The following is a 230686-nucleotide window of genomic DNA, read 5'->3' as shown; positions in this document are numbered from 1 at the left end:
GTTGGTTCTGACAAGTGGTAAACCAACTCACCCTGGTCTTTCTCAGCCTTATAGCTTGTTAAGACTTTGCCATCTACAAGATTTGTGTAAAGGTTGCCTCTACTTTCTCCACCGTTTCCTTGAACAGTTGGGTCGTTGATAGGTTTCACAAATTCGCCGTCATTGATAACTAACTCAGTAAATCCAACAAAACGAGCATCGTAATTAGCAGTGAAGAGAACACGGAGATAGTTAGCTTTAACTGGACTTGCAAGTTCACCTTCGATGTAGCGATTTCCAGGCATCTTAGAATCATGTGTCCATCCATCTGTCAATGAATCATCGCGCATTTCATTAGCGACACCATCACCTACTGTCACAACATCTGTCCATGTCTTACCATCTTGACTAACCTGAATCTTACCATCACGAAGATAGTTCTTCGTACCATCTTGGATATAGGCTCTAATCTTCTTGATTTCACGTTCGCTACCAAGTTTCAAGGTAATGTGACCATCTTTATGAGCATAGTCAGAGAACTCTACAAAGTTATTGTAAACACCATCAAACAACTGATCCAAATTCTTGATCTTGCGAACATCATTTGCACCATAGTAGGCATCAATTCCCATAGATGTAGAATCAAGTTTAGTTGGCTCCACTTCTTTTGTCTTAACGAGTAGAGATGTCGCTGTTACTGCTTGTTCTTGGTCGGTCTTATTAACCAAACGAGCATAACGTACCAAGGACTTATCAGTCGCTTGGCTAGCAGGATACCATTCTTGTGCATTTGGAGAGAATTCCAAGTCAAGGGCTGGATTTCCAATACCAATAGCCTGAATACTTTCAGCTTGGTGTAGACGGTCTAGCTTCATACCCAAGTAGCTATGAGCTGGAAGCTTAGTTCCACTTGGGATTTGCATGTCATAACGACCGAGACTGTCATATACTGGAGTTGATTTCAAACTTTCAACATTAGTATCTGTCATCTCGCTATTGCCAGCACGTGTTTCAACTGAGAAGTCAGCGATACGCCACCATAGATTGATATTCTTGGTGTTACGAACACGGATGTAGCGAGCTGAAATTGGAGTTTCAATTTCTTTGGTTTGTTCACCAGTCAATCGATCCAATTCTTGCCATGAAGTACCATCTGTAGAATACTCAAGAACACCTTCTGCCAATTTATCTCCTGATCCTTGAACGAGGCGGACCTTAGTTACAGGTTTGACTCCACCCAAGTCTAGTTGAACCCAACCATCGACTGGAGTTGTATCTGTTCGATCAGCATTTGCAAGCATGGCTTCTGTATTGTCACGACCATCTGTAATCTGAGCAACTGTCGTATTGTACTTGTACATAAGATTTGGACTGATGGTCACTGTAGCTGCCTGTTTAGGACGACTTACTTCTACAGGACGGTTCACAGCGATTTCTCGTACAGCAAACCAAGTGTTCTCACGATCAGAAGTTGCAATCATTCGAACAGCTTTAGCATTGATATTGAGATTTTCAAATTTAAGAAGAGGCTCATTACCAGTGTAGCTTGGTTCTGAAAGTGTTACCCACTCATCATTTTCATTGAGGTACTCAACCTTAGCATTGTTAAAGGTATCGCGTGGATTTGCTTGAGTTCCCATTGCAAATGTCAAGTTTTGAATTGGAACAGCTTTATTAAATTTCAAACCAATATAGTCACCAGTTTGGATGCTGTTTGGTGATTTGATAAGGGCATGTGTTCCTAAATCTCCATCAGTGACTTCAGCAAGTCCACCTTCTACACCTGTACGGTTTGTGATAAAGGTGCTGATTACTTGGTCTGGGTGTAGGGCTTTTTGAACTTCAGTTGCCAATACTTCACGGAGTCCAAGCAAGAATGGTCGGATATGTTGTACACCCAACTCAGCTCTTTCATCATGGTCTACATAATGGAAAGTATAAGTTTGTGATTGTTCATAAAGTTTCAAGCCCTTGTAATAGCTATCCCAAAGTCTAGCAGAATCATTGTTTTCAATAGCTTCTGATCCATCTAGGAAAGCACTCAAAGCATCCATTTGGTCAATTGTGTTATCCAACCAATAGTGAATTTGAGCACGCATCTTTTCGTCACCAGATGCTTTATAAAGTTGTGCTGCAGCCTTTAGTTTAGCAAATTCTGCACGCAATTCTTGACGCTCTGCATTGACATCTTGACCAGCTTTCAACTTAGACATGAAGGCCGCCAATTTTGGTGCGAGTTCAACAGACTCTTCCAATTTCACAACACGACCATCCATGTTTTGGTTGATCATATGTTTACCAAGTTCACGGAAGGCAACAGATGTTTCACTGTCAGTAAACTTACCTGTTTCAACAAAGTTGAAGGCGATGTCATTTACTTTCTTAGCTTCTTCTTCAGACTTCCATTGTTTCCAAGCGTACTGAGCTGCCGAGAAGAGGGCAATCTTCGATGGCTCAGATTGTTGCATTGGATTCAGCATGATACCTGAAAGGAGACTTGGGTCCACATTTGGATGAAGGAATTTCTCACCGCCACCCAAAATCAAGTGTTGTTTAGAGTTATCTGTAACAGGCCAGTTAATCCATAGAGAAACTGGGCGGTATGTCTTACCTCCTGCAGTCAGATTATTCTTAAGGTTTGAAAGGAAGCTTTCAGATACTTCACCCCAAATCTTACCACCAGTTAGGGTCATAGAAGTTGAAGTTGGAAGATTTTCATTTAGAGATTTCAACTCATCTTCACGACCATTCCCCCAATACTGACCTGGGACAAAAATCATTTCCTTACGAAGGCCAACATAAGTTGCTTGTTTTTCAGTCAACCAATCTGTCATGTCCTTCATCAAGCGGTTGTAGCTATTGTAGCCACCAACTGGACTTGGAGCATCGTCGGCCAAAATACCGAACTCACGAACACCGACATCCATTAATTGAGTGAATTTAGCCTTAATGGTTTCAAGGTCTTTTTGGTAATCAGCATCGTTACCAAAACGGATACGGTTGTTCATGAATGGGTGGATGGTCCAAACATAGCGAGTCTTATTTTGATTTCCGACACGCGCTAATTCACGAATTTCGGCTAGTTTTTCTTCTGGATAAAGTTCACGCCATTTCTTGTTGTGGTATGGATCGTCTTTTGGTGCAAAGAAGTATTGAGTCAACTTCAAGTCACCACCATAGCGCATCAATTCAGCACGATCAGCATTGCTCCATGGATTTCCATAGTAACCTTCGATAAAACCACGATTCTTAATTTCAGCGTAGTCTTCAACAGTTACATTACGTAAAACTGGAGCTTCACTTTCATTAAGCATGTGTTTAAGAGTCGTCAATCCATAGAAGACAGCATCTGTATCTTTACCGACGATCGATATTGTATTGTTCTTGATTGACAAAGCATAAGCATCAATCTTATCAAAGAGTCCTTGAGAAATACCAGATATTTCTTTTTCAGCCTGTGAATGTTGACCATGAACACCAAGATAGATATTTGTAGCACCTGCTACTGCTGCTTGACTACTTGTATAAGAGATTTGATGATCTTGTAGTACACTCTTCAAGCGGTTGCGAGTATAAATATCTAGCTGATTACCCATGACAAGATTCACTTGTTTTTGAAGTTTAGTGACACCTTCACCATAAGTGACTTTTTGTGGTGTTGGGAATACCTTGTATTCTTTCTTGAGATAGTCTTGACTTTGTGCTGCAGCAGCAATCGCATCATCACTGGCTGGTTTTGTAGCTACAAAGCTATCAGCAAGTTCAGTTGTACCATCACCCACCTCTTCAACTCTTGGTTGTTCTGGAGTCACCGGTTTCTCAGGAGTTACAGGTTTTTCTGGAACAACTGGTTCTTCTGTTTCACTATCAGAAAGTGGCTTGAGTAGTTGAATTTCTGCGGCACTACCAAATCCTGCGACACCTGACAGAACTTTAAATTCTACCTTATTAGTTTCAACTGCTGCAAAATTAACAGTTTTTTCTTTAGTATTATTTTCCCAAGTTCCTGAAGCAACCTTAACCATTTGACCATCTTTTTGAGCATAGATTTCATAAGATGTCACGACTCCGTTACCACCACCTGGACGTGGAAGATAAGTCAAACCATTGACTTTTTCAGGAGCGTTCAAATTCATGGCAACGGTATATGGAGCTTGATGTCCAGTCCATTTAGAATGCCAGAAGGTATTTGGGTCATTGTCGAAAGCTTTTTCAACTGGGCCTTCTGTATCCGTTCCTGGAGTTTCTTGACTGCTTGCAGAAACTGTGAAGTGATCTGTTGGGATTAAACGTGGGTTTACAAATGCTTCATTCGACAACTCTGCACTATGCAAGATTCCTTGGAAGCCACCGATTGTTTCAAGTGGAAGTACCAAGCTATTGTGAGCCAAGCGAGGATGAGCTGGATTTGCAATACGCTCAACCTTTTCACCGTCTACATAAACTTCTGTCTTTTGTGGTTTCGTAACAACAGAGATTTGATAACGTTTATTTTTCTCAAGTTTCTTGTTGAATTGAATATGGAATTGTTCAAATTTATAAGCTAAGTAGCCATCCTTGTCCGCAAGATAAAGTTGGTTGTCCCCACTTGTAGAGAAGACTTGCTCTCCATCACCTGTAACAGTTACATCCAATTTCAAAACATGACTAGGACCAACATCACCTACTAAGCCTTCGATGCTAGAATCTTTTTCGAAGTTCAAACCTGCTTCAGACTTCTGTACTTTCTTAGCAAGATAATCTTTGACAGTTTCTGGATTAATCTTGAACAAATCTTCTTCAGCAACGGTCTTATCTGGATTAGATTGTGGTGCATAAACACTTGCTGGTTGAATACGGTCTGCATAGGTCTTAGCTGCACGATCTGAACCCCAAGTGCGTTCTGCGGTTGACTGCATACTCTTGAAGAAGCGTTTAAAGATATCGTAAGAGGTAAGTCCAGTTTCATGCAGGTCGATGTTGTCATTCCAGACTGCATGACCACCACCAATGATATTTGGATTAGATGCTTCTAGGCGAGGTCCTCCACCTGTCGAAAAATCATTAGGTGTCCAGCGGTTGTATTGAGTTTCATAGTTTGCATAATCCCCATAACCACCTTGACTATTGCTTCCGCTTGGGACACTGTAGGTTGGAATATCTGTGATATTGATAATCTTGGCACCCTGAGCAATTGCTGCCTGTGGACGTTGCCAACCAATACTCCAGATATCCACTTCTACATCTTTCCAATCAACAGGTGTAGTTCCTTGTTTGGCAGAGAGCGAACCCCAAATACGTGGTGTTAAGCCCTTACCTTTGATGTACTGGATCATATCATTGACATAGCGTCGATAACTTTCAGGACTTCCATAGTACTCATCTGTACCGATATGAACTGTTGAAACGCCACGAAGAGGTGCGTCTTCACCATCGAGTAATTTATCATAGACTGATTTAACAAAAGCCAGCGTCTCTTCGTACTTGTTATCTAAGTCCAACATAGCTACACGTTCTACATTGTGTTTTCTCGCACTAAGTTGACCCTTGTACATCAAGTCTGGACGGACCTTAACAAATGAAAGGGCGTGACCTGGAGTGTCAATTTCAGGAACAAGGTTGATATGCAAAGCTTTTGCTAACTTAATGATTTCTTGCATCTCTTCCTTGGTGTAGTGCTCTTTTGATGTTAATTTTTCACCATTGTCACCAACAACATCTGTTTCTACACGGAAGCCAGTCTTAGCATTTTTTAGGACATAATCCAGTTCCTCTTGAGGAGTAAGATTTTTCCCTGCTAAATGATCTTTTAAGAAGATATAGTTGTCGTTCAAGTGCAATTGAAGATCGTTCATCTTGTAGTAGGCCATGTTGAGCATGATATCTACAAGCGTATCATAAGGAATAAACTTACGACCTGTATCTAGCATAAAGCCACGGTGACTAAAGCTTGGGAAGTCACGGATTTCTCCGTTTTGCAAGTTATTTTCTCCCATTTGAAGAAGGGTACGTGTAGCATAAAATGCTCCTGCATTGGTCGCTGCTTCTACAGTAATAACTCCATCTTTAATGGTGATACCATAGCCTTCTTTACCATAACCCTTGTCTTCAACCTTTTTAAACTCAATACGGTTTTGCGCTTCTTGACCACCGGTTGCGACTTCCAAACCACGATTTTCAAGGTCAGTTTGGTAGAACTTAGCTTCCTTGTCAAATCCAGAATTCCCAACGGAAATGACAGTTTCTGAAGTAATAGTAGTTTTACCTTCAGTGCCGTACCATTGTTGAACTGCTGGGGCAACTGCAGGTTTGGTTCCAACGCCTTCATCAGCATGCAAGCCTTTAATGACAACTTCAAATTCTTTTGTGAAGGTATGGTTATCATTGGTTTGTTGGACCATCACTTTGACATGTTGTTCTGTCAGCGGTGTGTAGATTTTATTATTTAGGTCGATAACACCTTGCTTATTGCTTCCAATCAAGCTAACTTGACCAGGTAATTTAGGCAATACAAGTGATTTTCCGTCTTCAGCAACCGCTATTTCTGTAACTTGACGAATATCTGTTGGTTTGCTGGTATCTGGAATATTTGAGTAGGCACGAATTTCTTGAATTCCCACATTTTTCCATTGCATCGTACCGGCTTGATAATCTGTAATTTCAAGTTTAAGATACTTAGCTTGAACGGCTTCTTTTAAGTCAACTTTTTCATCTAGAACCGGAGTTCCTGTTCGTTGATGAGCCAACTTCCATTCTCCAGGACCTGATCCATTGACTTCGTCTTGACCTGCATAATAGAGATTCCAAGATTTGATGTTTGGATCATTTTGCTCGCCACGAACACGACGATCCCAATCAATTTCCACATGCTTGATTAAGGTTGTCTTTTCAAGCTTAAATTCGATTGTTGGTTTCACAACATCACGGTCAGTTGCCCAACGAGTATCTGGATTTCCATCAATCGCCTTCTCAGCAGTAAATGGTGTGTTCGCTTCATGGTTTGATGCTGTCGCAGTAGCCTTTTCCAAATGATTGACATCTGGAGTTTCATCCAAATCTTTAGTAACTGGCTTTTCTGCTGGTTTAGCTACTGGTGCTGCTTCTTCTTTTGGAGTCTCAGCTGGTTTTGGTGCTGCTTCTTCCTTAGGAACTGGAGTTTCAGCTGGTTTTGGAGATACTTCTCCAGTATTTTCAGGCTGAGCTTCCGCATCAGTCGGATTCGTTTCAGTAGGATCAGTTGGTTTTGCTGATTCAGCTTTTTCAATAGCTGCTGCTATATCCGCTGGTAACTTATCCAGGGGCTGAACCTGTGTCACCGTGCCTTCTGTCTCTGCAGGCCCTTCTGTTTCTGCTGCTTGAACCATACCAGTACCAAAAATGCTTGCACCAATCATGACAGAAGCAGCGCCTATTGCAAACTTACGTATACTGTAATGACACCGTCTTTCAAAAAAATGTTTTCCCATTTTCTTTATTTCCTTTCCCACGCTTAAATTGGGTAAGCGTTATCATTCCCTTTTAAAAAGGGAGGACCAAGAGGTCCTCTCTAGGTGTTTGGTTTTCTCCATTACAATAAGTTAGGAGTTTGAGTTTTCATAGTATAAAACTCTATTATTTTTTAATCTTCTTTTCTTTTTTGAAGAAATAGAGCAGACATTGCTAATGTAAGACCAGCTAGGAAGAGGTGTTCAGTTGTGCCTTCACCAGTTTCAGGAAGTTTAGGCTGTTCTGTTTCTTTTTGTGCTGCTTGCATAGCAGGTGTTGGTGTAAGAGCTGGTTTCTGATCAAGTTTTTCTGCAACTGGACTTGTCTGATTGTCTCCTGCACCTAATGTTTCTTTATACTCAGGAACATCATTCTTAGCAGCTTCAACCCAATTAACGCCACCCTTGAACTCTGGAAGCTCATTCTTATCCGCTTCAACCCAATTAACGCCGCCCTTGAATTCTGGAAGCTCATTCTTGTCCGCTTCAACCCAGTTAACGCCACCCTTGAACTCTGGAAGCTCATTCTTGTCCGCTTCAACCCAATTAACGCCACCCTTGAACTCTGGAATGTCATAAACAGCTGCTTCTGTTGCATTAACTCCACCTGTAAATTCAGGAATTTCAACTACTGGTGGTTGCTGTTCTCCCTTACTTGAAAGGACTTCAGGTTCTGGAGTTGGCTCTGGTTCTGGAGTTGGCTCTGGTTCTGGAGTTGGCTCTGGTTCTGGAGTTGGCTCTGGATCTGGAGTTGGTTCTGGTTCTGGATCTGGAGTTGGTTTCGGATCTGGAGTTGGTTCTGGATCTGGAGTTGGCTCTGGATTTGGAGTTGGCTCTGGATTTGGAGTTGGCTCTGGATCTGGAGTTGGCTCTGGATCTGGAGTTGGCTCTGGATCTGGAGTCGGCTCTGGATTTGGAGTTGGCTCTGGATCTGGAGTTGGTTTCGGATCTGGGGTTGGCTCTGGATCTGGAGTTGGCTCTGGATTTGGAGTTGGCTCTGGATCTGGGGTTGGTTCTGGATCTGGAGTTGGTTTCGGATCTGGAGTTGGCTCTGGATTTGGAGTTGGCTCTGGATTTGGAGTTGGCTCTGGGTCCGGAGTTGGTTTCGGATCTGGGGTTGGTTCTGGATCTGGGGTTGGTTCTGGATCTGGAGTTGGTTTCGGATCTGGAGTTGGCTCTGGATTTGGAGTTGGCTCTGGATCTGGAGTTGAATCTTTCAATTGATCCAGATACTCTGCAAAGAATGTCACCATTCGATCTGTTAAGAGGTGGTTATCTGTTGCATATTTCATGCTAGCAATAACGCTTGCCACTTCTTCTTGATTGCTCTTATCAGTCAATTTTTGAGCTTTAGCCAAGGCTGCTTCATATGCACTTGTATCAAGACCTGCTTCAGCAACTTGAGGACGAGCAAAGATCAATTCTGCAGCTGATTGATATTGATTACCACCATCTCCATAAGTTCTTGTTCCAGTTAGGACAATCTTCTTAGCTTTGATAGTCTTACCAAAGTCGATATCTTTTGGCTTGTTATTATCAGCCCAATTAGTTGCATTGAAGGTATGCTCCTTACCTGTTTCATCAGTAACAACAAGAGTCACATCTCTCAAATTACCATTTGAACCTGAACCGCGTGGAACATAACGGAAGCCTGTAATTTCAGTTGGTTCTTTCAAGACCATGGTTGCTGGCTTGCCAACATCTCCTCCGCTCCATGATGTATGCCATAGGCTAGACAAGTTACCGTCAAAGGCATTTTCAATACCTTCACCAGCCTGAGCAGGAGCTGAAAGACTTGCAAAGTCATCTACCACAAGAGCTGTTTTCTTCATTACTAAAGCATCTTTAAGAGCATTGACCTTATCGATTTCTGCTTTAGCTTCTTCCAGACTAATGTCATCGTCTGCTTGGCTGAGGTTGAAGACAGCTTCTTTCAAAGCATCCATTGTTTCTTTGGTGTAGTTAGTCATGGCTACAGTTGGAAGATAATTCTTGACAGCATTTTCTGTCATCATCTTACCTGTCAAGACAATCTCTTCAATTTGAAGTTTATCCATGATGAAGTCATTGTAACCACGGAAGTTAGCATTACCACCAGAGTCTCCACGAGTGTTGCTAGCATTACCTGTAGAGTAGATACCTACCCAAGTATCGCCAGTTTCAGCACCTGTCACAAGGAAGGTTGCACGTTTCGCTTTTTGAGAATCTGTCCATGAGTTTGGTAATTCATGCATTTCGAGATCGCTTGCTTGGCTACCACGACGACCAGATTGGAATTCTCCCTTACCTACAACAAATGCGTAAGTATTATCTGATCCAGCTTCGTAGTCAAATGTGATACGGTAGGTCTTACCTGCTTCAAAGCGGAAGTTTTGTGGAATTGTTTGGTAAACCAAGTTACGACGGCTAACGAGACCGTTTGTCTTGAGTGACCAATTTCCTTCGATAACGTCGTCAACTTTCTTGCCATTCCAATCACGTTGTGTGTATGGACCATGTTTTTCAGACAAGTGAGTACGGTTATCTTCAACACCTTCGATTCCACCGATGACAAATGGGAAGATACCTTGTCCGACATTTTCAAAGTCTTGTTTGAAGACGCCTGTTGCAGTATCATGACCATCACCATACATAGCAGAGTCATTTTCGAAGGTACGGATTTCATCGAAGTAAGTTGCTTCATCTCCTGCTTCACGACTCAAGGTCACAGTTACATTTGATACATCTGAACCTGTTGTGAAGAAGGCATACATGTTTTGGAAGTAACTTCTATCATTAACTGTTGCATTATCAGTACGAGTGTTATGAGCATAAGCTTTAACGTAGTTAAGGGCCAGTGACTTGTTCGTGTAGTTTGTCACTTCTTTCTCACCAGTATTAACTGTAATACTTGCTTTAGCATCACTACGGTTATCCACACCGACATAGACTGCATATTTAGTATTTGGTTTTAAGCCAGTCAATTTTTGAGTGAGACTAACTTTTTCTTTATTGCCTTGGATACGAAGCATTTGGTTGGCACCTTGAGACTTCACGATTTCAGCCTTAGATGCATCACCTGTAATCTTCCAATGATCCAAAGATTCACTGTTAAATCCTTGGTCATAAATGTGCATTCCTTCACTCCATGACATTTCAGGATTTGTTTGTTTAGAACGATAAAGAACATAAGGTTGGTTTGCTAGAAGGTCGAGTGTAATCTTACCATCTTTGACAGACACTTCTTGTTCTTCAGTCTTACCTTGGTCTGTTAGTTTGTAAAGGTAAACTTTGCCGTTTGCCCAGTCGCTAGGAAGTGTCCAAGTTGTTGCACCTTTTTCAGTATTGAAGTAGTACATTTTTTCCTTGTCCCCAGTAAGCTTGTTACCATTGGCATCCCAGTTCCAAGGAGTCAGGTAGGCTGAACCATCTTGAATGACACGATCATTGAGTGTAACAATTCGTTCACGGTATTGTGGGCTATTAACATCATTAGATTTACGAGTAACAACTACCTTGTTGTTTTCCTCATCAACCAATTCAACCTTCATCTCTGGTGTCCACTTGTAAGTACCACCATTGTCAGTCATGGTTACTGGTTTACCATTTTCCCATTTGCTAACAGTGAAGTGTTGGAAGTATTTAGTCATCACATCATGTGCAAACAAGTTGGTTACATAACCATTATAGTCGCTACGACCTTGCCAACCTTCGAAGTCTTTCATGCTGTATCCGCCTAGAAGTGGGTAGTTTGCCGCACCTCCGTAGCTTCTGTAATCACCAACCCAAGCATCTTTCTGGTGGTTACGGATAAAGCGAGTAATGGCACTGTTGATACCTTTATTGGTATAGCCACCATAAGTCAAGTCAGCTGCCCAGTGATGGAAGGTAGAGTCATACTCACCACCATGGCCCCACTCAATTGCAAAACGCCAACCTTGTTGGTTGATTTCTTTTGCAAGAACGTGAGTTGCCCAAGCACCATTGTCTCCTGATTGACCGTTACCCCAAACGTCGACATAGATGAAGTCTAGGCCTTCACCCAATTCTTTCTTCAATTCTTCCCAACGCGCTAAACGTCCATGAGCCAAGTCATAGGCTGCATCGATATTGATACCTTGGTCAAGCCAGTTCCAACCATAGCTATAGCTACCGTCAGCATTTTTACGAAGGATATTTTCATTGAAGTATTTTGATTCAGGATAGGTTTCTGAAGCGTTAACGTGGATACCGAGGTGGGCACCATATTTCTTAGCTTTTTCAATAAGAGCTTTAAAGTCTTCCGTACCACCGATACGTTTACCGATATCCGCGTAGTTTAAGTGACCTGAGTCATGTCCTTCACTACCGTAACCTTTAAGGAGGACACCCTGTCCAAGACCATCTGTGTGGAGGTTAATCTTCTTGATACCATCCAAGGTCATCAGGAATGGGTTTTGTGCCTGTGAACCAAAGTTCATGGCGATACGGTAGGCAGTGATATTTTTTACTTTTTCCCAACCTTGAGGGTTGTTCATGATGCTACGGTATGCAATCGCACCATCTTGCCAGTCTACTTTATTATCAGCATTGGCATCTTCTGTGATGACAACTTTAGCACTTGGAAGTTCCTTAGTATAGGCCGGGAAGACAATACCATTGTGTGCTTTTTCCCATTGCCATTCAGAACTATGGATTTCAACGTAGTTAGCATTACCAATAGTGTTCTTGTAGGCTGTCAAACGTGTCCAGTCATAAGAACCACCACCGTAACTGTTTTGTGAGTTGCTCCATACACCAGCAGCAAGTTTATCTGTTGAAACAAATCCATACATGTAACCTTTGGCCAATTCTTTCATTGGATTGGTTACTTCGATATGGTCGTCACCACTTACGTGAGTATTGTTTGACATGGTTGCCCCATCAAACTTAGCTCCAGGTTGGTCACTTGAAACAGATACCAAGGCATTGCCTAGGAAGCTGATAGAAGAAAGTAATTTACGTTCATCATCAATTTTCTGTCCAGGTGTTACTTGGTTATGGTTGACAATCTTAGTCACATCAAAGTGAAGTTGATTGTCCACCACTTGCAAACGAACTGTCATATCCGCATTGATGAGATTTTCCTCATCACGGAGTTTCATTTCATACTCGGCAGTCGTTGCATTTACTTTTTTATAGGTAACTTCCGGAGTTACGGCATGCTTATTGATAACAACTTGATTAATTGGTTGAAGTTGACCTGGAAGCTTGTTGCCATTAAGGACATATTCTTTAATACGAGGGAAGGCTTGGTCAATGACTGCTTTCAAAACAGTAGACTCAATTGTATCGTATTTCACGTTACGATCATCGACTTCATCGCCTTTTTCTTTTTCAGCGACTTCTTGGTCTGCTTTAACGCCTTCTTGGTCATCTGTTTTAATGTTTACAATTGTTCTTTCGCTACTATTGTATGTTCCAGCTTTAAGAACAATCTTCTTCTCATCTTTTAATTTGTCATTAACTGCAGAAGGCAAGGTAAGAGTGTCGAAAAGTTTGACATCATTGTTAGTAGCATTGAGCTGTCCATCTGATTTAAGGCTGATCGTCAAGTGGTTCTCTGATCCATTTACCGGTGCTGCAACACGTCCACCTTGGTACCAAAGTCCACTACCATTTGTCTTGTATTCCCAGAACCATCCACCTTGATCATAACCTACAAAAACATTGTTATCAGTATCTTTAAATTTCATGAAGACACCAAAACGAGATTTGCCAGTTTCAGATTCTTCTTTGAAGGTTAAATCAACTGTAGCATTTCCATTAGCATCAACTGTCAAACCTTCTTTTTCGAACAAGGCTGGATTTTTGCCGTTATCATTTTGAGCTGTTGAAGCGAGTTGGTTGTATCGAACACCTTTTTCTTCACGAATTGCTACTGTTCCTTGTTGTTCCTTCTTATCAACAGTTTTCCATTCTGGTTTGACTTCTTTTCTTTCAGCCGGTTTGTTTTCCGCTGGTTTATCTTCAGCTGGCTTGTTTTCCGATGGTTTGTTTTCAACTGGTTTTTCTTCCTGAGGTTTGTCCTCTTTTGGTTTTTCTTCTTTATCTTCAACTTGTTTATCAAGTGCATCTAGACCCGCTGGTTTAGTTGTTTCAATACCTTTGATATAATTTTGAATCCACTCTAATTGAGCAGGTGAGAAAAGAATACCTCCACTACGTTTACCAGATACACCGTTTTGATGAATCCCAATTAATTTTCCATTTTCATCAAAGATTCCGCCACCACTGGCACCAGGTTCACTTCCTTGGTAACTAATTCCACGAACGCCCTCTCCATGGTCATTAATATCTTCGACAGTAGTATTGAGGATTGGATCGAGCACTCCTTTTGGATAGCCAAATACATGTACCTTATCTCCTGTCTTGATAGTTGATGGTTTATCCGCAACTTCAACAGGAGCATTTGCAAGTGGACTGCGAAGTTTGACAATGGCTAAGTCATTTTTATAACCTTTCAGGAAGCCTTCACGATCCCAGTGTTTTACATCATTTTTACTAAATTTAACGTCTGGTGCACCTTCATAAGAAACTGTATACACATCTTTATCACTATCAATGTTATCAGCTACTTTACGATTATTCCCGTCTGGAACATCCTTGATAAAGTTATGAGATACTGATAAGACAAGATTTTCTCCAATAACAATACCACTACCGGTCCCAGCTTCGCTCTTAATTTCAACAGTCGCACCGTAGTTCAATTCACCGTTTTTTGTTTTAGCGACATCTTCTGGAACTAAACTTTTATCTTCTTTTGCTAAATCATCTTTTGAAGCAGAATGTCCACTATCTTCAGCCTTATCGAGTTTTTCACGCAAATCTTTTGGAAGTTCATTTTCAGTTGCTGAACTTGCTGCAACTTCTTTTTCTTTCTCTAGTAATTCTTCCTCAGTTTTTGGACCTTCGGTAACTTCAGGAGAACCTTGATCTTCCCCAGGTTTTGGCGCTTCAAAATCATGTCCATTATCATCTTTTGCATTTGCCAGAGCAGCTGCTAAATCGGCTGGCATATTTGCAGTAGAACCAGTTTGTGCTGTATCTGCTAAAACAGTACTTGTTCCAAAGAATGTTGCACCAATGACAACAGAAGCAACACCTAATGAAAATTTCCGAATACTATATTTACAACGTTTTTCAAATAACCTTTTATCCATTATTTTTTATTCCTTCCTGCTTAAAAAGTAAGCGTTTGCATTTTGTCTTAAAAAAATAACCCCCTTCATTAATTTCGCTTATTTTTTAAACATATAAATATTTCTTATACCATTTTAATATATCAAAAACCGGTTTAAAAATCAATACATTATTAGTTAAAATTAGTAAAAGTAAAATCTAAATTCCGAACCAGACTGAAAGTCTTTTTACTACAAGAACACCTATAATCATAGGCATAAAAAAAGAAATCACCTTCGAAAAATTAGAGTAGATTATCCCCATTTTCGAAAGGTAATTTCTTGAATTTTTATTCTATTTTCAAACAATTTATTGTTGTAAGACTTTTCGAGGTTTTGTCCCTTCAGCAGGACCAATAACTCCAGCCATCTCTAATTCTTCCATCAATCGAGTCGCTCGGTTAAAACCAACAGATAGACGACGTTGGATCATGGATGCACTTGCTTTTTGAGTTTCAATAACCAAAGCCTTGGCTTCTTCAAAGAGTGGATCCCCACCTTCATCGCCAGAGCCAGAATCACCATCTGACTCAGAAACTTCTCCAGGATCAAAACTGTCATCATAATCAGCATCTGCTTGAGCCTTAATGAAGCTAACAATACGTTCCACATCATCATCAGAGATAAAGGAACCTTGGAGACGAACAGGATGGTTTTCATCAATTGGCTTAAAGAGCATATCCCCTCGACCAAGCAATTTCTCAGCACCATTTTCATCCAAAATCGTACGTGAATCCGTTCCTGAAGAAACAGCGAATGCTACACGTGACGGCACATTTGCCTTAATCAAACCAGAAATAACATCAACCGACGGACGCTGGGTTGCAAGAATCATGTGAATACCGGCCGCACGCGCCTTCTGTCCAAGTCGGATAATGGCATCTTCTACTTCCTTGCTAGCAACCATCATGAGGTCAGCCAACTCATCGACAATCACGACGATTAAAGGTAGAGGTACTTGCTTGTATTCAGACTGGGCATTGAATTCCTCAACCTTAGCATTAAAACCGGCAATATTTCGAACGCCGACCTTAGCAAATAGTTCGTAGCGGTTTTCCATTTCATCTACGACTTTTTGAAGAGCTTTACTTGCCTTGCGAGGGTTGGTCACAACTGGAATCAAGAGATGAGGGATATCGTTGTATACTGAAAGCTCAACCATCTTAGGATCCACCATCATAAACTTAACTTGATCAGGACGAGCCTTCATGAGAATACTTGCGATGATTCCATTAACTGCAACGGATTTACCTGAACCAGTCGAACCAGCTACAAGCAAGTGAGGCATTTTTGCCAAATCAAAACTACGAGCCGTACCATTGACTGCTTTCCCAAGAGGAATTTCTAAAAGATTTTCAGGTTTTGTCTGAGATTGTTCCCAAAGCTCACGGAAGGATACAGTTGCAATTTCCGAGTTAGGAACTTCGATACCTACCAAGGATTTCCCAGGAATCGGTGCTTCGATACGGACATCTTTAGCAGCCAAAGCCAAAGCTAAATCGTCTGCTAGGTTTGAAATACGGTTGACACGGACACCAACTGCAGGTTTAACCTCATACTTGGTCACCGACGGACCGATTTCAGCACGCTCAACTGTTACCTTGATACCAAAACTTGCGAAGGTCTCTTCCAAAATTTTGATATTTTCTCGTACGATTTTCTTTTCTTTTGACTGATCTTTTGGTTTGTCTGGCGCAAAGAGTTGCAAGCTTGGAAGCTTATACTCCAAGGTCTTTTTAGCAGAAAAATCTACTTCAACCTCTTCGTCATCATCATCTTCTTCAGAGAAAACTTCTTCTTCTGGATAGTCTCCTTCTTCAGGGTAATCAAAATCAGCTTGCGGGAGAATAATCTCAGGTTCTATCCATTCCTCCTCTGGAAGTGGAGGAAATTCTTGCGGTGGTTGGTCTGACAAGATTTCTCCAGTTTCCATATCTACAGGCTGCATGTCAAGCAAAGCCTGCTCTTCTCTTTCTTTTTCAAGTCTTGCTTGCTCTTCTGCTTCTCTTCGTGCCTTTTCCTCTTCACGCTTGATAAAGCGCTCTTGTTTTTTCTGTTCACGGCGTTCCATCCAGATAGCAAATCGAGCTGAAAGAAAATCAGCAATATCATAGATAGACCATGGACTCATTAAAAGAGCTCCGATTAGGATTAAGATTGCCCCTATGAAATAGGTACCGATGTTTGAGAACAAAAAGGCTACCGGAATGTAGAGCCCTACCCCTAACAAGCCTCCCCCTGCAAAACCGGTTACTTGAAAACTGGTTAAATCTTTAAAGATTTGTCCAATCGTTCCTTGAAAAACAGCATTTGCCATGCTAAGCTTCCAGACAAGATAAGCTTGAAAGATGAGGAGTAAGCCTGCAAAAATAAAGAAGAAACCTGCTAGCAAGCCTTCTTGTTTATGAATCCATTTAAAGAAGAATAGATAAATCAAGAGAGAGAAAATAGCTAAGTATGCTAAACTCCCTACGAGTAAGCGAATCAGGTTATAAACAGTGATTCCGACAGCTCCCCATTTAAGAGCAGCAAAAATTAAACAGATAGCCAAAACTAAGGAAATCAACATTCGTTGAATCGCTTGTTTTCTTTCCAATTCTGCTTTAGACGGTCTTCGTCTTGTTTTAGTTGTATTCTTGTTTGCCATGCTTCTATTATACCATATTTCAGAAACTTTTCGAGAGGTTAAAAAATGACGGCATCTACTAGACACAATCATCTTTCGTTGATATTTTTGAATTTTCTATTCTATATGATTTTTCAACAACCTTGTCTCACTACTTCTTCAAAAATCTAATTGCTGATTTTCTTGCCTTTTCAATCTTTTCGATTTCCAACTTCTCTACAGCAGATGTAGGGATCCATTTTTTCCCAAACAATACCTGGGCTGCTTCTATCATCAGAGCGCAAGCCTGCAAGTCCTTTTCTTCTGTAATTGCTTCACCAAACAAATCCTTCATTTTCTCCATCAAGACTTCTTTTTCAACTTTATGAAAAGATAATTGCATCAAACTACTGGCAGAACAGGCACGACAAAGTGCATCTTGGTCAGTCAAGAGATGTTGTCCTAAGATTTCTATCTCACTTATTGAACCAATCCAACCTAGGGCAATGATTAGCTTTCTACGATTAGAAGCTTCTGAACTAGGTAAAAGAGAGATTAGAACAGGAAGTACTTGCTTGCAAGAAGATGCATAAAAATCTCTATGTCTTACTTTGGAAAGGATTTTCGCTAGAAGATATACAATCAAAACGCGCTGACTCTCCGCTTCCTCTTGATCGAGAATTTCCAAAAGATAATCGATCCCCACCTGCCCATGCTGGTCAAAACTCGCTTCAAAATTCAGGTCAGTTCCTTCCTCCCAATCTTTGCAAATGAGCTCAAAATGAAAGGCAAGTTCTGGGCCCCTACCTAAATCAGCTATAAAATGAATTCGTTTAGAATCAGGAAAATTCTCCTCCACCAAGCTGGCATAGACCTCCTGTAACTCTTCTTTTGTAAGACTTTGGCGACCGAATTGTCCCTTTTCTAGCTTGTCGACTCCTTCTTATCTTGAATCATTCATGATACTTATCTCCTCTAAGTTATTGGTAGAACTATAGCGTTCTATCAATTAAATTCTCTAAGATTTACCTCTATTATATCACTTTAAAGACCTGTCTCCCTAACTCCATTATCAAAAAAATGACTGCCCACTTTCGTGTTCAGTCATTTGAATGTATTTGTAATTATTTTTCTAATGGTTTACGAAGGTAACCGTAAACGACACCACTGACGATAGCTCCTACCAAGACAAAGACAAGATAAAGAAGAGCATTTGAAGTAAGGGCGATAACGAAGATTCCTCCGTGAGGAGCCATGAGTTTGATATTTGCAAGACCAACAAGTCCACCTGCTACCGCTGAACCAAGGATGAAGCTTGGGATAGCACGAGCTGGGTCTGCTGCACCGAACGGAATCGCACCTTCAGTAATGAATGACAAGCCCATAACGATGTTCGTCAAACCAGAGTTACGTTCTTCTTTAGTAAATTTATCTTTGAATAGAAGTGTTGCCACAAAGATTGCAAGTGGTGGAACCATTCCTCCAGCCATAACTGCTGCCATGGCTACTGAACCACCTGTTGCCACTGTTGCTGCAAGAGTACCTGTACCAAAGACATAAGCTGCTTTATTGACAGGTCCACCCATATCGACAGCCATCATACCTCCAAGAATGATACCAAGCAAGACAGCTGAACCACCTTCAAGGCCACCAAGGAAGTTGTTCATAGCAGTATTAATTTCTGCCATTGGAATGTTAACAGCTAGCATGACAAATCCTGTCAAGATTGTTCCAAGAAGTGGCAAGAGAAGGATTGATTTAGCACCTTCAAGCGAGCGAGGAACCTTCACGTATTTCTTAACCAAGAGTACCAAAGCACCTGCGATAAATCCACCTACGAGGGCTCCAAGGAAACCTGATGATACTCCTGCAAGAGCTGAAGTTGCTTCGCCACCTTGTGCGTAAGGGATTTTACCAAAGGCATAACCTTCTTTAGCGATAGCACCAGCTACGAAACCTGCTACCAAACCTGGTTTTTCAGCGATTGAGTAAGCAACATATCCTGCAAATACTGGAAGCATCAAACCAAAGGCAGAACCACCAATTTTCATGAACATAGAAGCGAGTTCATGGTAAGAACCAAGATTTCCAAGGCTCTCATTAGGCACACCCAAAGCACCATCAATCAAGAAGGCAAGGGCAATCATGATACCTCCACCGATAACGAATGGCAACATTTGGGATACACCACTCATCAAGTGTTTGTAGAAGGCACCACCTAGACTTTGTTTTTCATTAGATGCTGTTGAAGCTTGCGCTCCATTCGCAGCACGATATACTTCAGCATTACCAGAAAGAGCCAAGTTGATCAACTCTTCTGTCTTACGAATACCATCTGCAACTGGACGATTCACCAATGGTTTACCATCGAAACGATCCATCTCAACTGCTTTATCTGCAGCGATGATAACAGCTTTGGCATTGCGGATATCATCTGCTGTCAATTTGTTGCCAACACCACTTGCACCGTTGGTTTCAACCTTGATACCAACACCCATTTCCGCAGCCACTTTTTGAAGAGCTTCTTGGGCCATGTATGTGTGGGCGATTCCTGTTGTACAAGCTGTAACTGCTACGATAAAGTCACCAGATTCATTTGCAGGAGCTTGAACTGGTTCTTGAGCTTTTTCTGAAGCTTGGTCAAAGAGTTCAATGACTTGATCAGCTGATGTTACTTGACGAAGTTTATCAGCAAATCCGTCTTTCATCAAATATTGTGACAATTCTGCCAAGGCAGCCAAGTGAGTATCATTGGCACCTTCTGGAGCAGCAATCATAAAGAAGAGGTCAGTTGCTTGTCCGTCTAAACTTTGCTAAGTCAACACCCTTGTTTGACTTAGCAAAGAGAACAGTTGCTTCTTTAACTGCAGCATTTTTGCTGTGTGGCATAGCGATACCGTCGCCCAAGCCTGTAGAAGTCAAAGCTTCACGCGCTAAAATTCCTTCTTTAAAGGTTTCAAAATCTGTCACATATCCGTGTTCAACCAAGCTATGAATCATTTCTTCGATAGCTGCTGTTTTTTCAGTTGCTTGCAAATCAAGCAACATGACATCTTTTCTCAATAAATCTTGAATTTTCATCTTTTTTCTACCTCAACTTTTTCATAAGTTTCTTTAATAAATGCTGCAGTTGCTAAATCATCTGAAAATGTAGTTGCTGTTCCACAAGCCACTCCCCATTTGAAGGCTTCTACTGCGTCTTTTGATTTGACAAACTCACCCGTAAATCCAGCAACCATCGAGTCACCAGCACCAACTGAGTTTTTCACGGTTCCTTTAATCGGTTTAGCAAAGTATGCTCCATCTGATGTTACCAGAAGGGCACCATCACCAGCCATAGAGATAATCACGTTTTGAGCACCTTTAGCCAGCAATTCTCGAGCATATTTCTCTATTTCATCAAGGCTTTCAAGCTTGACTCCAAAGATAGCTCCCAGTTCATGATTATTTGGTTTCACCAAAAGTGGTTGATAATCCAAACTATCGATCAAGGTCTGACCTTCAAAGTCACAGACTACTTGTGCGCCTGTCTGACGGGTCAAGGCAATCAAATCCTTATATATGACATTGCCTAAGTTTTTAGCACTTGATCCAGCAAATACTACTGTATCTTCTGCTGTCAGACTTGAAAGAATGGCTTTTAACTCTTCAAGTTGTTCGGGCTCAACATTAGGACCTGTCCCATTGATTTCTGTTTCTTGGTCTGCTTTGATTTTGACATTGATACGCGTATCTTCTGCCACTTGGACAAATTGCGTTTCAATTTGTTCTTCAGCTAAAGTATCTGTGATAAATTTTCCAGTAAAGCCTCCGATGAAACCTGTCGCTGTATTTGGAATATCCAAACGCTTCAAGACACGGCTAACATTGATACCTTTACCACCAGCAAACTTATCATCACTATCCATACGATTGACACTACCAACTTCCACTTTGTCCAAACGGACAATGTAGTCTATAGATGGATTGAGTGTGACTGTATAAATCATACTTCTATTACCTCCGTTTTCTCTTTGATAGCTGACAAGAGCTTGTGACCCTTGCTTGTAATGACAATAGCTCGTTTTATAGGAGCTACCTTAGCAAAACAAGACTGACCAATCTTGGATGAATCTGCTAGAACATATGTCTGTTTAGCATTTTCTAAGATAGCACGCTTGACGGCGCCCTCCTCCATATCTGGAGTTGTAAAGTAACCTTCATCTACACCATTCATTCCAATAAAGGCACGATCAAAGTGCAGTTGGTTAATCTGGTTAAGCGCTACTCCTCCGATACTGGCATCTGTTGTCATCTTGACTCCACCACCGATAATCACCGTAGGGATTTGCTTGTCCACTAATTGAACTGCATGGTGGATGGAATTGGTTACTACTGTAATGTCTTTTCGCTCCAATTCCTTAATGAGAAAGGCTGTCGTACTTCCTGCATCCACAAAGATAACATCTTTTTCTTTGATGAGGGAAGATGCTTTTTGAGCAATCAACTTTTTCTCTTGAAGGTTTTTGACAGATTTCTCTTGAATGGTTTCTTCTTCTTGCAAGGAGTGAGGCAACTCTGCTCCTCCATGCACTCGACGAAGTTTATTTTCAGACTCCAATTCATCTAAATCACGTCTGACCGTTGATTCTGAAGTATCTAACAAACCTACTAATTTCTCAAGTGAGACGATTTTATGCTGTTTCAATTCTTCTAAAATCACCTGTTTTCGTTCACTTTTTAGCACTAGTTTACCTCCTGTTAACGATTACATTTTATATTCTATCATAAAAAAATCCAAAGTCAAGCACTTTTTATCAATTTCTTTCATTTTCTATCACTGACTCCTCAGCTTCAAATAAATTTGCAAGAAAGAAGGCTTTATGGTAGACTAGGTTAGTAAACAATGGAAGATTACTCAAGAGGCTTAAGAGGCCGTGTTGGAAACGCGGTAGGCGTGTTAAAGCGTGCGTGGGTTCGAATCCCATGTCTTCCGTTTATCTTCAAAAAAAGATACCCAGGAAATCTTGGGTATCTTTTTTTATATGTTAGCAATAGAACGAGGATGACCTTTTTAAAAAATATCAAATAACAATTTCACATTGAGAATTGTTAAGATAATGGAAACAATATAACCAAGGATGGTATTCCATTTGGCATTGGTAAATTCGCCCATCAGTGATTTCTTAGAAGTTAGATAAATCAGAGGGAAGATTGAAAATGGAAGAGCGATTGAAAGAAAGACCTGCGAATAGACCAATAACTGATCCAAGGTTTTTTCCTGATGACCAAACACAACCGCTACAATCATGACAGGCAACAAGGCAAAGAGACGAGTTGCCAAACGAATGAACCATTGAGGTAATCTCATATGCAAGAAACCTTCCATAACGATTTGTCCAGTCAAAGTACCCGTAATTGTCGAATTTTGACCACTGGCTAATAAAGCCAAGGCAAACAAGGTTGATAAGGTCGAGCTAGCTATAGCTCCTGCAATGGTAGAATCCTGCAGGGCGTTATACATTTGAGAAAAGGCAGAAATCTCGGATGCATGGCCGAAAAAGAGAGCCGCCCCGAGAATTAATAGAAGGGAGTTAACGATAAAGGCCAAGGACAGTTGAAGATTTGAATCCCAGGTCATAAAGCGCACCGCTTTTCGAACATCATGCTTGTCCTTGTGATTGATTCTCCGAGTTTGAGACAAGGAAGAATGCAAATAGAGGTTATGAGGCATAACCGTCGCACCTACAATCCCCAGAGCTAATGTTAATTGACTTTCATGTCCTGGCAAAGGACTCTCAAATAAGGTCGCATTCGGTAGATAACCCTCAACGATTCCTTGGAAGCTTGGATGTGACAAAGCTACCAGATAGGTAAAAATTGCTAGAATGGTTAAAATCAGTGTTGTCACAATAGCTTCAATCTTCTTAAAGCCAAATTTCATCAAAAGCAATAAGAGAAAGACATCTAGAACCGTCAAAAGGATGGCTATCATAATCGGAATCTTAAAGAGAAGATTGAGAGCAATGGCTGAACCTAGAACTTCTGCCAGGTCTGTCGCCATCAAGGCTAATTCTAAAATCACCCATAGACTATAACGAAGCCATTTAGGTGAATGATGAGCCGTTGCTTGAGCCAGGTCCATCTGGGTTACAATACCAAGCTTTCCTGCCATCTGCTGAAGTTGCATGGCAATGAGAGATGAAATCAAGATAACAAACAAGAGACTATACTTATAGGAAGCACCACCGACTACACTGGTAATCCAGTTTCCTGGATCCATATAACCAACTGCGACAAGAGCACCCGGACCTAAAAAGGCCTTTAAATTTTGCCAGAAATGATTGTTATTTGGAGTATCGATGGACTGATTAATCTCAGAAAGTGACACTTTTTTATGAGAAGACATAGATACTTACCTCTTTCTAAACCTACTTTTTCATTATTTTCTATTAGAGAAAAATAAGATTGACTTTAAACTATTAAAACAATGAAAACTATATGAAAAACATTTAGTTTTTTCATTATTTTTCTTAAGGCACCTTAATATTTTTCTTAAGGCACCTTAATTATAACACAAAAAATGAAAACTATATGAAAAACATTTAGTTTTTTCATTATTTTTCTTAAGGCACCTTAATTATAACAGAAAATATGATAAAAACTTAAGAAAATTCAGGACTTGATTTGATATTTAGGATACGACGGAATGTTGTATCCTTTTTGTAAAAAAGAATACCAAGGAATACCAAAGAATAAAATAAAAAACGTTGTAAAAACAACGTTTTAGAAAGGAATGCAAAAGAATGCAAAAGAATAATGGAGCCGGTGGGAGTCGAACCCACGTCCAAACACCTGCTAACATATTTGTCTACAACCATAGGTTATGTATTATTTTAACAGCATCTCGACACATAACTCAAGCCTAGAAACTGCGAGTCTATCAATCTCTTATCAAACTGCTAGACAAAGTTTGATCGTATCTCGCTAAAATTAAGACCTGTCATCAGACACGAGCAATCCGAATCGGGTCACGCCTGCTGGTTTTTAGGCAGCTAGAGCGTAAGAAGTGTTATTTTTTGCAGTTATATTTAACTGAGCGTTTACGTCGCCACACGAGTCGCAAAATATGCCTCATAATGCCTGTCGAATCCGTAACGACCCCAAAGACTATAAAGATATTATACCTTATCTAGGTTAAAAAAGCAAAAATGCAAGTAGATGTCTAGAAAAGTCTAGTTTTCAAGGTTTCTGATAGAGCCTGATAGCCAGAAACGCTAAGGTGAAGCCCATCTGTTGTATAGTCTGATTTGAGTTGCCCTTCCTGATCGAGTAGCTCTTCAAAAACAGACACATATTCTACCTGCATGTATGCAAAAGCTAACTCTTGATAAGCTTGGTTCCAGGCCTTGATTTTCTCATTTGTACGAATATAAACTGTTTGTTTGTATTCTTCCCCTTGATGAACTGGCAGAATAGAAACTAGCTTAATCTTTGACAGCGGATAGTCACGAGAAATACTTTGAATCACACTTTCAAGATTGGTTAGTGCTTGACTCATTGGAACATCTTTCCCGATGTCATTGGTCCCAATCAAAAGCACGATTTGATCTACTGCATCACCATAGAGGTGGGCATCAAGGTTATCTAGTAAAAGTCCGGTCTGATAGCCTCGTATACCTCGGTTCACAATGGTCTTTGTTGTCCCTAGCAATTCCTGCAAGGGATAATACTCTATAATAGAATCACCGATAAAAATGATATTAGGTTCAATTACTGAAATCTGATTGAGTTCACGATACTTGGTTTGGATTTTCTCTTGCTCTTTTAAGAGCCAGTTTTCTAATAGTTGTACTGCCAAGTTATTCTCCTCTTTCTAGCCAGTTTTCTAAAACTTGGTAAACACCCGCCTGACTGTTGGCTGGTGCTACTTTTGTCGCAACCCTCTTAACAGTCTCTTCTGCATTTTCCATGGCGTATGAAATTCCTGCCAACTCTAACATTTCAATGTCATTTTCACTATCACCAAAAGCCATGATTTGTTCAGGTTTTAAGTTCCAACGTTTGAGCAATTCCTCTAGGCCCCATGCCTTATGAATGCCATCCTGTAAGATATCAATACAGCCGTAGCCACTAGAAACAGCTCGCACATGACCATCAAACAAATCATTAATTTCCTGTAAAACTGCATCTAATCGTTCTTCACCAACAACCATACTCATCTTGAGAACTCCTCCAAAAAGGCTAGAGTCAAATTCATCAACAAAGTGCATACGTTGATAGAGCTTTTCGATCATCTCCGGAGTCATAAATTTATCTAGTTCTGTAAAAACAGTGCCTTCCTTAACAAAGCCACCATTCATTCCAGTTACAACAAACTGATCCTGGCATTCTCTACCTTTAAAATGAGCTAAAGCCCTATCAACTATGGCATCATCCCAAGTTTGTGCTTGAATCAATTCATTGTTCTCGAATATCCGAGCACCGTTAGCAACTACGAGAACCACTCTTTCTGCTAGATGTCCCAGTAATTGTCGCATACGATGAACTTCATTTCCCGTTGCAATGACAAAACGAATATCACATTGGTCCAGCTTGTCCAAAATTTTTTCTAGACGAGGTAGATCCAGTTGTCCCTTGGGGTCCAACAAGGTTCCATCCATATCCGTCGCAATTACTCTAATGTCCATCTTTTTCTTCTCGCTCTCCTTTGCTACCATTTCAAACCTACATGCTCATTCATTTCTTTGTAGGCTGTATCAATCCGTTCCTTAGTTGCTTCATCTAACTGGCTACGATATTTCCCACCCTCAATGAAATCATCTAAGATATAGGTCTGGTATAGATAGAGTGGATAACCTTCTGGAGAATAAGTTCCTTTTGGTGTCCTATTAACCCAGCTAGGATGAGCTTGAGCAGTCTCAATCGTAGTCTTTCCTGCTTTTTTCTTAATGGTTACATCCATGAGAACGCCACGTTCTGTCCATTTGGCATTTTCCTCATCCTGCATGGTTTCAATACGCTGATTCGATAGGAAATTCCCCATAGAGTAGATAATAAGTTTCTTATCCCCGTCTTTTTCAACTGTCTCAGCTGGTTCAACAACGTGAGGGTGTCCACCGAAGATAATATCAGCCCCCCAATCGATCATTTTATGGTAGAGTTCCTTTTGCTCTTCAGTTGGTTCCAATTGATACTCAATTCCCATCTGAGGCATAACAACCGTTATATCTGCTTCTTTTTCAGCTCGTTCAATTTCTGCCTTCATTTTTTCTTCGTTGAGGTCAGAAAGATGATTGTCATAGTCTTCTTTAGAAATGTTTTCTTCAATACCGTTAAAACCATAAGAATAAGCTAGAAGAGCAACTTTTATGCCCTTGACTTCCTTGATGACGATAGGCGCTTTATCTCTTGGTTCGTGGGTGTAAACTCCGATTGGAGTCATTCCAGCTTTTTCGATAGCATCTGCAGTTGAAAAAACTCCCTCAATCTGAGAATCTAAGATATGATTGTGAGCCAAGTCTAACACTTGGTAACCAGCATCCTTTATAGCATCCATGACTTCTCCTGGTGCATTAAATAAAGGATATCCTCCTAAGTAGTGATCCTTGTTTACAGTTCCTTCAAAGTCACCAATGACTAGGTCTGCTTGTTTGAGCCAAGGTTTTACATACTCAAAGTTTTCATGAAAATCATAAGCCCCATCTTCTTTTAGGGCAGTTCGATAAATCGGAATATGATAGAGGAGATCACCATTTGCCATGATGCGCACACTCGTTTCTTCTTCCGTTACGGAATTCTTACCTTTAGATTCTGAATTCTGATTCACTGCAGGTGCATTCCTATTCCACAATGGAACTCCCTTAATTCCTTGAGCTAATAAAGTCAAAGCCATCGAGAAAGCAACAACAATCAATAACACAACAACAAAGGTTTTATTACTCCACTGTCGATAGTTTTTGAAAAATTGGATAGACTCTCTGACAACTGGTAATCCTGATTGCTTTTTTCTTCTACTACGTTTTTCCATATCTTTTCTCCTTGCTTTTTGATGCAAGTCTCCTTACCTTATTATACCACAGACAAATAGCTATTTCCCTTTATTAGCAACTTCTGTGACTTTCTTTCTCAACTATTTTGTGTTATCATGGAATTGTAATGGAAGGAAGGAGAGAACATGTCTGCTATAGAACGTATTACAAAAGCTTCACATTTAATCGATATGAAAGATATTATCCGCGAGGGCAATCCAACCCTACGTGCAGTTGCCGAGGAAGTCACTTTCCCATTGAGTGATCAAGATATCATTCTTGGTGAGAAAATGATGCAATTTTTGAAACATTCACAAGACCCAGTTATGGCTGAAAAGTTAGGTCTACGTGGAGGAGTCGGACTTGCTGCACCACAATTAGATATCTCAAAACGCATCATTGCTGTTTTAGTTCCTAATATCACCGAGGAAGGTGAAACACATCAAGAAGCCTATGACTTACAAGCTGTTATGTACAATCCTAAGATTGTCTCACACTCAGTCCAAGACGCTGCTCTAGGAGAGGGAGAAGGTTGCCTATCAGTCGATCGTGCTGTCCCAGGTTATGTTATCCGCCATGCTCGAGTAACTGTCGACTACTTTGACAAAGATGGCGAAAAGCATCGCATCAAGCTAAAAGGCTACAACTCCATCGTTGTACAACATGAAATCGACCACTTAAATGGTATTATGTTTTATGATCGTATCAATGAAAAGGATCCTTTCGCAGTCAAAGAAGGTTTACTCATTCTGGAATAAAGAAAATCCCGTTGAAAGACGGGGTTTTATGTTATAATAGAGCCATGAAAACAAATGATATTGTCTATGGCGTTCATGCCGTTACCGAAGCACTGTTAGCAAATACTGGAAACAAACTCTATCTCCAGGATGATTTACGAGGTAAGAATGTAGAAAAAGTCAAGGAACTGGCAACTGAAAAGAAAGTATCCATCTCTTGGACTTCAAAAAAATCACTTTCCGAGATGACTGAAGGAGCTGTCCACCAAGGCTTCGTTTTACGTGTTTCTGAATTTGCCTATACTGAACTTGAGCAGATTCTTGCTCAGACTCGTCAAGAAGAAAACCCACTAGTATTGATCCTCGATGGACTAACCGACCCTCATAACTTAGGTTCTATCCTAAGAACAGCCGATGCAACCAATGTTTCAGGTGTTATTATTCCCAAGCATCGAGCTGTTGGTGTGACACCCGTAGTTGCAAAAACAGCAACGGGTGCCATCGAGCACGTACCCATTGCTCGCGTTACCAATCTCAGCCAAACTTTGGATAAACTTAAAGAAGAAGGCTTTTGGACCTTTGGAACTGATATGAATGGAACTCCTTGCCATAAATGGAACACCAGTGGAAAGGTCGCCCTCATTATCGGAAATGAAGGAAAAGGTATCTCAAGTAACATCAAAAAACAAGTGGATGAGATGATCACTATTCCAATGAATGGACATGTACAGAGTCTCAATGCAAGCGTTGCTGCTGCTATTCTTATGTACGAAGCCTTCCGCAATCGATTCTAATAAAAAGTGAGGTTGGGACAAAAGATCCCGACCTCACTTTTTATTAGCAATCAAACTTTGACGCGGTAGCTGATTGAACTTTTGGTTCGTCTTTTAGACTCCAAAAAGTTCCTAATCATCCTCGCGGGGCTTGGACTACGAAATCGAGACTTTGTCTACCGATTTCTGTCCCACCGCCTTTTTAACTATGTTCAGTAATATATTTATAGGCTTCTTGACCTGCAATAGCACCATCTCCAACTGCTGTTGTAACTTGGCGAAGGTCTTTCTGACGAACATCTCCAACTGCAAAGACACCTGCAACACTTGTCTTCATGTGGTCATCTGTCACAATCCAACCTGACTCATCTTGGATTTGTAAATCTTTTGTAAAATCGCTAACTGGATCTAAACCAACATAGATGAAGACACCACCAAAGGCATGTTCAGTCACTTGATTTGTTTTAACATTTTCAATGACAACTGACTCCACACGGTTTTCACCCTTGATTTCTTTGACAACAGAATCCCAAATGAAGTTGATTTTTTCATTGGCAAAGGCGCGGTCTTGCAAGACTTTTTGAGCACGAAGCTCATTACGACGGTGAACGATGGTTACAGATTTGGCGAACTGTGTTAAGAAGATTGCTTCTTCAACAGCCGAATCTCCACCACCTACAACCAACAAATCTTGGTCACGGAAAAAGGCACCATCACAAACCGCACAGTAAGAAACACCTCGACTGTTGAGTTCTTCTTCACCTGGAACGCCTAAGAGTCGGTGCTTAGAACCAGTCGCCACAATAACTGTGCGAGTTCCAAATTCTTCATCGTCTGTGATTACTTTCTTAACATCACCATGGTCCTCAATATTTTTTACAAAGCCATAGAGATGTTCAACACCTAGATTTTCAAGAGGTTCAAACATCTTTTCTGCTAACTCAGGTCCACTAATGTTAGCATAACCTGGATAGTTTTCAATGTCAGAAGTGTTGTTCATCTGACCACCAGGAAGGCCACCTTCAATCAAAGCTACTTTGAGATTGCTGCGAGCTGCATACAAGGCTGCAGTCATCCCAGCAGGACCTGCACCAATAATAATCGTATCGTACATTCTATTTCCTTCTTTCTTGTTGTAACTATTCTTATTCTAACGGATAAAATCCTATTTGACAACTATTACGCCTTGAGAACCAACAAGATGCTCATGGTTGCAAAAGACAATACTGGAATTGTTAGAACTCCAATCATAATCATATCATAGAGGTGAGCCTGACGCTCCTTGGCAGTTTTATCCACACCTGATAGAGCTCTTAAACCAATCCAAATCCCTAAGACAACCAAGACTAGTAAAATCGTCAAAACCAAACTCTCTAAATACAAAGCAAATAGCTGAACTAGCATGCTCTCTCTCATTTCTATTATTTTTAAAGAGCAAACCCAGTTAGCTTAGCCAACTGAGTTTTTCTTATCTTCTATTATATCAAATATAGGTCCGTTTGTAACTAGCAAAGAACTCTTTTGTTCGTTCTTCTTTAGGATGGTTAATAATCTCATCCGGTGTTCCAGATTCAATAATCTTTCCTTTATCCAAGAATAAAACCTTATCCGCAACTTGAGCAACAAATGACATATCGTGACTAACCAAAACCATGGTTTGACCTGACCTGGCAGCGTCTGCGATTGATTTCTCAACCTCACCCACCAATTCAGGATCAAGAGCTGAGGTTGGTTCATCCAAAAGCAAAACGTCCGGTTTCATGGCTAGGGCACGCGCTATAGCGACCCGTTGTTTTTGTCCCCCTGATAGGTGACGAGGATAATGCTGTTCACGATCAGAAAGCCCAACCTTAGCCAGCTCTTCCTTAGCAATTTCAGTCGCTTCCTCGTCCGATAGTTTTTTAACTACCACCAAGCCTTCTTTAACATTTTCTAGCGCTGTTCTACGCTCAAATAAATTAAACTGTTGGAAAACCATGGATAGTTTGCGACGAAGAGTTAGAATTTCTTCTTGCGTAATTTGAGAAAAATCAACTTTGAAATCATCAATCTGAATACTTCCACTATCAGGAGTTTCTAGATAGTTTAGGCTACGGAGAAAAGTTGATTTCCCAGCCCCTGACGAACCAATCAAGGCAACAACTTCTCCTTTTTGAATATCTAAGTTCAGATGATCCAAAACGGTTTGACCTGAAAAGGATTTGCTTAAATTTGAAATCTTAATCATTAGCGAAGCTCTCCTTTCACATCTGTCTCAATATTATCTGGTGCTGTAATAGCCATTTTTCTTTCAATGAAACGGCCAATATTTTCAATAACGATATTTACCACCCAATAGACGAGAGCTACTGAGATGAAACGTTCAAAGTAACGATAGTCTGCACCACCCAAAATCTGAGCTTGGGCAAAGACTTCTACAACACCTGCACTGAAGGCTAGGGAAGTCCCCTTGGTCAAGCCAATCAAGGAGTTAATCAAGGTTGGTGTTGCAACTACTGCTGCATTGGGAATAATCACACGACGATAAACTTGCGCACGTGTCATACCAAGACTACGAGCAGCTTCAATTTCACCTGGATTTACAGAAAGAATTGCCGCACGAAGAGTTTCGCTGGCATAGGCCGCCTCGTTAAAAGCAAAAGCCACAATCGCAAATGTTGCTGCTGGAATCGCATTAATGTTCAGAGAAGTTCCCCATTGTTGATTCAAGGCTTTCAAAGCTAATGGAATTCCATAATAAGTCAACATCAGTTGAACTAAAATTGGAGTTCCTTTTAGGAAACTAACAAAAAAGGCTTGTAATGGGTAAATAAATCTAACTCGGTTGATTTTAACGATAGCAAAGACTAGGGCTAGCATGATACCAAAAAAGGCACCAAATACCGTTAACATCAATGTTGTAGGTAATTGCTGTACAATTCTTGGAATCCCATCAAAGACAGAACGCAAACTAAAAAGTTTGCCATCTGGAATATATTGCATCAAATTTTGATACCAATCAGATGCTAAAATCGTTGTAACATTCATAGAAACATCCTCTCAAGATAATGATTCATTCTATCATACTTATGCTCTAATTAAAAATATTTGCTACGAGCATATCAGACTTCATCTACCTTCTAGTGTATCATACTTTAAAAGTGGGAGGTTATATATTTTATCTATCAATGAGATAGAAAAAAACTAATTCAAATCCAAGTTATTGTATGTTTTACGATAGCCAATTTGTTTTACAAGACCATTTTCAACAAGTATTGGACGTTTTAACAGCATACCATCACTAGCCAAGAGTTTGGCTGCTTCTTTGTTTGACAATGTTCCAACCTTATCTTTCAATCCGAGTTCACGATATTTGATTCCACTAGTATTGAAAAATTGCTTCAATTCAAATCCCGAAGTTTCGAGCCAGTTTAAAATGACCTTTTCACTCGGAGTCTCTTCAACGATATGAACATCTTTATATTCTAGTCCAAGTTGATCTAATTCTTTCTTAGCTTTTTTACAAGTTGTACATTTTGGATATTCGATAAATTCTAACATTTTCTTCTCTTTCTATTTTTTATTTTCTTGATAACTTGCACCTTCATGCCTCAAGAGCCAAGCCTTCTTTTCAAGCCCCCAAGCATATCCTGTCAGACGTCCTCCAGCACCTAACACACGGTGACAGGGTACAAGGATAGACCAGGGATTGCGACCTACTGCTCCTCCGATTGCTTGAGCAGAAGGCACCTGCAAGTCCTTAGCTATTTGCCCATAAGTAACTGTCTGACCAAGAGGAATTCCTCGCAAGTAGTTCCAGACTCTTTTTTCAAAGTCACTACCGACAGGAGCTAAAGGTAATCCAGATAAGTCTTGATCTTGCCCCTTAAAATAAGTCTCTAAATAGGAAGTAATTTGATTTAAAATGGGATGACTCTCAACAACAGTTGCATCATTTTCAGATAATCCCTTCTCAAAATCGCTCTCTTCTTCAATCCATATCCCAAACAAATAGTGGTCATCTGCTACCAGAGATAGGGGGCCAATCGGTGACTTGTATAGCATTTTTACATACTTCTTAGACATTTGATTTTAATTTTTGATAGGCCAAGCGTTCCCCGTCTACTGGAACTTTACCAACCTGTTTGAAGCCAAGTTTTTCAAAGATATGCTGCATGGCTATGTTTTTAGCGTGCGTATCTGAACGAAAATCTAGGTAATCGAAGCCTTCAATCAAACCTTCTAAAAAGGTCTGAGCAACACCTTGACCTTGCACATCTCTAGCAACAGCAATACGGTGAAATACTAAGTATTCTGCTTCATTTCCCTCCCAGTTACCATCATAAATTGCTTCATAAGCTTTTTCGGGGCTCTTAGTCACTGCTGCATAGGCTAAGAGATCACCTTCGTCTAGGGCTACATAAGCTTGACCAGAGATGATATCTTCAATAATGGTATCTGCATCTGGGTAGCCGTTTTGCCACTGAGTGCTACCAGCTTCTGCCAAACATTTCTTGGCTCCCTCAATCACTTGCATAATTGCATCAACTTCGTTTGGAAAGGCTAAGCGAATCTCCATCATTTATCCTCTTTTCATACTATTTCTCTCATCATAGCATAAATTATTTCTTTCTACAAGCACTTGAAACTTGACTTATTATTTCTAATATTTTATAATCTAGTTATTAAAACTAGATAAAAAGGAGTTGAAAATGAATCCCACTTTTTCCTATCCAAAATGGGAAGAAATTCCAAGTATCAATCTCTATCTGGACCAGGTTCTGCTTTATGTCAATCAAATCTGTCCTCCTGCCTCTCCTGACAAGGAGAAAGGTTTGACAGCATCCATGGTGAACAACTATGTCAAACACGGTTATATCAGTAAACCTGAAAAGAAAAAATACCAACGCAAACAAATCGCACGATTGATTGCTATTACCACTCTCAAGTCTGTTTTTTCTATCCAAGAAATTGCTCAAACCCTTAATACCCTACACACAGACACTAATTCAGAAGAACTTTACAATGCTTTTGTGGACTATATGAATGAAGATATTGATCCAGCTAATCCCATTATCCAGGCAAGCTGCCAAACGGTCAAACTCTATCATCAAACACTTGCATTAGTCTATACAGAAACCGAAGAGGAGGAAACAAATGAATACTAGTTTCAAACTTAGTAAACGACTTAGTTTGGGAGAAGAAATTGCCAACAGTGTCACCCATGCTGTAGGAGCATTTATCATGCTGATTTTGCTCCCTATCTCATCGACTTATAGTTATGAAGCTCATGGATTTTTATCGTCTGTCGGTGTGTCCATCTTCGTCATCAGCCTCTTTCTCATGTTCCTTTCATCGACTATTTATCATTCTATGGCTTATGGTTCCACTCATAAGTACGTGCTTCGTATCATCGACCATTCTATGATTTATGTTGCCATTGCAGGTTCTTATACACCAGTGGTTTTAACCCTGATGAATAACTGGTTTGGTTATCTGATTATCGCCATTCAGTGGGGAACAACTATTTTCGGTATTCTTTATAAAATCTTTGCCAAGAAGGTCAATGAAAAATTCAGTCTCATCCTTTACCTCATCATGGGATGGCTTGTATTGGCTATCTTACCAGCAATCATCAGTCAGACAAGTCCAATGTTTTGGAGTCTTATGGTATCAGGTGGCCTTTGCTATACAGTTGGCGCTGGATTCTACGCTAAAAAGAAACCATACTTCCATATGATTTGGCATCTCTTTATCCTAGCAGCCTCTGCTCTCCAATATATTGCTATTGTTTATTACATGTAAAAAAGAAGGTGGGAAAAATCCCAACCTCTTTTTTTATTTACACATATTCATAAAGTACTGATGCAAACGAAGATCTTTTGTCAATTCAGGATGAAAGGAGGTTACCAGCATATTTTTTTCTTGAGCCGCAACGATTTGATTGTTCACAATTGCTAAAATATCAACCTCCTCACCGACACTACTGATGATCGGGCCACGAATAAAGGTCATAGGAATCTTACCAACGCCCTTACAGTCAGATTCTGTATAAAAGCTTCCTAGCTGACGTCCATAGGCATTGCGCTCTACTACTATGTCCATAGTCGCTAGATGGCTTTCCTCTTTAGAAGTGATTTGTTTTGCTAGCAAAATTAAACCCGCACAAGTACCAAAGACTGGTAAACCATTGAGAATAGCCTCTCTTAGAGGAATTAGCATCTGCTGATCTCGCAACAGTTTCCCCATGGCCGTTGACTCACCACCTGGCAAAATCAAACCTGATAGCTCACTTCGATGTTGTTGAAAATCTTCTAGGTTTCGCAGTTCAATACTTTCAACTCCTAGTTGAGCAAGCATTTTCTCGTGTTCTACAAAGGCACCTTGCAAGGCCAAGATTCCGATTTTCATCTATTTTCCTCGCTCAGCCATGAGAATTTGGATTTCATTCTCATTGATACCAACCATGGCTTCTCCCAAGTCTTCCGAGATTTGAGCCAGAATTTGAGGATTCTGATAATTGGTAACAGCCTTGACAATTGCTGCCGCACGTTTAACAGGATCACCTGACTTAAAAATCCCTGAACCAACAAACACACCTTCTGCACCTAGCTGCATCATAAGAGCAGCGTCCGCTGGTGTTGCAACCCCTCCAGCTGCAAAGTTAACAACTGGTAATTTCCCATGTTCGTGGACGTATTGAACTAATTCTACAGGTACTTGCAAGTCCTTGGCAGCAACATATAACTCGTCCTCACGGAGGTTTTGAATGCGGCGAATTTCTTGATTCATCATACGCATATGACGAACCGCCTGAACGATGTCTCCTGTTCCTGGTTCCCCTTTTGTACGAATCATAGAAGCTCCTTCAGCGATACGGCGCAAGGCTTCTCCTAGGTCTTTAGCACCACAAACAAAAGGAACTTGAAATTCTTTCTTGTCCACATGGAAACGATCGTCAGCTGGAGATAGAACTTCGCTCTCATCAATATAGTCAATCTCGATAGCTTCTAAAATCTGAGCTTCAACAAAATGCCCAATTCGAACCTTAGCCATAACTGGAATGCTGACCGCTTCTTGGATTTCCTTAATCATCTTTGGATCACTCATGCGAGAGACACCACCCGCTGCACGAATATCAGCTGGGATTCGTTCCAAAGCCATAACTGCTGCCGCACCTGCAGCCTCAGCAATTCTTGCCTGTTCAGGATTTTGAACATCCATGATGACGCCACCCTTAAGCATCTGTGCTAAATTCTTATTTAATTCATAACGATTTTCAGTCATTTTTTTCATCCTCAATAGTTGTATTGGTAGCTACAGTTTTATTGTAAGGTATAAAAGACTGCATAACAAGATAAAATAAATTGATTTGTCCGGGTACAATTATCTCTATCACAAAAAAAGCACCCACATTGGGTACTTTTATTTCTTAGATTTTTTTATACTTTTCACAAGATAAAAGAGATATCCTGAAACCATGTAGGCAACAAAGATAGTTGCTGCCCATTTAAAGACAAAGCCCCAACCATGTTTTGTAGCATTCAAAAAGAAATAAGGGAAGGGACTATCCTTAGCATTAGGGACATCCATCTTTAGAACAAAACCGTTTAAGAGGGCAAAAATCATATAAAGCAAAGGAAGGCTAGTCCAAAGCATGGGATCAACTAACTTATATTGACGACTCTTATCAAAAATAATTGTATCTGCTAAAAACCAGAGAGGGACAATATAATGACAAAGGAAATTTTCCAAACGGTAAAAATCTGTCGTCAAGGGAGCTAGCATGAAATGATAGATGACACAAGTAATCATAATACTCATAGTGACGCCACCTTTGAGACGTAGAATACCAGGACTCTGCCAACTATCACCGCCACTACGCATCTTTATCAAAAGATAGCCTGTAAAGATTACAACCAGAAGGTTAGAAAGGACTGTATAGTAGAGTAACATCCCTAAACCACCACGCTTGGTAATCTCCAAGTATACACCGGTAAAGGCTGCTATAAATAAAAAGATACGACTATAAAATATTACTTTTTCATTTTTAATCATGATTAAATCTTCTTCACAAATTCTGACTTAAGCTTCATAGCTCCAAAACCATCAATCTTACAATCGATGTTGTGGTCACCCTCTACAATACGAATGTTTTTAACGCGTGTACCTTGCTTAAGATCTTTTGGCGCTCCTTTAACCTTCAAATCTTTAATCAAGGTTACTGTATCTCCATCAGCTAATTTGTTACCATTTGCATCAATAGCAACAATGCCTTCTTCAACTTCTGCTTGTTCAGCAGGATTCCACTCGTAAGCACATTCTGGACAAACTAGAAGTGCGCCATCTTCATATACATATTCTGAATTACATTTTGGGCAATTTGGTAATTGACTCATGTTATCTCCTTAAAAAATTTATGATTATTTGAATGTCAAATTTTCTTCAACAGCAACTATTATACCTTAAAACAGACTATTTGACAAATTATGATAAAAAAACGACAAACCGAAATTCAGTTCATCGTTTTTATAGTTCTTATAAATGTTTTTGAGCTTCTGATTTAATTTTTTCAACAACTTCTAAAATAGAGAGGCCAGTCGTATCCAAATAGATTGCATCCTCAGCTTGCTTGAGAGGTGAAGTTTCACGATGACTATCTTTATAATCACGCGCAGCAATCTCTTCTTTCAAAGTTTCCAAATCTGTTTCGATTCCCTTTGAAAGATTTTCCTTGTAACGACGTTCCGCACGCTCATCTACAGATGCTACTAGAAAAATCTTCAATTCAGCCTGAGGCAAGACAACTGTTCCAATATCGCGGCCATCCATAACGATACCACCTTGTCGTGCAATTTCTTGCTGAAGGGCTACTAATTTTTCACGAACAGCTGGAATCGCTGCAAAAGCAGAAACAGCATTGGTTACTTCATTTTCTCGGATTGGATTTGTTACATCAACATCTCCAACAAAAACAAGCTGTTCTCCTGTTTCAGCGCGGCCAAAACTAATCGGGTATTGTTCCAATAATTCAAGAAGTTGGGATGGCTCATCTGGGCTAATTTGGTTTCTCAATGCGATGTAAGTCGCCGCACGATACATAGCGCCCGTATCCAGATAAGTATAGCCAAAGTCCTTAGCAATAATCTTAGCTACTGTACTTTTACCACTGGAAGCTGGCCCATCAATAGCAATCTGAATTGTTTTCATTGTAACTCCTATCTTGTCTTAAGGACATCACCAGGATTTGCAAACCAAGTTCCTGAAGACATATGACCAGGATTCAAGGCTTCAAGTTGAGCAATAGAGATTCCAGCACGAGCTGCAATGGCTGCTTCCCCTTCTCCTGCCATGACTGTAATAGTTCCTTCAGAGTCAGTATGCGCCTCTGTGTGCTCTTGTTGGTTTGTTTCTGCTTCAGTTGTCTCTGTTGACTGAGTAGTTGTAGCTACTGTTGTAACTTCTTCTACTTTTGGAGCTGAAGAATCATAAAAATCTTTCAGAGCTGAAGTACGGTCGCTTCCACCCGATGACAAGTAGACTAATACAACTATCATCCCAACAACAATGACAAAGAAAAGAACAGCCAAAACAGTTAAAACACGATTGGCAATGACACCTGAGCCTTTTTTGTTTCGTTGACGACGCTCTGTTCTTGATTCCTCTTCTTGGTTTTCATAAATATCTTCTTGCCACGGTTCCTTTTCCATACCTTACTCCTTGAGTTTTTTTTACTTTCTTATTACAATATAAATATGAAGATTAGACTTATACCTGAACGTTGCATCGCTTGTGGGCTCTGCCAAACTTATTCAGAATTATTTGATTACCATGATAATGGCATCGTCCGTTTTTACGATGAATCTGAGCAATTAGAGCGAGAAATTGCTTGCAACGACGACATTTTAGAAGCCGTTAAAAATTGCCCTACTCGTGCTCTGATTATAGATGAATCTTAAAATTTGGTGGAACATCGATCTCTAATTTCCACTCTCTCTAGTTTAGCATATTTTTCTAGAAAATTATAGTCTTTTGCTAGCTATTTTTATACAATTTTACTTTTATTTGTTCCAGCATTTCAATAATCAATAAACTGTTCTTTTAAGACATTTTTCTATCACTTAAGCACTTATCAAATTTTTTATTTCAACCACATATAAAGTTATAAAAAAAGAGGAATTACTTCCTCTTTTTTGTTTAATCAAACGATTAGTCTTCAAATCCATTTGGATGCTTACTTTGCCAACGCCATGCATCTTCACACATTTCTGTAATACCAAGTCCAGCTTCCCATCCGAGCTCTTCCTTAGCTTTTGCTGGGTCTGAGTAGCAAGCTGCGATATCACCTGGGCGACGTTCAACGATACGGTATGGAATTGGGCGCCCAACAGCTTTTTCCATATTTTGGATAATTTCAAGAACTGAGTAGCCTTTTCCAGTACCAAGGTTATACACATTAAGTCCAGAGCTTTTTTGAAGCTTCTTAAGGGCGGCAACGTGTCCTTTTGCTAGGTCAACGACGTGGATATAGTCACGAACACCTGTTCCATCTTCAGTATCGTAGTCATCTCCGAAGACTTGAACTTGTTCTAACTTACCAACTGCGACTTGTGTTACATACGGTAGAAGGTTATTTGGAATGCCGTTTGGATTTTCTCCTAGGTCACCACTCTCATGCGCTCCAATTGGGTTGAAGTAACGAAGTAAGACAACGTTCCACTCTGAATCTGCTTTATGGATATCTGTCAAGATTTCTTCCAGCATAAGCTTGGTACGGCCATAAGGGTTGGTAGCTGAGAGTGGGAAATCTTCTAGGATTGGAACAGTATGTGGATCTCCATAAACTGTTGCTGAAGAACTGAAGATAATGTTCTTACAGTTGTTTTCTTCCATTGCCTTCAAAAGGCTAACTGTACCGGCAATATTGTTATCATAGTAGGCAAGAGGGATACGAGTTGACTCACCAACTGCCTTCAAACCAGCAAAATGAATCACACCTGTTGGCTCTTCATGTTTGAAAATATCGCGAAGTGTATCTGTGTCACGAATATCTGCTTCGTAGAAAGGAATCTCTACCCCAGTGATTCTTTCGACTACTTCAAGACTTTTACGGCTACTGTTGACCAAGTTATCCACCACGACAACTTGATGTCCAGCTTGGACCAGTTCGATCACAGTGTGAGTTCCGATAAAACCTGCTCCACCTGTTACCAAAATCTTTTCTTGCATCATTTTTCCTCTATTCTTGAATTATTTTTTTCATTTTACCATTTTTGATAGGGAAAGTCATTTGCTATCCTAATCCTATCGTAAAAACTAGGTAAAAAGTTTACGATTATTTCTCTTTAATATATCTTTCAGTCGGATAATCCGCTGGATCCAAGACTCCACTTTCCCCTTGAAGCATTTGGGCTAGGTGATAGCCTATAATAGGTCCAGTTGTCAATCCTGACGAGCCTAATCCACTCGCAACAAATACTCCTGACAAGTTTGGCACTTGTCCGAAAAACGGCGAAAAATCACTCGTATAAGCACGAATCCCCACACGTTCACCACTTATCATTGCATCTTTTAAGCTAGGATAAAACGAACTTGCTGCTTCAGCCATTTGTTGGAGCAAATTCTCATCAACTACTAGGTCAAATCCCATGTCATTTTCATGGGTAGCTCCTAGAGATAATTTACCGCCCGGAAATGGTATCAAATCCCACTCACCTTCCGGCATAACTACAGGGTAAGCTCCCATGTCTTGTGGCACTTGGTAATCTCGGAGTTGCCCCTTTTGAGGACGAACGTCTACCTCATATCCTAAGGGCTCTAAGATGTGGCCAAGCCAAGCTCCTGTGGATAAGATGACTTGGTCAAACATTTGATTGTCTATCTGATAGCCCGATGATAGGGGGGTTAGACTGACCTCTTTATTTATGACCTTCACTTGACTGGCTCCCAGTAAGCGAGTCACTAGGAGTTGCCCATCTACTCGAGCTCCACCAGAAGCATAGAGTAAACGTTCAAATCCCTCTAGACCGGGAAATAGGTTACTAGCAGTCGCTTGGTCCAAAATGGCTAATTCTCCAATCAAGGGAGATTCATCTCTACGTTGCAAGGCTAGTTGATAGAGTTCCTCTAGCCTAGAGTCATCATTTTTAAGAAGAAAGACACCAGAACCTTGGTAAAAATCAACTTTTTGACCCGATTTTTCTAGGTCAGCTAATAAATCTACATAGAAATCAGCTCCTAGGCGCGCCATCTTATACCAAGCCTTATTGCGTCGTTTAGAAAACCAGGGACTAATAATTCCTGCCGCGGCCTTGGTTGCTTGGCCGTGTCCAAAATCAAAAACAGTTACTTCGATATCAGCTTCCTTAGAAAGATAGTAGGCAGCCGTTGCTCCTACAATTCCTGCCCCTACAATGGCAACTTTTTTCATAGTCTTTACCTTCTAACTAGATATGATGGAATGGATTGGTGGACGCTTGACTTGCGATAACCTCTAGAGACCAAGCATTCTCTTCCTTCCATTCGTTCAGGAACGCTGCAATTTTTTCAACAAAGAAAACTTCAATATAGTGGCCTGGATCCAGAGCCAACAAGCCGTCTGACAACATATCTTGGGCAGTGTGGTAATAGATGTCACCAGTAATGTAGACATGAGCTCCTTTTGCTAAAGCATCAGAGTAGAAAGACTGCCCACTGCCACCACAAATAGCTACTCTTGAGATTGTTTTTTGCAAATCAGTCTCTTTATAATACACCATACGAAGACTATCTAGACCAAATACTTCCTTAACATGACTAGCAAATTCTTCAAACGTTTGAGGTTTAATATTGCCAATACGCCCGATGCCACGTTCAGTACCTGTTTCCTGTAGAAAAGTTGTATCCTTAATATCCAATAGTTTGCAGAACCAGTCATTAAGGCCGTTTTCAACAATATCAATATTGGTATGGCTGACGTAGACTGCAATGTCGTGCTTGATGAGGTCGATATAAATCTGATTTTGAGGGCGACTAGCTACCAAGTCCTTTATCGGACGGAAGATAGGCGCGTGCTTAACGATAATCAAATCTACACCCTTTTCAATAGCTTCTGCCACTGTTTCTTCACGAATATCGAGGGCGACCATGACCTTTTTGATTTCTTTGTCTAGGGTACCAATCTGCAGTCCACGATTATCGCCTTCCATAGAAAATTCTTGAGGACAATAGGTTTCATAACGCTTAATCACTTCACTTGCTTTCATGGAGCACCTCCTTGATGGCTTGAATTTTATCTACTAAAACTTGACGTTCTTCATGATTTTTTTCTGGAATTTGACTAAGGGCAAATTCGAGCTTACTTGCTTCTCTTTGCCACTTTTGGACAAATACGGAGCTAAGTTCTTTAGATAGAAAAGGACCAAAACGGGTGTCACTTGCTGATAAATTCATTTCTCCAGCTTCCACTACTAGAATCTCGTAAAATTTGCCAGCTTCCTCTAAAATGCTTTCGGCTACAATCTGGAATCCATGCTCCTGTAACCAGCTACGCAACTCGTCTTCTCGGTTATTTGGTTGGAGAATCAAACGCTCAACATTGGCTAGTTTACCTAATCCCTCTTCCAAAATCGTAGCAATCAAACGACCACCCATTCCAGCAATAGTGATGACAGAGACCTGGTCACTTTCTTCAAAAGCAGCCAAACCATTGGCTAAACGAACCTGAATTTTCTCAGTCAAACCATGACTTTCAACATTTGTAACTGCAGATTGATAGGGACCTTCTACAACTTCTCCTGCAATAGCACGTTCGATATGACCCTTTTCAACTAATTCAATCGGTAAATAAGCATGGTCGCTCCCGACATCTAGTAGAACAGCTCCTTGAGGTACAAAAGAAGCCACCATTTCTAATCTCTTTGAAATCATCTTCTCTCACTTTCCAAAAGTCTATTTCCCTTTATTATACCATATTTTAGCTAGCAATCCTCCACCTAAAAAAGACCGCAATCACGGATTGCAGTCTTTCTTTATCTTTTAACTTGATAACGATTTGTCAGGATGAAAATGACAGCAAATATGACCATCATAATGCCATAGACAGGTAATGTTTGTCCTGTCAGTGTTGAAATTTCAAGCAATTTTTGAATTCTTGGAAATAGAGCTGTTCCAAGGAAGCCACCAACTGACCAAATAATCAAGAGCACACGCCACAGACTAAATGGCAAACAAGCTCTAACTACAGACATGAAACCAATCGATGCCAGTAGATAATACAGAAGTGTTGAAATTTCAATGGCTGACCAACCTTGACTGGTTCCAAAAATTTTAATAAATAGAACGCTAAAGACTACCATCAAGGCACTTGGTAAAGCTCGAAGCATGGATTTTCTGAGGAAGTTTTGTTCGACTGGCTTAATATTTCGTTCAAAAGTTAATACAAACGGTGGGAATCCTTCCACAAACTGGTCAATCATGGTAATCTGAATGGGAATGAATGGGAAAATTAATATCCATTCAGTACGTCCCAACAAAGCACTTGCAATACAGATGACTGCAAGCAAGAAGGAATAGATTGTCTTAATCAAGAAAATCGGAGCAATGTGGGCAATATTATTGACCACACGACGACCTTCAAAGAGAATCTCAGGAACATCATTGAAATCTGAATTCAAGAGGACCAGATTTGCAATCTGACGAGTTGCTGGGTCTCCTTCAGCCATAACGATGGAACAGTCTGCCTCACGAAGAGCAAGGATATCATTGACACCATCTCCTGTCATGGCAGTGGTATGACCTGCTTTTTTCAGAGTTTGTATGATTAGTTTCTTTTGATGAGGCGAGACACGTCCAAAAATCGCTGTCTCCTCAGCCATGGCAATCAATTCCTCGTCCGTGATTTTTGAACAATCTACATAGCTATGATAATCTGCAAAACCTGCTTTTTGGGCAATACTTGAAACAGTGACTGGATTATCACCAGAGATAATTTTCAATCCCACTTCCTGAGAACGAAGATAGTCTAAAGTTTCAGCTGCCCCTTCTCGGATCGGATCAAGAATCTCAAGCAAAGCCAAAGCCTGAATATCAGATGGCTTTTGTGGCTTGTGATGGTCAAGTTTTTCTTGACTGAGCGCTAATACCAAGACACGAGATCCTCGTTCAAGAGCTTCTCTAGCCTCAGGAACTTCAGCATCCAACAACATCTCCGGTGCGCCTAGAAAAACAGTTCCTAGACCTTCCAACTCCATTGCTCCCCATTTTCGATCACTAGAAAATGGAAGACTAGAAATCATCGGATAGGCTACCTCTCCCGCAAAACGCTTTCGAATAGCTTGGGCAGTTGGATTTTTATCCTCACTGTGTGCCATATAGCTGGTTAGTATTTTTGCAATAGCATCCTTGTCATAAGCCTGGGTCAGCGGAAGGACAGTCTCAACCTGCATCTTCCCTTGAGTGATGGTCCCTGTTTTATCCAAACAAAGCATATCCACGCGTGCAAGGGTTTCAACAGAATACATCTCCTGCACCAAGACCTTCTTCAAACCTAGCTTGATAACAGCGGTTAAAAGAGAGGTAATGGTCAAAAGGGCAATTCCCTTAGGCAACATTCCTAAAAGAGCTGTAGAAGAATTCACTACAGAAGACTTCAGTGGCAGACCTTTTAAGACCAAGGCTTCAAGCAAGAGAGCAATACCAAAAGGAATGATAATTTTCCCAGTAAAGCCGGCTAACTGGTCTAGCGATTTCATGATACGTGAGTTAATTGGCTTCACTGTCTTGGCTTCAAGCATGAGTTTAGCAGCATAGTTATCCGCTCCAACATGATGTACCTGAGCGAGGACAGACCCACTTGCAAGAAAGCTACCCGACAACATTAAGTCTTCTACTTCTTTTTGCACCAAGTCGCTCTCACCCGTTAACATAGCTTCATTGACTTCTGCAAAACCTTCTAACACAATCGCATCACTTGGAATCTGATCTCCTGCTGATAAGCGAATCACGTCATCCAAAACAAGTTCTTCAGGATCCAAAGCAATCTCTTGTCCATCACGAATAGTCGTAATCTTTTCTTTATTCAAGAGGTTGAGTTTATCAACCATATGTTTGGCTCGTAGCTCGGTAACAATCCCTGAAAAAGCATTAAAACAGATAACGGCAAAGAAGACCAAGTTGCTCCATGCTTGAACAAAAGCGAGTGCTAAGGCGATGGCAAAGTTTAGAGCATTGAATAAAGTAAAGACATTTCGCTTTACAATCTGCCATGTACTAGTACTAGCTGAAGCTTGGAAATCATTGACCTGTCCCTGTTTCTGACGTTCTTTTACTTCTGATTGGCTTAATCCCAACATTTTATTTTTATCCATAAACTCTATCATATCATTTTTTTTTGAATATTTCTAATTTCATATAAAAAGCTATTCCGCCTAAACAAAAAACATTTGCCTGTCCTAGTATGATAAGGTATAATAAAAGAAAGAAAACTGAAGGAGACATCATGTTTTACACTTATCTGCGTGGGCTGGTTATGTTGATTCTATGGTCAATCAATGGAAATGCTCACTTTCACAATACTGAAAAAATTCCAAATTTAGATGAAAACTATATCCTTGTGGCCCCACATCGTACCTGGTGGGATCCAGTCTATATGGCTTTTGCAACAAAACCAAAGCAATTTGTCTTTATGGCAAAAAAAGAACTCTTTTCAAATCGCATCTTTGGTTGGTGGATTCGCATGTGTGGTGCTTTCCCTATCGACCGTGATAACCCAGGTTCTTCTGCTATCAAATATCCAATTAATGTTCTTAAAAAGAGCAATCGCTCACTGATTATGTTTCCTAGTGGTAGCCGTCATTCTAACGATGTTAAGGGTGGTGTTGCTCTAATTGCGAAGATGGCTAAGGTTCGGATCATGCCTGTTACCTATACTGGTCCTATGACTCTAAAAGGGCTTGTCAGCCGTGAACGTATTGATATGAACTTCGGAAATCCGATTGATATCTCAGATATTAAAAAGATGAATGATGAGGGAATTGAGATGGTTGCAGACCGCATCCAATCTGAATTTCAACGCCTGGATGAGGAAACAAAACAGTGGCACAACAATAAAAAACCAAATCCACTGTGGTGGCTCATCCGTATCCCCGCCTTGATTCTAGCAATTATAATCGGAATTTTGACAATCCTCTTTACCTTTGTTGCAAGTTTTGTTTGGAACCCAGATAAAAAGAGAGAGCAATTACAATAGGCATATTTTCACAAGCCCAAGTTTATTACTTGGGCTTTTCCAATGAGTTACCATACTAATTAGCATATTGACAAAAGCTTAAATCTATAGTATACTTTCAAAGTAAGCTGATTTAGCTCAGTAGGCAGAGCGCATCCATGGTAAGGATGAGGTCGCCGGTTCGATCCCGGCAATTAGCATCAATTCATCAGTTCCTATTTAAGGAGCTGTTTTTTTCTTGACAAAGTATTATCTCTATAGTAGAATAAAGTCTGCGATGAGTCGATATGTAGCGAAAGCTACAATTGCGCAAAGGAGGTCATAACGCAGGAGCGGACCTTGAGAAATTGTGTGAACCAGTTTCTCACATGGAGATGCCTCTCACACTCTCTGGTTTTCCAGAGAGTTTTTTCTTTTCTTAAACAAATAGGGCCCTAGACCTTATGAAACAAAAAAGACCTATCATACAAGCTGTAAAGCCTGATATGATAGGTTTTTAATGTTAGATTAACGTACTGTACGGATACGCATTGTGTTTGTACGAACAGCTTCGCCAAGTGGCACACCTGCAACGATAACGATATCGTCACCAGATTCTACAAGACCTGCTTCAACTGCTTTACGTTCAGCGATTTCGAACATATCATCAGTTGATGATGGAGCTTCAGTCAACATTGGGATAACACCCCAGTTCAACATCAATCCACGCTCTGTCAATTCGTCGAATGTCAATGCCAAGATATCAGCATTTGGACGGTATTTAGAAATCAAACGAGCTGTGTGACCAGTCTTAGTCAATGTTACAACCAATTTGATATTCATTGAGTTAGTAGCATCTTTAACAGCTGAAGCCATAACTTCTGTCTTAGAGTTACGTTCGAAAGTATCTGAGTTCAAACGTCCATATTCGTTAAGAAGAGTTTGAGCGTTCTTGTCAATTGTAGCCATTGTTGTTACTGACTCAAGTGGGTATTTACCGTTTGCAGACTCACCTGAAAGCATTGTAGCGTCAGTTCCGTCGATAACAGCGTTAAATACGTCTGATACTTCTGAACGAGTTGCACGTGGTTTTTCAGTCATTGTTTCAAGCATGTTTGTTGCTGTGATAACAACTTTACCTGCTGCATTCACTTTAGTGATGATCATTTTTTGGTAAACTGGAACCATTTCGAATGGTACTTCGATACCCATGTCACCACGAGCAATCATGATACCGTCAGCAGCTTCAATGATTTCATCCAAGTTATCGATACCTTGTTGGTTTTCGATTTTTGCAAACAATTGAACGTGACCGTTACCAGTTTCTTCACAGATTGCACGAACTTCGTTTACGTCTTTTGCAGTACGTACGAATGAGATAGCAATAAAGTTAATACCTTGTTCCAAACCGAAACGAATATCGTCGTTATCACGTTCAGCAAGAGCTGGGAAAGGAATTTTAGTGTTAGGGATGTTCACACCTTTTTGTTTAGCGATCACACCGTCGTTTTCAACTTCAACGACAAATTCACGAGTTGCATCATCTTTTTCTACAACGCGAAGACCAAGTTTACCATCGTCAACCAATACTTGACGACCAACTTCAACGTCATCATAGATGTCAAGAGCACCAGCAACGTTCAAAGCAATCACTTCACGAGTTGATTTGATTCCTTGTTTAGTTGCAACACGGATTTTTTCACCAGTTTTGTATGAATACTCTTTAGCTTCACCTTCGAACAATTCAGTACGAATTTCTGGTCCTTTAGTATCAAGAAGGAAACCAACTTTTTTACCTGCAAGTTTTTCTGCAAGTTTAACAGTTGCCATACGTTCACCTTGTTCTTGGTGGTCACCGTGTGAGAAGTTGAAACGGAAAGTGTTAGCTCCTGCTTCAATCAATTTAGCAATGTTTTTAGCTGAAGCTTCAACGTCAAGTTTTTCACCCCAGTATCCATCTTCACCGAATTTTTTTTCACCACGGATTTCTACCGCAGGACCCAAAGTTGCAACGATTTTTACACGTTTGTTCATGATTTTGTGACTCCTTTATATAATTCGACCTTTTATGGTCATTTTACCAGATTAGTTAAAGTTGATTATGACAAGCTCTTGTTCAAGTCAGAGAGTTCAATATCAGCTTTATGAGGGTTATTAACAACGATCTTACCATCAGCTGTCAAACTAAACAAAGCTCCCTCTTCTGCAGTTCCAAGAATTGGATTTTCAACCATTTTCTCGTTACGAATACCGACAGCGACACCACCGATTCCTTGTTTAAGGAGTTTAACAGCGTGTGCACCCATACGTGACGCCAATACACGGTCACGGGCTGTTGGTGAACCACCACGTTGGATGTGACCAAGTTCAGTTACACGAAGGTCGCTTGTATCTCCAGCTTCTTTTAGTTTTTGACCAAATTCAGCCGCTGACATAACGCCTTCTGCCAAAACAATAATGTTGTGTTTTTTACCGTGTTCATAACCAGTTTTGATGCTTGCTACGATATCTTCAAATTTGAAATCTTCTTCAGGGATGATGATTTCGTCAGCACCAGTTGCGATACCTGCCCAAAGAGCGATATCTCCAGCGTTACGTCCCATTACTTCAACTACGAAAGTACGACGGTGACTTGATGATGTATCGCGAATCTTATCGATCGCATCCATTGCAGTCGTAACAGCAGTATCAAATCCGATTGTGAAATCAGTACCTACGATATCGTTATCGATTGTTCCTGGAAGTCCAATAGCAGGGAATCCATGCTCAGTCAAGCGCATAGCTCCATGATAAGAACCGTCTCCACCGATAACCACGACACCTTCGATACCGTGTTTTTTCAATTGCTCAATCCCTTTAAGTTGACCTTCGAGTTTTGCAAACTCAGGGTAACGAGCTGAGTGAAGGAAAGTACCACCACGTGAAATGATGTCTCCTACTGAAGCAGCATCAAGTGGATAAATTTCACCAGCAACCATACCAGCGTATCCATCATAGATACCAAAAACTTCCATTCCTTCTGAAATTGCTTGACGAACAACTGCACGAATGGCAGCATTCATACCAGGGGCGTCCCCACCACTAGTCAAAACAGCAATACGTTTCATTTGGTTTTGCTCCTTTTTCTTTTAACATTCTAACTGATTATACCATATTTAAAGTTAAAATTCTTTTATTTTCATTGATTTTTAACGATAAATCGTTTTCATGACAATCTGTTTTAAAGATTCTTGTAAGCCAGCGTCTTTTGCAACTAAATAACCAGGCAAAAGAATATTTTTTTGTTCATTTTCATAACGAATGATCACAGGAATTTGTCCCTTGTACTGATCTAAAATATGATAAATTTCAGAATCGTGGTCATGATTGGGAACTTGAATCCAAAAACGCTCACTCACTGCCTCTTTTAAATTGTTTAAAACTAATTGAAGACGTCCGTCCCTAGCCTGAACTTTCCCATTCAGGTAATAGAAACTTCCTTCGTGCAAAAGATTTTTAAATTGGCGGTACTGTTCAGAAAAAACAGTGACCTCCAGACTTGTTTTACTATCAGTAACTTTCAAAAAGGCCATGTTTTCACCTTTTTTAGTTCGAATCACTCGGATAGACTGAATTTCAACGAGCACTGTAGCTGTCTGCCCCTCGGAAAGCTCAGATAAACTCACAATTGGATACAAAGGATTCTTCGCTAAAACCAGCAATGGGTGTTGGCTAATTCCAACACCTAACCAATCCTGCTCTTTTTGGAATTTTTCAATATTTGAAAAGTCCTCTGTATCTGTCCAACTATAGCTAGAATCCGCAAAGAGGCTACCTAATTCTTCTACAAAGATAAATAGTGTTGGTAGATTGGTTAAGATTTTTTGACGATTTTTATCAAATCCATCAAAAAGACCTACTTCCACTAAAGGGGTTAAGAGGCTAATCTTTTGATAATTTTTGGGTAATCGTGTGATAAAATCTTCAACACTGCTAAATGGACGATGCTCGATAATCCAGTAGGCAAAATCACGAGGCATTCCCTTGATACTCTTAAGTCCTAGATGAATTGTCTTATCTGCTAGTTTATCTTGATATGGAACCGTATTGATAGAAAGCGGAGCTAATTCAAAGCCCATTTCAAGCGCATCTAGGATATAATCCCCACTGGCATAATTGAGCATGACCTGATAGAAGATTGCTGGAAAATGTGTTTTAAAGTAGGCAAGCTGAAAGGCTAAGGCAGCATAAGCATAAGCGTGCGAACGGTTAAAACCATAACCGGCAAATTTTTCCATCACGGCAAAAACTTCTTGAGCCTGTTTTTGTCCATGCCCTTTTTCGAGGGCCCCTTGGATAAAACTCTCCTCCATTCGGTGCATCTCAGCCGCATTCTTTTTCCCCATCGCACGACGTAACATATCGGCTTTCCCGAGGCTAAAACCAGCGTAACGCTGAGCTACTTGCATGACCTGCTCTTGGTAGAGCATAATACCATAAGTCGGAGCTAAGATATCTTCTAGCACAGGATCCAGAACCGTAACCTTTTCTTTACCATGTTTTCTGGCAACAAAGTTATCTATATAGTCGCTCGCTCCTGGTCGGTTCAAGGAAGTCGTCGCCACTACTTCTTCAAAATTTTGTGGTTTCACGCGTTTCAATAAGCGTATGGCTCCAGGTTGTTCAAACTGAAAGATTCCCTTGGTCTTCCCAGCTGCAAAGAGGGCTAAGGTTGCCTTATCTTCAAGATCAATATCCTCAATTCTTAGTGAAATACCTTGAGTTTCATATAAGAGCTCCTGCATTTTTTGAGCGAAGGTTAAGTTTCGTAGACCCAAGAAATCCATCTTGAGCAGGCCATTTCCTTCAACTCCATGCGCATCATATTGGGTAATCAGCATATCCTCTCCATACTTGAGAGGGATATAATCTGTTAGATTTTTATCACTGATAACGACACCAGCTGCATGGATAGAAGTCTGTCGTGGATAACCTTCAATCTTTTTGGCAATAGAGAAAGCCTTTTGGTACTCAATCTTACTCTGAATGAGTTGTCTAAAACCAAGATTTCCTTCATAGGCTGTCGTTAGAGTATCTTTAGAGCCTATTTTTTTTGTAATAGTTGTCAACTCATACTCAGGAACACCATAACGCTTGAAGATATCTCGGATGGCTTGCTTGGCTCCAAAGGTCGAGTAAGTGACAATCTGCGCAGCATGGATACTACCATAACGGTCACGAACATAACGAATAAACTCAGGGCGATAGATATCTGGAATATCAATATCGATATCTGGCATGGTGTAACGTTCACGATTCAAAAAGCGTTCAAAGATAAGATTTTTAGCTACAGGATCAATTCCAGTGATATCTAAAGCGTAGGCCACTAAACTTCCAACTGCGGATCCGCGTCCCATTCCCATATAATAACCTTGAGAACGACCAAAACGTAAAAGGTCCCAGACAACCAAGAAATAGTCATCGAATCCCATATCATGAATCACAGACAGTTCTTCTTCTAAACGTTCCTGATAGATTGAATCTAGTAAGCCTTTTTGCTTCAAGCCCTTGATAACTCTTTCCCGAAGTTCTTCAACAGCAGGTCTCTCTGGATTGAAACGTGGAAGCTTGAGACTACTATCAATCTCGTAGGAAGTATCCTTGACCAATCTTGCAAGATTATCCAGTGCGATTGGGAACTTCTCTAGAAAAACCTGTTCAAGACGTTCAGCAGGCAAAAACAAGCCCTGTTGAGATTGGACATCAACCTCTCTCAAGGTCACGTTCTCTTTAATCGCTTTAAGCATCTGTAGAGCTTCTAAATCTTCAGACTCGAAAGAGTTAACACGATAAAGAGGGAGAATGGGGTGAGAAAAATTCGATTGAGCTGTATCTGGATACACTCCTATATAGTAGTCATGCCCTAAGTCCAAGGAATCAATTTCAGGATAGTAAGGAACAATGACACAAATATCTTCAAGGTAGGAAGAGAAATCAGTCCATTCTTTTTTACCTGTCATCTTTAGAGACGACAGCTTCATCAGGTTTTGATAACCTCGGTTTGACAGGGCTAAAAAGCGTAGATTGATCCATTCATCTTTATGATGAACTGTCATCTCAAGGCCTAATAAAGGCTGAATTCCTTGTTTTTGGCATTCTTTGATAAAATAATAGGCTCCATAGAGATTATCTTCATCCATGATTCCAAGTGATGAATAGCCATATTCTTTTCCAAGGCTGACATATCTCTTGATTGAAACCATACTCTCCATGAAACTATAGACAGTTTTCGTATCCAGTTGGGCAATCATTCTTTCTCACCTCCCTTTTTCTTTTTCTATTATACCATTTTAGAAAATAGAAACACAATTTCTTTCTAATCATTAAACTAAAAAACCACTGCCTTAAAGACTATGGTTTTATGATATGAAATAAGTTCGAAGAAGAGTTGCGCCTAGCTTTTTTAACTTAGTTACTTGTATCTTTCGTTAAAAATATCCCGATTAGAACTAGGACTAGTGAGAGATAAGGGAAAACCCTAAACATCTGCCAATCCGGGTCGAATGCTAAAAGTCCTGAGAGCAAATAAGATCCCGCACTCGTGTATAAGACAGTTTTATTTACTTTCTTGATTCCTATCCAAGTTAAAAAAGTTGCTATAACGTATGCAATTAAATTAGGACCTAGAAAAATCAAGAATAAAATTCCCCATGGAGCAGTAACTAAAGCAATAGATATAAATAGAAGAATATAGGTAAGTGCCAAATAAAATGAGAAAGATAGAAGAGCCGAAGGTTTCTTGACTGCTTTTGGACCATTCTTCATATCTTCCACTGAATTATTTTCTACAATTAGTTTATCTTCTTCTTTGTTTAGTTCTACTTTTGGATTTTGGTCTGACATCTTTTTCTCCCACTAATTTGTTTAATTATTTTTATTATATCCCAATTTGTCAGATTAAGCTAGACAGAAAAAGCCATCTATGTTAGTCTCAGATAAACGCACACATTTGTCTGAAAGAAACTAACATAAATGACCTACACTACTCCCTATCAAGTTTTTCTGAGACAGGTGAGATTGTCTCGCTCAATTTGAAAAATGAGGAGTTTTTATTATTTTTCACGAATCACTTCTACCTTGTATCCATCTGGATCTTTAACAAAGTAATAGTTTGGCTGTGTTCCTGGAAGTCCATTTGGATTTGTCACTTCGTAGCCCTTGTCGCTATGTTCTTTATGAAGAGCCTCAAGGTCAGGTGTGCTTAGAGCGATGTGAGCAAAACCGTCACCTACAACATAAGGCCCATGATCGTAGTTGTAAGTCAACTCCAATTCATAATCATCACCATCAAGACCTAGATAAACAATGGTAAAAGCGTGTTCTGGGAAGTCCAGACGACGCAATTCCTTAAATCCAAAAGCATCTTGATAAAAAGCAATTGATTTTTCAAGATTTTCTACTCGCAAGCAAGTATGTAACATTTTTGAAGTCATCTTTTCTCCTTTGTTTAAAAAAGACTGGAACAAACTTGCACCAGTCTTATGAATAATTATTTACCAAGTTTTGCTTTTGCTGCATCTGCAAGAGCTGTGAAAGCTGCTGCATCGTTAACAGCCAAGTCAGCAAGCATTTTACGGTTAACTTCGATCTCAGCCAATTTCAAACCATGCATCAATTGTGAGTATGAAAGTCCGTTCATACGAGCTGCCGCATTGATACGTGTGATCCACAATTTGCGGAAGTCACGTTTCTTTTGACGACGGTCACGGTATGCATAGTAGTAAGAGTTCATTACTTGTTCTTTTGCAGTACGGAACAAGATGTGTTTAGCTCCATAGTAACCTTTTGCTAATTTTAAAATACGTTTACGACGTTTGCGTGATACAACGCCACCTTTAACACGTGCCATTTATATTTCCTCCAATATTTCCTAGAATTGTTAACTTACAAATACGCGATTATTTCAAGCGAGTAAGCATTGCTTTGATACGTTTGAAATCTCCTGAATGCACCATAGATGCTTTACGAAGATGACGACGTTGTTTCTTAGTTTTTCCGTGGAAACGGTGAGAAGTGTAAGCACGGAAACGTTTAAGTCCACCAGAACCTGTACGTTTGAAACGTTTAGCTGATGCGCGGTGTGTTTTTTGTTTTGGCATGATATTTTCTCCTTTTTTTAACTTTCTGACAGATTATTTCTTGTCAGTTGCTGGGGCCAACTGCATGAACATTTGACGACCATCCATTTTAGCACGTTGTTCGATGATAGCAATATCTTGAGTTGCTTCAGCGAAGTCGGCTAAAACTTTTGCACCAATCTCTTTATGGGTAATCATACGTCCCTTAAAGCGAATAGATACCTTTACTTTGTTTCCTTTTTCAAGGAACTTGCGAGCATTGCGAAGTTTAGTTTCGAAGTCACCCTTGTCGATAACTGGGCTCAAACGAACTTCTTTCACGGTCACAACGCTTTGTTTTTTGCGTTGCTCTTTTTGCTTCTTCTGGTACTCAAATTTGAACTTACCGTAGTCCATAATTTTCGCAACAGGAGGTTTAGCTTGAGGTTGAATGAGAACCAAGTCCACATTAGCTTCATCCGCAAGTGCTTGCGCTTCGCTTAGTGGTTTGATACCCAATTGCTCACCTTCAAGACCGATTAAGCGAACTTCGCGTACACGAATTTCATCATTGATGAATAAGTCTTGCTTTGCTATGGTTTTCACCTCTTTTTTTAGTTTAGAGAAAAACAAGAGCGGACTTGCTAACGCAAATCCGCACTACATGATTATATTTCATTTCTGAAACTTGATCTGTAGGGGCCAGACAACGTTAGTCGCAAGGCGAGAAGTTCTCACTTCTGCTTTTCTCATCTTGTATATGATATCAAGTTTTTCCCTACTTGTCAAGATAAAAATAATCTTTTTTTATTTTTTCTTTTAGTTGAATTAACTCCAACTATTGGTTACGAGAATAGTAAATTTCATGTGGTTTTACATGGTTACCTAGCAATTCAGAGACTGTAACAAAGCTATAGCCTTGTCCTTGCAGATATTCAATGACTTTTGGCAATGAGTTAACAGATGTTTGATGGATATCGTGAATGAGGATGATAGATCCATCAGTCGTTTGACGTTGGACTTCTGTCAGAATCGCTGCTTCATTTTTACTCTTCCAGTCCAAACTATCGACATCCCACATAATAAAGCTCAAATCAAGGCTATTACGAATATCGTCTGAAATAGCACCATATGGCGGACGCATTAATTTTGAGCTTTTCCCAAGGACACTTTTAATAGCATCTTCTGTATCTGTAATTTGTTTCTTAGCATCCTCTAATGAGAGTTGTGTTAAAACTGGATGGTTCCAACTATGATTTCCGACTTCGTGTCCTTCAGCCTGCATACGTTTGAGGATAGCTTCATTGCCGGCAATATTTTTTCCTTGGACAAAGAAGGTTGCTTTGATTTTGTACTTAGCTAAGATATCCAGGGCTTGTGGTGTTGTATTACCATCAGGACCATCATCAAATGTCAGAGCTACCACTTTTTTATGTTTTTCTGCTTGAACTTTTTTATAAAGTTCAACATCTTTTTCTGTTAGATAGGATGTCTGAATAAAATCAAAGAAATCTGAAATAGGCATTGCTATTTCTTCTACATTATTAGTTGCTTTGACTGGATAAAGAACTAATTGGCTATCTTTATAGGCAAACTTCAAAGTTGATAATTCTGCTTCTGATAAATCAGCTGAAACTTGATCAACCACTGATTGCTCGACTTTTTTATCCTGAAGGGTCGACTTAAGGTCTTCGAGTAATTTTTCCTTGGCTTTGCTTGCATCTGTGAATAGTTGGTCTAGCGTAAAGACGGAACCATCTTCTTTTAGATATAACTGATCCAAAGTAGTATTTTCTAATTCGACGACATTCGAATTCGCCAAATCATAAGCTTGTTTTTTAATCAATCGATTTTCAATCCCAGTTAAAGAGGATTCCCCTTTTTCTGAGTAATAAAAAATCAACTGTTCTTTACCTTCTACTTTGTCAGTGATATCTTTTACGATAAGATCCTTGACAGAGGAGATAGGGCTGTCCCCGACTAGTGGATAATAGGTGATGATTTCTGATTTCTCTTTGCGGAAATGCTCTTTTTGACTTCCCTGTGAGTAAGCATCATCTTTTTCTTTCTTGAGACTCTCAATTTTCTGTTCAAAGGCTTGCTTGTTCAGCACTTTATAGCCAATCACACTACCGAGTGCTATCATTGTGAAAAACAAAAGCAAGACAAAAATGCCAAGTTTTTTATTGTTTTTCTTCTTTACTTTATTCTGGGGTAATCTCTTTTTTGTCATAGTCTTATCATATCAAATCAGAGCTATAATTTCAATGAAAATATAGAAGAAAGTCATTTTTAATAGGAAAAGAAAAGTAAAAGAACCCTAGAAAAATCTAGGATTCTTTTATAAATTTATAAATTAGAAGCGAATACTTTCTCTTGTTTTCTCATAAGAAGTAACAAAACGGTTGGTTACTCCAGGCTCAGCAACTTCTAATGCTTGAGAGATTTTTTCGAAAGATGCTTGGTAATCAAAAGTTGTTTCAAAGATATTCAAAGCTTCTTGGAAAGCTTGTTGGATACGATCATCAAATGATCTATAACGGTTAGAATATTGAAGCAATTGTTCTGTCAATGTTGCATTTTGAACGATACTGTATGCTTCTTCTTCCAACATGTTCATATCATTTGTCGCAATCTCAAGGATACGATTGACAGATTCAATATTTACTTGTGCTTGTTCCAACTCAGCCATCAAGTCTTCTGTACTATGACTTGCATCAAAGAATAGTTTCAAGAATTTTTGTGGAATTCCTGGAAGATTTCTCTTTTCCATGTAACGTTTAATCGTATGGAGACGGTTAACGTATACATTTGCTTTTTGACGAGCATTGATATCATCTTTTTCAATCTGAACAAGACGTTCGCTGACACCGATTTGGTCATCTTCAATATCTTTCAAAGTAGATTGGAGATTTTCCAAACGTTCTTGCAAGACTGAGTATGCTTCTGAAACTTCTGATTGGTCGTTTGTCAATTCTTCGATTGTAGTGTTCAAGGCTGCAATATCTGCTTGCAGGCGACGAACACGATTTACATCACTTTCTGAAATCAAGTAAGTTTTTCCAAGACGTTCGATATCTTTAACTAGTACCTGATTGTTTTCTTTCAAGTGTTTAAGATAGGTAGGAAGGGTAGTTACCAATTTCTCAAAAGCTTTATGGGCTGCAATTTCACGAGTGAAAATATCATAAAGTGCATTGATTTCTTCTTGGATTTGAGTATTTTCATACTCTGCATTATCCAACTCCAATGTACGGATATTTTCATGATTATTCTTCAAGGCTTCATAGAGAAGTTGAAGACGAGATTCGATATCAGTTTCTACAAAATGGTAGTTTTCATCTAAAAGCTTGCGGTAACCAGCTTCTAAATCTTCAAGTTGTTCTGGCAATTCAGTAGTAAGCTTAGTGACAATCGCTGGAATTCTTTCAACGATATGTGTCAAAGCTAAAATATGATTTTCAGCGTTATCTAAAATCCCTGCTGCTTCAACCGGATCTCCCGAAGAATTCAAGGTTACAAATTGAGAAAACTCAGATTGGATGTTCTCCAATTGTTTTTCAATTTCTGGAAGAGCTTGACCATATTTTTCAGGATCTTCAGCTACAGTGTTTTGTAGTTTCTCAAATAAATCTAGGGCATGCAGAACACGTCCACTATTTTTTGACTCTTGTTTTTCCAACTCAGACAAGGCATTACGAATTGCTGCAATATCTTCTTCAACAAGTTGGATTTGACTTTCAATTTGATCAATCTGGTGCTTAGCTTTCAAGAAACGGAATGAGTTATTGTATCCTTCAGCTTCAAAGAGGTTATTCTCTATATCTGCAAAAGAGTTCAGAGACAAATCTACCCATTTTTGGTTCCATTCTCTAAAAGCAACCTGACTTTGACCAATCAGATGCATGTTTTTTACAACCTCTACCTCATCATTAACAGGAAGGTTATATAGTTCTTCTTTTTTTTCTTCTAAAGCTGCAAGTCTACTCTCATTTCGTTTACGTAGCAAAATTGCTACTGCAAAAGCAATAAGAAGCAGGACTGCAATTCCAATCAAAGTAATAATCAACTGATTATTTGACATATCAAACTCCTTTTATACATGACACAATTGTAATGATTATATCATATTTTTCAAACCTTGGAAACTATTTCCCAATATTTTTATACGTCAAGAGTACTGTAAACAGCGTTTTCTTCGATAAATTCTCGACGTGGTTCTACTCTATCACCCATGAGCATATCAAAAATCTTATCTGCTTCTGCAGCGTCATCTACTGATACACGAGCCATGAGACGATGGTCAGGATTCATCGTAGTTTCCCAAAGTTGGTGGTCATCCATCTCTCCAAGACCTTTATAACGTTGAATGGTTGGTTTAGAACGACCTTCGCTGTAGCGAGCTAGGGCTTCTTGTAGGCGGATTTCTTGGTCTGCGCCTGGTTGAATATATTCTTTAATCTCACTACCGACTTTAACACCGTAAATTGGTGGTTGAGCGATATAAACATATCCAGCCTCTAGAACGGGTTTCATATAACGATAAATCAGAGTTAATAAGAGAGTACGAATATGGGCTCCATCGACATCGGCATCTGTCATGATAACCAGTTTTTGATAGCGAGCTTTGCTAACATCGAACTCAGCGCCAAATCCTGTTCCCATAGCTGTGAAAAGACTGCGAATCTCCTCATTAGCCAAAATCTTATCCATGCTCGCTTTTTCAACGTTAAGGATTTTACCACGAATTGGTAAGATGGCTTGGAACTCACGATTACGTCCTGATTTTGCAGAACCTCCTGCAGAGTCTCCTTCGACGATGAAAAGTTCAGTTTCAGCTGGATTGTTTGATGAACAGTCCGCTAATTTTCCTGGAAGATTTGAAATTTCTAAACCAGATTTCTTACGTGTAACTTCACGCGCACGCTTGGCAGCAACACGCGCTTTGGCAGCCAAAATCCCTTTTTCGACGATGCGCTTAGCAATCTGTGGATTTTCCAAAAGGAAGTCAGAAAATGCATCGCTGAAGAGGCGATTGGTAATCTTCACAACTTCACTATTTCCAAGTTTGGTCTTAGTTTGTCCTTCAAACTGAGGATTTGGATGCTTCACAGAGATAACGGCTGTCAATCCTTCACGGACATCCTCACCTGTTAGGTTATCTTCGTTATCTTTTAGAAGTTTGTTTTTACGAGCATAGTCATTGATAACACGAGTCAAGGCAGTTCTGAAACCTTGCTCATGTGTTCCACCTTCATGGGTATGAATATTGTTAGCGAAACTCATAACATTCTCGTGGTAACCCGTTGTGTACTGCATCGCGACTTCGACTGTAATATCATCCATTTCACCATCTGTGTAGATTGGTGTGTCAAAGATAACATCCTTGTTTTCGTTGATGTACTCAACGTAGCTCGCAATCCCGCCTTCGTAGTGATAATGCTTGGTTTGTTCAAGCCCTTCACGTTTATCAGTAATAGAAATTTGAAGCCCGCGGTTCAAAAAGGCTAACTCTTGAATCCGTTTATTTAATTTATCAAAGTCAAATGTCGTTGTCTCAGTAAAAATTTCTGGATCTGGAGTAAAGTGGACAATTGTTCCTGTTTTATCCGTATCCCCGATCACCTCGAGATCAGCAACAACTTGACCACGACGGTATTCTTGGTAGTGAATCTTTCCATTTTTATGAACGCGAACATCCAACTGAGTAGAAAGAGCATTTACAACTGATGACCCTACACCATGGAGTCCACCAGATACCTTGTAGCCGCCACCGCCGAATTTACCTCCGGCGTGAAGAACAGTAAAGACTGTTTCAACGGCAGGACGTCCTGTTTTCTCTTGGATATCAACAGGAATTCCACGACCGTCGTCGACAACAGTAATGGAATCATCCGGTTCAATAAAGACCTCGATATGACTAGCGAATCCCGCCAAAGCTTCGTCGATAGAGTTATCTACGATTTCCCAGACTAGGTGGTGAAGACCTTCTTTGGCAGTTGAACCAATATACATCCCTGGACGCATACGAACAGCTTCCAGACCTTCCAAAACTTGAATTTGACTGGCATCATAATCTTGTGCCTGTTGGTTTTTAATATCTTCTGTCATTTTTCCCCTTTTTCTTACATGTCTATTGCTTGTTTTAAGGACACAACATCCTCAAAGAGATAGGCATCTAAGCCTGCAGCATGTCCTGCTTCTACATCAATGGCACGGTCACCAATGACTAGACCTGACCTTATATGATACTTATCACGTAAATAAATCATCGATTCAGGATCAGGCTTGCGTTTAAAACCTGAACTAGCCGTCACTACTTCTGTAAAGTAGGGAGCTATCTCAGTTTTCGCTAGAATCTCCAATACCTGATCGTTTCGATGAGAAACCAAGAAGTTACGGCCACCTTGGTCCGAAATATTCTCTAAAAGAGTAGGAATCCCATCAAACAAAACTGGGTGTTCAAGCTCACGGGCTTCATTTTCCTTATATTTTTCAAGAAAGTTTTCAATACCTGGAGCATACTTTTCGATAGCAAAGGCAGTCGAAACCTTCAAAGCTTCGTAAACACTATCGTGTTCCTGCTCAATCCCGAACTCTGCTAATGTTTCTACAAAAGCTGCTGTAGAAGTTTCATAATTATCAAGCAGGGTTCCACCTAAATCCCAGATGTAATCGTGATATTTCATACCCTTCATTATACCATTTTTTTATAAAAAAAGCGATGTTTACCTTGGTTTTTGCCATTAAAAAAGAGAAGAATCTTCTCCATCAAGAAAGATTCTCCTCCGTTTGTTCATTATTTTTCAAATAGGTCTTTGTAGAGCATGCCATTTCTTAGAGACTCAGCATCTCCGCCCAGTGTTTCAACCAAGTAGTAAGCAAAGGCTAAAGCTGTTGCTGGTCCACGGCTCGTAATGATATTTCCATCTACTACGACAGTTTCTTTGTGGTAGTGACCGTCAGCAATTTGTTCTTGGACTCCATCATAGCAGGTGAAGTTTCTTCCTTCTAGCAGACCAGCTCGATTCAAAGCGATTGGAGCAGCACAGATAGCTGCTACTTTTTTACCGGTTTCCTCAAATCTTTGAAGCTCAGAGATTAATTGTTCATTGTCCCGCAAGTGGGCAGCGCCAGGCATACCTCCTGGAAGGACAATCATGTCATACTCTGATAAATCACCATCAAACACTCGATCAGCTTGAACTTGAATAGCATGTGAACCTGTCACTTTATCTTCAAATCCTACCATATGGCAGGTGATATTTGCGCGGCGCATGACGTCTACGACCGTCAAGGCTTCAATTTCTTCAAAACCATTTGCTAGGATAACTGCAACTTTCGGCATAGCGACCTCCTTATTTCACTTTTTTCAATACAACTTTTTTACGTTTGAATCTTGTTCGACCACTCTTTTCATCAGCCAAATGGGTTTGGTAGCTCATCGATAACAGCAAACCGACACCAATTAGATTACTGATAATAGCGGATCCTCCTTGGGAAATAAAGGGCAAAGGAATCCCTGTCAGAGGAAGTAAACCAGTAACCGCACCAATATTTTCAAAGATATGGAACAAGAGCATCATGATAAATCCAGTTGAGATGTAGGTATAAAATTGATTATTGGATTTTAGGGTAATCTTTAACATGCGATAGATGAGCAGTAGATAGAGTGCAACCACTACAACTGAACCAATAAATCCAAAATCTTCCGCAATTACTGTGAAAATCATGTCACTCTCGCGGACTGGAATAAGGAGATTAGACACATTAAAGCCTTGACCAAAAATTCCACCGCTACCAATCGCAATTTGACCCTGAGCCTGTTGATAAGTAGTCGTTTGGGCATAATCAAAGGGATTGAGCCAAGCTAGGATACGGTTAATCTGATAAGTTGGCATCCCAATCTGATGCATAAAGGCACGTCCATCTTTTGTGATAAAGATTGCTAGGAAGCCTGCAATCGCCGATACAACTGCTACAAAAATTGGAATAATAATCTTCCAAGAAACACCAGACAATAAGACAAGTCCTGCAAAGATTGCAACAAAAACCATAGCTGTCCCAAGGTCACTTTGCAAGGCTAGTAAAACCATAACTGGCATCGTGAAAGCGATCATCCACAAAATCAATAGAAAATCTAAGCCAACGGTCCGTTCTTTGTCTTTATGTTTCTTGGTAAAGGTTACGATAACGTATGCCAGCATCAAAATATAGGATATCTTCATAAATTCGGAGGGTTGAAAGAGTGTATAACCACCGATTGACACCCAGTTTTTTGCACCAGTTGCAGCTACTAAACTCGGGTTGTAGAAGACTAAAGGCAAGACCATCAAGGCTAGACCGAGTCCATATAAATAAGGTGTGGACTGCCAGAGAAATTTTGTGTTAAAAAACATGACTATGAAGCTAAAAACAATCCCTAGCGATATCCAAGCCAGTTGTTGTCCAAGTATGGGCCAAACATTGTTTGGGTAGTCATGACTAACTGCTATATAAATAGCTACGACTCCAATCACCAACAAACAAAATACTGGTAATATTAAACTATAATCGACCCTAGAGTCGAGAGAACGTTTCATAAAAGGCCTCCTTCATTCTTTCAGGTATTCATTTCATTATTTATTTAAAAATTCTTGAACATTGATATAAATTTGCTCTCGGCTAATGACTCTAACACGATTGCTTCGAGCCAAAGACTTGCTGATTTGCTTACCATAGCGTTTACTTGCCATGCGGCTATCTAGAATCAGAACTGCAGAGCGTTGCCCCACTCGACGCATGGTTCTTCCAATCGCTTGCTTGAGGCGAATAATGGCCATAGGAAGCTGATAATCGTAAAAAGGATTTTTCCCTTCAAGACGGAGCTCTTGGTTCATCTTTTTAGTAAAAGGATCTTCTGGATTTTGGAAAGGTAGACGAGTCACCACTTCAATAACCCGCAGATGTCTTGAAAAATCGACACCTTCCCAAAAACTTCCTGCGCCAAGCAAAAGCTCACGCTCGCCTCTTTCAAAACGTTTTTTCAATTGAGCTGGTTCCCCATGCTTGTACTGGGCCAGATGGGGAACCCTCAAAGCATCTGATACTTGTAATAACAAATCTTTTGCAGTAAACAAGACTAGAATGGGTTCTTCAAACTGGAATAATTCTTCTAGAACTTCTACAATTGTTTGTGCATATTTCTCAGATGAAATTTCTGTCACCAACGGAAAATCATTCACCACCAAGATTTCCTGATTTTCCTGAAACTGTTCGTCTAGAGAATAAAAGGTTGCTTGAGGGAAACCCAAAAGTTCCGGCAAAGAAACCCGACCACTAATTTCTAAGGTTGCAGAGATTCCGAGAAGCTGGCAGGATTCTGGGAAAATCTGAGAAAAGAGCAAACGATGATTGCGACTAGAAGTGATTTCAACCTTCTTACTAGATACATCTGAAGTCGATAACCAAAATTCTCCCTCAGATGTAAAAAATCTCTGATAGTCCTTAAATTCTGGTAAATTCAACTCAGAAAAATCTTGGTGGAGCTTGTCAATGCTACTAGCTGGGCACATCTTCCGTTTACCAGATAGAAACTGATCGAGTAGGTAAGAAACTTCAAAACGAATACTCTCTAGTAAGCGTCTTTGAAGCATACCTTCTTCTCTCGATAAAGCTTGGTCTAGTTGGTCTAGCAAATCCGTTAGCAAATATGATTTTCGAGAAAGATTTTCCAATGTCAACAAGATTTTCTGAGCTTCATCTAAAATCAAGAGACGCCCTTCTAAGAGACTAGGATCATCTTCAAGTCTAGTAACGAGGTAAGCATGATTGGTCACAAGCAACTTGCAAGAACGAGCCTTATCCTGACCACGTCTCCAAAAATCCTCTAACCAAAAGAGAGAGTCTTTATGAAGATTTCCATCATGTACCAAGTTAGGTAAGAATTGCTGGTAGCGATAAAGCTGACCAATTTCGTCTAAGTCTCCTGTATCTGTTTCAGTCAACCAAACTAGAAGTTGCATCTTGAAACGGGTGTACAAACGATTGGACTCTTCTTCCTCTAGTGCTGCATGAAAAGCATCTAACTTCAAGTAATTCTGAGGTCCTTTGAGACTATGAATAGAGATATGGAAAATCTCTTCGAGTTTTTTAGCCTCCTCATGCATTACCTGATTTTGAAGGATTTTAGTTGGAACACTAAGTAGGATCCCCCCTTCATTCTCAAGAGACAAGGCAGGCAGGAGATAGCCATAGGTTTTTCCAATCCCAGTTTGAGCCTGAATAAAAGAAATGTCTTCCCCTTGCAAGCACTCTTGAACCTTTTGAGCAAATTCTTCTTGTCGGCTTCTTTCCTCCAACCCCAGTAAGGCAATATTGGTTTGGAAATCTTTAGATAGTTTTCGTGGAGAAAGGGCTGATTTTTCTTTTCTTAAAAATAGACCTTGCACTTCTACTAAATCATGCTCAATTAGGAGAGACTGTTTCTGATAAACTTCCTCGATAACCAGATAAGATTCGTACAATAGGCTATCAGACAGACTTAATAAGCGCTCCAACAAACCTTTTGGAAGCTGAAACATCTTTTGCCTCATACAAAGAAAGAGTTCTGCCGTTGCTTGAGCGTCAGAAAGAGCTGTGTGAGCTTGCTCAAGGGGAATCCCCAACTCTTGGCAGAGAATTCCAAGATTATACTTCTCAAGCTGAGGATAAAAGACTTGAGCCAACTCAACCGTATCAATACGAGGGGTGCGTAATTCATAACCTTCAAAAAATAGGAATTCTGCCAACAAATTGGCATCGAACTGAACATTGTGCGCAACAAAAATACCGTCTTTGACCAGTTCAAAAATCTTTCCAGCTACCTGAGAAAACTCTGGAGCCTTTGCTAAACGCTTATCAGTCAAACCCGTTAATTCTTTGATATGAGAATCCAAGTGTTCATGCGGATTGACATCAGTGGCATATTGCTCAACAATCTCACCATCTTCAATGACTACAATTCCCACTTGGATGATTTTTGCCTTGCTTCCGGTACTTGTAGCTTCTAAATCTACAACCACGTACCGATTATTTCTAAAATTCATCACTAAAAATTATATCAAAATTTACATCATTTGACACCCCTGAACTTTATTTGAAGAGTCAAGTTTCTTGCAAGATTTGAACAAAAATGATTGAATAGAATTGTAGAAAAGGAGGGACATCATGAACCCATTAGATTTGTTTAATCAAGTAAAGGAACTCATTGAGAACAAAGATTTTTCTGCAGCAAAAACATTTGTTGAAGAAAACAAGGATCAACTAGGGGACTACCTTAGCCAAGCTCAAGCTTTGGTCTCAGGATCAGAAGGACTTGACGGTCTTGTAGATAAGGTCAAAGGCCTCTTCTAATAGTCAAAAGACACCTGAAAAAATCAGGTGTCTTTTTGTATTTTTTTCATGAATGCAGGAATATGTTGACTAATCGTGGTTGGCAGAACTACAAAGTTGTCCTCAGATAATTTTTGAGCAATTGCTGAATGTAGATAGGTCGCTACTGTCACTCTTTCATAGAGATTTGCTTGGGGAAATTGCCCTGCAAAGCCAGCAATCATCCCAGCCAGAGTATCACCCATTCCCCCAGTCGCCTGATAAGGGCCGCCAACACTCAATTGATAACAATCAGTTTGACCAGCTTGCCAAATTCGGGTAGCAGGACCTTTTTGAACTAGAATCGTTCCTGAAGGAAATCTCTTCAAGGCCTCCCCTGTTTCCTCGGTTCCTTGGGAATCCAAATCTAAGCCTGACAAGACTTGCCATTCCCTTTGATGTGGAGTTAAAACAAGATGAGCTTTGGGAAATTTCATTTCAACCTTCGCTAAAATAGATAGGCCGCCACCATCCAGTATGAGGGTCTGATCTTGATTTGAATGATGAAAGACTGTTTGGAGAAGCTCTTCTCCACGCTCATCATCCACTAGTCCAGGTCCGACCAAGACAACACTTGCTTTCTGTAACTGTTGCTCAAGTAATTGCTTATCATCAAGGTCAAAAGCCATAGCCTCTAACAGATGGCTATGTAGAGCTGAAATATTCTCTTTATCCGTTGCTACTGTCACCAAGCCTGCACCGCTTCTAACCGCCCCTAAAGCAGCCATAATAATCGCTCCCCTATAGGGATAAGTCCCTCCAATCAAGAGAAGACGGCCGTAGTCTCCTTTATGACTAGAACGAGGACGCTCGATGATTACTTTTTTCAGTAGAGCTTGATCAATCTCTCTCATAAGCTACTCCTTCATGCTTTCTCTTACTTCAATTATACACCTCACTCCCCAATTAATAAAGGAGAAGACTATATAGTCTTCTCCTTTTTTTTAATAATCAGCCTTTTGAGAATAGTGAGTTATGAATCATTATTCTTCCTTGCGTTTCCCATTTAGGAATGCTGCTGATAAGGCCAGACTTAGACCTGCTAGGAAAATAGCTGTATCTGATTGACTTTCCCCAGTTTCTGGAAGTCTTGCTGAGACTGCTTTTTCCGAAGCATTTCCAAGAACTTGTGAACCCTGAGTCTGCTCAGCAGAAGCCTGAGTTTCTGAAGGTTTATCAGATAAACCTCGAATATCTGCAACTGGTTTATCGATTGTTGGAGCGGCTTGATCTCCTGCGTTTCCTAGAGTTCCTGTATATTCTGGGAGTTCGTTCTTGTCTGCTTGCACAGCATTGACTCCACCCTTGAATTCAGGCACTTCATTTTTAGCAGCTTCAACCCAATTAGCTCCGCCCTTGAACTCTGGAACTTCATTTTTAGCGGCTTCGACCCAATTAGCTCCGCCCTTGAACTCTGGAACTTCATTTTTAGCAGCTTCAACCCAATTAGCTCCGCCTTTAAACTCTGGAACTTCATTTTTAGCGGCTTCGACCCAATTAGCTCCACCTTTAAACTCTGGAACTTCATTTTTAGCGACTTCGACCCAATTAGCTCCGCCTTTAAACTCTGGAACTTCAACAATTGGTGCTTCTTGGTCTCCTGCAGTACCGATAGAGTTGCTATATCCTGGGACTTCTACTATTGGGGCTGGCTCCTCACCTACTGTACCAATGGCACCCGTATATTCTGGTACATCAACAACTGGAGCTGGCTCCTCACCCACTGTACCAATGGCACCCGTATATTCCGGAAGGTCAACAACTGGGGCTGGTTCTTCTCCTACTGTGCCAACTGCACCAGTATATTCTGGTACGTCAACAACTGGAGCTGGCTCCTCGCCCACAGTTCCAATAGGATCAGTATATTCTGGTACGTCAACAACTGGAGCTGGCTCCTCGCCCACAGTTCCAATAGGATCAGTATATTCTGGTACGTCAACAACTGGAGCTGGCTCCTCACCTACAGTTCCAATAGGGTCCGTGTACTCTGGAACTTCAAGAACTGGAGCTGGCTCCTCACCCTTGCTACTTTTAGCAATTGTTTTCACTCCTACTTCAACAATTTGATCTTTTGCATCTCTTGTTTCAGTATGAACAACCTTACGACTTGTTCCTAATACTTCGACGTAGTCTACCTTTTCTCCATTTTGACCTTCTGAGACGATACGACGTTCATCTTTGCCTAAGTCACTATTCTCACGAATAATTTCCTTGAGTGGAATGACAGCTTTCTCAACTTCTAGACTTGGACGGTCTAGAACAAGAGCTTGATCATCCACTGCATGACTAGCTTCTGAACCAGCTTCAAAGTGAAGGCGATATTCTTTCACAAGACTACCATCTTTAGCAAGAAGTCGAACAAGTGTTGGAAGATTGCCTTGATTTGACTCAACGACAGTCGCCACACCGTGACCACTTGTTTGAACAGTCACCTCTGGTTTCGCTCCATTAGCGGTTAATCGATATTCTGAAACCGCAGGATCAAAGTTTTCCAATGCTTTTCCATTAATTGAAATTGTCACTGCAGGTGTTTCTGAATCACTGGCTTTGGCTGGAGAATAGGCACTAAACTCGACCATTGCGAGACCATTAGTGGTTGATTTGCGAGTCATACGTGCGCGAATAGCGGTTGTCTGAATCGGATCAAAGGTAAATTCGATTGGCTTACCAGCCTCGATTGCTCCAGATGCCTTATAAGGAATTTCTTGCCAATTTTCTGCCTTGTTAAACGGATGATCCGCATTTTCTTCATAACGTGAAATGGTGCTTGGTTCAGAATAAGTTGGTCCAACATATCTTTCGAGTACCATTGTCGATGGTGCATCTGTTCCACTGTCTTTGAAGAACTGAATTGCTACTTTTCCTACAGAGCGAGGTATAATCTGACCATTCTTCTTAAAGAGAACTCCTACCGACACTTCCTGATTTTTTGGAGTACGAGACCAGTTAGTCCAACGTCCATCCTCATTAAATCGCCCATCGTTGATATAGAAGATTCTATCATTAGAAGCAGCATCGGTATCGTTTGTAGTAGAGGCAAAGGCTTTAGAGTCAGTCGCATTATTGCTTGCATTCTCAGAGATAACCTGATTTCCTCTTGCCAAAACGGTCACTTGTATCTTAGTTGTCAAGTCTGTTCCTAGGATATGACCAAGTACTTCAAAGGTGCCTTCTTGGTCTGTCGCATGTTCAGCCACTGCATCCCATTCTACGGCTAGTTTATCTGTAGTCCAATCTGTTTCTGATGGATAGTAGACTGTCACTTCTGTAGGTAATTGAAGCTTATCGCCAACACTCAATGTTATGGCAGCATTTTCGGCAGCTACTGGTTGCGTAGATTCTTTTTGACCATCACGGAAAATGCGATACTCTTTCAAGATGGTTCCGTCTTCTGCCTTCAAAATGAGGCGTGTTGCTCCTTCTGGGCTTGTAGCAGGAATAATCGTTACCACACCATTGTCGCTTGCTGTTGCAGTAATCACTTTGCTAGCTTGAGGAATATGATAGTCTGTCTTAGTTGGATTGAAATGTTCAAGGCTCTTGCCATCTACTTGGATAGAAATCTCTGAACTTGAAGCACTTGGAACTTTATTTCCTAAGATAGTGATTTCGGTCAAACCGACACCAGCCGTACCATTTGCTTTCCTCATGCGAATACGAACAGCATAGGTCTCAACCTTGTCAAACGTAAAGTGGTTAGTTTGACTTGCGGATAATTGTCCTGGAGCTTTGAGATGTTCAACCTCTTTCCAGTTGGTAGCATTGTTAAATGGATGCTTGGCATCTCCTTGAGCATGATTGACATCAGTTGGCAAATCTGGAATTTCTTGACCAACGTAGTATTCAATAACATACTCTTTTGGGAGTCCAATCGCACCATCTGTATAGAAATCAACTGAAAGATTGTCTACAAAGCGCTTGGTCAAATCGCCTGAGTTACCAAACAAGATAGATGCCCAGTCATTATCTGTATTTGTTTGCCATGTTGTCCATCGATTTTTGACATCTGTATTGGCTCTTGAAACTGTCAAGTCATTCAGAGTATTGGCCGAATCATCTCCACCAGTATTGGATACGATAGCTGCTGGCAATTGTGAACCTGTCCATTGTTTAGAGATATTATTTCCCGCAACAACCTGACTGGAAACACGAACATGAGCCTTGGTAGTTAGAGAGCTACCAACCAATTGACCTTTGATTTCAAAGATTCCTTCAGTTTGACTAAAGTTAGCTGGCACCTTATCCCAAACGACATCATTATAGACAGTTGTTCCATTAGAATGGTAGGCACGAACGTTAGCTGGTAATTGAACCGTTTCACCCTTAGGAAGAGTTAGGCTGATTTCTTCTGCAACCTGCAAGCCTTCAACAGTCACATTTGCAATAGCTTCAATGTCTGTTCCTTCTACATGACCTTTTAGGGTAAAGCTATGATAGCTAGCGAGTTCATGTGCATCTACCTTGTCCCAAGTTACCGTTACCTTACGAGGCAAACCTTTGTCAAATTCTGCTCCGATTTGATCAGGCAAGATTGGTTGCTGATTGATATCTGTAGAGATAGTCACTGGATGAAGTTTGACAATATTCTTGACTATTTTATTTTCTTTAATCACAAGTTCTGTTGCTACAGATTGAGTCTTCTCTGTTTGATGTTCAATACGAGGAGTGAGCGTCACACTACCTTTAGTGTAAAGTAGCAAGTTCTGTCCGTTTACTTCAAGATGCCCACCATCAGTAGAGCTAGCATCCAAGTGAATATCTGATGCTGAAAATTCAGTCTGTGAACCATCTTCGTAATGCCCAATGACATGATAAGGGAGAACTTGGTCTTCTGTTGCATTTTCTCTACCTTCTACACTTACTTCCAAGCGTGTCAAGGCGGGAGCTTCCTTCACAAATTGAATCAAGTAAGTTTGAACTAAATCGCCCTTCTGGTCACTCAAGAATACAGAAGCCTGATAATCATTAGCAGCTGAAGCTTGTTGAACTGTTACCTGATAGCCAGTAGTTTGTGCACCAACACTTGGAATCTCAGCACTATAAGGGAGGGTTTTTCGGTAATAGGTCTTTCCAGGCTCAAAGTTTTCAAGAGCCTTATCTCCAACTGTGATACCTGTAACAGTACTTTCGGTTTCCTGATTACTTGCGATAAAGGTTGCTGTCACCTCGTAGTCATTACCTACCAATTTACCAGTTGCTTCAGTACGTCCACCTTCTTTTGTCAAGGCAGAAGGATCTTTCAAGGTCCAAGAAACGACATCCGCATCAACCAAGTTACCATCTGATAAAACTGCCGTTACAGTTTTATCCAAATCTTCTACAGCTGTACCAACTGGAACAGTTGCAACTTTAGGCAACCACTTATCAAGTGCAATGACCTTAACAAGGGCTTCAGCCTTAGCTTCGAGACCTTCCACACTACCAAGAACTTTTTTCTCACCAGCACTTGTAAGGAGATCATCTGGGATTGCCCAAACCACAGCTTTTTCTTCGACACTACCATCGCTATAAATAGCTGTCACAGTTTTTGGCAATTTAGGATTTTCGCTGACATCAGTAGTCGCCTTAACAGGGGCAAAAGCGACAAAATGACGATTTTCTTTTTTGCCTGAAACGGTTGTAACCGTCGCCTGATCAGAAGCTAAACCTGCAGAATCCGCATAAAGAGTAAATTTCCCTTCTTTTTCAGTGGATTTAACAATGACAACACCTTTACCATTGAAGGCTTTTCTTTGCCATGTGCCATCTTTCTGAGCTTTATAACGTTCACGGCTAGCTTGTTCCCCATTGTCCACACCGACGATTTGACCTTGGCCATGAAGATTGAAGTGAACAAGATTGTTAGCTGTTGGTACAACATTGCCATCTTCATCGACGATTTCATAATGGATGTAAGACAAATCTTTGCCGTCTGCAGTGATGACATGTTCTTCCTTGGTGAGACGAACTCTAGCAGGTTCCCCTGCTGTTGTCACACTATCACGCGCAATCTCTTTACCATTTTCATCACGAGCAATAGCTGTTAAGGTGCCTCGTTTATATTCCACCAACCACTCAAGATACAATTCACCAGGGTTTGCACCTTCATGATAAGGTCGACCATCCGCAGTAGTTTTCTTGGTAAATTCTTTCTTTCCAAGGGACTCGTTGTTCAAGAACAATTCTACGCTAGCAGCGTTTGAGAAGGTCCGAACTGGAACCTTGCCATTGATAAGCATATTACGTTCCTTGAGCGTTTCCTCAGTCCAATTCCAGTGAGGCATGATACGAACTGTTGGTTTTTCTTTGGCACTATACCATTCACTGCGGTATAAATAGAAATCATTCTTAGGCAAGCCTGCTGTATCAATAATACCAAAGTAAGAGCTTTTCACTGGTGTATGATCTTGGTTATGCCAAGGTGTAGGCTCACCGATATAGTCAAAACCAGTCCAGATGAACTGACCCGCATAGCCAGCACGATCACGGTCAAAGGTCCAAGATTCAGTAGCTGTTCTACCCCAGGCTACACGGTCATTACCATAGTCAGATTGTTCATAATGACGATTTGGACGATTATCGTGATAGAGATTTTTAGCAGGATAAAAGTAGGAATCACGTGTTCGAGTTGCTGAAGAAGTTTCAGAACCGTAGATCAACCAATCTGGATGGGCTTTACGAACAGCATCGTAAAAACGCTCCCCATAGTTCATACCGACAGCATCCATGATTGCTGCTAATTTTAAGAACAAGCCTGTAGAAGCACGACTGAATTTATTTTCACCCATAGTCACATAGCGCTCTGTATCAATTGCTTTGATAACAGCTTTCAAACGCTTGGCTGTTTCTAGTGAACGTTCTCCACCATCTGCTTCATCCACTTCATTACCGAGCGACCACATGATGATTGAAGGATTATTTTTATCTCGTTCAACCATGGTTCTGAGGTCAAAATCAGACCACTTTTCACCCTTTTTGGCTTCTGGGTGAGTCGCATCTTGGTCAAAGAAGCGTCCATAGTCATAAGTTTTCTTGCCACGATACCAAGTGTCAAAGGCTTCTTCTTGAACCAAAAGTCCTAGATTTGCAGCAGCGTCGAGCAACTGTGGACTTGCTGGGTTATGGGTTGTACGGATAGAGTTAACTCCCATATCCTTCAATAGTTTCAATTTACGATAGGTTGCCTTATAGTTTTCTTCTGCTCCCAAGGCTCCGTTGTCATGGTGGATACTAACCCCATGGAATTTCATTCTCTCACCGTTAAGAGAGAAGCCATCCTTGGCTGTCCAGTTGAAATAACGATAACCAAAAGTATCTTCTGTTACATCAACTAGCCGACCTTCATTATAAACCTTTGTTTTCAAAACATAGAGTTGAGGATGGTAACTTTTTGTTGTCCAGAGGGTTGGCTTGTTAACCAAAATTGTTTGCTTAAAGTCTGCTGTCTCATTTCCTGATAGAGTCTTAGTTACCGAACGAACCAAATCTGAAACAGCCTTACCTTCCTTAGTAAAAATCTGTTGCTCCACAAATACCTTGGCTAGAGTCTTGGCAGTATTTTTAATCTTGCTTTGGATTTGTGTTTCAACATTGCCATCTTTTTGTTGAGCTAATTTCGGAGTTGTAATATGATTTCCATTTTCAGCTACCTGCACCTTGTCACGATAGCTAAGCGTCACATCACGATAGATACCACTTCCTGAGTACCAACGACTACTTGGTTGCTTATTGGTAACTTGAACAGCAATAGTATTCTCACTGCCATCTTTATTTAAAAATTCAGTAATGTCATACGAAAAATGGTTGTAACCACTTGGATAATGACCTACAAATTTACCATTGACATAGACCTTGGAGTCCATGTAGACACCGTCAAAGTTGATACGGACGTCTTTGTCCTTGGCAGCTTCATCTACAGTGAAGGTCTTACGATACCAGGCAGTCCCACCATTTAATTGACCACCTTCATTTCGAGCAGGAGACTTGTGATCAAAATCAAAATAGATACTCCAGTCATGAGGAAGGTTCAACTTAGACCAGTCATGAACGTCTACATCTTTCTTAGAAAAATCACCCTGAGCATTTAATTTAAAATACCAGTCTTTATTGAAATTTTGTTTTCTTTCCTGTAAAAGTCGGTCTTCTTTTTCTTTCTCTTTGGTAACTTGAGGTAAGTCTGTTGAAGATGTTTTTTCTTCCTTAGCCTTATCGTCAGATACCGGTTTATTCTGATTAGCTTCAGCAGTATGTTCTTCCAAAACTGCTGGCTTTTCAGTATTCACTTCTGCCACTGTAGGTTCTTTCTCATTCACTTCAGCAGCTGGTTTTTCAGTTTTTTCTTCCTTAGGGCTAACTACTTCTGCTTCCTTTTTTTCCTTAGGACTTGTTTCCTCAGTTACTTTATCTTCAGTTACTGGTTTTGCTGCTTCATCCGTATTTTTTTCTTCTTTTTCGGTAGCGGAATCTTGTGGGACATTTTGCTCAGCTTTTGCAATGGCTGCAGCAAGATCATCTGGAAGCTTATCTAAAGGTTGAACTTGATGAATTGTTTCTTCAGTGGTACTTGACGTTTCAGTTTCAGCTGCTTGAGCTACCTGAAGACCAAAGATACTAGCTCCAATCATAACCGAAGCCGCACCAATAGCAAATTTACGAATACTAAAATGACACCGTTTTTCAAAAAATCTCTTATCCATTATGGTTCCTTTCTAAGTTTTAGTAAGCGATTACATTTCTCCTCAAAAAATAAACCTCCCTCTAGACGCTTACTTATTTTTGCATATACATATTGATGCTTTTAATATATCAAAATAGTAGATATTTTTCAATAATTTGTAGAAGTTTTACTGGAATTTTAGTAGAAATAGAGCAAGAAAAAAACAGGTCCATTAGAACTTGCTTTTTGAAAATTCATTAATGATTGTAGTAGAGATCAGTCTCTATCCAGCGTTCTTAAAGCAGCCTGATAAGTCTGTTCCATCAGCATGGTAATGGTCATTGGACCAACTCCACCAGGTACAGGGGTGATATGACTAGCAATTGGTGCAACAGCATCGTAGTCAACATCTCCACAGAGCTTGCCATTTTCATCTCGGTTCATCCCTACATCAATGACAACTGCACCTGGTTTGACAAAGTCAGCAGTCACGAACTTAGCGCGACCGATGGCTACGACCAAAATATCGGCTTTAGAAGCTACTTGGCCGAGATTGTGGGTACGAGAGTGGGTCAAGGTTACAGTTGCATTTTTAGCCAACAGTAACTGGGCCATAGGCTTCCCGACAATATTGGAACGACCAATTACGACCGCATTTTTACCTTCTAAGTCAATCCCATATTCATGAAACATTTCCATAATTCCTGCTGGAGTTGAAGGAATCATCACTGGATGACCAGACCAAAGACGCCCCATGTTGAGCGGATGAAAACCATCTACATCCTTTTCAGGGTCAATGGCTAGTAGAACAGCTTCTTCATCGATGTGTTTTGGCAATGGCAACTGGACTAAGATTCCATGCCATGCTGGATCTTGGTTGTATTTGGCAATCAACTCCAACAATTCATCTTGAGTAATGGTCTCTGGAACACGTACAACTTCACTTTGGAAGCCCGCTGCGATAGCTGAACGTTCCTTGTTACGAACGTAAACCTGGCTAGCAGGATTGTCCCCAACCAAAATAACCACCAAACCAGGAATCAAGCCTGTCTCTTCCTTTAGTTTGGCTGTTTTTTCAGCCAGTTGTCCTTGTAGCTTGGCTGCTAAAGCCTTGCCATCAATAATCTGTGTCATGTATTTTCTCTTTTCTAACAAATATCCTCTATTATAACAAAAAAACGCTCGACCTTCTAACACTTCTTACCTAAGATACCCTATAGTCTGAGACTATAAGAAAAAGCCCACTTTGAGCTTTTCATGATATTCTTACAAAACCTTACTCAAGAAATCCTTGGTTCTTTGTTCTTGTGTTTGTTCAAAGACTTGCTCTGGCGTTCCGTCTTCGACAACAACTCCATCAGCCATAAAGATGACACGGTCTGCTACTTCACGCGCAAAGCCCATCTCATGTGTTACGATAACCATGGTCATTCCTGACTGAGCAAGTTCTTGCATAACTGTTAGTACTTCCCCTACCATTTCTGGGTCTAGGGCAGAAGTTGGTTCATCAAATAGCAAAACATCTGGTTCCATGGCTAGACCACGCGCGATAGCGATACGCTGTTGTTGCCCGCCCGACAAGCTTTGTGGATAGGCATCGGCCTTATCTGGCAAACCAACCTTTTCCAAGAGCTCATGCGCCCTCTTCTCAGCCACTTCCTTACTCTCTCCCTTAGTCTTAATCGGAGAAAGTATAATGTTTTCCATGACCGTCATATTTGGGAAGAGATTGAACTGTTGAAAAACCATTCCCATCTTTTCACGCATGGCAAAAAGGTCGTTTTTCTTATCTGTAATGTCTACTCCTTCAAAGATAACCTTTCCTTTTGTAGCTTCTTCAAGGAGATTCATCGAGCGAAGGAGGGTTGACTTACCGCTACCAGATGGTCCGATAATGACCACTACTTCCCCTTTTTTGATTTCAAGATCAATCCCTTTTAAAACTTCATTCTTTCCAAAGCTTTTATGAAGGTTTTCAATTTTTATAAGTGTTTCAGTCATTATTTCTTATCTCCTTGTCCCATACGATTTTCAAAAGCTTTCAAGGCCAGTGTCAAGATCGAGGTCATAATCAAGTAGTAAAAGGCTGCAAATAAGAGCGGTGTTAAAGGTAGGTAAGTAGTTGTTGATACTGTAGTAGCTCCATTCCACAACTCCATAACCCCGATAGCTGACAAGAGCGAGCTATCCTTGATAATGGTAATAAACTCATTCCCCAAGGCTGGTAAAATATTCTTGATAGCCTGTGGCAAAATAACATAGCGCATAGCATTTTTAGGGCGAATACCTAGTGAATAAGCTGCTTCTAATTGTCCCTTTGGCACTGCATTAATCCCAGCACGAACTGTTTCTGATACATAGGCACCACTATTCATAGAGATAATCAAAATCCCTGGAATCAAGCGAGTCAGATCAACATCTAAGATCCCAATTTGAATAGTCGGAGCACTAATATGCATCAAGGCAAATGCAATCATAATCTGCACCATCATCGGAGTCCCACGGAAGACCCATATATATAGATTAGCAAACCAGGCGAGTGGTTTAATTTTTGAACGTTGCGCAAAGGCCAACAGCACTCCTAGAATGGTCCCCAAGAAGACCACCAAGATAGATATGATAATTGTTACAACGGCTCCATAGTTAAAATATGGTAGATATTTTGGTAAAAAAGAAAAATTCATGGATACTCTACTTTCTGTTTTTAATATTTAAACTTAAAACTTGTATAAGGATAACATATTTTGCATAAAAATTCAACATTTTCTCCTAATATTTTCAATAAATTTTCAAAGACGATAGAAATAGTGAGAAATCTTAGTTTTTTTCTAGTCAAGTAGAGTCTGTTTATGGTAAAATAGTAAAGATAAGAAATGGAGGAGAATCAAAATGGAATCACATTTGGTTAGAATCATCAATCGCTTAGAAGCAATGACTAAAGATGGTGGTAACTTGAAACGTAACTTTGAGCGCGAAGGAGTTGTTGTCGCAGAGGTTGCTTTTAACCACGACGAAGAAAACGGACCACTCTTTACACTTCGTGACGTTGAAGCTCGTGAAACATATACATTTGATAGCATCGACCTCATTGCGATGGAAATTTACGAACTTTTATACTAATAGTTGAATATGGGCTGGAGAATACTCCTGCTTCGACCAATGAAAATCCTTTTTGCATGACAAATGGGATTTTTCTTTTTATCACTAAAGTCTAGTAAGAATTGCCTGGTAAGTTGAATTTTAACAAGCAATCTTTTTACTTGCTTTCCCCTTCAATCATGATATAATGAGACTAAAGAACTTTGACTATTTTTGACCTTTCTGTTTTAGTCAAAGCCAAGAAAGAAACGAGGTAGTGGTATGCTCTGTCAAAATTGTAAAATCAATGACTCAACGATCCATCTTTACACCAATCTTAATGGACAACAAAAGCAAATTGACCTTTGCCAAAATTGCTACAAAATTATCAAAACAGATCCTAACAATAGCTTATTCAAAGGCATTACAGATTTAAACAATCGTGATTTTGATCCATTTGGAGACTTTTTTAACGATCTGAATAACTTTAGACCTTCTTCCAATAATAATGTTCCTCCAACCCAGTCAGGTGGTGGATATGGTGGCAATGGTGGTTTTGGTTCCCAAAATCGCGAGCCAGCTCAAACACCTCCTCCTAGTCAAGAAAAAGGACTCTTGGATGAGTACGGTATCAACATAACTGAGATTGCCCGCCGTGGAAATGTCGATCCTGTTATCGGTCGCGACGAAGAAATCATCCGTGTCATTGAAATTCTCAACCGTAGAACCAAAAACAATCCCGTCCTTATCGGAGAGCCTGGTGTTGGTAAGACCGCCGTTGTCGAAGGCCTCGCTCAAAAAATTGTAGATGGTGATGTTCCCCACAAACTTCAAGGGAAAGAAGTCATTCGTTTAGACGTAGTTAGCCTTGTCCAAGGTACAGGAATTCGTGGACAGTTTGAAGAGCGCATGCAGAAACTCATGGAAGAAATTCGTAAGCGTAAAGATGTCATCCTCTTTATCGATGAAATTCACGAGATTGTCGGTGCTGGTTCTGCCGGAGACGGCAATATGGATGCAGGCAATATTCTGAAACCTGCCCTTTCTCGTGGCGAACTTCAACTAGTGGGTGCTACTACCCTCAATGAATACCGCATCATCGAAAAAGACGCCGCCCTTGAGCGCCGTATGCAACCTGTTAAAGTTGATGAACCAACTGTGGAAGAGACTATTATTATCCTCAAAGGTATCCAAAAGAAATACGAAGATTACCACCACGTTCATTATACAGATGCTGCTATCGAAGCTGCTGCTACTCTTTCTAACCGCTACATCCAAGATCGTTTCCTGCCCGATAAGGCTATTGACCTCCTAGATGAGGCTGGTTCTAAAATGAACTTAACCTTGAATTTTGTGGATCCTAAGGTTATCGACCAACGCTTAATCGAGGCAGAAAATCTCAAGGCCCAAGCAACTCGAGATGAAGATTTTGAGAAAGCAGCCTACTTCCGTGACCAGATTGCTAAATATAAAGAAATGCAAAAGACAAAAGTAACGGATCAGGATACTCCAATCATCAGCGAAAAGACAATTGAACACATTATTGAACAAAAGACCAATATTCCAGTTGGTGATTTGAAAGAAAAAGAGCAGTCTCAACTCATCAACCTAGCAGACGACCTCAAGTCACATGTTATTGGCCAAGATGATGCAGTTGATAAGATTGCTAAGGCTATCCGCCGTAACCGTGTTGGACTAGGCACTCCAAACCGTCCAATCGGTAGCTTCCTCTTTGTTGGTCCTACTGGTGTCGGTAAGACAGAACTTTCTAAACAACTAGCTATTGAACTTTTTGGTTCTGCTGATAGCATGATTCGCTTTGATATGAGCGAATACATGGAAAAACATAGCGTTGCCAAACTCGTCGGTGCCCCTCCAGGATACGTAGGTTATGATGAAGCAGGTCAGTTGACTGAGAAAGTGCGTCGCAACCCCTACTCACTGATCCTCCTTGATGAAGTTGAAAAGGCCCATCCAGATGTCATGCATATGTTCCTTCAAGTATTGGATGATGGCCGCTTAACGGACGGTCAAGGACGCACTGTTAGCTTTAAGGACGCCATCATTATCATGACCTCAAATGCAGGTACAGGCAAGGCTGAAGCAAGCGTTGGATTTGGTGCAGCTAGAGAGGGCCGTACAAATTCTGTCCTTGGAGAATTAGGCAACTTCTTTAGTCCAGAATTCATGAACCGCTTTGATGGTATTATTGAATTTAAGGCTCTCAGCAAGGAAAATCTCCTTCAAATAGTTGACCTCATGCTAGATGATGTAAATAAACGTCTCTCAAGTAATAACATCCATTTAGATGTAACAGATAAGGTTAAAGAAAAGCTTGTAGACCTTGGTTACGATCCAAAAATGGGAGCTCGTCCACTCCGTCGTACCATCCAAGACTATATCGAAGATGCCATTACAGACTACTACCTTGAAAACCCAAGTGAAAAAGACCTCAAGGCAGTCATGACAAGTAAAGGTAAAATCATGATTAAGTCCAAAAATAAAACGGAAACAGTCGAGTCAAACGACTAATTCCTCACATACAAAAGAATGTTCTTGCTTGACAGTGAGAGCATTCTTTACTATTATAGAAAGAAAGCGCACTCACGAAGGAGAAATTTATGGCAAATCCAACATTTGGAGAAAAAAAAGAGGGAGTAACCTACAAAAATAGATATGGCGTTTATGCAGTCATACCTGATGCAAATCATGAAAAGATTATCCTCGTACAAGCTCCAAATGGTGCATGGTTCTTACCAGGGGGCGAAATTGAAGAAGGTGAAAATCACCTTGAGGCTCTCAAACGAGAATTGATTGAAGAATTAGGATTTACAGCTGAAATCGGCACCTACTATGGGCAGGCTGATGAATATTTTTATTCTAGTCATCGTGATACCTACTACTACAATCCAGCCTATCTCTACGAAGCCACTTCTTACCAAGAAATTCAAAAACCTCTCGAAGACTTCAATCACTTAGCTTGGTTCCCAATCGATGAAGCTATTGCTAACTTAAAACGCGGAAGTCACAAATGGGCGATCGAAGCATGGAAAAAACAACATCAAATTTAAACTATCTTTACCAAATTTCCCAAAAAGTGCTATAATAGACATAGAAATACAGGAGGAAACCCTATGAAGCTTATCAATACTACAAATTCACACTCGCAACTTGTTAAAAGTCAGCTAGAAAACACAGACGCAACGCTTGTAGAGGTTTATTCTGCGGGAAATACAAATGTTATTTTTACTCAGGCTCCACTTCATTACGAAATCCTCATTTCCAATAAACATCGGGCAATCCGTGAAAAAGAAATGGAAATAATCAAAGAATTTTTCCTCAGTCGTAAAATTAATCAACAGGCTATTGATAAGGCAAATATTAAAACCCTCTATTCTGATAAATTGATTGAAATTTCAATTCCTACAAAATAGAAGCTACTAACAAGATTATTTAATCTACCCTGACAGTTAAAACTGCGGGGTATTTTAATGCTTTTTTGTATATATTTCTAAAATGACTACCATGTCTAGACTTTTTGTGAGAATTTCACATTTCAATCGAAAAATGAAAGAGATTTCGTTATAATAGGTAGAGAGACCTAATAAAGGAGTTTGATATGAAAGAAATAGTATACAGAGAAGCCAGACTAGATGAATATCAAAAAATCGGGAAAGTGTTGACTGGTGCCTTTATGGACTACCCTTTCATGACTCTTATCAAAGATGATTTAAAGAAACCAGAATATTACCCAGCATTCTTAGAATTATTGGATAGCATTCTGACCAGACTCTATATCAAAGGAGAGACCTGTCTGATAGCTGAACAAGACGGGGAAATCCTGGCCGTTGCCCTCCTGCAACAAAAGGATTTTTCCATTCTATCTTATTTGCTGAATGGTATTGTCAAGCTTTTCCGTTTTATTACTCCGCGCAATCTCTTGAAATATCTTGATTTGGTGGAACGTTCCGAACAGCATTTGAAAAGATCAGGAAATTTTGACTGGTATTTGATGATGTTGGGAGTCAACGCTTCTAGTCAAAACCAAGGAATCGGGAGTGTTTTTCTACAAGAAGGTGTTGAACCTTATCTTAAATCCAAAGGTTGCAAACGCTTGGGCTTGATTACTAGTACTGAAAAAAATGTTTGCTTCTATGAAAAAAACAAGTATGAATTACTAGATTCGATGATGTTAGAATACGGAACAAAATCTATTGGAAACTGGGCTTTTGTAAAAATCCTGGATAACTAATTTTAAACATAAAAAAGATTGGTCTAAGAACCAATCTTTTTTTAGTTTACTTAACGGCTTCTTTCAAGGCTTCTACTTTGTCCAAGCGTTCCCATGGAAGATCAATATCTGTACGTCCCATATGTCCATAAGCCGCTGTTTGACGGTAGATTGGACGTTTGAGGTCAAGCATTTGGATAATTCCTGCTGGACGAAGGTCAAAGATTTGACGCGCTGCTTTTTCAAGTTTACTTTCTGCAACTGTTCCAGTACCAAAAGTATCGATACGAACAGATACAGGTTGAGCTACACCGATTGCGTAGGCCAATTGCACTTCTGCTTTCTTAGCAAGGCCTGCAGCAACAATGTTTTTGGCAATATAGCGAGCTGCATAAGAAGCTGAACGGTCAACCTTAGTGGCATCCTTACCAGAGAAGGCACCACCACCATGACGTGAATAACCACCATAGGTGTCTACGATGATCTTACGACCCGTCAAACCTGAGTCCCCTTGAGGTCCTCCGATAACGAAACGACCAGTTGGATTGATGAAGAATTTAGTCTTATCGTCAAGATACGAAGCTGGAATCACTTCTTTGATGACCTTGTTGATTACATCCTCATGGATTTGTTCATTAGTAACTTCTGGATCGTGTTGAGTTGAAATAACGACAGTGTCCACACGCACTGGCTGGTCATTTTCATCATATTCAACAGTAACTTGAGATTTAGCGTCTGGACGAAGGTAGCTAATTTCACCAGACTTACGTAGCTCTGCCAAACGACGAACCAACTTGTGACTGAGTGAGATTGGCAATGGCATGAGTTCTTCAGTTTCATCAACTGCAAAACCAAACATGAGACCTTGGTCACCAGCACCAATCAAGTCAAGTGGATCTTGATCCGCATTCCCACGAACTTCTAAGGCTTCATTAACCCCTTGAGCGATATCTGGTGATTGTTCTACCAAAGATGGGTGAACTCCTACCGTCTCCGCTGAGAAACCATACTCAGTATTGGTATAACCAATCTCAGCAATGGTATCACGAACCACTCGGTTAATATCGACATAAGCATTAGTTGAAATTTCACCGAAAACATGTACTGAACCAGTATAAACAGCTGTTTCAGCAGCAACGTGCGCTTCTGGATCTTGCTCTAAAATAGCATCCAAGATAGCATCTGAAATTTGGTCTGCAATCTTATCTGGATGCCCCTCAGATACAGATTCAGACGTGAATAATTTACGTTCTGACATAAAAATGTCCCCCCTTAAAAAATATTCGTTATAGAGTTACAAAGAACTGGTAGGAAGAGTATTTACAATCAATCCCACCACCTTATCGGGACCATATAACCTATCTATTATAACACGAATCTTTAAAAAAAACTCGTATGATTGCTATTTTTCTTCATAGGAAAATGTTTTCTAATCACAACCAAATAAAAACTCTTAAAGTAGATGGGTTTCTACTTTAAGAGTGATGTTATAAACTAATTATTTTCTAGATAAAATTCAAAACGTTCCCCGACATATTGACTCTTTACATACTCAAAAGCCGTTCCGTCATCAAAGTAGGAAACTTGAGTCAGACCTAAAATGGCATGCCCATTTTCTACTTCCAGATAATGAGCAATCTTTTCCTTAGCTAAGCGGGCATAAATGGTCTGATGAGATTTGCCAATCCGATAACCATGTTTCTGTAAGGTTTGGAAAAAGTGCTTGGTTACTTCTTCTTTTTTGAAATTTTTGATAAATTTCTCAGGAATAGAAGCGACTTCATAAACCACAGGTACCTTATCAGCATAGCGGACACGTTCCATACGAATAATATTGTCTGTTACCAGTATACCTAGTTTAGCCACTTCTTGCTCATTAGGGATTGTCCGACGGTAGGAAATCAGATGACTCGATGGCGTTTTCCCTTGAGCTTTTACAATCTCGGTGAAACTGGTTGTTCCACGCATTCTTTCCTGAACACGTGTACTTGAAACGAAGGTCCCACTACCAACACGCCGTTCCAAAACCCCCTCTTCAACTAAAAGAGAGATGGCTTGACGTAAGGTCATGCGGCTAACGGCAAATTCTTCTGCTAAATCTCGTTCACTAGGAAGTCTTTCTCCAATTTTCCAACTCCCCTCATCAATGTCTTTCTTGATTTGGTCGTGGATTTTCATATAAGCTGGTAACATGCTTGATCACTTCTTTTCTTTATTTTTTCCATTGTACCCTATCTCATAGGGAAAAGTCAAACCGCACTTGTATGGTTGGTAATTCTAACCCTTTTATGATAGAATATTCAAGAAGATATTTCTTTGAAGAAAGGGAAAAGATGAGCAACATTTCAACTGATTTGCAAGATGTCGAAAAGATCATCGTACTGGACTATGGTAGCCAGTACAACCAACTCATCTCACGTCGTATCCGTGAGATTGGTGTCTTTTCAGAACTAAAAAGTCACAAGATTTCGGCTGACGAAGTACGTGCTATCAATCCTATCGGGATTGTACTTTCAGGTGGTCCAAACTCTGTTTACGAAGAAGGATCATTTGATATTGACCCAGAAATTTTTGAACTAGGTATTCCGATTTTGGGAATCTGCTACGGTATGCAGCTATTGACTCACAAGCTTGGTGGTAAGGTTGTTCCTGCAGGCGATGCTGGTAACCGTGAATACGGTCAATCAACATTGACTCACACAGAATCAGCTCTTTTTGCGGGTACTCCAGATGAGCAACTTGTCTTGATGAGCCACGGGGATGCTGTTACTGAAATTCCTGCTGACTTTGTTCGTACTGGAACTTCTGCAGACTGTCCTTATGCATCTATTGAAAACCCTGATAAGAAAATTTACGGTATCCAATTCCACCCAGAAGTTCGCCACTCAGTTCACGGTTATGATATTTTGCGTAACTTTGCTTTAAATATCTGTGGTGCCAAAGGTGACTGGACTATGGATAACTTCATCGAGATGCAAATCAAACAAATCCGTGAAAAAGTTGGAGACAAACGTGTCCTCCTTGGTCTCTCTGGTGGTGTTGACTCTTCTGTTGTTGGGGTTCTTCTCCAAAAAGCTATCGGAGATCAATTGATCTGTATCTTTGTAGACCACGGTCTTCTCCGTAAAGGTGAAGCTGATCAAGTTATGGATATGCTTGGTGGTAAGTTTGGGTTAAACATCGTTAAAGCAGACGCTGCCAAACGTTTCCTTGATAAATTGGCTGGTGTATCTGATCCTGAACAAAAACGGAAGATTATCGGTAACGAGTTTGTTTATGTCTTTGATGACGAAGCAAGCAAACTAACAGACGTGAAATTCCTTGCTCAAGGAACTCTTTATACTGACGTGATTGAGTCTGGTACGGATACTGCTCAAACTATCAAGTCTCACCACAATGTGGGTGGACTTCCTGAAGATATGCAGTTTGAACTCATCGAGCCTTTAAATACTCTTTACAAGGACGAAGTTCGTGCACTTGGTACTGAACTTGGTATGCCAGACCACATCGTATGGCGCCAACCATTCCCAGGTCCAGGGCTTGCTATCCGTGTCATGGGTGAAATCACTGAAGAAAAACTTGAAACAGTTCGTGAATCAGACGCTATCCTGCGTGAAGAAATCGCTAAGGCTGGCCTTGACCGGGACATCTGGCAATATTTCACTGTTAACACTGGCGTTCGTTCAGTAGGTGTTATGGGAGATGGCCGTACTTACGACTACACCATCGCTATCCGTGCTATCACTTCTATCGATGGTATGACAGCTGACTTCGCTAAGATTCCTTGGGAAGTTCTCCAAAAAATCTCTGTTCGTATCGTAAACGAAGTTGACCACGTTAACCGCATCGTCTATGATATTACAAGTAAACCACCTGCAACTGTAGAGTGGGAATGATTAATAAACATGATTTGAAGTGAAATGGTTGATTTAACAGCATTTTCAGTTATTATAAAAGGTTAAAAATAAATCAAAATTGATTGGTTCCCCACCAAAAATCCCACCAGAAATATTCTGATGGGATTTTTTTATATTAAATTTTATTCTTCTATTATTTGATGCTTTACGAGCTTTCTTAAAATCTTATAACTCTTTGATTTCTATGGACTTGCAGACTATATTATATCCATCATAACCATCAAGATATAAAGAATAATGCTTTAATTCTTGGAGCTTGTTAATTTCTTCAAAAAGATGCCTGTTCGCTTCCATTAACTGTAATATAATTGATGAATTAAATATTTCTAAAACTTTATCATAAGCTTCAATTGTATCTACAGAAAATAATGCGTTTGCCTTTGAAAAATAGTGGACTTCTTGAAATATCAATTCAACTTCTGAATATATGTCATCATAATCATATCCCTTTAAGTTGATACAAATATTTGTACCTGAAAAAGTTATTTTAGGTGACTCAGACAAAAGTGAAGAAAACATTGGAAGAGTGTATATCATTTTATTTTCCATTATTCGTACCCCCGCTACGTCTTACAGTAGAAATTCCTTCCGAAGTTAGTTTATTACGTAATAACTGCTCATCCAGTAGTTTCTCATGTAATGGACTACCAGTATTATCAGTTACATGCCATTGATTTCTAGGAACTCCTGCAACTGTTAACGCTTGAGAGGTTCTTGTATTTTTAATTAAAACATTACCATCTCTATTAATATACTCCACAGGAAGATCCGAAACAGACACATCTTTATTTTTTATTGCTTGTGCTAAATCATCCACAGTTTTTATCTCATAACCAGCAATATCAGAATATTTTTGCGATCCATATGCACTAAAATTATTACTATAGGTCTTCTGGAAATAATTTGCTTTATCCATAGGATGAGGTAACGTTACTTGTGAATATGATACAGGTTTACTAGTCGGCCCAGGCAATACTAGTTGCTGAACAGGGGTTACATCCTTACGTGGTCTCGTGACTGGTACATCCCCTGATTTTGGCTTCGTCGTCACCACCTCTAAATTTATTCCAACAACTACACCTGATCTACCTATAATGTTATTAGAATATCATTAAAATATATTTAACTTTATAACTTTTAGAAACTTTCTATATCAAATTTTTTCAGCTGAAGAAGAGCTACACTATTTATAGTTTTGAAAAGTAATCTTCTATTAACGCATTCGTGTCGTACATTTTTAATATATTTTCAAAATCTATAGATGAAATTTCAGACACATCAAACTCATCTGTTGCATTTATTTCATCAAAATCACTTGGATATGGGTCTTCACTCAACTCCATAGGTGTCCGAGTATCAAAGTAAGCTACATGTCCATCACGAAATATATCTAATCGTTTCATTTCATAACGTTCTTCGTCTATTGCAGAATACATTACGATCGGATCATAGTCATTCGTATGATTCCAAATTGTTTTATAATATAACATAAAAATCTCTCCTAATTCTTTCCGTGACTACAATTCTATCAGTCAAGTCTAGAGGATTTTCATTAGGGAGTACATATACCCCATCTCTACCTTTTACTACTGTCAAATTGCTAGTATCAACACCTACATAATTAGAATACTTACTTCCTTGCCAAGGATTGTTTATAAATTGTTTAGAAAGAGAAGCATTACTTCGCGTTCCTGGAGCTATGTCTGAGAAATACTGACCATTTCCATAACGAGCATCTTTAGGATTATTCGCCTTTAATGATGGATTTAAAGTTCCTGTATCTAATATACCAGCCAACCCTTTTTCGGATGTATAATGGTACAAGGTAGATGGTTTCTCAACAATATCTGACGCTTTATATACTGTTCCATCAGGATTTACATAAAAATCTGGCTTACCCTTAGGTTTCTTCGCAAACATTTGGAGATTATCTACTGTCATTGGTAGACGTCCACCTGCAGGCTTCGTCGTCACAACATCAGCCTTAGGAGCTTGAACTGTTTCATTACTACTCCACCGCCTACCATTTCCAGTCGGAACACTAGAATTGTACTTAGCGACCTGTCTACCGGCAATCGCAGCCGTTACATCTTGAATCGGTGCAATCCACGGCACATATGGAGCGATAGCTTTCTCTATATCACTCGCTGGTGTCCCATCTATCTGACGATTTCATCCACAACATTATCTACAGTCGCAATTTCTATAAAATTTTTAGGCTATAGTGAAATTATCGTAGGAATCTATCCAAAACTCTAGAAAATTTTATTTTTAACCAAAGTAAAAAAATAAATCTTTACAAAAATCAATCTCCTCTTGAGTTAAATCTCCGTTTTTTTCTTTATCTAAACTATAGAGTACACCTCTCACAGTATTAACAGACTCTGCTTGCTCTAACATTTGTAAACGTATTTCAGGATTATCAATGTATTTAATAATAATATTATATAATTTTTCTTTAACATCATTATAATTCATATTAGTCATCTATAATATCTACTTTTTTTAATGTACTCATAAATTAGCCCTTCGTCACTTATCAATCTCTCCCCAGCTCTCTCAACCGTTCCTGTCCCAACTTCAACATCTCTTCCTCTACCTTACTCCATTTTCCAAATAGGCATCCGTGTAGAGCTTCTGCTGCTGAGGTTCCGTCTACTTGCGAATCATAAACACACGATTGATCTCTTTGATAAATTTGAATTTGTCTAAAAATTTTGTCATTTTCTAACTCTCGTAAGTTATCAACTAAATGTTCTACAATTCCATCATGGTGCTCTTTGGGAGTCGCTCTCGCTTGACTAGGGTCTAAAGCATGGAGCTCCTCATAACGTATCAAAGTACTGAGATAGGACAATTCTGGCTTGGTCGCAATCAGTGCAAGTGAGACTTGATATCCTCTAGTTGCCAATAATTGTGCCGTTTTTCTAGGAACTTCTGTTGTTCTCAAGGTACCCTCGATTAACAAATGATAACCTTTCTTACTCAACTCATCTACAAGATATTCAACCATTTGGCCCGCAAATACTTTGGTATAATCCACACTATCTTTTCCATACTTTTCCTGTAAGCCAAGGTAGTTCGGATGAAAAGAGCGATAACTATCTCCATCAATGATAATGATATTGCCTTGAAATTCCCTTTGTTTCACACGATGAATCGTTGTCTTACCAGCACCACTCTGTCCCCCGAGCAAAATAGCCTTAGGCTGAGATGAGGTTGTTTTTCCACGAGTTAAAGAACGAACGAGTCGTTTGGAAGCTTGTTCAAAATTATCTTGACTAAATTCTTCTAGTTTCATTAAGCCACCACCAGATGAGTAGCTTGTTCTATCATACGTTCAATGCCATCCAAATAGCCATTAAATCGCTCTATATCCTCAAAAGTTGCAACAAGATAAATCCTCGTATTAATCAAATCAGAAAGATCATCGCTCATTAGAACCCAAGGATTAGAAGTATCGTCATATGCAATTCCTTGTTCATCTTGAAAACGATAAAGTTGCGCTAAGATATTCGCTCCTCGTTCCTTTATCAATTCTATTTTTAATGTTAACTGATAATCTTCAACTGGTGTGAGCATTTTTTCCTCCCCTACGATATCGATATAGGAAACATTAAATTTTTTGCAGATACGATCGATTAATTCTGTCGAAACTGAACTTGTCCCATTTTCATAACGACTCAGACTATTTCTAGAGATACCAACAATCTTTGCAAACTCAGGCTGGGTTAATTTATGTGTTTTACGTAACGTTTTTATATTTTTTCCAATCATGTAACTCCTCCTTTTATTTATTTCTATTATAGCACAAAAAATAAAAACGCACCAAAAATGGTGCATTAATTCTATCGCTCTAGCTGAATGAAATATTCCATCTGTTACATCGATGGCAAACCAATCATCTAATACAATGGCTTTATCAAATAATCTATCTTATCTATTTTAAAGACAAATTTACCACAAAAACACACTGAAATACTTGTCTCAGTGTGTTTATTTCATTTTAAGATATCTTCATCAAAAAACACCTGATAAAATCCTATATAACTCTAATTCAGGTCTTTTATTTTTATTGATTTATCTTTTGTTCTTTTCTTTTATTTATAGTATACTCATATTAAAAGTATATTTAAGGAGAATTTAAATGAGGGATTTTTTTGCGGGATTTGGTGAATTAAACCTTGTTACTTATCTGATATCCGTGTGCATTGGCCTCGCTCCTCTCTTTCATATTTTTATTATCGGATCAGAAGTGAGTCCTGGAAAATTTGTTTTAACCATCTTGGGTATCGTTTACGTTATCGTTTTAACGATTGCTAAAATTTATAGGAAATTTTTCTGGAAATCATCGTAAAGAAACATAAAAATCCCATCAGAATATTTGAACCATACCTACTTTAGTCTAATTCTAACAGCTCTCATATTATAAGAAAAAAACACTTGAGCGGAAAGCATATAGCCCACATCAAGTGTTTTTTTATTACTTTATACTACTGTTCTTTTGATTTTCTAGCGCTTGTAGCCAATCCAAAACCTGCGAGCATAATACCTAGACCCAAAAGAGTTTGGTTACTAGAATCATTGCTTCCTGTTTCAGGAAGTTTAGCCGGTTCTGGTTTGTAAGCAGTAGGTGCTGGTTTAGGAGTTTCTTTCTGCTCCAAAACTGGCACAGTTGTACGGCGTTCCAAGTAGAATTGGTAGCTGTCTTTTGTTACCTTGTACTGACGTCCCTCACTGACTGTTTCCACAATCCATGACGCTGCATCCTTAGTTAAAGAGTCAGCCAAGTTACGATCAATATCCATTAAACGTCCCTCAGACACAAAATCTTTATAGTTTCGTTGATTAAACCAGGTTGTCGCTACGATTCTATCAATACCAGCTTTTTTCAGAGTTGTTAATGTTTCAGCGATAGATGGAATTGACGGATCTTCTTTCATCATAGCATCTGTTAACAACACCACAAACTTTTTATTTTTTGGTGACTTAGACCAGTCGTAAGTAGAAACAATCTTTGTAAGAGCAGGAGTTGATGTTTCAGGAGAATCTCCCCCATTTGCAATCTTAATTTTTTCTAAAGCTTTTTCAAGTTCAACTGGATTTGTTGTAAAATAAGTCTCACCAAATTTCGTTAGAATTGTACCTTCGTTAGTTTTTCCTTCTTCACGTCCGTAAACTTCATCGCTAAAGGTAGCTAATCCAAAACGTGCCGCTACTCCATCTTTGGCAAGGTTTCTTGCAAACTCATTGATATTTTTACGAACAGTATTAATCGTTGAAGTCATAGATCCTGAACGGTCAACAACAAAAACAATATCTGCTTCTCCTGCTTTTTTAACAGTTGGTGGTGTTTTAGTTATTTCCACAGTTGTTGTCTTGTCTACTCGTTCATACTGAGTATAAGAATTTCCATCTTTATCCTTAGCTGCTACAGTATTCTCTTTTGTCGTAGTTACAGGATCTGGAAGTTTTTCCACTTTTTCTGGAGCAATTTCAGTTTTGGTTACCTCAGCTACAGAGGTTTCAATATGGACTTTCTGATTGCCTTCTTGACTTTCTTTTACTTCGACAGCAGATTCTTTCTTTGAGACATCAATCAAATCCCCAGCTTTTGCTTCAGTTTCTTTGACAATAGGTCTTGATTTTTCAGTTGCAATTTCTGCTTTAGCCTCCTCAATAGGCGATTTGACTTCTTCAACTACTTTTGGTGCCTCAGTTACCTTAGTAATTTCACTTGAAGAAACTTTACTAGTTTCATCAGCAGAAACTTGTCCAAGTTGTGCAAAAGCAAAGAGGATAGCCACAGATGCCAATCCAACTTTCATTTTACGAAACGAAAAACGTTCTTGCTTAAACATTCCTTTTGCCATAATGACCTCTTTTCTTTAACAGATTTAATATTTTTTTAAAATCTGTTTTTTTTTTTTTAGAATAACATAAATCACTACAATTTTCAAGCGTTTACTTGAGAGACTTTGTAACTAAAAAAACGATAGTATCAACATTTAAAGATAATTTTTGTTTCAAGTCTCAAATCATCATTTCCTATAATTCTTATCTTATTGAAATTTAAAAAAACAGCAAAACCACTTGGTCCTACTGTTTCATTTTTAAAATGTTTGACGTTTAGCTTTACGTTCTGCACGTCCACGGGCACGACTTTCTGCTCGCTTAGCTTTGCGGCGTTTTTCATCGACCGCCCATTGGATTTTCTTCTTATAGCCTGGTTTAACTTTTTTCTTTTTCTTTTTGACCAAGCCAATCATTTCAATGTCCAGTTTTTCCTGTTTCTTCTCACGATTAGCACGGCGATCTCGATCATAGGTATCTTGGAATTCTCCGTCTTTGACGACTTTCGGAGTAAACTTGATCCCTAATTTCTCCAACTCACGAATATCTGAGTCGTCACTTGGTTGATAGAGGGTGATGGCTGTACCTGGTAGACCATTACGTCCAGTTCGTCCAACACGGTGGACAAAGAAGGACAAGTCCTGTGGAATAGCATCGTTGATAACGTGGCTGACACCTTCAATATCAATCCCACGCGCAGCTAGGTCAGTCGCAACAATGTACTCAAAATCAAGATTTTTCACCTGATTCATGATCCGTTTGCGTTCACGAGGAGCAATGTCTCCATGGATCTTAGCCACCTTCAAGCCTTGAGCTGTTAGGTAAGCATGCAATTCATCCGCACGAGTTTTTGTATTGACAAAAATCATGGCGAGATACGGCTGCATGACTTGAGTCAACTCATAAATCTGAGCGTTCTTGTCTCTACCCTTTGTCGAAATCAACCAGTTGTCAATGGTATCAGAGATAACTGTCTTGGTCTTGATTTTCTCCATGACAGGATTGGACAAGTATTTCTTCAAAAATGGTTGTAGTTTTTGTGGGATAGTCGCTGAAAAGACCATAAACTGCAAGTCTTTTGGAAGACTTCCTGCAATCTTATCAACCGTCTCCAAGAATCCCATATCCAAGGTCATGTCCGCTTCATCGACTACAAAGGTCTTAGCTTTGTGAATGGCTAGGTCACCAGACTTGACCAAGTCATAAATACGACCTGGAGTTCCGATTACGATATGTGGTTGATTACTTGCTAATTTGTCAATCTGACGGGCCTTGTCTGTACCACCAACATAGTTGGCAACACGAATCTCAACATCTGAATGTGATGCGATCTGACGAGCAGCTTGGTAAATCTGAGTCGCTAATTCACGACTTGGAGCTGTGATAACTGCCTGCACACTGTCACTCTCTTCATCCAACTGTTGGAAAATGGGAAGCAAGAAAGTATGAGTCTTACCTGAACCTGTTTTAGATTCACCAACCAAGTCACGACCTGCCAGGACAATAGGAATCAACTTTTCCTGCACCTCGGTAGGAGTCGTAAACTTCAACTCCTCCAAGGCTTTTTCTATATATTTTTTAAATTTAAATTGTGTAAATGACATAATTTCCTCGATTCTATCTATCTACTCATTATACCATAATTTAGTCTATTACAGGGGCTGGATTTCCGTCAAGAATAATACTATGAACATTTTAACAACCAAGCATACATAAGAAACACTCCTAGTTACGATGGACAAGGAGTGTTATAGGATTAATTGAGCTTCCATTCGTCTCTCAGCCAATCACAAAAATAGTGATAACGTTCCTTAAGAGCTTCATGATGCCCATAAGCATCAAATGTGCAATAAGTCGAAGGGACTTTCTCTGAAATCAAATCATGAATGTCTCTTGCATAAATAGGGGCCTTAGACAGACGATTGGAATGATTGGCACCTTCTGTCTGACCATTTAGCAGATAAATCAGGCTTTGGCTCTGTATCAAGTCATGTTCCCCACAATATTCTGTAAAATCAGGATACCAGAAGGAGCCACAGATAGAGAAGATACAGGTCACAGGTAAATGACTACTATAAAGACTATAGATAGCAGCAAGACCACCCAGTGAATAGCCACCATAAGCAATTCTACTTTCATCAATCAAGTAGTCCTTTTGAAGAGTTGTTAGAATCCCTTGAAAGAGTTTCTGATGGTATGCATCTACCTTCCCACCAAAATCTGGTGCCCCTTCTTTCAAAGCACTAGCTTGCCAAGGTGTAAAGTCGTCCAAACGATTTTCTGGAATCAAACCCACCAAAATCACAGATTGGGATAGGTCTGACAAATAGTCCAATTGTCCATCATTTAAAAGAATCATTGGGTAGGCTTGTTGAGGATCATAGTTTGAAGGAAGACTGATCCTAACTTGAATCCCTTCCCAGTTAAACTCCTTATTTCTTGATAAAGTCATTGATTTTTTCAAGGGAATCAATCACCGCAGGACCGTAATCCATCAACTCATCGTAAGAGATAGTCATGATTTTTTGATTCTTGATTGCTGGTACATTTTCCAAAACAGCATTTGCCTTCATCAAATCCACTGCTTTTTCATCTAATTTTTGATTGCGGTCACTAGTTACATAGATAATCAACTCAGGATCCATTGATACTAGATTTTCCAGGGTCAAGCCAGAAGTTCCTGTTGCGACATTGGTATAACCAAGTTGATTGAGCAAGCTTTCCTGAAGGGCTGACTTGTAAGCACCAAAGGTTTCGTCATTGTAGGCCACCATAATCAGAGCTTTTTTCTTTTCACCCTGTGTTTCTGGGTTGGCTTTTTTAACCGCATCGATTTTAGCTTGTAATTGTTCTGCGTATTGATTCGCCTTGTCTTGGACATTGAAAATGGTACCAAGATTCTTCACATCTTCTACGATATTTCCTAAATCTTGTTGGATAGTTGAAAGTGAAGCTTTTTGCGTATAAACAGGGATTTTGTTTTCATTCCAAGCACTAATGGTTCCCATTGATTTTTCAGAAAACATCATGTTGCGTCCCATCAAGGCATCTGGTTCATAAGAAAGAACTGTTTCTTGTGAGACAGATTTTTTATCACCAATGTGAGGGATGGCTTCAATAGCATCCTTGTATTTACCAGTTACAGCATTATCAGGATTGAGCATGCCAGCAATTTTATCTTGCAAACCGAGTTCAAGTAGGATTTCAGTTGTTGAGAGGTTGTTGGTGATGACCTTTTCAGGTGCCTTTTCAAATACTTGTTCGACTTCGTTTCCTTTAGCATCATAAGTTTTGATAGTTACAGGGTAGCTGGTTTCTGTATTAGCTTTTTGACTAGCTTCTGTTGTAACTGGTGCCGTTGCTGTTTCTTTAGATGCGTTACCACAAGCTACCAAAGATAAGGTAGCTACTGTTACAAGCAAAATACTAAGTGTTTTTTTCATGTTTTTATTTTCCTTTTTAATTTTTATAAATAGTGAATCATGGCTTGCTGATCTTCTGTCCAAGTTACCTTACTTTGAACGCCATAGACAGCCTGCAATGACTCGGGTGTGATGGTTTCTTTTGGAGTACCTTGGTAAACAATCTCCCCTTCTTTCATGAGGTAGAGATAGTCTGAATAGCGACAAGCCAGCTGAATATCATGCAAGACAGCTAGCACATTGATCTGAAGATTTTTGACAATGGTTAACAAGTCCAGCTGATACTTGATATCCAAGTGATTAGTTGGCTCGTCCAAGAGCAAGAGTGAAGGTTCTTGGGCCAAGGCGCGTGCTAACAAAACCCGCTGCTTCTCTCCTCCTGACAAAGAAGAGTAGAGTCGATTTCTCTTTTCGAGCAGATCTACCTTGATCAGAGCATCCTCAACCAAAGCAAAGTCTCTGTTTTTTTCCTTTTGCAAGAAAGAGAGATGGGGCGTTCTACCCAGCATGACAATCTCCTCAACCGTACAATCAAACTGAAGTTGATTAAACTGCGTGATGACTGCCATCTGCTTTGCCGTTTCTTTGACGCTCATTTGGTCTAGAGGCTTCCCATCTAAAGAAATCAAGCCCTGATTCGGCTTTTCCTGTCGATAGAAGAGTTTCAGCAAACTGGTCTTTCCACTTCCATTTGGTCCCAAAATAGTATGAAATTGGTCTCCCTCAAGTTTAAGTGAGACTCCTTTGAGAATCTTTTTTTCTCCGATTCCAAAGTGAATATCCTGGCACATTAAGTCCATATCAGACTCTCACCTCCCTTCGTCTACTTGCAACCATGTAGATAAAGAATGGTGCACCTACTAGGGCTGTGAAAATTCCAATCGGTAGCTCAGCATTTTGAATCAAAACGCGAGCAAAGACATCTGCCCAGACGACAAAGAGGGCGCCTAGTAAGGTTGCAATCGGAAAAAGCCTTCTATAATTTGTACCAACCAAACTTCGGGCCAAATGCGGTGTAATCAAACCGACAAAACCGATAATCCCACAGGTCGATACCAAGATAGCTGTCATCACAGCTACAATCGTCACATAGAGATACCAGTATAAACGCAAGGGAATACCCAAAGTCAAAGCCGCCTCATCTCCCATCATCATGGCATTGAAAACACGGTATTGGGAAGAGAAAAATAAAAAGGCGATTCCCACGATTATAGTTGGCAAGGTTAAGTGAGCCCATGAGGTCCCCGCTAAAGAACCCATGGTCCAAAACTTGATGGTCATAACGCTATCAGCATTGGCCCCAATAGAGATAATAAAGTTTGAAAAAGCCAAAAATAGGGCATTCACTACCGTACCCGATAAGATTAGGCTAGAAGTTGTCATCCTACCCTGCATGGACGCAATGAGAAGGACTGCAACTGTCGCCAAAATCGCTCCCAGGAAAGAGCCTAGACCAATCATAACTTTAAATCCAAGAATAATACTCAAAGTTGCTCCAAAGGTTGCCCCAGCTGAAATTCCTAATACATAGGGCTCTGCTATTGGATTGTTGACAGTTGACTGCATGACACTGCCACACATGGAAAGGCCAGCACCAACAATCAAAGCAAGAAAAACCCGTGGCAATCTCATATTCCAAACAATAGCAAGCGTAGACTTTGAAATGTTTCCTATCTCAAAAGGAGCCCCTAACTGACTCAAAATTATCCGATAGGTATCACTCAAGCTAATTTGAACAGACCCCATAGAAACTGCCAGAAACAGAGAAACCCCCAATGCTCCTAGCAAAAAAGCGAGGAGAAAAAAATATCGCAGGTTTTGATGGCTTCCAGAAAATTTGGAAAGCATGAAACCCTCCTTTAACAAAAATTAAAAATTTAGACAATTTTCATAATTAGTATACCACATTTCTAAATCAGGAACAAGACTAGAAAAAAGCACACAAAAAAGCCCTCTGAAGTCAGAGGAGCCATCTATGTATAAAATTAGATAGAATTCTTTATATCACCAATTCTCCCACTGAGTTTCAACCTTGACCTCGCCATAGTTGCTCGGTGAGTAGTTACTGTCATAAATCGAGCACCAGTCCTTCAAGACTCTCTGGTTGACTATTTCGTCGTAGTAAGAATCTAAGTCTTTATCTGTAATACCGTACTGCTCTAGGTAGGATTTTACCTGAGCTTCGTCTTCGATATATGTTTCCGTATCTGCTTTCTTTAAACCTATTTTTACAAATTTTTTTAAATTGCGTTCTTTATGAGAATATACAGTCCACATTTTTATACTAACGTTGGACTCTATCCGTTTTTCAAATGAAATCAAGCTTAATTGAGCTTTGGATTTAAAATTAAAATCTATAGCAATTTTCTCATAGCTATCTGGTAAAGCATTTCCCTTATAGACGACACTTGGATAGAATCTAGAATCATCACTATACTCTTGATATTTATGTGCTTCAACATCTTTCAACTGGTTAAAGACATTATTTCCTAGATAAGTCTTCTCCGTTTCTTGGTAAATTTCATCAAAAATGTTTTTAGGTTGACGCACAAAAAAGTAAAAACAGGATGATATGATTATCACGAATAAGGCTACTAAACCGAGGATTTTCTTCATGTTATCACCAATTCTCCCACTGCGTTTCAACCTTGACATCGCCATAATTACTTGGCGAGTACTTACTGTCATAAATGGTACACCAATCTTTCAAGACTTTCTGGTTTACGATTTCGTCGTAGTAAGAATCCAAATCCTTAGCTGTAATACCGTACTGCTCTAAGTAGGATTTCACTTGGGCCTCGTCTTCGATATATGTTTCCGTATCTGCCTTCTTCAAACCTATTTTGACAAATTTTTTTAAATTGCGTTCTTTATGAGAATATACAGTCCACATTTTTATACTAACGTTGGACTCTATCCGTTTTTCAAATGAAATCGAACCAATTTCATCTTCAGAATAAAAACTAAATCCAATTCTCAGTTCAAGATAACCTTCCGGAATATTTTTATAACTTCCTGAAGGTGTATACCTTAAAAATTCTCCATCGCTTGGCCAAACTGGTTTAATATCAAACCCATCTATGTTTCTTAAAATATTATTTGTACGATATGTCTTCTCTGTCTCCTGGTAGATTTCATCAAAAATGTTTTTAGGTTGTCTAGTAAAAAAGTAGAAACAGGATAATATAATTAGTACGAATAACGCTATTAGACCGAGGATTTTCTTCATGTTATCACCAATTCTCCCACTGGGTTTCAATCTTGACATCTCCATAGTTGCTTGGCGAGTACTTACTGTCATAGATGGAACACCAGTCTTTCAAGACTTTCTGGTTGACGATTTCGTCGTAATCCTTCTCTAAATCTTCTTTAGAAATATTATTTTTTCTTAAATATTCTCTTACTTTTTCTTCATCATCAATAAATTGGCCTGGTTTCCTTGGCTCTTCAAAAATCGCAAGTTTCTTTTTGAGCACTTTCTTTTGCAGATTATAGTGTGCTGAATACCATAGGGTAATATTCGAATTAGTCTTTTTTTCAAAACGAATCGACATCCCTTTAATACCTGAACCAAAATTAAAGTTAATGGTTATATTACTGTAGCCTTTGGGAAGAGTTTCATACTTTCCAAAAGGAGTATAAGATATATTTGGGTCATCACTTGGCCAACCTGGACTGATTTTAAACCCATCTATATGCCTTAAAATATTATTTGTACGATATGTCTTCTCTGTCTCTTGGTAGATTTCATCAAAAATGTTTTTAGGTTGTTTAGGAAAAAAGTAAAAACAAAATAATACAACTATTAAGACTAAAGCTAATAAACTGAATATTTTCCTCATCATCATCCTCCTACTCCGCCACGGCTTCCAAGCGATTTAAAAACCTAGTGAAAATAATTCTTTTCTCAATCTTACTCTATCTATATAAATTTATTATACCATGTTTTGAGTAGAAACCATTTTTTATTCTATTTTAGATAATAGAGTAATCTTATTATAAAAAAGCTCCCTGAAATCAGAGAGTCAGTTTGAGCTCGGGCTAAAATCCATACAAAAAAGCTACCCAATTAGAGTAGTTTCATTATCAAGATATGCTCAATTGAACACGGCCTAAGCACTTGGCAAAAAAGATAAAATTTCCTAGAAACTGAAGTTTCTGCGCAAATTTTCCTATTTTTGCTTTGTGCTTTTGACTGCCTTTGTATCTTGTTAATTGAACACGGCCTAAGCACTTGGCAAAAAATAAAAAGCTCTCTGAATCTAGAGAGCTTATTTGAGCTCGAGCTAAAATCCTAGTGAAAAAGATGAAATTCCTTGTGTTCATCGAACACTGTGTCCTTTCCCTATTTTCATACGGATTTTTATCGCCCTTAGCATCATGATTCTTGCTGGATAAAACGTTTGTAGACTAGGCGGCAAGCCGAAGATTGTACAAAAATGTTAGTGAAACAAAAAATCTCCTCGAAGGGAGATCATTCTGGTTTATTTTACCTTACAGTGTTAGGAACCGTAACCAAAGATTATACTTGAGTATATCGAGGTAAGGTGACAAAAATAAAAAGCTACCCAATTAGAGTAGCCTTATTTTCAAGATGTGCTCAATTGAACACGGCCTAAGCACTTGGCAAAAAACAAAAAGCTCCCTGAAGTCAGAGAGCTTGATTCTTGCTGGATAAATCGTTTATAGACTAGGCGGCAAGCCGAAGATTGTACTGATGGTACATCGAGGCGAAGCCAACGAAGTATAGAAACGTTTTAGACGCAAGATTAGCGACGAAGTCCAAGAGAGTTGATCAACTCACGGTAACGGTTAACGTCGTTTTTACGCAAGTATGCAAGCAAGTTACGACGGCGACCGATTTTCTTCATCAATCCACGGTAAGTAGCGTGGTCTTTTTTGTGTTGTTTGATGTGTTCGTTAAGGTGGTTGATTTCCCAAGTAAGGACAGCAACTTGAACCTCTACTGAACCTGTATCACCTTCGTGACGTGCATATTGTGCAATGATTTCATTTTTTTTCTCTTTTGAGATTGCCATGATGTTTCTCCTTTTATTTGGCTTCATCCGAGTGACAGGTTGGCATGCCTGTAACCAAGAAGAAGTTATTTGTCTTTACGACATTTCTTATTCTACCAAGAACTAAGTTCTTTGTCAACTGATTTACTATTCTTACCTCAAAAGTGCTATAATAGTTATAGGAAGGATATCTAAGTTGACATCTTGAAAAGAGAGGTGATTACCATGCGTAAATTCTCGCAATATCTCCCCTACTATCTGGTCATATTTTTCTTTTATTGGCCACTTTATGAGCTGTTATTATGGACTATTACTAAAAACTATATCTTGAAAGAGCTCACCATCGGCAACGTTATTATCTTCTCTCCACTAGTGACTTTCATAGTATCACTATTCTACTCTTATCGTTTCAAGTTTTCAGTTTGGTGGTTAATTGGAGTTGGCTTGGTCTTTTGCTTTACTATCATTACTTTCGGAGAATTTATCCTTCTCTACTTCCTAGCCTATGAAATCTTTGCCCTCGCGGGTATGGCTGTCGGTGTAGCTATTAAGAATCTAGTGCAAAAACTGAAAAGGAAAAAACTTTCACAAAATCCTTGAAAAATCTCACAATCATGCTATAATAATGCATAGAGACAAGTCACTTAGAACCTTTCTACCAGAGAGTGCGTGGTTGCTGAGAACGCATAGGAAGCCTAAACTGATACTACTCTACTGACTTTTATGCAAACATAAAACGGTGGCCACGTTAGAGCCAATCAGAGGTGTCCCTCTTTTTTGAGGAACATAAATGAAGGTGGAACCACGTTGCGACGTCCTTTTTAGGATGTCGCTTTTTGTTTTGTTATTTTTGGATGGCGAGGGAGGACTTTTCCTTTGCTATAATTTTATAAAAAATAAAATGAAATAAAGGAGATCTATATGGGATTCAAATTTGAAGAAATTAAGGCTTATTTAATAAAACATGGCCTAGATTCTAACATAGCTGAGTCACTGCATGCGATTTATGGAACTCAGCGCTTGGGAGGCACTGCAAATGCCTACTTTTTAATTGTTTTTACCGAGACAGGAATCTACATCATTTCTATTACCCCTATGGGGAAATTAGGAGACATTGTAGGAGAATTTTCAGCAGAAGATATCCAAGCATATCAATTTAAGAAGCGCCTGTTTATAGGATATAAACTTAAATTTTCGATGAATGATAAACAGAGTTTTGAATTTAATGTTAATAAGATAATGATTGGCGCAGGCTGGCATAAAACTGAGCTACAAAAAATCCTAGAAACAAACTATTACAATAAAAGAATAGATTCTTAAAATATTTGAATAATTGATAAGGAGAAAACCATGATCAAAATTACTTTCCCAGATGGCGCTGTTCGTGAATTCGAATCTGGCGTTACAACTTTTGAAATTGCTCAATCCATCAGCAATTCTCTAGCTAAAAAAGCTCTTGCTGGTAAATTCAACGGCAAACTCATCGACACTACTCGTGCGATCACTGAAGATGGAAGCATCGAAATCGTGACACCAGATCACGAAGATGCTCTTGACATCTTGCGTCACTCAGCAGCCCACTTGTTTGCACAAGCCGCTCGTCGCCTTTTCCCAGATATTCACTTGGGTGTTGGTCCAGCTATCGAAGATGGTTTCTACTACGATACAGACAACCAAGCAGGTCAAATCTCTAACGAAGATCTTCCTCGTATCGAAGAAGAAATGCAAAAAATCGTTAAAGAAAACTTCCCATCTATTCGTGAAGAAGTGACAAAAGATGAAGCCCGTGAAATCTTCAAAAACGACCCATATAAATTGGAGTTGATCGAAGAGCACTCAGAAGACGAGGGTGGCTTGACCATCTACCGTCAAGGTGAGTATGTAGACCTCTGCCGTGGACCACACGTCCCATCAACAGGCCGCATCCAAATCTTCCACCTTCTCCATGTAGCTGGTGCTTACTGGCGCGGAAATAGTGACAATGCGATGATGCAACGGATCTACGGTACAGCTTGGTTCGACAAGAAAGACTTGAAAAACTACCTTCAAATGCGTGAAGAAGCCAAAGAACGTGACCACCGTAAACTTGGTAAAGAGCTTGATCTCTTCATGATTTCTCAAGAAGTTGGTCAAGGTCTACCATTCTGGTTGCCAAATGGTGCGACAATCCGTCGTGAGTTAGAACGCTACATCGTCGATAAAGAGTTGGCTTCTGGCTATCAACACGTTTACACTCCACCACTTGCTTCTGTAGAGCTTTACAAGACTTCTGGTCACTGGGATCATTACCAAGAAGACATGTTCCCAACTATGGATATGGGAGATGGGGAAGAATTCGTCCTTCGTCCAATGAACTGTCCACACCACATCCAAGTCTTTAAACACCATGTTCACTCATACCGTGAATTGCCAATCCGTATCGCTGAAATCGGGATGATGCACCGCTATGAAAAATCTGGTGCCTTGACAGGTCTTCAACGTGTACGCGAAATGTCTCTCAACGACGGTCACCTCTTTGTTACTCCAGAACAAATCCAAGAAGAATTCCAACGTGCTCTTCAATTGATTATCGATGTTTATGAAGATTTCAACTTGAATGAATACCGTTTCCGCCTCTCTCTTCGTGACCCTCAAGATACTCACAAGTACTTTGATAACGATGAAATGTGGGAAAATGCCCAAACCATGCTTCGTGCTGCCCTTGATGAGATGGGTGTTGACTACTTTGAAGCTGAAGGTGAAGCAGCCTTCTACGGACCAAAATTGGATATCCAGGTTAAGACTGCCCTTGGAAAAGAAGAAACCCTCTCTACGATTCAGCTTGACTTCTTGCTTCCAGAACGCTTCGACCTTAAATACATCGGAGCTGATGGTGAAGAACACCGTCCAGTTATGATTCACCGTGGTGTTATCTCAACCATGGAACGCTTTACAGCTATCTTGATTGAAAACTACAAAGGTGCCTTCCCAACATGGCTGGCACCACACCAAGTAACCCTCATCCCAGTTTCTAACGAGAAACATGTAGACTACGCTTGGGAAGTAGCTAAGAAGCTCCGTGACCGTGGTGTCCGTGCTGATGTGGATGAACGCAACGAAAAAATGCAATTCAAGATCCGTGCTTCACAAACTAGCAAGATTCCTTACCAATTGATTGTTGGTGACAAGGAAATGGAAGATAGAACTGTCAACGTTCGTCGCTATGGACAAAAAGAAACAAACACTGTGTCAGTAGATGAGTTTGTAGCAGCTATCCTAGCTGATATCGCCAACAAATCTCGTGTTGAGAAATAAAACGATCACAGTCTGAGAAATATTTTTCAGTAAGAAAAAGCAACAACTGAAATAGTTGTTGCTTTTTATATTTTATTTAACCTGAGTTAGTAGTGATTGATCAAACCACCACAAATAGTATCCTCATCAACAATCCTTTCTATCCATTAACTTTTGGATATAGGATATCCTCCCAAGATTTGCTTCCATGAGTTAGATAAGTTGAATATCCTCAGTCCTTGTCTGCCTCAATTTCTTTTACGATGTCATCTTGTGAATCTTTTTCAGAGAGTTTTTGATCGATATACTTGTCAATGTTTTCATAAAATTCCTTGGTCGCTTCACTATCTAATGTTGGCGAGTTCTGAACTTGATTCACTTTCAATTGAACAGATTGAATACCGTAAGAGGCTTGTTTTTGGTGGAGTGTTTCTAATTCTTCTTCTGAAATCGGATCTCCAACAACCGTCAAGACCAATTCATTGTTACTTGACTTGTAGACTTGATTAATAACCGTATAATTGGCGAACTCTTTTCCTACAAACTGTTTGATCCCTTCTTTGCGCGCTTGTTCTATTGTCAGAGTAACTGCCGAATAGCTAGCTGGAAGAATCAACAATACAATCAAAGAAATCAAGCCAATTCTCATTTTAATGCTCAGCTCTTTAAATGAAGTTAAAGGAGATTTTCTCATCAAAATTCTTGTTCCAACAATGTTGGCTAGCATGATAAAGACACAGTTGATCAAGAAAAGATAGAGAGCCCCCAATAAAAATCGTACATTCCCATTAGCTAAACCATAGCCAGCAGTACAGATAGGCGGCATCAAAGCTGTAGCAATGGCTACTCCTGGCACGATATTGTTTGCTTCTTTTTTCCTTGAACCGATCACACCAGCAATCCCACCAGCAATAGCAATGAGAACATCCCAAATGGTTGGAGAGGTTCGTGCGATCAACTCGCTACTTGCATAAGACAAGGGAGAAATCCAGAAATACAGAGTCGAGACAAGCAAACTGACCAACACTTGAGTCAATAAAACCTCTAGAGATTGCTTGATTAAACGCGTATCAAAAATAGCTAAACCGAATCCCAGTCCAACAATCGGTGTCATGAGAGGTGAAATTAACATGGCTCCAATAATAACAGCTGTTGAATTCATATTTAGACCGATAGAGGCAATAAAAATTGCACACATCAAAATCGCTGTATCTCTCAATCGAACATGAAGGTCATCGTATAATTTCTCACGGTATTCCCGTGTTGAATAATTGGCAGTCATTTGTCCTCTCCTCTTTCCTTATTTAAATCGGTATAATAATTAATAATAACAGCTGATAAACAGCCAAAAAATATGAGCCCATAAATCGTCAAGAAGACACTGGTAATCCTTCCAATCAAGGTCACAGCTAGGAGATCCCCGTAGCCGACAGTCGTCGAAGTCACAAAAGCATACCAAAGACCGTCTCCGTAATTTGTGATAGCAGGTTCAACTAGGAAAAGCACGCCTCCTGACCCAAAAACAAAGGTCACAAAACTCAGAGCAAACCGAGTAAAACCCGTAACCTGTATAATATGCCATAACATTTTTAAACGTCTCATTTGTTCTCCTTATTCATACTAGCTCCTGACCGAGCCGTTTTTTCCAATAATCAAAGTGAAGATAGGACATGATCTCCATCAGAGAAAGATAGACAAACTGATAGATCTGATTTAAGCTGATTATCAACTGATATTGTTTGAAAAATGACTGGAAGAAAGACCAGATATGACTGTCTTGAATCAGTCCCTTCTTAACATTATATCAAAAATTTTACAGTCTTTCTCTGAAGAAATCAATTAATTTAAAAGATAGAGAAAGGAAGAAATTTTTGTATCCTTATCCGAAGAAGAAAAACGATATCTCCTCTGAAAGTAGATACCGTTTTAATGTTTAAACATGATGAGTTTGTAGCAGCAATTCTAGCTGATATCGCCAACAAATCACGTGTTGAGAAATAAGAGATAAAACCTGGGACAAAATCCCAGCTACTAAAAAAGAGGCTGGGACAAAAGTCCTAGCCTCTCAATTGTCTTTGGATTGTCGAGCAAGACGCAGTGGTTGAGTGGGCTCTACTACGCTGATTTCATCAGATTTTACAGTCCTACTCAACTGTGCGGAGGTGGGACAACGAAATCGAATTCTAACGAATTAACGATTTCTGTCCCACTCTCTTTTTTGATGTTTCTGTTTTTACATTTGAACAATTCTACGATAGCTTCTTGAAGTAATCATAAAGATAAGTACGTAGATGAGGGCAAAGATACCACAGATAGAAAGTGTTACACTTAACATCATAGCGGTATCCACTACGCCAATGACCTTAAGAATCAAACTTAACATATGATAGGCAAATGCTAGATGAAGGAAGGCGAAGACTACAGGGAGGAAGAAAACAGTCAAGACCTGCTTGTTAATGGTTTGCTTGATTTGTTTTTGATCCAAGCCAACTTTTTGCAAAATCACAAAGCGTTCACGGTCTTCATAACCTTCTGAGATTTGTTTATAGTAGATAACGAGTACAGTTCCAATCATAAAGATGATAGAGAGGAAAATACCGATAAAGAGAATTCCACCAAAGAGAGCGTTCATTTCAGCAATTGCATCAGTTTTAGTAGTTCCATTATAAACCATAGCATCTTCACTCTTGAGATTATGACTAAAATTGTTCACATACGCATCAAAATCATCAGTTAGCTTTAACTGTTCCTCTTGACTAGCAGTTACATCCATACCACCGTAGAACTGAGTGTAGACAGCGGAATCTTGGTACTGTTCCAAAAAGTTTTGAAGATTTGGTACAACTAGATAGTTATAATCCGATACCAAGAGAACATATTGATTTGAAACATGATTCATAGCAAAATCTTGCTGGATTTCTTGCTTGATCGTATAGTCCTGATTGTTCAGACTAAATGCTTTTTGACCTTTAAGTTGATCATTTCGTGCCCAAAGTCCTACTTCATTACCAGTAAGGTTTAGCTTTTGTCCAGTCATTTTTTCATAATCTTTTTGATCAAAAACCAGGAAGACTGTCTTAGGCATGACATTGTTTTGCCCTTTTTCAAAGGTGGTTAATTTAGTCCCGTCTTGACTCGAAAGACCGAAACTTGCATAATTGAGGACGTCCTTATTGCTGATGGTTAGGTTCTTTTCGCTAGCGTATTGAGTCAAAAGCTTATCTAAATCTTCAACTTCTACATGTTGTCCCTTAACATCAAAATCGTGAGGATACATGAGTTTTTTCATATTCTCAGATCCGTTATAGATACTAGTAGCTGCTGACATAGTAACCAAAACCATGGTTGAAAGGATGGCAATGGTTGCTAATCCGACAGCATTTTTCTTCATACGAAAGATAAGGTTAGAAACAGAGATGAGGTTATTTGGTTGGTAGTAATATCTCTTGTTTTTCTTGAGCAACTGCAAGAAAACTGTAATACCTGCATTGAATAGGAGGTAGGTTGCAAAAATGACCAACATAACGGCTATGAAGAAAGTTAAGACTGCTGAAACTGGATCTTTTACGCTTTGTGCTAGGTAGTAGCCACCACCTAGAGTAATTAGTCCTACAAGTGTCTGAAGAACTAGGAAACGCCCCTTCTTCTCACCCTTCGCTTTTTCTCTAGAAAGCTGGAGAGCATCCATACGGATAATGCGTACAGAGTTCAGGAAAACGATGACTAAAAAGATAAAACCGAATACCAGAAGGATTGAAAGCACTACAGACCATTGGAAAGTTGCAACTAACTCTACCTTCATCTTTGCAAGTTTTAGTAGTAAAGCGAAAATCAGATTATCAAAGAGGGCACCAATTCCAATCCCAGCAGTGACTGTTACTAGCCCAAATATCAAGAGTTCCTTAAAGGTCATACCAATCAAGTGGCGTTTTTCTAAGCCCAGCATGCCATATACACCCAGTTCTTTGGAGCGATTTTTCATGACAAAACTGTTGGCATAAAGAACGATAATGGCAGATGCAAGTGTCACAACGACAAGCCCTAGTTGTAGGGTAAATTGTATAGCAGATGCACCACGTAAATCCACAATTTTAGGATTAAAGGCTAGGGAGTAAAAGAGATAGCTAATTGTGACTGCCAAAATGACAGACAAAGCAAACGGATAATAGAGTTTGCGGTTTTTGATTAAGTTGGATATGGCCAACTTATTGGTTAATCGAAACATACTAGTTCACCTCACTTGCCATAACAGTCAAGGTGTCAGAGATTTCTTGGAACATCTGACGATCCGTCTTTTCACCACGGTAGATTTGATTATAGAGAATACCGTCCTTGATGAAAAGAACACGTTTTGCACGGCTAGCTGCTGCTGTTGAGTGGGTCACCATGAGAATGGTTTGCCCTTGCTCGTTAATCTGATCAAAGATATCAAGGAGGGCTGCAGACGATTTAGAGTCTAGAGCACCTGTTGGCTCGTCCGCAAGAAGAATTTCTGGTTCTGTGATGATAGCCCGTGCAACTGCTACCCTTTGTTTTTGCCCTCCAGAGATTTCATAAGGGTACTTCTCCTGCAATTGATTGATGCCAAGATTTTCAGCCGTTACGACCAATTTTTTCATCATTTCTGTAATAGGCTTTCTAGACAATACCAAAGGGAGTAAGATATTGTCTTTAACAGAAAGCGTATCTAACAAATTGAAGTCTTGGAAGACAAAGCCTAACTTTTCACGACGGAAGCTTGATGCTTCAGAATTTTTAATGGTAGCTGTGTCAGTTCCATTTAGGAAGACCTGCCCACGCGTTGGCTTGTCAAGCATAGCAAGAATATTCAGTAGAGTAGATTTACCAGATCCAGACTCACCCATGATAGCAACATAATCGCCTTTTTCTACAGTAAAGTGAATATCTTTCAGGGCTTCTACTTGGTTGCCTTGAAAGCGAGTTTTATAAATCTTTTGAACGTGTTTTACATCTAATAGTGTCATTTTAACTTCTCCTTTTTAATATCCCATTAATTGAAACTGAGCTTGCATCATTTCGATGCCGATTTGAACTCGCTCGATATCCTTTGGACTCGGCTTACTTGTATGTTTCTTTTGTAAAATTGTTTTCATGGTTCCTCTCCTTTTTCTTTATGCTCTAAGTTTACTCCAAAAAAAGAGGACTTGCCATAACATAACCTTACAAAAGAGGCCTTTAATCTTACATTTTTGTAAGATTAAACTATTTTATACTCAATGAAAATCAAAGAGCAAACTAGGAAGCTAGCCGCAGGCTGTACTTGAGTACGGCAAGGCGAAGCTGACGTGGTTTGAATTTGATTTTCGAAGAGTATTATCTAATTGGAGCCTTTTTCTCACCATATCAAGGTCTAAAGAAGAGCTTGAAAGGTTTCTTCCAAGCTCTTCACAATTCTTTTCATTCAATCAGTAAATTCACTTCAGAGAACTTAATCCTCACAGTTGTTCCTTGCCCAAGTTCGGATTCTATTTGAATCTGATGTCCTAATTCTTGGCTGATTTTCTGGGTTAGATAAAGCCCAAGTCCAGATGACTGCTGGGTCATTCGACCATTATATCCTGAAAAACCACGTTCAAAGACTCGCAACCGATCACTGTTTTTTATACCAATCCCAGTATCTTTGATGCAAAGGTCTGAACCTTCCATGTAGATTTCAACCCCACCTTCATTTGTGTACTTGAGACTATTTGATAGGATTTGTTCAATGACTACCAACAGCCATTTTTTATCCGTCACAATCCTTCTATCCAAGTCATGCAGATCGACACTTAGACCTTTCTGGATAAAGAAAATGGCATATTTGCGAATGACTTCCTTGACCAGATCTTCTATATTTTCTTTCTTCAACACCAAATCATCATGGAAACTTTCTAAGCGCAGATATTGGAGAACGAGGTTGGTATATGAATCAATCTTAAAAATTTCCTGTTCCAACTGTTGCTTCAGTTGACGATCCGCCACCTCGCTCACTAGGAGTTTACTGGCCGCAATCGGTGTCTTTATCTGATGAACCCAGAGAGTATAGTAGTCCACTAAATCATTGTAGCGGTTTTCAGCATCTGATTTCTTTTGGTAGAGCTCAGCTTCGCTTTTTTCTAATTTTTCAGTTAGAAGGACTTCCATTGGTGACTTAGCTTCTCTTTCGCCATAGAGCAATTCCTTACGATAACGTTGCAATTCCACCCAAAAATCCCATATCAAGAATATAAAGGAAAAAACTGATGATAGAAGGAAAAAATAGTTAAAGTAAGGTCCTTGACTAACAAATAGGACATCAAAAAGAAAGATGAGACCCGTCAATAACAAAATAAAAGCGAAAAAACGACTACGCGAACGGATATAAGCTAGAAAAAAACTTTTAAGTTCAAGCATGTTTCAATCCATACCCTATCCCTTTCTTGGTTTCAATAAAACCAATCAAACCTTCTTCCTCCAGTTTCTTGCGCAAACGAGCGACATTAACAGATAAGGTATTGTCATCGATAAAAAAGTCACTGTTCCAGAGTTCCCGCATCAAATCATCACGCGCTACGATATTTCCTGCATGCTCAAATAAAACTCGCAAAATCTGAAATTCATTCTTGGTTAGGCTGATAGCTTTGCCATTGACATGCACATCCATAGACTTGGTATTGAGAATAACTCCAGCATACTCTAGGAGACTTTCATCCCTTCCAAATTCATAAGAGCGGCGCAATAATCCTTGTACCTTAGCTAAAAGGACCTGCTGGTCAAAAGGCTTGGTCACAAAATCGTCAGCTCCCATATTAATAGCCATCACGATGTCCATAGCCTGGTCTCTTGAAGACAGAAACATAATAGGAACTTTGGAAATCTTGCGAATTTCCTGACACCAATGATAACCATTAAAGAGAGGCAAGCCGATATCCATGAGAACCAGATGAGGCTCAGACTGAACAAATAACGTCAGAACTTCCATAAAGTCTTCAACCATGACTACTTCAAAACCCCATTCGGAGAGCATTTTCCCAACTTGCTGACGGATTACTGGATCATCTTCTACTAGTAAAATCTTATGCATCTGCTCCTCCTTTTTTTATATTATAGCAAAATTCTTCTGACTACTAGCGAAATTGATGTAAATCTGATATGATAAAAGTTAAGAAAGGAATTCTCATGGCTAATATTTTTGACTATCTAACTGATGTTCAATACGATTCTTTTTATGATCTTCCCTTAAATGAACTGGATGTACTTGCTTTGACAGAGCTGACCTATCTTTCTTTTGATAATCTATTGGACCAGCCTGTCAATCGTTTAAGCGATGTCGCAACTCGCGTCCCTCGAGAAAGCACCATGTTGACCAATAAAGAACGTCTGCAACTTTTAGACCAGCTTGCCCAACACAAACGTTTTAAAAATAGTAAACTTTCTAATTTTGTCAACGAGGTCGACACAGAACTTCAAAAGCAGTTCGCTGCTATGACCTATCGTCTTAATTTAGATACTTATCTGATTGTCTTTCGTGGCACAGACGATAGTATTATTGGTTGGAAAGAAGATTTCCATATGACCTACATGAAGGAAATCCCTGCCCAAAGGCACGCTCTTGAATACCTAGAGGATTTCTTTACCCAACATCCAAAACAAAAAGTACTTCTTGCTGGGCATTCTAAAGGTGGTAATCTAGCCGTCTATGCTGCAAGTCAAATCCAGCCTGAATTGCAGGAAAAGATATCAGCAGTTTATACCTACGATGCTCCTGGTTTGCAGGCTCATCTGACAGAAACGACTGGTTATCAAGATGTTATCCCTAAAATTCACCGTTATGTCCCACAAGGTTCTGTCATCGGGATGATGCTGGAAATCCCTGATAAGAAAATCGTCGTTCGAAGCACTGCTTTAGGCGGTCTTGCCCAGCATGACACCTTTAGTTGGCAGGTTGAAGACAAACACTTTGTCCAACTAGAGGAAATTAGTAGCGAAAGTCTCCAAATCAAAGACACTCTTAAAGAATGGGTGGACAGTGTGCCCGATGAAGAACTAGAGCTCTACTTTGATCTCTTTTTCGGAACCATCCTAGAATCTGGAATCACTTCCATCAATGATTTATCTTCTAGAAATGCTATCGACCATGTTCGACAACTTGTTTCTCAAGCCCAGACACTGGAGCCCGAGCAAGTCGAAATCTTAAAAAACCTGACACAACTCCTACTGGATGCACGCTTCCAAGCCTGGAAAAATCATTTTTAATGTCTAAAAAAGTCCCTTCTTTTATGGAGGGACTTTCTTGTTGATTCCTTATTTTGTGCTTCTGTGTTATACTAGAAACTGTAAATCTATGAAAGAGGAAATCCTATGAAAATCCATAAAACTGTGAATCCTGTTGCCTATGAAAATACTTATTATCTTGAAGGGGAGCAACACCTGATTGTAGTCGATCCTGGTAGCCATTGGGAGGCCATTCGCAAGACTATCGAAACCATCAATAAACCGGTCTGTGCCATTCTTCTGACCCACACTCACTACGACCATATTATGAGTCTTGACTTGGTCAGAGATACTTATGGAAATCCTCCAGTCTATGTGGCAGAAAGTGAAGCTAGCTGGCTCTATACTCCTGTTGACAACCTTTCAGGTCTCCCTCGACACGACGATATGGCAGATGTCATCTGCAAACCAGCTGAACACACTTATGTCTTTCATGAAGAATACCAGATTGAAGAATTCCGCTTCACAGTCTTACCAACGCCAGGCCACTCTATCGGTGGAGTTTCATTGGTTTTCCCAGATGGACACTTGGTCTTAACGGGAGATGCCCTTTTCCGAGAAACCATTGGTCGGACAGATTTGCCAACTGGTAGTATGGAACAACTCCTTCATAGTGTCCAAACCCAGCTCTTCACCCTTCCAAACTACGATGTCTATCCAGGGCACGGACCTTCTACGACCATCGCTCACGAAAAAACTTTCAATCCATTTTTCTAAAACATAAAAACCAAGGACAATCATCCTTGGTTTTTGTGTAGCTTCAATTTCTACATCACTACTTGCTCGGTAGAATCAACATTGATTAGAAAAATAATTCAAAACTAATTAGTTGGATTCAATTCTTTCCAGTCAATGTTAGACAAATCAAGCTTTTCAGAAGAAATATCTAAAACTTGCTCTGCTTTTTCATTACCACCGATTTGAATAGTTGCTTCTTTAATCTTCTGTACTCCATTTTTATCAAACGAATATAGAGCCAGGTTCATTTCTGGACGAGTTGACTGCCAGTCTGCATAAGAGACTAGACCATTTTCGTAAATAACAAAGCCTGAGCGAAAACCACCTGCAGAAGCTACATAAGCTGTGTGAAGTAAGTTTGGTTTTTGATTTTCCAAATAATAAATGGCTGAAACAAATTTTTCATCACCAATAAGCAACTCGTCTTGACCATCCTTATTTAAATCAAGAAGGGCATATTTAAAGTCTGGTGCATTTTGATAATCCATTCGAGAAAAAATCAGGCTATATTCTTCTGAAGCAATCTTGTGTTGTTTATTTTCCTGGTATAAATCTTCTCTATTACCTTGCTTTAAAAGGTCTGTAAAGTGATTATAACGTTCAATCACTTCTTTATATACATCTTGTCCAGTTTCCTTCTTATTTTCAGCAGTCGATTGTGACGACTTGGTCGAAGAGTCACTAGTATTCTCAGTCTTTGCTTCTGTTGATGTACTAGACTTATCGTCTTCGGATACAGATGATAGTGCAGACGAAGGTTCTGTATTGCTATTATTTTTATTGAGACCACAAGATGCCAAAACTGAAATCGAAAGAATAGCTGAAAGCATCATTAAAAATTTCTTCATGTTAACCTCGGTAGTATTGTATTATCAGATGGATAAACTTTAAAAAAGAATCATTAATCCCAAGATGATACTTGGTTAAGGACTTACTTTACCAAATAATCACACGGTCTTCTGGTGAACGCCACATTCCGTCCCCTTCTTTGACATCATAGGTTGTAAAGAAGTCATCAAAGTTTGGCACTTGGACGTTAACACGAAGTTTAGCTGGCGCGTGTACGTCGACGCTAGCCATGAGTTTCATCAACTCTGGACGACCTTTCATACGCCAGATACGAGCAAAGTTATGGAAGAACTCTTCAGCTGAGAAATCTGGCTCTCTCTTAGCAGCTTCTAGCGCTGCAGCGATTCCTCCAAGGTCGGCAACGTTCTCTGACACGGTTAGTTTCCCATTGATTTTTGCACCGTAAGATTCTTGGCCATCAAACTGGTCGATAACCTTCTGTGTTTTTTCTTTAAAGGCTGCATAATCGCTCTCAGTCCACCAATCCTTGAGACTTCCATTTTCATCAAAGGAAGCTCCATTAGTATCAAAGGCGTGAGAGATTTCATGGGCGATAACTGCACCAATACCACCATAGTTGGCAGAAGATGACTGATGCAAGTCATAGAATGGTGCCTGTAAGATAGCAGCTGGGAAGACAATCAAGTTCTTTTGTGGATTGTAGTAGGCATTGACCATATGAGCAGGCATTCCCCACTCCTTGTAGTCAACCGGCTGATTCCACTTGCTCCAACTGTGCTTAATTTCCACACGCGCAAAGGCTAGGGCATTCTCAAAGAGGCTAGCAGATTCATCTACAACCTTGTCCTTATAGCGAGCTGGCAGTTCTTCTGGATAACCGATATAAGGCTTGATCACATTGAGTTTAACGATGGCTTTTTCTCGAGTTTCAGGAGTCAGCCAGTCGTTTTTAGCCAAACGTTCCTTATAAACGTCAATCATGGTCGCCACTTTTTTCTCTACGTCCGCCTTGGCTTCTGGAGAGAATTTTTCGTGGGCATACCAAAGGCCCAGGGCTTGTTTGAATGGTCCTTGAGCTAAGTGGTAAGCAGCCTTGCGCTTGTCTTGAGCCTCTGGAACTCCTGAAAGAGCTCGTCCGTAGGCACCTGACAAGATACGAATCTCATCTGTCAAATAGCTCGTTGAAAGATTAACCACACTTAAGATCAAGGTTGCCTTGAGTAAAGGCCAAGCTTCTTCACTATAGAATTGCTCTGCTGCTTGCCAGAAACGTTCTTCATCTACAATGACCTTATCAGGTACTTGACCAAGAACAGCTTGGAAAAAGTCATCTAAAGGTAGGGCAGGTGCAAACTTTTTGAAATCTTCATAAGAATATGGATGGTAAAGTTTGGCATACTCTGAACTCTCTTCGTTTGAAAGTACGACAGCTGAGATACGGCGGTCCAATTCCAATCGTTTCTCTAGCAAATCTTCGATTTCTTCATCTGAGAAGTTATAGGCTTTGAGAAGATTAGAAGTACTTTCTTTCCAAAGGTTCAATAATTCCTCACGCTGAGGATGGTCTTCCGCATAGTAGGTTGTATCAGGCAAGATAGTTCCTGGTGCACTAGCCCAGAGAACATTGGTTCTAGCATCCATAAAGTCTGGTGATACTCCAAATGGAAGGAAGTTTGGTTTACCAGCTAATTCAAATGCTGCTAGTTTACTTGCAAAATCCGCAAAACTTTTCAAATCTTGGTATTCCTTAAGCAAAGGAAGGACTGGTTTGATTCCATCTGCTTCTCGTTTGTCAAAATCTCTGACCATACTATGGTACTTGACAAAGTTTGCTAGGATAGCATCTTCTGGCACATCTTCACCTGCCAACCATTTGTCGGTTGTCGTTAGCATCAACTCTTCAATTTCTTCGTCAAGGTCGATAAAACCACCTGTTCTCGATTTATCTGCTGGAATAACAGCAGTCTTTTCCCACTCACCATTTATGGCATCATAAAAATCATCTTGATAACGTGTCATCTTGTTCTCGCTTTCCTAATTTCACTTATTCTTAGCTTAGCAAAAATCCCTGGGGAATGCAATTAAAAATGCCGTCTCTTACTGATCGATTTCATCATTAATATTTTAAATTTTTACCAAAATTAACTTGACTTAAAAATAAAATTAAGGTATATTAAAATCCAGGAGGAATACAACTGTATGATACGTATCGAAAACCTCAGTGTCTCCTACAAAGAAACGTTGGCACTTAAGGATATTTCACTAGTGCTCCAAGGACCAACGATTACCGGAATTATTGGTCCAAACGGCGCCGGGAAATCAACATTATTAAAAGGTATGCTGGGCATTATCCCACATGAAGGACATGCTTTTATCGAAGATAAAGAAATGAAAAAATCTCTTAAGAAAGTTGCCTATGTCGAGCAAAAAATTCATATCGACTACAACTTCCCTATCAAGGTAAAAGAATGTGTCTCTCTGGGACTCTATCCATCCATTCCACTCTTTCACACTTTAAAAGCAAACCACTGGCAAAAGGTGGCTGAAGCACTAGAAATTGTTGGACTTTCTGACTACGCAGATCGTCAGATTAGTCAACTCTCTGGTGGCCAATTCCAGCGTGTCTTGATTGCCCGTTGTCTAGTTCAAGATGCTGATTATATTCTCTTAGACGAGCCCTTTGTGGGGATTGACTCTGTCAGTGAAGAGATCATCATGAACACGCTGAGAGAACTTAAAAAAGCTGGCAAGACTGTCCTTATCGTTCACCATGACCTCGGCAAGGTTGCCCATTATTTTGACCAGGTACTCCTTCTCAACAAGGAGCTAATTGCCTTTGGTCCAACAAAGGAGACCTTCACCCAAGCCAATCTCAAACAAGCTTATGGTGACCGACTCTTTTTCAATGGAGGTGACCTATGATTGCAGAATTTATAGATGGATTGCAGAACTTCCACTTTCTCCAAAATGCCTTGATTACAGCTGTTGTGATTGGTATTGTTGCTGGAGCGGTCGGATGCTTTATCATTCTCCGTGGTATGTCCCTTATGGGAGATGCTATCTCGCACGCTGTCTTACCTGGTGTAGCTCTTTCTTTTATTTTAGGAATTGACTTCTTTATTGGTGCTATCATCTTTGGACTGCTTGCCTCTGTCATCATCACCTACATCAAGGGGAACTCTATTATCAAGAGTGACACTGCCATTGGGATTACCTTTTCATCTTTATTGGCTCTGGGCATTATCTTGATTAGTGTGGCTAAAAGCTCGACTGACCTCTTCCATATTCTCTTTGGGAATATCTTAGCTGTGCAAGACATAGACATGTATATTACCATCGGTATGGGAGCTCTCATTCTATTGATTATCGGGATTTTCTTCAAGCAACTCTTGATTACATCCTTTGATGAACTCCTAGCCAAAGCTATGGGCATGCCAGTTAATTTCTACCACTATCTACTCATGATACTCTTGACTTTGGTGTCAGTGACTGCCATGCAAAGTGTCGGAACTATCCTTATTGTAGCCATGCTGATTACCCCAGCTGCAACAGCTTATCTCTACGCCAATAGTCTTAAGAGCATGATTTTTCTTTCATCAGGCTTGGGAGCTCTAGCTTCTGTCTTGGGACTTTTTATCGGCTATAGCTTTAACCTAGCTGCAGGGTCAAGTATCGTGCTGACATCTGCCAGTTTCTTTCTCATCAGTTTCTTTATCGCACCAAAACAGCGCTATCTGAAACTGAAAAATAAAAAAATCAAACAATAACGAGGGAATCCCCTCTGGAGGAATCTAATGAAAAAATTAGGTGCATTGCTGGTTCTCTTTCTTTCCGTAATTGCTCTTGTAGCATGCTCTACTGGAAAAAAAGACACGGCCACAAGTGACCAAAAATTAAAGGTCGTAGCTACAAACTCAATTATCGCTGATATTACTAAGAATATCGCTGGAGATAAGATTGATCTTCATAGTATCGTGCCTGTTGGACAAGATCCACACGAGTACGAGCCCCTTCCTGAAGACGTCAAAAAAACGTCACAGGCCGACTTAATCTTTTACAACGGCATCAACCTTGAAACAGGTGGAAATGCCTGGTTTACAAAATTAGTTGAGAATGCCAAGAAAACTGAAAACAAGGACTACTTTGCGGTTAGTGAAGGCGTTGAGGTCATCTACCTAGAAGGGCAAAATGAAAAAGGGAAAGAAGATCCACATGCTTGGCTCAACCTTGAAAACGGGATCATCTATGCTCAAAATATTGCTAAGCAACTCATCGCTAAAGATCCTAACAACAAGGAATTCTACGAAAAGAATCTCAAAGAATACACTGAAAAACTAGACAAGCTTGACAAGGAAGCCAAAGATAAATTTAACGCTATTGATGCTGACAAGAAACTCATCGTAACCAGCGAAGGATGCTTCAAATACTTCTCCAAAGCTTACGGTGTACCAAGTGCCTACATCTGGGAAATTAACACTGAAGAAGAGGGAACACCTGACCAAATCAAGACTTTGGTTGAAAAACTTCGCCAAATGAAAGTTCCATCACTATTTGTTGAGTCCAGTGTAGATGATCGTCCAATGAAGACTGTTTCTAAAGACACAAACATCCCAATCTATGCTCAAATCTTTACTGACTCAATCGCTGAAGAAGGTAAAGAAGGCGACAGCTACTATAACATGATGAAATATAACCTTGACAAGATTTCTGAAGGTTTAGCTAAATAAGTTTTTAAAAACGTCAGTCACCATGAATTGGCGTTTTTTGTCTATTTAAATTTCAGTCAAATTATTGGAAGAGTCTGAACATTTAATGTAAAATGAAAGAAAAAAGATTGGAGTAGCTTATGACTACATTCCTTGGAAACCCTGTTACGTTTACAGGAAAACAACTACAAGTAGGAGACAAAGCACTTGATTTCTCTCTCACAACGACTGACCTCTCTAAAAAAACACTGGCTGACTTTGAAGGCAAGAAAAAGATCTTGAGTGTCATCCCTTCCATCGATACAGGCATCTGCTCGCTTCAGACTCGTCGCTTTAACCAAGAATTGGCTAGCTTAGACAACACTGTTGTCCTAACGGTATCTATGGACCTTCCATTTGCACAAAAACGCTGGTGTGGCGCAGAGGGAATTGAGAATGCCATCATGCTTTCAGACTACTTCGACCACTCCTTTGGACGCGATTATGCCCTCTTAATCAATGAGTGGCATCTGCTTGCACGCGCAGTTTTTGTTCTCGATACCGATAATACCATCCGCTACGTTGAATACGTAGACAATATCAACAGCGAGCCAGACTTTGAAGCCGCTATTGCAGCTGCAAAAGAACTCAACTAAGTCCAGCTCTTGTAGCAATAGAGAGTGGGACAGAAATCGGTAATTCGTTAGAATTCGATTTCGTTGTCCCACCTCCGCACAGTTGAGTAGGGCTGTAAAAGCTGATGAAATCAGCGTAGTAGAGTCCACTCAACCACTGCGTCTTGCTCGACAATCCAAAGACAATTGAGAGGCTAGGACTTTTGTCCCAGCCTCTTTTTTGGTATACTAGATGGAGATAATAAACAAGGAAATGCGAATGACACCAAATAAAGAAGACTACTTAAAATGTATTTATGAGATTGGCATGGATGTTCCTAAGATTACAAATAAGGAAATTGCTGCTCGGATGCAGGTATCTCCTCCAGCTGTAACTGAAATGATTAAGCGCATGCAGTCTGAAAATCTCATCTTAAAAGATAAGAAGAAAGGATACTTGCTAACCAATATTGGTCTAACACTTGTATCAGAACTTTATCGTAAACATCGTCTAATTGAGGTTTTTCTGGTTCACCATCTAGACTATACCAGTGACCAAATTCATGAGGAAGCTGAAGTATTAGAACATACCGTTTCAGACTTTTTTGTAGAGAGATTAGAAAGTATGCTAGGTTTCCCAAAAACTTGCCCTCACGGTGGTACCATTCCTGCTAAAGGAGAGCTTTTGGTTGAAATCAACAACCTACCACTATCAGAAACCAAAGAAGCTGGAACCTATCTCCTGACTCGCGTTCACGATAGTTTTGATCTCCTAAAATATCTGGAAAAACATGGCATCAATATCGGAGACAAACTCCAAGTTCAACAGTTTGATGATTTCTCTAATACCTTTACTTTATTTCACAACAATGAAGAACTCTTGGTAAGTCTAGAAATCGCCAAACAGCTCTATGTTGAAAAGATGAACTAAATCCGTCACAAAAAAACCAAGCTAACAAGCTTGGTTTTTTTTATCTATTTTTTGTATCAAGGATGATAGTTACCGGCCCATCATTGACCAGTTCTACCTGCATATCTGCTCCAAAGGCTCCTGTCTCAACAGGAACTTCCTTGGCTAGTTCCTTGTTAAAATCTTGATAGAAGGCCTCAGCCATATCTGGTTTAGCGGCGCCTGTAAAGGCTGGACGATTGCCTTTTTTGGTATCAGCAAACAGAGTGAATTGAGAGATGGAGAGAATTTCTCCTTGGATATCCTTAACAGATAGGTTCATCTTGCCTTCGTCATCCGAAAAGATCCGCATATTGACCAGTTTTCTCACTGCATACTCCAAATCCTCTTGCTGATCCTCAGGTCCAACACCCACTAGGAGCAAGAGGCCTTGTTTGATTTGAGCATGAAACTGCCCCTCAATAGAAACCTGAGCTTGCTTGACTCGCTGAACGATGATTTTCATAGAAATCCTTTCTGACTGTATCGATCATACTTAACCATTGGTCCGTTTAACTGAGTACACTTCAGGTACACTCTTAATCTTATCAACCACCGTTGTCAACATTGAAAGGTTAGAAATTCCAAAGGATACATGGATATTGGCAAATTTCATATCCTTGGTCGGTTGGGCATTAACCGACGAGATATTTTTAGTTGTGTTTGATAGGACTTGCAAGATATCATTCAAAAGGCCAGAACGGTTGAGTCCATAGATATCGATATGAGCCATATATTCCTTGGTTGAAAATTGGTCTTCCCATTCAACATCTAGCAGACGTTGCTCATAGTTTTCCTGTGAACGAAGGTTCATACAGTCCACACGGTGGATGGCAACTCCGCGACCTTTGGTAATATAACCGACGATATCATCACCAGGAACAGGGTTACAACATTTGGCAATCCGGACCAAGAGCCCAGAAGCACCTTGGATGACAACTCCACCCTCATGCTTCACCTTAAGCGTGTCCTTGTTCTCTACTTTGACTTCGCCACCCTTGACCAGTTCTTCTGCTTCTGCCTTAGCCTTGGCACGCTCTTCTTCACGACGTTCTTTTTCCGTCAAACGGTTAAAGACGGTAATGGCTCCGATTTCTCCAAAACCAATGGCTGCAAAAAGGGCTTCTTCTGTCTTGTAGCTGGTTTTTTGAAGGACTTCATCCATGTGGCGCTTGTCCATAAATTTATTGGCCACATAGCCGTTTTCTTGGAGCTGACTAATCAGCATTTCACGGCCTTTATTGATGGACAATTCTTTGTCTTGGTTTTTAAAGAATTGACGAATTTTGTTACGGGCTTTGCTGGTCTTAACCATATTGAGCCAGTCACGGCTTGGTCCAAATGAATTTGGATTGGTGATGATTTCAACCTGGTCCCCTGTTTTCAGCTTGGTAGTCAAAGGTACCATACGACCATTGACCTTGGCACCAGTCGCTTTTTCCCCAATCTTGGTATGAATCTCATAGGCAAAGTCAATCGGTCCAGAATCCTTTGGAAGAGAACGAACCGCCCCATCTGGAGTAAAGACATAAATCTCTTCTGCCAGATAGTTTTCTTTGACAGTATCTACAAATTCCTTGGCATCATCCGCCTGGTCTTGGAGCTCCATCATCTCCTTGATCCAGTTCATCCCAATGGCAGATTCCTTGCTATTAACTTGACCTTTCATTCCTTTTTTGTAGGCCCAGTGAGCCGCAACCCCGTACTCAGCAACCTCGTGCATTTCCTTGGTACGGATCTGGAACTCAATTGGTCCTTTTGGTCCATAAACAGTCGTATGGATAGACTGGTACCCATTGGCCTTACGATTGGCAATGTAGTCCTTGAAACGTCCTGGCATTGGTTTCCATAGCTCATGAACGTAACCCAACATGGCATAGACATCACTCTGAGTATCTAGGATACAGCGAATGGCAATCAGGTCATAGATTTCCTCAAAGCGTTTTTTCTTGTCCTGCATTTTACGGTAAATAGAGTAGATATGCTTAGGACGGCCATAGATTTTTCCTGTAAGATTGCGCTCAGATGAATACTCCTCAAGTTTTGTCACAACTTCATCGACCAAGGCTTCACGTTCTTGACGTTTCTCCTTCATCATATGAGTTATCTTGTAAAACTCTGTCGGATTGAGGTAACGGAAGGAAAGATCCTCTAGTTCCCACTTAACACTTGAAATCCCCAAACGGTGAGCAAGTGGTGCATAGATTTCCATTGTTTCTCTGGAAATACGTTCTTGTTTGTCCTTTCGAAGATGCGTAAGGGTACGCATATTGTGCAAGCGGTCAGAGAGCTTAACCAAGATAACGCGGATATCCTCTGACATGGCCATAAGCATCTTGCGGTGATTCTCAGCCAACTGCTCTTCTATAGACTTGTATTCGACCTTACCAAGCTTGGTAACACCGTCTACAATCACTCGAACATCATGACCAAACTCGCGCTCTAAGTCATCCAAAGTAGCATCTGTGTCTTCTACCACGTCATGCAAAAAACCACAGGCAACAGTGACAGCGTCCAACTTGAGCTTAGCCAAGATACCTGCTACCTGGATAGGGTGGATAATGTAAGGCTCGCCTGATTTACGATATTGGCCACTGTGGCACTCTACAGCATAAACCAAGGCCTTATGGACAAAAGCCACATCCTCTTTCGATAAATATTTTTGCGTTAAAGCGACGACTTCATCGCCAGAATAAATTACTTCTTTTGGCATGCATACTCTCCAGTTCTTCCTACCATTTTAACACTTTTTAGTCAATAAGAAAACTAGTAAAGTCTCCTTCTATCCGAGTTTCTAAACTTTATAAAAAAACACTACTAGAAAAACTCTAGTAGTGTTGTTTTATTCAAATCTATCTTAGTAAACTGTCTTTTCAGTTTCTACATCGAAGAAGTGAGCTTTGTTCAAGTCAAATCCAAGTTCCACAGTTGCACCAGCTTGCAAGTAGTCACGTGCGTCAACCTTAGCAACGAATTCATCTTTACCAACTTGGCAGTATAGGTGAGATTCTGAACCAAGCAATTCTGATACAGAGATAGTTGCTTTCACAACTGATTCTGGGAATGTTTCAAGGAAAGCAGGTTCTGCGTTCACGTCTTCTGGACGGATACCGAAGATCAATTCTTTACCTTCGTAACCTTTATCGCGAAGAACTTTCAAAGCACCTTCTGGAACTTTCAAGTTAAAGGCGTCACCAACGATGTGGTCACCGATCAATTTTACGTTGATGAAGTTCATAGCTGGGCTTCCGATGAATCCTGCTACGAATTTGTTAACTGGGTTTTTGTAAACTTCTTGAGGAGTACCGATTTGTTCAACACGTCCGATAGTACCAGTACCAGCAGGGTTTTTAGTTGCTGACATGATAACGATACGGTCTGCAAGTGTCATCGCTTCTGTTTGGTCGTGAGTTACGTAGATAGTTGTAGCTCCGATACGACGGTGGATTTTAGCGATTTCAGCACGCATGGATACACGAAGTTTCGCATCCAAGTTTGACAAAGGTTCGTCCATCAAGAATACTTTTGCATCACGGACGATCGCACGACCCATGGCAACACGTTGACGTTGACCACCTGAAAGGTCAGCTGGTTTACGATCCAAGAATTCTTTCAAACCAAGAATTTCTGCTGCTTCTTGTACACGTTTGTCGATGTCTTCTTTGCTGTATTTACGCAATTTCAAACCGAAAGCCATGTTATCGTATACAGTCATGTGTGGGTAAAGAGCGTAGTTTTGGAATACCATGGCGATGTCACGGTCTTTTGGAGCTACGTCATTGACAACAACGCCATCGATAGATGCAGTACCTTCTGTGATGTCTTCAAGACCTGCAATCATACGGAGAGTAGTTGATTTACCACATCCTGAAGGTCCTACGAAAACGATAAATTCTTTGTCTTTGATGTCCAAGTTGAAGTCTTCAACTGAGTAGTGCTCGCTGTTTGGATATTTTTTGTAAATGTTTTTAAGATTTAATTCTACCATTTCGGTGAACTCCTTTAATTTTTGATAGTTTTATTATAAATGAAAACGCTTTACATTTCTATGGCAAGGTGACCAAAAAAATAAAAAAGTTCTGTGCAACTTGCACAAAACTTTAAATAATATCTGGTAAAATCAATTGATAACACAAGGTCAAATCTGTCAATTCTTTCAACTGAAGCCCTGTCAACTCTTCCCATTTATCAATCTTGTATTGGAGAGAATTGCGGTGCAAATACAGTTGTTGTGCTGTTTTAGTTAGGACTGCACTATTTTCCCATAAGGAGAGAATGATTTCCTGAATTTGATCCTGGTCCAAAATCATCTGGTGTAGATAATCTTTGATCAAACCAAGATCCACCATTTTTTCAACCATACTCCAAAGGTAGAGCTGAGAAAACGTATGGAATCCTTGGTGTCCTTGTCGCCACCAATTTTTGAACAAGTCACGTTCTGCTTTGATTAAGTCTATCAAACTCTGATTTCCTGTTTGCGACCAAACCTGCCCCAGCATGATGGATAAGCGAACCCCAAAGTCATACTCTACGGCTTCCAAGGTATCCATCAAGATAGACCGAACAGAAGTGTATTTGTCCTGTTGGAGAACAAATAGGTAATCCTGAGCTCCCACCTGAAGCACTGTCTCGCAATTAGGAAAGAGGGTTTTCATCATATCCAACCAAGAAGTCAAGTTTTCCTGTTGGTAATAGGAAAGGTGACAATAGATAACTTGTAGCTTTTTAAAACTTTGCGGTGCTTGTCCCTTGCCCTCAATCAAATAACTATACCAAGGATTGAGCGAGATCGTTTGCTCTTGCTGGGTTAGGAGGGCTACCAACTGTTTCTCACGTTCACTTAGTCCAACTTCCTCCAGTAAAATCCACTGTTGCGAGGAAACTGGTAGCGTAAGAAAACCTTCCTTATCAATTGGCTGGTCTACGATTTGAGCTTGTGGAAACCAGTCTAGTAATTCTTTTGCAATCATTTCCTAGCCCTCCACTTTTTGGATACACCAAGAAATCAAGGTTTCTAGGCGCTCCACATTTTCGGTCATATGAAGATAACCCATGACCGCTTCAAAACCTGTAGACATACGGTAGGTCACTACATCTGCGTTCTTTGCCTTGGTATGGCTATTGGTATTACGACCCCGTTTATAAATCTCTTCTTCCTTCTCAGTCAGGACTTGCTCCTCCAACATCAATGAAATCAAACGAGCCTGAGCCTTGGCTGACACATACTTGGTAGCCTCTTGGTGGAGTTTATTGGGCTTGGTCATGCCTTTAAGGATGAGGTGACGACGAACATACATAGAGTAAACTGCATCTCCTTCAAAAGCTAGGGCAATCCCGTTAATGAGATTGACATCAATCACGTGTCCACCTCACTCCATCCTTGGTATCCAGTAGCTTAATTCCTTGAGCAGCTAGTTGATCACGAATTTTGTCTGCTGTCGCAAAGTCGCGATTAGCACGCGCTTCTTGACGTTTTTGAATTAAGGCTTCGATTTCTTCATCCAAAACTTCCTCGACAAAAACAATACCAAAGACCTCTAACATAGCCGTAAAAGCTTCCTTAACCGCTGCATCATAGTTGCCTGAGTTGATCCACTTGGCCATTTCAAAGACGACTGTGATACCATTTGCTGTATTGAAATCCTCGTCCATTGCGGCCACGAACTTATCTTTAAAAGCTTGCAATTCCTCTGCATCTACAGTTCCAGTAAATGGTTGCTCATAAGTGTTCTTTAGATACTTGAGATTGGTCTCGGCATCACGCACTGCCTTTTCCGTAAAGTTGATAGGTTTGCGGTAGTGTTGAGTCGCAAAGAAGAAACGAAGCACTTGACCATCGATAGTTTTGAGGGCATCGTGTACCGTAATAAAGTTACCCAAAGACTTAGACATCTTGACATTGTCGATATTGACAAAACCATTGTGCATCCAGTAGTTGGCAAAGGTCTTGCCTGTCTTGGCTTCTGACTGGGCAATTTCGTTGGTGTGGTGTGGAAACTCAAGGTCAGCTCCACCACCGTGAATATCGATAGTATCACCCAAAATCTCCGTTGACATAACCGAACACTCGATATGCCAGCCTGGACGACCAGGACCCCATGGGCTGTCCCAAGAAATCTCACCCGGCTTGGCTGCTTTCCAAAGAGCAAAATCTACCGGATTTTCCTTGCGAGCTGTTTCTTCATCTGTTCGACCTGAAGCACCTAACTCCAAGTCTTCTAGAGTTTTATTGGCTAACTTAGCATAGTTGTGGGATTTTTCCACACGGAAATAGACATCTCCTTGACTCTCATAGGCATAACCTTTTTCAATCAGGTCAGAGACAAAGCGGATGATATCAGCCATAAACTCGACTACACGAGGATGACGAGTCGCAGGCTTAACACCAAGAACCGTCACGTCTTCACGGAAGGCAGCGATGTACTTATCCGCTACTTCTTGAGGCGTGATGCCTTCTTCCTTAGCTCGGTTGATAATCTTATCATCCACATCCGTGAAGTTAGAAATATAGGCAACCTCATAGCCACGGTACTCAAAGTAGCGACGAATGGTATCGAAGGCTACTGTCGAACGAGCATTCCCCACGTGAATGTAGTTGTATACAGTTGGCCCACAGATATACATTTTAACCTTGCCGTCCTCGATTGGGACAAAATCTCGCAAATCACGAGACATGGTGTCATAGATTTTAATCACTCACTGACTCCTTTCTGTGTCTTGTTTATCGTAAAAAGTCGTTTCAATCCAACTCTCTAGCAATTACTAATGCTATCTCAAAGAAAGTCATAGCATCTGCTTTTCTTTCTTCGTATCTTGCATCCCACTCATGATTATGATGGTCAACATAATCAGCTGTATAAAAAAATTGATAAACTTTTGCTTGTCGAAACTGTGCCCAAGCCATGATTGCTGAGGCTTCCATATCTACAACAGTCGCACCTGCTGCTAGTCTACGTTTGACCTTATCAGCTGTTTCACGATAGAAAGCATCTGTGGTCCAAGCCTTTGTTCGAATGTGCTCAATATCAGATTTGTTTAAAGCTTCTTCTATGGTTAAGAGTAGAGTTTCATCATAAGCTATTTCATCACTTGCAGGAGCGTAATGGTAACTTGTACCTTCATCACGTAGAGCTGAACTTGGTAGGATAATCTTATCTGCCTGAATAGACTGATCTAGAACTCCGCAAGAACCCAAAACAATAAAGTTCTTAAATCCTCTTGCTTTGAGTTCTTCTAAGAGTCCAACAACCATCGGGGCTCCAATCGTAGCTATAGTAACTGCTACCTTACTCCCATCTTTTTCATAGATATACCATGGAAATCTACCATTTATATTGGTTAGATAGCCACCTTCGTAAACATCTTCAAACTGCTTTACTCGTTCAACGATTTCTCCATTAAAAGATAAAATAATCGTATCACAGATTTCTCCACCACTAAGGAGGCTTCGATCAGTTGGCTCGATAACAGCAGGTACATTTTCGAATTCTTCTAATAGCATCGGCCTAACCTCCTAATTAAAGAGTCACTTCTCATTACAAACCAGACGACCTGTGACTGGCTTCTCTAGCCTGCTCAAGTTTATTGACGTAGTATTCACGTTTTTCTTCGACTTCGTGAATGGTTGGTTCATCCTTTTGCCCGTGAACACGAACAATCTTAGCAGGAATACCGACAACCGTCACATCGCTAGGAACATCTGCCACAACGACCGCTGCAGCACCGACTTTGGCATTTTCACCGATTTCTACAGGTCCGATGACTTGGGCATGAGCAGAGATGAGAGCTCCTTTACGAACAGTCGGATGGCGTTTGCCACTATCCTTACCTGTCCCACCAAGAGTAACCCCATGGTAGAGAAGAACACCTCTTTCAACGATAGCTGTCTCCCCAATCACAAGTCCTGCTCCATGGTCAATAAAGACACCTGATTCGATCTGAGCACCAGGGTGAATCTCTATCTGCGTCCAAAAACGCCAAAACTGGCTGTGCATACGAGCTAAAAGCTTAAAGCCATGTTTCCAGAGAAAATGAGAGAGACGGTGAGCAGCCAAGGCTTTGACACCAGGATAAGTCAGCAAGACTTCCAAGGTAGTGCGAGCCGCTGGATCATTTTCTTTTACGATATCAATGGTTTCACGCCACCATCCCATACATTTCTCCTTTCTTATTCTGAGTCTTTTGGTGTTTCTGTAGTTTCTTTCTTAGGTTTGTGGTCCTTGTGGTGGTGACGAGGACGATCGCCATGACGATGACCTTTATCCCCTTTTTCTTCTGAACGTTCAGGTTTTGGCGGACGTGGCAAGAGTGCCTTCATAGAAGCATCTACACGACCTTTTTCATCGATCTTAATAACCTTCACATCTACAAAATCACCAATTTGAACTAAATCTTCTACATTATTAGTACGAGTCCAAGCCATTTCAGAGATGTGAACGAGGGCATCTGTCTTGTCAAAGAGGTTGACAAAGGCACCAAATTTCTCGATACGAACAACTTTGGCATGGTAGACTTCGTCCACTTTGGCTTCACGAACCAAACCAGCAATGATTTCTTTAGCACGGTTGATAGCATCTTGGTCGCTAGAGTAGATAGATACGTTACCTTCTTCGTCGATATCAATCTTAACGCCTGTTTCAGCGATGATCTTATCGATGGTTTCTCCACCTTTACCGATGACAATCTTGATCTTGTCCACATCAATCTTGATGGTATCAATTTTCGGAGCTGTTGGAGCCAATTCTGGACGAACTTCTGGAATAGTAGCTTCAATCACATCAAGGATTTCAAAACGAGCTTTCTTGGCTTGAGCAAGAGCTTCCGTCAAGATTTCTGCAGTGATCCCTTGGATCTTGATATCCATCTGAAGGGCTGTAATCCCGTCGCGAGTACCTGCAACCTTAAAGTCCATATCTCCAAAGTGGTCTTCCAAACCTTGGATATCTGTCAATACTGTGTAGTTGTTTCCATCTGAGATGAGACCCATAGCAATCCCTGCTACTGGTGCCTTGATTGGCACACCACCAGCCATAAGGGCAAGAGTGCCGGCACAGATAGAGGCTTGAGATGAAGAACCGTTTGATTCCAAAACTTCTGCTACCAAACGGATGGCATATGGGAATTCTTCCAAGCTTGGCAATACTTGAGCAAGGGCACGCTCACCGAGAGCACCGTGACCAATTTCACGACGACCTGGCGCACCGTAACGACCAGTTTCCCCTACAGAGTATTGTGGGAAGTTGTAGTGGTGCATAAAGCGTTTCTTGTACTCTGGATCCAAACCATCGATGATTTGTGTTTCACCCATTGGCGCCAAAGTCAAGATAGAAAGAGCCTGAGTTTGTCCACGAGTAAAGAGACCTGAACCGTGAACGCGAGGAACGAAGTCAACAACCGCATCCAAAGGACGGATTTCATCGACCTTACGACCATCAGGACGTACCTTGTCTTCTGTGATCAAACGGCGTACTTCTGCGTGTTCCATTTGTTCCAAGATTTCAGCCACATCACGCATGATACGGTCAAATTCTTCGTGATCTGCATATTTTTCTTCGTAAACGGCTGTGACTTGGTCTTTAACGGCTTGAGTTGCAGCTTCACGAGCTAATTTTTCTTCAACTTGAACAGCTTTTTGAAGATCGCTGTTGTAGGCTGCGATGATTTCTGCTTGCAATTCAGCATCTACATGAAGCAATTCAACTTCTGCTTTTTCTTTACCAACTGCCGCAACGATTTCTTCTTGGAAAGCAATCAATTCTTTGACAGCTTCGTGTCCTTTGAGAAGAGCTTCCAACATGATTTCTTCTGACAATTCTTTGGCACCAGACTCTACCATGTTGATGGCGTGCTTAGTACCTGCTACTGTCAATTCAAGAAGCGATTGCTCTGCTTGTTCTTGCGTTGGGTTGATGATGATTTGGCCATCCACATAACCTACTTGTACTCCAGCGATTGGTCCGTCAAATGGAATATCTGAGATAGACAAGGCCAATGATGAACCAAACATAGCTGCCATTGGTGCAGATGCATTTTCATCGTAAGAAAGAACAGTATTGATAACTTGCACTTCATTACGGAAACCTTCCGCAAACATTGGACGGATTGGACGGTCAATCAAACGCGCTGTCAAAGTAGCGTCTGTTGAAGGACGTCCTTCACGTTTCATAAAGCCACCAGGAAACTTCCCAGCCGCATACATTTTTTCTTCGTAGTTGACTTGGAGAGGGAAGAAATCCCCAGTTGCCATCTTCTTAGACATAACGGCAGCAGTCAAGACAGTTGACTCACCGTAACGTACCACAACAGAGCCATTTGCTTGCTTAGCAACCTGACCAGTCTCTACGATCAACTCACGACCCGCAAAAGTCGTTTGAAACACATGTTTTGTCATTTTAATCCCCTTTGGATTGATAAAATTATACGCCTTGCCTACAAAAATCAGGATACAAAGGGCGTTAAGAATCCCATATGAAAATAGGAGATTGACGCAGTGTGCGATGCACATCAGGAAATCTATCTTTTTCACTAGGGATTTAGCCCGTGTTCAACTCCGAAAATACTTTAGGTCTGATTCTTTACCTCACATCTCTTTGATATAAGATTAAGACTGCTGAAATATCGTTTATACCCTCATCTTTGTATCAAGTACGTACAGAGTCTATTTTATCATATTTTTCTTAAAAAGTACGGTCTTTTCTATAAAAAAGGAACCATTCTGCTATGAAAAGTAGAATGGTTTGCTTTTGATTATTTTAAGGTTGGTGATTGAACAAGGCATGGGTTGCTTGGTGAATGTACTGAGCAGTGTCTGCATTGTTCATGGTGTAGAGATGCACGCCTGCTACGTCTTGCGTTACCAAGTCCACGATTTGGTCTACTGCATAGGCAAGTCCTGCTGCTCTGAGTGACTCAGGGTCATTCTCATACTTGTCCAAGATAGCCTTGAACTTACGTGGGAGATGGATATTCTCACAAGTCTTCAAGAGACGAAGAGCTTGGTTACGATTGAGGATTGGCATGATACCTGCATGAATAGGAACATCAATCCCTGCCAAGGTACACTTGTCTTGGAAATCGTAGAAACGCTCATTGTCAAAGAATAGCTGAGTGACAAGACTTGAGCATCCTGCATCCACTTTTTTCTTGAGATTTTGGATATCTGAGATTTGATTTGGCGAGTCTGGATGTCCTTCAGGATAACAAGCTCCAACAATATCAAAATGCGGTGCCTGTTCAGTGATAAACTCAATCAAGTCTGTGGCGTAACGGAAATCCTTCTGTGGCTCAACACCTGGAATGATATCCCCACGCAAAGCCAAGATTTTCTGAACACCAACCTTGTCCAAATCTCTAATGGTCTCAGCCACCTTATCCTTAGTCAAATAGATAGCTGGCAAGTGCGCAATGGTTGGGATCTCCAAGTCATTTTGGATATAGTCTGCCAAACGAACCGTCGTCTCTTTGATATTAAATTTATTATTACTAGCAGTCACACTGATGAAGTGTGGTGCCAAGCCCTGCATGTCTTTCAGGGCTGCGATAATTTTGTCATTGCCTACTTCTGGGTTTGGAGGGAAAACTTCAAATGAGAGGGACGGTGTTTGACGTGACATATGTATGAACCTTTTCTAGTTGATTTCTTACTGATCAACCGTGTAGAGAGAACTGTCTTTTCTTACAATTTCTCACGCGCAGCTTTCGCAGCGTCTACAAGGCGGATCAAGCTTTCTTTCGTTTCTGGAATACCACGTGTTTTCAAACCACAGTCAGGGTTGATCCATACTTTCTTGCTTGGTACTTTAGCAAGGATGGCTTCGATGGTGTGGTCGATTTCGCCTTCGTTAGGCACACGAGGAGAGTGGATATCGTAAACTCCAGGACCCACTTCTGTCTGGAAGTTTTGAGCTTTGAGTTCGTCCAAGATTTCAAGGTTTGAACGGCTAGCTTCAAATGAGATAACGTCCGCATCCATGTTGTCGATAGCTGGGATGATATCTGTAAATTCTGAGTAACACATGTGAGTGTGGATTTGTGTATCTGGAGCTACTGTTGAGTGTACCAAGCGGAAGGCTGGAATAGCCCAGTCAAGGTAGTCTTCGTACCAGTCGCTACGACGGAGTGGCAATTTCTCACGAAGAGCAGCCTCGTCGATTTGGATGATTTTCACGCCTGCAGCTTCAAGGTCAAGAACTTCATCCTTGATTGCAAGAGCGATTTGAAGAGTAGAATCCTTGATAGAGATGTCTTCACGTGGGAATGACCAGTTAAGGATGGTCACAGGTCCAGTCAACATACCTTTAACAGGTTTGTCCGTACGGCTTTGTGCGTAGCTAGACCATTTGACAGTGATTGGGTTGAGACGAGTAACATCTCCCCAGATGATTGGTGGTTTAACCCCACGCATACCGTATGATTGTACCCAACCATTCTTAGAGAAGAGGTAACCTGACAAGTTTTGTCCGAAGTACTCAACCATGTCATTACGCTCGAATTCACCGTGTACAAGCACGTCAAATCCTACTTCTTCTTGCCATTTGATCCATTCGTCGATGGTTTCAGCAAGGAAGGCATCGTATTCTTCTTGTGACAATTCACCCTTACGGAAGGCCAAACGTTTAGCACGAACTTCTTTTGTTTGAGGGAATGAACCGATTGTTGTTGTTGGAAGAGCTGGAAGTTTGAAAGCTTCTTCTTGGATAGCTTCACGTTCAGCAAAGGCTGGCAAACGAGTGTAGTCTGCATCTGTCAATCCTGCGATACGAGCACGAAGTTCCGCATTTTCACCAACACGTTCAGTCGCAAAGAGTTCTTTGTTTGCTGCAAGAGCTTCTGCACCTTGACCGTTGCGGATAGCATCCAAGTCACGGATCTCATCCAATTTTTCAACTGCAAATGCAAAGTGGTTCAAGATAGCTGGTTCAAATTCTTCGTTAGCTGTTGTAAATGGCACATGAAGAAGTGAACATGAGCTTGTCAAAACGATGTTTTCAGCTGGGATTTGCTCAAGAACAGCCAAGCTCTTTTCGTAGTTGTTGCGCCAGATGTTCTTACCATTGACAATACCTGCATAAAGAGTCTTGTCAGCTGGGAAGCCACCTTTAACGAGTTCAAGAGTTTTCTTACCTTCAACGAAGTCAAGACCAATCGCATCTACTGGCAATTTCACAAGGTCAGCGTAAACGTCACGAACGTCACCGAAGTATGTTTGAAGCAATACTTCAAGACCTTTTTTGTCAGCCAAGAGTTTGTTGTAGAGGTTCAAGAAGAGAGCTTTTTCTTCTTCTGTCAAGTCTTTGACAAGAGCAGCTTCATCGAGTTGGATACGAGTTGCACCAAGTTCAGCCAATTTAGCAAAAACATCTTGGTAAGCAGCTACTAAGCTATCTACGAAGTCTTCTGCTTTCACACCTTCTTCAAAGTCTGACAATTGAAGGAAAGTGAATGGACCTACAAGGACAGGACGAGTGTTAAGACCAAGTTCTTTAGCTTCTTGGAACTCATCGAAAATCTTGTGACCAGCCAATTTTACTTGAGTGTCTTTTTCAAATTTAGGAACGATGTAGTGGTAGTTAGTGTTGAACCATTTTTTCATCGGAAGGGCACGAACATCCCCTTTTTCTCCTTGGTAACCGCGTCCCAAAGCAAAGTAACGTTCAAGATCAGACAATTCTAAGTTTTGTACTGATGCAGGAACTACGTTGAAAAGGAAAGCAGCATCAAGGAAGTTGTCATAGTGAGAAAAGTCATTTGATGGGATTTCAGTGATGCCTTTTTCTTTGACGATGTTCCAGTGTTTTGCACGCAATTCTTTAGCAGCAGCCAAGAGTTCTTCTTCTGAGATTTCTTTTCTAAAGTATTTTTCAGTTGTAAATTTTAATTCGCGGAATTCACCCAAACGAGGGAAACCGATAATTGTAGTTGACATGTTTTGTCCTCCAAAAATTGTTGTTGAAACTATCTTAACAGAAAAGAAACTGTCTGTATAATTGTAAAAAATTAGGCTTTGATATAGTTTGAAACTATATCTCGATTTAAAGTACAAAAAAAGATTTGGAGAAGATTCCCCAAATCCTTTGATAGATATAGATTAGTAGCCTTTCAAGGTTGCTATGTTCTGCGCAAAATAATAGTGAATGGAAAGCTACCTATGGCTTGGTATTAGAAAAGACTATATGTCTTTTTCTTCATTTTGATATTCCCCTTGAAAAGTGCGGACGGGAGCAAATTACTTCGTAATTTCATCCCTAATTTTTGAGCCAGAATGTCTCAAAAATCCCGTTCTAGATAATAAAAAATTATTATCTAGAATACCACTATAGCGGGAAATATCATCAAAAAGCTCACTTCGTTCGCACTTAATTTTAATAAAGCATAATTTTTCTAAATTATACACTTGAGATACTATAACTGTTAAATTTGTTAAAGCTTTCCAACTTCTTCCTATCAACCTTTTTCCTGCTCAAGGGGGACAATTGCCAATGTCTTTCCTAAACTGGCTAAAACTTTTAAGACGGTATCTAACTGAGGGCTCGTCTTACCTATTTCCATCCTAGCAATAACAGGCTGGCTCACTCCACTGAGTTCTTCTAGCTTTTTCTGACTAATTCCTTGCTCACGTCTAGCCTTAATCAATTCACTCATAATTGCTACCCGCATATCACTTTCAAGGATTTCCTCCTTGGTAAAGAGCTCTGACCGAACATCCTTCCAATTACTCCCAATGGCACTATTTTTCATCACTTACTCCTCTTTCTTTTAAGTCCTTCAGTTCACGCTTGGCTTTTTCAATTTCTCTTCTAGGGGTCTTTTGAGTCTTTTTGACAAAATGATGTAAAAGAACAAAACTCCCATCAAGCCAAGCTACAAATAAAATCCTATCCCTAAGAGGTCTTAATTCCCATATCTCATCTTCCAAATGTTTCATATAGGGTTCACCAGCTCTAGTCCCATGCTGACTAAGTAGCTCGATATAGTCGTTTAGTTTATTGAGTTTTATGCGACTATCCTTACTTTTACGACAGGCCAATTCTCTCATATAATCCAAGACTGGCTCATTTCCATTTTTGTCCTTATAGAAGTAAATCGTGTGCACCAAGCAACCTCTTTCAATTTAATTATAACTTAAAAGTTATTAAAAGTAAATCCAAATACTTATAAAAAGAAGACCTTAGAATCATTCTAAAGGTCCCATTCTTATTATTCGAAAAAATTACGAAAAGAGTTATATATTGGAGAAAATCCTTAATATTACTCCAGCTCTATCCCCTTGTCACGGAGATTGTCCAGACACACCTCATAGTAGGCAGCATCATGTTCGCTGTAAATAGGACTTTTCAGCTTTTCCTCTGCTAAGTCTTGATAAGGAGGGCAGGTCTTGCCACGGTAGTTCTTATCCAGCCACTCCGGACTGACCTTGTAACCACGGCTACCCATCTCCTCCATGATTAAGCGATGATAGGCATAGAGACGATAGGGCGAGTGGGTAAAGACATAGTCCACCGTCGCATGCTTTCTGCCCCAACCATTGCCACGAAGGGCACAGCACTCTCGATGCTGCCCCAAGAGCTGAGGACGGGGAAGTTGTGAAATCAAAGCCTCATGCCAAAGTCTCATGGGAGTCTCCTTTCAGCAAGGTAGAATGTTGCAGATAAGCGTTTGGATAACGCTCAAGCAAGTCTCTCGTCTTAACAATTAATTCTTCTTTGGTGGCATGACCAGAGTGATAACGCTCCAGTAAGAACATATAATCCTTGCGTTCAGTCTCCGTTGCTTTCTTCTTGAAATAGCCCCAAATATGCTGAAAAGCATTGCAAACCTGACCCCTGTGTTCTGGAATCTGGCAGGCACGGTCAATCATCTCTTGAATCTGACTCAGCCCCACCACTTCTTGCTTAAGATACTGGCGAATGTCCTTGTAAATATTGCTGGAATGACTCAAAACAAGGTATTTATTTTCCGCCCAGAGTTGCTGACAAAGGGCACGTTGGTTGTTGTTTTCCATATTTCTCCTTAACTTCTACTAGTTCCCAGGAAATACGGAACAAAGTTATTACTAAAAAATGAGCGAATTATGAGCGAATTATGAGCGAATAAATAGTGTTTTTTGTAGTTCCTGATTTTTCTAATAAACCTTGATTTACAAATAGTTGGAGATAACGACGCATGGTTGCCGCACTTAAACCTGTTAGTTCTTGTGCAATTGCATTTGTTATCTGATAATGCTCTATAAGATAAGACTCTATTTTTTCAAAAATAGCTAGCTCACGTGGTTTCAAAAGCACTTTAACCGACTTGTTCCTACTATCAATTTTTTGCTGACCATAATCAAGCAAGGTTTCTAAAATCGCATCAAGCATAAATTGGATAAATTTTGTAGAATCATTAGCTTCATTACTATCAGTTAAGGCTTGATAATATCCTGACTGATGTCGGTAAATAACAGACTCGACAGGAAGCCACTCAAATAACGGATTCCATCTACTCAAAATTAGGCTCTGCCACATCCGACCCATACGACCGTTCCCATCCTCAAAGGGATGAATAATTTCTAACTCAAAATGCACGATGCAAGATTTGACAATATCAGATATATGGCTGGCCTCAGCCCAAACAAATAAATCCGATACCAGATTAGGAACAAACTGTGGTCTCGCTCCAAGGTGAACAACTTTCCCTGCTCCATCAAAAACACCCACATCGCCTAATCGAAACTGTCCAGGATGCTTGACCAAATCCTGTGTCAACAATCGATGAGCTAATAAAAAATCATCTATACTATATGGATTTAAGCGAAAAACCTTCTCATAAGCTTCATAAGCATTTTGGACCTCATGGATATCCTTAAGAGGGCCTAGAACTCTTTTTCCCTCTATAACATCAGTCACCTGCTCTAGAGAAAGACTATTATTCTCAATAGCTAAAGAGGACTGAATAGAGCGAATTCGATTTTCCTTGCGTAGGTGTAGTTCCCTCGTTTCGAAAGAAAGTTGAGTCGCCAACTCAGAAATCTTCTGCACGAGATTCAATATTTCTTCTGTTATTTTATAGTTGGGTGTCATCGTCTTCCTTTCTATGGAAATCTTCAAGTAAAATCTTTACATTCTATCTATTCTACCACATTAAACTAGTTAGGATTCCCTGTCAATTGTCGTTTCTTACAAAGCTATAAAACCTGTTGGAATAGATATAGACTCTAGCAGAAATTTATTTTCCAAACATGCAAATCTCTTTTAGTTTAGATTCCTCTACTCCACCTTGGCCTGTCCATTCATCAGCATTGGCAAGAGCCAATCGCGAAGTTGGATGAGTTCTTGGTTTTGCTCATTGTTTTGTAAAACTTGAGTTCTAATGCTATCAGTAATTTCCCCAAATTTCTGTATATATGTTTTTTCAAATGGAATCTGGAAACTAACCATTATATCAGGCGACACCCTTTTATGACTATTTGATGTCCCTGTTGCAAATCGTGTACAATATTCAATAAATCCTTCACTAGTTGCAACTTGATATAAAAAATTTTTCTCAAATCGATTAATAGTTTTCCATACAATAAACTCTGTTGATGATATTGCACTTTCTTCTAAATTATACACAACTCGATTAAACCATGGATTGAGTTTTGAAACTAATAAATCACTTTTTTCAACTAAAAATTTATTACTTTTAATAGTTTCTCCAAGCTCATATGAGAAAGAACCTGAAACATCGTATTCTGGTATACTATAATATTTAAATTCTTCTTTAGGAGTTTTCATTGGATTTATTGTCTCTCTACCAATTTCGAGTATTGAAGACAACTTCTCCACTCCCCACCCCTCTGGGATTTCACGTTTGAGTTCTGGGTGATAGAGCATCTTTCCGCCTGATGATTTGTAGGGGTTGCCATTCTGATCTGGGAAATCAAACTGTACAAACCAGTAGTCATAGAGGGTCTTAGCCATGGCTTCCAACTCTTGGTTGATTTGGTTGTTGATTTGGATTTTTTGGTCAATAGATTTAATATTAAAAATAATTTCTTTCTGTTCATCCAATGTTAATTGAGGAATACTAACAGTTTCTAAAATTGAAATTGGTAACTGAGGTTGAGCACTACCAGATATAAGTCTACTGATTTGTTTTTTGAAAAGATGTGATTGAAAAAACAAATAAATAAAATAGGGATGCCAGAAATTCTTGTTTACCCTAATTATTACCATTCCTGAATTAATCCTAATGTTACTGAACGGAACCTCTTGAGAATATAAGGCAACATTCCCTACTGTGCCTCTTGTGGTAAGAACTATATCATCTCTTTGTAACTTACCATTCCTTAGTAAATTATCCTTTTCTTTTGTAATAAAATCTAAATTAGAAAAATCAAAGCTATTTTGTCTAACATTACCTGTATTTAGAAAAACACAATCACCTTCTGGCAATAAATCTGATTTCTTAGGGTAATTAACTCCTCTATCTCCATCTATAAACTCTAGTTCTGCTTCTTTCAAAGTTAAAAACTTCCACTCACTCATACTTAATCCCCTTCATTTGCTCTGTAATCTCCTGCTCTAGTGCATGCGATTGCTGGAAGAGATCGGTGAGTTTGTTTTGAAAGGCGGTCATCTTAGCTTCAAACTCTTCTGCTGTGATATCTACATAGTCGATCTTGATGTCAAAGTATTGACCGGCGCTGAGAGAGTAGTTTTTCTCCTTGATATCTTCATAAGAGACGGTGACTGAAAAGTCCTCGACGGCTTCTTTCTGGATAAAGGTCTCGACAATCTTCTGCTCTTCCTCAGGAGACAGGACAGTCTTTTGGTTCTTGCCTTCCTTAACCTTGGTTCCGAGGTTTGAGGCATCGATGAGGACGACATCGCCCTTGTTTTTCTTATCGATAAAGAGGATAGAGACGTTGGTTCCTGTCGTCGCAAAGATATTGGACGGCATAGAGACAACACCTGCCAGCATTTGATTGTCCACCAAGTGTTGACGGATGGTCTTGTCAATCCCTGACTGGGCTGTGATAAAGCCTGTTGGTAGGACAACGGCTGCCTGACCATCTGGCTTCAAGGAGTAGATGATATGCTGAACAAAGAGCTCATAAATCGCCATCTTGTCCTTAGACTTGGCAGGAACCTTGGGCACACCTGCAAAGAATCGCTCACTAGCTTCTGGCAAGGTCTCCACTTGATCACGCCACTCTGAAAAGTCCAGCTTGAAAGGAGGATTGGACACGATATAGTCCATCTTTTCAGGATGTCGATTAGCGATGATGGTATTTCCCTGTACGATATTATGAATGGAGTGTTGCAGTCCATTCAAGATCAGATTGAGACGGAGAAGATTAGACGATTTTTGCGAGATATCCTGACTATAGACAGTGGTCTTATCTACACCGATACGACTAGCCAGGTTCATAAGCAAGGTTCCAGAACCAGCTGATGGGTCATAGATCCGCACGTTTTGAGGTTTATCATCTCCCACTAAGATATCAGCGATAATCTTAGCCACAGAGTGAGGCGTATAGTACTCAGCATACTTGCCTCCACCATCTTTGTTGTAGTCCTTGATCATATACTCAAAGAGAGTCGAGAAAAAGTCGAAACCTTGTGAAAAGATGGTCTCATCAAACTTAACTCGTGCAAGGAGATTGATGATGGCCTTTGCTACTTCGTTGCGCTTACTGCTATCTGAGATGGTATCCGTAATCAGACGCTCATCAAAGAGACGAATAGCTGTATCGCCGTCTGTATGCACAGAGAAGATATCATTATTGTCAATAGCGATCTGGTTGAGGGTATTTTCAAAAGTCTCATAGAAAGTTGCTTCGTTTTGCTGACGGTGAAGGGTTTCGATCAACTGGTCTGGCTTGATCCAGGCTGTGCTAGTACCGATATCCTCCAAAAGCCAGTCATAGTCTTCCTCGCTCATAGCCAGCAGGTTTTCATAGGTGTTGGACTCATCTAGGACCTTGGCTTGATACAAAAACTTGTCGTTTAAAAATTTGTAGAGGAAGGATTGGGTGAGGAGTTTGTATTCACCCGCTTCTCCTCCTAGTCCCGCGTGGGTAAAGACAGCTTTCAAATCATCTACCAAGCCTTGGACTTGGACTTTGTATGTTTCATTCATTAGTGTTGGTATTCCTCTTCATATCCTTCAAATAGTGACTCGACGATATAATTAAAATCCTCTCTTGTCAAACTACTTGCAGATTGGTTGGTTTTCATTTCAATCCGAGCTTCTTCTCGAATCATTTTCTTGAGAAAGTCCTCGTTATCGAGTACTCCTTGGTTTTGACCGATTTTACGGTCTAGTCTGACTTTAGAACCCTTAATGACATGGTAAATAGCAGGAAACTCACTAACCATAGTCGAGTTGGTCACGTGTTTGTAGGAACGAGCTGCCATCTCATCTCCATTAAAGTTCATGGTTAGGCGTCTCATACGAGTATGATAGTCCTCCACGGACTTAAAGAGCTCCTCATAGTCTTTTTGGGTTTCTTTGATATTTCCCATGGTGAAGCCTTCTTGGCCATGGATCAGGTGTTTTTTCATGATGCGCTGGAATTCTTCGTAGAGAGTGACCCACTCAGGATCCTTTTCATCACGTTGATTTTTAATGCCACTTGCAACTCGACGTTTCAAGTCTTCCAAGTCATTGGCTGCTAGACGAAGTTCTTCTTCTGCAATCTTGACAAAGCTAAAGCTAGTTTCAGACATGGCAAGATTTAAGAGAGTCCTACTGGAGAAATCGTCTGGTTTATCGATCAGAGACAGTGTCAGCATCCGTCTAGAGAGGACATTGAGCAGGGTTGCAATCTGAGCAATATCAATCTGCTGGAGCAGGTGGTCGTAACCAAGGAGACGGGCGATATTGTAGTACTGCTTGATAGACTCCAAGGCCTTACGAAGATCGATTAACTGCTTCTTATCCTTGATATCATTGATAGCTTGGGAGAAGTATTCTAGATTGTCCGTTGGATAGTCGATGAGAATATGCTCGGTCTTGCTCAACTCTTGAGAAATCTCATCTGCTGACACAAAGAGCGAGCCAAAAACATCCTCGCCGTTTTCTCCTGTTAGCGCCGTATCATACTCTTGATTGAGTTCTTCCAGATAGGCACGATTGGTCTTGTCAAACTCCTTGGAAATATCCGCAAAGTCAATGACATAGCCAAAGAGGTAGTCCTTGTAAGGACGATTGACACGGGTTAGAGTCTGTAAAAGATTGTGAGCCTTGATCTTGCGCCCTAGATAGAGGCGCTTGAGCCGAGGTGCATCAAATCCTGTCAGGAGCATAGAGTAGACGATGATAAGGTCAATTTTACCTTCCTTGTAGGCATCTACCTTGTCCTTCTTCTCTTCCTTGTCTCCCTCATCATGGAGGATGAGAGCGGAAGTCAAGGTGGTTGAGCCAGCTTGACGTCGTTCTTTTAATTGCTTTTCAAGTTCACGCGCCTGCTTGGACGAGTCACAGACAATCATACCACCGATAGTCTGATCATCAAAGACCAGATCACGAGCACGATTAAAGTCTTCAATGATAAAGTCCAACATAGGCTCTACGTAATGTGGATGGGCAAAGATATCTTCCTTGGACAGGTCGCCACGTTGGATCTCTTCGTTGATAGATCTGAGATTATCCTTATAAGACGTCTCGATATCTTCTCGCATCAAGCGTAGGGTAAAACCGTCATCGATAGACTGGTTGTAGTAGTATTTGTGGATATAATCCCCAAAGATATCACGTGTGGTCGCATGACTTTCCTTGGTCTTGCCATCTTTCTTATAGGTGATGAGGGGGGTTCCAGTCAAGGCAATCTTAATGGCCCTGGTATCTGCTTGATAGAGATTTGGCAGGTAGGAACCTCGTTCATTGTAAGAACGGTGGGCTTCATCGATAAAGTAGACATTTTGACGATTGAGGTCATAACCAGAGCGGTCTGTCAGATCTGAATCATCCTTAAATTTCTGGATATTGACCACAGCGACATCATAGCCATCTTGTTTTTGATTTAGTTCTTGTGGGTTATTAATGCGCTTAACCTTTAGGCCTCGTTTGGTGAATTCCTTAAAGGCTTGGTCTGCCAAGTCCAAACGATCGACGACAAAGTAAAACTGAGGAACGATTCCCTCTTTTGAGAAATAGTTGGTTAGATAGCGAATATTAAAGAAGGCCAAGGCAGTCTTACCTGAACCTTGGGTATGCCAGATAACCCCTTTCTTGACACCTTTTGCGATTGTTTCTTCGATAGCACGTGTTGCAAAATACTGCGGATAGCGCATGACGTGCTTCTGCAGTTGCATCTGACCGTCCTTACTCTCTTCTTCTACATAGACAAGACCAAAACGAAGCATAAAGAGCAGACGTTCCTTCTGGTACAAAGAAGACAGAAAGGCATTGCAAGGTGTATCAGGGTTTAGGTTTGTTGTAAACTCTGGCTGAGATTTGAGGGCAAAGCGCTTCATGTCTTCTAGGACAAAGTCGATTTGGTCCTCGGTTAGAGGGGAAAGGGAATGAAGGAAATCTTCTATCCTTTCTTCCTTGAAAGCATTAAATTTGGTTTTTGAATAGGCGTTTGAACCGTAATAAGAACCCTGTTTTTGCTGACCTTGTCCACTGATATACGCTAAGTTATCAGATAAGGATATCAACTGGGTGATATTGTTAAAACGACGGAACTTACGGTTTTCAAAACGGTATCTGGTTCTGTCCTGCTCTGACTGAATTCCAGTCTTGCCATCACGAATTGCATTGGGCTGTTTCACTTCGATATAAGAAAGAGGCAGACCATTGACAAAAATAACGATATCCGGACGAAATTCATCCTGACCATTTTGACAAGTAACTTCAAGCGCCAGATGGAAGGTATTGGCTTCAGGATGCTCCCAGTCAATATAAAGGGTATCTTCCTGACCTTGCAGACGTTTAAAGAAAGAACGTCCCAAATCGTTTTGATCTAGTTCCAACTTGATATTGGCTAGTTCTCTCTCAAAGTCATCCTCTGTCAAGTAGTTGTTAAATTTTAAAAATTGCTCCTTAAAAACAGATACGAGGATATTGGTATCTGGATCTCTTTCTGCAATTTCCTTCCCATTGCGAGGAAGATAGGTATAGCCCATACGCATGAGATGCAGAGCTGCTGGGATTTGTACCCTGGTTAGTTCAGAAAAATCTTTTCTCTTTGCCATAAAACTTCCTTTTGCTAGTCAGAACTGTCTATTTTTACTAACAATATCTTTCAGACTATCTCTCCAATTTATCGAATTCTTAATTATCTATTATTATATCATATCCCAGACAGAAAACGCTCACTTCCTTCTATTTCAAAGCACTTTTGACCTTCTTTTTAGTGATGATGCGGTCGTTTTTGTTGGCTAAGGATTTGAGTCTGGCTTCGAGTAGGATTTTTCGGCCTGCTTCGTTGCGGGTGTAGACGAGTTGGTAGTTGCCTATATATGGTGCGACAGCATTTTGGAAGAGCTGGGCATCTTCCTTGCGTTTTTCAAAGAGGCTAGGAACTACGAAATACTTGGACTGTCCTGCTGGTGCTTTTTGAGCGACTAATAGGTAGCGTTGATTGTCCACAGGGGCAAAGAATTCCCCTAAAACCTTCGAAAAGAGTTCCTTGTCTCGCATACTGCCACCTTTTAGATAGGCAAAGACATTAAAGCTGTCCTTGTCCTCATCGACCTGCACGCGCGATTGATCATCAGACAAATGCCCTGCAGTCACCATGGCTTTGCGAATAGCTTCACCGATCTGGCGCAAGCGTTTATAAGGACTCTTGTAGCTGTAAAAGCGAAAGGCAGTGATAGCTAGGAAGAGGACACAAAGAGCTGTCAACCATGGCAAGGCAAATAAGGTTAGTCGAACGACATAAGCCAGGAGACTAATGGCAAAGACCATCAGAGCGTAGCGAAGCCACTTTTCAGCATCCGCTAGGGCAAGCAGAGGAATTCGTTTGCTGTCGGTCGCCACTTCATTAACAATCTCAATCTTGTCAGCAACAATGAGAGATTCCTGCCATTTTTTACGAAGGGAGGCACGATCTTTGGATAGTTCCATAATCTTCTCGTTATAGTCTTCGAGTTTCTTTTTCTTAAATGGAAACTCAGGAAAGTTTAAGCGATCCAGACCTGTTTCAATAGTATCTTCCTTATAGGACAAGCAGAGGAAATGGTCCATACGACGGGCAAGGGTTTGTAAGTCCTGATATGGATTGAGGTCTAGTTCCTCTTGATCTTCCTTAGAAAAGGCTGGATTTTTGTACGGTTTGATGGCTACTAGGTGCCAGATATTACTAGTCTTATCTGGATGTCCTGGCCAGATACGGATGGCACGGCCCCGCATCTGATTACTAAGCATAAAGCTTCCGACAAAACTTCCGAGGATGAGAGAGTTGACGCAAGGCGCATCCCATCCTTCTCCCAAGAGAGACTTGGTTCCGACCAAGACCTGGATAGAACCACGTTGGAAGAGCTCGGTCACTGCTGCGACCATCCCCTTAAAGCTGGATGGAAAGCCTACTTGGAGATAGGCACCTTGATCGAGTTTTCCGATGGCAGAGAAGGTCAAGCTAGTGTTTGGGTTGAGTGCTTGAAGTTCTGCCTTGACACTGGCAGGTATGATAACGACACTACCAGAAAGGACTGCTATAGGGACAGACAAGCCTTGCTTTTGTGCACTTCTGCGAATAGTTTCAAAATAAGGGAGGACACCTAATTGCGTGATTGCAGCTTGATCGTCCCCTAGATAGTTAGCAAAGTCCTTACGGATATAGTCTGCTAGGACTAGTTGTCTCAAGTCTTTTCCGAGGCTGGCATACTCGGTTTCAAAAATAGATGCGATACCAGCTAGTTTTCCTAGAGATTGGTTGAGGATTTGGTCATTGGCCTTGGATTTGACCAAGAAAACCTGACGTTTTTCAATCAACCCTCTTGATTTCAGTTCAGCTTCTATCTTTTTCTTTGTCTCCTGCGGATCCTCATACCAGTCAGGAGTCTGATAGAGAAGGCCTTGCAAGAGAACTTCTAGCCAGTAGTAATTAAGAGCAGGCAAGCCTTCAGCACCTAGTAAATCTCGTAGATGCTTGGGAATTTCCTGTTTTTGAGCTTGTAGATAAATGAGGAGTGCTGAAAGATACTTTGGATCTTCAAGGAGCATATCCGCAGAAATTTCCCCTTTGAGAACCTTGGAACTCCGAATCAACTCTTGGAAGTCAGGATCAACGACTAGTTGGCTGACATACTGCCACTTGGTGTCTTCAAACTCTTCCAAGCGTTTGTCCTCTTCCTTAGTCGGAAAACAGATATAGACAAAGTCCTGATGAGGGCAAAGAGTATCTTCCTTAACCAGTTCTGGCACTGTGATTTCTTGGTCAATCTCGCCACACATCTGGAGATAGCGATCCCAGAGTTCTGGTTCACTGTCATAAGGCGGTGTCGCAGTGAGAGAGATGACTTGCAGTTGCTGATAGTTTTTACGGAAGTCTTCTAGACTTTTCCACCATTCATTTCTCAAGTGATGGCATTCGTCCAGACAGAGGGTTTCGACACCCCTTTCCTTGAGTCTGGCAAGCAGGTCAAAGCCGACAAAATCCTCAACCTCGCCGTTATCTTCTTGAGATTGTACCTGTTGCATAGCACTGTGAAAAGCTTGGTAGGTGGCGATGGTGATTTGCTTCATGTCCTTGAGATTTTGAGACACGAGACTTGTGACCTGGTTCTCATCCTCTAAAAAGGCTTGGCGAATCCTATCCACCCATTGTTCCCGGATGGTAACCGTCGGTACCAAAACGAGAGCAGGCTTATCAAAGCGAGCAATCAACTCGATTCCTATGGTTGTTTTCCCTGAACCTGGCGCTGCCACCAAGTGGACATGACCATCTGCTTGATATTCTTGGAAATTGTCCAATACCTGTTTTTGGTAGTTGCGCCAAGTGCCATTAAACTTCAATCCTAACATGATTTTCCTCATTCTAAGCTGTCATTTTCTTATTCCCATTTTACCATACTTGAGGCAAAGTCACACCAAGTATCCCATGTAGTCTTTCTCCCTAAAATATGGTATAGTAGAATCATACTACACAAGAGGAGTTTACATGTCACACGAGAAAGAAATGAAAGCTGTTTCTCCCCTTCTACAGCAAGCAATCAATATTTCTTCCATCATCGGTGGAGTTGGTACTTTGATTTTCTGTATCTGGGCCTATCAGGCGGGTATCTTGCACTCCAAGGAAACCCTATCAGCCTTTATCCAACAGGCGGGTATCTGGGGGCCACCGCTCTTTATTTTTTTACAGATTTTGCAGACGGTTGTTCCTATCATTCCAGGAGCTCTAACCTCTGTTGCAGGTGTCTTTATCTATGGGCATATCATCGGGACCATTTACAACTATATCGGTATTGTCATTGGTTGTGCCATCATCTTTTACTTGGTTCGTCTCTACGGAGCACCCTTTGTTCAGTCCATGGTCAGCAAGCGCACCTATGACAAGTATATCGGTTGGTTAGATGAGGGAAATCGCTTTGACCGATTCTTTATCTTTATGATGATTTGGCCCGTTAGTCCAGCTGATTTTCTCTGTATGTTGGCTGCTTTGACCAAGATGAGCTTCAAGCGGTATATGACTATTATCATCCTGACCAAACCCTTTACCCTGGTCGTTTACACTTATGGTTTGACCTATATTATCGATTACTTTTGGCAAATGTTTGGCTAATACACAAAAAACTCAAGGATGAATCCTTGAGTTTTTCTTTGTTAGGCTTCTTTTTTCAATAAGAGGGAAACAAGCACTGATGTAGCAATCATCCATGCTCCTAGAATGATGAAGGTCATTCTACCATCTGTAGTCACCAAGCCAATCCCTGAAAGAACGAAGGGTGTTAATGATGCTCCAAAAGAACATCCCAAAACAGCATAGGAAGTTGCTTTGTTGAGGAGTTTTGCAGGAATTCTCTCAGATATCAACTGAAAGACTGTCGTCAGAGCGATGCTGTAGGCAAATCCTCCCAGGATAGAACCTGCAACCACCACCCAGAGTGAAGGGGAAAGAGCAATGATGATTTGCCCGATCCCAAAGGTAACACCTGCGACCAATAGAAGTCTTTCCTTGAAGGCAGAGATCAGGAAAGAAAAGCTGATTCCCGCTAGAATCCCAATCAACTGCATGGCACTAAGGACCAAACTGGACAACTGAGCATCTCCAAAACCTGCCTCAATCATGAGACTAGGGATGCGGAAGGTAATGGCCGTATTGGTACATACAATGACCGCAGCTGCAATAGCAAGGAAGAAAATCAGCTGGAGCATGGAACGAGTCAGTTTCGCTGCTTCTTCTGTCTGATGCTTGGACTCGTGAATTTCTTCCTTGTTGTAAGGGACAAATAGAAGGAAGAGTACGAGAACTACTAGGCCTGCGGCATAAGCTAAGAATGTTGCGGTCCAGCCAAATGCTAACAATTGCCCGACTGCTAAAGTTAAAATGGATGCTCCTACTACCTCAGCAGAGCCACGAAAACCAAGCATTTGGATACGAGTTTTACCGTGGTAACGTTCACTGATGATCGAAATAGCCTTGGCATTGAGCATTCCTACTCCAAGCCCAAATAGTAAGCGTGTCGCAAAGACAAAGTAATAGCCCTGATACCAGAAAGGTGCAGTTCCACTGATGGATAAAATCAAGAGTCCCAAGGTCAACTGGAGGCGTTCAGGAAAAATACGCTCTAAAACTCCGTTCAATAAAAGCATGGCCATAATCCCAAAGGATGGGAGGCTGACCAAGAGTTCGACCTGACCAGTCGAATAGCCCTGATAATAGTCAAACATAGCAGGCAGGGCGCTCGAAATTGAAAACGATGTGATCAATACTAACGATAGGGAGAGTATGCTCACTTTTTCCAAAAATTGTTTCATCTTTTCCTCATTCATTGTTCATTTTTCATATTAGTAAAAAGGTCCTTTCCTATCATACACTCTTTAGCCAAAATTGGCAAGCGACTGAGCACCAAGACCAAAAGAAAAAGCGGGGCATCAAGAGCTGTGAAGTCTTGATGACATCCCACTTTTTTATGTGTTTTATCCAGTTATGTGACTTAGATTTTCAAGAATCGACGCATTGAGATTCCTGAACCAAGTGAACCGATACAGATTCCGATGAGGAACAAGAGACCGATCATCAATGGAATAAAGGTATTCGGTGTAATCAAAGATAGGTTTTGACCAACCAAGGATGGGTTGACAGATTGGAACACTCGGTTATAGATAAAGTAAACCAATGCTGATGGAAGGGCTGCTCCCAACAATCCGATAAAGGCACCTTCTAGCAAGAATGGGCCACGGATATAACCGTTCTTGGCACCAACCAAACGCATGATTTGGATTTCACGACTACGTGAAATGATGGTAATACGGATGGTATTTGAAATCAAAAAGACTGCGATGAAGATCAAGAGTCCTGCTATGACCAATCCCCATACACGGATGAAGGAAGCCAACTTGAAGAGACGTTCGGTATTGGCACCACCGTCTTGAACTTCAGAGACACCTTCGATTTTCTTAGCTTCTTCAGCTACAGGTTTTACATCACTTGGTGAATTGGTATCTACGATGTAGGCATCATGAAGAGGGTTTGCATCTCCTTCAAACACCTTCCACTCGTCACCCATAGTTTCAGTCAGCTTTTGGTACTGCTCTTCTTTACTTGAGAAGGTTACATTTTTTACAGCTGGCAGAGCTTTAAGGGCGTTATAGACCTTGTGGTAGTCATTGTTCGTGACTGTTTGGCCTTCTTTTACAATGGTTTCACTGTTGTCTTCAACGTCTTTACGAACATAAACCATGACGCGGACGTTGTTTTCAATATCAGTTGCTAATTTCGCAGTATTGAAGATAACTGAAGCAAAGATAGCAACCAGGGTCAAGGTAATCATTACTGAACTGACAGCAGCAATGGTCATCCATCCATTACGCTTTAAACTTTTTAAAGCTTCGAACAGATGGCGGAAAAATCTACTAATCATCGTATCCGTACTCTCCTTTCGCTTCATCACGTACCACGCGACCATTCTCGATGGCAATAACGCGGTGGCGCAAGGTATTTACGATTTGGCTGTTGTGGGTCGCCATCAAAACAGTTGTCCCTTGAAGATTGATACGTTCCAAGAGGTTCATGATTTCCCATGAGTTATCTGGGTCCAAGTTTCCTGTTGGTTCGTCGGCAATCAAAACCTTAGGATTGTTTACAATAGCACGCGCGATGGCGATACGTTGTTGCTCACCACCTGAAAGTTCATTCGGGAATGAACGAACCTTGTGCTTCAAACCGACAAGGTCCAAGACTTCCATAACACGTTTTTTGATGTTACGACGACTTTCACCAACAACCTCCATGGCGTAAGCAATGTTCTCATAAACGGTTTTCTTTGGCAAAAGTTTGTAATCCTGAAAGACTACTCCAACGTTTCTACGCAAGAACGGAATATCTTTCTTTTTAATCTTAACCAGGTTATAACCTGCAACTTGCAAGCTTCCTTTGTCGATTTTGACCTCACGATACAAGGCACGGATAAAAGTTGATTTACCAGCACCTGAAGGTCCTACGATGTAGGCAAATTCTCCTGCATCGATATTTACAGTGATGCCACGTAGGGCTGTTGTCCCGTTGTCATATTTTTTGACAACATCTCTCATTTCAATGATTGACATGTGACTTCCTTTCTTTTAACTGATACGCCATTTCAGATAAGCATCGATGAAACCATCTAGGTCTCCATCCATAACCTTATCTACTTGCGCTACTTCAAAGTTTGTACGATGGTCTTTAACCATTGTATAAGGCGTAAATACATAGGAGCGGATTTGGCTTCCCCATGTAATTTCCTTTTTCTCACCCTTGAGCGAGTCTACCTCAGCAGCTTTCTTTTCCTGCTCCATCTGGTAGAGTTTTGCCTGAAGCATCTTCATAGCACGGTCACGGTTTCCGTACTGAGTACGGTCGACGGTTGATGCTACGACGATCCCTGTCGGAATGTGAGTCAAGCGGACACCTGTTGAAACCTTGTTGACGTTTTGTCCACCTGCTCCACCTGAACGGAAGGTATCCATCTTGATATCATCCTCACGGATGTCAACTTCGATGGTATCATCCAACTCTGGCATAACTTCTACAGAAGTAAATGAGGTGTGGCGACGTTTAGCAGAGTCAAATGGTGAGATACGGACCAAACGGTGAACTCCCATCTCTGACTTGAGAAGACCATAAGCATTTGGTCCTTCAAAAGACAAGGTTACTGACTTGATTCCTGCCTCATCACCTGCTTGGTAGTCCAAGACCTCAACCTTGAAGCCTTTGGCATTTCCATAGCGAGTATACATACGAAGGAGCATATCGCCCCAGTCTTGAGCCTCTGTCCCCCCTGAACCAGGATGGATTTCAAGTATGGCATTGTTGTGATCATAGGGTTCTGACAAGAGAAGGGTCATTTCGTAGCTAGTCATCATCTGATCTAACTCAGAGAGTTTTTCAACCAACTCATCCTTAACGGATTCATCCTCTGCCAAAAAGTCCAGTAAAATCTCAACTTCATCCTGCAACTCATCCATCTTGTGGAAGGTATTATAGGTATTTTTGAGTTCGTTTAATTCTTGCGACGTTTTTTGGGCCGCAATATTATCGTTCCAAAAATCAGGCTCTGTCATTTTGTTTTCCAAAATGGCAATTTCTTCCTCTAAACCTTCGAGGTCAAAGAGACCCCCTGAAAGAAGCTAATTTTTCACGATTTGCATCAATTTTTTGACGAATTTCTGAAATGTCCATAGATACTCCTTTTTTTGCATCTTATTATTATACCACAATTTTTTTTTTTTATCTAATTTGCTTTTTGAAATTTTCTAAATACAAGACTTGAATACCTAGCAAAAGCCTTGATATTACTAGTAAAATAAGAAAATCTCATAAGATTTTTCTCATGAGATTTAGAGATTTTATGCTTATTTTTACAAGTTAACAGTTAGTACATGTCTGTCTTTCACAACTTGTTCTCCACCAATATAGACATCTGAAACATCACTGGATTTGACAGCATAGACTAAGTGAGATAGCATGTTTTCTTGAGGTTGAAGATGGATTTTGCCTCGGGGTTGGATGACGAGAAAATCAGCTTGCTTGCCGACTTCCAAACTTCCAATCTCATCTTCTATTCCCAACACCTTAGCACCCTCGATTGTCAAGGCTTTGAGGGCTGTTTCGATTGGAAATTGGCTGGCATCGCCATTCTTCATCTTCTGTAAGAGTGCTGCCGTCCGCCCTTCCTCAAACATATCCAGGTTATTGTTAGAAGCAACTGAGTCAGTCGCAATCCCGACTGGCACTCCTGCCTTTTTAAGTTGGACGATTGGTGCAATTCCTGAGGCTAGTTTGAGGTTGCTGATAGGATTGTGAGCGATAGCGACTTGCGAATCTGCCAAGCGGGTAATCTCTGCTTCATTTAACTCCACACCATGGGCAAAGACAGCTTTATGGTCTAAATAGCCAAGCTCATCCAGAAAAGCTAATGGGCGTTTGCCATAGCGTTTCAGGATAATACCTGACTCTTCTTGTGTTTCTGCAACATGGATATGAAGAGGAATGTTTTCTTCTTTTGCTAGGTCAAGACTTGCCTCCAGCAAATCTCGACTACAACTGTAGGGCGAATGAGGAGCCACCATCACCTTGAAATTTGGGTTTTGATAGCCTTTGATTGTCTCGATAACAGCTCGAGTTCTGGCTATAGTTTCAGCCGTCGTCTCCACATCTGAAGAAAAGAGGGTTGGAGAAAAATAGCAACGCATCTTGGACGCCTTGACTGCCTCATAAATCTCAGCTATATCCACTCCATTAGGATTGTACATATCATTGAAAGTTGTCGTTCCTGACTGGAGCATCTCTGTTAGCGCCTCTTTGACAGCCTTCGTGGTCATCTCTGGTGTGAATTCTGCTTCTGCTGGCCAGATATAGTCCTCTAGCCATTCGTGGAGATTGCTATCATCACGAATGCCTCTCAAGCCTGTCATGGCAGAGTGAGTATGGCAGTTAACCAAGCCAGGCATAATCCAGGCACCCTGATAGTCTATGATTTGATCTCCTTGTTTAAGAATCTCTTGATTTTCCTGACCGACATAGACGATTTGGGAATCTTTGACAGCCAAAATCCCATCTAGATAGACGTGGAAATCTTGGTCACAAGTCACGATATTTACATGCTGAAAGACTTTCATCAATAGGCTCCTTTTCTAAATTATACTCTTCGAAAATCAAATTCAAACCGCGTCAACGTCGCCTTACCGTATGTGTAGGATACTGACTACGTCAGTTCCATCTACAACCTCAAAACAATGTTTTGAGCAACCTGTGGCTAGTTCCTAGTTTGCTCTTTGATTTTCATTGAGTATTAGCTTTCATACCAGATAATTTTTCTAGCTATTGTAACAAAAAAGTCACCCGAAGGCAACTTTTCTTATTGTTTATGGGGTTTAAAGTAAGAAAGTAAGTATTTCATACGTCCCTTCTATTTCCAAAATGAAGAAGGTGGAAAAACCACCATTTTTTACTTATTCAAATATGGAAGCAAGTAGCCATAGCCGGCTTCCTCCATTTCATCCTTAGCGATAAAACGTAAGGATGCAGAATTGATACAGTAACGGAGACCACCTAGTTCACGAGGGCCATCTGTAAAGACGTGCCCCAAATGAGCATTCCCTGAACGTGATCGGACTTCGATTCGCTCCATACCATGACTCAAGTCCTGGTAGTAATGGATAAGTTCTTTCGAAATTGGTCGGCTAAAACTTGGCCAACCACAGCCTGAGGCAAACTTATCCTTAGCAAAGAATAGGGGCTCACCAGTCGTGATATCGACATAAATTCCTTCCTCAAAAGTTTGGTCATAAGCATTGCTAAAAGGAGCTTCCGTCGCAGCCTCTTGCGTAACTCGGTAGGACTCTTCTGATAAACTTTCTCGTAAAACTGCCTGACTCGGTTTTTCATAGTTGGCGGCATCTATCAGTGGTTTTTCAGCATCCCTCACATCAATGTGGCAATAGCCACCAGGATTTTTCTTGAGGTAGTCTTGGTGATAGTCTTCAGCCAAGATATAGTGACGTAGTTTCTCCACTTCCACTGCTATTTTACGACCGATGAGGAGTTCTTGTTCGCGAACTACTGTATTGATCGTCGGTAGATCAGCTTCTTCTAGGTAATAAATCCCTGTGCGGTATTGACGACCACGGTCATTACCTTGTTGGTTGACAGATAGTGGATCAATGACTCGGAAATAATAGAGTAAAATCTCACGGAGCGAGACCGCCTTTTCGTCGTAGACGACTTGCACAGTCTCTGCGTGATCTGTTTCTTTGATCAGTTGATAATTGGTGGTTTCTACCTGACCATTGGCATAACCAACACTGGTTTGCAGCACTCCAGAAATACGGGAAAAGTACTCTTCCAAGCCCCAAAAACAACCACCTGCTAAATATATTTCTGCCATTTCAAATCCTCCTTGACCGTCTGTTGGTTGCTAAACACGGGAAACAATTTATATCCCGTATTTCATTTTCAAAAAAAGGACAGGAAGCCCTCTAATAGAGAGTTTCCCCATCCCATTGCTATGTTTATTTTGCTTCGACGCGAACGCCTTGTGTATCTACTTGCAAATCATGAAGCTTGCCTTTGAAAGGTTGCTTTTCAAGCTCTGCCTTAATCTTAGGCATCTTATCAAGCTCAGCTAGAACCATGACAGTAGGCCCAGCACCAGACAAGTAGGTCGCATAAGCACCATTTCTCTTAGCAACTTTCTTGATGGTAGCAAATTCTCGCACCAAATCTTGGCGGTAACGCTCGTGGAAAAGGTCACTCTCAATAGCTTGTCCTGCTTTGACCATATCTCCAGTCAGTAGGGCTGCAATAGCCACATTGGCGATAGAACTTGCCGCAACAGCTTCCTTGTAAGATAGTTTCTTAGGCAAGACACCACGACTATCTCGAGTTCGCAATTCATAATTTGGAATATAAGCTAGAAAAGCACACTCTGGGAAAGGCGCCACAACAGCAGAAACCTGACCTTCTACCGAACTAGCAATGACGAGATTTCCATAGATAGCAGGTGCAACATTATCAGGATGCCCTTCAATCTTAGTTGCCAATTGTAATTTTTCATGTTTGCTTAGCTTCAAGTTTCCGAGTTGATTTGCCAGTTCAATCCCAGCAACGATGACCGAGCTCGATGAACCTAGTCCACGCGCAAGCGGAATATCACTGACCATCTTCAGACGTCTAGGTTGGAGGTCTGGAACAATTTGTAGAGCAATCTTCAGTAAAAGATTACGTTCATCACGTGGAATCCATTTGCCTAATTGGTGCTCAATCATCCATTCTTCACGTTCCTCACAAACCTGAATTTCTAGATACTTAGTTACAGCTACGCCAACCGAGTCAAAGCCAGGACCCACATTGGCACTTGTAGCAGGTACAATAATCTTCATCTTAGTCTCCTAAAACCTTGAAGGTGTTGAGAAGTTCAAACTCGGCTAACGCCTTCAAAGCGTCTGTAATATTTTCAAGCTGCGCCTTATTAATCTTATGGCTGATGATGACAACACGAGCCTTGCCTTCTTGCTTACCATCTTGAAGGATTTGCTTGAAGGAGATATCTTCTGCGTTAAAGAGCTCTGCCAATTTCAATACTTGTCCTTTTGAATCTGGAGCCAAGATTGAGAAATAGTAGTTAGCTTTGACATCTTCTGGCTTAGCCAAGACTACTGGACGACTATATTCATTAAAGGCTTTTCCAATTGTTCCATCATTCAGACGACGAACGATGCGGGCAATATCAGCCACAACACTTGTTGCAGTTGGTTTTTGACCAGCACCTGGTCCATAGTACATAGACTCCCCGATACCGATAGACTCTACAAAGACTGCATTCATAACACCATTAACGCTCGCAAGTGGATGTTCTTTAGGAAGGAATGTTGGCGTAACCTCAGCAGCAATACCAGATGCCGTTTCTTCGATAGAACCAACTAATTTCACAACATAACCAAGCTCTTGAGCTACTGCTACATCTTCTGGAGTGATATTGCGAATTCCTTGGTGACCCACATCTTCAAACTTGACATTCATCCCAAAAGCAAACTGACTAAGGATGACCATCTTGTAGGCCGCATCAATCCCATCAACGTCATTGGTAGGGTCGCTTTCAGCAAAGCCAAGTCGTTGGGCTTCTGCCAAAGCATCTTCATAAGACCAGCCTTCTGTTACCATTTTGGTCATCATGAAGTTAGATGTTCCATTGACAACACCAAGAACACGTGTGATTTTGTCTGATGCTAGTGAGTTAACCAAGGTACGAAGGATTGGGATTCCTCCTGCAACAGCTGCTTCATAGTATAGGGCAACATTGTGAGCTTTGGCTACCTCAAGCAATTCTGCACCATGGACTGCCAAAAGATCCTTGTTAGCTGTCACGACGTGTTTCCCGGCTTCTAAAGCACGAGTAATAAATGTTTTAGCAGGTTCGATACGCCCCATCAACTCAACAACAATAGTGATGTCTTTGTCTGACAAGATTTCATCGATATTTGTTACAAAATTAAAATCATTTCCTGCTTCAAGCAAGCGGGCTTTCTCTTGATCGTCTTTGACCAAAACTTTAGCTACTTCAATTTCTGACTGGGCTGCTTGAACAATTTTTTCTTTATTTTCCTTTAGCAAGAATGGCACACCACTGGCTACTGTACCAAATCCAAGTAAAGCAATCTTAACTGACATGTTTGTCTCCTCGAAATTTTCTAATAGTCCTATTATACCAAAATTGTGTGAAAATTCCTACCATTCTAAACTAAAAATAGGAGCACCAAATCACAAAAAAAGGGCTGGGACAAAAGTCCTAGCCTCTCATTTGTCTATGGATTGTCGAGCAAGACGCAGTGGTTGAGTGGGCTCCACTACGCTGATTTCATCAGCTTTTACAGCCCTACTCAACTGTGCGGAGGTGGGACGACGAAATCGAATTCTAACGAATTACCGATTTCTGTCCCACTCTCTCTATTTTCTATCTATTTCACAAAAGCCAATTCCTTATCACTAGACAAGTCTTCTCGATAATTGAAACCCGCAAAGTTAAGCTTTTTAATCTCTTCAACCGAAGTTACCTGACCTTCCATCAAGGCTGTCAAAAAGGCTCCTCGGGATTTTTTAGAAATAGTTGAGTGAATTTTTAGTTTACCATCTCTTTCTTCCATGAACTTAAAGGTCACCATTTTCTCACGGATTTCTTTAGGGAAGACAGTTTCAAACTCCGAAGACAAGAGAGAAAAGATTAGTTCTTCACCCTTCATCGACTCCTCATAGGCCACCTTCCAATGACTTTTCAAGCTTTTTCCATCAACTTTGAGCTTCATCAAAAAGTCCAGTCTGTGAGGTGCAATCGGTTCAAAGGCTGGAATCACACCATAGAGAGCTGACGTTATCATGAGGTATTTCTCCAGATAGGTTTGCTCCTCCTTGGTGAGATCGTCCCGTTTGATGTTGCGATACATGAGTCCATCAAAGAGGTGCAAGGCGGGATAGTTTGTCGCAGTTTCATTTTTCAAGGCCTGGATATGGTCATACTCCTCTTGCGCTTTTTCGGCAGATATTTTGTAAAAGTTCTCCAGCTCTTGGGCAGAATATCTGGCCAATTCATCCAGCACTGCCTGACTTTCAGGTCGCAATGGTTTAGCCTCTAAACTAAGGATTTCGGTATTCATTTCTTTTGCAGTTGGGATTAGAATTTTCATAGTGTTAGTGTAGCATATTTTTTTAGGACTACCAAGGATTTTAGCTTAAATAATACGACCTTCCAAATGATCCAATTCATGCTGACAAATCTGAGCAGGAAATCCTGTCAGGGTAATGGTTTGCTCTTGCCAATTGATGTCTCTGTAGCTTACTGTAATCTTCTCATACCTAGTTGTCGGTCTTACACCTGTCAAAGACAAACAACCTTCCTCTGTCTCGTATGACCCTTCAAAAGATTGGAGAACTGGATTAAACATAACCATGGAAATCATTCCGATATTAAAAATAATGACACGTTTTTGTACCCCAATCATATTAGCCGCTAGTCCAACACAGGTTTCTCGGTTAGCCTGTAGGGTATCCTCCAAATCCTTTGCTAGGGGTAAATCTTCCTGACTAGCAGGCTGGGATACCTGCGACAAAAACAAGATATCTTTTACAATTTTCTTTTCCAAGATTCTTTCCTCCATACCATATCAGCCTACTTGATTATAGCACAAAATTATACTCTTCGAAAATCAAATTTAAACCACGTCAGCTTCACCTTGCCGTATATGTGTTACTGACTTCGTCAGTTCTATCCACAATCTCAAAACGGTGTTTTGAGCAACCTGCGGCTCTCTTCCTAGTTTACTCTTTGATTTTCATTGAGTATTATTTCAGTTTATCTTTACATTAAAACAAAAAGCCATCCGAAGATGACTTTTCATAATTGTTTAAATAGCGTTTTTATCTTTTCCAAGCGCTCGTTGAACTGCTTTGACAATCTCAACAAGGACTACAATCATAAGCGCTCCTACAGCGACCACCATCCATTGAGTCAAACTCAAATGTGACACGTGGAAGAGATTATTAAATCCAGGAACCAAAATTGTCACCACAAAGAGGACGAAGGCAGCTGGGATAGACCAGTTAAAGGTCTTGTTCGTAAAGAGTCCCACTTTAAAGATCGATTGGTAAACCGACTTAACGTTAAAGGCATGGAGCAATTGGATCAAACCGAGAGTTGCAAAAGCCATGGTAAGGGCATCAGCATGGATTTCAGTATGACTTTGATGCTCTGGGAAGAGAAGAGCCCAACCATAAACACCTAAAACTAGCATGGTTTGGAAGATCCCTTGATAAATGATTGCTCCGAAGACACCACCATCAAAGAAGTTAGACTTACGCCCACGAGGTTTGTGAGTCATAACGCCTGGCTCAGCTGGTTCAACCCCAAGAGCGATGGCTGGTAGCGTATCTGTTACCAGGTTAATCCATAGCAAATGCACTGGTTGAAGCACATCCCAACCTAACAAGGTTGCAAAGAAGATGGTGAAAACTTCAGCCATATTTGCAGACAAGAGGTATTGGATTGATTTTTGGATATTTGAGAAGACCTTACGTCCTTCTTCTACCGCTACGATAATGGTTGCAAAGTTATCATCAGCAAGGACCATATCAGATGCTCCTTTAGAAACTTCTGTACCTGTAATCCCCATACCGATACCGATGTCAGCTGTCTTAAGTGAAGGCGCATCGTTGACCCCATCACCCGTCATAGCGACTACCTTACCTTCATTTTGCCAAGCTTTAACGATACGAACCTTGTGCTCAGGTGATACACGCGCGTAGACAGAGTATTGCTTGAAGACTTTTTGGAATTCTTCATCAGTGAGTTCGTTCAACTCAGCACCAGTGAAGACATGATCTTCTGTATCATTTGGATCGATGATACCGAGACGTTTAGCGATAGCTTCCGCTGTATCTTGGTGGTCACCAGTGATCATAATCGGACGGATACCTGCTTCTTTAGCGACACGAACAGCTTCTGCAGCTTCTGGACGTTCAGGGTCGATCATGCCGACCAAACCAGAGAAGATGAGGTCAGATTCAACAATCTCAGATTCCAAGGTTGGAATTTCGGCGCTTGTCTTATAAGCCATCATCAAGACACGAAGGGCTTGTTTAGCCAAGTCTTTGTTGGTGGCAAGGATGGCATTTTTATCTTCTTCTGTGATTGGGCGAACTTCCCCATTGACTTCGATACGAGTCACACGCTTGAGCAATTGGTCAGGTGCACCCTTGACAGCGATAAAGTAAGAACCGTCAGATTCCTTATGGATAGTCGACATAAGTTTACGGTCTGAGTCAAATGGCAATTCAGCTACACGTGGCTCATCTTCCAATACTTCACGAACATCAAAGTTGTGGTCTAAACCAAACTGAACAAGGGCTGTCTCTGTTGGATCCCCAATCAGCTTGCCAGATGGGTCCACCTTGGTGTCATTGGCAAAGTTCATGATACGGAGGGTATTGTTGCTAGCCGCAATTTCAGTAGCTGAGCTTTGCAATTGACCGTTGGTATAAACTTTTTCAACCGTCATTTGGTTCATGGTCAAAGTACCTGTTTTATCAGATGCGATGATTTCTGTTGAACCAAGCGTTTCAACCGCTGGCAATTTACGGACGATTGAATTCCGTTTTGCAAGGGTTGTAGTTCCCAATGATAGAACGATGGTTACAATGGCAGGAAGTCCTTCTGGAATAGCCGCAACCGCAAGGGCAACCGCCACCATCAAGCCTTCTAATGGATGTTCGCCACGAACAAAGACACCAACCAAGAAGGTAATCACTGCAATCACAATGATTAAGTAAGTCAAGGCCTTAGATAATTGTTCCAAGCTTTGCTTCAACGGTGTTTCAGTTTCGTCTGCGTTGGCCAACATATCCGCAATCTTACCAACTTCTGTGTACATACCAGTGTTGGTCACGACACCAATACCACGACCGTATGTTACGTTTGAGTTTTGGTAACCCATATTGACACGATCCCCGATACCAGCATCTGCTTCAACAAGTCCTGCCACATCTTTTTCAACCGGCACAGACTCCCCTGTAAGAGCTGCTTCTTCAATTTTAAGAGAAGCTGCTTCAAACAAGCGCATATCTGCAGGAACTACATCTCCTGCTTCAAGCAAGACGATGTCCCCAGGGACCAATTCTTTTGAGTCAATCTCAATAACATGACCATCACGACGAACACGGGCCATCGGGCTAGACATATTTTTCAGAGCTTCAATGGCTGCTTCTGCTTGCCCTTCTTGGTAAACCCCAAAAGCAGCATTCAAGACAACAACGGCCAAGATGATAATGGCATCCGTTAGACCGTCCATTCCTTCTGTAATCACAGAAAGTGCCGCTGCCGCAAGCAAGATGATAATCATCAAATCCTTAAATTGATCAAGGAATTTAGCTAGTAGGCTACGTTTTTCGCCCTCTTCTAACTCATTACGACCATAAGTCGCTAAGCGTTCTTGAGCTTGAGCAGTTGACAAACCTTCGATAGATGAGTCCAAGTTCTTTAGGACTTCTTCTGAGGTCTGTGTGTAAAACAAGTCTTTATTTTGTTCTTTTGACAAAACAGTCTCCTCCTTTTTGGCCTCTTTTTACAAAAAAAGAGACCTGTTTTTTAAAAAAACAAGTCTCGCTGTTTAATATAGTGCCGGAAATAATTCGTAATGACGACACTATCGCGGTTTCCCGCCAGCTACTCCCTTGAGTAATTCTATTATATCAGAATTTCAAAAGTTTTCAAGTTTTGAGGTGTATTTAACTTACTTCCCACATTTGAATTTTCCTTGGAAAACCAGTATAATGAAAGAATACTAAAATGCTAGAAGGGGAGTTAGATGAATCAATCGGTTTCAAACTTAAAATTGGCTGAGCGTGGTGCGATTATCAGCATCTTGACCTATCTATTCTTGTCTGCAGCTAAGCTAGCAACTGGCCACCTCCTCCATTCATCCAGTTTGGTGGCCGATGGTTTTAACAACGTTTCAGATATCGTCGGAAACGTGGCCCTTCTAATCGGGATTCGTTTGGCTCGCCAACCGGCAGATAGAGATCATCGCTTCGGCCACTGGAAAATAGAGGACTTGGCAAGTCTCATCACTTCCATCATCATGTTTTACGTTGGTTTTGATGTTCTACGGGACACCATTCAAAAGATACTCAGCCGAGAACAAACGGTCATTGACCCACTTGGTGCGACTCTGGGAGTCATCTCTGCTATCATCATGTTTGCCGTTTATCTCTACAATACCCATCTGAGTAAGCAAGCTAAATCAAAGGCCCTCAAGGCAGCCGCTAAGGATAATTTATCAGATGCTGTAACATCTCTTGGAACTTCTATTGCTATCCTGGCTAGTAGCTTCAACTATCCAATCGTGGATAAGTTGGTCGCGATTATCATTACCTTCTTTATTCTTAAAACTGCTTATGATATCTTTATCGAGTCATCCTTCAGCCTTTCTGATGGTTTTGATGAACACTTGCTCGAAGATTACCAAAAAGCTATCATGGAAATTCCTAAGATTAGCAAGGTCAAATCTCAACGCGGTCGTACTTACGGAAGCAACATTTATCTGGACATTACTCTGGAAATGAACCCAGATCTCTCTGTTTATGAAAGTCATGAAATTGCGGACCAGGTTGAATCAATGTTATCAGATCGATTTGGTGTCTTTGATACAGACATTCATATCGAACCAGCACCAATCCCTGAGGATGAAATTCTAGATAATGTCTATAAAAAATTGCTCATGAGAGAGCAACTGATTGACCAAGGAAATCAACTGGAAGAGTTACTTGCAGAAGATTTCATATATATCCGCCAGGACGGACAAGAACTGGACAAGGATGCCTATAAGGCTGAAAAAGAACTGACCTCTGCCATTAAAGAGCTTCATTTAACCTCTATCAGCCAGAAAACAAAACTCATCCGCTACCAAGTCGGTGATACCATTCATACCAGCATCTGGCGCCGCCACGAAACTTGGCAAAATATTTTCCATCAGGAAACAAAAATAGAAAAAGACTAAAGCAAAACTCCCAACTCTCTCAGTTGGGAGTTTTTTATATTCTCATTTTGCAACGCTCTTAGCAAGAACGAAGTTTCCTAGTGTAGCTGAACCATTGCCAGCAACAGCTGGAGTCACGATATAGTCACGTACATCTGGAACTGGGAGGTAGCCATTAAGTAGGGCTGTGAATTTCTCACGTACACGGTCAAGCATATGTTGTTGAGCCATAACCCCACCACCAAAGACAATGACATCTGGACGGAAAGTTACAGTCGCATTCACTGCAGCTTGAGCAATGTAGTATGCTTGAACATCCCAGACAGAGTTGTTGAGTTCAATGTTTTCCCCACGAACACCTGTACGAGCTTCCAAACTTGGACCAGCTGCATAACCTTCCAAACATCCATTATGGAAAGGACAAACACCTTTAAATTCTTTTTCAATATCCATTGGGTGTCTAGCCACATAATAATGACCCATCTCAGGGTGACCAACACCGCCAATAAACTCGCCACGTTGGATAACACCTGCACCGATACCTGTACCGATTGTGTAATAAACCAAGTTTTCGATACGACCGCCAGCATTATTACGAGCAACCACTTCACCGTATGCAGAACTGTTTACGTCTGTCGTGAAATACATAGGCACGTTTAGAGCGCGACGAAGAGCACCAAGTAAGTCGACATTTGCCCAGTTAGGTTTTGGAGTTGTTGTAATAAATCCGTAAGTTTTTGAGTTTTTATCGATATCGATTGGACCAAATGAACCAATGGCAAGTCCTGCAAGATTGTCGAATTTTGAGAAGAACTCAATGGTTTTATCGATTGTTTCAATAGGTGTTGTTGTAGGAAATTGTACCTTTTCTACAACGTTATAGTTTTCATCTCCGACAGCACAGACAAATTTTGTACCGCCTGCTTCCAAACTTCCGTATAGTTTTGTCATGATAAACCTCTTGTATTTATTTTCTCTATTATAGCATATTTCCAGACTGAAAATTGCTCAATATTTTAGATTTTCCTCTGTAAATTTTACCATTTAAACAAAAACGAACAAACATGACATTTGTTCGTTTTTTTGATTTATTAAATCGACAGTAGTATACTCAATGAAAATCAAAGAACAAACTAGGAATCGAGCTGTAGGCAGTACTTAAGTACGGCAAAGCACGTATGACGCAGTTTGAATTTGATTTTCGAAGAGTATTAAGCTTTAACTTCGATGATTGCATCCCCCTTAGCAACTGATCCAGAAGCAACTGGATTTACTGAAGCAAAGTCTGCAGTGTTTGTTACGATAACCATAGTAGTGTTATCCAGACCTGCAGCAGCAATCTTAGCTGAGTCAAATGTTCCAAGAACATCTCCAGCTTTAACCTTGTCACCTTGGGCAACTTTATGGTTGAAGCCTTCACCATTCATTGAAACAGTATCGATACCAACGTGAATTAAGATTTCAGCACCGTTAGCTGTTCTCAATCCATAAGCATGGCCAGTTGGGAAGACGATTGTTACTTCAGCATCAGCTGGTGCATAAACAACATCTTGGCTAGGTTTCACGGCGATACCTTGTCCCATAGCTCCGCTTGAGAATACTGGGTCATTCACATTTGAAAGAGCAACAACATCACCAATGATTGGAGTTTGGATTGTTTCGTCTTGAAGAGTTGCTGGTACTTCTTCATTTACCACTGTAGTTTCTTCAGAAACTGTTTCTTCAACAACTTCTGTTTCTTCTTTGTAACCAAAAGCATATGTCAAACCGAAACCAAGGGCAGTTGTAACTAAGACCATAAAGACATACTTGAGGAGTTGACCATTAATGTATAGAAGAGTACCAGGAATGATTGTGATACCAAAGCTAGTTCCTGCTAAACCAAGAATATTTGCTAACCAACCACCTGCAGCACCTGCAATAAGACCCATGATAAACGGTTTACCGTAACGAAGGTTAATACCAAAAATTGCTGGCTCAGTAATACCTAATCCTGCAGAAAGAGCTGCTGGGAAAGCAAGTGCTTTAATTTTGGGATTCTTTGTTTTTACACCAACAGCAAGAGTTGCTCCAAGTTGAGCAGTCATAGCTGCTGTAATAATAGCATTAAGAGGATCTGAACCTGTAGAAGTAACAAGGTTAGCCTCCAAGAGATTGAAGATATGGTGAACACCTGTAACAACGATGACCTGATGAACACCACCAAGGATTAATCCACCTAGACCCACTGGAAGACTGAGCAACCAAACAGTAGCGACTTTGACATAGCTTTCAACTTCGTGGAATACAGGTCCAATGACAAACAAGGCCAAAATAGACATTACTAAGAAAGTCAAGAATGGTACAAGGAGTAAATCTAATACATCTGGAATACGCTTACGGAGCCACTTTTCTAGTTTAGCACCAGTCAAACCAACGAAGAAGGCTGGTAAAACTGAGTTTTGATAGCCGACAACTTTGATAAAACCAAAGAAGAGGATTGGTTGAGCGTCACCAGAGGCCACAGCCCAGGCATTTGGTAAGGATGAGTTTACCATCATCAATCCTAGAACCAAACCAAGCAATGGATTTCCACCGAAGACTCGAAAGGCTGACCAACAGATTAAGGCTGGGAAGAAGGCAAAAGCTGTATCTGTCAAAACAACTGAATAAGTATAGAAGTTTGTTGCTTTAAAAGCTTCTGCAGTAGTTCCAAACAAAGCTAAGACTTGATCCTGAACGATAGCCCCACGAATCCCCATAAAGAGACCAGTAGCAACAATTGCTGGCAAAAGAGGTACAAAGACGTCACCGAAAGTACGGATGGCACGTTGGAACCAATTTCCTTGTTTACCTGCTTCTTCTTTCATCTCATCCTTAGATGCTGTTGGCAAACCAAGAGCTACGACTTCATCGTACATCTTGTTTACTGTACCCGTACCAAAGATGATTTGGTATTGACCTGAGTTAAAGAAAGCACCTTGAACTTTTTCCAAGCTCTCGATAGCATCTTTATTGATCTTTGCTTCATCTTTAACCATAACGCGAAGACGAGTCGCACAGTGGGCTACACTGTTAACGTTCTCGCGTCCGCCCAAGGCTTCGATGACTTTTTTTGCAATTTCTGTATTCGTCATTTGCAAAAATCTCCTTATAAAAAATTTGTAAAATGTTTGAAAGCGATTTTATCCGCCCTACGCATATAATTCTATCATGTTTTTAAAATATGTCAAGCGTTTTGCAGAAAAAGTTTTAGCATTTTGAATTTTTTGATTGTTTTTGATGTCTTTGAAATAAAACAAGCAATATTTCACCTATTATTGTGAGGTTTTTAAAGATTTTTTTGCAAATTCTTTCATTTTTTCATTTATTTTCATAAAATCCTTCAATCCGTTTCTGTCAATCGTTTGATATTTTTTTCTTAATTTTATGATAAAAGACTTGCTTTTTTAAAAGGAAACGTTTACTATAAAGATAGTAGAATTTATGGAGGGAATATAAATGGAATGGACTACCGAACGTCGTTACAGACGTTATGAAGATTGGACACAAGAAGAAAGAAAAGAAATCCAAGAAAAGATGGCACAATCCCCATGGCATGTCAGCTATCACATTGAACCAAAGGAAGGACTCCTTAACGACCCGAACGGTTTTTCTTACTTTGATGGCAAGTGGGTTGTCTTTTACCAAAACTTCCCCTTTGGTGCAGCTCATGGATTGAAGTCTTGGGTTCAGCTTGAAAGCGACGACTTGGTTCACTTTACTGAAACAGGTGTAAAAATCTTACCTGATACTCCACTTGATAGCCACGGCGCTTACTCTGGATCTGCTATGCAGTTTGGTGATCAATTGTTCCTATTCTATACAGGAAATGTCCGTGATGAAAATTGGGTGCGTCACCCTTATCAGATTGGTGCCTTAATGGATAAGGACGGCAAGATTGAAAAGATTGATAAGGTCTTGATTGATCAACCAGCTGATGCTACCGACCACTTCCGCGATCCACAGATTTTTAACTTTAAAGGACAATACTACGCAATCGTTGGTGGACAAGACTTGGAGAAAAAAGGATTCGTCCGTCTCTACAAAGCAGTCGATAATGATTATACAAACTGGCAAGAAGTTGGTGATTTGGACTTCAACAATGACCGCACTGCCTATATGATGGAGTGCCCAAATCTTGTCTTTGTCGGAGAACAACCTGTCCTTCTCTACTGCCCACAAGGTTTGGATAAAAAAGTTCTTGAATATGACAATATTTATCCAAATATGTATAAAATTGGTGCTTCCTTCGACCCTGAAAATGCTCGTTTGGTAGATGTGTCTGAACTACACAATCTAGACTATGGTTTCGAAGCCTATGCTACTCAAGCTTTTAACGCTCCGGATGGACGTGCTCTCGCTGTTAGTTGGCTTGGTTTGCCAGATGTGTCTTATCCATCTGACCGTTTTGACCATCAAGGAACTTTTTCATTGGTAAAAGAACTTACCATTAAAGATGGCAAACTCTATCAGTACCCTGTAGAAGCCATCAAGTACCTTCGAGCTTCAAAAGAGGAATTTTCAAATCGTTCTGAAACTAAGAATAGCTACGAACTTGAGCTGAACTTAGAGGCTAATAGCCAAAGTGAAATCATCCTTCTTGCTGATAAAGACGGAAAGGGGCTATCTATCAATTTCGACCTTGTCAATGGCCAAGTAACCGTTGATCGTAGTCAAGCAGGTGAGCAATATGCTCAAGAATTTGGAACTACTCGCTCTTGCTCAGTTACTAATCAAGCAACTACTGTCAATATCTTCATCGACAACTCAGTCTTTGAAATTTTCATCAATAAAGGAGAAAAAGTATTTTCTGGTCGTGTCTTCCCACATGAGAACCAAAATGGAATTCTCATTAAATCTGGAAACCCAACTGGAACTTACTACGAATTAGAATATGGTCGCAAAACTGACTGATGTCGCAAAATTGGCTGGTGTCAGCCCTACTACTGTTTCACGTGTCATCAATAAAAAAGGCTATCTATCAGAAAAAACCATTCAAAAGGTTAATGATGCTATGCGTGAGCTGGGCTATAAACCCAACAACCTAGCTCGCAGTCTTCAAGGTAAATCTGCCAAGTTAATTGGACTCATTTTCCCTAAAATCAGCCATGTTTTCTATGCTGAATTGATTGATAAATTGGAACACGAACTCTTCAAAAAAGGTTACAAGACCATCATCTGTAATAGTGAGCATGATTCAGAAAAAGAACGCGAATACATCGAAATGCTAGAAGCCAACCAGGTGGACGGCATCATTTCGGGAAGTCACAACCTTGGGATTGAGGATTACAATCGCGTAACCGCTCCGATCATTTCATTCGACCGTAACCTATCACCAGACATACCTGTCGTTTCTTCTGATAACTATGCTGGCGGTGTCCTAGCTGCTCAGACATTGGCTAAAACTGGAGCCAAATCTATTATCATGATTACAGGAAATGACAACTCCAATTCACCAACTGGACTTCGTCATGCAGGCTTTGCTTCTATCTTACCCAAGGCTCCTATTATCAATATTTCCAGTGACTTTTCGCCCCTTCGTAAGGAAATGGAAATTAAAAATATCTTGACCAAACAAAAACCAGATGCTATTTTCGCTTCTGATGATTTGACTGCTATTTTGGTTATTAAGATTGCCCAGGAGCTTGGTCTCTCTGTTCCTGAACAACTCAAGGTAATCGGATATGACGGGACTTATTTCATTGAGAATTTCTACCCTCACCTCACTACCATTAAACAACCCTTGGAAGAGATTGCTCGCCTAACAGTTGATTTGCTCTTACAAAAAATTGAAGGCAAAGAGGTTGCTACCACTGGTTATTTCTTGCCAGTCTCCCTTTTACCAGGTAAAAGTATTTAAGCACAAAAAAACTCGGACTGAATCAGTCTGAGTTTTTTCTTATGATCTAAATTTATTCAAGAGTGTTTGGGCTTTTTCTAAATTAAATGTTTTTTCAGCAATCAAGCTTTCTACCAGCTTAGGCACTTCAGCCTCTGTGGCTCCTGCAAGGAGGGCTAGTGACTTCGCTTGAAGTTTCATATGTCCATGCTGAATTCCTGTGCTTACAAGAGCTTTAAGAGCTGCAAAGTTTTGTGCAAGACCAATTGAAACGATAATTTGAGCCAATTCCCTAGCTGATGGATGACCTAGCAACTCATGGCTGAGAACGACTCGAGGATTAAGACCAATTGATCCACCCTTGGTAGCAACTGGCATCGGCATAGTCAGCTCTCCTATTAGCTCTTCTGTTCCCAAATCCATCGTCCAACGACTGAGACCTCGATAGGAACCATCATGACTGGCATAGGCATGCGCTCCCGATTCAATGGCACGCCAATCATTTCCTGTCGCAATCAAGAGAGCATCGATTCCATTAAAGATTCCCTTATTGTGAGTAGCTGCTCGATAAGGATCTGCTTGAGCAAACTGGCTGGCTATAACCATTTTTTCTGCCAACTCACGCGCCTCATCCTTCTGGCGACTCAAATAACGAAAGGCGATCCGACAAGTTGCAGTTACTAGAGAATCTGTTGCGTAGTTGGATAAAATGCCCATTAAACTTTGCCCTTGACTTAGAGCCTCTAAGCTAGGTTTTAAAGCTTCAAGCATGGTATTGAGCATATTAGCTCCCATGGCTTCCTGAGTATCCACATGGAGATAAACCACTAAAAAGTCAGCCTCACCAGAAATTTTCTCAACTGTTAGATCTCTGGCTCCACCACCACGTTTGACAATAGATGGATAGGCTTGGTTTGCTTGTTCGAGTAGCTCTGCCTTCTGACTCAAAATAGCCTGATATGCTTTATCCCTATCTGGAACCTGATAAAGAGCTACCTGACCAATCATTTGGCGTTGATGAACCTGAGCAGTAAAACCACCCGCACGTTTGATAATCTTACTAGCAAAACTAGCCGCAGCAACGACGGATGGTTCTTCGGTTACATAAGGAACTGTGTACTCTTGACCATTTACCAACACTTCTGGCACTACTGAGTAGGGAAGTGAGAAGGTCCCCACTACATTTTCACTCAGTTGGTCCGCAACTGCTATACTAAGATTTTCATTTTGCTCAAGACTTTCTTGGGCTTCCATAGAAGTAAGCGCATGAGACTTAACTAGCTCAAGGCGCTCTTGAATTGATTTTTTAGCAAATCCATTCCAATTTTTTTTCATTATTTTTCAACCTTGCTGTAGCGACGTTGGTGTTCTACAATCTCAACCAGAGCATAGTCCTGTCCTTCATAGCCTGACATGGTTGCAGAACCTGACTCATCCAAGTTTGCTTCCTCAAAGAAGATTCGTTCATAATCAGCTACGCTCAATGCTTGACGCTGGTCTAGCAATTCTAAGCGATTTTTCTGCAATTGCTGTTCATAGCCTTCAACCAATTCCACACTGAAGAACTCAGATACAGCACCACTTCCGTAGCTATAGAGAGCTAGCTTGTCCCCTGCTTTGAGACTATCAGAATTTTCAAGAAGAGACAAGAGTCCTAAAAAGAGTGAACCTGTATAGATATTCCCAACCTTTTGGCTGTAAATAATGGACTCATCGAAGTGTTTTTGAAGTAAATCCTTTTTCTCTTGAGGTAGAGATTTATCGAGGATTTTTTTCAATCCCTTGAGAGCTAGCTTTGGATATGGCAAATGGAAACAAATAGCTTCAAAATCATTCAAGTCGCAATCATAACGCTTTTGGTACTCTTCCCAAGTCGTTTTTAAGCTATCCAAATACTGCTGTGTTGAGTAGACTCCATTTACAAATGGTGTCGTTGAATAATTTGGACGCCAAAAGTCCATGATATCACGAGTCTGCGCAACGTTATCGTTGTTGAAGACCATAACACGTGGATTTTGACTAATCAACATGGCAACACAGCCTGCTCCTTGAGTTGGTTCCCCAGGAGTTTCGACACCATATTTTGCAATATCACTAGCAAGTACCAAGACTTTTGATTTAGGAGAATTTTCTACGTGTAACTTAGCATAGTGAAGGGCTGCAGTTGCACCATAGCAAGCTTCTTTGATTTCAAAACTACGAGCAAAAGGTTGAATTCCAAGTAAACCGTGTACAAAAACCGCAGCCGCCTTACTTTGATCGACTCCAGATTCTGTCGCTACGATAACCATATCAATCTCTTGCTTATCTTCTTCAGTCAGGATAGAATTTCCTGCACTGGCAGCCAAGGTAACAATATCCTCTGTTAAAGGAGCAATACTCAATTCTTTTAAAAGGAGTCCTTTACTCAATTTTTCAGGATCAGTCCCTCGAGCTTCTGCTAAATCTTGTAATTTCAAAACGTATTGACTGGTCGCAAAACCAATCTTATCAATACCGATTGTCATATTTACCTCTATTTTTATCATTCATTGTAAAAATTCGTTCACCTCTATTTTATCATAATTGAGGTCAAATGAGCGAAAAAAGACTTGATTCCCCAAATCAAGTTCATTTCCATCGTCCTATCCATGTTCTTTCAGCCACTCTACCAACGAAAAAATCGAGTTTTAGCTAGCTCGATTCTTTTTGAGATAATAATACAATTTCAACACAACTGTTCCACTTGCCATTCCAATTGAGATAACGAGAGCCAACATCATGACCAACATGGCACTGGCAATGGCGTTTTTATAGTCGCCTGTCACAAAAAATGAAGTCGTTCGATAGGACAGATAACCTGGTACTAGTGGTGCCAATATAGCCAGAGCAAAAACAACTGCTGGTGTCTTATAGAGGATACTCATAATCTGGCTGACACAAGAACCAATTACCGCAGCAATAAAGGTTGCCAAAATAACATTGGTTGGTTCTTTGAGTAGCAGATAGAGCAGCCAGATAGACATTCCCAAAACACCACCAGGAATGAGCATGGAACGTTGGACGTTTAAAACGATTAAAAAAGTGATAATAGCTAGCAGACTAGCTAGAGCCTGCAATAAAAATGTTGTTAGAGTCATATTAGTTCATGAGTAGGAGGGCGACAGAGGTGCCTGCCCCTAAGGCAAGGGTAACCAGCAAGGATTCAAACATCTTGCTCATACCAGAGTTAATGTGATTGGTCATAATATCTCTAACAGCATTGGTCAGAGCAATTCCCGGTACAAATGGCATGACCGCACCTGCAATGACCAAATCAGCTGTCGAAGGAAAGCCAGAATAGCGCGCCCAAAATTGTGCAATCAAACCAAAAACAAGAGCACCTGCAAAAGCTGTCATAAAGGGAATACGGATAAATTTTTCTACGTAAAGAGAACAGGTGAAAGCAAAGATAGTTGCTACTCCTGCTCCGATAGCATCGTAGGCATTCCCCCCGAACATGATAGAGAAGAAGGGAGCACTAAGGGTCGCTGCAGCAGTTAGCTGAACATTGGTGTAGGGAGATGCCTTAGCATTTAATTGCTTGAGTTGAATAAAGGCTGTCTCCAAATCAAGCTGCCCTGATACAAGTTGCCGTGAAATCTGGTTGACATCACACACCTTCTCAATATTATAAGCAGAGGAGGTTACTCGTTTCATTCGAGAGATATTTGTATTTTCAATGGAGAAAAAAATAGCTGCAGGCATGGCCAAAACATTACAATCCATGATGCCTTGTGAATGAGCAATTCGAATCATGGTGTCCTCGACACGATAGATTTCAGATCCATTGCGAAGCAGAATTGTTCCTGCTAACATAATGACATCAATAACTGCATTCAGTTTTTTTGATTCGTCCATCTTCCCCTCCTTTTTAAACTCCTTTTATTTTATCATAAATTTTAAGGAAAAAAAATCTTTGTCACAAAAACTGTGACAAAGATTGATTAGTTCTCACCATTATGGTTCTCTGAAGTTGTGGTAGTTTGATTAGTCTGTGGTTCTCTAATCTGTGGTGATGTCTCTCCACGATATGGATTCCCTTGTGAAGGATTTGTTGTCGTTGTTGTTGTTTTCGGTTTGTAGATAGAAATTTTGATACGAGTTGTATTCAAATCTACACCTTCACCTGGTTTTGGACTTTGGCTAACTACAGTCTCTTCAGCAGTTCCTTCTGGAGCTGTGGAGACTTCTACCACTTCAATATTTGCCTCTTTTACACCTACTATCTGAATCAAGTTATTCTTGGTAAATTCAAGGCTTGATCCAATATAACTTGGCATAGGAACGCTAGTTACCTTCTTAGCTACTGTCAAGGTAATCTCTGTCGCCTTACTAAGATCATAAGTGGTTCCTTCTGGCAGACTCTGTCTCATAACAAGTCCTGCCTCTGTTTCACTTGATTCTTCTTCTACAACCTTGATGAGATTTTCAGGAACTTTTTTCCCTTTCAACTCAGCAATGACGTCTGTAGAATTGCGTCCAATATAATTTCCAATCTTAAATGATTGCTGACCTGAAGAGATAGTGAGATTAACTTTAGTACCTTCTTTACGAGACGAACCACCATCTGGATCCGTTCGAATCACTCGGCCTTCTTCTACCGTATCACTAGCTTCAGTCTTTTCCTCGCCAATTTCAAAATTAGCTTTTTTAAGTTTTTCCTTAGCTTCTGCTACAGTTTGTCCTACAACATTTGGAATCTCAACAGTTGCTGGTGTTTTGGATACTATCCAAAAGAGAGAAGCCAAAACAAGTATAAAGCTAGCTAAAAGCACCAAATACCTCGCTTTAAAGCGACGTTTCTTGACTGGTTTTGCAACAGTTTCTTTACTAGTTGCCTTTTGAGTCGGCTTTTGGCTCTGAGGACTTTCTTCCTTTGGTTGCACTTTAGGAATCGCTGTTAAAGTAGATTGTGAAATTTTCGGTAAGGTTTTTGTGTCAACTTTACTTGTATCTTCAAATACCAGCTTTGGTTCATTTCGACGGTTATAAGAAAGACTGCTCAATAAGTCAACATACATCTCTGAGACAGTTTGATAACGGTCTGTCAACTTTTTAGCTGTCGCTTTTATAACAACGTTTTCCAAGGATTGTGGTACTGATGGGTTTTCTGCAATGACCGAAGGAAGTGGTTTTTGGAAATGCTGAAGTGCAATGGTCACAGCACTATCTCCATCATAAGGAATATGACCTGTCAACATTTCGAAAAAGATAATTCCCATTGCATAAATATCACTCTGTATGGTCGCCTTAGAACCACGCGCCTGCTCAGGTGATAGATAGTGAACAGAACCCAACATGGAGTTGGTCTGTGTCAAACTGGTTTCTGCAAAGGCTACTGCAATCCCAAAGTCAGTAACTTTTGCAGTTCCATCAGGAGTCAAGAGTATATTTTGAGGTTTTAAATCACGGTGAATAATCCCCTTTGCATGCGCCAAACGCATAGCCAAGAGAATTTGACCCATGATACGAACAGCTTCCTCGTTTGATAGGGGGTAGTGTTCTTTGATATAACGTTTGAGGTCAAGCCCAGCTACATATTCCATAGCTAGATATTGTTGACCGTCTTCTTCACCGATATCCGTAATTCGAACGATATGAGGATGATCTAGGTCCGCCATCGCACGTGCTTCACGCTGAAAACGTGCAACAGCGATTGGATCCGTTTGGTAGTTGGTCCTCAGGACCTTCACCGCTACCTCTTCCCCATCCAGAATCAAATCTTTGGCCAGGTAGACATCTGCCATCCCGCCACGGCCAATTTGTTTGATAATCCGATATCGTCCGGCAAATATCTTGCCGATCTGGATCATTTTGATTCCTCCTCAATCGCAATCAAGGCAACAGTAATGTTATCAAGCCCTCCGGCATTGTTTGCAAAACGTACTAAGGTTGCCGCCTTGTCATCAAGTGAAATATCACTTGTCACGATGTCATAGATTTCACTTCCTGAAATCATATTCGTGAGTCCATCACTGTTCATAACGATATAGTCACCAGGTTCCAAGCTCACAATCCCTAAATCAGGTTGAATCTCATCTTTTTGTCCAATAGACTGGGTAATGATATTCTTTTGTGGATGTGCTTCAGCTTCTTCAGGTGTTAATTGACCCGCTTTGAGCAATTCATTCACCAAAGAATGGTCACTCGTTAATTGATGGTATTCTTCACCACGAACCAATCCGATACGAGAATCGCCAATATGAGCATAGATAGCTTGATTATCTATGATGGCAAGGGCTTCTAGAGTTGTACCCATCCCCTTGTATGCTTCATCTCGACCTAATTGGTAAATCTTTTGATTTTCAATCTCTAGATGTTCTGCAAACCATTCACGAACTTCATTAACGGTATCAATCTGAGTATCTACCCAGGCAACACCTAAGTCCGTAACTGCCATCTCACTGGCAATATTTCCTGCGCGGTGTCCTCCCATCCCGTCAGCCAAGATAATCATCGTGCGACCAGCACGGTTGACAAAAAGATTGACATAGTCTTGATTATTTGTACGTTTCTGACCCACATCTGTTAATAATGAAATCTCCATTGTGTCAGTTCCTTCCTAATCGGATACCTTGCGAAATTGGCTGATAAAGAATCCATCACTTCCATACAATTCTGGAGTAATGAGGATACAGCCATCTTTTAGGATATCCTTGCATTCGTGTTCTAGTTTAACCTGCTCGAACTCTGGATGACTTTCTAAAAATGCTTGAACAACTTGAAAGTTCTCCTCAGAGACAATAGTGCAGGTACTATAAGTTATTATACCACCTTTACGTAGCGTTTGACAAACACTACCTAATATTTCCAACTGAATTTCCTGTAATGACGCGAAATCAGCAGTGTCTTTGTTGTATTTGATATCTGGTTTTCGACGTAATAGACCAATCCCTGAGCAAGGGGCATCAACAAGAATCTTATCAAATTGATTCTTACCAAAAAACTCGTGAACCTTTCGGGCATCCAATTTTTGTGTTTGAACACGGTCTGCTACGCCTAAACGCTGGGCATTCTCTTGAATCAAAGTGAGTTTGTGGTCGTAGAGATCCAGAGCTGTTACCTGACCTGTCGTGAGATAAGAGGCCATATGGGCTGTTTTCCCACCCGGAGCTGCACAGGCATCCAAAACCTGCTCCTCTCCTTGTAAATCAAGAGTTGGAGCAACCAGTTGACTAGACTCATCCTGGATAGTAATAGCCCCTTCAGCAAACAAGTCATGACCCGCAAAATGCCCCTGCTCCTTGACCAGACCAGAAGCTGATAAAGCAGAATCACTTGCATCAAGCAGAGCTTTAATTTCCTCTTTTCGGCTCAAATCTGTCACACGGATACTGGCTTTATTGCGTTGTAAAAGACTTTCAAAAATCGCTTGCGCTCGCTCTTCTCCATACTCTTCCTTGAGCTTAGAAACTAACCACACTGGCAAAGAGTAGGCGATAGAATCACGCTTGTTCTTACGTTTGATACTGGCAACATCTGGCAAACCTTCTCGCAAGATACGGCGAAGGACTGCATTGACCATTTTTTCACTACCCTTTTTACGAAGTTTTGCAATTTCTACCGCTTCATTGACCACTGCATGATCAGGAAGCTTATCCAAGTATTGGAGTTGATAGACGCTCATGAGAAGCAAAACATAGAGCCAGCTATCTAGCTTGTCTCTATCCTCAATAAAGTGAGACAAATACCATTCTAAAGTTAGTTTACGAGCTACGGTTCCATAAACAAGCTCTGTCACCAAACCTTTGTCAGTTGCTGACAGTTGACTTCCCTTGAGGTGTTTATTTAAGGCGATATTGGAGTAGGCTTGATTGATAAAAACATCCTCTAACACTACTAGAGCTAGATTTCTAGCCGTTTCTACTTTAATCACCAAATCGTTCTCCTACTGCCAAACTTCGTCCCACGCCGTTGAGGAAGGAAACAATGTCCATTTTAGGTTTTCCTGCTGGTTGAACCTGTTTGAGAGATAGAGCTCCTTCTGCTGTTGCGACAATCAATTCTCTCTTACCGGTGGAGAGTATCTCGCCCGGATTCCCCTGACCTTCTACAGGCAAGGCTTCATAAATTTTAAAGCGATCTCCTTTGAGAAAGGTGTGGGCTACTGGCCATGGATTCATCCCACGGATTTGGTTGAAAAGTTGACGGTTGGTCTTGTTCCAGTCCAATTTTTCTTCCTCTGGTTTGATATTTGGTGAGAAAGTTACTTGGCTTGGATCTTGCGGTTGAGGCTGAATCTCACCAGCAATGTATGCAGGCAAAGTATCCAAAAGCAAATCACGACCAACAATGGCCAATTTTTCGAACAAAGTTCCAACATTGTCCTCATCAGTAATGGGAATACTGCGACGAGAAATCATGTCCCCTGCATCCATTTCCTTGACCATTTCCATAATGGTTACTCCTGCTTCTTCATCACCTTGAATCAAGGCATAATGGATAGGAGCTCCACCACGGTGTTTAGGAAGGAGGGAAGCATGAACGTTGACTGCAAAATCCATGCTATCAAGGAGTTTACTTGGGAGAAATTGTCCAAAAGCTGCTGTTACAATCCCATCAGCTCCCAAATTCATGATGGCTTCCATTTCTGGACTACCCGATAATTTTTCAGGTTGGTAGATAGGAAGTCCTGCCTCTTTGGCTGCTTGTTTGACAGGGGTTTCTTGGATGACTTTTTTTCGTCCAACCGCACGATCTGGCTGAGTTACAACCGCTACAATCTCGTAGCGATCATCTGACAAAAGCCCCTTTAAAACAGTTGCTGAAAAATTGGGAGTTCCCATAAAGATTAGTTTTGTCATCTTTTCTCCTTCTATAAAAATTGTTGCGGTTCGTGGTCAATACTGAGACGAAGTTCGTTATTTTCACGTTCTTGAGTTAGGGTTAAGACCTGATTAAGGGTAGAAGCCAACTCATCTTCTAAACGGTATTTAATCAAAATTTGGTAATGATAGAGGTTATGAGTGCGAGCGATAGGTTTTGGCGTCGGACCTAGAATTACACTAGCATCCGATAAACCTGACCGCAAAATCTCCATGACTTGATAAGCACGTCTAAGAACCTCTTCTTCTTTTTTATGAGATAAGGTGATTCCAATAGTAAAATAATAAGGTGGATAACCCAACTGACGTCTAATGGCCATTTCATAGGCATAGAAACCTTCGTAGTCCTGATCCTTGGCGAACCGAATGGCATAATGCTGAGGATTATAGGACTGAATCAAAACCTGTCCAGCCTTTTCAGCACGACCGGCGCGACCTGCCACCTGGGTCAAGAGTTGGAAGGTTCTCTCAGAAGAACGGAAATCAGGCAGGTTCAAGGCTGTGTCCGCATTGAGAACACCAACCAAGGTCACATTGGGAAAATCCAAGCCCTTGGCAATCATCTGGGTTCCTAGCAATATGTCCGCTTCACCATTGCCAAATTGTTCAAGTAAAGCTTGGTGACTGCCCTTTTTACGAGTTGTATCCACATCCATGCGTAGAATGCGTGCCTCTGGAAAGAGTTCCGCTAGCTCATCATAAGCCTTCTGTGTCCCCGTTCCATAATAGCGAATGCTACGACTCTGACAGTTTGGACAGACATGGGGGATTTCCTTCGTAAAACCACAATAATGACAGTTCATAGTCTTAGTATCCATATGCAGCGTCAAGGAAATATCGCAGTTTGGACAGGTATCCACGGTCCCACATTCCCGGCACATGACAAAGCTAGAATAACCACGACGATTGAGCATGAGAACAACCTGCTCTTTTTTATCCAGTCGATCTTGAATGGCCTCAATCAGTGGTGGTGTAAAGTTTGATGTTTCATTCTGCCCAATGTAATCACGGAAGTCAATCAGTTGAACTTCAGGAATACTTGCTAAAGGATTGGCCCGTTGAGTCAGACGTAGATGTTGATAAACACCCTTACCAGCACGCGCACGACTTTCTAGACTTGGTGTTGCAGAACCAAGAACTAGGGCAGCTTGATTGTACTGGGCACGTAAAAGAGCCACATCTCTAGCATGATAACGAGGATTGCTGTCTTGCTTATAGCTTGCCTCGTGCTCTTCATCGATAATGATAACACCTAGATTTTTCAAAGGTGCAAAAATAGCAGACCTGGCCCCAACAACTACCTGAGCATCTCCACGCTCCACCTTGCGCCACTCATCATACTTTTCACCGTTTGACAAGCCTGAGTGGAGGATGGCAACTTGCTCACCAAACCGAGCAATAAAGCGCTCTGTCATTTGAGGTGTCAGAGAGATCTCTGGAACTAGAACAATCGCTGTTTTTCCCATATCCAAGGCACCTTGAATAATCTGCAAGTAAACCTCAGTTTTCCCACTCCCTGTGATTCCTTGAAGGAGAAAGGGAGGGTGTTGCTTCCCAATCGCGCCAACAACTTCCTCACAGGCTTGTTTTTGCTCTGGGTTTAACTCTAAGGCTTGATTTGACTCGATTCCTTCAAAGTAGGTAGCTGAACGTTGAACTTCCTTCTGAAGAATCGTCAAAGCACCCTGTTCCACAAAGAAGTTAACTTGTTCCCGTGAGTAATGTTCTAACAAAGCAGTCAAAGGAGTACTTTCTGGATGTGCTACTAAATAATCTCGCAGTTCCAATTTCTTCTTGGCGCGATTTGAGATTTCTAGAGTTTCTAATTTTTCAAGATTCACTTGAATCCAAGACTGTGTTTTAACCTTCTTCTGGTCTATAGCCTGATACTCTAACTTCAAAAGTCCTTTGCGAGTCAATCGCATCATCTCGGCCTGCTTTTCTAAGTCTAGAGATGAAAATGCTAAGGACTCTTGCGATCCAAACAAACGATCTCTGTCTTTCTGACTCAAGTCTTCCAGAGGATAGAGGATTTTATCATAGCTAGAATTCAAAAATCCTGGAAGCATAGCTTTAAGAATAGAAATCTTGTATGAAAAAACTGACTTACGTAGTTCTTCGGCCAGCCAGAGTTGTTCCTCCGTTAAGACAGGAGAAAAGTCTAGCACCTCAGCAATTTCTTTCAAGTCCTCATCTGCCACATCTACATCAGATTCTTGTTCCATTCCAAGAACAATTCCCTGAATCAAGCGATTGGCCTTCCCAAAAGGCACATGAACCCGCATACCAACTTCCAGCATGTCTACAAATTCCTCAGGGACCTTATAACTGTATGGTTGATCCGTCTGCATCAAGGGAACATCCACAATGATTTTCGCAATAGCCATATCCTCACCTCCTTCTCTTCTTAAATCGTTTCAATTGATTGAGTATTCTTGCAATAGAAAAAATAAGATTGAGTCCCCCCAACCTTAAATTTTTTCACCTTCTTCTTTTTCTTTCGCGATTTGCTCTTTGATTTTCTTTTCTTCTTCTTCTCTCAATCGTCTTTCTTCTTCGATACGACGACGAACAGCTTCGCGTTTTCCTTCTGGATCTGGGTGGATGGTTACATTCCCTGATTCAATTTCTTCCAAGGCACGAAGTGTAGATTTTTCAGATTTGAATTCTTGTGTTGGAGTTGCTCCAGCTTCTAATTCGTGAGCACGTTTTGCTTCCAAGATGACGAGTGAATATTTTGATGGTACCTTGTCAAGCAAGGTATCAATAGAGGGTTTAAGCATCATTTGTTTGTACCTGTTTTCTATAGTTTATCGAATAGTTGGAGACTTTGGTAGCATATCCTGGTAGTGACCGATGACACGATCGACGCGGAAATGTTCTGCTTCAATCACACGTTTGACACGTTCTGCGGCAAGAGGAACATGATCATTGACAATAGCATAGTCGTACTCACGCATCAAAGCAATTTCTTCTTTAGCTTTTTCGATACGTTGGGCAATCACTTCTGCGCTATCTGTACCACGACCAACGAGACGGTCTTGCAATTCTTCCAAATCTGGTGGTGTCAAAAAGATAAAGACAGCATCTGGAACTTTTTTCTTGACCTGAAGAGCTCCCTGCACTTCAATTTCAAGGAAAACGTCAATCCCCTTATCAAGGGTTTCATTGACATAGGTCAGAGGAGTTCCGTAGTAGTTGCCTACATACTCTGCATACTCTAACATCTGTCCTTGACGGATCAATTCTTCAAATTCTTCACGCGTGCGGAAGAAATAGTCAACTCCGTCTACTTCTCCTGGACGTTGAGCCCGTGTTGTCATAGATACAGAATATTGGAATTGGTTTTCAGAACTCTCAAAAATTTCTCGTCTAACCGTTCCTTTTCCAACTCCTGAAGGACCTGAAAAAACGATTAGTAAGCCACGGTCTGCCATGATGTCTCCTTTGGATAGTTTGTGAAATGCCTTGGAAATTCATTCAGAATTCTCTTTGTGAAGGCATTTCTGCTTACTACAATCTTTCTATCTAGTGTAACAAAAAAGCAGTAATTTTTCAACTGCTCTTTCTTATTTATTTTGCGTAATCAACTGCACGAAGTTCACGAATCACGGTTACCTTGATATTTCCTGGGTAATCGAGGTTGCTTTCGATTTTCTCACGAACTTTGTGAGCTAAGATTGTGACCTTGTCGTCCTTGATCTGACCAGGATTTACCATGATACGGATTTCACGACCAGCTTGAAGGGCAAAGCTATTTTGAACTCCTTCAAAGCTATTAGCGATTTCTTCTAAATCATGGAGACGTTTGATGTAGCTTTCAAGTGATTCGCTACGAGCTCCTGGACGGGCAGCACTCAAGGCGTCCGCTGCAGCAACGAGAACTGCAATCACACTTTCAGGTTCTACATCTCCGTGGTGACTAGCAATCGTGTTAATCACAACTGGGTGTTCCTTGTACTTGCGAGCCAACTCCGTACCAATCTCAACGTGGCTACCTTCCACCTCACGGTCAATAGCTTTACCAATATCGTGGAGGAATCCTGCACGACGAGCGAGAGCCGCATTTTCACCAAGTTCACTAGCCATAATACCAGCCAACTTAGCCACTTCAATCGAGTGACGCAAGACATTTTGTCCGTATGAAGTACGGAACTGCAAGCGACCCATGATTTTCATCAAGTCAGGGTGAAGGTTCGGCGCCCCAATTTCGTAGGCTGCAGCTTCACCATATTCACGAATTCTGTTATCAATTTCTTGACGGTTTTTCTCAACCAACTCTTCGATACGAGCTGGGTGAATACGTCCATCCTTAAGTAAGGTTTCCATCGTCATACGGGCAATCTCACGGCGGATAGGATCAAAACCTGACAAGGTTACCACTTCTGGCGTATCATCAATGATGACATCAACCCCTGTCAAACTTTCAAAAGTACGGATGTTACGACCTTCACGACCAATGATACGACCTTTCATAGTATCATCAGGCAGATGAACTGTCGAGTTGGTAGACTCAGCTACATACTCACCAGCAATTCTCTGCATCGCTTGGGACAGGATATCCTTAGCAAGCTTATCTGAACGTTCCTTGACTTCTTGCTCCGCCTCACGAATGCGGCTAGCAATTTCCTTGGTCAAGTCTTCTTCTGTTTGGGCTAAGATAATATCTTTTGCCTCTGACTGTGTCAGACTTCCAACACGCTCTAGTTCTGCTTGCTTTTGCTTTTCAATTTCCTCTAGTTGCTCTTCACGTGCATCAAGGTTTTTTGCTCTATCAGAAATACTTTGTTCTTTTTGTTCAAGTGTTTTTTCTTTGTTCGTCAAATTATCGTCTTTACGGTCAAGGCTCGTAGCTCTCTCCGTCAAACGACTTTCGATTTGCTTGAGTTCTTGACGCTCCGACTTAAATTCAGCGTCCACTTCTTCGCGGTATTTTCTGGCTTCTTCTTTAGCCTCCAATAGTGCTTCTTTTTTAAGGGATTTGCTTTCGCTCTTAGCTTCATTTAGTAATAAATCCGCTTCGCGCTCAGCTTGTCCTCGTAAATTAGTTGCTTCTTGTTCAGCATTTAAAAGCATCAACTCTGCAGCCTCTTGTGATGATTTCATCTTGACTGAGATGCTGACATATCCAATGACTAAACCAATGATGACGGCAAAAACAACTATAACAATTGTCATAATTTCCATGTTTTTACCTCAATTTATTTGTTTATCTGAATGACATGCATTCTTATACATTTTACCACAAAAAAATATTTTTAACAAACCTTAATTTGAAGTTGTTTTGGTCATTTCAAGGCTAAAAATCCTTATTTTTCCTAATAAAATAGGCTATTCTCCCTAATTAAATTTTTAAAGATTTTTTTCAAAAAAAGTTAAAAAGTCCACCTCACAGTAGACTTAGTTTGTTTCAATTCTGATTGGCACTCGACCAAAATTTTGTTCTGCTATACTAGGGTGTCCCAGTTTATAAATTTGGTCTGCCTTTTGTGTTATGGCATCCCAGGGCTCTTTGCCGATTCGACTAACTAGATGGATCTGCTCTTTCAGAGACTTGAGATGTTGCCTGCCTTTTTCGGTAAATCCAAGGATATGAATGGCTTCTGGCAGGTCACTTTCTCTAGCCTGCACCAAGATATAGGTCAAGAGGCGTCGCACACGCGCCTTGGTGTAACGTTTGGTAGCCACTAACTCGACTAATTCTTCCACAGACTGAGCTGTCTTTATAGCATCCTTGATCCGCACCACTATTTCTTGATTGACCTGATAAATAGTAGTTAGGTCTGGATTTGACAAAATTTGATAGCGTAAAAGTGGAAAATAATCTTCCCAACTCACCTTACTAGCATTTTCAAAGAGATTAACAGAAGGCATATAGCGTTCTAAGAAATCTTGATCTGATTGATGCTGACGGATAGCTGTCGCCGAAGCAAAGTCCACATCCTTGTCCACCGAATGGTATCCAGCTCCCTGACGTTGAATTGGATGAAGTTTGATATTTCTTCCAGCAACTGCCTTGGCGTAGGCAAGAGCTAAGACATGATTGGGCGTATCACCCGAAAAATCAAGACCTGCAAATTCCTTCCACATAGCTTGGGTTTTCTGAGGGTAGGAGAGGGAATCTGGTAGATTGTCCACAAAATTCTCCATCTCTTGACCACGCTCTGCATATAAGTTGGCAATTTTCTGGTAATCTAGAACTTCCTCTGTCCCAAAAGCTAGTCTATCAATTCCTAACTGCGCCAAGATATCTACTGCTCCTTGTCCAAAGAAATCCGCTGCTTGTACACTGACTAAAAAGGGCAATTCTACTACCAGGTCTGCGCCATTCTCCAGTGCCATCTGGGCCCGAGTCCACTTATCTACAATAGCAGGCTCGCCTCTCTGCATGAAATTCCCAGACATGGCCACAATTTTCAACCCATCTGCCTGTTTTAGCAGGTATTTATGGCCATTATGAAAAGGATTGAACTCCGCTATAATACCTGTAATGGTCATGATGTTCTCCTACTTCTGTGCCACAAAAAACCAACGGGTACTGATCTCTGTAGGCTCCTTATCCTCAAAGTCAGCATAAAGCTTGAAGGACTTAAAACCAGCCTGTTCCAACAAAATATCATAGGTCAAGACTTCGTAGGTTCGCTCCTCATGCACTTCGTCGTGACGACTAAAGGAACCATCCGCTTCCTTGATAAAAAAGGTCAACTCATGCACGATAGAATGTGGTGCATCATCCTCGTAGGTATCCCAGAGCATGGCAAAGTCTTCGGCATTTTCATGATAGGAATAGCCAGGAAAGACCTCATCAGTCTGGTAGGTCGAATGCACATCAAAGATGAAGACCCCATCTTCATTAAGGGCATTATAGACTTCCTTAAAGACGTCCCCGACTTCCACCTCATCCTGCATGTAGCAGATTGAGTCCGAGTAACATGTGACAAAATCATATTTACCTGTCTTGGACAAATCCAGCATGTTGCCTTCCATAAATTCAATCTTTTGCTTGGCTGAAGCAGCTCTCTTCTCAGCAATCTTCAACATGTCCGCGCTTAAATCAAGCCCAGTTACATCAAATCCAGCTTGAGAAAAGCGCACAGACTGAATCCCTGTCCCACAAGCCAGCTCCAAGAGTTTCTTTCTCTCATTAGTCTTGGGCAAATGACGCAGCGAAAAATCCGTCCATTTATCGTATAAACTATCATCCATCACAGCATCGTAAACAGCCGCAAAGGTTTCGTATGTTGCCATAATCATGATACCAAGAGCATCTCTGGAAATACCACTCGCTCTCACCTTTCTAACAATTTTCTTCTAACATAAGCAAATAAAACCCAGTTGACTACAACTGAGTTCATCTCTTATGCCAAGGCTTCTGAAATATCTACAGAATTCGCTTCATGCCATAATTTTTCAAGGTTATAGTGGGCACGCATTTCTTCTGAGAAGATATGCACAACGACTCCACCAAGGTCAAGTAAGACCCAGCCACCAGCTGCATCGCCTTCAACGTGACTACCTTTAAAGCCCGCTTGAGCTACTTTTTCACGGATATTTTCAGCGATAGCATCCAACTGACGGCTATTCATTGAGCTCGTGATGACAAAGTAATCTGTCACACTGGTCAATTCTTGTACATCAAGTGCGAGAATGTCCTCGGCACGTTTCTCATCAGCCGCTTTCACGACTAGTTCTAGTAATTCTTTTTCGTTCATTTAGTCCTCTTTCAAATAGTGCACATAGGCGTTATAGGTTTCAAGGGTTTGGGGATAGATGGGAAATCCCTGACGAGCTAAATGCTCGACAGTGCGAGCTGTTTCATAGGCTACTGCCTTATTGAGTGACAAACTTGCAATCTCACGTGCCTGGTCAACCCCTGGAAAGGCACGATTGTGCTCGATGTAGTCTGCGACGTAGATAACCTTATCAAGGTCCGTCATCTGACCAGCTCCAACTGTATGGATTTCTATTGCACGCAAAATTTCAGGATCTTTCAAATCCAAATCTTCCTGAATCTTGTAGATACCGACCATGCCATGCCAGATATTATTGCCCCAGTTTTTAAGATCAGAGTCAAGTTGATAACGATCTATCAAGTCTAAAAATTCTTGATCTGATAGCTTTTTAGCATAGTCATGAAGGAGACCAGCTAAACCAGCTTTCTCAACATCCACACCAAAGCGCCGAGCCAATTCTATGGCTGCGCGCTCTACACCCAAACAATGGGTCAAACGTTTCTCGGGTAGAAGCTCTGCCATTTTTTCCAACAATTCTTCACGCGAACAGTTGATATAGTCTTGGTATGCCATCAGTAAAGCCCTTCTTTCTCAATATAGTCTAGCACTGGTTTTGGCAAGAGAAAGTTAGGTGTGCGACCTTGGGCGATGAAATCACGTACCATACTGGATGAAATATCCATGAGAGGCACATCCACCCAGATGACTGGATAAGAAGTCCCAGCCTTGTATCGTGGTCGTTGAACTCCTACAAACTGAACGAGGTCGACCAGTTCATCAATTCTATACCATTTAGGTAAATAGTCTACCATGTCAGCACCAATGATAAAGTAATAATCGGTATCTGGATTCTTCTCTGTCAAAATCTTCATGGTGTCGTAGGTGTAGGAAATACCCTTACGCTCCAGCTCGATGGCCTCAATAGCTAAACCTTCGATTCCGTCAATTGCCAATTCAAGCATCTTGAGGCGGTGGTGTTCAGAAATGGTTTCCTTTTTGTCTACGTGAGGTGGTTGGTATTCAGGCATGAGCAGAACTTGATCCAATCCCAACTGCTGGCGTACTTGGTCCGCCACGATCAGGTGGGCGTTGTGAACAGGGTTAAAATTTCCCCCTAAGATTCCAACTTGCTTACGTTTTTTATCCTTGATTTCTGGCTCTAACTCCACTTTTGTAAAGGGAGTTAACAGTTCGATTGCCATAGGCTAATCTCCTTTAGTCTTCTGTAAAAACAGTTTTTTTGGAGTATATTTTTAGATTTCTTTAACTTTTTTAGAAATCTTACGATTTTCTTTCTTGCTTGATTGTTTATACAAAATCAAGATACGACCGATTTTTTGGACTGTATCCACACCGATTTCTTCTTCTAAGATTTCAGCTACTTCGTGGATGTTTTCATCTGTGTTTTGCAAGAGTGTAACCTTGATCAATTCGCGGGCATCAAGTGCTTGTCGAACGCTGGTTTTGATTTGGTCGTTGAGTCCATTTTTCCCGATTTGGATGATGGGTTTGAGGGTGTGTGCCTGGCTGTTGAGGAAGGCACGTTGTTTTGATGTTAATGACATAATTCATTTAAAAGAGTTTCTTTTTATACTTTTCTGAAGTGGTGACGGACGTCAGCAAAGTCCTCTGGACTTTCATGACTAAAATTTGAGCCTAAGGTCTCAAATTTTCCTCAGTTGGTACAATCACTTGTACCAACTAACACCACGGCGAAAAGTATCTTCTAGGGGCTCGCAGTGCTCGCCTTTATAAAGACAACCCTTTCCTTTCTGTGTTTAAATAATTGCTTTTCGTGTGACGACTGCGACGCCTTCTGGTGCCCAGACGGCTACTTTGGCAGTTCCTGTTACACGGATCCAGCCTAGTCCTGAGATAACGAGGTCTGTCTTATCCTTGATAGTAAAGACATGTTGGACCAGTTTTGGAAAGTCTTCTTTTTCCTTGCTATTTGGTGGTGTAAGCAGGGTTCCAAGGTGCTTGTCGTAAAAGGCACTAGCTCCTTCAAGCTTGGTACGATGAAGTTTGAGTTCATTGTCAAAGAAAGCTGTAAAGCCTTGCTTTTCTCCTGCAATGAAGTCAAAGCGTCCCAAACCTCCTAAAAAGAGAGTTTGCTCAGGATTGAGCTGGTAGGTTTTAGGTTTGATTTCCTTTTTAGGACTGACATACTTGAGGTTTTTAGCCGTCAAGTAGTGGGCCATCTGATGACGATGGATAATTCCAGGCGTATCGTAGATATAAGAACCATCATCGAGCGGAATTTCAATCTTATCCAAGGTTGTTCCTGGGAAGCGTGAAGTTGTGATGATGTTCTGGTCACCCGTAATTTCCTGGATAATAGCATTGATAAGAGTTGATTTCCCAACATTGGTAACCCCAACTACATAGACGTCACGACCCTTACGATAGTGCTCAATTTTATCAATGACTTCCTTGATAGCATGCTTATTTTGTGCTGAAGTTAGGACGACATCGACTGGACGAAGACCCTCCTCATGGGCACGTTCCATAAGCCATTGACTAATCTTGCCTGGTTTAACTGACTTAGGGAGGATGTCTTTTTTATTTCCAACCAAGAGAACATCATTGCCTGATACAAAACGAGGCAAGCCTGGAATAACAGAGCCATTAAAGTCAAAGATATCAATGACGTTCACTACTAAGGCATCACTGTCTCCTACCTCGTGCAAGAGTTTTAGGAAATCATCATCCGTCAGTTGCACATCTGTTATTTCATTGTAATGACGAAGACGGAAACAACGTTGGCAATAAACTTCACCAGTCTCCAAACCTTTTTCGAGTGCTGACTGAGGCGTAAAGCCTAGACCAGTCTTATCTGTCGTCTGAATGGTTGCTCCACAGCCAATACAGAGAATTTCTTCCATAGTTAGATTCCTTTTTTATATGTGATAGGCCCGTACTTTTCAGTGATTTGTTTCATGACACGGCGCTCACGAGCGCGGTTAAACTTCGTTTTGATAGAGTCGTGCTGGACCAAGGGTTTGACCAAAATCGAACGAATCCCTGCTCGGTGAGCAGCTCGAATATCCGTCATGAGTTGATCCCCAACCATAACCACTTCGTTTTTCTCATAGTGGAATTCCTTCATGGCGCGGTCAATCCCGAAAGTAAAGGGCTTCAAAGCCCAATAAACATAGTCAATCCCAAATTTTTCAACTGCACGTTGAACCCTTTTTTTAGAGTTGTTGGACACTACGATAATGCGAATACCAGCATCACGAAGGTCATGTAACCATTGCTTCATCTCTGAAGTCCCATCAGGGTTATTCCAAGCAATCAGAGTGTTGTCCAAATCCACCAAAACAGCTTTGATCCCTTGGTTTTTCAGGCTTTGGACTGTCAAATCATAAACTGCTTCTACAGCAAAGTCTGGCATGTAGTTTTCAATAGCCATTTTGACTCCTTTTCTTTTATTTTCTAGTAATTTTCTTCAGCCATTGAGATAAGGCCGCCCATAAAATCAAGCTAGTCATTAAGATATAAATCCAAGCATTTGGCTCTTCTGTAAATGGTAGAGGAACATTCATTCCGAAGAAACCTGTAATAACCGCAAGTACTGCTAGTAAGACGGAGATAATAGTCAAAATTGTCAAACTATCATTCAAGTTATTGTTTAGGATGTTGTTGTAAGAAGCTGAGAGTTGTTGCAAGACTTGAGAAATCAAGTCTGTCATAGACACCAACTGATGGGCTTCAATCATGGCATCATCAAACTGCTCTCGTTCGACATCATTAAATCTCCGATAAAGAGCATGGCCCTGGATATGTTCCAAGAGGAGTCGATTTTGTTTTGCCGCTGCTGTCAAGTAAACCATACCTGTCTCCAAGTCAGAGAGGGCGAAGAGATTTTTCTTTGTTGTAGTTTGACGTAGCAAGGCACTAATTTCGTCCTTACTTTTATCCATCTCTTCAATGACAGGATAATAAGCGTTACTGATAATCTCTAAACCAGCAAAGAGAAACTTGTAAATAGAAAGCGACTCATGGCTATCCAGATAAGCTAACATCTGATCAATGACATAAGCATTCTTATGGTTGCTGATGGTAATCATTCGTTTGTTTTCAACGATAAAGGTCATGGGAATCGCTTCATAGTAATCCTTGTCCTTTTCTAAGTCCAGAACATTGTAGATAAAGGTCACAGTCCCATTCTCACGGTTATAATCCATGTGGGCTCTTTCATTTTTATCCAGCGCATATTCGATGGTTTCCTTATCCAATCCGTAGATTTCAGATAAATCTTCAAGATTTTTAATTTTTTCTACATCTAGATTGATCCAAACACAACCATTTCCTAATTGCTCATCTAAAAACATCGTTTCTCCTTTACCAAACTCTTTCTATTGTACCATAAAAGAGGTAAAATTTCAGTTCTCTTCTTTCCTTGAAAAATTGCTGACAACCGTGATACTTCTATTGGGAACAAAGTGAAGGACTCCATCCTCACTGCGCAGTTGAGTCGTACGAATACCGACACTCACAACCTTACCAGAGATTGTAATCGGACCATTCGTAAACTCAACTTGATCTCCAACATCTAACTGGCGCTCAAAGAGGATGAAAAAGCCATTAACCACATCCGATAAAAAGCCTTGAGCACCCATCCCTATTGCCACCCCAGCAATCCCAGCACCTGCCAGTAGACTTGATACAGGTAAGCCTAGAGTAGATAAAACAAAGTAGAGTAAAAAGAAATAGAGGGTGTAGTTCAAAATATTTTCAATCAATCTAGAAATTGTCTTTTGGCGAGCCTCATCTTTCTGGGAAAATTTTAAGGATGGTTTAACGACTCTTTTCACAACTTGATGGAGAATTATTTTAACGATATAAAAGACAATAAAAAGAAGGACTAGAGAGACTGATTTTGAAAACAACTCTTCTAGAATACTGCTGATATTTAACTTATCGATATAATTTTGAATAAATGTTGGCATAGTAAACTCCTTTCCTAACATTATACCATAAAACGATATCTGAACCAGTTTGGTAAATATTCATTCTGCCTATACTATTATTAGATTCACTTGATTTCAAAACATATTTATACTATAATCAAACCACTGCATGGAGAACAAATTATTTTCTCAATAACTCTCTTGGAATAGACCTTTCTACCTCACCTACTACTATAACTTTAAAGCATTTATCTCAAGGAAGTATTCTATGTCTATCACTCAACGTACTTTAAAACTAGTCTTAGCAACTTGTTTTGCTTGTTTACTAGCCTACTTTTTTGATTTGTCATCGGCTGTATCAGCAGGTATCATTGCCATCTTGAGTCTTTCTGATACTCGAAGAAGCACGATCAAGCTAGCCCGCAATCGTCTTTTTTCAACTCTTCTAGCTCTCTTAGTTGGTGTTATAGCTTTCCAACTGACTGGCTATCATATCTGGAGCTTTGGACTTTACTTAGCATTCTATGTTCCCCTTGCCTATAAACTGGGTTGGGAAATTGGAATCACTCCTAGTAGCGTTCTGGTTAGCCATCTCTTAATCCAACAATCAACAGCACCTGCACTTTTACTGAATGAGCTCTTACTCTTCCTAATCGGTACTGGCTTTGCACTTCTGGTCAATCTCTACATGCCTTCACGTGAAAAAGAAATTCAACATTATCATACTCTTGTTGAAGAAAAACTCAGAGATGTTCTTCTACGGCTTTCTTACTATCTAAAAAGAGGAGATGGCCGTAATCAGGCTCAACTTGTAAATGAACTTGATCAACTACTTGAGGATGCTCTTAAGCTAGTTTACCTCGATCATTCTGATCATCTCTTTCACCAGACAGATTATCATATTCACTACTTTGAGATGCGACAAAGACAAACGCGTATCTTAAGAAATATGGCTCAACAGATTAACACATGCCAACTAGCCGCTAGTGAGAGTTTGATTGTCGCTCAGCTCTTTTCAAAAACAGCTAGCCAATTGAGTCAAACAAATCCAGCCTACGACTTATTGAATGATATTGAGAGCTACCTAGAGGTGTTTCGCAATCGATCTCTCCCTAAAACTAGAGAAGAGTTTGAGACACGGGCAACCCTATTACAACTCTTTCGTGAATTAGAACATTTTATCCAGATAAAAGTAGATTTCTACAACCGTTATTCTGACAAAAACAGTAACAAATAAAAACTTCTATCGGCAACTCAGTTGCTGATAGAAGTTTTTTGTTATGAATAGATTTAATTTTCTCGCTTCTTTCGAATCGACATAAGACTGATATCTCTCAAACTAAAGTAAGTAAGAGCCAGCATTCCCAATGTAATAAAGATTTCTGCTGGAAGTTGGAAAATCTGCAGGGCAGACAAGAGCAACAAGATTACGAGGGCAACAAGTCCAAAGACTAATATTACAACATTGACCGTCCCCTTGATACTTTGAGGTGTCGCAAATACATAGAGTAGTAATAAGAGTATCCCTATGATTAAATAGACCATCTTTATCTCTTTCTAGCTCTTATTCAGCTGATTTTTTCTTTTTGTTTGCTTTTTCGCGCTCTGCCTTGTTGAGGATTTGTTTACGCAAACGAATCGATTCAGGCGTTACTTCCATGTACTCATCGTCGTTCAAGAACTCAAGTGATTCTTCAAGTGTCAAGATACGAGGAGTCTTGATAACCGCTGTTTGGTCCTTAGTAGCAGAACGAACGTTAGTCATTTGTTTTGCTTTCGTGATATTAACAGTCAAGTCATTCTCACGAGAGTTTTCACCAATGATCATTCCTTCGTAAACCTCAGTACCTGGGTTGACAAAGATAGTACCACGTTCTTCAATAGACATGATAGAGTATGTTGTAGCCTTACCAGCATCGATAGAAACAAGGGCACCACGGTGACGTCCACCAATTTCCCCTGGAATCAATGGCAAGTATTGATCGAAGGTATGGTTCATGATCCCGTAACCACGAGTCATTGACAAGAACTCAGTTGAGTATCCAATCAAACCACGCGCAGGAACTAGGAAGACCAAACGGGTTTGACCATTACCTGTTGCAATCATATCCAACATTTCACCCTTACGCTCAGAAAGGCTTTGGATAACAGACCCTTGGTATTCTTCTGGAGTATCGATTTGCACGCGCTCAAATGGCTCACATTTGACTCCATCAATTTCTTTGATGATCACTTCTGGACGAGACACTTGAAGCTCGTAACCTTCACGACGCATAGTCTCGATGAGGATTGACAAGTGCAATTCCCCACGTCCTGAAACTGTCCATTTATCTGGTGAGTCTGTTGGATCTACACGAAGAGATACGTCTGTTTGCAATTCTGCTTGCAAGCGTTCTTCAACCTTACGAGAAGTAACCCATTTACCTTCGCGACCAGCAAATGGTGAGTTGTTCACCAAGAAGGTCATTTGAAGGGTTGGCTCATCGATGTGAAGAACTGGAAGAGCTTCAACTGCATCTGTTGGAGTGATTGTTTCCCCAACGAAGATGTCTTCCATACCTGATACGGCAATCAAGTCACCAGCCTTAGCTTCTTGGATTTCACGACGTTCCAAACCAAAGAAACCAAAGAGTTTTGTAACACGGAAGTTTTTCGTTGTACCATCCAATTTAGAAAGAGTAACTTGGTCTCCGACCTTAACAGTACCACGGAAGACACGTCCGATACCAATACGTCCTACAAAGTCATTGTAGTCAAGAAGTGACACTTGGAATTGAAGAGGCTCATCAGAGTTATCAACCGGAGCTGGAATGTGGTCAATAATGGTATCAAAGATTGGCGCCATAGTCTTTTCTTGGTCGGCTGGATCATCTGACAATGAAGATGTTCCGTTGATTGCTGAGGCATAGACTACTGGGAAGTCAAGCTGATCATCATCTGCACCAAGCTCGATGAAGAGTTCCAAAACTTCATCCACTACTTCTGCTGGACGAGCTGATGGTTTGTCGATTTTATTGATAACGACGATTGGGACAAGGTCTTGTTCCAAAGCTTTTTTCAATACGAAACGAGTTTGAGGCATAGTACCTTCGTAAGAATCCACTACCAAGACTACACCGTCAACCATTTTCATGATACGTTCAACTTCTCCACCGAAGTCCGCGTGTCCTGGTGTGTCCATGATATTGATACGAGTTCCGTTGTAGGCAACTGCTGTATTCTTCGCAAGGATGGTAATTCCACGCTCTTTTTCAATATCGTTTGAATCCATTGCACGTTCAGCTAATTCTGTACGCGCATCAAGAGTTTCAGATTGTTTTAATAATTCGTCAACGAGGGTTGTTTTACCGTGGTCGACGTGGGCGATAATCGCGATATTACGGATATCTTCTCTTAATTTTGTCATGATTTCCTCTATTTATTTCAAATTTATTTTCTAACTGAACGATTATACCACAATTTTAAGCAAATGACTTAACTCAAGTAAGTGTAAATGTTTTCAAAAGAAAATTCATGACTTATCTTTTCTTTTCAAAAATCCCGACTTGTGATAAGATAGGCTGGTATGCGTTTAGATAATTTATTAGCCCAGGAAAAAATCAGTCGAAAAGCCATGAAACAGGCTCTCCTAAAAAAAGAAATCTTAGTAGATGGACAAGTTGCAATTTCCCTTGCACAGAATGTTGATACGGGATTGCAAGAGTTGATTTTTCAGGGTAGAAAAATCCAAGGATATGAGCACACCTATCTCATGCTTCATAAGCCAAATGGAGTCGTGACTGCAAGCAAGGACAAGGAACTACCAACGGTCATGGACCTACTGCCTAAGCATCTCCAGTCAGAGCAACTCTATGCAATTGGTCGACTGGATCGAGATACGACAGGGCTCCTCCTCTTAACAAACAATGGCCCTCTAGGTTTTCAACTTCTCCACCCTCAATATCATGTCGATAAAACTTATCAAGTTGAGGTGAACGGCTTGCTCACACCAGATCACATCCAGCAGTTCAAAAACGGGATTGTCTTTCTTGATGGAACTATTTGTAAACCTGCTCAGCTTGAGATTCTATCTTCAAGACCTAGCCACAGCCGAGCCACCATCACTATCTCTGAAGGAAAATTTCATCAGGTCAAGAAAATGTTCCTCTCAGTTGGTGTCAAGGTCACTGCCCTCAAACGAGTTCAGTTCGGAGATTTTCTATTAGATCCTGACCTAGCAGAAGGTCAATACCGACCCTTGAATCAAGTGGAATTGAAAATCATTAAAAACTACTTAGAGAAAAGTGAATAAAATAAAAAAGCTTTAAATTTAAAGCTTTTTGTTTATTGCTTATCTAAAAAATACTGCGACGGCTACAATCCAGTTAAGTACAGAAATGACAATCCCTACGATATTGAGAATTTTTTCTGTTTTATAGTCTAGTTCAGATTCTTTTTGATGTGAACTAGCTAAGACCAATCCTACGATACCCAAAATCAGACCTACTATTGGAGATAACAAACCAAGGACGATAGATAGGATACCTAAAACTAATGAAGGTTTTTTCTTTTCTTGCATAGTAAAAACTCCTTAAATTTAATACACATTCATTATACCATACAAACCGGCTTTATCTATTAGGTAACAAGTTTTAGAACTATGAAAACCTGTCCCTGAACCAGAAAGAATTGAAAATCATTAAAAACCACTTAACGAAAAGTGGATAAAATAAAAAAGCTTTAAAAATAAAGCTTTTTTATTTTCGATTAGCCAAAAATCATTACGAGGGCTAAAATCCAGTTTAGCACAGAAACTACAAGCCCTACGATATTGAGAATTTTTTCTGTTTTATACACTAGTTCAGATTGTTTTTCGTGCGAATTAGCCAAAACAAGTCCAATGATACCCAAAATAAGACCTACGATTGGAGATAACAAACCAAGGACGATAGATAGGATACCTAAAACAAGTGATGCTTTTTTCTTTTCTTGCATAATAAAAACTCCTTAAATTTAATACAAATTAATTATATCATAAAAAGCTAGATTTATCTACAATTCAATAACTTTTTACAGAATGTTAGCTGGTCTTAACCTTCCCTGTCCAAGAATCCAATCCATAAGAAAGAATATAAATTTCTGAGAAACCTTGTTTTTTCAAGAAAAGTGCTGCATTGGTTACACGTTGCGCACGTTGGTTTTCATATAGAAGGACAGGTTTATCCTTGCGAAGAGCTGCAAGACTTGTCTTCAATTGATTTGAAGGAATATTACGAGCTCCGAGGATATGTTTTCTGTGGAAGTCAGCTGGCTCACGCAGGTCAATTAGCTGACCTGTACGAATCAAAGATTCAAACTCTGCATTGTCTACAATTTTTGCTGCACGGCGAATACGAAGATAGTTGTATCCCATCCATGCCAACATCGCCACTACAAGTCCCCATAATACCCAAGTTACCATAATATCTAATCTCCATTTTTTTCTAAATAGTCTAATTCTAGTTTGTGCTCTTTGCGAAGAACAGCTTCCGCTTCTAGATAATCCAGTTTATCCATCAAACCAGCATCATAGATTCGAGATAGTTCAATCTTCATTAATTCAATGTCATAAAGACGTTTGCCCATATAGACAAGAATACCGAACTGTTTGAGAAATTGTTGCACATCGTAGAGTGTTTTCATAGCTTTCATTTTAGCAAATAATCAGATTTTTTTCAATAGTTCCCAGAGAAGACTTCCTTTTTACTGCTTACTAATTTTCTTGATGCTCTGATAGAGAAGATACCCAACAATCATTCCAACAAAATTCTGCAACAAATTGTGAGGAATATCCGTCAGAGCTACACCCCAACCTTTCATCCAAGAAGTAGCACATGCATATCCAGCTACCATCAGAAAAGTTGCTAAAACTAATCCAAGCCACTTCCATTTTCCTTTAAAACCTGCAAAGTAACCCTGCAAACCATGGAAAAGCAAGCTGAAGAACATCCAATGAGGATAGCCTGAGATCAGGTCAATAATGAAACCTCCTAGACCTCCGACAATAGCTCCTTCTCGTTTTCCATAATAAAAAGCAGTGAAAAAGATACCAGCATCTAAAAGAGTTAAGATTCCTGTTTGGGTTGGGATTTTGACAATATAACCTAAAACTACCGATAGGGCAGTCAGTATTGATAATAGGGCGATTTTACTTGTTTTGGTTTGCTTCATACTGTCTTACTCCATATTGATCTGCTTGTGCGATAGCACGGTAAACAAAGGCTTTAGAACTCTCAACCGCAGGTAATAGCTCCTCTCCCTTGACTAACTGACTAGCAATGCTAGATGCAAAGGTACAACCAGCACCTGCATTTTGTCCTTCTAAGACTGGATTCTCAAAAATGGTAAAATTCACTCCATCATAAAAGACATCCACAGCCTTATCCTGACTAAGGCGATTCCCACCTTTAATAATGACTGCTGGTGCACCCAAGTCATGTAATTTTTGAGCTGCAGCCTTCATATCGTCCAAGGTTTCAATCTTTTGGCCTGCTAGCAATTCTGCCTCAGGTAGATTGGGTGTAATGACAGTCACATAAGGGAAAAAGCGAATCAACTCTTGACAAAGCTCGCTGACAGCAACATCATGCGTTTCCTTACAAACCAATACAGGATCCAGAACGACAGGGACTCCTGATCTTTCCTTGATGAAATGTAATGCTTTCTCAGCAACACTAACAGTCGGCAAGAGACCAATCTTAATCCCTCCAAAGTCTACGCTTTTAAGACTATCCAACTGTTGTTGAAAAATAGTCTCATCCGTCGGGAAGACCTCAAATCCATTTTCTGTCAAAGCAGTTAAGCAAGTCATGGCTACAAAACCATGCAAACCATTTAAAGTAAAGGTCGCAAGGTCTGCGGCTAGTCCGCCACCACTGAAAATATCATTTCCTGAAAGTGCTAAAATACGATTATTCTTCATAACGAATCTCCTTCAAATACAAACCATTGGGCGCTGCAGTTGGACCTGCCAACTGTCTGTCTTTTTTCTCCAAAATCAGGTCAATCTGCTCAATAGGCATCCGATTATTACCAATTTTCAGCAGGGTTCCAACCATATTTCGAATCTGCTTATAGAGGAAACCATTGCCTGAGAAGGTAAAGGTCAAAAATTGACCTGTTTCGTCAACTCTTAGGCTAGCTTCTGTGATCGTTCTTACCTTGTCCTCCACACTGGTTCCGGCAGCAGTAAAACCGGTAAAATCATGGGTTCCTTCTAATTTCTTTACAGCCTTTTGCATGCGTTCCACATCAAGTGGATAGGGATAGTGGGTGGCATAATGACGTCTCATAGGATTTTTAGGACGCCCCCTATCCACAACAAACTCATAGGTCTTGCTATGTCTGGCATAACGGCAATGAAAATCATCCGCTACTATCTCAATCGAAATGACGTCTATATCTTCAGGACTTTGAGTATCGAGAGCAAAGCGAAGCTTTTCCTCATCCATCTGATAGGGAAGATCAAAGTGGATAACCTGCCCTAGCGCATGAACACCACTATCCGTTCGCCCTGCACCATGGATGGTAATGGCCTGCCCTTTATTTAATTTGGTTAAAGTTTTTTCAATTTCCTCTTGGACACTACGCGCGTGTGGTTGCCGCTGAAAACCAGCAAAGGCGTAGCCATCATAGGAAATTACAGCTTTATATCTAGTCATGTATCTATTTTATCAAGAAAATTTCTCTGCAACAAGTTTGAAAACCAAAAATTGTACGGGGACAGATTTAGATATTAACTAGTCCTTACCTCGATTTTCTCATTATATATTTACGTACAGGTGCTTCAACCATTTGAACGATTTCAAATCCTTCTTTTTGGTAAAGATTGTAAGCTGTTTGATTTGCCTCGTAGACATTTAGAGAAATAGTATCTATGTCTTCATTTTCAAAGGCCAAACTAACAAATTTCCTTAAAGCCTGGCTACCTAAGCCCTGCCCCTGTTTCTGAGGATTGATAAAAAATCTCCCGATATGAAGATTCCTGTCTTCTAGCCTGATTTTCTGGATAAGCCCCACAAACTCTTGTCCATCAAATATTGAAAAAAATCCTTCCAGCTTTTGTAAGGATTGGACAATCAAGGGATAAGAAATTTTGGGTCCCATCCATTGCTTCTGAAAACTTTCTCCCAAAGCATTAGACCAGCGACAAATGAGTTGGGCATTTTCTATCTGAAGTCCTTTTTCAAAGTGAATTTTCATATTTGCTCCTAAAATTTCTCCTTTATCCAACTATTATACTCTTTCTCTTATTTTTTCCGAATTAATAAGTATGATTCACCTTTACTTTTTTCTTGTTGGAGCTATTCTTGCTTCCTTTCTTGGATTGGTCATTGATCGTTTCCCTGAGCAATCCATTGTTTTCCCTACTAGTCACTGTGATTCTTGTCAGACTAGCTTGAAATCACTGGATTTGATTCCGATTATTTCTCAAGTGATTAGTAATTTTCGCTGTCGTTACTGCAAGGTTCGCTATCCTGTCTGGTATGCTTTCTTTGAGTTGTCCTTGGGACTGCTCTTTCTAGCTGAGTCTGTGGGATTTTTAACTTTGGGGCAAGTCATCTTGATAACTGCCGGCTTGACTTTGGGAATTTATGACCTTCGTCATCAAGAATATCCCTTGATCGTCTGGCTGATTTTTCACTTAATCCTCATGTTTTTCTGTGGTTGGAATCCAGTTATGATTTTCTTTCTTATCTTGGGAATTTTGGCTCACTTTATCGATATCCGCATAGGTGCAGGGGATTTTCTCTTTCTAGCCTCTTGTGCACTCGTCTTTACACTTACAGAAATTCTGATTTTAATTCAATTTGCTTCCACAACTGGCATTCTAGCTTTTCTCCTACTAAAGAAAAAGGAAAGACTTCCTTTTGTGCCTTTCCTCTTGCTGGCTGCTTGTATGATTATTTTTGGTAAGCTACTGCTTGTCTGATAAAGTCAGCGATTCCTGCTACTTGTCCTTCATGTAAAGCCTTAACAATCTTGGAACCGACGATAACGCCGTCCGATACCTCATTGAAACGTTCTACATCAGCTTGACTAGATACACCAAAACCTGTCAAGACTGGGATGTCAGCCACTTGATGCAATTGTGCCAAGTGCTTATCCAAGTCTGCGCGGTAATTGCCAGATTTCCCCGTCACCCCATTGATGGCAACTGCATAGACGAAGCCTTCTGCCCCTTCAATCAACTCTTTCTGACGCTCAATTCCTGTCGTCAAACTAACTAGAGGAATCAAGGCGATGTCTGTGTCTGCCAAAAATGGTTCTACAAAGTTGGCATGTTCATGAGGAAGGTCTGGAATAATCAAGCCCTTAACCGCTGTATCTGCCAAATCTTTGACAAAGTTCTCCACACCGTACTGAAAGAGGGGGTTGAAGTAAGTCATAATGACCAGTGGAACCTCTGTTTCAATGGTTTTCAAGGTTTCAACCAAAGCCTGGGTAGAGGTCCCGTGGGCTAAACTGCGCAAGCCTGCTTCTTCGATAACAGGTCCATCTGCAACAGGGTCTGAAAAGGGAATGCCCACTTCAATTGCAGAGACACCCAAATCTTCTAAAAAGTGGATTGTTTCAGCGAGACCATCTAATCCTTTTTCGTGGTCTCCAGCCATGATATAGGGAACAAAAATTCCTTTTCCAGTTGCTTTGATAGCGTTCAATTTTTCGGTTAGAGTCTTAGGCATTAGCTTCTCCCTTCTTTGCTGCGTCTGCTTCCAAGCGGTCTTTAACTTGAACTACATCCTTGTCCCCACGACCTGATAGGCAGACAATCATAGACTTGTCTGGGCCAAGTTCTTTGGCCAATTTCACCGCAAAGGCGATGGCATGGCTAGATTCCAAAGCTGGGATAATTCCTTCTGCACGAGACAAGAGTTGGAATCCTTCCAAGGCTTCCTCGTCTGTCACTGGTACATAGGTCGCACGCTTGATATCATGGTAATGTGAATGCTCTGGACCGATACCTGGGTAGTCCAAACCTGCTGAGATAGAGAAGGCTTCTAAGATTTGACCATGGGCATCTTGGAGCACATCCATAAGCGAACCGTGAAGAACACCTGGACGACCCTTGGTCAAGGTAGCTGCGTGGTGCTCTGTATCCACACCGAGTCCTGCTGCTTCAGCACCATACATAGCTACTGTCTCATCTTCCACAAATGGATGGAAGAGCCCGATGGCATTCGAACCACCACCAACACAGGCTACTAGGGCATCTGGCAGATTTTCACCTGTCAAATCACGGTACTGTTGTTTGGCTTCGCGTCCGATAACACTTTGGAAGTCACGAACAATTTCTGGGAAAGGATGAGGTCCCAAGGCAGAACCAAGGATATAGTGGGTATCATCGATATTTGCAACCCAAGAACGAAGGGCTGCATTGACAGCATCCTTGAGCACACGAGAACCATCTGTCACAGCCTCTACCTTGGCACCCAAAAGCTCCATGCGAAAGACATTGAGGGCTTGGCGTTTGACATCTTCCTCGCCCATGTAGATGGTACATTCCATGTTAAAGAGTGCTGCAGCTGTTGCAGTTGCCACACCGTGCTGACCAGCACCTGTTTCAGCGATAATTTTCTTCTTGCCCATGCGTTTAGCCAGTAAAACTTGTCCTAAGGCATTGTTAATCTTGTGGGCGCCTGTATGGTTGAGGTCTTCACGTTTAAGGTAAATCTTGGCTCCGCCGATATGCTGGGTCAAGTTTTTTGCGTAGTAAAGGGGAGTTTCACGTCCTACATATTGGCGCAAAAGTTGGTTTAACTCCTCTTGAAAACTTGGATTTGCCTGACTTTCACGATAAGCCTCTTCCAATTCCAATACTGCTGTCATCAATGTTTCTGGGACAAAACGTCCACCGAATTTCCCGTAAAATCCATCTTTATTTGGTTCTTGATATGCCATTCTTTACCCTCTCTATAAATCTTCTAATCTTTTCATGATCTTTTTGTCCGTCTGTTTCTACTCCGCTTGATACATCTACTGCAAAGGGAGAAAAATGCTGAATCGCTCTTGCTACATTGTCCTCATTTAGCCCGCCTGCGATGAAGAAAGGCTGCGCTAGTTCTGTCGTATCCAGTTGCCCCCAGTCAAAGGTTTGGCCACTCCCAGCGACAGGTGCATCAAAGAGTAGATAATCTGCCTGAGAATTGGGTACATGCCCATTCCCATCAACTTGTACAGCTTGAATACTGGCACAAGGCAAATCCTCAAACAAATCATCCGCCACCTGACCATGAACCTGCACCAAGTCCAAACCAACTTTGTCTACCGCTTCTAACAGTTCTGCCCGACCGGGTGAAACAAATACTCCAACTTTTTGAATATGGCTAGGAATAAACTTAGCCAGCTCTGTAGCTTGTTCTACGGTCACCTGTCTTTTGCTAGGAGCAAAGACAAAACCGATGTAGTCTGCTCCAGCCGACACAGCTGTTTTTACGGCTTCTTTGGTCGATAGTCCACAAATCTTAACCTTTGTCAATCTGCAACTCCTTGATTCTCTGGGATACATCTTCTGCTTGCATGAGGGCTGTTCCTACTAAAATTCCGTTAAAGTATGGTGATACTCGTTTTGCATCCTCCTCTGTAAAAATAGCAGATTCGGAAATGTAGAAGCAATCATCCTTAAAGTGTTTGGCCAAGTCTACGCTTGTCTGCAAGTCAACTTCAAAGGTTGTTAAATTACGATTGTTGACACCAATAATTTGAGCTCCAAGTCTATGAGCCACTTCCAGTTCAGCCAGATTATGAGTTTCCACCAACACTTCTAGACCAAGATCTGTCGCGTAGTCGTAAAGCTCCTTCAGTCGTTTTTCAGATAAGGCCGCTACGATGAGCAAGATGACGGTCGCACCTGCATTGCGAGCACGGATGATTTGCTTTTCATCGATGATAAAGTCCTTGTTGAGCGTCGGAATCTCTACCTGACTGGAAATTTCCCTCAGATAATCCAAATGACCTTTAAAGAAAACCTCATCTGTCAGAACAGAAATCATAACCGCGCCGTTAGCCTCGTAAGTCTGGGCCTGTTGTACGATATCCACATCAAGATTGATATCACCTAGACTTGGGCTTGCCTTTTTGACCTCAGCAATGATTTGCAAACGGTCTTGGTGATTCTTCAAAAATTCTGCCAAACGATAGGTCTGGCGCAAGGGCTGAACTTCCTCTCGCTCCATCTTTTCAACTTCGCGCGCCTTTTGCTCTAGGATACGTGATAAAAATTCCTGACTCATCTTTGATACTCCTGTAATAGTCTGAGTTTTTCAAGGGCCTTACCACTGGCAATCACTTGACGTGCCAATTCAACTCCGTCCTTGATACTGTCTGCTTTACCATTGGCATAGAAACCGAGACCTGCATTTAAGACTGTTGTTTCCAAGAATGGACTTGGTTCGTTATTAAGAACACTGACAAGGATGGCTGCATTCTCATGAGCATTTCCACCACGAATGTCCTCAATAGCAATGCGTTCCATTCCCAAATCTTCTGGAGTAAAGGTTGATAAAGTAATTTCACCATTTTCAAGAAGGGCAATACTGGTAGTTCCATTCAAACCAGCTTCATCCAATCCTTCTGGACCAGCTACTACAATGGCACGTTTGCGACCCATGTTTTTCAAAACCTGAGCAGTACTTTCCAGAAGTTCAGGACGACTGATTCCTAGAAGCTGTGTTTCCAAAACCATCGGATGGATGAGCGGTCCTGTCAAATTCATGATAGTTGGAATTCCCAACTCCAAACGAGCTGGCATAATGTATTTCATGGCTGGGTGCATGTTTTTGGCAAAGAGAAAGACGATTCCTGTTTGGTCAAATACCTTACCCAGTTGTGATGGTTTGAGATCAATATTGATTCCCAAAGCTTGCAAGACATCTGCTGACCCAGATTTAGAAGAAATAGAGCGATTCCCATGTTTGGCCATGTGGATTCCTCCACCTGCCAAGACAAAAGCTGCAGTTGTTGAGATATTAAAGCTAAATGACTTATCTCCACCTGTACCACAGTTATCCATAGCATCTTGAATATTTGTTGGAATGTGTTGAGCATGTCCTCTCATGACTTGAGCGAGGGCTGTTCTTTCTTCCGGTGTTTCTCCCTTCATCTTTAGGGCTAAAAGGAGTGAAGCGATTTGTGCTTCTGTCACTCGCCCTGTCACGATGCGTTCGATCACATCTGTCATTTCAACACTTGATAAATCTTCAAAGTTGGCTAATTTTTCAATAATTTCTTTCATTTTGTGTTCCTCACTTTACAACTTTCTCGATAAAATTCTGAATAGAAGATAGGCCATCTGGCGTTCCAATACTTTCTGGATGATACTGCAATCCATAAATCGGCAAGGTTTTGTGTTGAATACCCATAATAGCTTGGTCATCTGTCGAACGAGCTGTCACTTCAAACTCTTCTGGCATCTCTTCAATTAAAATACTGTGGTAACGCATGACTGGACGATTGTCCTCAATTCCTTGATAGAGAACTGATGGAGTCTCAAATCGAATCTGGCTTTGTTTCCCGTGCATAACTTTAGGAGCCAAGCCCAACTTACCACCAAAGACTTCTGCAATGGCTTGGTGCCCCAAACAAATCCCTAGAATAGGTTTCTTACCAGCAAAATCACGAATCATTTCTTCCATTTTCCCAGCATCAGCTGGCCAACCTGGACCAGGAGAAAAGACCAGTCCATCTGCCTTTGTAGCTTCTTCATAAAGGTTTGGATCATCATTTCTCAAAACCTGAACTTCTGCGAAATTCCCGATGTATTGAGCTAAGTTATAGGTAAATGAATCATAATTATCAATCAATAAAATCATGGTCTTAGTTCTCCCATTCTAGTCATAGATTTAGCTTTGTTAATCGTTTCTTGGTATTCGTTCTGGGCGATGGAATCATAAACAATTCCTGCACCAGCCTGTACATAGGCTGTTTTATTTTTAAGAATCATGGTTCGAATTGCAATAGCAAAATCCATGTCTCCAGTTGCTGATAAGTAACCGATAGCTCCTGCATAGACACCTCGCTTCTCTGTTTCTAGTTCATAGATGCGTTTCATGGCCCGAATCTTTGGTGCCCCCGATACTGTTCCTGCAGGAAGAGTCGCCTTCAAGGCATCCATGGCAGTCAGTTCTGGTAACAAACGTCCTTTAACTACGCTGGTCAAATGCATGACATATCGGAAAAGTTCGACTTCCATATACTTGGTTACTTGGACACTTGCTGTTTCAGCAATTCTACCGATATCATTGCGTCCTAGGTCCACTAGCATTCGGTGTTCTGCCGTTTCCTTCTCATCAGAGAGTAGATCATTTGCTAATGTTGCATCTTCCTCATCATTGGCACCTCTAGGTCGCGTACCTGCAATTGGATTGGTTGTCACGATGCCATTCTTGACGGAAACCAAGCTCTCAGGACTGGCACCGATAATTTGATAATCTCCAAAATCATAAAAGTAGAGGTAATTTGATGGATTGGTCACTCGGAGATTTCTGTAAAAGTCAAAAGGATTTCCAGTTACTTCTGCTGAGAAACGCTGACTGAGCACGCATTGGAACATATCTCCATTGCGAATCAAGTCACGAGCTGTTTCTACCATTTCTTCAAATTTCTGAGGTGCAATATGTGGTCTAAACTGAAGCGGAGAAAGGTCCAAATCTTCAAATTCATTCGAAGCAGGGATTTTCAACTCCTCTAAAACCTGATTTAAAGCAACTTCTAGTTCATCATTGCTACGATCACTGTAAAGAGAATCCTCGATGATATGAATTTTTTCTTTCTTATGGTCAAAAACTATATAACTCTCATAGACGAAGAAATGCATATCTGGCGTCCCAATCGTATCCTCAGGGAGCTGGCCAATCTCTTCATAGAGAGAAATCATATCGTAGCCAACAAAGCCAATAGCTCCACCACCAAAAGGTAGGTCTGAATGGTGCTGACTCTCATGAGTCACCTCATAAAGGAAGTCCAAAGGATCACGATCAATCACCTGGCCATTTTGATAAAGAACTCCATTCTCAAACTTAATCTCAAAAACTGGGTTATAGGCTAAGATAGAAAATCGAGCATTTTCCTTTTCTCTTGGGATACTTTCAAGTATGACCTTGTGATTTCCGTTCAAACGCATATAAGCCAAGATTGGTGATAAAACATCTCCATGAATGATTCGTTCCATTGTAATTTCCCTTTCAGTTCCTTATTTTTAATTTTTTATCTTTTTTCTATTTCCCTTAAATAGTGCGGACGGGAGGTAAAATTATCCAGTGGATGATTTTAGAAAACCATGAAATGAAAGACCTAATTTTTGAGCTCCTCGCTCATTCATTTCTAGGCTCAGGCTAAAATAGTTCCCCGAACTATTTTACTCTCAAAAATTCCGTCCTAGAGAAGCATCTTTGCTTCTCTAGGATACCACCATGGCGGGAAATAGCGGTTCGATGCTCACTTCGTTCGCAAATATTTTATAGAAATCTACCTATTGATGAAGCATAATTTAAAACTGATGGCCATATCTACGATAAATATAGAAAAATCCCCACGCAAAATAACTTGCGTGAGGACGAAATTCGCGGTGCCACCTCAATTATAGGATTTCTCCTATCTCTCATTCCTGTCTCAGATAGCTCCTGTAACAGGTTGTGCGATAAAGGGCACTCCCTTGAGAATTATGTTTTCTTCTCTCATTTCAGACGGACCCAACCTTACAGCTTTCTCTGCTTGTTTTCAGCAACCACAAGCTCTCTGTGAGAGAAATCTCTGTATATTTTCCATCTTTTATTTTTTAGCTTCAAGGTAGTCTGCAATGGCAGCTACGTCCTTGTCTCCACGACCAGAGACATTGATGATGATAATCTCATCTTTACTTAGTTTTGGTGCGCGTTTGACTGCTTCAGCAATAGCATGTGAGCTTTCAATCGCAGGGATGATTCCTTCTGTTTTGCTTAATAAAAGCAAGGCTTGGACAGCTTCTTCGTCTGTCGCTGCTACATATTCTACTCGACCAGAGTCTTTAAAGAAGGCATGTTCTGGACCAACCCCTGGATAGTCCAAACCTGCTGAGATAGAGTAAACTGGCGCGAGCTCTCCATCTTCCTTAAAGACTGCATAGGTCTTCATTCCATCGACAATTCCGACACTACCCTTGGTCATAGTTGCTGCGTGCTTGTCTGTATCAAGTCCATGACCAGCAGCTTCTACCCCAACCAATTTTACTTCTTCATCAGCTACATACTGTGAAAAGGCACCGATGGCATTAGAACCACCGCCCACACAGGCAATGACGTAGTCTGGCAGACGTCCTTCTTTTTCCAAGATTTGACGACGTGATTCTTCACTAATAACCTTTTGGAATTCATGGACAATGGTAGGATAAGGATGAGGACCCACAGCAGATCCCAAAACGTAGAAGGCTTCAAGGTCATTCATCCATGCTCCAAAGGCTGCATCAACCGCATCTTTGAGGGTACGAGTACCAGTTTCAACTGCGTGAACAGTTGCTCCCATCATCTCCATGCGGAAGACATTGAGACGTTGACGCTCCACATCTTCTGCCCCCATATAGACATCACATGCCATACCAAATTTGGCTGCAGCTGCAGCTGTCGCGACACCATGCTGACCAGCTCCTGTCTCAGCAATCACTCGTTTTTTACCCATACGTTTGGCAAGAAGGATCTGCCCTAAAACGTTGTTAAGCTTGTGAGAACCCAGGTGGTTAAGGTCTTCGCGCTTGAGATAAATCTTAGCGCCACCTAAGTGATCTGTCAAACTTTCCGCAAAATAAAGCGGTGTTTCACGACCTGAATAATCCTTCAAGTAATGGCGAAATTCTGCCAAAAATTCTGGATCATCCTTGTATTTATCAAAAGTCACTTCCAACTCATCTAATAAAGCCTGAATTGGTTCTGGTACAAAACTACCACCAAACTGTCCAAAATAACCTTTAGTTGTCATAAATTTTTCCTCTTTTCCATTGTTCCAAAATATGAAAAAGCCCACACACGGAATTTACTTCCATGTGAGGGCGTTTGTAACGCGGTACCACCTCAATTGTAAAGAGAATATCCCCTTTACATCTCTGCCTTGTCTAACAACAAGTTGCACTGTAAGGTGTGCCTACCGAATTTTCATTGTTTCAAATTCACTTTTAAAATCAGCCCAATTTCACTAGTTCCAACCACCTGTTCGCAGTAACCACAGGCTCCCTGAAGATCAAAAATAATTACTTTTCTGATTTGTTGAGTTAATTATATGTTATTGTTTTTTCTTTGTCAACCGTTTTCACTAATTTTTTACTAATTTTTTTAATTATTTTTCTGAAGCGCCTAGAACTTCTTCAGAAACTCTGACAAAAGTCTCAATGATATAATCTACTTCTTCATCCGTTAATTTCGTGTGAAGAGGAAGCGTAATTTCATTTTCAAAGAAGGCATAAGCTCGTGGATAATCTGCCATATCAAAGCCAAGATTCTTATAAGCTGTTAAAAGAGGAAGTGGTTTGTAGTGAACGTTACTTGCGATTCCTGCCTTGGCCAATTCTTGGATGATTTGGTTGCGTTGTGCGAGACTCGCACCTTCTACATGGGTAATGTAAAGGTGACGACAAGATTCAACAGTATCTGTCTCATGAGCCAATGGATGGATAGGAGTTCCTGCAAATCCACGGTCATAGCGATCCACGATGTCCTTACGACGTTGTAGTAAGCCAGGATAACGATCTAGCTGAACCAGACCAAGTGAAGCCATGATATCTGTCATGTTGCACTTGTAGGCAGGAGTTACGATATCGTATTCCCATGAGCCCAGTTGCATCTTGGCAAGAGCATCTTTTGTTTGACCATGAAGGGAAAGGATTTGGAATTCCTTGTACATTTCTTCATCGTCAATCGCTGGATTGGCTTTCCAGGTCGCACTTCCTCCCTCAGCAGTTGTAAAGTTCTTGACTGCATGGAAAGAGAATGATGTAAAGTCGGCGATTGAACCGGCTGGTTGTCCCTTGTAGCTTGAACCTAAAGCATGGGCACTATCAGATACAATCACGATACGGTTAAAGGCCTTTTGCCACTTGCTAGCAGCTGTAAAGAGGTCGCGTTTCTTTTCTACAACTTGGAACAAACGGTCATAGTCACAGATAATACCTGCTAGCTCTACCGGTATGATGACTTTAGTCTTCTCAGTAATAGCTTGTTCCAGTTGATCATAATCCATCTCAAAGGTATCAGCTTGGATATCAACCATAACTGGTGTCGCACCGACGTGAGTAATAACACTGCATGATGCTGTATAAGTCATAGCTGGAACGATGACCTCATCGCCAGGCCCTACTTCAAGCACGCGCAAAATCAATTCAAGGGCTACTGTTGCAGAGTTGAGGCAGACTGTCTTAGGTGTCTGAGTATAGAGAGATAAACGACGTTCTAACTCTTTTGTCTTAGGACCTGTTGTAATCCATCCTGAACGGAGGGTATCGGCTACTTCAGCAATTTCTGCTTCGGTAATATCAGGTGGTGAAAATGGAATATTGTAATTTGGCATTGATTTACTCCTTTAACTTGTGGCTACTTTATTTTAAAACTTCAACGACCGTCTGCAACATGATTTTGATATCACCTATGAAACTAAAATCACGCAGATAGGCTAGGTTAAAGTGCATTTTCTCTGGAAGAACTCTTTCTACATAAGCCTGATCAACTGTCATACCTTTTGCCGTCATTTGACTGATGATGGCATCCTCATCCTTATAGTTAATGCTGGCAAGCGACGTAATCCCTGCAGGTAAGAGCAAGGTAGCCATCATTTCAGGACTATACTGCTCTGTGTAGCGTGGTACTTCTGGGCGTGTTCCTACAAAGGACATCTCTCCTTTGAGGACATTGACCAATTGCGGCAATTCATCCAAACGAACACGTCGAATGAAATTTCCAACTTTTGTGATACGACTGTCATTTGCAGAAGTTACTAGACTTCCTTTTTTATCCGCATCCGTCACCATAGTCCGGAATTTCCAAATCTTGAAATGACGGTTGTACTGGGTTACCCGCACTTGCTTGTAAATAACTGGACCCTTGCTATCTAGCTTGATCCAGATGCTTAGAATCAGGAATAAGGGGGAGGTCAAGATTAACAAGACTACGGCTAGAAACAAATCTAGACAACGCTTGAAAATCAGTGAGCCTTTTCTTCTAGACACAAGCTGGTAGTATGGTTTTACCTCGCTCAATTGCATTTCTTGAGGTAGTTCATCCCATTTCAGCATGCACATTCTCCTCTGTTTTTTTTATATAATCTTTATTAACATTCTACATTATACCACAAAATGAAAGAGGCAGTGCAAGAAATCTGTGTTTTAAAGGAATTCTTCCCTAGGAAAGAGCCCCTGCCTGCAAACTATACATCTTGTGATAGGTTCCACCTAATGCTAGGAGTTCCTCGTGGGTTCCACTTTCGATGATACGTCCCTTATCAAGAACATAGATACAATTAGCATCTTGAATGGTAGAAAGGCGATGAGCAATGGCAATGGTTGTCCGACCTTGTCTCATCTTAGCTAGGGAATTTTGGACCAGAGCTTCTGTTTCAGAGTCGATATTGGCTGTCGCTTCATCCAAAATCAGGATTTTAGGTTGACTGGCAACAGTTCTAGCAAAGGCAAGTAGCTGACGTTGACCGGTTGAAAAACTCGAACCACGCTCAGATACAGGAGCATCATAACCTAAAGGAAAATCTTGAATGAAGGAATCTGCATCGACAAATTCTGCTGCAGCCTTGACTTGGTCATCGCTGATATCTTGGTACATGGCGATATTGGACTTAATGGTCCCATGATAGAGGAAGGGGTCCTGTAGAACCAAACCGATGTTTTTTCTCAACTCCTCTTGACTATACTCTCGAATATCCACACCATCTAGGAGAACCCGACCTGACTGGAACTCATAAAAGCGCATGAGAACATTAATGATAGAAGATTTCCCAGAGCCAGTATGCCCGACAAAGGCGATGGTTTCACCTTTATTGACGGTAAAGGAGATATCATCAAGAATCTGGTGTTTTCCGTCATAAGAGAAGGACACATGTTCAAAACGGATATTTCCTTCTCTAATCTCCGCTTGTCCATTTTCTTGGACTGGTTCATAGTTGGTCTCATCGATAAGTGCAAAGACACGACCTGCTGACACCATGGATGTTTGAAGGGTAGAAAAGTTTTGTGTTACCTCGATGAGTGGATCAAAGAGACGATTGATATACTGGATAAAAGCATACATGGTCCCTGCTGTTATCCCCATATAAAGGCCACGATAACCAAAGTAAGCCATCAAAACTGCATAGCCCAACAGCTTCAACAAACTCATAGCTGGGCGTAAAAAGAGAGAATCCAAGGCTACTGAACGGTTAGCGTAGACTAGGTGTTCCTGGTTTATCTCATCAAACTCTTCTTGCAGGCGCTTTTCTTGGTTAAAGGCTTGAATAATACGAATGCCTTCGATGTTTTCTGCCAGCTTACTGTTAATGTCTGACAGTAGACTTCTGGTTTTTTCAATGACCTTGACAGATTTTTTACGGTAGAGATTGACCAAAAGGAAAATCAAAGGTAGAAAGAGCAAGACTAAAGCAGTCAGACGATAGTCCAGAACTAACATGGTATAAAGGGTCGTCACGAATATAAAGACTGCCGAGATAAAGCTAGATAAGATCCCCGAAAACATATCACTGATGGTCTCAGTGTCGTTGGTCAAACGGGAGACAATAGAGCCTGCAGGCGTTTTATCAAAGTAAGACATGCCTAGCTTCTCCATATTGGCAAAGGCATCACGTCGGATATCTCTAACGATGCTGTAAGACACACGCGCAAAGAGGAGATTCCCCACATATTGGACAATAGTTTGAAGAATGTAGAGACCATAGTAAACTAGCAAAACTGTAACAGCAAACTGATTAAGGTTGTTTAGATACCGGTCGATAAAGTGCGAGGCTACCAGGGGGATAATACTCTTAATAACAGTCGTCGCGAGGAGAAAAGCAAGGGCTAAAAAGGTGAGGAGACTATAGGGCTTAAGATAAGACAACAAGCGCTTCAATACAGCCCATTGTTCTTGTTTATTCCGCATCTTCTTCTCCTTTCATTTCTAACTGTTGAGACTGGTAGGTTTGGGCATACCAACCATCCAAGGCTAGTAAGTCTTCATGCCTACCTCGTTCAATGATGCGACCATCCTGCATGACCAAAATCAAATCTGCATGAACAACTGCACTGAGACGATGGGCAGTGATGATGGTCGTTTTATCTTTGCGAGTTTCCTTGAGATTATCGATGATTGCGAACTCTGTCTTAGCATCCACAGCTGACAAAGAATCATCTAAAATCAAGATATCAGGACTTAAAATCATAGCCCGACTCATAGCCAGACGTTGCTTTTGTCCACCAGATAGACTAACACCTTTTTCCCCGATAACTGTATCAAATCCCTCAGGCATGGCTTGAATGTCTTGATAGACTTGAGCCAGCTTAGTTGCTTCTTCTACTGCTGAGAAAGGTAGATCAGGATTTCCAAAACAAATATTCTCTAAGATAGAACTAGCAAAGAGAAATTGGTCCTGTGGGACGTATCCCATCAAACTTCGTAAGTCAGCTAGTCGATAGTCACGAATGTCATGACCATTTAGATAAATAGCTCCTTGGTCAACGTCATACTCACGTAGGAGCAATTTAATCAAAGCTGTTTTCCCTGAACCAGTCTGTCCAACCAAGCCCAAGGTTTGCCCTTTTTCGAGACTAAAATGTATATCTCTCAGCGTCTCTTCGTCTTCAAAGGCAAAACGATCAATGGCATAGTCCAAGCGCCCATTTTCAATCCCTTCAAGTGGAGATTCTGGATCTTTGACAGGTGACTCTTGGGACAAAAGACTCTCAATTCGTTGATAAGAAACCTTCCCTCTTTGAGTAATATTAAATAGAAAACCAATCGCCATCAAGGGCCAGACCAACATATCTAAGTAAGAGATAAAGGTGACAAGATTACCAACGGTTACTTGTCCTGCTTGCACCATAAAGGCACCGACTAAGAGAGTTAAGGCATAGGAAGAACCAACAAAGAGTAGAACCATGGGGTCAAAGAGACTATCATATTTCATGGTTTGCAGATTCTTTTGGAAGGTCAAATTATTGACTTCCTGGAAAGATGCCAATTCATCAGACTGATAGCCAAAGGACTTGGTTACCTTAATACCTGATACAGACTCCTGAACCTTATTATTAAGTTCAGAAAAGGCTGCTTGTGATTCTCCGAAAGCCTTATGGGTCTTTCTCCCCAGACGACTAGTCGCATAGGCCATAAATGGCAAGGGCAGAATGGCAACCAAGGTCATCTGCCAAGAAATGCTAAAGAGCATGGTCAAGAGAGTCACCAAGGCCGTGATAGAGGCATCCACCGCCGACATGACACCACCACCTGCTAGACGAGTCAGAGCATTGATATCATTGGTTGCGTGAGCCATCAAATCCCCAGTTCGATAATTCTGATAAAAAGCGGGAGACATCTTTGTAAAGTGCTCAAATAGCCTTGAACGCATGATTTGTCCAAGTCGGTAGGAGGTTCCTAGGATATACATGCGCCAAATATAACGCAGGTAGTACATTCCGAAAGCTGCCAGCAGGAGATAAAAGAGATGAAGCAGGAGCTCATCTTGTGTTAATCGTCCCGAAGTGATGGCATCGATCACGCGCCCCATGACCATAGGTGGGATGAGGTTTAGCACAGATACCAAGACCAGAGCTACAATTCCAACTAGGTAACGGCGTTTTTCTAATTTAAAAAACCACCAGAGTTTTTGGATGATGGACATAAAATTCCTTTCTAATGACAAATGGAAACCTGAGGCGACTGCCTCAGGTTTTTCCTATTCATAGGTGATGACACTAACTTAAACTTTGTCATATTTAGCGATAAAGATACTCAAAGGAGTAACATTTCATTTATTTTCAATCTTTTACATAAATCATTCTTTATTATAAAGGAATGACCTGGATTTTTCAAACTATACGCTGGGGAAATACTTCTTTTTCTGGTATAATATTGTCTATAATCTGAATGAAAAGGTAAACATTATGAAATTGATCTCATGGAATATTGATTCCCTCAATGCAGCACTCACGAGCGATTCTGCGCGTGCGAAATTATCACAAGACGTCCTCCAAACCTTGGTAGCCGAAGACGCTGATATCATTGCCATCCAAGAAACCAAGCTTTCAGCTACAGGGCCTACTAAAAAACATCTCGAGGTGTTAGAAGAACTCTTCCCTGGATATGAAAATACTTGGCGTTCCTCTCAAGAACCTGCTCGTAAAGGCTATGCTGGAACTATGTTCCTCTATAAGAAAGAACTCACTCCAACTATCAGCTTTCCAGAAATCGGTGCCCCTTCTACTATGGACTCTGAAGGCCGTATCATCACTTTAGAATTTGATACATTTTTCGTGACTCAGGTTTACACACCAAACGCTGGCGATGGACTCAAACGCTTGGAAGAACGTCAAGTCTGGGATGTCAAATATGCAGAGTACTTGGCTCAACTAGACAAGCAAAAACCTGTCCTAGCAACCGGAGACTACAACGTTGCCCACAAGGAAATTGACCTTGCCAACCCGGCCAGCAACCGCCGTTCACCAGGATTTACAGACGAAGAGCGTGAAGGATTTAAAAACCTTTTAGCCAAAGGATTTACAGATACTTTCCGCCATATCCATGGAGATGTGCCAGAACGCTATACTTGGTGGGCACAACGCAGCAAGACTTCAAAAATCAACAACACAGGCTGGAGAATCGACTACTGGCTCACAAGTAACCGTGTAGCAGACAAGGTTACCAAGTCAGACATGATTGACTCAGGCGCACGCCAAGACCATACACCAATTGTCTTGGAGATTGAGCTCTAAGGAGAAAGCTAATGGACTATCAAGCTGTCATTCCTGAATTTGTAGTATCTGACCTCGAAAAGTCACGCCACTTCTACTGCGACTTGCTGGGATTTTCTGTCGAATACGAGCGTCCAGAGGAAAAATTTCTCTTCCTTTCGCTTGAAGACTGCCAGCTAATGCTAGAGGAGGGGACAAAGGATGAATTAGCTGAACTTACCTACCCATTTGGTCGTGGAGTCAATATCTCCTTTGGCATCAAGGATGTCCCTAGACTCCATCAGAAAGTAATCGAGTCTAACTATCCTATTCATCGTCCTTTGACTAAAAGAGAATTTCGTGTTGGTGAGAAGTATATCTATCCTCATGAATTTGCAGTTCTAGATCCAGATGGTTATTTTTTAAGATTTAGTGAATAGGATAATAAAACATTAGAGTGGAAAAGTAATAAAAAAAGAGGCGTTTGCCTCTTTTTTGTTAGTTTAAAATTAAATTTGATAAAAATAAAGATAACAAAGAATTATCCTAATAATAGTTCAGATAAAAATCCTTCTCTTAACATTTCCAAATTAAAGATATTTCTAATATGACTGAAGGCTTCTGCCAGTGGTAAATGTGCAGTTTTCCATCCTTGCCCATCTGTAACCCAAACAAACTCTACGTCATCATCTGATGTAACAACAAATTGACTAAGTTCAGTAAATTCTCCAGCTACCGCTTTTAATTTACTTCCACCTCCACCATAATAATTTGTTTCAATCAACCAAACCTTATGTTTTTCTGTAGAATAAACTGCAACGTCAAATCTTCTTTCAGATTTATCTACTGGTACGGTAACACCCCACTTTTCCTTGATAAATTGAGCTGTTGCTTGAGCTTTCCACTCTATATTTTGTTCTTGAGCAATCTTTGAGACATGTCGTTCTATAATTCCTTCCATAGTGGTGCCACTTCGATTTTTTCGTGCATTACTATCTAATCCAGTCTCTACTCCATAAACATAATCAACTAATGAACGATTAGCATGTTGTTGTAAAAAATTTAATAAACCAGATTGCTCGATAAATTTCAAGTAATCATCTATTCTACTAGTGTCTATCGTTTTGAAATCCAATTGCTCAAAAGACATATTATCATCATTGTCTATTGTAAGAATATCTAAAACTCTATCACGACTTGCAATTAGGATAGGAACAGCCTTTAATAAGTCGGGTTGTTTAGTAAATAACTTAAATGCCTCAGAGTAAATATCTTTTTTACCAATTAGGTAATTTAACGTGTTTAGTTCTAGTTCAAATTTTTTTGTCTCACGCTCAACTTTCTCCCAATTTACATAGTAATCTGGAGTACGGTTAGTAATTGATAATGATTCTAAGAAAATCGTTAACCTTTCTTGTGGGGATTTTATTAAATAATTTTTTAATTTCATAATTAATTTTCCTCTTTTTTAGGTAATGGTAAGCCAATCGCATCTAACGGAATATAATTAAAATAATATTTACATCCAACACTAATAATATAATCTAAAGTATCTTTATACCGAGGATTTTTAAACCAATCTTTATCTAATAGGTATGAATAACTGACCTCCTTATTTAAAGGAGAAAACAGTTTTTTGTATTGCTTTAATTTAAAATCACATGTTTGCAACTTTTCATCTACACTTCCTCCACCACTCTGTGTTTTTTTCTCTATGATATAGACAGTATTCTTATTAATAACAAAGATTGCTTCATCAGGCAATAATTTGGCGGATATGATTTTAGTATAATCAAAATCATCAATTTCATCAAAGTAGCGATAGAGACCTTTTTTTTGGAAAATCTGTCCAACTTCGTCTCCTAAAAATTTTATACTCCATCTATAAGGTTTCGAACGCAATTTTGTTCCTTTGATGATTTTCGTTTTTCCTCCTTGTTCCGTCCTTTTTGTATCATAGTCAATATTCTCAATACTGTAGCCATCTTGACTAGCCAAAAATGTAGGGAAATCCGTTTGTATTTCAAAAGCTAAACCTGTTTTAGTGTTTGCTCCTCCAATGCCACCTTTTTTCATTCTGTATATTCCATCCTCTTCTTTGCGATTTTCAAATATTCTTTTTCAGCATCAATGCCTATAAATCTTCTACCTAAGCGTTTAGCAACTACTCCAGTTGTTCCACTTCCTACAAACGGGTCTAAAATATAGTCACCTTCTTTAGTAGAAGCCAAAATTATACGTTCCAATAAATATTCTGGTTTTTGTGTTGGATGCTTGCCAGCCCATTTCTCCGCTTTTTTCGTCAAGGAGCCTGTCCAAACATCTTTCATTTGTTTACCATCATTTAGCTCTTTCATCAAATCGTAATTGTAATAATGACGAGCTTTTTTGTCATTTTTTCTTGCCCATAAAATAGTTTCAGTAGAATGAGTAAAATATCGACAGGATAAATTGGGTGCAGGGTTTGTTTTCTGCCAAGTAATATTATTTAGAATTTTAAAACCTTCTTGCTCTAATGCCATTCCAACTGAGTAAATATTATGCAAACTCCCTGAAATCCATATAGTCCCATTGGGCTTCAAAACTTCTTTTGCTAAACGAATCCATTTGCGGTTGAACTCATGCTTTTCCTCAAATGAAGAAATCTTGTCCCAATCTCCTTTATCAACGGAAACAACTTGTCCCCCAGAATTAGATATCCCACCATTACTTAAAAAATATGGTGGGTCAGCAAAGATCATATCCATACTCTCTGGTTTCATTTTTGATAATAATTTAAACGTATCTGCATGGACAAGAATCATTTTGTCTTTATTATAGTATGGTTTTGTCATTAAAACACCCCCATACTTATATTCGTTAATTTTCATAATTTGTGACTATAATTTCAGAAATTTTTCCTCGACTGGAAGACTTAGCACCATTTGTTCGTATAGCCTCTACATAATGGATATTAAAATCTTGATATAATTCCTCTACTAAATGACTCGATGAATTTGACAACATTACATAAGCTCCTGCATCACTTAGTCTCCTAAATGTATCTCTTAATCTAACTTGGTCCTCATAAGAAAAACCTTCATGAGTATACGATGTAAAAGCGCTTGTCTCAGATAATGGAATATAAGGAGGATCGAAATAGATAAAATCACCTTCTTGAACATCTAAGAGTGCATCCTCAAAATCGCCCGTTTTAATTTCTATTTGATTGCTATTTAGATAATTTGAAATAGCGAATATTAACTCTTCATCAACAATTTTAGGATTTTTATAGCTACCGTATGGTACATTGAATTGATTTTTGGAATTCACTCGATATAAACCATTAAAATCAACTCTTAGCATATATAGAATTCTAGCAGCTCTTTGGACATCAGACATATTGTTTATTCTATCATCACGATCAGCTGAGCGTAATTGCAAGTAATAATCTTTTGAATTATTTTCCTGATGATACTTCAATAGGTCAATTAACTCCTGAGGATTATTCCTAATTTGTTGATAACAGTTGATTAACTCAGCATTATAATCATTAATAACAGCCCTTTCAGGAGCTAAATCAAAAAATAATGCCCCTCCTCCGATAAAAGGTTCATAATAATCATTATATGTTTCAGGCATAAGTTCTTTTATAATAGGTAATAATTGCCTTTTTCCACCTGTCCATTTAGTGAACGGTTGTAGAATAACTTTTTTCGTTTGTTCAATATTCATACTTTTTATTATACCACATATAAGTAACCATTAGCTTGGTATTTCACTACTCTTATAAACTAAAATGAGTAGGATAGTTTTCCTACTCATTCTTTCTTTTATATCCTCACCTGTCTATCTTCAGATCGTTGTCCTGTGACAAACATGGTGAAGGTTGCCTTGCAGACATTTCGGCCATCTTGGTTGATAATGTCAACATCGACGACACAAGTGGTGCGTCCTTGGTGGACACATTCTCCCTTGATAGTGAGAACGTCCCCTAGATTTCCAGCTTTCAGATAATTGATGGAAGACTGGAGTGTCACCCCGTCTAATCCTAGCGAAATCACCACAAGACCACTGATTTGGTCACAAAGGGTAAATAGATAGCCTCCATGGGCATTTCCATAGTAGTTGAGTGAAGAGTCCACTACTTTTGTCGTCACCACCACGTGACCATCTCTCATTTTTTCAATTTCGTAATTTTCAAAGGCAGATATAGCGTCAAAGTGAAAATCTTTCATACTTTCCTCCTGATGTTTCAAACGACACTATGATACTACTTTTCAAGACTCTACGCAAGAGACAAGCACTTATTCGGGTAAAATACCAACCTGCTCCACAAAGCGCATAAAGGCAGCTTGTCCTTCTTCTGTTTGCTTGTAAACTCCTGCATCTTCCAAAACTCGAGCAAAGATTTTTCCAACAGATTCTTGGACGATTTCAAGAGCTTGTACTTTGTCAGTCAATCCAGGATGGGATTCTTTCAACTCATCCGCCCATTCTTGGTGATAATCTGAAACTGAAACATCCTCTCCGACTAGGTAAGCTGCTACTTGCTCTACTTCTTCCTTCAAGCGTGGTGGCAAAATTGCCAAGCCCATGACCTCTATCAAGCCGATATTTTCCTTCTTGATATGTTGGACATCCTTGTGGGGATGATAGATACCATCTGGATGCTCTGGAGATGTTTGATTATCCCGCAAGACCAAATCTAATTCGAACTGCCCATCTCTTTTACGCGCAATCGGTGTGATAGTGTGATGCGGTGTTCCATTACTTTCTGCCAAAACTTGAACACTCGTATCTGAGTATTGACGCCAAGCCAGTAAGATTTTATCCGCAAGTTCCGTCAAATCCCCTTTAGAATCCGAAGTTAGTCGAATGACAGACATAGGCCACTGAACAATCCCTGCTTTGACAGCTTCAAAACCTTCAAAGGTAAAGTTTTTCTGTAAATGAGCCACTTCCATTGGGAAAACATGACGACCACCTTGATAATGATCGTGGGTCAGGATGGAACCACCCACGATTGGTAAGTCTGCATTCGAACCAGCAAAATAGCCTGGAAATTGCTCCACAATTGCTAACAAACGTTCAAAACTTTGGCGACTAATAACCATAGGACGATGCTTGCTGTCTAGGAAAATACAGTGCTCATTAAAGTAAGCATAAGGCGAATATTGGAAGCCCCACTCCTGCCCAGAAATATCAAAACGTATAATCCGGTGATTGCTTCTAGCTGGATGGTTGACACGACCATGATAACCTTCGTTTTCCATACAGAGTTGACATTGAGGATAGTTACTAGACTTGACCAACTTGGCTGCCGCAATCTCTTTTGGATCCTTTTCAGGCTTAGAGAGATTGATGGTAATCTCCAGTTCACCGTAGTCAGATAGTACACGATAAGCAATATTCTTTGCGATAGCCTTTAGTTTGATGTAGTCATTCTTCTGACTGAGTTGGTAGAAATCTGCAATTGCCTGCTCTGGTGACTGGGCATAGGTATCCCAAAAATCACGATTAACCTGACTTGGACAAGGCGTTACCAAGTCCATGAGGTCAGCACCGAGAATCTCACGCGCAGCCTGACTATCTTCAATCGTTTCCAATCGAACGGCTTCCTCGACAAGCTGATCTTTTAGTTCAATCAAATCATCCTGGTCAGTCTCAACTTCAAGAACTCCATCTCCAACCAGTGCTAAAACACGATTGGTCAGATAGATACGATCCAACTCTTCAAAGCTACTTTCTGCAATGACTTTGGTCACAAAATTTTCTACTAAGGTCACTAGAAAACCTCCTTCTGACTATTCAAGGATGCGAGTTCCACCTGCCACTTCAGCGATATAGAAGCTTGGAGCGTAGCCAACGATTTCTTCATAGTGCTTGCCTACAGCTTCTTTAAAGGACTCAACAGCATCCTTTTGAACCAAGGCGATTGCACAACCACCAAAGCCAGCTCCAGTCATACGAGCACCAAGAACACCTTCTTGAGCCCAAGCTGTATGAACAAGGGTATCTAATTCCAAGCCAGTTACTTCGTAATCGTGCTCAAGTGAAACATGAGAAGCATTCATCAAACGACCAAACTTGTCTAAATCTCCTGCTTGAAGAGCCGCTTGCGCTTTAAGCGTACGTTGATTCTCAAGAACTGCATGACGCGCACGTTTCAAACGATTTTCATCTTTGATCAGGTAGCTATATTCATCAAAAGCCCATTCATCCAATTCACCCAAGGTTTGAATATTTAAGGACACTTGGAGTTCTTCTACTGCTTTTTCACATTCAGCGCGGCGTTCATTGTACTTAGAATCCGCAAGTTCACGGCGTTTGTTAGTGTTCATGATAACAACAACATTGTCCTTCAAATCAAGGGGAACCAAGTCATATTCTAAACTATTTGTATCCAGATAAATGGCACGTTGGTCTGCCCCCATACCGATAGCAAATTGGTCCATGATACCAGAGTTAACCCCAATAAAGTTATTCTCTGTCAATTTTCCGATTTTAACCAAATCTAGACGGTCCAATTTTAGGTCAAAGAGATATTCTGCCACGACACCAGTCAAAAGCTCTAAGGATGCAGATGAAGACAAGCCAGCACCATTTGGAATATTCCCATAGACATAGAAATCAAACCCTTTATCAATCACATGACCAGCTTCTTGCAAGAAATGTAGGACACCTTTTGGATAGTTAGTCCAGTTGTGCTCTTTCTCAAACTTAAGGTCAGCCAGAGGAACTTCGATAATGCCTTTGTCCTCAAAGTTTGCTGAGTAGAAACGCAAAACTTGATCATCACGCTTGCGTGCTGCTCCATAAGTTCCTAATGAAATCGCTGCCGGGAAAACATGGCCACCGTTGTAGTCAGTATGCTCCCCAATCAAGTTGATACGGCCTGGTGAGAAGAAGGTTTGATCTGCTTCTTGACCAAAAACAGCAAGAAAGTCCTTGCGAAGTGCATCAGTAGTAAGATGTTGTGTCATATGAATTCTCCTTTGACAATTTGTTAGGTAAAAAAGTTTACCTTGTAATCGTTTTCTTCTATTGTACCCAAGGGTTTTGCTTTGGTCAACATTTTTACCGATATTTTACTAAACTATGAGTAAAAAGATAGAAAAATATGCTATAATAACCTAAAAAGGAGGGGAATTATGGCTACACTCAAAGATATTGCTCAGTTAGCCTCTGTCTCAATCGCAACTGTATCCCGTGTCCTCAATCGCGATCAGAGTCTATCTGTCACAGAAGAAACCCGACATCGTATTTTAACTGTCGCCGAAGAACTAGGTTATACCAAACATCTTAAAACAGGCGAAAGTCACAAACTGAAACAAAAGATTGCCATTATCCAATGGGTCAGCGAACAAGGTGAGTTGGAAGACCTCTACTACTACCAGATTCGACTAGGAATCGAAAATAGAGCACAAGAATTAGATTACGAAATCTTACGCTATTTCAATGATCAACCTTTTACGCTTAGCGAAGAAGTCATTGGAATTCTTTGTATTGGAAAATTTAGCCAAGCACAGATTGCATCATTTGAAGAATATCAAAAACCTCTAGTTTTTCTAGATAGTGACACCATAGCCTTGGGACACACCTGTGTCATTACAGATTTTAATAATGCTGTTAGACAGGTAGTCGATTACTTTACAGACCACGGGATTAAGAAGATTGGTATCTTATCCGGTCTTGAAACGACTACTGACCAAGAAGAAGTCATCGCAGATAAACGCTTAGGTTACTTTAAATCCTATACACAAGAAAAAGGAATTTATAACGAGAAATTCATTTTCCAAGGTCTATTTACTGCCCAATCTGGATACGACTTGATGAAAGAGGCTATCGAAAAATTAGGAGATAAACTTCCACAAGCCTTTTTTGCAGCTAGTGATAGTTTGGCAATCGGTGCCCTTCGCGCCCTTCAAGAAGCCAGCATCAGCATACCAGAGCGCGTGAGTATTATTTCCTTTAATGATACTATTCTAACCAAGCAAGTGTTCCCACCCCTTTCCAGTATCTCAGTCTACACCGAAGAAATGGGACGTACAGGAATGGATATTCTTAACAGAGAAGTCCTTCACGGCCGTAAAATTCCAAGCCTCACCATGCTTGGAACCAAACTGACGTTAAGAGACAGCACCTTGCATTAAGTACAACACTTGAACATAAAAAAACCTAATAGAGATTCTCAAATCCTATTAGGTTTTTCTTTTTATACTCAATGAAAATCAAAGAGCAAACTAGGAAGCTAGCCGCAGGTTGCTCAAAGCACTGCTTTGAGGTTGTAGATAAGACTGACAAAGTCAGCTCAAAACACTGTTTTGAGGTTGCAGATAGAGCTGACGTGGTTTGAAGAGATTTTCGAAGAGTATTAATCCATCACAATCATAGACTTGATAGTCTTGCGTTCATCCATAGCCTTGTAAGCTTGGTCGATATCTTTCAGTTTATAGCTTGAAGTAAAGACACGACCTGGATTGATATCACCATCAAGAACAGCTTTGAGCAAGAATTGCTTATCGTATGTTGTTGCAGAAGCTGCTCCACCCGCAACAGAAATATTCTGAGCAAAGGTCGAACCAAGGGCACGGTTATTATAGTGAGGCACACCAACAATTCCCATACGACCGCCATTATGAAGGACACCCAGAGCCTGTTCAACAGCCGCCTCAGTACCAACACACTCAAGTGCTGCATCTGCTCCACCGCCGAGAATTTCACGCACCTTGGCAATCCCTTCTTCTCCTCGTTCAGCTACAACGGCTGTCGCACCTGACTCCAAGGCCATTTGTTGGCGGTCTTCATGACGACTCATAAGGATAATTTGTGATGCTCCACGCATCTTAGCTGCGATAACAGCACATTGCCCAACGGCACCATCGCCAATAACGACAACTTTATCCCCTGGTTTCACATCTGCCACACGCGCTGCATGATAGCCTGTCGGCATGACATCAGCTAGAGTCAAGAGAGATTTAAGCATCCCTTCTGTGTAGTCAGACGGTTGTCCAGGGATTTTAACAAGTGCCCAATTGGCATAGTGGAAGCGGAGGTATTCAGCTTGGAAATTCCCTCCTAGGTTATTTCCGATATGATTGTCACAAGAACCATCAAATCCAGCACGACAGGCATCACATTCCCCACAACCATGAGTAAATGGCACAATCACAAAATCACCGGGCTTGACCGTTGTAATGGCTTCTCCAGTTTCTTCAACGATCCCAATCGCTTCGTGTCCACTATTTTTATGTCCCGCTTTAATATCTGGATTGCGGTAACTCCATAGGTCTGAACCACATACGCAAGCACGAACTACGCGGATAATCACATCATCCGCTTCTTGAATACTTGGACGTTTAACCTCTTCAATACCAACCTGACCTGCTTTTTTATAGACTGCTGATTTCATAAACATTTACCTCTCTGTATCTAACTTACTTCAAGTATACACTTTTTATGAAGTTTTCGCTCACTTATACTACGCCACATCAATGATGATGATCGTGATCATGGCTTGCCTCTAGCTCAACCATATTGCGCTTATGGACCTGGTGGCTTGCTAAGTCTGCATCTACCTCAATGGTAATATTTTGAAAACCACAATCTTTGAGTAAGTCTCGAATGGATTCTTTACAAACTTCCATATGTTTGACATCCTCGAGACAAACATGGATAATGGCATTTTTCTCCAAACCATCCATAGTCCAGAGATTCAGCTGATTGACACTAGCAACATAGTCCAATTGTTCTAAGCGACTCTTGACCTGCTTGATATCTACTCCTTCTGGCACAGCATCAAGGAAAATCTTGAGCGTAGACCAAAAACGAGGAATGGCTTTTGACAAGATAAAGAAGGAAATGACAAGCGACAAGAGAGGATCTAAGATATACCAATCCGTAAATCGGAGAATAATTGCCATCAGGATGACTGCTATCCAACCAAGGGTATCTTCTAGAAAATGCAGGCTAAGAATAGATTCGTTCTTTGTTTTTCCTTTACGAACCACTAAACTCGCTAGCATATTTATAGTAACCGCAATGATTCCAAGCCAGAGGATGCCCTTATCATTAACAGGTTGTGGATGAAACATTTTTGTGATATTTTCCAAAATGACAAGTACAGATCCTGTCATAAGAATCACAGCCGTTATCAAAGCTCCTAGGAGGCTAAATCGTTTGTAGCCCAAGGTGTAATGACTATCCTCTTCACGATTGGAGATTGTTTCTAGAAAGGCTGATAGCCCAATTGCGATTGCATCTCCCAAGTCATGAACAGAGTCAGCAAGAACAGCACTCGAACCAAATACTCCACCTGCGATAAATTCAACAATGGCAAAGCTTAGATTTAAGAAAAAAGCCAGCCAAACAGCACGATTTGTTGTCATTTTTTTATTCTCCTTTGGTATAATAGTAGTATAATTATTATCTTTACTAGTATTATCTCTCACTCCAAAAAGAAAGGATAGGGGCAAACTGTTTACTCTGTACGTTAGTGAACAGTTTGTTCGAATTGTTCATATGAGTACTCAAGATCGTCGCATTACCAAGACTCGAAAAGCCATCTATGCTGCTTTTTTGCAATTACTAAATCAAAAAAACTTTGAAACAATCACCGTTCAGGAGATCATAGACCTAGCAGATGTTGGTCGTTCCACCTTTTATAGCCATTATGAAAGTAAAGAATTACTCCTAGACGAGCTTTGCCGCTATCTCTTTCACCATCTTTTTGAACGCGAGAAAAATATTAGCATCGAAGCATATTTGACACATATTTTTTTGCATTTTAAGAAAAATCAAGACCACGTGACCAGTCTTCTTTTCTCAAAAAATGACTACTTCCTCCGTCAATTACAGAAAGAACTGGAACACCATGTTTATCCTATGGTAGCAGAGGACTTGCAAGTTTCTTATCCTAATATTCCATCCTCCTTTCTCAAGCACTTTGTTGTAACTAACTTTATTGAAACATTGACCTGGTGGCTGAAAAAGGGGAAATCTTATAAAGAAGACCAAGTAGTGAGATTTTACTTAGATGTCATCGAAATGAAGTCTGAAAAAAAACTACTCTAGTTCTTACACTTTTAATTCTATTAGATTAGCTAATTGTATTTATTTCTTGACTTAAACTTACACAAAAACCCATCCTGCACAAAAGCAAGATGGGTTTATCATTCTAACTTATTTGAACAAATTCGTAGCTAAAGCTAACTAGACTTTACTTCTTCAGCAATCCTTCCTGGACTAGAAACTCACGCGCCACTTCTTCAGCTGATTGGCCTTCGACACCAACCTGATAGTTCATCTGACTCATCTGGCTCTCGGTAATTTTACCAGCTAGTTTATTAAGAATATCTTCCAACTCAGGATGTTTTTCGAGTAATTCAGCTTTCATGAGTGGAGCGCCTTGATATGGCGGGAAGAGTTGTTTATCATCCTCCAAAACCACTAAATCATAGCGAGCAATTTCAGCATCAGTTGAGTAAGCATCTGTAATTTGAATGTCACCTGACTGGATGGCTTGGTAGCGAAGAGCTGGCTCCATAGTTGCCACATTGAGATTCAATCCATAAACAGACTGCAGGCCCTTGTTTCCATCCTCACGGTCATTAAACTCCAGAGTGAATCCCGCCTTGAGCTGTCCTTCTACTTTTTTCAAGTCTGAAATCGTCTTAAGCCCATATTCTTGCGCAATTTTTTTAGGAACTGCTATAGCATAAGTATTTTGATAAGCCATGGGTTTAAGAAAGGCTAGTTGATCCTGTTTGGCAATACCATCACGAGCTACCTCATAAACCTTTTCTGGGTCATGCCCAATTTGTGGAGATGATTGGAGGAGACTCTCTGTCACTGTTCCAGAAAATTCTGGATAGATATCAATGTCCCCTTTTTTCAGCGCTTGGTAAAGAAAGTCTGTCTTCCCAAAATTGGGTTTAACCGTCACCGTCATATCCGTATTTTCCTCAATGAGAAGCTTGTACATATTCATGAGAATCTCAGGTTCAGGTCCCAACTTCCCAGCTATAACCAGATTTTCTTTCTCTTTATTTGGAATCATGCTTGGAGCATAACTTGCTCCCAAACCAAGCACCATAACAGCAAAGGCTGCAACAATTGTACGCAACTTTGCCTTTTCCAACCATTTGAGAACAACATTAAAGAGAATGGCTAAGATGGCTGATGAGATTGCACCGATTAAAATGAGACTCGCATTCCGACGGTCAATTCCCAAAAGGATAAAGAAGCCCAATCCACCAGCTCCCACAAGAGCTGCTAGAGTCGCTGTCCCAATAATCATAACGGTCGCTGTTCGAACCCCCGATACAATGACAGGCATGGCAAGTGGAATTTCAAACTTCTTGAGTCGCTCCCACTTGGTCATCCCAAAAGCAATCCCTGCCTCCTCAAGACTAGGATCAATGCCATTCAGGGCTGTGATTGTATTTTCTAAAATCGGGAAAATAGCGTAAATGACAAGGGCTGTGAGGGCTGGTAAGGTTCCAATCCCCATGAAGGGAATAAAGAGCCCCAACAAGGCCATTGAAGGAATGGTCTGGAAGATACCTGCAACTTGTAGCACCCAAGTCGCTACTTTTTTGTGACCATTTAGATAAACCGCAAGTGGGATGGTCAGAAAAATAGCGACCAATAAGGTCAAAAGAGATAATTGCAGGTGTTGACCCAGAGCTGTTACCCATTCACTAAATCGCTCCTGAAAGGTTGAAATGAAATTAGACATGAAGGCCACCTCCAAACAAGTTTGCTACAAAGTCTGTCGCAGGTGCTTGTAAAATTGTTTTAGGTTCTGCAACCTGGCGAATTTCTCCATCCTGTAAAACAGCAATTCTATCGCCTAATTTCAAGGCTTCGTCTGTATCATGAGTAACGAAGATAGTGGTCATACCAAACTCTTTGTGCAATTTTTTAGTCAGAGCCTGCAACTGCTTGCGAGAAATTGCATCGAGAGCAGAGAAAGGCTCATCCATCAGTAAGATTTTTGGTTCTGCAATGATGGCCCGCACAATCCCAATCCGTTGTTGCTCCCCACCCGATAACTCACTAGGCATGCGCTTTGCATACTCTGCAGCAGGCAGACCCACCTTGTCCAAGAGTTCTTCTGTTTTAGAGGCTATTTGTTCCTTACTCCAGCCCTTCATCTCAGGAATCAGTGCAATATTTTCAGCAACTGTTAAATTTGGAAAAAGAGCAATGGCTTGAAGGACATAGCCGGTACTAAGACGTAATTCCCGTTCATCATACTCCTTGATCCGTTTTCCGTCCATATAGATATTGCCATCAGTCGGCTCCAAAAGACGGTTAATCATCTTGATCATGGTGGTCTTTCCAGATCCTGAAGGACCCACTAGCACCATGAATTCTCCATTTTCAATACGGAGATTGACATCTTTTAAAATGTCCTTATCCGTGTAGCGCAAGGCTACATGTTTGTATTCAATCATGTTCTTCCTCAATAAGTTTTCTGTCTCTAAGAGTATCCAATAGGCTACTTGCCGGATGCCCTAGCACTTTTTCGATATCTGTTGAAACCCCAGCTTGTTCCCCAACTTTGATAGCTGTATAAGTGCTGACCCAGGCATCGTACTCCCAAGTTTGTGCTGGCCATTTTTTCCGTGACTCATAAGCTTCTTCTACTGTTTCATCCACATACGCGATGGCGTCACCAGTCTCTTTTGAAAGAAGCGCTACGATTTCTTCCATGGAAAGATCCTCTGGCCCTGTCAAATTCAAGGTTTGATTTTCCCACTCCTTAGGATTTAAAAGAATCTCTGCTGCAACCCTAGATGTGTCCTTACGGGCAACAGCTGACACAAGACCACTGCCGGCTGGACCACGAATCTCTCCATTTTCAAGCGCCATATCAATCAGGAAGTCCAAGTAAAAATTATCTCTCAAAAAAGTGTAGGTGAACCCTAACTCCTTGATATAGGCTTCCGTCTGGGCATGATCTCGAGACAAGGTGAAAGTTGCCTTCTCATCTGCCCCATAAAAGGAGGTATAGACGATATGCTCTACTCCTGCTAGCTTTGCAGCATCTAAAAAGCCCTTGTGTTCCTTGACACGCTCTAGATTTTCCCGAGCAGAAACCATCAACAAGATATCGATCCCCTTCAAGGCCTCAACCACCTCTGGAGTATTGGCATACACTATTTTACGAATTTCCGCAGACGCGTAGAGTTTTGCACGCTCTGGACTTCGTGCTAGATGAACTGAAGCGATTCCTTTCTTATCGACAAGATTAGCCACATAAGAACCTAATTTCCCTGTTACCCCTGTAATACCAATCATAACTGTTACTTCCTTTCCTTAGAGGTCATTCTCTTTAGCTTTTAGATTAGAGATAATGCGCTCTTGATAGGCCTCAAATTCTCGGATTTCTTGATCCGAAAATCCTTGATAGAAAATCTCTCCCAGTTCTTTGCTGACACGGTCTCCGATTTCCTTTTGTGCCCAACCGAGGTCTGTCAAAGAAATATATTTTTTCCTTTTATCCTGCGTACAAGGTTGAATCGTAACCAAACCTTGTTCTTCCAATTTCTTAACCATACTGGTCAATGTATTATTGGCTAGACCCGTCGCAAGAGCGATATCGGTCGCAGTAGCGCACTCCAACTCTTGCTTCCACAAAATCGTTAAAATTTTTCCCTGTTCACTTCGGTATTGGGCATCTGGTTCCTTGCTCAAGAGTTTTTGAAAAAGTCGTCCGTTCAACAAGCGTATCTGTAAAGCTTGGTAGCCCCCTTGCATCTTGTCCATTTTGTCTCCTTTTTTTCTATATCGAACTTTCTATCGTTTATTGTAATATTTTCAATTACATCTGTCAACTATTTCGATATAGAAATAATAAAAAACTTCCTACCAAAAAGTAGAAAGTCATCATTTTAATAAAATTAAACATGAATCACATCAGAAGCATTCCTCTTAAAGAAAGTGCTATGAGCCAGATAAGGACCGTACTTAGAATTTTGACTATAAACCAACCATAAAGGAATGATAAAACTTTTTATAAAGTAGAGTAAGCAAAAAAGTAAAAAATAACTAAAACTAAGAGTTTTTAAATCAAGAAAGTAAAGATAACAGACAATTGATGTATTCAATAGAATATTTAATCCAGTAGCAAAACTAGCCGACAAGATATTCGTTTCAATCTTAGGATTACACAATTTGACAAGAAATAAGGCTAATAAGGAAGTATGATAAATACAAATCGGCTTGTAGTCGTGACGATATAAAACAAAACATTTATGATTATAAAAAATAATCCCTTTACTAAAATTACTCCTTTTGTTAATCCAAACATGGGAAACTCCACTGATATCACTCCAAGGAACAAATAAATCAAATCTTCTAAGGTAAATCCCATCCTGATTAATATAAAATTTCCAAGGAAAAATAAAATGTATGCTGATACCAAGTAAAAGCAATAAAAGAAGGAAATACACTAACTGTGTTTGATCAAAACTAAAAGCGTAATCATAAAATGTTATCGTTTGAAATCTGCGACCAACAATTTGATTAAAGCCTAGAAAAAACAAAACAATTATAAATAAAACATATCTATAAAAAATACTACGAAACTTTACACCTTTGGTCATAGATTATATTCTCCTAAATTATACTATCATCAAATAATACTTTATAATTTTATGTAACCCTAGTATACCATTAAATACTCAAAGAATATAAAAATGATGGAAAGAGATATTAAAAAATAGAGTCTAGTCAAAACTAAACTCTTTTTCTTTTACTCTTCTTCTACCAAACGTTTAAACTCTGCTTGGATTTCTGTATTTTCTGTTGGTTTTAAGTACATGTCTCCACCATTAGTCGTCGGTGAATGAAAGACAATCGCTTCTCCTGTATTGGTTATCGCAAAGAAGTAACTATGAACATCCGGGTATTTATCCCAATTACTATAACGCTCTACTATTCGGTACTGGGCATTTCCTAGACCTGTATCCGTATACTCAGCATTCATTTTTTCACTTGGTCCATCATCCCTAAGTGTATAGAGGTGGTCAGCCCCCACATCTCCTCCTGCGATTCCCTTTTGGTAATTGGGTTGTCCTAGTCTTTCTCCCCAGCCCTTTATAAAAGCTTCTAGTTTGGCAGATTTGTTGGGATTCCATGGTGCTTTTTGCTTTTCTCCCGAAATGGTCGTGCTAGTAGAGCTTTCAAATTTCTGCCAATCTAGTTGCTTGAAGTTCATTAATTCTGCTTCTGTCTTACCAAAGTCAGAGTGCAAACTTTTATTCCCAGGAACTCGAATATCCTGTTCTTGTAGTTTACTTGCAACTTGCTGGTTTAAATTCAGATGATAGAGTACTCCTCTACCTTCTCCTGTTCCAGAGGACCAACTTAATTCCAGGATATCGCCTCCCTTATAGATATTCATAGAATTTCTAACACCACCATGGCCGGCTACAAAGCCTTCTGCTAAAAGTATCGGTTTCTCATTTACAAGATAATAAAGACCCGAAATGAAATAATCACCATTAGATTGCTCAACGCCTATTAATAATTCCTCTACACCATCTTGATTAAGATCCGCATAGGCATAACGAATCTTATCTGATTGAAAAACCGCATTTTCAAGAGACCAACTATTGATAGGGCGTTCGGTGCCTTGTAAACTCTTATAGAGATCAGCGATTGCATTTACATCCTTCGGCGTAGAAAGTATTTTTTGATAATTATCAAAAACTGGCCTGTAGAATTCTTTAAAATTTTACTTGGTCGGTTCGATAGTTGTAAACTGACTAGTAGTAGATGATAAGCTACTTTCCTGACTGGAAATAACACCATTTTGATTACTACAAGCAATTATAAATAAAATTAAAACAGAACAGACGAGACTCCTAAGACTTTTTTATTCTTCGTAACATTCTCCTTTATAGTTACAGTAAATTTAAACTTAAATCTCTCTTACATTATATCAAATGTAAAAAAGTTTGCCATATAATAATAAAACTAAGGAAAAATATGAAAATTGGGAAAACAAAAAAGAGCTAAAAGCTCTTTAATTACGGAGAATAAGGGATTCGAACCCTTGCGCCGGTTACCCGACCTAACGATTTAGCAAACCGTCCTCTTCAGCCTCTTGAGTAATTCTCCTATTAATGGGCACGAGTGGACTCGAACCACCGACCTCACGCTTATCAGGCGTGCGCTCTAACCACCTGAGCTACGCGCCCAAGCTAAAAACTTGGTATTTGAACAAAGTTCAAAGCGGGTGACGAGAATCGAACTCGCGACAACAGCTTGGAAGGCTGTAGTTTTACCACTAAACTACACCCGCATAGTATTATATTAAAAAATGGCGCGAGACGGAATCGAACCGCCGACACATGGAGCTTCAATCCATTGCTCTACCAACTGAGCTACCGAGCCAATATTGCGGGAGCAGGATTTGAACCTACGACCTTCGGGTTATGAGCCCGACGAGCTACCGAGCTGCTCCATCCCGCGTTAATAATAAATAAAGGAGGATGTGGGATTCGAACCCACGCACGCTTTTACACGCCTGACGGTTTTCAAGACCGTTCCCTTCAGCCGGACTTGGGTAATCCTCCACCATTCAAATGGACCTTGTAGGACTTGAACCTACGACCACTCGGTTATGAGCCGAGAGCTCTAACCAGCTGAGCTAAAGGTCCAACAAGATCATTATAGCGGCGAAGGGGATCGAACCCCCGACCTCCCGGGTATGAACCGGACGCTCTAGCCAGCTGAGCTACACCGCCATCAATCGGGAAGACAGGATTCGAACCTGCGACACCTTGGTCCCAAACCAAGTACTCTACCAAGCTGAGCTACTTCCCGAATTAAATTGTTAATGCACCCTAGAGGAGTCGAACCTCTAACCGCCTGATTCGTAGTCAGGTACTCTATCCAGTTGAGCTAAGGGTGCTCATTTATGCCGAGGACCGGAATCGAACCGGTACGATCGTTACCAATCGCAGGATTTTAAGTCCTGTGCGTCTGCCAGTTCCGCCACCCCGGCCTCTCTAAGCGAACGACGGGATTCGAACCCGCGACCCCCACCTTGGCAAGGTGGTGTTCTACCACTGAACTACGTTCGCATCGACTCTGGTTTATATTAAAAAAATGCCGGCTACATGACTTGAACACGCGACCCTCTGATTACAAATCAGATGCTCTACCAACTGAGCTAAGCCGGCTAATTTCTATAATGCGGGTTAAGGGACTTGAACCCCCACGCCGTTAAGCGCCAGATCCTAAATCTGGTGCGTCTGCCAATTCCGCCAAACCCGCAATGATGACCCGTACTGGGCTCGAACCAGTGACCCATTGATTAAAAGTCAATTGCTCTACCAACTGAGCTAACGAGTCAAATAACTTTCGTTATTACGGTCCCGACGGGAATCGAACCCGCGATCTTCGCCGTGACAGGGCGACGTGATAACCGCTACACTACGGGACCTATGGGAGTTAACGGGATCGAACCGCTGACCCTCTGCTTGTAAGGCAGATGCTCTCCCAGCTGAGCTAAACTCCCAAAAGCTAAGCGACTTCCATATCTCACAGGGGGCAACCCCCAACTACTTCCGGCGTTCTAGGGCTTAACTTCTGTGTTCGGCATGGGTACAGGTGTATCTCCTAGGCTATCGTCACTTAACTCTGAGTCATACATACTCAAAATTGAATATCTATCAAATTCCAAGAAAACCTTCGCTTTCGTATTCTCAGTTACTTTGGATAAGTCCTCGAGCTATTAGTATTAGTCCGCTACATGTGTCGCCACACTTCCACTTCTAACCTATCTACCTGATCATCTCTCAGGGCTCTTACTGATATAAAATCATGGGAAATCTCATCTTGAGGTGGGTTTCACACTTAGATGCTTTCAGCGTTTATCCCTTCCCTACATAGCTACCCAGCGATGCCTTTGGCAAGACAAC

201 protein-coding genes, 19 tRNA genes, 2 rRNA genes, 1 other RNA gene, 2 pseudogenes and 3 other annotated features (1 of these 228 cut by a window edge) are annotated in these 230686 nt (G+C 40.6%); of the genes and pseudogenes, 37 read left to right on the top strand and 188 right to left on the bottom strand.

Going from position 1 to position 230686, the window contains the following annotated elements; translation table 11 throughout:
- From QM923_RS01125 to QM923_RS01095, 7 genes and pseudogenes are all read right to left on the bottom strand, one after another.
- Positions 1-7424 carry the 5' portion of an SIALI-17 repeat-containing surface protein gene (locus QM923_RS01125; RefSeq protein WP_414290551.1) on the bottom strand. It extends 1342 nt beyond the left edge of the window, so only the first 7424 of its 8766 coding nucleotides appear in the window; it begins with the start codon at positions 7422-7424; its stop codon lies off the left edge, out of view.
- A gap of 152 nt (positions 7425-7576) precedes the next feature.
- Positions 7577-14602, bottom strand: coding sequence for a SpGH101 family endo-alpha-N-acetylgalactosaminidase (locus QM923_RS01120; protein WP_414290550.1), 7026 nt, complete (start codon positions 14600-14602; stop codon positions 7577-7579).
- A gap of 328 nt (positions 14603-14930) precedes the next feature.
- A complete protein-coding gene (locus QM923_RS01115) occupies positions 14931-17216 on the bottom strand; it encodes a DNA translocase FtsK (RefSeq protein WP_414290765.1) in 2286 nt (761 codons plus the stop codon).
- Between the two features lie 181 nt (positions 17217-17397).
- Positions 17398-18084: a HEAT repeat domain-containing protein gene (locus QM923_RS01110; RefSeq protein WP_414290549.1), complete on the bottom strand. Its 687-nt coding sequence runs from the start codon at positions 18082-18084 to the stop codon at positions 17398-17400.
- A 265-nt stretch (positions 18085-18349) separates the two neighbouring features.
- Positions 18350-20306: pseudogene (locus QM923_RS01105) on the bottom strand (fructose-specific PTS transporter subunit EIIC).
- The gene (pfkB, locus tag QM923_RS01100; protein WP_006152496.1) at positions 20303-21214 is read right to left on the bottom strand and encodes a 1-phosphofructokinase; all 912 of its coding nucleotides are present in this window, start codon (positions 21212-21214) and stop codon (positions 20303-20305) included. The pseudogene QM923_RS01105 and the gene pfkB overlap by 4 nt, the downstream one beginning before the upstream one ends.
- Complete coding sequence (locus QM923_RS01095; RefSeq protein WP_414290548.1) at positions 21211-21951, bottom strand: DeoR/GlpR family DNA-binding transcription regulator; 741 nt, start codon at positions 21949-21951, stop codon at positions 21211-21213. The genes pfkB and QM923_RS01095 overlap by 4 nt, the downstream gene beginning before the upstream one ends.
- 161 nt (positions 21952-22112) lie before the next feature.
- Here QM923_RS01095 and QM923_RS01090 point away from each other — a divergent pair.
- Positions 22113-22200: transfer RNA gene (locus QM923_RS01090), tRNA-Ser, on the top strand.
- A 78-nt stretch (positions 22201-22278) separates the two neighbouring features.
- On the opposite strand, the gene QM923_RS01085 is transcribed toward QM923_RS01090, so the two are convergent.
- From QM923_RS01085 to QM923_RS01065, 5 genes are all read right to left on the bottom strand, one after another.
- Positions 22279-23613, bottom strand: coding sequence for an Nramp family divalent metal transporter (locus tag QM923_RS01085; RefSeq protein ID WP_414290547.1), 1335 nt, complete (start codon positions 23611-23613; stop codon positions 22279-22281).
- A 408-nt stretch (positions 23614-24021) separates the two neighbouring features.
- Positions 24022-24369, bottom strand: a transfer-messenger RNA (tmRNA) gene (gene ssrA, locus QM923_RS01080).
- Positions 24370-24429: 60 nt separating this feature from the next.
- Positions 24430-25065 (bottom strand): SGNH/GDSL hydrolase family protein, encoded by a 636-nt coding sequence (locus QM923_RS01075; RefSeq protein ID WP_414290546.1) that lies wholly within the window; start codon positions 25063-25065, stop codon positions 24430-24432.
- A gap of 1 nt (position 25066) precedes the next feature.
- Positions 25067-25894: an HAD family hydrolase gene (locus QM923_RS01070; RefSeq protein ID WP_414290545.1), complete on the bottom strand. Its 828-nt coding sequence runs from the start codon at positions 25892-25894 to the stop codon at positions 25067-25069.
- A gap of 23 nt (positions 25895-25917) precedes the next feature.
- The gene (locus tag QM923_RS01065; protein ID WP_414290544.1) at positions 25918-27234 is read right to left on the bottom strand and encodes a CapA family protein; all 1317 of its coding nucleotides are present in this window, start codon (positions 27232-27234) and stop codon (positions 25918-25920) included.
- 147 nt (positions 27235-27381) lie between these two features.
- On the opposite strand from QM923_RS01065, the gene def reads away from it, so the two are divergent.
- Together def and rlmB are read left to right on the top strand one after the other, a co-directional pair.
- Entirely contained in the window at positions 27382-27993 is a 612-nt protein-coding gene (gene def / locus QM923_RS01060; protein WP_414290543.1) for a peptide deformylase, read from the top strand.
- 44 nt (positions 27994-28037) lie between these two features.
- Positions 28038-28766, top strand: coding sequence for a 23S rRNA (guanosine(2251)-2'-O)-methyltransferase RlmB (rlmB, locus tag QM923_RS01055; protein ID WP_414290542.1), 729 nt, complete (start codon positions 28038-28040; stop codon positions 28764-28766).
- 181 nt (positions 28767-28947) lie between these two features.
- Here rlmB and trxB read toward each other — a convergent pair whose 3' ends face one another.
- From trxB to QM923_RS01020, 7 genes are all read right to left on the bottom strand, one after another.
- Entirely contained in the window at positions 28948-29859 is a 912-nt protein-coding gene (trxB, locus tag QM923_RS01050; RefSeq protein WP_414290541.1) for a thioredoxin-disulfide reductase, read from the bottom strand.
- A gap of 65 nt (positions 29860-29924) precedes the next feature.
- Positions 29925-30149, bottom strand: a complete 225-nt coding sequence (locus QM923_RS01045) for a DUF4059 family protein (RefSeq protein ID WP_006152536.1) — start codon at positions 30147-30149, stop codon at positions 29925-29927.
- A gap of 79 nt (positions 30150-30228) precedes the next feature.
- A complete protein-coding gene (locus QM923_RS01040; RefSeq protein WP_414290540.1) occupies positions 30229-30972 on the bottom strand; it encodes an amino acid ABC transporter ATP-binding protein in 744 nt (247 codons plus the stop codon).
- A complete protein-coding gene (locus tag QM923_RS01035; protein ID WP_414290539.1) occupies positions 30972-31772 on the bottom strand; it encodes an amino acid ABC transporter permease in 801 nt (266 codons plus the stop codon). Before QM923_RS01035 ends, QM923_RS01040 begins: the two co-directional genes overlap by 1 nt.
- A 156-nt stretch (positions 31773-31928) precedes the next feature.
- Positions 31929-32285 carry a Spx/MgsR family RNA polymerase-binding regulatory protein gene (locus tag QM923_RS01030; protein ID WP_036757721.1) on the bottom strand — a complete coding sequence of 119 codons (357 nt, stop codon included), beginning with the start codon at positions 32283-32285 and terminating at the stop codon, positions 31929-31931.
- Positions 32286-32297: 12 nt separating this feature from the next.
- Entirely contained in the window at positions 32298-32810 is a 513-nt protein-coding gene (locus QM923_RS01025; protein ID WP_414290538.1) for a methylated-DNA--[protein]-cysteine S-methyltransferase, read from the bottom strand.
- On the bottom strand, positions 32803-33303 hold the full coding sequence (locus QM923_RS01020) for a GNAT family N-acetyltransferase (protein ID WP_414290764.1): 501 nt from the start codon (positions 33301-33303) through the stop codon (positions 32803-32805). Before QM923_RS01020 ends, QM923_RS01025 begins: the two co-directional genes overlap by 8 nt.
- Before the next feature lie 133 nt (positions 33304-33436).
- Between QM923_RS01020 and QM923_RS01015 the strand changes: the two genes are divergently transcribed.
- Positions 33437-33892, top strand: a complete 456-nt coding sequence (locus tag QM923_RS01015; protein WP_414290537.1) for a DUF1836 domain-containing protein — start codon at positions 33437-33439, stop codon at positions 33890-33892.
- Positions 33882-34529 (top strand): PAQR family membrane homeostasis protein TrhA, encoded by a 648-nt coding sequence (gene trhA, locus QM923_RS01010; RefSeq protein WP_414290536.1) that lies wholly within the window; start codon positions 33882-33884, stop codon positions 34527-34529. The genes QM923_RS01015 and trhA overlap by 11 nt, the downstream gene beginning before the upstream one ends.
- A 33-nt stretch (positions 34530-34562) precedes the next feature.
- On the opposite strand, the gene pdxT is transcribed toward trhA, so the two are convergent.
- The 6 genes from pdxT to QM923_RS00980 form a co-directional block, all read right to left on the bottom strand.
- Positions 34563-35135, bottom strand: a complete 573-nt coding sequence (gene pdxT, locus QM923_RS01005) for a pyridoxal 5'-phosphate synthase glutaminase subunit PdxT (RefSeq protein ID WP_414290535.1) — start codon at positions 35133-35135, stop codon at positions 34563-34565.
- Positions 35136-36011, bottom strand: a complete 876-nt coding sequence (gene pdxS / locus QM923_RS01000; RefSeq protein WP_414290534.1) for a pyridoxal 5'-phosphate synthase lyase subunit PdxS — start codon at positions 36009-36011, stop codon at positions 35136-35138.
- Positions 36012-36149: 138 nt separating this feature from the next.
- Complete coding sequence (locus QM923_RS00995) at positions 36150-36782, bottom strand: Pr6Pr family membrane protein (protein WP_006153727.1); 633 nt, start codon at positions 36780-36782, stop codon at positions 36150-36152.
- 2 nt (positions 36783-36784) lie between these two features.
- Entirely contained in the window at positions 36785-37123 is a 339-nt protein-coding gene (locus QM923_RS00990) for a zinc ribbon domain-containing protein YjdM (RefSeq protein ID WP_004253903.1), read from the bottom strand.
- A 139-nt stretch (positions 37124-37262) separates the two neighbouring features.
- The gene (cmk, locus tag QM923_RS00985; protein ID WP_006152522.1) at positions 37263-37934 is read right to left on the bottom strand and encodes a (d)CMP kinase; all 672 of its coding nucleotides are present in this window, start codon (positions 37932-37934) and stop codon (positions 37263-37265) included.
- Positions 37935-37942: 8 nt separating this feature from the next.
- Positions 37943-38434: an SAG1386/EF1546 family surface-associated protein gene (locus QM923_RS00980; protein WP_414290533.1), complete on the bottom strand. Its 492-nt coding sequence runs from the start codon at positions 38432-38434 to the stop codon at positions 37943-37945.
- Between the two features lie 45 nt (positions 38435-38479).
- Here QM923_RS00980 and QM923_RS00975 point away from each other — a divergent pair, with 45 nt between their 5' ends.
- Complete coding sequence (locus QM923_RS00975; RefSeq protein WP_006148835.1) at positions 38480-38683, top strand: ferredoxin; 204 nt, start codon at positions 38480-38482, stop codon at positions 38681-38683.
- Positions 38684-38933: 250 nt separating this feature from the next.
- Here the strand turns inward: QM923_RS00975 and galE are convergent, their stop codons facing one another.
- From galE to QM923_RS00950, 5 genes are all read right to left on the bottom strand, one after another.
- Positions 38934-39953 carry a UDP-glucose 4-epimerase GalE gene (galE, locus tag QM923_RS00970; protein WP_414290763.1) on the bottom strand — a complete coding sequence of 340 codons (1020 nt, stop codon included), beginning with the start codon at positions 39951-39953 and terminating at the stop codon, positions 38934-38936.
- 106 nt (positions 39954-40059) lie between these two features.
- On the bottom strand, positions 40060-41154 hold the full coding sequence (locus QM923_RS00965) for an NAD(P)/FAD-dependent oxidoreductase (RefSeq protein ID WP_414290532.1): 1095 nt from the start codon (positions 41152-41154) through the stop codon (positions 40060-40062).
- A gap of 16 nt (positions 41155-41170) precedes the next feature.
- Positions 41171-41968, bottom strand: coding sequence for a Nif3-like dinuclear metal center hexameric protein (locus QM923_RS00960; RefSeq protein ID WP_414290531.1), 798 nt, complete (start codon positions 41966-41968; stop codon positions 41171-41173).
- Positions 41955-42632, bottom strand: coding sequence for a tRNA (adenine(22)-N(1))-methyltransferase (locus QM923_RS00955; protein ID WP_414290530.1), 678 nt, complete (start codon positions 42630-42632; stop codon positions 41955-41957). Before QM923_RS00955 ends, QM923_RS00960 begins: the two co-directional genes overlap by 14 nt.
- A gap of 101 nt (positions 42633-42733) precedes the next feature.
- Positions 42734-45070: a cation-translocating P-type ATPase gene (locus QM923_RS00950; RefSeq protein WP_373075683.1), complete on the bottom strand. Its 2337-nt coding sequence runs from the start codon at positions 45068-45070 to the stop codon at positions 42734-42736.
- 131 nt (positions 45071-45201) lie between these two features.
- Between QM923_RS00950 and QM923_RS00945 the strand changes: the two genes are divergently transcribed.
- Positions 45202-45951, top strand: coding sequence for a lysophospholipid acyltransferase family protein (locus QM923_RS00945; protein ID WP_414290529.1), 750 nt, complete (start codon positions 45202-45204; stop codon positions 45949-45951).
- Between the two features lie 106 nt (positions 45952-46057).
- Positions 46058-46130 (top strand) — tRNA-Thr (locus QM923_RS00940).
- A 307-nt stretch (positions 46131-46437) separates the two neighbouring features.
- Here the strand turns inward: QM923_RS00940 and pyk are convergent.
- The 15 genes from pyk to QM923_RS00865 form a co-directional block, all read right to left on the bottom strand.
- A complete protein-coding gene (gene pyk, locus QM923_RS00935) occupies positions 46438-47943 on the bottom strand; it encodes a pyruvate kinase (RefSeq protein ID WP_414290528.1) in 1506 nt (501 codons plus the stop codon).
- Between the two features lie 65 nt (positions 47944-48008).
- Positions 48009-49016 (bottom strand): 6-phosphofructokinase, encoded by a 1008-nt coding sequence (gene pfkA / locus QM923_RS00930; RefSeq protein ID WP_414266106.1) that lies wholly within the window; start codon positions 49014-49016, stop codon positions 48009-48011.
- Between the two features lie 81 nt (positions 49017-49097).
- Positions 49098-52199, bottom strand: a complete 3102-nt coding sequence (locus QM923_RS00925) for a DNA polymerase III subunit alpha (protein ID WP_414290527.1) — start codon at positions 52197-52199, stop codon at positions 49098-49100.
- 157 nt (positions 52200-52356) lie between these two features.
- Complete coding sequence (locus QM923_RS00920; RefSeq protein ID WP_414290526.1) at positions 52357-52791, bottom strand: hypothetical protein; 435 nt, start codon at positions 52789-52791, stop codon at positions 52357-52359.
- Between the two features lie 209 nt (positions 52792-53000).
- Complete coding sequence (gene gloA, locus QM923_RS00915) at positions 53001-53381, bottom strand: lactoylglutathione lyase (protein WP_414290525.1); 381 nt, start codon at positions 53379-53381, stop codon at positions 53001-53003.
- A gap of 56 nt (positions 53382-53437) precedes the next feature.
- A complete protein-coding gene (gene rplT / locus QM923_RS00910) occupies positions 53438-53797 on the bottom strand; it encodes a 50S ribosomal protein L20 (protein ID WP_000124834.1) in 360 nt (119 codons plus the stop codon).
- 49 nt (positions 53798-53846) lie between these two features.
- Positions 53847-54047, bottom strand: coding sequence for a 50S ribosomal protein L35 (gene rpmI / locus QM923_RS00905; protein WP_001125942.1), 201 nt, complete (start codon positions 54045-54047; stop codon positions 53847-53849).
- 33 nt (positions 54048-54080) lie between these two features.
- Positions 54081-54611 (bottom strand): translation initiation factor IF-3, encoded by a 531-nt coding sequence (gene infC / locus QM923_RS00900; RefSeq protein ID WP_006149857.1) that lies wholly within the window; start codon positions 54609-54611, stop codon positions 54081-54083.
- A 15-nt stretch (positions 54612-54626) separates the two neighbouring features.
- Positions 54627-54757: a sequence feature (ribosomal protein L20 leader region), on the bottom strand.
- An 86-nt stretch (positions 54758-54843) separates the two neighbouring features.
- Positions 54844-56238 carry a peptidoglycan-N-acetylglucosamine deacetylase PgdA gene (gene pgdA / locus QM923_RS00895; protein WP_414290524.1) on the bottom strand — a complete coding sequence of 465 codons (1395 nt, stop codon included), beginning with the start codon at positions 56236-56238 and terminating at the stop codon, positions 54844-54846.
- Between the two features lie 123 nt (positions 56239-56361).
- Positions 56362-58089: a septation ring formation regulator EzrA gene (ezrA, locus tag QM923_RS00890; protein ID WP_414290523.1), complete on the bottom strand. Its 1728-nt coding sequence runs from the start codon at positions 58087-58089 to the stop codon at positions 56362-56364.
- 80 nt (positions 58090-58169) lie between these two features.
- Positions 58170-60116 carry a DNA topoisomerase (ATP-hydrolyzing) subunit B gene (gene gyrB / locus QM923_RS00885; protein WP_414290522.1) on the bottom strand — a complete coding sequence of 649 codons (1947 nt, stop codon included), beginning with the start codon at positions 60114-60116 and terminating at the stop codon, positions 58170-58172.
- 14 nt (positions 60117-60130) lie between these two features.
- Positions 60131-60694 carry an HAD family hydrolase gene (locus QM923_RS00880; RefSeq protein WP_373075704.1) on the bottom strand — a complete coding sequence of 188 codons (564 nt, stop codon included), beginning with the start codon at positions 60692-60694 and terminating at the stop codon, positions 60131-60133.
- Positions 60695-60804: 110 nt separating this feature from the next.
- A complete protein-coding gene (locus QM923_RS00875; protein WP_414290521.1) occupies positions 60805-61353 on the bottom strand; it encodes a DJ-1 family glyoxalase III in 549 nt (182 codons plus the stop codon).
- 10 nt (positions 61354-61363) lie between these two features.
- Entirely contained in the window at positions 61364-62587 is a 1224-nt protein-coding gene (locus QM923_RS00870; protein WP_414290520.1) for an FtsW/RodA/SpoVE family cell cycle protein, read from the bottom strand.
- 36 nt (positions 62588-62623) lie between these two features.
- Positions 62624-65071, bottom strand: coding sequence for a bifunctional DnaQ family exonuclease/ATP-dependent helicase (locus QM923_RS00865; protein ID WP_414290519.1), 2448 nt, complete (start codon positions 65069-65071; stop codon positions 62624-62626).
- Positions 65072-65192: 121 nt separating this feature from the next.
- On the opposite strand from QM923_RS00865, the gene QM923_RS00860 reads away from it, so the two are divergent.
- Positions 65193-65378 carry a hypothetical protein gene (locus QM923_RS00860; RefSeq protein ID WP_414290518.1) on the top strand — a complete coding sequence of 62 codons (186 nt, stop codon included), beginning with the start codon at positions 65193-65195 and terminating at the stop codon, positions 65376-65378.
- Positions 65379-65401: 23 nt separating this feature from the next.
- Here QM923_RS00860 and QM923_RS00855 read toward each other — a convergent pair whose 3' ends face one another.
- From QM923_RS00855 to QM923_RS00835, 5 genes are all read right to left on the bottom strand, one after another.
- Entirely contained in the window at positions 65402-66250 is an 849-nt protein-coding gene (locus tag QM923_RS00855; protein WP_414290517.1) for an NAD(P)H-hydrate dehydratase, read from the bottom strand.
- Positions 66251-66379: 129 nt separating this feature from the next.
- On the bottom strand, positions 66380-74071 hold the full coding sequence (locus tag QM923_RS00850) for an SIALI-17 repeat-containing surface protein (protein ID WP_414290516.1): 7692 nt from the start codon (positions 74069-74071) through the stop codon (positions 66380-66382).
- Positions 74072-74307: 236 nt separating this feature from the next.
- The gene (locus tag QM923_RS00845; protein WP_414290515.1) at positions 74308-75165 is read right to left on the bottom strand and encodes a bifunctional methylenetetrahydrofolate dehydrogenase/methenyltetrahydrofolate cyclohydrolase; all 858 of its coding nucleotides are present in this window, start codon (positions 75163-75165) and stop codon (positions 74308-74310) included.
- A gap of 132 nt (positions 75166-75297) precedes the next feature.
- On the bottom strand, positions 75298-76032 hold the full coding sequence (locus QM923_RS00840; protein WP_414290514.1) for an amino acid ABC transporter ATP-binding protein: 735 nt from the start codon (positions 76030-76032) through the stop codon (positions 75298-75300).
- Positions 76032-76715: an amino acid ABC transporter permease gene (locus tag QM923_RS00835; RefSeq protein WP_414290513.1), complete on the bottom strand. Its 684-nt coding sequence runs from the start codon at positions 76713-76715 to the stop codon at positions 76032-76034. The genes QM923_RS00840 and QM923_RS00835 overlap by 1 nt, the downstream gene beginning before the upstream one ends.
- Before the next feature lie 205 nt (positions 76716-76920).
- Here QM923_RS00835 and QM923_RS00830 point away from each other — a divergent pair, with 205 nt between their 5' ends.
- The 5 genes from QM923_RS00830 to QM923_RS00810 all read left to right on the top strand — a co-directional run bounded on the left by QM923_RS00830 (position 76921) and on the right by QM923_RS00810 (position 81361).
- On the top strand, positions 76921-77151 hold the full coding sequence (locus QM923_RS00830) for a DUF1797 family protein (RefSeq protein WP_004253825.1): 231 nt from the start codon (positions 76921-76923) through the stop codon (positions 77149-77151).
- Between the two features lie 240 nt (positions 77152-77391).
- On the top strand, positions 77392-79641 hold the full coding sequence (locus QM923_RS00825; RefSeq protein ID WP_414290512.1) for an ATP-dependent Clp protease ATP-binding subunit: 2250 nt from the start codon (positions 77392-77394) through the stop codon (positions 79639-79641).
- 89 nt (positions 79642-79730) lie between these two features.
- The gene (locus tag QM923_RS00820; protein ID WP_178894751.1) at positions 79731-80180 is read left to right on the top strand and encodes an NUDIX hydrolase; all 450 of its coding nucleotides are present in this window, start codon (positions 79731-79733) and stop codon (positions 80178-80180) included.
- Positions 80181-80243: 63 nt separating this feature from the next.
- Positions 80244-80543 (top strand): DUF1827 family protein, encoded by a 300-nt coding sequence (locus tag QM923_RS00815; protein ID WP_414290511.1) that lies wholly within the window; start codon positions 80244-80246, stop codon positions 80541-80543.
- Between the two features lie 185 nt (positions 80544-80728).
- Complete coding sequence (locus QM923_RS00810) at positions 80729-81361, top strand: GNAT family N-acetyltransferase (RefSeq protein ID WP_414290510.1); 633 nt, start codon at positions 80729-80731, stop codon at positions 81359-81361.
- A 46-nt stretch (positions 81362-81407) separates the two neighbouring features.
- Here the strand turns inward: QM923_RS00810 and metK are convergent, their stop codons facing one another.
- Both metK and QM923_RS00800 read right to left on the bottom strand, forming a co-directional pair.
- Positions 81408-82598 (bottom strand): methionine adenosyltransferase, encoded by a 1191-nt coding sequence (gene metK / locus QM923_RS00805; protein WP_414290509.1) that lies wholly within the window; start codon positions 82596-82598, stop codon positions 81408-81410.
- 236 nt (positions 82599-82834) lie between these two features.
- Positions 82835-83533 carry a GntR family transcriptional regulator gene (locus QM923_RS00800; RefSeq protein ID WP_414290508.1) on the bottom strand — a complete coding sequence of 233 codons (699 nt, stop codon included), beginning with the start codon at positions 83531-83533 and terminating at the stop codon, positions 82835-82837.
- A 140-nt stretch (positions 83534-83673) separates the two neighbouring features.
- On the opposite strand from QM923_RS00800, the gene guaA reads away from it, so the two are divergent.
- Entirely contained in the window at positions 83674-85236 is a 1563-nt protein-coding gene (gene guaA, locus QM923_RS00795; RefSeq protein WP_004253965.1) for a glutamine-hydrolyzing GMP synthase, read from the top strand.
- 186 nt (positions 85237-85422) lie between these two features.
- Here guaA and QM923_RS00790 read toward each other — a convergent pair whose 3' ends face one another.
- From QM923_RS00790 to pezA, 7 genes are all read right to left on the bottom strand, one after another.
- Entirely contained in the window at positions 85423-85806 is a 384-nt protein-coding gene (locus tag QM923_RS00790) for a hypothetical protein (protein WP_414277106.1), read from the bottom strand.
- Positions 85796-86173, bottom strand: a complete 378-nt coding sequence (locus QM923_RS00785; protein WP_414277107.1) for a hypothetical protein — start codon at positions 86171-86173, stop codon at positions 85796-85798. Before QM923_RS00785 ends, QM923_RS00790 begins: the two co-directional genes overlap by 11 nt.
- A 271-nt stretch (positions 86174-86444) precedes the next feature.
- Positions 86445-86747, bottom strand: a complete 303-nt coding sequence (locus tag QM923_RS00780) for a DUF6881 domain-containing protein (protein WP_373075726.1) — start codon at positions 86745-86747, stop codon at positions 86445-86447.
- Positions 86734-87372 carry an HYD1 signature containing ADP-ribosyltransferase family protein gene (locus QM923_RS00775; protein WP_414277108.1) on the bottom strand — a complete coding sequence of 213 codons (639 nt, stop codon included), beginning with the start codon at positions 87370-87372 and terminating at the stop codon, positions 86734-86736. Before QM923_RS00775 ends, QM923_RS00780 begins: the two co-directional genes overlap by 14 nt.
- A 156-nt stretch (positions 87373-87528) precedes the next feature.
- Complete coding sequence (locus QM923_RS00770; protein ID WP_414277109.1) at positions 87529-87744, bottom strand: hypothetical protein; 216 nt, start codon at positions 87742-87744, stop codon at positions 87529-87531.
- A 52-nt stretch (positions 87745-87796) separates the two neighbouring features.
- Positions 87797-88558, bottom strand: coding sequence for a type II toxin-antitoxin system toxin PezT (gene pezT / locus QM923_RS00765; RefSeq protein WP_414290507.1), 762 nt, complete (start codon positions 88556-88558; stop codon positions 87797-87799).
- Positions 88558-89034, bottom strand: a complete 477-nt coding sequence (pezA, locus tag QM923_RS00760; protein ID WP_414290506.1) for a type II toxin-antitoxin system antitoxin PezA — start codon at positions 89032-89034, stop codon at positions 88558-88560. Before pezA ends, pezT begins: the two co-directional genes overlap by 1 nt.
- 370 nt (positions 89035-89404) lie before the next feature.
- Here pezA and QM923_RS00755 point away from each other — a divergent pair, with 370 nt between their 5' ends.
- Complete coding sequence (locus tag QM923_RS00755; RefSeq protein ID WP_281137417.1) at positions 89405-89614, top strand: hypothetical protein; 210 nt, start codon at positions 89405-89407, stop codon at positions 89612-89614.
- A 136-nt stretch (positions 89615-89750) separates the two neighbouring features.
- Here QM923_RS00755 and QM923_RS00750 read toward each other — a convergent pair whose 3' ends face one another.
- From QM923_RS00750 to rpsO, 10 genes are all read right to left on the bottom strand, one after another.
- Positions 89751-91130: a VWA domain-containing protein gene (locus QM923_RS00750; RefSeq protein WP_414290505.1), complete on the bottom strand. Its 1380-nt coding sequence runs from the start codon at positions 91128-91130 to the stop codon at positions 89751-89753.
- A gap of 240 nt (positions 91131-91370) precedes the next feature.
- A complete protein-coding gene (locus QM923_RS00745; RefSeq protein WP_414290504.1) occupies positions 91371-92714 on the bottom strand; it encodes a DEAD/DEAH box helicase in 1344 nt (447 codons plus the stop codon).
- A 152-nt stretch (positions 92715-92866) separates the two neighbouring features.
- Positions 92867-93562: an alpha/beta hydrolase-fold protein gene (locus QM923_RS00740; RefSeq protein ID WP_414290503.1), complete on the bottom strand. Its 696-nt coding sequence runs from the start codon at positions 93560-93562 to the stop codon at positions 92867-92869.
- Positions 93543-94553 (bottom strand): ABC transporter substrate-binding protein, encoded by a 1011-nt coding sequence (locus QM923_RS00735; protein ID WP_414290502.1) that lies wholly within the window; start codon positions 94551-94553, stop codon positions 93543-93545. The genes QM923_RS00740 and QM923_RS00735 overlap by 20 nt, the downstream gene beginning before the upstream one ends.
- A gap of 23 nt (positions 94554-94576) precedes the next feature.
- Complete coding sequence (locus QM923_RS00730; protein WP_414290501.1) at positions 94577-95332, bottom strand: ABC transporter ATP-binding protein; 756 nt, start codon at positions 95330-95332, stop codon at positions 94577-94579.
- A gap of 1 nt (position 95333) precedes the next feature.
- Entirely contained in the window at positions 95334-96380 is a 1047-nt protein-coding gene (locus QM923_RS00725) for a FecCD family ABC transporter permease (RefSeq protein WP_414290500.1), read from the bottom strand.
- Positions 96381-96536: 156 nt separating this feature from the next.
- Positions 96537-97148 (bottom strand): TipC family immunity protein, encoded by a 612-nt coding sequence (locus tag QM923_RS00720; RefSeq protein WP_414290499.1) that lies wholly within the window; start codon positions 97146-97148, stop codon positions 96537-96539.
- A 4-nt stretch (positions 97149-97152) separates the two neighbouring features.
- Positions 97153-97761 carry a TipC family immunity protein gene (locus QM923_RS00715; RefSeq protein WP_414290762.1) on the bottom strand — a complete coding sequence of 203 codons (609 nt, stop codon included), beginning with the start codon at positions 97759-97761 and terminating at the stop codon, positions 97153-97155.
- A 4-nt stretch (positions 97762-97765) separates the two neighbouring features.
- Entirely contained in the window at positions 97766-98374 is a 609-nt protein-coding gene (locus tag QM923_RS00710; RefSeq protein ID WP_414290498.1) for a TipC family immunity protein, read from the bottom strand.
- A 927-nt stretch (positions 98375-99301) separates the two neighbouring features.
- Positions 99302-99571 carry a 30S ribosomal protein S15 gene (gene rpsO, locus QM923_RS00705; RefSeq protein ID WP_001018251.1) on the bottom strand — a complete coding sequence of 90 codons (270 nt, stop codon included), beginning with the start codon at positions 99569-99571 and terminating at the stop codon, positions 99302-99304.
- Between the two features lie 204 nt (positions 99572-99775).
- Here rpsO and QM923_RS00700 point away from each other — a divergent pair, with 204 nt between their 5' ends.
- From QM923_RS00700 to thrS, 3 genes are all read left to right on the top strand, one after another.
- Positions 99776-100150, top strand: coding sequence for a hypothetical protein (locus QM923_RS00700; RefSeq protein ID WP_049494931.1), 375 nt, complete (start codon positions 99776-99778; stop codon positions 100148-100150).
- Positions 100151-100471: 321 nt separating this feature from the next.
- Positions 100472-100870, top strand: a complete 399-nt coding sequence (locus QM923_RS00695; RefSeq protein WP_414290497.1) for a hypothetical protein — start codon at positions 100472-100474, stop codon at positions 100868-100870.
- 30 nt (positions 100871-100900) lie between these two features.
- Positions 100901-102844: a threonine--tRNA ligase gene (thrS, locus tag QM923_RS00690; RefSeq protein WP_414290496.1), complete on the top strand. Its 1944-nt coding sequence runs from the start codon at positions 100901-100903 to the stop codon at positions 102842-102844.
- 211 nt (positions 102845-103055) lie between these two features.
- Here thrS and QM923_RS00685 read toward each other — a convergent pair whose 3' ends face one another.
- The 6 genes from QM923_RS00685 to QM923_RS00660 form a co-directional block, all read right to left on the bottom strand.
- A complete protein-coding gene (locus QM923_RS00685; protein ID WP_247925905.1) occupies positions 103056-104105 on the bottom strand; it encodes a DUF389 domain-containing protein in 1050 nt (349 codons plus the stop codon).
- Positions 104102-104425, bottom strand: a complete 324-nt coding sequence (locus QM923_RS00680; protein WP_001253404.1) for a potassium channel family protein — start codon at positions 104423-104425, stop codon at positions 104102-104104. The genes QM923_RS00685 and QM923_RS00680 overlap by 4 nt, the downstream gene beginning before the upstream one ends.
- A 631-nt stretch (positions 104426-105056) precedes the next feature.
- The gene (locus tag QM923_RS00675; protein ID WP_414290495.1) at positions 105057-107048 is read right to left on the bottom strand and encodes an ABC transporter permease; all 1992 of its coding nucleotides are present in this window, start codon (positions 107046-107048) and stop codon (positions 105057-105059) included.
- A 1-nt stretch (position 107049) separates the two neighbouring features.
- Positions 107050-107808, bottom strand: a complete 759-nt coding sequence (locus QM923_RS00670) for an ABC transporter ATP-binding protein (RefSeq protein WP_006152604.1) — start codon at positions 107806-107808, stop codon at positions 107050-107052.
- Positions 107809-108241: 433 nt separating this feature from the next.
- The gene (locus QM923_RS00665) at positions 108242-109216 is read right to left on the bottom strand and encodes a sensor histidine kinase (protein ID WP_195183968.1); all 975 of its coding nucleotides are present in this window, start codon (positions 109214-109216) and stop codon (positions 108242-108244) included.
- Positions 109209-109886 (bottom strand): response regulator transcription factor, encoded by a 678-nt coding sequence (locus QM923_RS00660; RefSeq protein ID WP_000548968.1) that lies wholly within the window; start codon positions 109884-109886, stop codon positions 109209-109211. Before QM923_RS00660 ends, QM923_RS00665 begins: the two co-directional genes overlap by 8 nt.
- Before the next feature lie 95 nt (positions 109887-109981).
- Here QM923_RS00660 and QM923_RS00655 point away from each other — a divergent pair, with 95 nt between their 5' ends.
- Together QM923_RS00655 and QM923_RS00650 are read left to right on the top strand one after the other, a co-directional pair.
- The gene (locus QM923_RS00655) at positions 109982-111058 is read left to right on the top strand and encodes a DUF2974 domain-containing protein (protein WP_414290494.1); all 1077 of its coding nucleotides are present in this window, start codon (positions 109982-109984) and stop codon (positions 111056-111058) included.
- Positions 111059-111163: 105 nt separating this feature from the next.
- Positions 111164-111793: an MBL fold metallo-hydrolase gene (locus QM923_RS00650; RefSeq protein ID WP_414290493.1), complete on the top strand. Its 630-nt coding sequence runs from the start codon at positions 111164-111166 to the stop codon at positions 111791-111793.
- A gap of 104 nt (positions 111794-111897) precedes the next feature.
- Here the strand turns inward: QM923_RS00650 and QM923_RS00645 are convergent, their stop codons facing one another.
- Positions 111898-112662 (bottom strand): hypothetical protein, encoded by a 765-nt coding sequence (locus tag QM923_RS00645; protein WP_414290492.1) that lies wholly within the window; start codon positions 112660-112662, stop codon positions 111898-111900.
- Between the two features lie 88 nt (positions 112663-112750).
- Positions 112751-114643 (bottom strand): M13 family metallopeptidase, encoded by a 1893-nt coding sequence (locus tag QM923_RS00640; RefSeq protein WP_414290491.1) that lies wholly within the window; start codon positions 114641-114643, stop codon positions 112751-112753.
- A 180-nt stretch (positions 114644-114823) separates the two neighbouring features.
- Between QM923_RS00640 and QM923_RS00635 the strand changes: the two genes are divergently transcribed.
- The 5 genes from QM923_RS00635 (at position 114824) to QM923_RS00615 (ending at position 118854) form a co-directional block, all read left to right on the top strand.
- Entirely contained in the window at positions 114824-115546 is a 723-nt protein-coding gene (locus tag QM923_RS00635; protein WP_006152594.1) for a metal ABC transporter ATP-binding protein, read from the top strand.
- Complete coding sequence (locus QM923_RS00630; RefSeq protein WP_414290490.1) at positions 115543-116391, top strand: metal ABC transporter permease subunit; 849 nt, start codon at positions 115543-115545, stop codon at positions 116389-116391. The genes QM923_RS00635 and QM923_RS00630 overlap by 4 nt, the downstream gene beginning before the upstream one ends.
- Before the next feature lie 27 nt (positions 116392-116418).
- Positions 116419-117351, top strand: a complete 933-nt coding sequence (locus tag QM923_RS00625) for a metal ABC transporter substrate-binding lipoprotein (RefSeq protein WP_414290489.1) — start codon at positions 116419-116421, stop codon at positions 117349-117351.
- Positions 117352-117470: 119 nt separating this feature from the next.
- A complete protein-coding gene (gene tpx / locus QM923_RS00620) occupies positions 117471-117965 on the top strand; it encodes a thiol peroxidase (RefSeq protein ID WP_000206542.1) in 495 nt (164 codons plus the stop codon).
- A gap of 238 nt (positions 117966-118203) precedes the next feature.
- Positions 118204-118854: a metal-dependent transcriptional regulator gene (locus QM923_RS00615; protein WP_414265806.1), complete on the top strand. Its 651-nt coding sequence runs from the start codon at positions 118204-118206 to the stop codon at positions 118852-118854.
- A gap of 40 nt (positions 118855-118894) precedes the next feature.
- On the opposite strand, the gene dtd is transcribed toward QM923_RS00615, so the two are convergent.
- From dtd to QM923_RS00515, 20 genes are all read right to left on the bottom strand, one after another.
- Positions 118895-119338: a D-aminoacyl-tRNA deacylase gene (gene dtd, locus QM923_RS00610; protein WP_414290488.1), complete on the bottom strand. Its 444-nt coding sequence runs from the start codon at positions 119336-119338 to the stop codon at positions 118895-118897.
- A 30-nt stretch (positions 119339-119368) separates the two neighbouring features.
- Positions 119369-121585: a RelA/SpoT family protein gene (locus QM923_RS00605; protein WP_004251252.1), complete on the bottom strand. Its 2217-nt coding sequence runs from the start codon at positions 121583-121585 to the stop codon at positions 119369-119371.
- Positions 121586-121729: 144 nt separating this feature from the next.
- Complete coding sequence (locus tag QM923_RS00600; RefSeq protein WP_004251267.1) at positions 121730-122860, bottom strand: ABC transporter ATP-binding protein; 1131 nt, start codon at positions 122858-122860, stop codon at positions 121730-121732.
- A gap of 112 nt (positions 122861-122972) precedes the next feature.
- A complete protein-coding gene (locus QM923_RS00595) occupies positions 122973-123842 on the bottom strand; it encodes a helix-turn-helix domain-containing protein (protein WP_414290487.1) in 870 nt (289 codons plus the stop codon).
- Between the two features lie 3 nt (positions 123843-123845).
- Positions 123846-124232: a Mini-ribonuclease 3 gene (locus QM923_RS00590; protein ID WP_414290486.1), complete on the bottom strand. Its 387-nt coding sequence runs from the start codon at positions 124230-124232 to the stop codon at positions 123846-123848.
- Positions 124225-125568: a cysteine--tRNA ligase gene (gene cysS / locus QM923_RS00585; RefSeq protein WP_414290485.1), complete on the bottom strand. Its 1344-nt coding sequence runs from the start codon at positions 125566-125568 to the stop codon at positions 124225-124227. Before cysS ends, QM923_RS00590 begins: the two co-directional genes overlap by 8 nt.
- A 43-nt stretch (positions 125569-125611) precedes the next feature.
- Positions 125612-126373 carry a nucleoside phosphorylase gene (locus QM923_RS00580; protein ID WP_414290484.1) on the bottom strand — a complete coding sequence of 254 codons (762 nt, stop codon included), beginning with the start codon at positions 126371-126373 and terminating at the stop codon, positions 125612-125614.
- A gap of 34 nt (positions 126374-126407) precedes the next feature.
- Positions 126408-127025, bottom strand: a complete 618-nt coding sequence (gene cysE, locus QM923_RS00575) for a serine O-acetyltransferase (protein WP_414290483.1) — start codon at positions 127023-127025, stop codon at positions 126408-126410.
- A 14-nt stretch (positions 127026-127039) separates the two neighbouring features.
- Positions 127040-129262 (bottom strand): polyribonucleotide nucleotidyltransferase, encoded by a 2223-nt coding sequence (gene pnp / locus QM923_RS00570; protein ID WP_414290482.1) that lies wholly within the window; start codon positions 129260-129262, stop codon positions 127040-127042.
- A gap of 361 nt (positions 129263-129623) precedes the next feature.
- Positions 129624-130484, bottom strand: coding sequence for a methylenetetrahydrofolate reductase [NAD(P)H] (gene metF / locus QM923_RS00565; RefSeq protein WP_414290481.1), 861 nt, complete (start codon positions 130482-130484; stop codon positions 129624-129626).
- A gap of 62 nt (positions 130485-130546) precedes the next feature.
- Positions 130547-132796 carry a 5-methyltetrahydropteroyltriglutamate--homocysteine S-methyltransferase gene (gene metE / locus QM923_RS00560; protein ID WP_414290480.1) on the bottom strand — a complete coding sequence of 750 codons (2250 nt, stop codon included), beginning with the start codon at positions 132794-132796 and terminating at the stop codon, positions 130547-130549.
- A 518-nt stretch (positions 132797-133314) separates the two neighbouring features.
- Complete coding sequence (locus QM923_RS00555) at positions 133315-133608, bottom strand: helix-turn-helix domain-containing protein (protein WP_414290479.1); 294 nt, start codon at positions 133606-133608, stop codon at positions 133315-133317.
- A complete protein-coding gene (locus QM923_RS00550) occupies positions 133598-133963 on the bottom strand; it encodes a type II toxin-antitoxin system RelE/ParE family toxin (protein ID WP_414290478.1) in 366 nt (121 codons plus the stop codon). The genes QM923_RS00555 and QM923_RS00550 overlap by 11 nt, the downstream gene beginning before the upstream one ends.
- Positions 133964-134118: 155 nt before the next feature.
- On the bottom strand, positions 134119-134484 hold the full coding sequence (locus QM923_RS00545; protein ID WP_414290477.1) for a TIGR02328 family protein: 366 nt from the start codon (positions 134482-134484) through the stop codon (positions 134119-134121).
- Positions 134468-134872: a YbgA family protein gene (locus tag QM923_RS00540; protein WP_414290476.1), complete on the bottom strand. Its 405-nt coding sequence runs from the start codon at positions 134870-134872 to the stop codon at positions 134468-134470. Before QM923_RS00540 ends, QM923_RS00545 begins: the two co-directional genes overlap by 17 nt.
- Before the next feature lie 67 nt (positions 134873-134939).
- Entirely contained in the window at positions 134940-135929 is a 990-nt protein-coding gene (locus tag QM923_RS00535; protein WP_223339235.1) for a Fic family protein, read from the bottom strand.
- A gap of 186 nt (positions 135930-136115) precedes the next feature.
- A complete protein-coding gene (locus QM923_RS00530) occupies positions 136116-137378 on the bottom strand; it encodes a restriction endonuclease subunit S (protein WP_414290475.1) in 1263 nt (420 codons plus the stop codon).
- On the bottom strand, positions 137371-138975 hold the full coding sequence (locus QM923_RS00525; protein ID WP_414290474.1) for an HsdM family class I SAM-dependent methyltransferase: 1605 nt from the start codon (positions 138973-138975) through the stop codon (positions 137371-137373). The genes QM923_RS00530 and QM923_RS00525 overlap by 8 nt, the downstream gene beginning before the upstream one ends.
- Positions 138975-142037 carry a DEAD/DEAH box helicase family protein gene (locus QM923_RS00520; protein WP_414290473.1) on the bottom strand — a complete coding sequence of 1021 codons (3063 nt, stop codon included), beginning with the start codon at positions 142035-142037 and terminating at the stop codon, positions 138975-138977. The genes QM923_RS00525 and QM923_RS00520 overlap by 1 nt, the downstream gene beginning before the upstream one ends.
- Positions 142038-142167: 130 nt before the next feature.
- Positions 142168-144813, bottom strand: a complete 2646-nt coding sequence (locus tag QM923_RS00515) for a DEAD/DEAH box helicase family protein (RefSeq protein ID WP_414290472.1) — start codon at positions 144811-144813, stop codon at positions 142168-142170.
- Positions 144814-144949: 136 nt separating this feature from the next.
- On the opposite strand from QM923_RS00515, the gene QM923_RS00510 reads away from it, so the two are divergent.
- Complete coding sequence (locus QM923_RS00510) at positions 144950-145570, top strand: TVP38/TMEM64 family protein (RefSeq protein ID WP_414290471.1); 621 nt, start codon at positions 144950-144952, stop codon at positions 145568-145570.
- Between the two features lie 41 nt (positions 145571-145611).
- On the opposite strand, the gene QM923_RS00505 is transcribed toward QM923_RS00510, so the two are convergent.
- The 11 genes from QM923_RS00505 to QM923_RS00455 all read right to left on the bottom strand — a co-directional run bounded on the left by QM923_RS00505 (position 145612) and on the right by QM923_RS00455 (position 159069).
- The gene (locus tag QM923_RS00505; protein WP_414290470.1) at positions 145612-146766 is read right to left on the bottom strand and encodes an MFS transporter; all 1155 of its coding nucleotides are present in this window, start codon (positions 146764-146766) and stop codon (positions 145612-145614) included.
- Positions 146767-146945: 179 nt separating this feature from the next.
- Complete coding sequence (gene ftsX / locus QM923_RS00500; protein ID WP_004251331.1) at positions 146946-147872, bottom strand: permease-like cell division protein FtsX; 927 nt, start codon at positions 147870-147872, stop codon at positions 146946-146948.
- Complete coding sequence (gene ftsE, locus QM923_RS00495; protein WP_004251332.1) at positions 147865-148557, bottom strand: cell division ATP-binding protein FtsE; 693 nt, start codon at positions 148555-148557, stop codon at positions 147865-147867. Before ftsE ends, ftsX begins: the two co-directional genes overlap by 8 nt.
- Before the next feature lie 15 nt (positions 148558-148572).
- Positions 148573-149668 (bottom strand): peptide chain release factor 2 gene (gene prfB / locus QM923_RS00490; RefSeq protein WP_115253954.1). Its coding sequence is split into 2 segments (ribosomal slippage): positions 148573-149595 and positions 149597-149668, totalling 1095 coding nucleotides; the frame shifts between segments, so codons are not numbered across the junction.
- A gap of 179 nt (positions 149669-149847) precedes the next feature.
- On the bottom strand, positions 149848-151107 hold the full coding sequence (locus QM923_RS00485; protein ID WP_414290469.1) for a TRZ/ATZ family protein: 1260 nt from the start codon (positions 151105-151107) through the stop codon (positions 149848-149850).
- 329 nt (positions 151108-151436) lie between these two features.
- Positions 151437-152375 carry a peptide-methionine (R)-S-oxide reductase MsrB gene (msrB, locus tag QM923_RS00480; protein ID WP_414290468.1) on the bottom strand — a complete coding sequence of 313 codons (939 nt, stop codon included), beginning with the start codon at positions 152373-152375 and terminating at the stop codon, positions 151437-151439.
- A gap of 124 nt (positions 152376-152499) precedes the next feature.
- Positions 152500-153369, bottom strand: coding sequence for a homoserine kinase (gene thrB / locus QM923_RS00475; protein WP_414290467.1), 870 nt, complete (start codon positions 153367-153369; stop codon positions 152500-152502).
- A gap of 1 nt (position 153370) precedes the next feature.
- Complete coding sequence (locus QM923_RS00470) at positions 153371-154657, bottom strand: homoserine dehydrogenase (RefSeq protein WP_414290466.1); 1287 nt, start codon at positions 154655-154657, stop codon at positions 153371-153373.
- A 287-nt stretch (positions 154658-154944) separates the two neighbouring features.
- A complete protein-coding gene (gene yaaA, locus QM923_RS00465; RefSeq protein WP_414290465.1) occupies positions 154945-155667 on the bottom strand; it encodes a peroxide stress protein YaaA in 723 nt (240 codons plus the stop codon).
- Positions 155668-155712: 45 nt separating this feature from the next.
- The gene (locus tag QM923_RS00460) at positions 155713-156123 is read right to left on the bottom strand and encodes a peptide deformylase (RefSeq protein ID WP_414290464.1); all 411 of its coding nucleotides are present in this window, start codon (positions 156121-156123) and stop codon (positions 155713-155715) included.
- A 261-nt stretch (positions 156124-156384) separates the two neighbouring features.
- On the bottom strand, positions 156385-159069 hold the full coding sequence (locus QM923_RS00455; RefSeq protein ID WP_414290463.1) for a cation-translocating P-type ATPase: 2685 nt from the start codon (positions 159067-159069) through the stop codon (positions 156385-156387).
- 270 nt (positions 159070-159339) lie between these two features.
- Here QM923_RS00455 and QM923_RS00450 point away from each other — a divergent pair, with 270 nt between their 5' ends.
- Positions 159340-160530 carry a cation diffusion facilitator family transporter gene (locus tag QM923_RS00450; protein ID WP_414290462.1) on the top strand — a complete coding sequence of 397 codons (1191 nt, stop codon included), beginning with the start codon at positions 159340-159342 and terminating at the stop codon, positions 160528-160530.
- 42 nt (positions 160531-160572) lie between these two features.
- Here QM923_RS00450 and scrK read toward each other — a convergent pair whose 3' ends face one another.
- A complete protein-coding gene (gene scrK, locus QM923_RS00445; RefSeq protein WP_006148929.1) occupies positions 160573-161460 on the bottom strand; it encodes a fructokinase ScrK in 888 nt (295 codons plus the stop codon).
- A gap of 260 nt (positions 161461-161720) precedes the next feature.
- Entirely contained in the window at positions 161721-163625 is a 1905-nt protein-coding gene (locus QM923_RS00440) for a sucrose-specific PTS transporter subunit IIBC (RefSeq protein ID WP_414290461.1), read from the bottom strand.
- A 364-nt stretch (positions 163626-163989) separates the two neighbouring features.
- On the opposite strand from QM923_RS00440, the gene QM923_RS00435 reads away from it, so the two are divergent.
- Complete coding sequence (locus tag QM923_RS00435) at positions 163990-165444, top strand: sucrose-6-phosphate hydrolase (protein ID WP_049500227.1); 1455 nt, start codon at positions 163990-163992, stop codon at positions 165442-165444.
- Positions 165425-166390 carry a LacI family DNA-binding transcriptional regulator gene (locus QM923_RS00430; RefSeq protein WP_414290460.1) on the top strand — a complete coding sequence of 322 codons (966 nt, stop codon included), beginning with the start codon at positions 165425-165427 and terminating at the stop codon, positions 166388-166390. The genes QM923_RS00435 and QM923_RS00430 overlap by 20 nt, the downstream gene beginning before the upstream one ends.
- Positions 166391-166429: 39 nt before the next feature.
- Here the strand turns inward: QM923_RS00430 and QM923_RS00425 are convergent, their stop codons facing one another.
- The 22 genes from QM923_RS00425 to QM923_RS00320 form a co-directional block, all read right to left on the bottom strand.
- Positions 166430-167704: a hydroxymethylglutaryl-CoA reductase, degradative gene (locus QM923_RS00425; RefSeq protein ID WP_414290459.1), complete on the bottom strand. Its 1275-nt coding sequence runs from the start codon at positions 167702-167704 to the stop codon at positions 166430-166432.
- Positions 167704-168876 (bottom strand): hydroxymethylglutaryl-CoA synthase, encoded by a 1173-nt coding sequence (locus QM923_RS00420; protein WP_414290458.1) that lies wholly within the window; start codon positions 168874-168876, stop codon positions 167704-167706. Before QM923_RS00420 ends, QM923_RS00425 begins: the two co-directional genes overlap by 1 nt.
- 162 nt (positions 168877-169038) lie before the next feature.
- Complete coding sequence (locus QM923_RS00415; RefSeq protein WP_254723944.1) at positions 169039-169488, bottom strand: threonine/serine exporter family protein; 450 nt, start codon at positions 169486-169488, stop codon at positions 169039-169041.
- A 1-nt stretch (position 169489) separates the two neighbouring features.
- The gene (locus QM923_RS00410) at positions 169490-170248 is read right to left on the bottom strand and encodes a threonine/serine exporter family protein (protein ID WP_414290457.1); all 759 of its coding nucleotides are present in this window, start codon (positions 170246-170248) and stop codon (positions 169490-169492) included.
- 86 nt (positions 170249-170334) lie between these two features.
- Complete coding sequence (gene pknB / locus QM923_RS00405) at positions 170335-172203, bottom strand: Stk1 family PASTA domain-containing Ser/Thr kinase (protein ID WP_414290456.1); 1869 nt, start codon at positions 172201-172203, stop codon at positions 170335-170337.
- The gene (locus QM923_RS00400) at positions 172200-172937 is read right to left on the bottom strand and encodes a Stp1/IreP family PP2C-type Ser/Thr phosphatase (protein WP_247912930.1); all 738 of its coding nucleotides are present in this window, start codon (positions 172935-172937) and stop codon (positions 172200-172202) included. The genes pknB and QM923_RS00400 overlap by 4 nt, the downstream gene beginning before the upstream one ends.
- 15 nt (positions 172938-172952) lie before the next feature.
- The gene (gene rsmB / locus QM923_RS00395) at positions 172953-174266 is read right to left on the bottom strand and encodes a 16S rRNA (cytosine(967)-C(5))-methyltransferase RsmB (RefSeq protein WP_414290455.1); all 1314 of its coding nucleotides are present in this window, start codon (positions 174264-174266) and stop codon (positions 172953-172955) included.
- On the bottom strand, positions 174259-175194 hold the full coding sequence (gene fmt / locus QM923_RS00390) for a methionyl-tRNA formyltransferase (RefSeq protein WP_414290454.1): 936 nt from the start codon (positions 175192-175194) through the stop codon (positions 174259-174261). The genes rsmB and fmt overlap by 8 nt, the downstream gene beginning before the upstream one ends.
- An 11-nt stretch (positions 175195-175205) precedes the next feature.
- Complete coding sequence (locus QM923_RS00385) at positions 175206-177602, bottom strand: primosomal protein N' (RefSeq protein ID WP_414290453.1); 2397 nt, start codon at positions 177600-177602, stop codon at positions 175206-175208.
- A gap of 84 nt (positions 177603-177686) precedes the next feature.
- Positions 177687-178001: a DNA-directed RNA polymerase subunit omega gene (gene rpoZ, locus QM923_RS00380; protein ID WP_004251389.1), complete on the bottom strand. Its 315-nt coding sequence runs from the start codon at positions 177999-178001 to the stop codon at positions 177687-177689.
- A gap of 24 nt (positions 178002-178025) precedes the next feature.
- Entirely contained in the window at positions 178026-178652 is a 627-nt protein-coding gene (gene gmk, locus QM923_RS00375; protein ID WP_000775049.1) for a guanylate kinase, read from the bottom strand.
- Between the two features lie 136 nt (positions 178653-178788).
- On the bottom strand, positions 178789-180402 hold the full coding sequence (locus QM923_RS00370) for a ribonuclease Y (RefSeq protein WP_004251393.1): 1614 nt from the start codon (positions 180400-180402) through the stop codon (positions 178789-178791).
- A gap of 213 nt (positions 180403-180615) precedes the next feature.
- Positions 180616-181713, bottom strand: a complete 1098-nt coding sequence (locus tag QM923_RS00365; protein ID WP_414290452.1) for a nucleotidyltransferase — start codon at positions 181711-181713, stop codon at positions 180616-180618.
- A 9-nt stretch (positions 181714-181722) separates the two neighbouring features.
- Complete coding sequence (locus QM923_RS00360; protein ID WP_414290761.1) at positions 181723-182463, bottom strand: class I SAM-dependent DNA methyltransferase; 741 nt, start codon at positions 182461-182463, stop codon at positions 181723-181725.
- A gap of 110 nt (positions 182464-182573) precedes the next feature.
- Positions 182574-182927: a ribosome silencing factor gene (gene rsfS / locus QM923_RS00355; RefSeq protein WP_004251400.1), complete on the bottom strand. Its 354-nt coding sequence runs from the start codon at positions 182925-182927 to the stop codon at positions 182574-182576.
- Complete coding sequence (gene yqeK / locus QM923_RS00350) at positions 182928-183521, bottom strand: bis(5'-nucleosyl)-tetraphosphatase (symmetrical) YqeK (protein ID WP_414290451.1); 594 nt, start codon at positions 183519-183521, stop codon at positions 182928-182930.
- Positions 183521-184150, bottom strand: a complete 630-nt coding sequence (locus QM923_RS00345; protein ID WP_414290450.1) for a nicotinate-nucleotide adenylyltransferase — start codon at positions 184148-184150, stop codon at positions 183521-183523. Before QM923_RS00345 ends, yqeK begins: the two co-directional genes overlap by 1 nt.
- A 51-nt stretch (positions 184151-184201) precedes the next feature.
- A complete protein-coding gene (yhbY, locus tag QM923_RS00340; RefSeq protein ID WP_000060171.1) occupies positions 184202-184513 on the bottom strand; it encodes a ribosome assembly RNA-binding protein YhbY in 312 nt (103 codons plus the stop codon).
- 213 nt (positions 184514-184726) lie between these two features.
- Positions 184727-185833, bottom strand: coding sequence for a ribosome biogenesis GTPase YqeH (gene yqeH, locus QM923_RS00335; RefSeq protein ID WP_070677699.1), 1107 nt, complete (start codon positions 185831-185833; stop codon positions 184727-184729).
- Between the two features lie 2 nt (positions 185834-185835).
- Positions 185836-186363, bottom strand: a complete 528-nt coding sequence (locus tag QM923_RS00330; protein WP_414290449.1) for a YqeG family HAD IIIA-type phosphatase — start codon at positions 186361-186363, stop codon at positions 185836-185838.
- A gap of 16 nt (positions 186364-186379) precedes the next feature.
- Positions 186380-187285 carry a magnesium transporter CorA family protein gene (locus tag QM923_RS00325; RefSeq protein WP_414290448.1) on the bottom strand — a complete coding sequence of 302 codons (906 nt, stop codon included), beginning with the start codon at positions 187283-187285 and terminating at the stop codon, positions 186380-186382.
- Positions 187286-187336: 51 nt separating this feature from the next.
- Complete coding sequence (locus QM923_RS00320) at positions 187337-187903, bottom strand: mechanosensitive ion channel family protein (RefSeq protein ID WP_070888426.1); 567 nt, start codon at positions 187901-187903, stop codon at positions 187337-187339.
- Positions 187904-188132: 229 nt separating this feature from the next.
- On the opposite strand from QM923_RS00320, the gene QM923_RS00315 reads away from it, so the two are divergent.
- A complete protein-coding gene (locus QM923_RS00315; RefSeq protein WP_414290447.1) occupies positions 188133-189101 on the top strand; it encodes an aromatic acid exporter family protein in 969 nt (322 codons plus the stop codon).
- Between the two features lie 53 nt (positions 189102-189154).
- Here QM923_RS00315 and QM923_RS00310 read toward each other — a convergent pair whose 3' ends face one another.
- Positions 189155-189409, bottom strand: a complete 255-nt coding sequence (locus tag QM923_RS00310; protein ID WP_004251425.1) for a DUF3165 family protein — start codon at positions 189407-189409, stop codon at positions 189155-189157.
- Between the two features lie 19 nt (positions 189410-189428).
- Positions 189429-191270, bottom strand: a complete 1842-nt coding sequence (gene typA, locus QM923_RS00305; RefSeq protein WP_414290446.1) for a translational GTPase TypA — start codon at positions 191268-191270, stop codon at positions 189429-189431.
- Between the two features lie 159 nt (positions 191271-191429).
- On the opposite strand from typA, the gene QM923_RS00300 reads away from it, so the two are divergent.
- Positions 191430-192155 carry a pseudouridine synthase gene (locus tag QM923_RS00300; protein ID WP_414290445.1) on the top strand — a complete coding sequence of 242 codons (726 nt, stop codon included), beginning with the start codon at positions 191430-191432 and terminating at the stop codon, positions 192153-192155.
- A gap of 39 nt (positions 192156-192194) precedes the next feature.
- Here the strand turns inward: QM923_RS00300 and QM923_RS00295 are convergent, their stop codons facing one another.
- The 8 genes from QM923_RS00295 to QM923_RS00260 form a co-directional block, all read right to left on the bottom strand.
- On the bottom strand, positions 192195-192422 hold the full coding sequence (locus QM923_RS00295; protein WP_414290444.1) for a DUF4190 domain-containing protein: 228 nt from the start codon (positions 192420-192422) through the stop codon (positions 192195-192197).
- A 188-nt stretch (positions 192423-192610) separates the two neighbouring features.
- Positions 192611-192838, bottom strand: a complete 228-nt coding sequence (locus tag QM923_RS00290; protein WP_414290443.1) for a DUF4190 domain-containing protein — start codon at positions 192836-192838, stop codon at positions 192611-192613.
- 85 nt (positions 192839-192923) lie between these two features.
- Positions 192924-193304, bottom strand: a complete 381-nt coding sequence (locus QM923_RS00285; protein WP_004251440.1) for a rhodanese-like domain-containing protein — start codon at positions 193302-193304, stop codon at positions 192924-192926.
- 5 nt (positions 193305-193309) lie between these two features.
- A complete protein-coding gene (locus tag QM923_RS00280; protein ID WP_414290442.1) occupies positions 193310-193534 on the bottom strand; it encodes a YqgQ family protein in 225 nt (74 codons plus the stop codon).
- A gap of 51 nt (positions 193535-193585) precedes the next feature.
- A complete protein-coding gene (locus QM923_RS00275) occupies positions 193586-194053 on the bottom strand; it encodes an ECF transporter S component (RefSeq protein ID WP_195183890.1) in 468 nt (155 codons plus the stop codon).
- Positions 194031-194804 (bottom strand): bifunctional hydroxymethylpyrimidine kinase/phosphomethylpyrimidine kinase, encoded by a 774-nt coding sequence (locus QM923_RS00270; RefSeq protein WP_006152716.1) that lies wholly within the window; start codon positions 194802-194804, stop codon positions 194031-194033. The genes QM923_RS00275 and QM923_RS00270 overlap by 23 nt, the downstream gene beginning before the upstream one ends.
- Positions 194794-195543 carry a tRNA pseudouridine(38-40) synthase TruA gene (truA, locus tag QM923_RS00265; RefSeq protein ID WP_414290441.1) on the bottom strand — a complete coding sequence of 250 codons (750 nt, stop codon included), beginning with the start codon at positions 195541-195543 and terminating at the stop codon, positions 194794-194796. Before truA ends, QM923_RS00270 begins: the two co-directional genes overlap by 11 nt.
- Before the next feature lie 85 nt (positions 195544-195628).
- A complete protein-coding gene (locus QM923_RS00260) occupies positions 195629-196084 on the bottom strand; it encodes a GNAT family N-acetyltransferase (RefSeq protein ID WP_414290760.1) in 456 nt (151 codons plus the stop codon).
- 70 nt (positions 196085-196154) lie between these two features.
- On the opposite strand from QM923_RS00260, the gene QM923_RS00255 reads away from it, so the two are divergent.
- A complete protein-coding gene (locus QM923_RS00255) occupies positions 196155-196814 on the top strand; it encodes a prepilin peptidase (protein ID WP_414290440.1) in 660 nt (219 codons plus the stop codon).
- Here the strand turns inward: QM923_RS00255 and trpA are convergent.
- From trpA to QM923_RS00195, 12 genes are all read right to left on the bottom strand, one after another.
- Entirely contained in the window at positions 196786-197568 is a 783-nt protein-coding gene (gene trpA, locus QM923_RS00250; RefSeq protein ID WP_414290439.1) for a tryptophan synthase subunit alpha, read from the bottom strand. The genes QM923_RS00255 and trpA overlap by 29 nt on opposite strands.
- Entirely contained in the window at positions 197561-198784 is a 1224-nt protein-coding gene (gene trpB / locus QM923_RS00245; protein ID WP_414290438.1) for a tryptophan synthase subunit beta, read from the bottom strand. The genes trpA and trpB (QM923_RS00245) overlap by 8 nt, the downstream gene beginning before the upstream one ends.
- On the bottom strand, positions 198762-199361 hold the full coding sequence (locus QM923_RS00240; protein WP_414290437.1) for a phosphoribosylanthranilate isomerase: 600 nt from the start codon (positions 199359-199361) through the stop codon (positions 198762-198764). Before QM923_RS00240 ends, trpB (QM923_RS00245) begins: the two co-directional genes overlap by 23 nt.
- Entirely contained in the window at positions 199348-200115 is a 768-nt protein-coding gene (trpC, locus tag QM923_RS00235) for an indole-3-glycerol phosphate synthase TrpC (protein WP_414290436.1), read from the bottom strand. The genes QM923_RS00240 and trpC overlap by 14 nt, the downstream gene beginning before the upstream one ends.
- On the bottom strand, positions 200112-201116 hold the full coding sequence (gene trpD / locus QM923_RS00230) for an anthranilate phosphoribosyltransferase (protein ID WP_036759294.1): 1005 nt from the start codon (positions 201114-201116) through the stop codon (positions 200112-200114). Before trpD ends, trpC begins: the two co-directional genes overlap by 4 nt.
- Positions 201117-201126: 10 nt before the next feature.
- On the bottom strand, positions 201127-201693 hold the full coding sequence (locus QM923_RS00225) for an aminodeoxychorismate/anthranilate synthase component II (RefSeq protein ID WP_049528083.1): 567 nt from the start codon (positions 201691-201693) through the stop codon (positions 201127-201129).
- Positions 201690-203051, bottom strand: a complete 1362-nt coding sequence (gene trpE / locus QM923_RS00220) for an anthranilate synthase component I (protein WP_414290435.1) — start codon at positions 203049-203051, stop codon at positions 201690-201692. The genes QM923_RS00225 and trpE overlap by 4 nt, the downstream gene beginning before the upstream one ends.
- A 377-nt stretch (positions 203052-203428) precedes the next feature.
- Positions 203429-203659, bottom strand: a binding site (T-box leader).
- Positions 203651-204829 carry a tryptophan synthase subunit beta gene (trpB, locus tag QM923_RS00215; RefSeq protein WP_414277379.1) on the bottom strand — a complete coding sequence of 393 codons (1179 nt, stop codon included), beginning with the start codon at positions 204827-204829 and terminating at the stop codon, positions 203651-203653. It overlaps the preceding feature by 9 nt.
- Positions 204830-204892: 63 nt before the next feature.
- Positions 204893-205117, bottom strand: a binding site (T-box leader).
- A 66-nt stretch (positions 205118-205183) separates the two neighbouring features.
- A complete protein-coding gene (locus QM923_RS00210) occupies positions 205184-206410 on the bottom strand; it encodes a DegT/DnrJ/EryC1/StrS family aminotransferase (protein ID WP_414290434.1) in 1227 nt (408 codons plus the stop codon).
- 28 nt (positions 206411-206438) lie between these two features.
- Positions 206439-207131 carry a sugar transferase gene (locus tag QM923_RS00205; protein WP_414290433.1) on the bottom strand — a complete coding sequence of 231 codons (693 nt, stop codon included), beginning with the start codon at positions 207129-207131 and terminating at the stop codon, positions 206439-206441.
- A gap of 106 nt (positions 207132-207237) precedes the next feature.
- On the bottom strand, positions 207238-208980 hold the full coding sequence (locus QM923_RS00200) for an ABC transporter ATP-binding protein (protein WP_414290432.1): 1743 nt from the start codon (positions 208978-208980) through the stop codon (positions 207238-207240).
- Positions 208970-210715: an ABC transporter ATP-binding protein gene (locus QM923_RS00195; RefSeq protein ID WP_414290431.1), complete on the bottom strand. Its 1746-nt coding sequence runs from the start codon at positions 210713-210715 to the stop codon at positions 208970-208972. Before QM923_RS00195 ends, QM923_RS00200 begins: the two co-directional genes overlap by 11 nt.
- A 262-nt stretch (positions 210716-210977) precedes the next feature.
- On the opposite strand from QM923_RS00195, the gene QM923_RS00190 reads away from it, so the two are divergent.
- The gene (locus tag QM923_RS00190; protein WP_414290430.1) at positions 210978-211805 is read left to right on the top strand and encodes an exodeoxyribonuclease III; all 828 of its coding nucleotides are present in this window, start codon (positions 210978-210980) and stop codon (positions 211803-211805) included.
- Between the two features lie 11 nt (positions 211806-211816).
- Entirely contained in the window at positions 211817-212203 is a 387-nt protein-coding gene (locus QM923_RS00185; RefSeq protein ID WP_414290429.1) for a bleomycin resistance protein, read from the top strand.
- A 101-nt stretch (positions 212204-212304) separates the two neighbouring features.
- Here QM923_RS00185 and QM923_RS00180 read toward each other — a convergent pair whose 3' ends face one another.
- From QM923_RS00180 to QM923_RS00150, 7 genes are all read right to left on the bottom strand, one after another.
- Positions 212305-213213, bottom strand: coding sequence for a type II restriction endonuclease (locus QM923_RS00180; protein WP_414290428.1), 909 nt, complete (start codon positions 213211-213213; stop codon positions 212305-212307).
- 2 nt (positions 213214-213215) lie between these two features.
- Entirely contained in the window at positions 213216-213839 is a 624-nt protein-coding gene (locus QM923_RS00175) for a hypothetical protein (RefSeq protein ID WP_414290427.1), read from the bottom strand.
- Positions 213836-214597 carry a DNA-methyltransferase gene (locus QM923_RS00170; protein ID WP_414290426.1) on the bottom strand — a complete coding sequence of 254 codons (762 nt, stop codon included), beginning with the start codon at positions 214595-214597 and terminating at the stop codon, positions 213836-213838. Before QM923_RS00170 ends, QM923_RS00175 begins: the two co-directional genes overlap by 4 nt.
- A 25-nt stretch (positions 214598-214622) precedes the next feature.
- Complete coding sequence (locus tag QM923_RS00165) at positions 214623-215477, bottom strand: DNA adenine methylase (protein WP_414290425.1); 855 nt, start codon at positions 215475-215477, stop codon at positions 214623-214625.
- Between the two features lie 98 nt (positions 215478-215575).
- Positions 215576-215980: a PaaI family thioesterase gene (locus QM923_RS00160; RefSeq protein ID WP_006152721.1), complete on the bottom strand. Its 405-nt coding sequence runs from the start codon at positions 215978-215980 to the stop codon at positions 215576-215578.
- A 69-nt stretch (positions 215981-216049) separates the two neighbouring features.
- Positions 216050-217531, bottom strand: a complete 1482-nt coding sequence (locus tag QM923_RS00155) for a UDP-glucose--hexose-1-phosphate uridylyltransferase (RefSeq protein WP_414290424.1) — start codon at positions 217529-217531, stop codon at positions 216050-216052.
- 18 nt (positions 217532-217549) lie between these two features.
- The gene (locus tag QM923_RS00150; RefSeq protein ID WP_414290423.1) at positions 217550-218728 is read right to left on the bottom strand and encodes a galactokinase; all 1179 of its coding nucleotides are present in this window, start codon (positions 218726-218728) and stop codon (positions 217550-217552) included.
- Positions 218729-218896: 168 nt separating this feature from the next.
- Between QM923_RS00150 and QM923_RS00145 the strand changes: the two genes are divergently transcribed.
- Entirely contained in the window at positions 218897-219898 is a 1002-nt protein-coding gene (locus tag QM923_RS00145) for a LacI family DNA-binding transcriptional regulator (RefSeq protein WP_414290422.1), read from the top strand.
- A 221-nt stretch (positions 219899-220119) separates the two neighbouring features.
- Here the strand turns inward: QM923_RS00145 and QM923_RS00140 are convergent, their stop codons facing one another.
- Together QM923_RS00140 and QM923_RS00135 are read right to left on the bottom strand one after the other, a co-directional pair.
- Positions 220120-221157 carry a zinc-binding dehydrogenase gene (locus tag QM923_RS00140; protein WP_414290759.1) on the bottom strand — a complete coding sequence of 346 codons (1038 nt, stop codon included), beginning with the start codon at positions 221155-221157 and terminating at the stop codon, positions 220120-220122.
- A gap of 79 nt (positions 221158-221236) precedes the next feature.
- Positions 221237-222133 carry a cation diffusion facilitator family transporter gene (locus tag QM923_RS00135; RefSeq protein ID WP_414290421.1) on the bottom strand — a complete coding sequence of 299 codons (897 nt, stop codon included), beginning with the start codon at positions 222131-222133 and terminating at the stop codon, positions 221237-221239.
- A 133-nt stretch (positions 222134-222266) separates the two neighbouring features.
- Between QM923_RS00135 and QM923_RS00130 the strand changes: the two genes are divergently transcribed.
- A complete protein-coding gene (locus QM923_RS00130) occupies positions 222267-222818 on the top strand; it encodes a TetR/AcrR family transcriptional regulator (RefSeq protein WP_036759336.1) in 552 nt (183 codons plus the stop codon).
- Positions 222819-222963: 145 nt separating this feature from the next.
- On the opposite strand, the gene QM923_RS00125 is transcribed toward QM923_RS00130, so the two are convergent.
- The 25 genes and pseudogenes from QM923_RS00125 to QM923_RS00005 all read right to left on the bottom strand — a co-directional run.
- A complete protein-coding gene (locus tag QM923_RS00125; RefSeq protein ID WP_414290420.1) occupies positions 222964-224484 on the bottom strand; it encodes an ABC transporter permease/substrate-binding protein in 1521 nt (506 codons plus the stop codon).
- Entirely contained in the window at positions 224477-225205 is a 729-nt protein-coding gene (locus tag QM923_RS00120; protein WP_414290419.1) for an ABC transporter ATP-binding protein, read from the bottom strand. The genes QM923_RS00125 and QM923_RS00120 overlap by 8 nt, the downstream gene beginning before the upstream one ends.
- Complete coding sequence (locus QM923_RS00115) at positions 225198-226052, bottom strand: SDR family oxidoreductase (protein ID WP_414290418.1); 855 nt, start codon at positions 226050-226052, stop codon at positions 225198-225200. The genes QM923_RS00120 and QM923_RS00115 overlap by 8 nt, the downstream gene beginning before the upstream one ends.
- 18 nt (positions 226053-226070) lie before the next feature.
- The gene (locus QM923_RS00110; RefSeq protein WP_414290417.1) at positions 226071-226520 is read right to left on the bottom strand and encodes a MarR family winged helix-turn-helix transcriptional regulator; all 450 of its coding nucleotides are present in this window, start codon (positions 226518-226520) and stop codon (positions 226071-226073) included.
- A 134-nt stretch (positions 226521-226654) separates the two neighbouring features.
- Complete coding sequence (locus QM923_RS00105; protein WP_414290416.1) at positions 226655-227359, bottom strand: hypothetical protein; 705 nt, start codon at positions 227357-227359, stop codon at positions 226655-226657.
- A 149-nt stretch (positions 227360-227508) separates the two neighbouring features.
- Positions 227509-228608: pseudogene (locus QM923_RS09630) on the bottom strand (DUF4767 domain-containing protein).
- Between the two features lie 182 nt (positions 228609-228790).
- A tRNA-Ser gene (locus tag QM923_RS00095) sits at positions 228791-228878 on the bottom strand.
- A 6-nt stretch (positions 228879-228884) separates the two neighbouring features.
- A tRNA-Ile gene (locus QM923_RS00090) sits at positions 228885-228958 on the bottom strand.
- Positions 228959-228991: 33 nt separating this feature from the next.
- Positions 228992-229062, bottom strand: a tRNA-Gly gene (locus QM923_RS00085).
- Positions 229063-229081: 19 nt separating this feature from the next.
- Positions 229082-229154 (bottom strand) — tRNA-Phe (locus QM923_RS00080).
- Positions 229155-229158: 4 nt separating this feature from the next.
- Positions 229159-229232, bottom strand: a tRNA-Met gene (locus QM923_RS00075).
- 14 nt (positions 229233-229246) lie between these two features.
- Positions 229247-229336: transfer RNA gene (locus QM923_RS00070), tRNA-Ser, on the bottom strand.
- A 10-nt stretch (positions 229337-229346) separates the two neighbouring features.
- Positions 229347-229420, bottom strand: a tRNA-Ile gene (locus QM923_RS00065).
- A 13-nt stretch (positions 229421-229433) separates the two neighbouring features.
- Positions 229434-229507, bottom strand: a tRNA-Met gene (locus QM923_RS00060).
- 5 nt (positions 229508-229512) lie between these two features.
- Positions 229513-229586 (bottom strand) — tRNA-Pro (locus QM923_RS00055).
- Positions 229587-229600: 14 nt separating this feature from the next.
- Positions 229601-229674 (bottom strand) — tRNA-Arg (locus QM923_RS00050).
- A 7-nt stretch (positions 229675-229681) separates the two neighbouring features.
- Positions 229682-229767, bottom strand: a tRNA-Leu gene (locus tag QM923_RS00045).
- A gap of 7 nt (positions 229768-229774) precedes the next feature.
- Positions 229775-229846: transfer RNA gene (locus QM923_RS00040), tRNA-Gly, on the bottom strand.
- A gap of 26 nt (positions 229847-229872) precedes the next feature.
- A tRNA-Thr gene (locus QM923_RS00035) sits at positions 229873-229945 on the bottom strand.
- A 12-nt stretch (positions 229946-229957) separates the two neighbouring features.
- Positions 229958-230039, bottom strand: a tRNA-Leu gene (locus QM923_RS00030).
- A 5-nt stretch (positions 230040-230044) separates the two neighbouring features.
- Positions 230045-230117, bottom strand: a tRNA-Lys gene (locus QM923_RS00025).
- 18 nt (positions 230118-230135) lie between these two features.
- Positions 230136-230208, bottom strand: a tRNA-Asp gene (locus QM923_RS00020).
- Positions 230209-230210: 2 nt separating this feature from the next.
- Positions 230211-230283, bottom strand: a tRNA-Val gene (locus tag QM923_RS00015).
- 4 nt (positions 230284-230287) lie between these two features.
- Positions 230288-230403, bottom strand: a 5S ribosomal RNA gene (rrf, locus tag QM923_RS00010).
- Between the two features lie 76 nt (positions 230404-230479).
- Positions 230480-230686 (bottom strand): 23S ribosomal RNA (locus QM923_RS00005); the annotation flags it as partial.

The sequence above is a fragment of the Streptococcus infantis genome (assembly GCF_047463275.1).
Classification (GTDB): domain Bacteria; phylum Bacillota; class Bacilli; order Lactobacillales; family Streptococcaceae; genus Streptococcus; species Streptococcus infantis_AF.
Note: the sequence above shows the minus strand (reverse complement) of the source record. Positions and strands in the feature narration are given on the sequence as shown.

Bases quoted from the DNA above. Each gene is read 5' to 3' on its own strand.
- QM923_RS01120 (WP_414290550.1), bottom strand. From the start codon at position 14,602: ATGGATAAAAGGTTATTTGAAAAACGTTGTAAATATAGTATTCGGAAA.
- pfkB (WP_006152496.1), bottom strand. From the start codon at position 21,214: ATGATTTATACAGTCACACTCAATCCATCTATAGACTACATTGTCCGT.
- QM923_RS01085 (WP_414290547.1), bottom strand. From the start codon at position 23,613: ATGTCTTCTCATAAAAAAGTGTCACTTTCTGAGATTAATCAGTCCATC.
- QM923_RS01070 (WP_414290545.1), bottom strand. From the start codon at position 25,894: ATGGACATTAGAGTAATTGCGACGGATATGGATGGAACCTTGTTGGAC.
- QM923_RS01065 (WP_414290544.1), bottom strand. From the start codon at position 27,234: ATGGAAAAACGTAGTAGAAGAAAAAAGCAATCAGGATTACCAGTTGTC.
- def (WP_414290543.1), top strand. From the start codon at position 27,382: ATGTCTGCTATAGAACGTATTACAAAAGCTTCACATTTAATCGATATG.
- rlmB (WP_414290542.1), top strand. From the start codon at position 28,038: ATGAAAACAAATGATATTGTCTATGGCGTTCATGCCGTTACCGAAGCA.
- trxB (WP_414290541.1), bottom strand. From the start codon at position 29,859: ATGTACGATACGATTATTATTGGTGCAGGTCCTGCTGGGATGACTGCA.
- QM923_RS01045 (WP_006152536.1), bottom strand. From the start codon at position 30,149: ATGCTAGTTCAGCTATTTGCTTTGTATTTAGAGAGTTTGGTTTTGACG.
- QM923_RS01040 (WP_414290540.1), bottom strand. From the start codon at position 30,972: ATGATTAAGATTTCAAATTTAAGCAAATCCTTTTCAGGTCAAACCGTT.
- QM923_RS01035 (WP_414290539.1), bottom strand. From the start codon at position 31,772: ATGAATGTTACAACGATTTTAGCATCTGATTGGTATCAAAATTTGATG.
- QM923_RS01030 (WP_036757721.1), bottom strand. From the start codon at position 32,285: ATGTTAGAATTTATCGAATATCCAAAATGTACAACTTGTAAAAAAGCT.
- QM923_RS01025 (WP_414290538.1), bottom strand. From the start codon at position 32,810: ATGTCTAAGAAGTATGTAAAAATGCTATACAAGTCACCGATTGGCCCC.
- QM923_RS01020 (WP_414290764.1), bottom strand. From the start codon at position 33,303: ATGGAGATTCGCTTAGCCTTTCCAAACGAAGTTGATGCAATTATGCAA.
- QM923_RS01015 (WP_414290537.1), top strand. From the start codon at position 33,437: ATGAATCCCACTTTTTCCTATCCAAAATGGGAAGAAATTCCAAGTATC.
- trhA (WP_414290536.1), top strand. From the start codon at position 33,882: ATGAATACTAGTTTCAAACTTAGTAAACGACTTAGTTTGGGAGAAGAA.
- pdxT (WP_414290535.1), bottom strand. From the start codon at position 35,135: ATGAAAATCGGAATCTTGGCCTTGCAAGGTGCCTTTGTAGAACACGAG.
- pdxS (WP_414290534.1), bottom strand. From the start codon at position 36,011: ATGACTGAAAATCGTTATGAATTAAATAAGAATTTAGCACAGATGCTT.
- QM923_RS00995 (WP_006153727.1), bottom strand. From the start codon at position 36,782: ATGATTAAAAATGAAAAAGTAATATTTTATAGTCGTATCTTTTTATTT.
- QM923_RS00990 (WP_004253903.1), bottom strand. From the start codon at position 37,123: ATGAGTCAATTACCAAATTGCCCAAAATGTAATTCAGAATATGTATAT.
- cmk (WP_006152522.1), bottom strand. From the start codon at position 37,934: ATGAAAACAATTCAGATTGCTATTGATGGGCCAGCTTCCAGTGGTAAA.
- QM923_RS00980 (WP_414290533.1), bottom strand. From the start codon at position 38,434: ATGGAAAAGGAACCGTGGCAAGAAGATATTTATGAAAACCAAGAAGAG.
- QM923_RS00975 (WP_006148835.1), top strand. From the start codon at position 38,480: ATGAAGATTAGACTTATACCTGAACGTTGCATCGCTTGTGGGCTCTGC.
- galE (WP_414290763.1), bottom strand. From the start codon at position 39,953: ATGCAAGAAAAGATTTTGGTAACAGGTGGAGCAGGTTTTATCGGAACT.
- QM923_RS00965 (WP_414290532.1), bottom strand. From the start codon at position 41,154: ATGAAAAAAGTTGCCATTGTAGGGGCAGGAATTGTAGGAGCAACGGCT.
- QM923_RS00960 (WP_414290531.1), bottom strand. From the start codon at position 41,968: ATGAAAGCAAGTGAAGTGATTAAGCGTTATGAAACCTATTGTCCTCAA.
- QM923_RS00955 (WP_414290530.1), bottom strand. From the start codon at position 42,632: ATGATTTCAAAGAGATTAGAAATGGTGGCTTCTTTTGTACCTCAAGGA.
- QM923_RS00950 (WP_373075683.1), bottom strand. From the start codon at position 45,070: ATGGATAAAAATAAAATGTTGGGATTAAGCCAATCAGAAGTAAAAGAA.
- QM923_RS00945 (WP_414290529.1), top strand. From the start codon at position 45,202: ATGTTTTACACTTATCTGCGTGGGCTGGTTATGTTGATTCTATGGTCA.
- pyk (WP_414290528.1), bottom strand. From the start codon at position 47,943: ATGAACAAACGTGTAAAAATCGTTGCAACTTTGGGTCCTGCGGTAGAA.
- pfkA (WP_414266106.1), bottom strand. From the start codon at position 49,016: ATGAAACGTATTGCTGTTTTGACTAGTGGTGGGGACGCCCCTGGTATG.
- QM923_RS00925 (WP_414290527.1), bottom strand. From the start codon at position 52,199: ATGATTGCCCAACTGGATACGAAAACTGTCTATAGTTTCATGGAGAGT.
- QM923_RS00920 (WP_414290526.1), bottom strand. From the start codon at position 52,791: ATGTCAGACCAAAATCCAAAAGTAGAACTAAACAAAGAAGAAGATAAA.
- gloA (WP_414290525.1), bottom strand. From the start codon at position 53,381: ATGACTTCAAAAATGTTACATACTTGCTTGCGAGTAGAAAATCTTGAA.
- rplT (WP_000124834.1), bottom strand. From the start codon at position 53,797: ATGGCACGTGTTAAAGGTGGCGTTGTATCACGCAAACGTCGTAAACGT.
- rpmI (WP_001125942.1), bottom strand. From the start codon at position 54,047: ATGCCAAAACAAAAAACACACCGCGCATCAGCTAAACGTTTCAAACGT.
- pgdA (WP_414290524.1), bottom strand. From the start codon at position 56,238: ATGACAAAAAAGAGATTACCCCAGAATAAAGTAAAGAAGAAAAACAAT.
- ezrA (WP_414290523.1), bottom strand. From the start codon at position 58,089: ATGTCAAATAATCAGTTGATTATTACTTTGATTGGAATTGCAGTCCTG.
- gyrB (WP_414290522.1), bottom strand. From the start codon at position 60,116: ATGACAGAAGATATTAAAAACCAACAGGCACAAGATTATGATGCCAGT.
- QM923_RS00880 (WP_373075704.1), bottom strand. From the start codon at position 60,694: ATGAAATATCACGATTACATCTGGGATTTAGGTGGAACCCTGCTTGAT.
- QM923_RS00875 (WP_414290521.1), bottom strand. From the start codon at position 61,353: ATGCCGAAAGTTGCAGTTATCCTAGCAAATGGTTTTGAAGAAATTGAA.
- QM923_RS00870 (WP_414290520.1), bottom strand. From the start codon at position 62,587: ATGAAACGTTCTCTCGACTCTAGGGTCGATTATAGTTTAATATTACCA.
- QM923_RS00865 (WP_414290519.1), bottom strand. From the start codon at position 65,071: ATGAATTTTAGAAATAATCGGTACGTGGTTGTAGATTTAGAAGCTACA.
- QM923_RS00860 (WP_414290518.1), top strand. From the start codon at position 65,193: ATGAACCCATTAGATTTGTTTAATCAAGTAAAGGAACTCATTGAGAAC.
- QM923_RS00855 (WP_414290517.1), bottom strand. From the start codon at position 66,250: ATGAGAGAGATTGATCAAGCTCTACTGAAAAAAGTAATCATCGAGCGT.
- QM923_RS00850 (WP_414290516.1), bottom strand. From the start codon at position 74,071: ATGGATAAGAGATTTTTTGAAAAACGGTGTCATTTTAGTATTCGTAAA.
- QM923_RS00845 (WP_414290515.1), bottom strand. From the start codon at position 75,165: ATGACACAGATTATTGATGGCAAGGCTTTAGCAGCCAAGCTACAAGGA.
- QM923_RS00840 (WP_414290514.1), bottom strand. From the start codon at position 76,032: ATGACTGAAACACTTATAAAAATTGAAAACCTTCATAAAAGCTTTGGA.
- QM923_RS00835 (WP_414290513.1), bottom strand. From the start codon at position 76,715: ATGAATTTTTCTTTTTTACCAAAATATCTACCATATTTTAACTATGGA.
- QM923_RS00830 (WP_004253825.1), top strand. From the start codon at position 76,921: ATGGAATCACATTTGGTTAGAATCATCAATCGCTTAGAAGCAATGACT.
- QM923_RS00825 (WP_414290512.1), top strand. From the start codon at position 77,392: ATGCTCTGTCAAAATTGTAAAATCAATGACTCAACGATCCATCTTTAC.
- QM923_RS00820 (WP_178894751.1), top strand. From the start codon at position 79,731: ATGGCAAATCCAACATTTGGAGAAAAAAAAGAGGGAGTAACCTACAAA.
- QM923_RS00815 (WP_414290511.1), top strand. From the start codon at position 80,244: ATGAAGCTTATCAATACTACAAATTCACACTCGCAACTTGTTAAAAGT.
- QM923_RS00810 (WP_414290510.1), top strand. From the start codon at position 80,729: ATGAAAGAAATAGTATACAGAGAAGCCAGACTAGATGAATATCAAAAA.
- metK (WP_414290509.1), bottom strand. From the start codon at position 82,598: ATGTCAGAACGTAAATTATTCACGTCTGAATCTGTATCTGAGGGGCAT.
- QM923_RS00800 (WP_414290508.1), bottom strand. From the start codon at position 83,533: ATGTTACCAGCTTATATGAAAATCCACGACCAAATCAAGAAAGACATT.
- guaA (WP_004253965.1), top strand. From the start codon at position 83,674: ATGAGCAACATTTCAACTGATTTGCAAGATGTCGAAAAGATCATCGTA.
- QM923_RS00790 (WP_414277106.1), bottom strand. From the start codon at position 85,806: ATGGAAAATAAAATGATATACACTCTTCCAATGTTTTCTTCACTTTTG.
- QM923_RS00785 (WP_414277107.1), bottom strand. From the start codon at position 86,173: ATGGATAAAGCAAATTATTTCCAGAAGACCTATAGTAATAATTTTAGT.
- QM923_RS00780 (WP_373075726.1), bottom strand. From the start codon at position 86,747: ATGTTATATTATAAAACAATTTGGAATCATACGAATGACTATGATCCG.
- QM923_RS00770 (WP_414277109.1), bottom strand. From the start codon at position 87,744: ATGACTAATATGAATTATAATGATGTTAAAGAAAAATTATATAATATT.
- pezT (WP_414290507.1), bottom strand. From the start codon at position 88,558: ATGAAACTAGAAGAATTTAGTCAAGATAATTTTGAACAAGCTTCCAAA.
- pezA (WP_414290506.1), bottom strand. From the start codon at position 89,034: ATGATTGGAAAAAATATAAAAACGTTACGTAAAACACATAAATTAACC.
- QM923_RS00755 (WP_281137417.1), top strand. From the start codon at position 89,405: ATGAGGGATTTTTTTGCGGGATTTGGTGAATTAAACCTTGTTACTTAT.
- QM923_RS00750 (WP_414290505.1), bottom strand. From the start codon at position 91,130: ATGGCAAAAGGAATGTTTAAGCAAGAACGTTTTTCGTTTCGTAAAATG.
- QM923_RS00745 (WP_414290504.1), bottom strand. From the start codon at position 92,714: ATGTCATTTACACAATTTAAATTTAAAAAATATATAGAAAAAGCCTTG.
- QM923_RS00740 (WP_414290503.1), bottom strand. From the start codon at position 93,562: ATGACTTTATCAAGAAATAAGGAGTTTAACTGGGAAGGGATTCAAGTT.
- QM923_RS00735 (WP_414290502.1), bottom strand. From the start codon at position 94,553: ATGAAAAAAACACTTAGTATTTTGCTTGTAACAGTAGCTACCTTATCT.
- QM923_RS00730 (WP_414290501.1), bottom strand. From the start codon at position 95,332: ATGGACTTAATGTGCCAGGATATTCACTTTGGAATCGGAGAAAAAAAG.
- QM923_RS00725 (WP_414290500.1), bottom strand. From the start codon at position 96,380: ATGCTTTCCAAATTTTCTGGAAGCCATCAAAACCTGCGATATTTTTTT.
- QM923_RS00720 (WP_414290499.1), bottom strand. From the start codon at position 97,148: ATGAAGAAAATCCTCGGTTTAGTAGCCTTATTCGTGATAATCATATCA.
- QM923_RS00715 (WP_414290762.1), bottom strand. From the start codon at position 97,761: ATGAAGAAAATCCTCGGTCTAATAGCGTTATTCGTACTAATTATATTA.
- QM923_RS00710 (WP_414290498.1), bottom strand. From the start codon at position 98,374: ATGAGGAAAATATTCAGTTTATTAGCTTTAGTCTTAATAGTTGTATTA.
- rpsO (WP_001018251.1), bottom strand. From the start codon at position 99,571: ATGGCAATCTCAAAAGAGAAAAAAAATGAAATCATTGCACAATATGCA.
- QM923_RS00700 (WP_049494931.1), top strand. From the start codon at position 99,776: ATGCGTAAATTCTCGCAATATCTCCCCTACTATCTGGTCATATTTTTC.
- QM923_RS00695 (WP_414290497.1), top strand. From the start codon at position 100,472: ATGGGATTCAAATTTGAAGAAATTAAGGCTTATTTAATAAAACATGGC.
- thrS (WP_414290496.1), top strand. From the start codon at position 100,901: ATGATCAAAATTACTTTCCCAGATGGCGCTGTTCGTGAATTCGAATCT.
- QM923_RS00685 (WP_247925905.1), bottom strand. From the start codon at position 104,105: ATGACTGCCAATTATTCAACACGGGAATACCGTGAGAAATTATACGAT.
- QM923_RS00680 (WP_001253404.1), bottom strand. From the start codon at position 104,425: ATGAGACGTTTAAAAATGTTATGGCATATTATACAGGTTACGGGTTTT.
- QM923_RS00675 (WP_414290495.1), bottom strand. From the start codon at position 107,048: ATGTTTCGATTAACCAATAAGTTGGCCATATCCAACTTAATCAAAAAC.
- QM923_RS00670 (WP_006152604.1), bottom strand. From the start codon at position 107,808: ATGACACTATTAGATGTAAAACACGTTCAAAAGATTTATAAAACTCGC.
- QM923_RS00665 (WP_195183968.1), bottom strand. From the start codon at position 109,216: ATGCTTGAACTTAAAAGTTTTTTTCTAGCTTATATCCGTTCGCGTAGT.
- QM923_RS00660 (WP_000548968.1), bottom strand. From the start codon at position 109,886: ATGCATAAGATTTTACTAGTAGAAGATGATCCAGTAATCCGTCAGCAA.
- QM923_RS00655 (WP_414290494.1), top strand. From the start codon at position 109,982: ATGGCTAATATTTTTGACTATCTAACTGATGTTCAATACGATTCTTTT.
- QM923_RS00650 (WP_414290493.1), top strand. From the start codon at position 111,164: ATGAAAATCCATAAAACTGTGAATCCTGTTGCCTATGAAAATACTTAT.
- QM923_RS00645 (WP_414290492.1), bottom strand. From the start codon at position 112,662: ATGAAGAAATTTTTAATGATGCTTTCAGCTATTCTTTCGATTTCAGTT.
- QM923_RS00640 (WP_414290491.1), bottom strand. From the start codon at position 114,643: ATGACACGTTATCAAGATGATTTTTATGATGCCATAAATGGTGAGTGG.
- QM923_RS00635 (WP_006152594.1), top strand. From the start codon at position 114,824: ATGATACGTATCGAAAACCTCAGTGTCTCCTACAAAGAAACGTTGGCA.
- QM923_RS00630 (WP_414290490.1), top strand. From the start codon at position 115,543: ATGATTGCAGAATTTATAGATGGATTGCAGAACTTCCACTTTCTCCAA.
- QM923_RS00625 (WP_414290489.1), top strand. From the start codon at position 116,419: ATGAAAAAATTAGGTGCATTGCTGGTTCTCTTTCTTTCCGTAATTGCT.
- tpx (WP_000206542.1), top strand. From the start codon at position 117,471: ATGACTACATTCCTTGGAAACCCTGTTACGTTTACAGGAAAACAACTA.
- QM923_RS00615 (WP_414265806.1), top strand. From the start codon at position 118,204: ATGACACCAAATAAAGAAGACTACTTAAAATGTATTTATGAGATTGGC.
- dtd (WP_414290488.1), bottom strand. From the start codon at position 119,338: ATGAAAATCATCGTTCAGCGAGTCAAGCAAGCTCAGGTTTCTATTGAG.
- QM923_RS00605 (WP_004251252.1), bottom strand. From the start codon at position 121,585: ATGCCAAAAGAAGTAATTTATTCTGGCGATGAAGTCGTCGCTTTAACG.
- QM923_RS00600 (WP_004251267.1), bottom strand. From the start codon at position 122,860: ATGGTAGAATTAAATCTTAAAAACATTTACAAAAAATATCCAAACAGC.
- QM923_RS00595 (WP_414290487.1), bottom strand. From the start codon at position 123,842: ATGATTGCAAAAGAATTACTAGACTGGTTTCCACAAGCTCAAATCGTA.
- QM923_RS00580 (WP_414290484.1), bottom strand. From the start codon at position 126,373: ATGCTATTAGAAGAATTCGAAAATGTACCTGCTGTTATCGAGCCAACT.
- cysE (WP_414290483.1), bottom strand. From the start codon at position 127,025: ATGGGATGGTGGCGTGAAACCATTGATATCGTAAAAGAAAATGATCCA.
- pnp (WP_414290482.1), bottom strand. From the start codon at position 129,262: ATGACAAAACATGTGTTTCAAACGACTTTTGCGGGTCGTGAGTTGATC.
- metF (WP_414290481.1), bottom strand. From the start codon at position 130,484: ATGTCACGTCAAACACCGTCCCTCTCATTTGAAGTTTTCCCTCCAAAC.
- metE (WP_414290480.1), bottom strand. From the start codon at position 132,796: ATGTCAACTACAATTATCGGTTTCCCTCGTTTGGGTGAATTCCGCGAA.
- QM923_RS00555 (WP_414290479.1), bottom strand. From the start codon at position 133,608: ATGAAAAATAGTGCCATTGGGAGTAATTGGAAGGATGTTCGGTCAGAG.
- QM923_RS00545 (WP_414290477.1), bottom strand. From the start codon at position 134,484: ATGAGACTTTGGCATGAGGCTTTGATTTCACAACTTCCCCGTCCTCAG.
- QM923_RS00540 (WP_414290476.1), bottom strand. From the start codon at position 134,872: ATGGAAAACAACAACCAACGTGCCCTTTGTCAGCAACTCTGGGCGGAA.
- QM923_RS00535 (WP_223339235.1), bottom strand. From the start codon at position 135,929: ATGACACCCAACTATAAAATAACAGAAGAAATATTGAATCTCGTGCAG.
- QM923_RS00530 (WP_414290475.1), bottom strand. From the start codon at position 137,378: ATGAGTGAGTGGAAGTTTTTAACTTTGAAAGAAGCAGAACTAGAGTTT.
- QM923_RS00525 (WP_414290474.1), bottom strand. From the start codon at position 138,975: ATGAATGAAACATACAAAGTCCAAGTCCAAGGCTTGGTAGATGATTTG.
- QM923_RS00520 (WP_414290473.1), bottom strand. From the start codon at position 142,037: ATGGCAAAGAGAAAAGATTTTTCTGAACTAACCAGGGTACAAATCCCA.
- QM923_RS00515 (WP_414290472.1), bottom strand. From the start codon at position 144,813: ATGTTAGGATTGAAGTTTAATGGCACTTGGCGCAACTACCAAAAACAG.
- QM923_RS00510 (WP_414290471.1), top strand. From the start codon at position 144,950: ATGTCACACGAGAAAGAAATGAAAGCTGTTTCTCCCCTTCTACAGCAA.
- QM923_RS00505 (WP_414290470.1), bottom strand. From the start codon at position 146,766: ATGAAACAATTTTTGGAAAAAGTGAGCATACTCTCCCTATCGTTAGTA.
- ftsX (WP_004251331.1), bottom strand. From the start codon at position 147,872: ATGATTAGTAGATTTTTCCGCCATCTGTTCGAAGCTTTAAAAAGTTTA.
- ftsE (WP_004251332.1), bottom strand. From the start codon at position 148,557: ATGTCAATCATTGAAATGAGAGATGTTGTCAAAAAATATGACAACGGG.
- QM923_RS00485 (WP_414290469.1), bottom strand. From the start codon at position 151,107: ATGAAAGTCTTTCAGCATGTAAATATCGTGACTTGTGACCAAGATTTC.
- msrB (WP_414290468.1), bottom strand. From the start codon at position 152,375: ATGGCAGAAATATATTTAGCAGGTGGTTGTTTTTGGGGCTTGGAAGAG.
- thrB (WP_414290467.1), bottom strand. From the start codon at position 153,369: ATGAAGATTATTGTACCTGCTACAAGTGCCAATGTGGGTCCTGGCTTT.
- QM923_RS00470 (WP_414290466.1), bottom strand. From the start codon at position 154,657: ATGTCAGTTAAGATTGCTTTACTTGGATTTGGTACAGTAGCCAGTGGT.
- yaaA (WP_414290465.1), bottom strand. From the start codon at position 155,667: ATGAAAATTCTAATCCCAACTGCAAAAGAAATGAATACCGAAATCCTT.
- QM923_RS00450 (WP_414290462.1), top strand. From the start codon at position 159,340: ATGAATCAATCGGTTTCAAACTTAAAATTGGCTGAGCGTGGTGCGATT.
- scrK (WP_006148929.1), bottom strand. From the start codon at position 161,460: ATGACAAAACTATACGGAAGTTTGGAAGCAGGCGGTACAAAATTTGTC.
- QM923_RS00440 (WP_414290461.1), bottom strand. From the start codon at position 163,625: ATGACGAATACAGAAATTGCAAAAAAAGTCATCGAAGCCTTGGGCGGA.
- QM923_RS00435 (WP_049500227.1), top strand. From the start codon at position 163,990: ATGGAATGGACTACCGAACGTCGTTACAGACGTTATGAAGATTGGACA.
- QM923_RS00430 (WP_414290460.1), top strand. From the start codon at position 165,425: ATGGTCGCAAAACTGACTGATGTCGCAAAATTGGCTGGTGTCAGCCCT.
- QM923_RS00425 (WP_414290459.1), bottom strand. From the start codon at position 167,704: ATGAAAAAAAATTGGAATGGATTTGCTAAAAAATCAATTCAAGAGCGC.
- QM923_RS00420 (WP_414290458.1), bottom strand. From the start codon at position 168,876: ATGACAATCGGTATTGATAAGATTGGTTTTGCGACCAGTCAATACGTT.
- QM923_RS00415 (WP_254723944.1), bottom strand. From the start codon at position 169,488: ATGACTCTAACAACATTTTTATTGCAGGCTCTAGCTAGTCTGCTAGCT.
- QM923_RS00410 (WP_414290457.1), bottom strand. From the start codon at position 170,248: ATGGACGAATCAAAAAAACTGAATGCAGTTATTGATGTCATTATGTTA.
- pknB (WP_414290456.1), bottom strand. From the start codon at position 172,203: ATGATCCAGATCGGCAAGATATTTGCCGGACGATATCGGATTATCAAA.
- QM923_RS00400 (WP_247912930.1), bottom strand. From the start codon at position 172,937: ATGGAGATTTCATTATTAACAGATGTGGGTCAGAAACGTACAAATAAT.
- fmt (WP_414290454.1), bottom strand. From the start codon at position 175,194: ATGACAAAACTAATCTTTATGGGAACTCCCAATTTTTCAGCAACTGTT.
- QM923_RS00385 (WP_414290453.1), bottom strand. From the start codon at position 177,602: ATGGCTATTGCGAAAATCATTGTGGATGTTCCCTTGATGCAGACGGAT.
- rpoZ (WP_004251389.1), bottom strand. From the start codon at position 178,001: ATGATGCTTAAACCCTCTATTGATACCTTGCTTGACAAGGTACCATCA.
- gmk (WP_000775049.1), bottom strand. From the start codon at position 178,652: ATGGCAGACCGTGGCTTACTAATCGTTTTTTCAGGTCCTTCAGGAGTT.
- QM923_RS00370 (WP_004251393.1), bottom strand. From the start codon at position 180,402: ATGGAAATTATGACAATTGTTATAGTTGTTTTTGCCGTCATCATTGGT.
- QM923_RS00365 (WP_414290452.1), bottom strand. From the start codon at position 181,713: ATGACCATTACAGGTATTATAGCGGAGTTCAATCCTTTTCATAATGGC.
- QM923_RS00360 (WP_414290761.1), bottom strand. From the start codon at position 182,463: ATGGCAACATACGAAACCTTTGCGGCTGTTTACGATGCTGTGATGGAT.
- rsfS (WP_004251400.1), bottom strand. From the start codon at position 182,927: ATGAACGAAAAAGAATTACTAGAACTAGTCGTGAAAGCGGCTGATGAG.
- yqeK (WP_414290451.1), bottom strand. From the start codon at position 183,521: ATGGCATACCAAGACTATATCAACTGTTCGCGTGAAGAATTGTTGGAA.
- QM923_RS00345 (WP_414290450.1), bottom strand. From the start codon at position 184,150: ATGGCAATCGAACTGTTAACTCCCTTTACAAAAGTGGAGTTAGAGCCA.
- yhbY (WP_000060171.1), bottom strand. From the start codon at position 184,513: ATGTCATTAACATCAAAACAACGTGCCTTCCTCAACAGCCAGGCACAC.
- yqeH (WP_070677699.1), bottom strand. From the start codon at position 185,833: ATGGAAGAAATTCTCTGTATTGGCTGTGGAGCAACCATTCAGACGACA.
- QM923_RS00330 (WP_414290449.1), bottom strand. From the start codon at position 186,363: ATGGCTATTGAAAACTACATGCCAGACTTTGCTGTAGAAGCAGTTTAT.
- QM923_RS00325 (WP_414290448.1), bottom strand. From the start codon at position 187,285: ATGTTTTTAGATGAGCAATTAGGAAATGGTTGTGTTTGGATCAATCTA.
- QM923_RS00320 (WP_070888426.1), bottom strand. From the start codon at position 187,903: ATGCCAACATTTATTCAAAATTATATCGATAAGTTAAATATCAGCAGT.
- QM923_RS00315 (WP_414290447.1), top strand. From the start codon at position 188,133: ATGTCTATCACTCAACGTACTTTAAAACTAGTCTTAGCAACTTGTTTT.
- QM923_RS00310 (WP_004251425.1), bottom strand. From the start codon at position 189,409: ATGGTCTATTTAATCATAGGGATACTCTTATTACTACTCTATGTATTT.
- typA (WP_414290446.1), bottom strand. From the start codon at position 191,270: ATGACAAAATTAAGAGAAGATATCCGTAATATCGCGATTATCGCCCAC.
- QM923_RS00300 (WP_414290445.1), top strand. From the start codon at position 191,430: ATGCGTTTAGATAATTTATTAGCCCAGGAAAAAATCAGTCGAAAAGCC.
- QM923_RS00295 (WP_414290444.1), bottom strand. From the start codon at position 192,422: ATGCAAGAAAAGAAAAAACCTTCATTAGTTTTAGGTATCCTATCTATC.
- QM923_RS00290 (WP_414290443.1), bottom strand. From the start codon at position 192,838: ATGCAAGAAAAGAAAAAAGCATCACTTGTTTTAGGTATCCTATCTATC.
- QM923_RS00285 (WP_004251440.1), bottom strand. From the start codon at position 193,304: ATGGTAACTTGGGTATTATGGGGACTTGTAGTGGCGATGTTGGCATGG.
- QM923_RS00280 (WP_414290442.1), bottom strand. From the start codon at position 193,534: ATGAAAGCTATGAAAACACTCTACGATGTGCAACAATTTCTCAAACAG.
- QM923_RS00275 (WP_195183890.1), bottom strand. From the start codon at position 194,053: ATGAAGCAAACCAAAACAAGTAAAATCGCCCTATTATCAATACTGACT.
- QM923_RS00270 (WP_006152716.1), bottom strand. From the start codon at position 194,804: ATGAAGAATAATCGTATTTTAGCACTTTCAGGAAATGATATTTTCAGT.
- truA (WP_414290441.1), bottom strand. From the start codon at position 195,543: ATGACTAGATATAAAGCTGTAATTTCCTATGATGGCTACGCCTTTGCT.
- QM923_RS00260 (WP_414290760.1), bottom strand. From the start codon at position 196,084: ATGAAAATTCACTTTGAAAAAGGACTTCAGATAGAAAATGCCCAACTC.
- QM923_RS00255 (WP_414290440.1), top strand. From the start codon at position 196,155: ATGATTCACCTTTACTTTTTTCTTGTTGGAGCTATTCTTGCTTCCTTT.
- trpA (WP_414290439.1), bottom strand. From the start codon at position 197,568: ATGCCTAAGACTCTAACCGAAAAATTGAACGCTATCAAAGCAACTGGA.
- trpB (WP_414290438.1), bottom strand. From the start codon at position 198,784: ATGGCATATCAAGAACCAAATAAAGATGGATTTTACGGGAAATTCGGT.
- trpC (WP_414290436.1), bottom strand. From the start codon at position 200,115: ATGAGTCAGGAATTTTTATCACGTATCCTAGAGCAAAAGGCGCGCGAA.
- trpD (WP_036759294.1), bottom strand. From the start codon at position 201,116: ATGAAAGAAATTATTGAAAAATTAGCCAACTTTGAAGATTTATCAAGT.
- QM923_RS00225 (WP_049528083.1), bottom strand. From the start codon at position 201,693: ATGATTTTATTGATTGATAATTATGATTCATTTACCTATAACTTAGCT.
- trpE (WP_414290435.1), bottom strand. From the start codon at position 203,051: ATGGAACGAATCATTCATGGAGATGTTTTATCACCAATCTTGGCTTAT.
- trpB (WP_414277379.1), bottom strand. From the start codon at position 204,829: ATGACAACTAAAGGTTATTTTGGACAGTTTGGTGGTAGTTTTGTACCA.
- QM923_RS00210 (WP_414290434.1), bottom strand. From the start codon at position 206,410: ATGCCAAATTACAATATTCCATTTTCACCACCTGATATTACCGAAGCA.
- QM923_RS00205 (WP_414290433.1), bottom strand. From the start codon at position 207,131: ATGCTGAAATGGGATGAACTACCTCAAGAAATGCAATTGAGCGAGGTA.
- QM923_RS00200 (WP_414290432.1), bottom strand. From the start codon at position 208,980: ATGCGGAATAAACAAGAACAATGGGCTGTATTGAAGCGCTTGTTGTCT.
- QM923_RS00195 (WP_414290431.1), bottom strand. From the start codon at position 210,715: ATGTCCATCATCCAAAAACTCTGGTGGTTTTTTAAATTAGAAAAACGC.
- QM923_RS00190 (WP_414290430.1), top strand. From the start codon at position 210,978: ATGAAATTGATCTCATGGAATATTGATTCCCTCAATGCAGCACTCACG.
- QM923_RS00185 (WP_414290429.1), top strand. From the start codon at position 211,817: ATGGACTATCAAGCTGTCATTCCTGAATTTGTAGTATCTGACCTCGAA.
- QM923_RS00180 (WP_414290428.1), bottom strand. From the start codon at position 213,213: ATGAAATTAAAAAATTATTTAATAAAATCCCCACAAGAAAGGTTAACG.
- QM923_RS00175 (WP_414290427.1), bottom strand. From the start codon at position 213,839: ATGAAAAAAGGTGGCATTGGAGGAGCAAACACTAAAACAGGTTTAGCT.
- QM923_RS00170 (WP_414290426.1), bottom strand. From the start codon at position 214,597: ATGACAAAACCATACTATAATAAAGACAAAATGATTCTTGTCCATGCA.
- QM923_RS00165 (WP_414290425.1), bottom strand. From the start codon at position 215,477: ATGAATATTGAACAAACGAAAAAAGTTATTCTACAACCGTTCACTAAA.
- QM923_RS00160 (WP_006152721.1), bottom strand. From the start codon at position 215,980: ATGAAAGATTTTCACTTTGACGCTATATCTGCCTTTGAAAATTACGAA.
- QM923_RS00150 (WP_414290423.1), bottom strand. From the start codon at position 218,728: ATGACACAACATCTTACTACTGATGCACTTCGCAAGGACTTTCTTGCT.
- QM923_RS00145 (WP_414290422.1), top strand. From the start codon at position 218,897: ATGGCTACACTCAAAGATATTGCTCAGTTAGCCTCTGTCTCAATCGCA.
- QM923_RS00140 (WP_414290759.1), bottom strand. From the start codon at position 221,157: ATGAAATCAGCAGTCTATAAAAAAGCAGGTCAGGTTGGTATTGAAGAG.
- QM923_RS00135 (WP_414290421.1), bottom strand. From the start codon at position 222,133: ATGACAACAAATCGTGCTGTTTGGCTGGCTTTTTTCTTAAATCTAAGC.
- QM923_RS00130 (WP_036759336.1), top strand. From the start codon at position 222,267: ATGAGTACTCAAGATCGTCGCATTACCAAGACTCGAAAAGCCATCTAT.
- QM923_RS00125 (WP_414290420.1), bottom strand. From the start codon at position 224,484: ATGTCTAATTTCATTTCAACCTTTCAGGAGCGATTTAGTGAATGGGTA.
- QM923_RS00120 (WP_414290419.1), bottom strand. From the start codon at position 225,205: ATGATTGAATACAAACATGTAGCCTTGCGCTACACGGATAAGGACATT.
- QM923_RS00115 (WP_414290418.1), bottom strand. From the start codon at position 226,052: ATGATTGGTATTACAGGGGTAACAGGGAAATTAGGTTCTTATGTGGCT.
- QM923_RS00110 (WP_414290417.1), bottom strand. From the start codon at position 226,520: ATGGACAAGATGCAAGGGGGCTACCAAGCTTTACAGATACGCTTGTTG.
- QM923_RS00105 (WP_414290416.1), bottom strand. From the start codon at position 227,359: ATGACCAAAGGTGTAAAGTTTCGTAGTATTTTTTATAGATATGTTTTA.